148 protein-coding genes are annotated in these 203,009 nt (G+C 45.5%); 53 read left to right on the top strand and 95 right to left on the bottom strand.

The features are described from left to right. Positions 1-136: 136 nt before the first annotated feature. The 17 genes from ACMA1I_RS13155 to ACMA1I_RS13075 form a co-directional block, all read right to left on the bottom strand. On the bottom strand, positions 137-805 hold the full coding sequence (locus tag ACMA1I_RS13155; RefSeq protein ID WP_337068835.1) for a hypothetical protein: 669 nt from the start codon (positions 803-805) through the stop codon (positions 137-139). A 574-nt stretch (positions 806-1,379) separates the two neighbouring features. Continuing rightward, positions 1,380-1,730: a hypothetical protein gene (locus tag ACMA1I_RS13150; protein WP_337068834.1), complete on the bottom strand. Its 351-nt coding sequence runs from the start codon at positions 1,728-1,730 to the stop codon at positions 1,380-1,382. A 379-nt stretch (positions 1,731-2,109) separates the two neighbouring features. Further along, a complete protein-coding gene (locus ACMA1I_RS13145) occupies positions 2,110-2,796 on the bottom strand; it encodes a LamG-like jellyroll fold domain-containing protein (protein ID WP_337068833.1) in 687 nt (228 codons plus the stop codon). Positions 2,797-3,017: 221 nt separating this feature from the next. After that, on the bottom strand, positions 3,018-4,451 hold the full coding sequence (locus ACMA1I_RS13140) for a glycoside hydrolase family 28 protein (protein WP_337068832.1): 1,434 nt from the start codon (positions 4,449-4,451) through the stop codon (positions 3,018-3,020). 287 nt (positions 4,452-4,738) lie between these two features. Further along, positions 4,739-5,137, bottom strand: a complete 399-nt coding sequence (locus ACMA1I_RS13135; RefSeq protein WP_337068831.1) for a VOC family protein — start codon at positions 5,135-5,137, stop codon at positions 4,739-4,741. A gap of 271 nt (positions 5,138-5,408) precedes the next feature. Continuing rightward, positions 5,409-5,597, bottom strand: coding sequence for a hypothetical protein (locus ACMA1I_RS13130; protein WP_414703913.1), 189 nt, complete (start codon positions 5,595-5,597; stop codon positions 5,409-5,411). Next, on the bottom strand, positions 5,594-6,760 hold the full coding sequence (locus ACMA1I_RS13125; protein ID WP_414703912.1) for a dienelactone hydrolase family protein: 1,167 nt from the start codon (positions 6,758-6,760) through the stop codon (positions 5,594-5,596). Before ACMA1I_RS13125 ends, ACMA1I_RS13130 begins: the two co-directional genes overlap by 4 nt. Positions 6,761-7,111: 351 nt before the next feature. Then, positions 7,112-7,945: a rhamnogalacturonan acetylesterase gene (locus ACMA1I_RS13120; protein WP_337068825.1), complete on the bottom strand. Its 834-nt coding sequence runs from the start codon at positions 7,943-7,945 to the stop codon at positions 7,112-7,114. Positions 7,946-8,384: 439 nt separating this feature from the next. Continuing rightward, positions 8,385-11,117, bottom strand: coding sequence for a pectinesterase family protein (locus ACMA1I_RS13115; protein ID WP_337068824.1), 2,733 nt, complete (start codon positions 11,115-11,117; stop codon positions 8,385-8,387). Between the two features lie 245 nt (positions 11,118-11,362). Then, a complete protein-coding gene (locus ACMA1I_RS13110) occupies positions 11,363-13,093 on the bottom strand; it encodes a glycoside hydrolase family 28 protein (RefSeq protein WP_337068823.1) in 1,731 nt (576 codons plus the stop codon). 167 nt (positions 13,094-13,260) lie between these two features. Further along, the gene (locus tag ACMA1I_RS13105; protein ID WP_414703911.1) at positions 13,261-14,244 is read right to left on the bottom strand and encodes a pectinesterase family protein; all 984 of its coding nucleotides are present in this window, start codon (positions 14,242-14,244) and stop codon (positions 13,261-13,263) included. A 4-nt stretch (positions 14,245-14,248) separates the two neighbouring features. After that, positions 14,249-15,478 (bottom strand): glycoside hydrolase family 88 protein, encoded by a 1,230-nt coding sequence (locus ACMA1I_RS13100; protein WP_337068822.1) that lies wholly within the window; start codon positions 15,476-15,478, stop codon positions 14,249-14,251. A 169-nt stretch (positions 15,479-15,647) separates the two neighbouring features. Then, positions 15,648-17,021, bottom strand: a complete 1,374-nt coding sequence (locus ACMA1I_RS13095) for a pectate lyase (RefSeq protein ID WP_337068821.1) — start codon at positions 17,019-17,021, stop codon at positions 15,648-15,650. 188 nt (positions 17,022-17,209) lie between these two features. After that, a complete protein-coding gene (locus ACMA1I_RS13090) occupies positions 17,210-18,445 on the bottom strand; it encodes a DUF4861 domain-containing protein (RefSeq protein ID WP_337068820.1) in 1,236 nt (411 codons plus the stop codon). 381 nt (positions 18,446-18,826) lie between these two features. Beyond that, complete coding sequence (locus ACMA1I_RS13085; protein WP_337068819.1) at positions 18,827-20,473, bottom strand: DUF4957 domain-containing protein; 1,647 nt, start codon at positions 20,471-20,473, stop codon at positions 18,827-18,829. A 28-nt stretch (positions 20,474-20,501) separates the two neighbouring features. Further along, positions 20,502-22,358: a RagB/SusD family nutrient uptake outer membrane protein gene (locus ACMA1I_RS13080; protein ID WP_337068818.1), complete on the bottom strand. Its 1,857-nt coding sequence runs from the start codon at positions 22,356-22,358 to the stop codon at positions 20,502-20,504. Between the two features lie 14 nt (positions 22,359-22,372). Next, the gene (locus ACMA1I_RS13075; RefSeq protein ID WP_337068817.1) at positions 22,373-25,666 is read right to left on the bottom strand and encodes a TonB-dependent receptor; all 3,294 of its coding nucleotides are present in this window, start codon (positions 25,664-25,666) and stop codon (positions 22,373-22,375) included. Positions 25,667-26,724: 1,058 nt separating this feature from the next. Between ACMA1I_RS13075 and ACMA1I_RS13070 the strand changes: the two genes are divergently transcribed. The 9 genes from ACMA1I_RS13070 (at position 26,725) to ACMA1I_RS13030 (ending at position 41,243) form a co-directional block, all read left to right on the top strand. After that, positions 26,725-27,813 (top strand): LacI family DNA-binding transcriptional regulator, encoded by a 1,089-nt coding sequence (locus ACMA1I_RS13070; protein ID WP_337068816.1) that lies wholly within the window; start codon positions 26,725-26,727, stop codon positions 27,811-27,813. A gap of 106 nt (positions 27,814-27,919) precedes the next feature. After that, the gene (locus ACMA1I_RS13065) at positions 27,920-29,353 is read left to right on the top strand and encodes a tagaturonate reductase (protein WP_337068815.1); all 1,434 of its coding nucleotides are present in this window, start codon (positions 27,920-27,922) and stop codon (positions 29,351-29,353) included. A 456-nt stretch (positions 29,354-29,809) separates the two neighbouring features. Beyond that, the gene (locus ACMA1I_RS13060; RefSeq protein WP_337068814.1) at positions 29,810-31,057 is read left to right on the top strand and encodes a tagaturonate epimerase family protein; all 1,248 of its coding nucleotides are present in this window, start codon (positions 29,810-29,812) and stop codon (positions 31,055-31,057) included. 66 nt (positions 31,058-31,123) lie between these two features. Continuing rightward, positions 31,124-32,521 (top strand): glucuronate isomerase, encoded by a 1,398-nt coding sequence (gene uxaC, locus ACMA1I_RS13055; protein ID WP_337068812.1) that lies wholly within the window; start codon positions 31,124-31,126, stop codon positions 32,519-32,521. Positions 32,522-32,769: 248 nt separating this feature from the next. Continuing rightward, on the top strand, positions 32,770-34,122 hold the full coding sequence (locus tag ACMA1I_RS13050; protein ID WP_337068811.1) for an MFS transporter: 1,353 nt from the start codon (positions 32,770-32,772) through the stop codon (positions 34,120-34,122). 457 nt (positions 34,123-34,579) lie between these two features. Next, complete coding sequence (locus ACMA1I_RS13045; RefSeq protein WP_337068810.1) at positions 34,580-35,587, top strand: Gfo/Idh/MocA family oxidoreductase; 1,008 nt, start codon at positions 34,580-34,582, stop codon at positions 35,585-35,587. 370 nt (positions 35,588-35,957) lie between these two features. After that, positions 35,958-37,322: a Gfo/Idh/MocA family oxidoreductase gene (locus tag ACMA1I_RS13040; protein ID WP_337068809.1), complete on the top strand. Its 1,365-nt coding sequence runs from the start codon at positions 35,958-35,960 to the stop codon at positions 37,320-37,322. Positions 37,323-37,791: 469 nt separating this feature from the next. Continuing rightward, complete coding sequence (gene dnaK, locus ACMA1I_RS13035; RefSeq protein ID WP_337068808.1) at positions 37,792-39,729, top strand: molecular chaperone DnaK; 1,938 nt, start codon at positions 37,792-37,794, stop codon at positions 39,727-39,729. Between the two features lie 662 nt (positions 39,730-40,391). Continuing rightward, a complete protein-coding gene (locus ACMA1I_RS13030) occupies positions 40,392-41,243 on the top strand; it encodes a universal stress protein (protein WP_337068807.1) in 852 nt (283 codons plus the stop codon). Positions 41,244-41,312: 69 nt separating this feature from the next. Here ACMA1I_RS13030 and ACMA1I_RS13025 read toward each other — a convergent pair whose 3' ends face one another. From ACMA1I_RS13025 to ACMA1I_RS13015, 3 genes are all read right to left on the bottom strand, one after another. Continuing rightward, positions 41,313-41,744 (bottom strand): hypothetical protein, encoded by a 432-nt coding sequence (locus ACMA1I_RS13025; RefSeq protein ID WP_337068806.1) that lies wholly within the window; start codon positions 41,742-41,744, stop codon positions 41,313-41,315. 42 nt (positions 41,745-41,786) lie between these two features. Further along, positions 41,787-42,620, bottom strand: a complete 834-nt coding sequence (locus tag ACMA1I_RS13020; RefSeq protein WP_337068805.1) for a thermonuclease family protein — start codon at positions 42,618-42,620, stop codon at positions 41,787-41,789. A 117-nt stretch (positions 42,621-42,737) separates the two neighbouring features. Next, on the bottom strand, positions 42,738-43,805 hold the full coding sequence (locus tag ACMA1I_RS13015; protein WP_337068804.1) for a DUF6687 family protein: 1,068 nt from the start codon (positions 43,803-43,805) through the stop codon (positions 42,738-42,740). A 170-nt stretch (positions 43,806-43,975) separates the two neighbouring features. Between ACMA1I_RS13015 and ACMA1I_RS13010 the strand changes: the two genes are divergently transcribed. Next, positions 43,976-45,436, top strand: a complete 1,461-nt coding sequence (locus ACMA1I_RS13010) for a nicotinate phosphoribosyltransferase (protein ID WP_337068803.1) — start codon at positions 43,976-43,978, stop codon at positions 45,434-45,436. A 36-nt stretch (positions 45,437-45,472) separates the two neighbouring features. Here the strand turns inward: ACMA1I_RS13010 and ACMA1I_RS13005 are convergent, their stop codons facing one another. The 5 genes from ACMA1I_RS13005 to ACMA1I_RS12985 all read right to left on the bottom strand — a co-directional run bounded on the left by ACMA1I_RS13005 (position 45,473) and on the right by ACMA1I_RS12985 (position 48,269). Then, positions 45,473-45,772 carry an HNH endonuclease gene (locus tag ACMA1I_RS13005; RefSeq protein ID WP_337068802.1) on the bottom strand — a complete coding sequence of 100 codons (300 nt, stop codon included), beginning with the start codon at positions 45,770-45,772 and terminating at the stop codon, positions 45,473-45,475. Between the two features lie 297 nt (positions 45,773-46,069). Next, positions 46,070-46,489, bottom strand: a complete 420-nt coding sequence (locus ACMA1I_RS13000; protein WP_337068801.1) for a response regulator transcription factor — start codon at positions 46,487-46,489, stop codon at positions 46,070-46,072. Next, a complete protein-coding gene (locus tag ACMA1I_RS12995) occupies positions 46,452-47,297 on the bottom strand; it encodes a sensor histidine kinase (RefSeq protein WP_337068799.1) in 846 nt (281 codons plus the stop codon). The genes ACMA1I_RS13000 and ACMA1I_RS12995 overlap by 38 nt, the downstream gene beginning before the upstream one ends. Beyond that, positions 47,294-47,749: a hypothetical protein gene (locus ACMA1I_RS12990; protein ID WP_337068797.1), complete on the bottom strand. Its 456-nt coding sequence runs from the start codon at positions 47,747-47,749 to the stop codon at positions 47,294-47,296. The genes ACMA1I_RS12995 and ACMA1I_RS12990 overlap by 4 nt, the downstream gene beginning before the upstream one ends. Positions 47,750-47,948: 199 nt before the next feature. Continuing rightward, on the bottom strand, positions 47,949-48,269 hold the full coding sequence (locus ACMA1I_RS12985; RefSeq protein WP_337068796.1) for a hypothetical protein: 321 nt from the start codon (positions 48,267-48,269) through the stop codon (positions 47,949-47,951). Between the two features lie 260 nt (positions 48,270-48,529). Between ACMA1I_RS12985 and trxA the strand changes: the two genes are divergently transcribed. Both trxA and ACMA1I_RS12975 read left to right on the top strand, forming a co-directional pair. Next, positions 48,530-48,844, top strand: coding sequence for a thioredoxin (gene trxA, locus ACMA1I_RS12980; protein ID WP_337068793.1), 315 nt, complete (start codon positions 48,530-48,532; stop codon positions 48,842-48,844). A 244-nt stretch (positions 48,845-49,088) separates the two neighbouring features. Beyond that, a complete protein-coding gene (locus tag ACMA1I_RS12975; protein ID WP_337068791.1) occupies positions 49,089-50,054 on the top strand; it encodes a nucleoside hydrolase in 966 nt (321 codons plus the stop codon). Positions 50,055-50,108: 54 nt separating this feature from the next. On the opposite strand, the gene ACMA1I_RS12970 is transcribed toward ACMA1I_RS12975, so the two are convergent. The 7 genes from ACMA1I_RS12970 to msrB form a co-directional block, all read right to left on the bottom strand. Beyond that, complete coding sequence (locus tag ACMA1I_RS12970; protein ID WP_337068789.1) at positions 50,109-51,710, bottom strand: family 43 glycosylhydrolase; 1,602 nt, start codon at positions 51,708-51,710, stop codon at positions 50,109-50,111. Positions 51,711-51,936: 226 nt separating this feature from the next. Then, entirely contained in the window at positions 51,937-53,328 is a 1,392-nt protein-coding gene (locus ACMA1I_RS12965; protein WP_337068787.1) for a family 43 glycosylhydrolase, read from the bottom strand. Between the two features lie 129 nt (positions 53,329-53,457). Then, the gene (locus tag ACMA1I_RS12960; RefSeq protein WP_337068785.1) at positions 53,458-55,323 is read right to left on the bottom strand and encodes a glycoside hydrolase family 2 protein; all 1,866 of its coding nucleotides are present in this window, start codon (positions 55,321-55,323) and stop codon (positions 53,458-53,460) included. Between the two features lie 383 nt (positions 55,324-55,706). After that, a complete protein-coding gene (locus ACMA1I_RS12955; protein ID WP_337068783.1) occupies positions 55,707-56,780 on the bottom strand; it encodes a glycoside hydrolase family 43 protein in 1,074 nt (357 codons plus the stop codon). A 426-nt stretch (positions 56,781-57,206) separates the two neighbouring features. Then, a complete protein-coding gene (locus ACMA1I_RS12950) occupies positions 57,207-58,757 on the bottom strand; it encodes a RagB/SusD family nutrient uptake outer membrane protein (RefSeq protein ID WP_337068782.1) in 1,551 nt (516 codons plus the stop codon). Between the two features lie 22 nt (positions 58,758-58,779). Next, positions 58,780-61,956 (bottom strand): TonB-dependent receptor, encoded by a 3,177-nt coding sequence (locus ACMA1I_RS12945; protein WP_337068781.1) that lies wholly within the window; start codon positions 61,954-61,956, stop codon positions 58,780-58,782. 936 nt (positions 61,957-62,892) lie between these two features. Further along, the gene (gene msrB, locus ACMA1I_RS12940; RefSeq protein ID WP_337068780.1) at positions 62,893-63,456 is read right to left on the bottom strand and encodes a peptide-methionine (R)-S-oxide reductase MsrB; all 564 of its coding nucleotides are present in this window, start codon (positions 63,454-63,456) and stop codon (positions 62,893-62,895) included. Between the two features lie 278 nt (positions 63,457-63,734). Here msrB and arsS point away from each other — a divergent pair, with 278 nt between their 5' ends. After that, the gene (gene arsS, locus ACMA1I_RS12935; RefSeq protein ID WP_337068778.1) at positions 63,735-64,778 is read left to right on the top strand and encodes an arsenosugar biosynthesis radical SAM (seleno)protein ArsS; all 1,044 of its coding nucleotides are present in this window, start codon (positions 63,735-63,737) and stop codon (positions 64,776-64,778) included. Positions 64,779-64,837: 59 nt separating this feature from the next. Next, positions 64,838-65,440 (top strand): TIGR04282 family arsenosugar biosynthesis glycosyltransferase, encoded by a 603-nt coding sequence (locus tag ACMA1I_RS12930; RefSeq protein WP_337068776.1) that lies wholly within the window; start codon positions 64,838-64,840, stop codon positions 65,438-65,440. On the opposite strand, the gene ACMA1I_RS12925 is transcribed toward ACMA1I_RS12930, so the two are convergent. After that, positions 65,425-66,150 carry a TIGR04283 family arsenosugar biosynthesis glycosyltransferase gene (locus ACMA1I_RS12925; protein ID WP_337068774.1) on the bottom strand — a complete coding sequence of 242 codons (726 nt, stop codon included), beginning with the start codon at positions 66,148-66,150 and terminating at the stop codon, positions 65,425-65,427. The genes ACMA1I_RS12930 and ACMA1I_RS12925 overlap by 16 nt on opposite strands. A gap of 359 nt (positions 66,151-66,509) precedes the next feature. Between ACMA1I_RS12925 and ACMA1I_RS12920 the strand changes: the two genes are divergently transcribed. The 3 genes from ACMA1I_RS12920 to ACMA1I_RS12910 all read left to right on the top strand — a co-directional run bounded on the left by ACMA1I_RS12920 (position 66,510) and on the right by ACMA1I_RS12910 (position 71,690). Then, positions 66,510-68,366 carry a peptidase M61 gene (locus ACMA1I_RS12920; protein WP_337068772.1) on the top strand — a complete coding sequence of 619 codons (1,857 nt, stop codon included), beginning with the start codon at positions 66,510-66,512 and terminating at the stop codon, positions 68,364-68,366. A 202-nt stretch (positions 68,367-68,568) separates the two neighbouring features. Further along, complete coding sequence (locus ACMA1I_RS12915) at positions 68,569-70,881, top strand: TonB-dependent receptor (protein WP_337068770.1); 2,313 nt, start codon at positions 68,569-68,571, stop codon at positions 70,879-70,881. Positions 70,882-70,943: 62 nt separating this feature from the next. Further along, positions 70,944-71,690, top strand: a complete 747-nt coding sequence (locus ACMA1I_RS12910; RefSeq protein WP_337068769.1) for a DUF4249 domain-containing protein — start codon at positions 70,944-70,946, stop codon at positions 71,688-71,690. A gap of 118 nt (positions 71,691-71,808) precedes the next feature. On the opposite strand, the gene ACMA1I_RS12905 is transcribed toward ACMA1I_RS12910, so the two are convergent. The 4 genes from ACMA1I_RS12905 to ACMA1I_RS12890 all read right to left on the bottom strand — a co-directional run bounded on the left by ACMA1I_RS12905 (position 71,809) and on the right by ACMA1I_RS12890 (position 78,463). Next, complete coding sequence (locus ACMA1I_RS12905) at positions 71,809-72,621, bottom strand: purine-nucleoside phosphorylase (RefSeq protein ID WP_337068768.1); 813 nt, start codon at positions 72,619-72,621, stop codon at positions 71,809-71,811. A 267-nt stretch (positions 72,622-72,888) separates the two neighbouring features. Continuing rightward, positions 72,889-74,652 (bottom strand): signal peptide peptidase SppA, encoded by a 1,764-nt coding sequence (gene sppA / locus ACMA1I_RS12900; RefSeq protein WP_337068767.1) that lies wholly within the window; start codon positions 74,650-74,652, stop codon positions 72,889-72,891. A gap of 203 nt (positions 74,653-74,855) precedes the next feature. After that, positions 74,856-76,124 carry a replication-associated recombination protein A gene (locus tag ACMA1I_RS12895; RefSeq protein WP_337068766.1) on the bottom strand — a complete coding sequence of 423 codons (1,269 nt, stop codon included), beginning with the start codon at positions 76,122-76,124 and terminating at the stop codon, positions 74,856-74,858. Between the two features lie 206 nt (positions 76,125-76,330). Beyond that, positions 76,331-78,463: an MBG domain-containing protein gene (locus tag ACMA1I_RS12890; RefSeq protein WP_337068765.1), complete on the bottom strand. Its 2,133-nt coding sequence runs from the start codon at positions 78,461-78,463 to the stop codon at positions 76,331-76,333. 613 nt (positions 78,464-79,076) lie between these two features. Between ACMA1I_RS12890 and ACMA1I_RS12885 the strand changes: the two genes are divergently transcribed. Both ACMA1I_RS12885 and ACMA1I_RS12880 read left to right on the top strand, forming a co-directional pair. Then, positions 79,077-80,366 (top strand): serine hydrolase domain-containing protein, encoded by a 1,290-nt coding sequence (locus ACMA1I_RS12885; protein WP_337068764.1) that lies wholly within the window; start codon positions 79,077-79,079, stop codon positions 80,364-80,366. 225 nt (positions 80,367-80,591) lie between these two features. After that, complete coding sequence (locus tag ACMA1I_RS12880; protein WP_337068763.1) at positions 80,592-81,509, top strand: DMT family transporter; 918 nt, start codon at positions 80,592-80,594, stop codon at positions 81,507-81,509. Between the two features lie 398 nt (positions 81,510-81,907). On the opposite strand, the gene ACMA1I_RS12875 is transcribed toward ACMA1I_RS12880, so the two are convergent. From ACMA1I_RS12875 to lpdA, 5 genes are all read right to left on the bottom strand, one after another. Further along, positions 81,908-82,888 (bottom strand): YpdA family putative bacillithiol disulfide reductase, encoded by a 981-nt coding sequence (locus ACMA1I_RS12875; protein ID WP_337068762.1) that lies wholly within the window; start codon positions 82,886-82,888, stop codon positions 81,908-81,910. Then, on the bottom strand, positions 82,881-83,480 hold the full coding sequence (locus ACMA1I_RS12870) for a GNAT family N-acetyltransferase (RefSeq protein WP_337068760.1): 600 nt from the start codon (positions 83,478-83,480) through the stop codon (positions 82,881-82,883). Before ACMA1I_RS12870 ends, ACMA1I_RS12875 begins: the two co-directional genes overlap by 8 nt. Positions 83,481-83,965: 485 nt before the next feature. Then, positions 83,966-85,288, bottom strand: a complete 1,323-nt coding sequence (locus ACMA1I_RS12865; RefSeq protein ID WP_337068759.1) for a DEAD/DEAH box helicase — start codon at positions 85,286-85,288, stop codon at positions 83,966-83,968. 376 nt (positions 85,289-85,664) lie between these two features. Beyond that, entirely contained in the window at positions 85,665-86,777 is a 1,113-nt protein-coding gene (locus ACMA1I_RS12860) for an acyl-CoA desaturase (RefSeq protein WP_337068758.1), read from the bottom strand. A gap of 425 nt (positions 86,778-87,202) precedes the next feature. After that, the gene (lpdA, locus tag ACMA1I_RS12855) at positions 87,203-88,597 is read right to left on the bottom strand and encodes a dihydrolipoyl dehydrogenase (protein ID WP_337068757.1); all 1,395 of its coding nucleotides are present in this window, start codon (positions 88,595-88,597) and stop codon (positions 87,203-87,205) included. 213 nt (positions 88,598-88,810) lie between these two features. On the opposite strand from lpdA, the gene ACMA1I_RS12850 reads away from it, so the two are divergent. Then, a complete protein-coding gene (locus ACMA1I_RS12850) occupies positions 88,811-89,419 on the top strand; it encodes a tetratricopeptide repeat protein (protein ID WP_337068756.1) in 609 nt (202 codons plus the stop codon). A 310-nt stretch (positions 89,420-89,729) separates the two neighbouring features. Here ACMA1I_RS12850 and ACMA1I_RS12845 read toward each other — a convergent pair whose 3' ends face one another. Further along, positions 89,730-91,463, bottom strand: coding sequence for a M3 family oligoendopeptidase (locus tag ACMA1I_RS12845; protein ID WP_337068755.1), 1,734 nt, complete (start codon positions 91,461-91,463; stop codon positions 89,730-89,732). Positions 91,464-91,570: 107 nt separating this feature from the next. After that, positions 91,571-92,758 carry a ferredoxin--NADP reductase gene (locus ACMA1I_RS12840; protein ID WP_337068754.1) on the bottom strand — a complete coding sequence of 396 codons (1,188 nt, stop codon included), beginning with the start codon at positions 92,756-92,758 and terminating at the stop codon, positions 91,571-91,573. A 274-nt stretch (positions 92,759-93,032) separates the two neighbouring features. Between ACMA1I_RS12840 and ACMA1I_RS12835 the strand changes: the two genes are divergently transcribed. From ACMA1I_RS12835 to ACMA1I_RS12825, 3 genes are all read left to right on the top strand, one after another. Beyond that, entirely contained in the window at positions 93,033-93,605 is a 573-nt protein-coding gene (locus tag ACMA1I_RS12835; protein WP_337068753.1) for an HNH endonuclease, read from the top strand. A gap of 51 nt (positions 93,606-93,656) precedes the next feature. Next, positions 93,657-94,355 (top strand): peptidoglycan DD-metalloendopeptidase family protein, encoded by a 699-nt coding sequence (locus ACMA1I_RS12830; RefSeq protein ID WP_337068752.1) that lies wholly within the window; start codon positions 93,657-93,659, stop codon positions 94,353-94,355. A gap of 85 nt (positions 94,356-94,440) precedes the next feature. After that, a complete protein-coding gene (locus ACMA1I_RS12825; RefSeq protein ID WP_337068751.1) occupies positions 94,441-95,268 on the top strand; it encodes a mechanosensitive ion channel family protein in 828 nt (275 codons plus the stop codon). A 318-nt stretch (positions 95,269-95,586) separates the two neighbouring features. On the opposite strand, the gene ACMA1I_RS12820 is transcribed toward ACMA1I_RS12825, so the two are convergent. Further along, positions 95,587-96,801, bottom strand: a complete 1,215-nt coding sequence (locus tag ACMA1I_RS12820; protein WP_337068750.1) for an ABC transporter permease — start codon at positions 96,799-96,801, stop codon at positions 95,587-95,589. 59 nt (positions 96,802-96,860) lie between these two features. Here ACMA1I_RS12820 and ACMA1I_RS12815 point away from each other — a divergent pair, with 59 nt between their 5' ends. The 4 genes from ACMA1I_RS12815 (at position 96,861) to ACMA1I_RS12800 (ending at position 100,813) form a co-directional block, all read left to right on the top strand. Beyond that, a complete protein-coding gene (locus ACMA1I_RS12815; RefSeq protein WP_337068749.1) occupies positions 96,861-98,105 on the top strand; it encodes a DUF1343 domain-containing protein in 1,245 nt (414 codons plus the stop codon). A 4-nt stretch (positions 98,106-98,109) separates the two neighbouring features. Beyond that, positions 98,110-99,039 carry a methionyl-tRNA formyltransferase gene (fmt, locus tag ACMA1I_RS12810; RefSeq protein WP_337068748.1) on the top strand — a complete coding sequence of 310 codons (930 nt, stop codon included), beginning with the start codon at positions 98,110-98,112 and terminating at the stop codon, positions 99,037-99,039. Positions 99,040-99,043: 4 nt separating this feature from the next. Continuing rightward, on the top strand, positions 99,044-99,529 hold the full coding sequence (locus tag ACMA1I_RS12805; RefSeq protein ID WP_337068747.1) for a dihydrofolate reductase: 486 nt from the start codon (positions 99,044-99,046) through the stop codon (positions 99,527-99,529). Between the two features lie 201 nt (positions 99,530-99,730). Next, positions 99,731-100,813: an acyloxyacyl hydrolase gene (locus tag ACMA1I_RS12800; RefSeq protein ID WP_337068746.1), complete on the top strand. Its 1,083-nt coding sequence runs from the start codon at positions 99,731-99,733 to the stop codon at positions 100,811-100,813. Between the two features lie 348 nt (positions 100,814-101,161). Here the strand turns inward: ACMA1I_RS12800 and ACMA1I_RS12795 are convergent, their stop codons facing one another. Next, positions 101,162-106,207, bottom strand: coding sequence for a C25 family cysteine peptidase (locus tag ACMA1I_RS12795; protein WP_337068745.1), 5,046 nt, complete (start codon positions 106,205-106,207; stop codon positions 101,162-101,164). A 25-nt stretch (positions 106,208-106,232) separates the two neighbouring features. After that, a complete protein-coding gene (locus ACMA1I_RS12790) occupies positions 106,233-107,330 on the bottom strand; it encodes a PorV/PorQ family protein (protein WP_337068744.1) in 1,098 nt (365 codons plus the stop codon). A 252-nt stretch (positions 107,331-107,582) separates the two neighbouring features. Here ACMA1I_RS12790 and ACMA1I_RS12785 point away from each other — a divergent pair, with 252 nt between their 5' ends. Then, positions 107,583-107,927 carry a PadR family transcriptional regulator gene (locus tag ACMA1I_RS12785; RefSeq protein WP_337068743.1) on the top strand — a complete coding sequence of 115 codons (345 nt, stop codon included), beginning with the start codon at positions 107,583-107,585 and terminating at the stop codon, positions 107,925-107,927. Continuing rightward, complete coding sequence (locus tag ACMA1I_RS12780) at positions 107,924-110,461, top strand: GIN domain-containing protein (protein WP_337068742.1); 2,538 nt, start codon at positions 107,924-107,926, stop codon at positions 110,459-110,461. The genes ACMA1I_RS12785 and ACMA1I_RS12780 overlap by 4 nt, the downstream gene beginning before the upstream one ends. Before the next feature lie 417 nt (positions 110,462-110,878). Here the strand turns inward: ACMA1I_RS12780 and ACMA1I_RS12775 are convergent, their stop codons facing one another. The 13 genes from ACMA1I_RS12775 to murI form a co-directional block, all read right to left on the bottom strand. Further along, a complete protein-coding gene (locus ACMA1I_RS12775) occupies positions 110,879-112,306 on the bottom strand; it encodes a CCA tRNA nucleotidyltransferase (RefSeq protein WP_337068741.1) in 1,428 nt (475 codons plus the stop codon). A 92-nt stretch (positions 112,307-112,398) separates the two neighbouring features. After that, positions 112,399-112,971, bottom strand: coding sequence for an L-threonylcarbamoyladenylate synthase (locus ACMA1I_RS12770; RefSeq protein WP_337068740.1), 573 nt, complete (start codon positions 112,969-112,971; stop codon positions 112,399-112,401). 142 nt (positions 112,972-113,113) lie between these two features. Continuing rightward, a complete protein-coding gene (locus tag ACMA1I_RS12765) occupies positions 113,114-114,022 on the bottom strand; it encodes a glycosyltransferase family 2 protein (protein ID WP_337068829.1) in 909 nt (302 codons plus the stop codon). 441 nt (positions 114,023-114,463) lie between these two features. Further along, entirely contained in the window at positions 114,464-115,480 is a 1,017-nt protein-coding gene (locus ACMA1I_RS12760) for a glycosyltransferase family 2 protein (RefSeq protein ID WP_337068739.1), read from the bottom strand. Positions 115,481-115,489: 9 nt separating this feature from the next. Continuing rightward, positions 115,490-116,455, bottom strand: a complete 966-nt coding sequence (locus ACMA1I_RS12755) for a glycosyltransferase family A protein (protein WP_337068738.1) — start codon at positions 116,453-116,455, stop codon at positions 115,490-115,492. An 11-nt stretch (positions 116,456-116,466) separates the two neighbouring features. Next, on the bottom strand, positions 116,467-117,420 hold the full coding sequence (locus tag ACMA1I_RS12750; RefSeq protein WP_337068737.1) for a polysaccharide deacetylase family protein: 954 nt from the start codon (positions 117,418-117,420) through the stop codon (positions 116,467-116,469). A 64-nt stretch (positions 117,421-117,484) separates the two neighbouring features. After that, on the bottom strand, positions 117,485-119,143 hold the full coding sequence (locus tag ACMA1I_RS12745) for a glycosyltransferase (RefSeq protein WP_337068736.1): 1,659 nt from the start codon (positions 119,141-119,143) through the stop codon (positions 117,485-117,487). Between the two features lie 10 nt (positions 119,144-119,153). Then, the gene (locus ACMA1I_RS12740) at positions 119,154-120,452 is read right to left on the bottom strand and encodes a glycosyltransferase family 2 protein (RefSeq protein WP_337068735.1); all 1,299 of its coding nucleotides are present in this window, start codon (positions 120,450-120,452) and stop codon (positions 119,154-119,156) included. A 9-nt stretch (positions 120,453-120,461) separates the two neighbouring features. Next, positions 120,462-121,745, bottom strand: coding sequence for an ABC transporter ATP-binding protein (locus ACMA1I_RS12735; protein WP_337068734.1), 1,284 nt, complete (start codon positions 121,743-121,745; stop codon positions 120,462-120,464). Between the two features lie 11 nt (positions 121,746-121,756). Beyond that, positions 121,757-122,608, bottom strand: a complete 852-nt coding sequence (locus tag ACMA1I_RS12730) for an ABC transporter permease (RefSeq protein WP_337068733.1) — start codon at positions 122,606-122,608, stop codon at positions 121,757-121,759. A gap of 659 nt (positions 122,609-123,267) precedes the next feature. Beyond that, positions 123,268-124,455, bottom strand: a complete 1,188-nt coding sequence (locus ACMA1I_RS12725) for a glutathionylspermidine synthase family protein (RefSeq protein WP_337068732.1) — start codon at positions 124,453-124,455, stop codon at positions 123,268-123,270. Positions 124,456-124,632: 177 nt separating this feature from the next. Beyond that, complete coding sequence (locus ACMA1I_RS12720) at positions 124,633-125,187, bottom strand: hypothetical protein (RefSeq protein ID WP_337068731.1); 555 nt, start codon at positions 125,185-125,187, stop codon at positions 124,633-124,635. A gap of 270 nt (positions 125,188-125,457) precedes the next feature. Further along, complete coding sequence (murI, locus tag ACMA1I_RS12715; RefSeq protein ID WP_337068730.1) at positions 125,458-126,261, bottom strand: glutamate racemase; 804 nt, start codon at positions 126,259-126,261, stop codon at positions 125,458-125,460. A gap of 327 nt (positions 126,262-126,588) precedes the next feature. Here murI and ACMA1I_RS12710 point away from each other — a divergent pair, with 327 nt between their 5' ends. The 3 genes from ACMA1I_RS12710 (at position 126,589) to ACMA1I_RS12700 (ending at position 129,552) form a co-directional block, all read left to right on the top strand. After that, the gene (locus ACMA1I_RS12710) at positions 126,589-127,158 is read left to right on the top strand and encodes an RDD family protein (protein WP_337068729.1); all 570 of its coding nucleotides are present in this window, start codon (positions 126,589-126,591) and stop codon (positions 127,156-127,158) included. 24 nt (positions 127,159-127,182) lie between these two features. Continuing rightward, complete coding sequence (locus ACMA1I_RS12705) at positions 127,183-127,572, top strand: SPW repeat protein (protein WP_337068728.1); 390 nt, start codon at positions 127,183-127,185, stop codon at positions 127,570-127,572. A 96-nt stretch (positions 127,573-127,668) separates the two neighbouring features. Beyond that, complete coding sequence (locus ACMA1I_RS12700; RefSeq protein ID WP_337068727.1) at positions 127,669-129,552, top strand: ABC-F family ATP-binding cassette domain-containing protein; 1,884 nt, start codon at positions 127,669-127,671, stop codon at positions 129,550-129,552. A gap of 90 nt (positions 129,553-129,642) precedes the next feature. On the opposite strand, the gene ACMA1I_RS12695 is transcribed toward ACMA1I_RS12700, so the two are convergent. Both ACMA1I_RS12695 and ACMA1I_RS12690 read right to left on the bottom strand, forming a co-directional pair. Then, complete coding sequence (locus ACMA1I_RS12695) at positions 129,643-130,317, bottom strand: hypothetical protein (RefSeq protein WP_337068726.1); 675 nt, start codon at positions 130,315-130,317, stop codon at positions 129,643-129,645. A 653-nt stretch (positions 130,318-130,970) separates the two neighbouring features. Next, positions 130,971-131,957 (bottom strand): FUSC family protein, encoded by a 987-nt coding sequence (locus tag ACMA1I_RS12690; RefSeq protein WP_414703910.1) that lies wholly within the window; start codon positions 131,955-131,957, stop codon positions 130,971-130,973. A gap of 493 nt (positions 131,958-132,450) precedes the next feature. Here ACMA1I_RS12690 and ACMA1I_RS12685 point away from each other — a divergent pair, with 493 nt between their 5' ends. After that, on the top strand, positions 132,451-132,930 hold the full coding sequence (locus ACMA1I_RS12685) for a hypothetical protein (protein WP_337068724.1): 480 nt from the start codon (positions 132,451-132,453) through the stop codon (positions 132,928-132,930). 335 nt (positions 132,931-133,265) lie between these two features. Here the strand turns inward: ACMA1I_RS12685 and ACMA1I_RS12680 are convergent, their stop codons facing one another. After that, complete coding sequence (locus ACMA1I_RS12680; protein WP_337068723.1) at positions 133,266-134,018, bottom strand: YebC/PmpR family DNA-binding transcriptional regulator; 753 nt, start codon at positions 134,016-134,018, stop codon at positions 133,266-133,268. A gap of 794 nt (positions 134,019-134,812) precedes the next feature. Between ACMA1I_RS12680 and ACMA1I_RS12675 the strand changes: the two genes are divergently transcribed. The 5 genes from ACMA1I_RS12675 to ACMA1I_RS12655 all read left to right on the top strand — a co-directional run bounded on the left by ACMA1I_RS12675 (position 134,813) and on the right by ACMA1I_RS12655 (position 143,221). Further along, positions 134,813-136,213, top strand: coding sequence for a DEAD/DEAH box helicase (locus tag ACMA1I_RS12675; RefSeq protein WP_337068828.1), 1,401 nt, complete (start codon positions 134,813-134,815; stop codon positions 136,211-136,213). Positions 136,214-136,954: 741 nt separating this feature from the next. Further along, positions 136,955-139,408 carry a TonB-dependent receptor domain-containing protein gene (locus tag ACMA1I_RS12670; protein WP_337068722.1) on the top strand — a complete coding sequence of 818 codons (2,454 nt, stop codon included), beginning with the start codon at positions 136,955-136,957 and terminating at the stop codon, positions 139,406-139,408. A 101-nt stretch (positions 139,409-139,509) separates the two neighbouring features. After that, on the top strand, positions 139,510-140,121 hold the full coding sequence (gene pncA / locus ACMA1I_RS12665) for a bifunctional nicotinamidase/pyrazinamidase (RefSeq protein ID WP_337068721.1): 612 nt from the start codon (positions 139,510-139,512) through the stop codon (positions 140,119-140,121). A 104-nt stretch (positions 140,122-140,225) separates the two neighbouring features. Continuing rightward, positions 140,226-140,480 (top strand): hypothetical protein, encoded by a 255-nt coding sequence (locus ACMA1I_RS12660; RefSeq protein WP_337068720.1) that lies wholly within the window; start codon positions 140,226-140,228, stop codon positions 140,478-140,480. A 413-nt stretch (positions 140,481-140,893) separates the two neighbouring features. Next, positions 140,894-143,221: a TonB-dependent receptor gene (locus tag ACMA1I_RS12655; protein WP_337068719.1), complete on the top strand. Its 2,328-nt coding sequence runs from the start codon at positions 140,894-140,896 to the stop codon at positions 143,219-143,221. A gap of 553 nt (positions 143,222-143,774) precedes the next feature. Here ACMA1I_RS12655 and mce read toward each other — a convergent pair. Continuing rightward, a complete protein-coding gene (gene mce, locus ACMA1I_RS12650; protein WP_337068718.1) occupies positions 143,775-144,185 on the bottom strand; it encodes a methylmalonyl-CoA epimerase in 411 nt (136 codons plus the stop codon). 116 nt (positions 144,186-144,301) lie between these two features. Between mce and ACMA1I_RS12645 the strand changes: the two genes are divergently transcribed. From ACMA1I_RS12645 to ACMA1I_RS12630, 4 genes are all read left to right on the top strand, one after another. Next, positions 144,302-145,516, top strand: coding sequence for an IscS subfamily cysteine desulfurase (locus tag ACMA1I_RS12645; RefSeq protein ID WP_337068717.1), 1,215 nt, complete (start codon positions 144,302-144,304; stop codon positions 145,514-145,516). Between the two features lie 157 nt (positions 145,517-145,673). Further along, complete coding sequence (iscU, locus tag ACMA1I_RS12640) at positions 145,674-146,087, top strand: Fe-S cluster assembly scaffold IscU (protein ID WP_337068716.1); 414 nt, start codon at positions 145,674-145,676, stop codon at positions 146,085-146,087. 18 nt (positions 146,088-146,105) lie between these two features. Next, on the top strand, positions 146,106-146,513 hold the full coding sequence (locus tag ACMA1I_RS12635) for a hypothetical protein (RefSeq protein WP_337068715.1): 408 nt from the start codon (positions 146,106-146,108) through the stop codon (positions 146,511-146,513). A gap of 12 nt (positions 146,514-146,525) precedes the next feature. Beyond that, a complete protein-coding gene (locus ACMA1I_RS12630) occupies positions 146,526-146,852 on the top strand; it encodes an iron-sulfur cluster assembly accessory protein (protein WP_337068714.1) in 327 nt (108 codons plus the stop codon). A gap of 547 nt (positions 146,853-147,399) precedes the next feature. Here the strand turns inward: ACMA1I_RS12630 and ACMA1I_RS12625 are convergent. The 15 genes from ACMA1I_RS12625 to rocF all read right to left on the bottom strand — a co-directional run bounded on the left by ACMA1I_RS12625 (position 147,400) and on the right by rocF (position 166,075). Then, complete coding sequence (locus ACMA1I_RS12625; protein WP_337068713.1) at positions 147,400-149,292, bottom strand: amidophosphoribosyltransferase; 1,893 nt, start codon at positions 149,290-149,292, stop codon at positions 147,400-147,402. 7 nt (positions 149,293-149,299) lie between these two features. After that, entirely contained in the window at positions 149,300-150,814 is a 1,515-nt protein-coding gene (locus tag ACMA1I_RS12620) for an NADH-quinone oxidoreductase subunit N (protein WP_337068712.1), read from the bottom strand. A 6-nt stretch (positions 150,815-150,820) separates the two neighbouring features. Further along, the gene (locus tag ACMA1I_RS12615; RefSeq protein WP_337068711.1) at positions 150,821-152,563 is read right to left on the bottom strand and encodes an NADH-quinone oxidoreductase subunit M; all 1,743 of its coding nucleotides are present in this window, start codon (positions 152,561-152,563) and stop codon (positions 150,821-150,823) included. Between the two features lie 230 nt (positions 152,564-152,793). Next, positions 152,794-154,980: an NADH-quinone oxidoreductase subunit L gene (gene nuoL, locus ACMA1I_RS12610; RefSeq protein WP_337068710.1), complete on the bottom strand. Its 2,187-nt coding sequence runs from the start codon at positions 154,978-154,980 to the stop codon at positions 152,794-152,796. Positions 154,981-155,426: 446 nt separating this feature from the next. After that, positions 155,427-155,735 (bottom strand): NADH-quinone oxidoreductase subunit NuoK, encoded by a 309-nt coding sequence (gene nuoK / locus ACMA1I_RS12605; RefSeq protein WP_337068709.1) that lies wholly within the window; start codon positions 155,733-155,735, stop codon positions 155,427-155,429. 1 nt (position 155,736) lies between these two features. Next, the gene (locus ACMA1I_RS12600) at positions 155,737-156,252 is read right to left on the bottom strand and encodes an NADH-quinone oxidoreductase subunit J (RefSeq protein ID WP_337068708.1); all 516 of its coding nucleotides are present in this window, start codon (positions 156,250-156,252) and stop codon (positions 155,737-155,739) included. 24 nt (positions 156,253-156,276) lie between these two features. After that, positions 156,277-156,693, bottom strand: a complete 417-nt coding sequence (locus ACMA1I_RS12595) for a DUF1493 family protein (RefSeq protein WP_337068707.1) — start codon at positions 156,691-156,693, stop codon at positions 156,277-156,279. A 4-nt stretch (positions 156,694-156,697) separates the two neighbouring features. Next, entirely contained in the window at positions 156,698-157,306 is a 609-nt protein-coding gene (locus ACMA1I_RS12590) for a 4Fe-4S binding protein (RefSeq protein WP_337068706.1), read from the bottom strand. Positions 157,307-157,436: 130 nt separating this feature from the next. After that, complete coding sequence (locus ACMA1I_RS12585; RefSeq protein WP_337068705.1) at positions 157,437-158,546, bottom strand: complex I subunit 1 family protein; 1,110 nt, start codon at positions 158,544-158,546, stop codon at positions 157,437-157,439. A 1,276-nt stretch (positions 158,547-159,822) separates the two neighbouring features. Beyond that, on the bottom strand, positions 159,823-160,245 hold the full coding sequence (locus tag ACMA1I_RS12580) for a hypothetical protein (protein ID WP_337068704.1): 423 nt from the start codon (positions 160,243-160,245) through the stop codon (positions 159,823-159,825). A gap of 230 nt (positions 160,246-160,475) precedes the next feature. Beyond that, complete coding sequence (locus ACMA1I_RS12575) at positions 160,476-161,411, bottom strand: 1,4-dihydroxy-2-naphthoate polyprenyltransferase (protein WP_337068703.1); 936 nt, start codon at positions 161,409-161,411, stop codon at positions 160,476-160,478. Positions 161,412-161,545: 134 nt separating this feature from the next. After that, positions 161,546-162,343: a class I SAM-dependent methyltransferase gene (locus tag ACMA1I_RS12570; protein ID WP_337068702.1), complete on the bottom strand. Its 798-nt coding sequence runs from the start codon at positions 162,341-162,343 to the stop codon at positions 161,546-161,548. A 143-nt stretch (positions 162,344-162,486) separates the two neighbouring features. Next, positions 162,487-163,083, bottom strand: coding sequence for a glutathione peroxidase (locus ACMA1I_RS12565; RefSeq protein WP_414703908.1), 597 nt, complete (start codon positions 163,081-163,083; stop codon positions 162,487-162,489). Between the two features lie 100 nt (positions 163,084-163,183). Continuing rightward, a complete protein-coding gene (gene argS / locus ACMA1I_RS12560; protein ID WP_337068701.1) occupies positions 163,184-164,974 on the bottom strand; it encodes an arginine--tRNA ligase in 1,791 nt (596 codons plus the stop codon). Between the two features lie 126 nt (positions 164,975-165,100). Then, positions 165,101-166,075 (bottom strand): arginase, encoded by a 975-nt coding sequence (rocF, locus tag ACMA1I_RS12555; protein ID WP_337068700.1) that lies wholly within the window; start codon positions 166,073-166,075, stop codon positions 165,101-165,103. 81 nt (positions 166,076-166,156) lie between these two features. Between rocF and ACMA1I_RS12550 the strand changes: the two genes are divergently transcribed. Together ACMA1I_RS12550 and ACMA1I_RS12545 are read left to right on the top strand one after the other, a co-directional pair. Further along, the gene (locus ACMA1I_RS12550; RefSeq protein WP_337068699.1) at positions 166,157-167,551 is read left to right on the top strand and encodes an arginine decarboxylase; all 1,395 of its coding nucleotides are present in this window, start codon (positions 166,157-166,159) and stop codon (positions 167,549-167,551) included. 88 nt (positions 167,552-167,639) lie between these two features. After that, complete coding sequence (locus ACMA1I_RS12545; protein ID WP_337068698.1) at positions 167,640-167,810, top strand: hypothetical protein; 171 nt, start codon at positions 167,640-167,642, stop codon at positions 167,808-167,810. Positions 167,811-167,853: 43 nt separating this feature from the next. Here ACMA1I_RS12545 and ACMA1I_RS12540 read toward each other — a convergent pair whose 3' ends face one another. After that, positions 167,854-168,387: an HAD family hydrolase gene (locus tag ACMA1I_RS12540; protein WP_337068697.1), complete on the bottom strand. Its 534-nt coding sequence runs from the start codon at positions 168,385-168,387 to the stop codon at positions 167,854-167,856. Between the two features lie 471 nt (positions 168,388-168,858). Between ACMA1I_RS12540 and ACMA1I_RS12535 the strand changes: the two genes are divergently transcribed. From ACMA1I_RS12535 to ACMA1I_RS12510, 6 genes are all read left to right on the top strand, one after another. Next, positions 168,859-169,593: a polyprenol monophosphomannose synthase gene (locus ACMA1I_RS12535; protein ID WP_337068696.1), complete on the top strand. Its 735-nt coding sequence runs from the start codon at positions 168,859-168,861 to the stop codon at positions 169,591-169,593. Between the two features lie 133 nt (positions 169,594-169,726). Continuing rightward, the gene (locus ACMA1I_RS12530; RefSeq protein WP_337068695.1) at positions 169,727-170,674 is read left to right on the top strand and encodes a TerC family protein; all 948 of its coding nucleotides are present in this window, start codon (positions 169,727-169,729) and stop codon (positions 170,672-170,674) included. Positions 170,675-171,057: 383 nt separating this feature from the next. After that, positions 171,058-172,155, top strand: coding sequence for a bifunctional 3-deoxy-7-phosphoheptulonate synthase/chorismate mutase type II (locus tag ACMA1I_RS12525; RefSeq protein ID WP_337068694.1), 1,098 nt, complete (start codon positions 171,058-171,060; stop codon positions 172,153-172,155). A gap of 509 nt (positions 172,156-172,664) precedes the next feature. Continuing rightward, positions 172,665-173,558, top strand: coding sequence for a prephenate dehydratase (locus ACMA1I_RS12520; RefSeq protein ID WP_337068693.1), 894 nt, complete (start codon positions 172,665-172,667; stop codon positions 173,556-173,558). An 8-nt stretch (positions 173,559-173,566) separates the two neighbouring features. Beyond that, positions 173,567-174,742, top strand: coding sequence for a pyridoxal phosphate-dependent aminotransferase (locus tag ACMA1I_RS12515; protein ID WP_337068692.1), 1,176 nt, complete (start codon positions 173,567-173,569; stop codon positions 174,740-174,742). Positions 174,743-174,744: 2 nt separating this feature from the next. After that, positions 174,745-175,866: a chorismate mutase gene (locus ACMA1I_RS12510; protein ID WP_337068691.1), complete on the top strand. Its 1,122-nt coding sequence runs from the start codon at positions 174,745-174,747 to the stop codon at positions 175,864-175,866. Between the two features lie 325 nt (positions 175,867-176,191). Here ACMA1I_RS12510 and ACMA1I_RS12505 read toward each other — a convergent pair whose 3' ends face one another. The 4 genes from ACMA1I_RS12505 to ACMA1I_RS12490 all read right to left on the bottom strand — a co-directional run bounded on the left by ACMA1I_RS12505 (position 176,192) and on the right by ACMA1I_RS12490 (position 183,830). Beyond that, entirely contained in the window at positions 176,192-176,530 is a 339-nt protein-coding gene (locus ACMA1I_RS12505; RefSeq protein ID WP_337068690.1) for a DUF3817 domain-containing protein, read from the bottom strand. Between the two features lie 457 nt (positions 176,531-176,987). Then, positions 176,988-179,948, bottom strand: a complete 2,961-nt coding sequence (locus ACMA1I_RS12500) for an ELWxxDGT repeat protein (RefSeq protein WP_337068689.1) — start codon at positions 179,946-179,948, stop codon at positions 176,988-176,990. Between the two features lie 628 nt (positions 179,949-180,576). Further along, on the bottom strand, positions 180,577-181,650 hold the full coding sequence (locus ACMA1I_RS12495) for a bile acid:sodium symporter family protein (RefSeq protein ID WP_337068688.1): 1,074 nt from the start codon (positions 181,648-181,650) through the stop codon (positions 180,577-180,579). A 194-nt stretch (positions 181,651-181,844) separates the two neighbouring features. Further along, on the bottom strand, positions 181,845-183,830 hold the full coding sequence (locus ACMA1I_RS12490) for a biosynthetic peptidoglycan transglycosylase (protein ID WP_337068687.1): 1,986 nt from the start codon (positions 183,828-183,830) through the stop codon (positions 181,845-181,847). A gap of 411 nt (positions 183,831-184,241) precedes the next feature. On the opposite strand from ACMA1I_RS12490, the gene purB reads away from it, so the two are divergent. From purB to ACMA1I_RS12475, 3 genes are all read left to right on the top strand, one after another. Continuing rightward, positions 184,242-185,594, top strand: coding sequence for an adenylosuccinate lyase (purB, locus tag ACMA1I_RS12485; protein WP_337068686.1), 1,353 nt, complete (start codon positions 184,242-184,244; stop codon positions 185,592-185,594). Between the two features lie 384 nt (positions 185,595-185,978). Beyond that, on the top strand, positions 185,979-187,496 hold the full coding sequence (locus ACMA1I_RS12480; protein WP_337068685.1) for a hypothetical protein: 1,518 nt from the start codon (positions 185,979-185,981) through the stop codon (positions 187,494-187,496). A gap of 291 nt (positions 187,497-187,787) precedes the next feature. After that, positions 187,788-188,291 carry a phosphoheptose isomerase gene (locus tag ACMA1I_RS12475; protein ID WP_337068684.1) on the top strand — a complete coding sequence of 168 codons (504 nt, stop codon included), beginning with the start codon at positions 187,788-187,790 and terminating at the stop codon, positions 188,289-188,291. Positions 188,292-188,454: 163 nt separating this feature from the next. Here ACMA1I_RS12475 and ACMA1I_RS12470 read toward each other — a convergent pair whose 3' ends face one another. The 11 genes from ACMA1I_RS12470 to ACMA1I_RS12420 form a co-directional block, all read right to left on the bottom strand. Further along, positions 188,455-190,905 carry a hypothetical protein gene (locus ACMA1I_RS12470; RefSeq protein ID WP_337068683.1) on the bottom strand — a complete coding sequence of 817 codons (2,451 nt, stop codon included), beginning with the start codon at positions 190,903-190,905 and terminating at the stop codon, positions 188,455-188,457. 6 nt (positions 190,906-190,911) lie between these two features. After that, positions 190,912-192,048 carry a DUF4249 domain-containing protein gene (locus ACMA1I_RS12465; protein WP_337068682.1) on the bottom strand — a complete coding sequence of 379 codons (1,137 nt, stop codon included), beginning with the start codon at positions 192,046-192,048 and terminating at the stop codon, positions 190,912-190,914. Between the two features lie 5 nt (positions 192,049-192,053). Beyond that, a complete protein-coding gene (locus ACMA1I_RS12460; RefSeq protein ID WP_337068681.1) occupies positions 192,054-194,831 on the bottom strand; it encodes a carboxypeptidase-like regulatory domain-containing protein in 2,778 nt (925 codons plus the stop codon). Between the two features lie 71 nt (positions 194,832-194,902). Then, on the bottom strand, positions 194,903-195,643 hold the full coding sequence (locus tag ACMA1I_RS12455) for a hypothetical protein (RefSeq protein ID WP_337068680.1): 741 nt from the start codon (positions 195,641-195,643) through the stop codon (positions 194,903-194,905). Positions 195,644-196,111: 468 nt separating this feature from the next. Further along, positions 196,112-197,254, bottom strand: a complete 1,143-nt coding sequence (locus tag ACMA1I_RS12450) for a glycosyltransferase (protein ID WP_337068679.1) — start codon at positions 197,252-197,254, stop codon at positions 196,112-196,114. Continuing rightward, a complete protein-coding gene (locus ACMA1I_RS12445; RefSeq protein WP_337068678.1) occupies positions 197,254-198,228 on the bottom strand; it encodes a glycosyltransferase family 2 protein in 975 nt (324 codons plus the stop codon). The genes ACMA1I_RS12450 and ACMA1I_RS12445 overlap by 1 nt, the downstream gene beginning before the upstream one ends. A gap of 4 nt (positions 198,229-198,232) precedes the next feature. Beyond that, positions 198,233-198,751, bottom strand: a complete 519-nt coding sequence (locus tag ACMA1I_RS12440) for a DUF4199 domain-containing protein (RefSeq protein WP_337068677.1) — start codon at positions 198,749-198,751, stop codon at positions 198,233-198,235. 35 nt (positions 198,752-198,786) lie between these two features. Beyond that, a complete protein-coding gene (locus ACMA1I_RS12435) occupies positions 198,787-199,296 on the bottom strand; it encodes a DUF4199 domain-containing protein (RefSeq protein ID WP_337068676.1) in 510 nt (169 codons plus the stop codon). Between the two features lie 62 nt (positions 199,297-199,358). Next, positions 199,359-200,621: a dihydroorotase gene (locus tag ACMA1I_RS12430; protein ID WP_337068675.1), complete on the bottom strand. Its 1,263-nt coding sequence runs from the start codon at positions 200,619-200,621 to the stop codon at positions 199,359-199,361. 1 nt (position 200,622) lies between these two features. Then, the gene (locus tag ACMA1I_RS12425) at positions 200,623-202,632 is read right to left on the bottom strand and encodes a BatA domain-containing protein (RefSeq protein ID WP_337068674.1); all 2,010 of its coding nucleotides are present in this window, start codon (positions 202,630-202,632) and stop codon (positions 200,623-200,625) included. A 151-nt stretch (positions 202,633-202,783) separates the two neighbouring features. Continuing rightward, positions 202,784-203,009: hypothetical protein (locus tag ACMA1I_RS12420; RefSeq protein ID WP_337068673.1), on the bottom strand; the 226-nt coding region annotated here is incomplete at its 5' end.

Below are 203,009 nucleotides of genomic sequence, written 5' to 3'. Positions count from 1 at the left end.
GTGTGGCCTTTTTAAGCGCGCTGTGGCTCCTGTTTGAAATAATTTTTCGGAGCCATAGCCAAAGGATAAAAATCCTTGCCTCTCATGCGATATATCATCAAATTGCTATCTTTAGCTAAGAAACGAGCAGAGGTTTTTAGACAAACTGCCGTTGGTCGTAATATTTTTTTACCTTTTTAATATTTAAATATGTGATGAAAAGAAAGATAACATATACAATCCACAAGTCGCCCAATTTATAAATTAGCAAGTCCACATCCAGGGATTTTATTAAACCACCATTTACCTCATTATCAAATAATATTGAGTTTCCACAGATCATTTGTGGAATTTCTTCGCTTCTGGGTTCAGGGATGTTATAAACCCAAATTTCATTTTTCAAATGTAGGTAACACTTAATTTTCTCTCCTTTAACTATGTCCAATGCCTTTACAAAAGTCCAATATTTGGCATTTTCAGCAAAGTAGAAAAAGACTCCATTGATAGTGTCATTTGCGATTTGAAGGCGTTTTACGTCTAGATGAGCTTGTTTAAAAGCCTCCAAATCTTGCTGCTCTTGACCTGTTATTACATATTTTTTGTAATTTCTTATTGGGAACGGTCTGTTTGGGTCTAATCCAAAATAATAACTAGAGGTGTCGTTAACTATCTCATTTGCAAACTCAGGGCTTAAGCTATTAATTTCAATTACTGACTTCTCTTTAAGTATTTCTTGCCGATTAAAATAATATAAGCATAGAGGTAAAATTAAAATTAGACTTAAAAGCCCAGGGGTATACAATAATCTAACCTTCCGCTTTTTCATTAATTTTTGTTAGATTCAAATTGCAAATTTTATATTATATTACCACCAATTGACTATAGTTCTTTTAGATTTGGTTCGTAAAACCACTCTTCCCAATTTTCAAAACGCTGCAAGAAATCCGTAAAAGAATCTCCAATATGGACGTAATACTCTTCACTTATCTCAACAATGGGTGTTATTCGTCTTTTGTTCTAAAGCTATAAACTCGCCAGCTCCATTTGAACCAATTCCAATTGTATTTGGAAGGTTTTCAAGTAAGATACTATATATTCTGCTGCATTAACTCGTTCTAATCCCATAGGCCCACATACTCTTCGCCAACTGAATCTTCTAAACCGTGGAAGTTGATAAGAAAACTATAATAATCTTCAGGCAAAGTTAAACCTATTGCACTCTCTAATTCTTTAATAGACTCATTGGCAACTTCTATCCGCTTGGGACTTTATACTTGGAGATTACTGGTTCAAGAATTGGAACAAGGAAATCCTGTTAAAACCTCGTTATTTTATACTTTCTATTACCGATAATGGATTAGTACATAAGGCGAGCAAGGCGTACTGTGTTACCTGTTGTTTTACTTTATTTTTGCATACTGATGCATGTTCTTTTCAATGTAAGCAGCCATTTTTTGAAAGAGATACTTTTTAAACTCTACATCATAGAAGTAATTTTCAATTTTTTCAATTGAGGGAAGTTCCTTTTCCCCTTCTTCAAATGCCTCATACCTACTTTCCCAAGAAAGACTTTCATCATCAAATATTTCTCTTGACGACTTAAACCCCTGCTTATTTTCAAGTAATTCACTAAGTACTAGCTGATAATCTTTTACCAATCTCTCTACTCTTAACTCTTCCCAAACTTCAAGTGCAGAAATGGCATGTTGAGGTTTGTTGAAAAACTCCACCATTATCTGTATCTCCACCAAAAGCTAAGAATGACCAAAACAGCTTTTGGCATCTGTTGAGGTTGTTCCACAATTCTTCATTTGTTTTAGCATCCGCTTTTTCGACTACATCATCAAATAACTTATACATATACTCCCACAACTTATTATCAAATTGATTAAAATTGTCCCAGTTATACTTATGATCGAGAGTGTTCAGCCATTCTTGGTTTACTTCAGCATAATAAATTAGGTCAGTCTGGTTCCCCTCATTTAAACTATACATAGTCATTTTTTTGTCTCTGTGGATTACTCTTTGCGTATTTGAAATACCAAGTATATCATTCATTGAAATGCCAGGCAACTAGCAGATATCAGTAACAGCTCCCTAAATCTGCACTATATACTTATTAAATTCCCCCTACGGCTCCAGCGGCGGCAGGGCCCACGGAATGAATTTAACTGTTTTAATTGCCCCATTAAACCACGACACTCTGTTTATGCGGGTGCCTAACGAGAGATTAGCTTGCTCGCTCATGGGGAGAAAATTGATGTGACCTGAGCCTTCTTCTACCCCATTCACATAGCCTGTCATGGTATTGTCTTTGTACACGAGGGTCATGGTGGCCCATTGGTTTACCGGGTGCGTTTTGGTGGAGTCGATCAGCACGAGTCGCTGGCTTTCAGTTTTCATGAAAAAGTCGGCGAACCACTCTTTTTTGTCGTTTAGCCTTAGTTCCATCAGCATCCTACGGTCGAGGTTTACGGGGTCCTGAATGTGGAAAAACCGCTGCTCTACGTTGGCCGGGTAAGCATCGTAAGGCATAAATACTATTTCTAAGGTAAACTCTTCGGCACCAAAAAATGGATTGGCGTTCAGTTGCAGACCATCGTCTTTGCCATCAAACTCAATCGCTTTTTCTCCTTTCGCCACAGAAATAACCTTAGGCTCCCCCAGCACGGTAATTGGTCGTTTCCCTACTGCTTCTAACGACTCCATCCACCAGATCTCTATTGGTCCTCTGGCCTCCGCCGCTTTTTTACCAGACGAACAACTCAGGCTTAAAAGAGCCAGCACCCATACCAGCGTATTTATCTTTTTTATCATGTAAGCCAGCTTTTAGCTTTAGTTAATAATAAATTTTTCTGGAAGCACACCATAGCTGCAAGAGCGTAGATGCCTATTAAAACTCTCGCAAACCTGGGAAAGCCTGCTGAGAGGTCAGGAGTTGCCAATGAGTTTAAATTATTCAAATAAAAATAGCCTTCCGGAGGCTTTTTAGCTCTTAAATCCTCCGGAAGGCGCATGGCCTTGGCAGACCGTTTTACCTACTCTTGCAGCACCACTGGCTCTCCGTTGATGGTTACGTTCTCGAACTGCACATTTTTAATGTTGCTGAACTTGTAAGGCTCCTGCACTTTTTTGATGTTTACATCTATCAGGCGCAGGTTCTCCACCGGCGACTGTGGGTACCCCTCCAGCAGCACTCCTACTTTGCCTCCGTTCTCTACAGTCATGTTGCGCACTTCTATGTTGCGTACGGCAGGCACATGAGAGCCAGAGTCTTCGTAGAACATGTTTACGCGCACCACCTGCTGGGCCACCTGCCCTACTTCTATGTTGCGGAGGTACACATTTTCAACAGTACCGCCACGCATCGAACTGGTTTTTATGCGCAGTGCGCGGTCCAGTTCAGGGCTGCTCATTTTGCAGTTTTCTGCAAAAATATTACGGGCGCCACCCGATATCTCACTACCGATAACCACACCTCCGTGTCCGTTTTCCATGGCGCAGTTCTGGATCACAATGTTCTCGCTTGGCACGTTAATGCGACGGCCATCGGCGTTGCGGCCAGATTTAATGGCAATGCAGTCGTCGCCGGTGTTAAAGAAGCAGTCTTTGATCAGCACATTTTTGCAGGACTCAGGGTCGCAACCGTCGGAGTTTGGCCCCTGGCTTTCTACAGTTACCTTCTGAATGGTCACGTTATTGCAGAGCACCGGGTTTAGTATCCACATTGGGGAGTTGATAAAGGTAACACCTTCAATTAAAATGTTCTCGCTCTTGTAAGGCTGCACAAACTGGGGACGCAGGTAAAAGCCTTCGCCAAACACGCGGTCGCGCACCGGCACATCGTCTTCGCCCATCTGGAACAATACGGCACGTTTATCTGGGTCGTTCTGGTTAGGAGTTCCTTCTTTCCAGCCATCGCGTTTGTTGCCTTTCCAGGGCCACCAGTTGGTTTCGTTCGCCTGGCCATCCAAAACGCCTTCGCCTGTTATAGCGATGTTTTTTTCTTCGTAGGCGTAAATCAGCGGCGAGTAGTTCATCAGTTCCACGCCTTCCCAACGAGTGTACACCACCGGCAGGTAATCTTTGGGGTTGGTCGAGAATAAAATAGTGGCTTCTTTTACCACATGCAGGTTTACATTGCTTTTTAGATAAATCGGGCCGGTTAAATACTTACCTGCAGGCACCACTACCCGGCCGCCGCCAGCTTCGTTACAGGCAGCAATGGCTTTTTTAAAAGCTTCTGAAGAATTGGTAGTGCCATCGCCTACAGCACCGTAATCGGTCACGTTAAAATCTCTGTCGGCAAAGGTAGGGGCTTTGATCTGACTCAGAATATCTTCCAGCTCATCCCACACATCGACTTCCTGATTTGCCCGATCCTGTTGCTGTTTATCTTGGTTTCCGCAGGATGCTGCTCCAAATAACGTAAGCAGCATAAGGCCAGCGACCCAATATTTTTTTACATTCATCTTGTATTTAGTTTAATGTACCTGATGCTGGTCCAGCATCAAGTATTCTAATGAAAATGACCTTCCGGAGGCAGAAATGAGACACATGTGCCAGGACCTAAGACACAGGATAATTGCCTACTGCCGCACAAAGATCTCCGTTTGTATTACTTCTTTTGATGCCTTCTCTGATTCGACTTACTGTTCCCATGTGGCCAGAGGCCGCGGAATAGAAGTCATGAGCGAGGACGCTCGCGCCACAATCATTTCTAATTTTTAATTTCTAATTTTGAATTATCAGAAATGCTTTAGTTTTCCCGCTCTGTTAGCATGGGTGTGCCGCGTTTGCAGAGTTGAATGGCCAGGCCCCAAGGGTCACGCATCATCACCAGGTGCGAACCATCGTCTAGTTTTGCATCCGATACCTCGGTGGCACCGGCTTGCTGCAAACGAGCTTTATCAGCAGCAGGGTCTTCCGACACAAAGGCTAGGTGCACCAGCAGCGGGTCCATGGTGCGGTAAGGTGGCACTTGGTCAGATGGGTTTCTATAAACTTCGATCATAATGCGGCCACTGTCATCAGCCAGAAAAGCCATAAAAGGTGCTTCTTTCACCTGCTTTACTACCTTCATGCCCAAGTGCTCGGCATACCAATCGACCATAGCCAAAGGATCTTCCACATTAACCGCAAAGTGTTCTAGTTTCATACTTTATTTTTGAATGAGTGAATGAATAAGTGAATTCTTCTAATAATAATGGCCTTCTGTTAGATTTTAGATGATAGATTTTTTTCTGAAACTGGTTTTTGGTTTTTCATCTGCTTTGCTCACAAGACGCTCGCAGGAGCTGCACACTCTGCAAGTTCTTGCTGCTCTTTATTCTAACAACAGTTTAACAATTAAGCCATTTAACAATCAACAACTAGCAATCAGCAACCAAATTCTGCTAATGAAAATGGACTTCCGGAGCTGTTTTAGCTTATTTTAGCCATTGCTCTAACCAGGCAAAAGCATCGTTCTGCATCTGCAGGCCCATAGAGTGCGGCACATCGTAGTAGTTGCACCTGAACTTTTCTGGTGCTTTCATTTTAGTGTAAATGTCAGCCAGCTTCTTCTCAGCAGCCTGCATGCCTGCCAGGTTAAAAAGCTTGTCTTGTTTGCAGTTCATAACCAGCAGCGGTTTAGTCGCGTTAAGGGAGGCCACATCGGGCAGGTCGAGGAACTTGTGNTCTCAGCAGCCTGCATGCCTGCCAGGTTAAAAAGCTTGTCTTGTTTGCAGTTCATAACCAGCAGCGGTTTAGTCGCGTTAAGGGAGGCCACATCGGGCAGGTCGAGGAACTTGTGCTGGCGGGGCACATACATCATCCAGGTGTGGCGGGTGTCCTGTTTCAGCATGTGCTCAAAAGTGGTCGAAAAAGCAGCTACCACGCCTGCCTTTATTCTGTTATCGAGCCCAAACAAGTAGGTGCTTCGCAAGCCGCCCAGCGACAACCCGATACAACCAATTTTGTCTTTGCCTACTTCAGGCCTGGAGAGCAGAAAATCGACAGCTACTCTATCGCCTTGTGCTATCATGCCGAGCCAGGTGGTGCCGGAGGCCAGTATGGTTTTGTTAAGTGGAATTTCGTGTGAGTTGGCAAATTTGTTGTAGGCCCTTATGCGTTCACTCTCGTTTTCGTAGTTGCTGCTCAGCAAGGTTTTGGTAAACTGCGGACTCACCGTTTCCGGCTGCAGCTTTTGGGACCCAAAGTACATGGCATCCGGACTCAGTACCACAAAACCTCGTTTGGCCAGTTCATCGGCATAGAATTGGCCTTCGTAAAGGTTCTGCACATACTCCACCAGCACGGGCGGCATGTCGTCGGTTAACGTGTGCTTTTCCTTCCCGAAAAAGTAAAAACCACCATGGTCGTGCAGGGCAATAACAGCAGGTGCTGGCTTATCTAAGTTATCTGGTATGAGCAGGAATGCTTCTGTTTTTTGCAGTGCGTTCAAGTTGTAGCGCACCAGGTATTGGGTGTATCCGTCACGTTTTGTTGTCTGAAGAATTTCGGAATTTAACGGAGCCGGTTCCGGGTTGAATGCCAGTAGCTCCTGCATTTTTGCTTTGGCTTGGTGCCGCCACTTTTTCTCGTTTCTCCAGTTTTTAGCCAGGTAACTCAGGCTGTTGTTGTCCTGAGCAGCATAAGAGCTGATAATTGGGTAGAAGTTGCCTATGTCGGAGGTCGTTGCTTGCTGAGCAAAAAGACAGGTTTGAGGAAGCAGCAGCAGAAGGAGCCAGAGAGCCGTTTTTCGGTAATTTAGGGTAAGACAGAAACAGTTTAGGCGCATAAGGCTAGCTTTATTTCAGTAGTGGTTCTTCGTACTTTTCCCTCAGCCGAACAGGAAAGTATCTGTTCAAATTTACATTATAAAAAACTCAAATGCGAACCAGGCGGTGATTAAACCACGTTTTTTACTAGGGCAGAAAAACTTATAGTTGTACGCCCTTCCCCACACCCTATTCACAATTTCTCAACTTGATAGATATGCAAGTCCAGCTTTGAAAATGAAATACCAGCTACTGTACAACTGAATTATTCTAATGAAAAAGACCTTCCAGAGGTTTAGTCTGATGGCTATGAACTTGAAACAAAAAGAACAAAGAATTCAAGATGCTGCGTATGAGCTGAGTTTGTAAAATTACTTGGCCTGCGGAAGTTTTAGTTGTTGCATGCCATCAAAAACAAGTTGTGCCACCGCTTTGCCACCTTCCTGCTGAAAATGAGTGTTGTCTTTCTGACCTTCGGGATAAGCTTTGAATTTACCTGCCGGCAGGTTCATGAAATAATGCTTTGTTACAAACTCCTCCCCTTTGGCCGTAAAAGCGTCCATAGACAATTGGTTCAGGTCCAGCAGGTAAACATGCAGCTCCTTTGCTACCTCCTTCACCGCCTGCGGGTAGTCACCGTGCACGTTGGTCAGTTTGCCGTCCTTCCAGGGGTAGTTTCGTGCTACTGGCGTGAGCAGAATCGGGATGCCTCCTTTTTCGCGGGTCTGGTTTACGAACAGCCTCAGAAATTCTTTGTAGCCTTGTATGTTCACGTAGCGTTCCGGCTTGTTTTCGGCGGCATCGTTATGCCCGAACTGGATCATCACTACATCATTCTTCTTCAACTCTTTATACACAGCGGCCCAGCGGCCCTCCTGAAAAAAGGTGCGGGTGCTGCGGCCTCCTCGGGCTTTGTCTGCCACCACCACACTGTCTGTTTTTATCAGGTGCCTGATCTTGGAAAGACTATCAGGACGCATAAATGGCTGGAACATCTGGCCCCAACCTGTAACCGGGTAACGGGTGTTCATGTAATCTTCTCCATCGTAATCGGTATAATCGGCCACAGTAGAATCACCGATAAGGTAAACCGTGGTCACTTTCTTTTTCTGTGGCACAAAGGACATGCAGATGAGGCTGATGCTGCCCAACAGCAAAAGGCCAGCTACCATTTTGCGCATTGCATTGTGAATTGTTTTATTCATTGTAAACGATTTAAAATAAGTAGTTCCTACAGGAGGAAAAAGAGGTGGCGTTGTTTTGCAGCGCCACCTCTTTTATTACATTTAATAAAGGTGTTCAATACTGATGTTTCCCACCTTCCAGTATTAAGGCTTTTAGAAGGTGGTTGCAATACTTTTAGTGGCTGTTACATCCGGTGCCCTTACACTTACATGTTTTATAGTAAATGCCTGAGCGCTCAAGGCCGCGCGGCCCCATTGTTAGGCATCGCGCTGCTGCATCTTTCCTGCCCGCAAGCGGGCTGCCGCACACGCGGCACCGGAAACCTGCAAAGGCGCTCAACCTAACAACTGGAATAAATCCTCTTAGTTAAAGTTACAGCGCCAACAACAGCATTTAAGGCACTTTAGAAATCAGCATGCTTTCCAATTCTCTCCTTTTATACTTCAGGTGTAACAGCAGTTACTGAGTAATCAGCACTTTGGCAGATCCGATTTGGCCGTCTGCATAATAGCGGGCTACATAAAGCCCTGGCTTGTAATTTTTAAATGAAATAGCTTTATCGCTGGTTTCCTTTAATACAACAGTTCCGGTAATGGTGTAAATGTTAACGGAAGTGCGCGAACCATTTATATACAGGGTTTTGTCATAAAAATGAATGGGTTGTTTTTCCAGTTCAGCAGCTACAGACGTTACAACAGAAACCACCAGCGATCCTGTGCCCTCAAAAATAACAGGATGTGATGTGGCAGTGTACGTTCCGGCTGCCATTTCTACTCCATTGTGCACAAACTTATTTACCTGTACTGAAGTGTTGAGCACAGCTCTGCCCGTTCCGTTTGTTACCAGTTTCAGTTCGTCGCCGGCACTTTTCTCGTGGCTGAAAATGACTTTGTTGTTCTCGCCAACTTCTATGGTTCCAGTTCCGAAAGCGTTAGCACTTGTGCCTTCTATGCGCGTAACGGATGTAGCAAAGCTGCTTGGCCTGGTGGCATCCCAGGTGCCGGAAAACCCGCTGTTGTTGCCGCTCAGAACTAAGGTGGCTGTTGCCTGCTCATTTCGGTTGTTGAAGGCTGTCACCTTACCTGCTCCTCTTATATTACCCAGTAAGGTGAGCGCATTGCCAGCTGTGTTGTTGCTGCTCATTTGCATGATAACACCGCCGAGTACATGTATGGGTGCCTCCAGCGAAAAACCAGTACCGCTTGTGGCGTAGAGTATGCGGGAGCCTGCTTCCATTTCCACTTCTCCTGTTGCGGTATGGTTACCACGCATGCGCAGATTACCTGCCGACTGTAATACAATTTTAGCAGGGAAAGGCGTGCTGGTTGTTTCCATTTCCCGGTTCACGAAAACGGTTTCCCCTGCCTCCGGCATCAGTTGTGGAGAGTAGTGAGCGGGGTTATCCCAGTTGCCGTTGGCGCCTCCCACAAATGTAAAAGAGTTGGGGCGGCCTACAATTACTTTCCCGGTACCACTGATCAGGTTGGCATGGGTAGTGGCAGAGTATTCGCCTAAAGGTTGAATGTCGTTGCCAATGTAAAACTCGCTCAGGGTTACATCGGCGTTTAGTACCAACGCAGCACCTTCTGCCACACGCAACTGTGCTGTTGGCTGCACCGCCCCGCTGTTACTAATAGCGAGAGTGGCTCCAGCGCCCACGCTTACGCTGCCTCTGCCTAAGGAGCCGGCAGCATTCGCTTCTACAGTGCCGCCTTCAATGGTCCAAGCACCTGAGTAATCGTTGTTGTTTCCATTTAGCACCAGCTTACCGTTACCTTCTTTAGCCAGGTCGTGCACACCTGCCAGGGCGGCATTGAGGGTAAGTGCTCCGGCAATAGAAAAGGTGTTGGCTTCTTTGGTGGATATTTTACCATCTAAGGTTACTTCTGCAGCAGCGCGTACCTCTGAACCACCTATGGATAAATAGGTAACGGTGCTGTTTTCTGTTACATTTAAAACGGCTCCATTTGCCATGTTCAGGTCGGCTACAAAGCTGCCTCCATTGGCCAGCACTTCTTGCTCTCCGCTTACTGTAGCTGACTCTCCGGCAGCCGGAGCAGCCGCTGGGTTCCAGTTCTCAGCCACTAGCCAGCCTTTGGTAGCGCCAGCGCCTGTCCAGTTATAAGAAGGTACTACAGGGGCCTCAGCAGTCGGGTTCCAATTATCGGCACCTGCCATTACACGTTCTACTGTGTAATTAGCAGCCTCTTCTGCTGTAAGGGCACGTAAACCAGCCCACGCGGCACGTCCGCTCATGTCGGCACCTGGGCCTGTGTTGTTGTATTCGTATAGCTTCAGGTCGGGGCTGGTGGCAGCGTAGTCCATATTCCAGGTATCGCCCCAGCCTTGCGGATGAATCTTCTCTGTCATTTCAGAGTTCATCCACAACACTTGCGGGTACTCATGCCATGGCCGGCCCAGCCTTACCAGCGCACCATCATCGCCGGAGCGCGGGCTGTTGGTAGCATAAGTCAGGCGGCACTCGTTAAATACATAGCCGTATGTTTGAGTACGGGGTGTAGAGGGAGCCGTAATCCAGCCACCGCCCCAGCTGCGGATTTCGCAAGACTGAAACCAGGCTACACCAGCGCCATAAATATAGTCGGTGCGGCCAACAACAAGGCAATTCTTAAAATAAGTGCGCTTGCCTGCGTCCCAAAGGTAAATAGTGTCCTGATAGCCTTTCAGGTCGCAGTTCACAAACACGTTTTTATCTGATTTAATTGTAATGGCCTGCGCCTGACCTGCCGGAGGAGCCGTGTTCTCTATGGTCAGGTTCTCTGCCCTGAAGCCATCGCCCTGCAAGGTGAGGGTGGCAGAGGTACGAATGTTATCGCCGGTCCATTTGGCGGCATCGGCGGCAGGGCATCTGCCTGAGGCGCAGTCGTAAATATGGTAACTGATAATGGTTTCTTCGCGGCTCTCCCCAATAAAAGTCACATTCTTTTTTGTAGCCGGTACAATTAGTTTTTCGGTGTTATAGAGGCCTCTTTTGATATAGATCAAGGTGCGCCTATCGCTGTTGGATGGCACGGCATCTATGGCAGCCTGTATTTTGTCGAAATCGCCGCTGCCATCGAGGGCCACTACAATGTCGGCATTAAAGGGTTTGTTTTGGGCCTTGCCAGTTAAGCCTGCCAGCAGCAGACACAGAAGCAAGAGTACCTGAGGTAAGTGTAAAGATTGTTTCATATGGTAGGGTGGTATGTGTGTTATCCTGATACTATTACTATTATAATAAGGGGAGAATCTACTCTAGACTAACTAACAATTGTTATAGAAATAACAAATAAAAAAAGACCTCCTTTCAATTATTCAAATGAAAAAGGCCTTCCAGAGGCATTATGATTCTTGATGTACTTAGGGCCTGAGAAAACCCGGACAGATAAAAAACATACTGCGCATAAACCTCATGCTCATGCGCAGTATGCCATAACTTATTCCATGGTAAGAGCCGTTTTGCTCAGGTCATTTCCTTTAGCCACCTGCTTCTGTACATCCTTATAATCTTTGGAGTCGAGTTTCACGCCTTGTGTTAAGGGACCGAGTATCTTTACTGCCGGCTCCTTTGTCTCATTGTAAGTCAGGCCGCTCACCTGTATGTTTTTGCTGTTGTAGATCGTCAGGGCTGAGCCTTTTTCTGTAATTACCTGCACGTTCTTCAGCTTAATTCCATCAGCATCAACAGCCGAGATACCTTTTTTGGCTTTCAGTAGCGCATTTTCGAGGCTTACATTCTGCAGATTCATCTCTGGCAGACCTTGCAGGGCCAGCGCCTCATCGGCACCAGACACACGAATATCTTTCATGTAGATGTCTTTGAACGAAGGTGTTTCTTCTGTAACCGGCACCGGCTTCTCGTCTCTTGCTTCGTCGTCGGCACGTTGGTCTACTTCCAGCACGGGCGAATTGCCACCGTAGAACAGGTTAAAGCTGATGGCCTGAGTTGGAATGTTTATCATGTCGATGTTAGAGATGTAGATGTTCTCAACTACGCCGCCACGACCGCGTGTGCTCTTAAAGCGCAGGCCAATGTCGGTACCCATAAAAGTACAGTTAGACACATGCACATTCTTAACACCACCAGACATCTCGCTGCCCACTACAAAACCACCATGGCCGTGGTATACCACGTTATTTTTTACAATTACGTTCTCAGTCGCCATGCCTCTTCTGCGACCGTCTACGTCTTTACCAGATTTAAAGCAGATGGCATCGTCGCCCACATCGAAGGTGTTGTTGTAGATAAGCACATTCTTGCAAGACTCCAGGTCCACGCCATCGCCATTTTGTGAGTACCAGGGGTTACGCACATTTAGGTTGCGCAGTATCACGTTTTCGCTCATGAGCGGGTGCAGGTTCCAGGCAGGAGAATTTTGAAAAGTTGGGCCATCGAGCAAAACCTTGTTGCAACCCACAATGCTTACCATAACTGGTCGCAGGTAATCTCTTACTGCTTCGTATTCAGCTTTTGTTTTGTAAAACGGCACATTAAAATTGCTTCCAGGCGTGTCGCCTTTTTTGGCCATTTCAGATGGGTACCACATTTGGCCATCGTCGCTGAGTACGCCGCCACCTTGTACTTTGGCTTTCCACTGCGATTCGGTCAGTTTGCTTTTCTTTACGGTACGCCAGGCATCTCCATTACCATCGAAAGTACCTGAACCTGTAATGGCTATATTCTCCAGGTCTTTGCCATAAATAGGCGAAATGCAACGGTAGGTGTCGAGGCCCTCGAAGCTGGTTTCTATTACCGGATAATCGTTAAAATCTTTGCTGAAAATTACAAGTGCGCCCGCCTCTGCGTGGAGGTTGATATTGTTTTTCAGAATAATCGGGCCAGTTAGCCACATGCCGCGCGGTATGATCACTTTGCCGCCACCATTGGCTGCGACTGCTTCAATGGCTTGTTCAAAGGCTTTTGTGTTTTTTGTAAGGCCATCGCCTACCGCACCAAAATCTGTTATGCGAACGCTGTTGTTGGCAAAAGTTGGCTCCTGCACCTTCGGCATATCGAATTCAACGCCTTCATAAATATCGAACGAATCGGTAGTGGCTACTTCTGCCGAAGCGGCTGTTCCCCCTTGCTTCTGACAAGAACTGAACAGGAAGCCTGTTATGCCTAACACAAGGGCTAATCGGCTTAGAGATTTTTGTTTGGTCATCATAAAATTTGTACTGAAAATTGGTATTCAAAACTGTAACATCATAAAACGCTCATGCTTCTGCTTTGCCAACATTAGAAAATAAGAAGGAGGCAGAGCATGTTAAACTCATTTGTTGAACTCAAAGACAATTATTCTAATGAAAATAGCTTTCCGAAGGTGAATTTTTATTATTTAGTAGCGGTATAGGCTTTGCCGGGTTGCCAATCGCCAAATATGTTATGGAGGGTGTATTGCTGTGCTTCCTGCGCTGTAAGTTGCTTTGCCCAGCTTACACGTTTGGCAGGCGCGGCTCCGGGCCCTTTGGAGTTATACTCGGCATATACGGTGGTTTTTTCTGCCTCTGACTTATTCCAATTGTGCCAGCCTTCGGGTTTAATATGTTTGCCTAAGGTGCAGTTGATAAAGGCTGTTTTGGCATATGGTCGCCAGGGGCGGCCCAGGTAAAAAGAGTTAGCCGGAGCATCGCCAGTAATGCGGCAGTTCAGGAAAACGAAACCAAAAGGCGTTTCAGGTGCAGTAGAAGCAGCTGTAACATAGCCTCCCTCCATTTTGCAGAAGATTTCGCAATCTTCGAAAACGGCAGTTGACCAACCGAAAATAAAATCCACTGTTCCTTCTATGTAGCAGTTCTTATAATATTGCCTGCTTTTTTCGCCATGCGGATACAACGTGTCCTGAAAGCCAAGGAACCGGCAGTTTGTGAACATAACACGGTCGCCATCTATCCGAACTGCCACTGCCTGCCCTACCGGCCCAGCAGAGTTTTCAAAGGTGATGTTTTCTGCTGCAAAATCATCGGCAAACACAAAGAAACTGGTAGAGCCGGTGGTGCCCATTTCTTCGCCAAACCGGTTCTTTTTAGAGGCGAAATCATCGTACGTCAGAAAAGTTGATTTTACGTTTTCGCCCACCAGCCTTACATTGGTTTTGGTGGCGGCTAGTGTCAGTTTCTCTTTGTAAACACCGTTCTTGATAAATATGGTAGTGGTTTTTTTCCGGAAATCAGGCACAGCGTTTAGCGCTTCCTGCACCGTTTTAAAATCGCCGGAGCCATCTTTCGCCACCACATAGTCGTGTTTCTGTGCCTGCACCTGCATAAAGGCACAAAACAATAAAATTATTAGCAGCGATAGCTTTTTGATCTGCTTCATAAACTTAGTGCGACATAGTATTCTGTAATTTTTCAAACTCAAGAGCTGCCATAATAAAAGGTGCAACTCCTTTAGGGTCATTAGCACGGCGCGGCTCCGATATGTAATACTCGTAAGTTCCGTCGCGGTAAGGTGTTCCACCCAAACCAGCCACCGCACAGATATTAGTGAGGCTCACCGTGCCATCGGCTTCTTCCCGAATCAGGTCACGCTTAATGCCATCAAAGCCTTTTTGAGCCGTTTGCATATATTCCTGCCCGATATAGTCGTTCTTAACTGCTTTTACCAGAAAGTAAGTAAACATGGTAGAGGCAGAACCTTCGAGGTAATTACCTTCGCGGCCACCCTGGTCTACTACCTGCCACCAAAGCCCAGACTCCTGGTCCTGATACTTTTTAATGGCCCCTGCCATTTTCTGGGTTACGCGCAGCACATCAGCTCTTTTCGGATGGTCTTTTGGCAGAAAGTCCAGCACATCTACCAGCGACATGGCAAACCAGCCCATGGCACGACCCCATACTTCAGGAGCCCTCCCGGTTACAGGATCTGCCCATTTCTGTTCTTTCTTCTCGTCCCAGGCATGATGGAAAAGGCCTTTTTCTTCGTTCCAGGTATACTTATCGACAAGGTAAATCTGGTTGGCAACATCGTCGAAAAGAGCAGGCTCGTTAAATTCTTTCGCGTACTGTGCCAGAAACGGAGAACCCATGTACAAGCCATCGAGCCACATCTGGTGCGGGTAAACCTTTTTGTGCCAGAAACCACCTTCTGAAGTGCGTGGGTGATTACGCATCTGGTCGCGCAATTCTTCAATAGCCAGCTTATATTTGTTGTCGCCAGTTTCCTTATAAAGCTCTATCAGGAACTTGCCTGGGTTAACACGGTCTATATTATAGTCCGTTTTTTTGTAGGTCATGATCGCACCATTCTCGCTGATCATGGTGTCGGCAAAAGCTTTGATGTAGTTCAGGTACTTTTCGTCGCCGGTGCGCTTATAAACACGATCGATCGAGCTGGCAAAAAGGCCATGTGTATATTCCCATTTCGGCTTAGGCACGAAATCAATCATCCATCCTTTCGGGTTCCGCTTCATTTCAGAATCAGCCATCCTCACAGACCAAGGTTGTGCTTTTTCCTGCTGCTCCGGCTCTGTGCCAGTTGCAGACTTGTTGCTGGTATTACATGCTACAGCAAGCACTGCCAGAACTGATAAGGCTACATGTCTTAATTTCATTCTAGTTAACGTTTGTTTGATGGATAATAAAACTCAGCGCCTTTTACCTTTAACACCAAACGGGTAGGAGATTAAGGAGACTGGAGCACAATGTATTGTATGAACCCGCGAGTAAATTCTTCTATGACCGGTGAGAAAGATACTCTGACCGCTGCACAAGGAGCAGCTTTTACTCCTTCACCAGGCTGTTTAAATAAACCTCTATGTTAGTGTAATGCTTGTGTAGCGTATTCTGGGTGGCATCGGCAGCATTGTTAGGGTTTAGCTTGTGCTTTTTCTCCCACTCGTCCGGTATGCCATCTTTGTCTGCATCTGCAGGTGCCGGGGCAGACTTTAACTCCGGCCACCCGCCTACATCATTCTGAGAGTCGATAATACCATTTTTCTTTTGCCCTGCCGATGGGTTTCCAGCTTTTACATAAGCAATAACACGAGCATCAACAGCATCACGTTTGTTGCTTGCTCCTGCCTTGTTCAGCACGAGCTCATATGCTTTTGCTGCCTCCTGCTCCTGTATGGCTACTACTTTATGGGCAGTTGCGACTTTTGCAGAATCGGGGTTATCGCCTTGCACGCCACCTGCCCAATTATCTTTTGAAATGTTTGGCGCTCCTTCCATTACATTGCCTGCCACATAAAACTGGCCATAGGGGCGCCAAACCTCCACAATGCGGTCTTTTTTAGAGGAAGTAGTAGCAGGACCTGGTTTAAAGTAATTGTTTACCATGTTGTAGCGCCCTTTTTCGCCGCCGTACACACTGTTTGCTCCCCAGTTAAAGATCACATTATTTCGAAAATCAACAAGTTCATCCGGAGAATTCTTAGTAGTGCTGGAGCCACTGAAACGGGGGGTACGGCTGGTATGAGAGGCAATCAGGTTATGATGAAAGGTTGCTCCTTCGCCGCCCCAAATGCCACCGTAGCCATGGTCACCTTTCGCGTGCACTGATTGGTTCAGGCTTTCAGAAAGGATGCACCACTGCAGCGTAAAATTCTTGTTCCGGTAAAAAGAGCCACACTCATCGGTTGCCCAGCTCATGGAGCAATGGTCTATTATAATATTGTTCATGCCTTTGTTAGCACCTAATGCATCAGCCTCCTGCGCTGTTTTGTCGCCAAGCCTGAAACGCAGGTAACGCAGAATAACATTATCTGCCTTTATATTAACCGGGTAGTTTTGCAAACAAATACCGTCTCCGGGTGCCGATTGCCCGGCTATGGTTATATCGGAGTTGTTAATATCTAGCGGCGAGGCTAAGACAATATTACCAGATACGGCAAACACGATGGTGCGCGGACCTTTTTTGCGGATTGCCTCGCGTAAACTACCAGGGCCATCGTCGTTGAGGTTGGTTATAATTACAACCTGACCACCACGACCACCTGTCGCATGTTTACCAAACCCTTCTGCACCCGGAAACGCTACCGCTTCTTCAGCAGCCGCCTTTACTGTGGCTTTAGTAGGTTGCTGTGCACAGCTCATAAAGCTAATCGACTGAAACAGGAAACCGAAAAGAACGGCCTTTCTTAATTTTTTATTCATAAACTATTTTGCTGTGCTAATTGCCTTCATGTGGCATTGTGTATTCTACTGCTGTAAAAACAGGATAGGCTGGCCCAACCCAAGTCTAAAAAAGCTAAAAACTGCTTCGGAAGACCGTTTTTATTTGAATAATTTGGGCGGACCAGGCAAGCTGTAAATTAGATATTGTACCAGTTGAAAAAGATTTGTTAGCGCTTCGCTATTTTAACCTGAACAGGATTGGCTAGTTCTCTTGTTGTTTTATCCAGGTACTTCAGGAATTCTTCTTCTGTTGTAATGCCTTCTGGCTCCAGTTCCCAGGCTGCCAGAAAATAGTATTCCAGTTTGCCGCCTGTTGGGGTGAGTCTTACGATGTGACTGTGGTCATCTTCTGTAAACTCCTGAAAATCCTGCGGACGGAAAATGACGGCAATACCTAAATTATCGCCGGCACCATTCAGGCTTTGCTTGCCGTAGCTGGCAATGTATCCCCATTGCTCTTGATCTCCTTTATTTGTATGAAGTTTTGCTTTCTTGTCTTTGATTACTCCGGTGCTCAGGTTCTGCGGAATTCCGCCCTTAAGGCTTACCAGGTGTTGTGTTAATCTGCTGCCGGCATGTATGTTCAGCCTGGAATTTACATCAAGCACATGCCCTGCCACTTTCCAGCCATAATAATCAGTTACAATAGAAGAGTATACATTTCCATTTTCACGAATTACGCTGATCATACTATCTGTTTTCTCTACACGGTTTGCTTTGCCAGCATCAAACATCGCCAGTGTGCCCACTCCTAACGATTTGCCTACTTTCAGCACATCCATGCCCCAGTCCTGTAGTTTATGATAAGAGTCATAGCCATCCTGCCCCACGTTCTGCAGCACCATTTCCTTTGTTGTTTTGCCATACACATCGGTGCCGTTGCGCCAATCCAGGTAAAAGCGGTAACCTACTTTGTCTGATTCCCAGCCCGGCCCCTCGTAACGGATATAGAAGGAGTGGTCTGTTACCTCATCTGGCACACGCAGCGAGTCTACGTTCACAAACTTCTGCCCGTTTACGTATTTGCGATTCTGGAACTCCCCTCCCACCTTGTGCGACAGCTCAGCTTGTGTGCGTTTAGTATAAGTACGTGGCTTTTCACCGGTCTCGCTATAGCGAATGGTGAGCTTACGTGATTTGCCTGCGGCCATTTTGTCCAGGATTACCACCAGACCCTCGTGATCGTCTTTCCGGAGGTTGTACTGGCTGGCGATTTCACTTTTCCCATCCAGCACCACAAATGCTTTCGGATTAAAAGCTGATGCCGCTTTCTTTAGCTCATCCGCCTTCAGAAAAACCATTACATCCTGCCGCTCTTCTTGAAGCGGGTTCGTAACTGTTACTGTAAATGATTTAGGAAATTCTTTCTTCAGGTTTTGTGCGGTAGTCTGCAGGGTGCTCAATAACAGTACAAAAAAGATTAGCCACACGGACCTTGAATTGCAAAAATGGATCATAAAAATAGAATAAGGATTGATATAAATTGCTACATCTTAGCTTTGCAAAGTTGGCAATAGTTGCTTGCATAAGCAGCTTAACTGCATCAATTTTTAATCATTTTGCTACATAAATGGTAATAAGATTAAGCTAATTCGGTATAAGCAACTGTTAATTAGCTCCATAAATTTTGAGCAGATTAACTTACAGAAGCAAGGCCTGGTGTTCACAACTACCTTAGCAGATACTGCCGGTTTACTTGCAAAAGAAGTGCCTGAACTAGGTATTAAGTAATTAGCAAAATGAAAAAGTGTGACCGGTTAGGCCACACTTTTTCATTTTTGATATTAGCGTGTCCAACGAGGGTCGCCTATAGGACCACCTGTTGTGCTCGCAGTTCGGAGCTCTGAGGAAGTCGGAAGTGTGAACTCTGTTGTTGTTGCGTTCCAGCCGAGGTCAATAGTCTTGATGTTAGACTGTGTAAAGCTTTCTGGAATTACCAAGTCAACGGCAGGCGAAGCTCCGTTTGTAAGCTTGAAGTGGTTGTTATACTTAAATTCAAGAACTGAACCTGCACCAGTAGCTCTAACCAGGTTATTACCAATGCCCTGACCAGGTTTAGGTGTATTAGCAATAATTGAGTTCTGAACTGTGAAATCAACCGGATTAGTATTGGCATCAAACAGAATCTGGTTTCTGGAGTTGGAACCAAAGTTGTTGATGGTACAATGGTCGATAAGCACCGTTGGTTTTGGTTGGCCACTTATGTTTGTTGACCACCCGATAAATGCACGCCCAATATTGTAAAAGGTTGAATTAATAACATCTAACCGGTTGAACTCCATTTTGTCCATGGTCAGGTAAGTATAAGAATCGCCATTGTTGTACATTAGGCAGTTACTGATCTTTATAAAATCAATCTTATGTGCATTATTACCACCTCTGTTGCCTCTTAAAAAGCAATTCACGGTGTTTCTTACAACACAATTTTCTAACGTAATGGAAGAAAATGTTGCCGCTTCGCTATCTGCATTGAGACCTACAAGGTTCAGGAAGTAATCGGCAGCGCCTGCAGTGCCGTCGAACGTAATGCCTTGCAACTTAATCCCGGCACCAGTACCCTTCAAAGTAAGTTCTTTAAAATTAACTTGTGTATCAGCTGGGTTTCCGGAAACAGATTGTATAGTGATGGTTTTACCTGTTATAAAAGTCCTTACTTCTGTTAAGTCATAAGTTCCTGGCTCCAAACCTATCAGATCGCCATTTCCTGCAGCTTCGATGGCTGCTGCCAGATTATCGCCTGCATTTAACAGCGTCGTATAAATGCTAGGCGCAACTGTTTCGAAAGTAATAGTGCCTTTGCTCTGAGTACCTGCAAAAATCTCAGCCGTATACTTTGTGCTTGGCGTTAAATAAGTTAGCTGAATAAAGTTATTGGCAATATTCTCTTCTGTTAACATTATTTCTGTTCCAACTCCGTTAACAGGTGTCAGCATAATTCTGTTAAGACCTGCAGAAGCTCTCCATCTCAGGATAGCTGTTTTGTCTTTTACTTCAGAGCTAACAGGTACCATAAACACCTGCTCACCCCGAATACTGAACCTGTTACTTGTTAACCATTTCGACTCAGGACGATCTTCTTTTGCATTGGCTTTTACACGGGCAAAATACGTTTTTCTTACCTCCAATTGCTCATCAGTAAAAAGAACAGACGTAGTGTCTGATTCAACTGTAAGTACTATTCCGGTGTTAAACATTGTATCAGCAGCTACCTCTATGGTATAAGTGGTACCTTGTGGTGTGGTGTTAACAGGAGTTTTCCAGTTAAGTCTTACACTAGTTTCTCCGCTAACTGCAGTAACCTGACCAGCAGGCATAAACATGCGCATGGGTTCCGGGCTATCTTCATCATGCTTACAAGCTACTAAGCTGGTTAAGGCAAGTAACATTACCGGCAGAAGCCACTTCGAAATCTGTAAATTATATTTTCTCATTATAATGCTATTTGAAATTTACCTATACTTACTGTCCTACACCGAAATCTTGCCTCAGATTCGCATTTGTATTTAGGAACCTGGTTGGGAATGGCAGTAACTCTCTGTCATTTTCCCTGAACTGGCTACCAAATATTCTGGTAGGACTAGTTGCTAACTGCTCAGACACCGACAGCCCCCAGTTTACTGAAGTATAGCCTTCCGGAGCGGATGTCATTTGCGCTGGCTGGTACATAACAGATGCTATACGGTTTGCTGCGCTTGCACCATACAAATCAAGTGTTTGCATCTCCTGGATGGCAGTGGTACTCTCACCAATAAGTGGAGTGGCTTTAAAGAAAACCCTGGCAGGCACATTGGCAAATCGTCCGGTTCCATTACGCATATGCACCAATTTCTCTCTTGTTTGCCGAATTGTAGTAGAAAGCAAATTCCAGCGAATTAGGTCATACCTGCGTAAACCCTCACCACCAAACTCAAGGAAACGCTCATTAACTATAGCATTAAAAAATTCAGTCTTGCCAGTTGGAGTAACTCCCATTCTGTCACTTCCATCTGCCGTATAAGCTCTTCTTCTTACTTCTTCAAATGCCTGGATTGCTGGTGCAGTGGCTCCTCCATTTAACTCATTGTCTGCCTCTGCGAACATTAACAAAACATCAGCATACCGAATCATCGGCCAATCTATACCTGCATAGTTGGTACCAGCCCACTTACTCGGATCTGCCCAGTATTTTCTGAATTTACCATGTCGCCATGGAGTAACCAACTGTTTTACAGTTTCCCCTCCTATAGCATTAACCTGAAAATAGGCTATTGTAACATCTCTTCTAGTATCAGCAATGGAATCGAATGCATAAAAATAAGTAGGAACAGCCTCTGCAAGGGTGTTGGCACCTCCATATCTGCCAGCCAAATGCCGTGGCCCAGCCTGAATACCAAGTTTACTGTCTGTACTTGAACTGTTAGCATCTGCACCTATCCGCCAGATAATTTCGTTTGTTGCATCCTGAACACCTGCACCGTGTAATGCTCTGAATACAGTCTCAAAGGATGGATTTAATTTATTATCTCCATGCTGCATAACATCCCAGCATTCATCTCTTGCTATCTCATAGTACTTCTGATAGTCAGTGCGGCGGGCCATTGTCTTTGGCTCTCTACGAAGTGAATAACCACCAGCAGCCAGCGCAATTCTTGCTCTCAATGCTTTTACTGCCGCTTTTGTAACGCGTGTTGCAGGATCATTTGATTCGTTTCTCCAGGGCACCAGGTCCTGTGCCTCCAGCAAGTCAGCTAAAATCTGGTCGTATATAACATCCCGATCTGTTTTCTCTACATACAAATTCTGTGTATCTCCTGCCGGTTCAAACAGTGCCGGCGCATCGCCCCAGTTTCGGACAATTTCATAGTAAAACTGCGCACGCAATGTAAGCGCTTCCCCCAAAAACTTACGCATGGAAGCTTGCTGCTGGGGAGTCCCATTTGTATAAAGAGGCGATAGCCTAATGTTTTTAATAGCTACATTGGCTCGTTCTACTCCCTCATAAAGCTGTACAAGCGAGTTGTAGATGTCTGTATTTCCAGGACCCACACCAAAATGGCCAAAGGCTGTCCGGTTATCCTGGTCCCATTCTGCTAAAAAGGAGAAATCATCCGCAGAAGAAATATAGAATGCCAGACGGGCACCATAAGCAAAATCTCCCATTAATCTGTTGTAGGTAGCTGTAAGGGCCGCTTCAGTATATCTGATATTTGAAAACACTATAACCTGCGAAGAAGTAGATGGGTTTACTATATCCAGGTAGTCTTTGCAGGATGTTATTGTTACCATACCACCCAGGGTTATAGATAACAGTACAGACTTTAATTTATTAAATTTCATCTCTTTAATTCTTATTAAAATGTCACATTTACACCGCCCAAAACAAACCGGCTACGCGGATAGGCAGCATAATCTACAGATGGCGTGAGTGGACCATATTGACCAGTTCTTCTTGTATTCGCCTCCGGGTCATAACCAGAATACTTGGTGAAAGTATGGAGATTGTTTACCGTAGCATATATTCTGAACTTGGTGAATACTTTAGTTCTGCTAACAATGCTTTCGGGAAGAGAATAGCCTAATGTAAGGTTACTGATACGGAGAAAAGAACCGTCTTCTATTGCGAAAGAGTGCAGGAAATAGTTACCTCTTGCAGGAGTCCAATACTCCGTATTTTCATTCATGGCTGCCAGGGTTTGCGGATCCGTTACTCTTTGGCCATTATCATCAAACCACTTCCACCTGTCTCTCATAAAGCCAAGCACATTGGCGTTATTTTGCGTGTACATGCCTGAAAATTCTACTTTGTTTGCATTATACACCTGGTTACCATAAGAGAAGTTCATAAACACGCTTAAATCAAAGTTTTTGAAGGCAAACTGCTGATTTAAACCGCCAATAAATTTTGGCAAAGCGCTACCTATTATGGTGCGGTCAGCCTCTGTTATCAGCATGTTTTCACCTTCAGTAGTCTTCTGCAACTTCAAGTCACCAGGGCGCGGATAATTGCCACCAAGTACGGCTGTCTGGCTATTTGGAACGCCAGGCTTTAATACATAGTTACCACCCTCCATCAGGAAACCACCATCAGCATTCAGTTCAAAATCTTCGACTCTGTAGAATTTATCAGGATGGGTTACATACCCGTAAAACTGTCCTACTGATTCTCCAACGGCCACTCTAAAGTCTGGAAAGCTATTTACATTACCCAGCCAACCAGAACCAACATTATAATCAGGATTTGGTGCACCAAAAGAATTTGTACCTAAGCTCAAAATGGTGTTGCGGTTGAATGCAATATTAAAGTTTGCATTCCAGGTAAAAGCTTTAGAATCTACAACGACACCATCTATTTGGAATTCAAGTCCTTTGTTTCTTGTTTTTCCAACGTTTTGCAACTGCCTTGTATAACCTGATGATGGTGGAATGTCAGCTTCGAGCAGTAATTTATCGGTCGTGTTATTATAAGCATCAATTGAAATATTTACCCTGTTATTAAGAATAGACATGTCAAGGCCTAGGTTCCTGGAAACAGTTGTTTCCCAGGTTAAAAATCTATTTGCCAGCGATCTTGCATCAAAACCAGGAGTAATAGTTCCTTCTACATAAGAGTAGCCATTAGATGCTTCCAACAATGTTCTCCATTGGTCCGGGGCTATTCTGTTATTGCCAACCGCACCGAAACTAGCTCTTACTTTCATGTCAGAAAGCCAGCTTTTAGTACCTGCCATAAAGCTTTCATCGCCAATATGCCAGGCTAAAGCAGCAGATGGGAAAACACCTACACGATTTTCAGGTGCGAATAAAGAAGACCCATCTCTTCTAAGCGAGAATGATGCTCTATAGCGATCACGAAAACTGTAATTAGCATTACCAAATAAAGAGAAAAGTTTCTCTTCAAATTCACCAGCAACAGGCCGGAAATCCTGAGGCACCAAACCAGGAGGTGAAGCCTGTCGTAAGCCAACAAATGCCTGCTCTACCGGCAAATCAGCAGGAATCCAACCAACGGTTGAGGATGTAGTTTCGGTGCGTCGCTGCCAGAATTCCTGCCCAACAATTACATTCAAGCTATGCTGATCCGCAAAACTGGTTTTGTATTGCAGCGTGTTTGAATTAGTAATAGTGTGAGCTCTGCTATCAGACATCTGCACAAAAGCTGTTCTATTCTCTAGCGGAATAGAAGGATCTTGATTATTAAGGTCATTATTTCTGGCTATGGATGTAAGTGGCCCGTTATACCGTCTGTTCTCTCTATCGGTATAAGCTATACCAGCTACCGTTTTCCAGGTCAGGTTCTTCATGATGTCATAACCGAACCAACCATTCAGGATCATATCATTTCTATTGTCGTAACGAATCTCCTGGCTTACAAGATCTATAGGGTTTACCAGGTTATTTCGTCTCAATTCTTCCGGATCAAGATCTTCTATTTGATCATTCACTCCAGGAGCTAAGAAAGGAGTATACCTCACTGCATTTCTAAGCCTGTTGTTACCTGCTGACCCCTCTGATGACCCCACACCTTCAATTACCTGGCGGCTTAAGCGTGTGGTGAGGCCCGTTCTGAAACGATCCGATACTTTGTGGTCGAACTTAAAAGAAGCAAGCGTACGCGTAAAACCAGAGTTTAGCATAATGCCTTCTTCATCTGCATGGTTCAGGTTGATATTGAAGGAAGTTGATTTAGAGCCGCCAGCAATACCTAAAATATGTGTCTGGCTTTTAGCGTCACGTCCGAACAATTCATCCTGCCAATTAGAAAAAGGCATGCTTTTGTAAATATCCAAATCTTCCCAGCGGCCATAGCGGTCTCTGAAAGTAGTTCTTGCATCAGCCCCTCTCAGGTCATGCACCTCGTATTGGTAAAGAGCAAACTCATGAGGATTTAAAACATCTAGCTTGTTTACGATGCTTCGTACACCAGCAAAGCCGTTATACGTGATCTGCGTAGGCATCTCTTTACCACCTTTTGTAGTAATTACCACCACACCATTTGCACCCCTTGCACCATAAATTGAGGTCGAGGCAGCATCTTTTAAAACATCTATAGACTGTATCTCCTGCGGAGAAAGAAAGTTAAGAGCGTTTTCTACCTGAATTCCATCTACTATATATAAGGGAGAGTTATCACCTGTAATAGAAGTACCGCCCCTCACACGAATGGAGATCTCTGCACCAGGCTGTCCCTCTGAAGATGTTACCTGCACACCTGCTAATCTACCGGCAAGCGCATCACCGGCAGTACTTACCGGAATATCCTGCAGTTGCTTGGCACCCACAGAAGAAACTGAACTGGTGAGCTCTTTTCTGGTTACCGTCTGATACCCCACTACAACCACTTCTTCCAACGCTTTGGCATCGTCACCCATGGTCACATTAACAGTGGATCTGTTATTCACGGCAACTTCCTGCATCTCATAACCCACAAAGGTAAAAACCAACGTACCGGCACCACTAGGAATAGAAATAGAATAGTTACCATCAATATCTGTAGGAACCGCTGTTGATGAGCCTTTTAACAATACAGTCACACCAGGCAAACCCTCTCCTTTCTCATCAACAACTTTCCCACTCACGGAAAAGCTTTGAGCGTGTACCGCCCCTATAGCGACAAACACCAAGAGAAGCATGAACAAATACTTCATCTTTTTAGGTAAAATTAATTGCATAAAATATACTTGTGGTTAGCAAAAAAATAATTGAGTAATTATTATCATTGTGCAGCACCACTTTAAGTGGAACTGCATTTATCTATGTTGAACTTCAGAATTTCCTCTCTTCTTAAACAGATTATGGAGGCATGCATTTCACAGTCTACCATTTCTCAAACAGGCACATAAGATCGACTAGAGCCAACTCATCTTACCTCTTACTGCTAAATTAAAATTAGACAAAATTCTATTTCTTTTGGATTTTTAAACACACTGATTATATATGTTCTCTGCACTAGACGCGCAACCGATTGCATAGTTAATCAATTTTTAATCTTAGCACAAACATTCGTTAGCGATTATTGAACTTTTTTTTCACTTTCAAAATATTTATTTATAGATAAAAAAGGCCTTGATATATAAATAATTAACACCTCATTTTTAACTCAAATTTGGACTTATTTATAGCTGCTTATTTTAAAAAAAAGCTTTAGCATTACCTGTAGTTTCATCCAGACGATCTTCCAGAAGCATTTATACAACTAACAAGCTATTAGCGTGTTGTAAAAAAACTAAATCACGTTGACGTTCATTGCTTAATAACTTAAGTAAGGGGAAGGCATCAGAATAATAATTCTGTATTTCGCTCGCTTACCATTACCTAACTTTTTTGCAAATTCCAAAAGAACAGACTTTATAATTACTAAAATCTTTTGTACTTTGCGCAAACGATTACGCATTAGCAAAGCAATGGACCTCCTTCAGGGACTGATTGGCAAAGAAATATAAGATCAGCCGCAGCCTGGCAGAGCAAAATGAAATCAGCACAGTAGTAGTGTAGAAACAACGAAACTATTACTGCCCCGGAAATTAGAATTTGTTTTAGCTTATGGGGCGAGTCATTCAATAGAGTATTCATTAATTCAGGGAGCAGGACCCTACAGGATAATATTTACTGCAACAGTATTTATCTTTAGGTAGACTTTTTTCAAAATCTTAAAAACGATCGTTTGTTCTTGAATTAATAACACAGGCTCCTTATACTACATCAAATGACAATTAAACCTAAAGTTACCATTCACGATATTGCTGAAAAGCTGAATGTAACAGCCTCTACTGTATCGCGGGCCCTAAACGATAACCCGAGAATCTCTGACGCGACTAAAAAGGCGGTGCTTAAAATTGCCAAGCAACTAAATTACCAGCCTAACAACATCGCGGCCGCTCTGCGCAATGGAAGAAGCCATATAATAGGAATAATAGTACCCACTGCCGATAGAGCCTTTTTCTCATCGGTTGTGCGGGGTATTGAGGAAATCGCCAATAAAATAAACTATAAGGTTATTATATGCCAGTCTTATGACAACTATGAGAAAGAAGTACAGACGGTAGATGCCCTGCTCAATGCCAGGGTTGATGGCATTATTGCCTCCATCGGCAAGAACACTGAAAATTTCGATCATTTTAAAAAGGCGATGGAAAAGGGCGTGCCGCTCGTGCTGTTTGACCGCACCACCGACGCCCTCGAAGTAAGCCAGATTGTAATAGACGATTACCTGGGAGCTTACAAAGCTGTGGAACACCTGATTCAGCAGGGCTGCACCCGAATTGCTCACTTTACCAGTCCTAAAAAAGTAAGTGTTTTTAAGGAGCGCCTCAGAGGCTACCTCGATGCCCTGCGCGACAACGGCATAGAATACTCCGAAGAACTTGTTATAAAGAGCAACCTCCAGTTAGAAGACGGCCGGGAAAGCATGGAACAATTGCTGAAACTGGAGAGAATTCCGGATGCCGTGTTCTCGGCTAGCGACTATGGCGCTATGGGCGCCATGCAGGTGCTGAAAGAAAACAACTTCAGAATACCGCAGGATGTGGCCCTGGCAGGTTTCAGCAATGACCCTTTTACCTCCTTTACCGACCCGCCGCTTACCACTGTGGATCAGTTGAGCATCACCATGGGTAAAATCACAGCCGAAATATTTTTTGAGCAGATCAGTATACAGGAAAAACGGAACATGTCGCAGAAAATCATTTTAAAGCCGGAGCTCATTGTCCGAAAGTCGACCATGCGAAAATCTGACACGGCGCCTGCACCAGTTAATCCGCCTCCTAGAATGGCCAGCGAGGAGCAGGAAAACTGAACCTACCCTAGCAACACGAACACAATTCATTATCATATATAGCACCTTCTAATACCTATTTATAACAACAAACAGTACAGACAACTTTTCAGAAACCAGATTTTTTATGAAACCACTAAACAGAGAATCAGCCAACCAGCCGCAGCAACGGCCAGTTAAAGTATTACAATTTGGTGAAGGCAACTTCCTTCGCGGATTTGTAGACTGGATGATCGATATCCTGAACGAGAAGACAGATTTTAACGGCGCTGTGGAAATTGTGCAGCCTTTGGGCCAGGGCATTGTGCACCTGCTCAACAAACAAGACGGACTTTACCATCTGCTGTTGGAGGGCATCCAGGCTGGCGAGCCTACTCAGGAGACCAGGCTGATCACGTGTGTGGCTAATTCACTGAACCCTTACGACGATTACCAGGCTTACCTGCAAAGAGCAGAAAATCCTGATCTTCAGTTTGTGATTTCGAATACAACCGAGGCAGGTATCGCCTTCGAAGCCGCCGACAAAGACATGGACTCACTGCCAAGCAGCTTCCCTGGTAAACTAACAGCCCTGCTTTACCACCGCTTTAAGCATTTTAGTGGTGCTGCCGACAAGGGACTGTACCTGATCCCGTGCGAGCTAATTGAGAAAAACGGTGAGAACCTGAAAACTACCGTATTGCAATTTGCCAGCCATTGGAACCTGCCAGAAGCATTTGTTGCCTGGATTAACGAAAGCAACATTTTCTGCAACACACTGGTAGACCGCATCGTACCTGGCTTCCCAAGAGATACTATCAAAGAAATTCAGGAAGAACTTGGCTTTGAAGATAACCTGGTAGTGAAAGCAGAGCCATTCCACCTGTGGGTAATTGAGGCTCCGGCTGCCGTAGAAGCTGCCTTCCCAACCGAAAAAGCTGGCTTACAGGTTAAGTTTGTGTCTGACCTGACTCCTTACCGCACTCGCAAAGTTAGAATCCTGAACGGAGCTCATACAGTATTAGTACCTGTTGCCTACCTGCAAGGCTTGCGCACGGTGCGTGAGTCGGTAGAAGACGCTACAGCTGGCAAGTTCATCAGAGAAGCCATTTTCGAAGAAATTGTACCGACGCTGGATTTACCAGCCGAAGAGCTGGAACAATTTGCAAACGATGTAATTGAGCGTTTCCAGAATCCGTTCATCCGTCACGAACTGCTTTCTATTGCGCTTAACTCTGTTTCTAAGTACAAGGTGCGCGTACTGCCATCGGTACTGGAGTTCCACAAAAGAACCGGCAAGCTTCCGCAGCGACTGCTTCACTCTTTAGGCGCCCTCATCTTGTTCTACAAAGGCGAGTGGAATGGCGAACAAGTGCCGTTGAACGACACGCCGGAAGTGCTAAACTTCTTTAAGAGCGCCTGGGAAAAAGGTACTGCAGATGAAACAGTAAATGCCGTTCTGGCCAATACATCTTTCTGGGGCACAGACCTGACGCAGGTAGCTGGCCTGGCAGCAGCCGTTGCAGCAGAAGTAAAACAACTGCAGCAAACCGCACAGACTGAAAAATTAGGTTCTGTTTAATTTATGTTCCTGCCCTGTACTTTACCTCCTACGGTTATGGTACAGGGCAGGAATATTTTTACATAAAAGCAACACAGCCTCTTAGAAAGATAAACTGGCATCTACAACCCTGCAGTTAAAATGCAGCTGGGAAGCTTTGAGAGGGCATTTTTATTAGAATAATTCAGATCTGCACTTGATAGACACCCCTGTTTCTGAATGTTGGCGAAGCCAAGGAAAGGAGCATTTATAGTGCCGGGCCGAAATCCATTTTTGCTAAATCTGAATTAAATAGTTACTTAGTGTTTAATTCATAATCTGTGGTGAAACTATACTACTTCCTGCCCCGCTCTACAAAAGAGCCTCAACAGGAGCTGTCACTGAGATTAACACCAGAACTGGAGCAACTAATCTAAACAACCAGACAACAGGCCGGGACTACTTACAACACAAGCAAAACTTAACAGGGACAACTGCATGAAAACAATCGGAAAGTACTCATTCGGAATCGGCGACCGCTTTGCACACCAAGGCGAGGCACAGTTAAAGGCCTTTATTAAGGCAAAAGAAGCTGGTGTGGAAATTACCCCCACCTGGAACAAATCGAACCGCGAGCACCTTACCGTTAACTCTTCCCCAACCGATGTACGGGCAGAGGCCGATGCCGCCACAAAAGCCTTAAACTGGCAAGGCGATTACCTTGTTGATGCTGATCATATTAACCTGAAGAATGTAGATCCTTTTCTGGCCGTTTCGGACTTTTTTACAATAGATGTAGCGGAGTACATTGGCAAACCAGCCAGCGCCGACGAAACAGAAGCCTTTCTGGAAGCCAACAAAGACCATATAGGCGATTTTTCTATACCAGGCATTGCGCATCCTTTCGCCATAGACGAGGCGCTGCTGCGCACCATCGCTGGCCAGTTTCTCCATGCCACTAAAGAAGCCAAAAACATATACGACTACATTGCCAGCAAAAAAGGGGCTGATAGCTTTATTACCGAAGTCTCTATGGATGAGGTAAGTGAGCCTCAGAGCCCGGTGGAATTGTACTTTATACTCAAAATGCTGGCAAAGCAGGGAGTGCCGGTACAAACTATCGCACCAAAGTTTACAGGCCAGTTCTACAAAGGCGTAGATTACGAGGGCGACATTAACCAATTTGCCAAAGAGTTTGAAGAAGACATACTTGTTATTAAATATGCCGTCGAAAAATTTGGATTACCGGCATCGCTTAAGCTGAGCGTGCACAGTGGCAGCGACAAGTTTTCTATTTACAAACCCATTAGAGAGCTTATTCAGAAACACAATGTAGGTATACATATTAAAACAGCCGGCACCACCTGGCTCGAAGAACTGGCAGCACTGGCAACCGCTAGCGAAGAAGGATTGGAAATGGCCAAAAGCATTTATGCCGATGCCCTGGACCATTATCAGGAACTGACAGATCCTTACGCCACTGTACTTTCTATAAACAAAGAAGAGCTCCCAACAGCCAGCGACGTGGCGGCCTGGACTGGCGAAGAATTTGCTGCGGCCTTACGCCACGATCAGCAGAACTCAGCTTATAATCCTAACTTCAGGCAGTTAATTCATTGCTCCTACAAACTGGCAGGCAAAAAAGGAGCTGCCTTTACAGATGCCCTAAAGGCAAACAAAGAAGAAGTAGGCAGGCACGTAACGGAAAACATTTTCGACCGACATATAAAGCCACTTTTTTTATAGCAGTCCCAAGAGGTCCGCTCCCCTAAAACAAGATCATATTATTAGCTACTTTATTATAAAAACACCATGTCATTTTTAGACGAGAATTTTATCCTCAAGACCAAAACGGCACAGACATTATACCATGAGCATGCCAAGCACATGCCGATCATTGATTACCATTGCCACCTCCCCCCTGAAGACATTGCCTCTGACAGGAAATTTAAGAACCTGACTGAGATCTGGCTTTATGGCGACCACTACAAGTGGAGAGCCATGCGCACCAACGGCATCGATGAGAAGTATTGCACCGGCGATGCCGATGATTATGCCAAGTTTGAGAAGTGGGCCGAAACAGTGCCTTACACCATGCGTAACCCGCTTTACCACTGGACGCACATGGAGCTCAAAAGACCTTTTGGAATTGAGAAAATCTTAAAGCCGGAAACTGCCCGCGAGATTTACGACTCCTGCACTGCCATGCTTCAGACAGACGAGTTCAGCGTGCGTGGCATCCTGAAAAAAATGAACGTGAAGGTGATCTGCACCACCGACGATCCTGCCGACAGCCTGGAGCACCACCAGAAAATAAAGGCCGACGACTTTGGTATTAAAGTGCTGCCAACTTACCGCGCTGACAAAGCCATGGCTCCGGAAGCAGATGGTTACCTGAAGTACCTGCAGAAACTAGAGAAAGCCTCCGGTATATCTATCAACAACTTCCAAGGCCTGCAGGACGCGCTGAAACAGCGACATGACTTCTTCCATGAGCAAGGTGGCCGCCTTTCTGACCACGGTCTCGAAACAATTTATGCAGCTGATTATACAGACGAAGAAATCAACAGCATTTTCGACAAAATTCTGAGCAAACAAGAGATCTCGGCAGATGAGCTGCTCAAATTTAAGTCAGCGATGCTGGTGTTTCTGGCGCTGATGGACCACGAAAAAGGCTGGACTCAACAGTTCCACCTGGGTGCACTGCGCAACAACAACAAACGCATGATGCGTGAACTTGGTCCTGACACCGGTTTCGACTCTATTGGTGATTTTGACATCGCGCAGCCACTGTCTAAGTTTTTAGGCAAGCTGGATAACAACAACCAACTGGCTAAAACAATTCTGTACAACCTGAACCCAACCCAAAACGAAGTTTTTGCTACCATGATCGGTAACTTTAACGATGGTTCAACGCCAGGTAAAATTCAGTTTGGCTCAGGCTGGTGGTTCCTCGATCAGAAAGACGGTATGGAGAAGCAGATGAACGCTCTTTCTAACATGGGTCTTCTGAGCCGTTTTGTAGGCATGCTGACCGACTCCAGAAGCTTCCTCTCCTACCCTCGCCACGATTATTTCAGAAGAATACTCTGCAACCTGATCGGCAACGATGTTGAAAATGGCGAGTTGCCAGCAAGCGAAATGGAATGGCTTGGCAAAATGGTAGAAGATATTTCTTACAACAACGCCAACAACTTCTTTAAGTTCTAGCATTTTTTTAGCTCCTCCTGCTCCAGTAGTACTAAGGCAGGAGGAGCAATTACTGTTACAGAAGTAGTTTACAGATATTGAATTTTTCAGGCACACTTGGCGGAACTGTTGCAATGTGACTGGAAATTAACGAACGTAAGCTCATGTTTAGTAATAGAATAGGCATAGATTGCAGCGTCAGTACCTGCCGTGGCAGGTGGAAGTGCCTTAACTACCTGATTTCATAAATTTTTAACACAATTATCCTCATGACAAAACCTACACTTTCGAGCAGTGTAACGCAAAAAGTCGGCAATTACCGGTGGACGATCTGCGCATTGCTCTTCTTTGCCACCACCATCAACTACTTAGACCGGCAGGTTCTAAGCTTGCTGCAGCCATTGCTTGCAGAGGAGTTCGGATGGACAGATAGTGACTACGGAACCATTGTTGGGGTTTTCTCCATCGTGTATGCTGCTTCTATGTTGTTTGCCGGCCGCTTTATAGATTGGTTAGGAACGAAAAAAGGATATGCCTGGTCCATTATTGTTTGGTCTATTGGTGCTATTCTGCATGCCTTTGCTACCTTTATTCCGGGTCGCATATTAGGCTTTACGCTAGGCCGTACTGTGCTTGCGGTTGGTGAAGCTGGTAACTTCCCGGCTGCCATTAAGGCAACAGCCGAGTATTTCCCTAAAAAAGAGCGTGCCTTTGCTACTGGTATCTTTAACTCAGGTGCAAACGTTGGCGCTATTCTGGCACCTATTGTTGTGCCCTGGATCGCGTACCATATGGGCTGGCAATGGGCTTTTATTATCATTGGTGCAGTAGGTTTTGTGTGGTTAGTCGCTTGGTTAATAATGTATGAGATACCATCTAAAAACAAGAAACTGAGTGCTGCAGAATACATGTACATCCATAGCGATGACATTGCCAATGAAGAACCGATTGAGCAGGAAAAAGAAGACGATGGCCAAAAGTTCTCGTTTATCCAATGCCTGAAATACCGCCAAACCTGGTCTTTTGCCTTTGGCAAGTTTATGACTGACGGTGTCTGGTGGTTCTTCCTGTTCTGGACTCCTGCTTACCTGAAAGCACAATATGGAATGGAAGGCATTGACATCCAGTGGCCTATTGCCTTGCTTTATACCATTACCGTTATTGGTTCTGTTGGTGGTGGTGCCTTTCCTACTTACTTTATCAACAAGGGTATGGAGCCTTATGCCGGCCGTATGAAAGCCATGTTTATCATTGCTCTCTTCCCGCTCGTAATAATTGGCGCGCAGTATTTCGGCCAGTACAGCTACTGGTGGGCAATGTTGCTGATAGGTATCGGGGGATCTGCTCACCAGGCCTGGTCAGCTAACATCTTTACTACTGTGAGCGATATGTTCCCTAAAAAAGCTACTGCTACGATTGTAGGTATCGGCGGTATGGCTGGTGGTATCGGCTCGTTCATGATCAACAAAGGCAGTGGTATGCTTTTTGACTACAGCGAAACTACCTGGGGAAGCAAGGAGCCTGGCTACACCATCGTATTCTGTATTTGCGCGGTTGCCTATCTTATTGCCTGGTCTGTTATGAAATCGTTAGTACCTAAAATGACACCTTTAAAAATGTAGGTTTCGGATCGATAGATTTATTTAAAAGCGCTGCCAATTAAGTTTGGCAGCGCTTTTTTGTTACCCCCCACTTTCAACTTTGCTACACTTTAAGTATGTATTGTGGTAGGAACCTGAATACAGATTAATTTTGCCCGGCCTACCATTTAAGTATACTAACAAAGCTCAAATCAAATTATTCTAATCAAAAAGGTCTTCCGGAGGTCTTTTTGATAGAAAACCTTCATGCCACGCCTTTACTTGAATAAACCTTCAGAGAAAAACCAAACTCCTAGCCGAGCTTATAGAGCAGTACGGCCTGAGCTGTGCAAGCTGCAGATTAACAACTGCAGCAATTACATTAGCCTTTTAGTAGGTTTATGTCTGGAAAGAAGCAGCCTGCTGAGCCGGATAAATTCAGAGGATTTACTTATCTTAACTTTTCAATATATTTTTAGACACCAAACCCGACAATCTTATGAAAATGAACTGGGGCGTATTAGGGGCAGCCAAAATTGCATTGGAAAAAGTTATTCCTTCCATGGCTGATCATCCAGATTTCCAGGTGTATGGCATCGCCTCTCGCAATGTAGATAAAGCAAAGGCCGCAGCCGAGAAACTGGGTATCCCGAAGGTTTATGGCTCCTACGACGAACTAATTGCCGATCCTGATATTCATATTATATACAACCCGCTGCCCAACCACCTCCACGCCGAGTATACTTTAAAGTGCATAGAAGCAGGCAAACACGTACTGTGCGAAAAGCCAATTGCACTGAGCAGCCAGGATGTAAGAAAACTCATTGCAGCCAGAGATAAACACAAGGTAAAAGTCGGGGAAGCCTTTATGGTGCGGTCACATCCGCAATGGCAAAAAACGCGTGACCTGGTGCAGCAAGGCACCCTCGGAAAAATAAAGCTTATACAAGGCAGCTTCAGCTACTTTAACATCATTCCTGATAATATTCGTAACATTGCAGCCTTTGGAGGAGGCGCCATGTGGGATATAGGCTGCTACCCTGTAACAATTTGCAGGTACATTCTCGGAGAGGAACCTCTTCGAGTCATTTCCCTGATGGAAACAGACCCGGGCTTTGGCACTGATAAGCTCACCAGCGTTATCATGCAATTCCCGTCTGTACAGGTATCTTTTTCGGTGAGTACCCAACTGGTACCTTATCAGCGGATGCACTTCTTTGGCGAAACCCAGCAACTAGAGGTTCAGATACCGTTTAATGCGCCCAATGACACATCTTGCGAAATAAAAATTAATTCTGGTGACATTCTGCAAAAGCAGGTAAAAACGCTGTCTTTCGAAATATGTGACCAATACCGCCTTATGACTGAGGCATTTACAAAAGCTGCACAAAATAACTCAGAAGTACCTGTTACCCTGGAAGACTCACTGGAAAACACACTGGTGATAGAAGCAATCTTTAGATCTGCAAGGGAGCACCGTTGGGTTAACTTAAAGGAGCTTTTGTAAGCATATCCAGCTAATTAGTCTCATCTTAAAGCTGCTACATCCTAAGCAACTTTTCTACCCCTGCTGCGCCTATGCAGCAGGGGCACAGGCTTATTGTTCCTTATTCAGAATACCCTACTCTCACCGCAGCGCTGCTCTCTGCTTCTAAAAAATAGTTCTTCTAAATTTTTCTGAAGTAACATGACACAACAGGATGGTTTTGTAAACAGGAACTTCTATTTTAACTACCGTTAGTTAGATAAGAACTAAAAAATCCCCTCTTGGTTCTCTTTCTGTGAAAATGATGGTGCCTCGCACCCTGCTCACGACTGAACACCATTAGAACTTAACTGAAAATTATAAAAAGCATTTTCCAACTTTTACAATTGCTATGAACAACAGTGAAAACGCCTTCTCCAGAAGAAGCTTCCTGACAGCCACAGCAGCTCTAGCGGGCTCTGTAGTACTGAACCCTTTTGCAGCCGTAGCAGCAGCTGCCAATAAAAAGATGAGAATTGCTATTGTGGGCACCGGCGGCAGAGCGCTCGGTATGTGGTCTAAGTCGATCAATGAAAAATACGGCGAAAGAGTGGAATATGTAGGGCTTTGCGATGTAAACCCTGGCCGCCTGGAGTATTTTAAAAAGAAAACAGGCTTTAAGTGTCCTACCTTCACCAATTTTGAACAGATGATGAAAAAGGTGAAGCCCGATACGCTCATGGTAATGACGGTAGACAACACGCACCACGAGTACATTATTAAAGGTATGGAGATGGGAGCTAATGTTATCACGGAAAAGCCCATGACCACCGACGAGAAAAAGTGCCAGGATATTTTGGACACGGAAAAGAAAACAGGCAAAAAAGTAACCGTAACATTTAACTACCGTTACTCTCCCCACCGCGCAAAGCTATACGAACTGGTGCATAGCGGCGAAATCGGAGACCTCACTTCCGTAGATTTCCACTGGTACCTCGACACTCGCCATGGCTCCGATTATTTCCGTCGCTGGCACAGGCTAAAAGAGAAAGGCGGCACCTTATGGGTACACAAAGCCACACACCACTTTGACCTGCTAAACTGGTGGATCGAATCTGATCCGGAAGAAGTGTATGCCGCAGGTGCGCTGGAGTTTTATGGCAAAAACAACCCGTTCCGCCACACCAACTGCCGCCCCTGCCCGCACAAAGATAAGTGCGCTTTCTATTTCGACATAACGAAGCGACAGCAGTTGGTTGAGCTGTATGTAGACCACGAGAAACATGATGGCTACCTGCGCGATGGCTGTGTCTGGAAAGAAGATATTGACATTTATGATAAAATGGCGGCTACCATTAAGTATAAAAATGGTGTGCAGGTAAGCTACTCCCTTACGACCTATTCCCCATACGAAGGCTACCGCATTGCCTTTAACGGCACCAAAGGCCGCATAGACTGCTGGGTAGAAGAAAGCAACCCGATCGTAGAGAAAGATTACGAGGAAATTGTACTGACAAAGAATTTCGGCGGCCGCGAAATTATAAAAGTGCCGCATGCAGAAGGTGGCCACGGTGGCGGCGACAAGCTCTTGACGGATGCTATCTTCCTGGGCGTAAAATCAGATCCGCTTCATCAGGCAGCTGGCGTACGAGACGGAGCCTTGTCTATTCTGGTAGGCATAGCTGCCCGTAACAGCTGCGAGACCGGTAAGGCAATAAAAATAGCCGATCTCACCAGCATTAAACCCATGGAAAAACGACAATTCGTTACAACTTAACCCTCGCAGGCAGAGTTAAGAGAAGCGTCCTGGTTTTGGAAAAGTTAGCTGTAGAGGCACTTTCCCAAAACCAGGACGCTTTTTTTATCAGTCCTCATCATCAGAGGTCTCTCTGCTTTAGCTTTGGGGTAAGCCTGCTATAAGCTAAAAATGGCTCTGGAAGTCCATTTTCATTAGGATAATTAGGTGCCCCGGTGGCAACTACCTACCCCGTCCTGCTGCCCATGTTATGTCTTTTCTTAAAACCTGTCAGCACAAAACATCTCATTCTTCATGCAGTGTCTGTTCTATGAAAAACTGTCGTAACAAACTGACGGAATAAAAATAAAGACAGCCATGAGGCCGATCTCACCTCCCATTGTGACAGAATGACATAAAAAAAACCTATTTCCCCGCTTGGCACAAGCCTTGATATAAACCTGACAACAGTAGAATTTTGATTCAGAAAATACATTAATAAAACTATAGAATGGGAAAGATAATTGGTATTGACTTAGGTACAACTAACTCGTGCGTTTCTGTAATGGAGGGTAATGAGCCAGTAGTTATACCGAACAGCGAAGGCCGCAGAACTACTCCATCTATCGTTGCTTTTTTAGACAACGGTAACGGAGAGCGCAAAGTAGGTGACCCTGCCAAACGCCAGGCAATCACAAACCCACAGAACACGATTGCTTCTATCAAGCGCTTCATGGGTCATAGCTACAACGAAGTTAGTGAAGAAGCAAAGCAGGTATCTTACAAAGTGGTACAAGGCAGCAATAACACGATTCGTGTGGAGATTGGAGACCGCCAGTACACGCCTCAGGAGATTTCTGCTATGGTGCTTCAGAAAATGAAGGCCACTGCCGAAGATTACTTAGGTACAACTGTAACAGAAGCCGTTATTACGGTGCCTGCTTACTTTAACGATGCGCAACGTCAGGCTACAAAAGAAGCCGGACAGATTGCAGGCCTTGAAGTAAAACGTATCATTAACGAGCCTACAGCGGCTGCGCTGGCATACGGCTTAGACAAAAAACACAAAGACCAGAAAATCGCGGTATTCGACTTAGGAGGTGGTACATTTGATATTTCTATCCTGGAGTTAGGCGATGGCGTGTTCGAAGTACTTTCTACTAACGGTGATACGCACCTGGGTGGTGATGACTTTGACCAGGTAATCATTAACTGGCTTGCTCAGGAGTTCATCAACGACGAGAACATAGACCTGCGTAAAGACCCAATGGCATTACAGCGTCTGAAAGAAGCTGCTGAAAAGGCGAAAATTGAACTCTCCAGCTCTAACGAAACGGAGATTAACCTGCCTTACATTATGCCTGTAAACGGTATTCCGAAGCACTTAGTACGTAAATTAACTCGTGCTAAATTTGAGCAGCTGTCTGACGACCTGATCCGTCGCTCTATGGAACCTTGCCGCAAGGCTTTACAAGATGCCGGCCTTTCTACTTCCGATATCGATGAAGTAATCTTGGTTGGTGGTTCTACCCGTATCCCAAGAGTGCAGGAAGAAGTAGAGAAATTCTTCGGTAAGAAACCATCTAAAGGAGTAAACCCTGACGAAGTGGTAGCCATTGGTGCTGCAATTCAAGGTGGTGTATTAACCGGTGAAGTAAAAGACGTGCTCCTGCTGGACGTAACGCCGCTTTCGCTGGGTATCGAGACAATGGGTGGTGTAATGACCAAACTGATCGAGTCTAACACAACCATTCCTACAAAGAAGTCAGAGACTTTCTCTACTGCTTCTGATAACCAGCCGTCTGTGGAAATCCACGTACTGCAAGGTGAGCGCCCAATGGCTCGCGACAACCGCACCATCGGCCGCTTCCACTTAGATGGTATTCCGCCAGCACCTCGTGGTGTTCCTCAAATCGAAGTAATTTTCGATATTGATGCCAACGGTATTTTGCATGTAACAGCCAAAGACAAAGCAACAGGCAAAGAGCAGAAAATCCGTATCGAGGCTTCTTCTGGCCTGAGCGAGCAGGAAATTGAACGTATGCGCCAGGAAGCCGAAGCCAACGCTGAAGCTGATAAAAAAGCGAAAGAAGAAATCGAGAAGCTGAATGCAGCCGACTCTATGATCTTCCAGACTGAGAAGCAGCTGAAGGAGTATGGCGATAAACTTTCTGAAGGCAACAAAACTGCCATTGAAGGCGCTCTTGCCCAGTTACGTACTGCCCACGGCGCTAAAGATGTAGCGGGTATAGATGCAGCTCTGGAAGGCCTGAACAATGCCTGGAGCGCAGCTTCTCAAGAAATGTACGCAGCTACTCAAGGTCAGCCAGGTGGTGCACCAGGTGGCAACGGCCAGGCAGGTGGCCCTGATGCAGGTGCTCAGGGAGCAACAGCCGATGGCGGTGTAACAGACGTAGACTACGAAGAAGTAGACGGCAGCAAGCAATAATATCAACTCAATTATATAGTAAATCCCCCGCTGGTTCAGTGGGGGATTTTTTGTTTATACCCCTCCCCAACTTCAAAAGCCTAAGCCCAAAACCTCATATTTCACCTCCGGAAGGCGGATTTCATTAGAATAATTTCAGTAAAAAAACTAACTACATTCAATGTATTGCGGCAGCAAGCTACAGGGCGAATACCTGTAGTCAGGTGCACCCATTGACGATTTTTTGTTTGAGCGTTCAGCGAGTTCAAAATCGTCTTGATTTTTTTGGTTCTTTTTGTATCAAGACAAAAAGAACAAAGACTTCAGCCATACAACAGCTTTACTCCAAAGTCACAGAAGGAGCAGTAGCTATGCGAACTTAAACTTAAAAGCAGATAGTAATTAGCTGATGCCTCTCGCCCACAAGATCCCTTCAAAATGACAAAGCCATTTTCATCAAACTATATTCTCTAAAGAACATACTCCAGAAGCAGCTTGTAAGGTGCAGCCGCCTGCCAGGCTAGTGGATAAAATGCAACATTGGCAAGCGATGCTTACGCCGCCATACAATTGGTGCACTAGCTCCTATTTATCATAAAATATGCTGATCTCTTTTGTCCGGGTACGTATACATAGGCAAATCAGGATATACTTTTGATTGCACAACCCCCAAACTGTTTTCTATGAAAAAGATTCTTTGCCCTACCGACTTTTCCAAAACTGCCAGCAAGGCGGTAGAATATGCTGCTACCATAGCCAATCGCGCAGGCGCCCATCTTACCCTCCTGCACGTGGTGCACCTGCCTGTAGTAGACACCTCCGAAACAGCCTTGATAGCGAGTGAGCTGCTTCAGGAGCAAATTAGGGATGCTGGCGAAAAAATGACAGCCCTTCAGCAGGAGTTGGAACAAAAATTTGGAGCAAACAACGGTGCCTTTACCTGTGACTACCTGGTGAAAGAAGCGCTGCTGACAGATATTGCCGGGCAGTTAACCTCCACCGAAGGTTACGACCTGGTGGTGATGGGTACCACCGGAGGCGGCAGCACGCTGGAAGAACTACTAATAGGGAGCAACGCTGAAGCAGTAATTGAGCAGGTGAGATGTCCGGTACTCACTATTCCGGCGTCTGCCAATTGGCCTGAGATCACAAGAATTATTTATGCCTCAGATTATAATGAAGATGATAAATACGCGCTGCATCAGGTTTGGGAAATAGCCAATCTGTTCAATGCAGCTGTCGATGTTATACATGTATCGAAGGAAGCGACGAGAGAAGGCGGTGCCAGGTCGCAGCAGTTCTGGGAGGAGTTGCAGCGCACTTACCCCGACAGCCCTATGCGGTTCCAGGAGGTAGTAAGCCGGCATCGCCAAGATGGCATTATTGACTACTACAACCAGTCGGGTGCTAACCTGGTGGCTATACTCCGCAAAGACAAAGGCTTTTTTCAGGAGCTGTTCTCGCGCAGCCTCGCCGAAAAAATGACTTACAAAGCCGATGTTCCTTTGCTTGTGTTACACACCAGAAAGCATTAACAACAGACACCAAATTATTCTAATCAAATTGCCCTTCCGGAGGCATTCCACAGTTAAGCTGGTGAAGGGCTAGCGCCTCTGGATAACCTGTTTTTCATCGAAAATAATGGCCATGTCCTTACTACAGATGTCACAGTTATAGCGGCCATAGTCTTCTACAGCCCTAATCAACGTTACATTTTTCTTTACAGTTTGGCAGCCGTTCAGCAACTCGCAGTTATACTCTGTGTGGAACACATCTGCATGGGCATCGTCGCATACATACACCCTGTCCTGGGCATTTTCTGTCGGAATTCTATGAAAGTCCGGGGCTGGCCGGCGTTCGGTTTGGGCTGCAGAATCGACTGCGGGAACTGTGCTTTGGTCAGTAACCGATCCTTGTGTCTGCTCTTGCTCTGAACTCTGGCAAGCGTTGGCCGATAAAGCTAAAATGAAGATGGAGCTCTTTAGTAACTTTAAGAAAGACATTCTGATGTATATAGGGTTGAAGCGTATTGTCATAAATAGTTAGTACAATTAATAGCAAAAAGCAAGCACCAAAGCTCAGGAGCCGCAGGTTTTGTCAAGTCTTCGGCTATGCTCCCTGATAGCTTCTGCCTCAGTTAAAGTAAGTACTTCGGCTTTGCAACGCTTTAATACGGAACAAGACGCAGAAACGTGGTAAACAGCAGAGCCAGAGCTGTTGCAAATGTAAACATTTCGTTTGGTAGCACCTGCCGGAATCGGAGCTTTTGCCTGGTTAGTTCCAGGTGCAGCCGCTGTGGCAGTATTGCTTCTGATGCCTTTCCGAAAATCCCAGGGCGGAACAGGATTAGGATCTTTCCAGAGGCCGCGTTTAAAACGCCGTGCATCTGTTTCGAGGTTTGCCAGGTTCAGGTCTTTGGAGTAGGCTTTGTAATGCCAGGCAAGACCTTCTCGCACCATTTCTTCGTTCAGGTTACGACCGTCTGGCAAAATGATGGTTCCTACCGTGCGCCCATACCGGTCGGTGTTGTGTGCAATCAGCTTTACGTATTTTCCAAAGGCCAGATCAGAAGCGTATTGCTTGGCACGTTGTCCAAAATCCTGGTTTTTCTCCGGACTGTCTATGCCATAGAGCCGCACCTTTATAACCTGCCCATTTCGTAACAGATCCATAGTGTCGCCATCCTTAACAGCCACTACCCTATCGCCAGCTGTATTTTCAGGTAATTTGCTTTCCGGCACACTCCTTTCTAACTGAGGATCTGGATGAACTGGCTCTTTTGCAGGTGCTGTTTCTACTGATGTTCTTTCTTGCCTTTGTCGGGTTTCGTGGGTATTGCCGGGGTCTTGCTTGCAACCCCAAAGCAGTAGCAACAAGCACAAAAGGTAAATTTTCAGATGCAGCAGTTTCAAGGTTATTCAAGTTAAGTGAGAAAATATTAGGTGAGAGGTACACGTTCACCGGCATGTCTTATACAGCAAAAGCTACCAATAAGGTGCTCAGAAGATGCGCAGAAGCTGCTTAGGCAACTAGAGCCGCAGAGTTTGTTGCAGCTCCTTTACCTCTTTCCAGCTCCAGAAATAACGCGGCTCCAGGCCGGCATAGGCTTTATGGAAATAGGACACCACCTGCATTTGCAACTCCTCCTTCGAGATAGACGAACTAAAGATTTTCCGGGAGGTCGGGTTATCAAATGCTTCAACCTGGGTCAGTTTGTCGCCGTTTAGCCGCAGCAGCGGACCAGTTTCGGTAATGGCATCGCAGGTCCAGGTATGTCCAGATTGCTCCAGGGCGTTTAGCCGTGCCGCCAGTGGTGCCAGGTTAATGCGCGGCAAAGTGGGCCTGGAGCTTAGATCTACCCAAGTGGTGTATTTGTACTCAAGTTCGTACCGGTTGTCGCTGTAGCAACTCAATACAATATCGAAGCCTAAGGTGCGGCTAAAGAGGGCATAGTAATGCACCGGTTCCGGAAGCTGCAGCACCACCAGCCCAATCTCCGGGTGGCGCAAAAGTTTAGTTTCGGGCTTGTACATGTCGCGGTACCCGAGCAGCACCTCCCCCACCTCATCTTCCCAAACTGCTTTCTCCCAATCAGGGTCTTTCAGCACACGCCCAAACTCACGCAAGAAGTACGCAAACTTTTTAGGACAGAGCGTCACTTCAGACTCCGGCAGCTGCTCCGCTCCAAACGGCGGGTAAAACAGCTCCTTCTCCCGCGCATTAATCCAGCATACCAGCTTTAGCGCCTCCCCAGCCAGTGGGTGGTTCAGGTCCAGCTCCCTGAAATCTCCGATAAGGGCCATTTGCCGCAGCAGCTCCTCGTTCTCCAGCGCCAGCTCCGGATGCAGCAAACTCCAAACCCCTACAAAGCCATCTATATCAAAATGATTTGCCGTAACGTAAGGCAATTCCAAGCTTGGCAAGTTCTGACGCAGCGCATGCAGCACCATGGCGGCACTGGTATCGTCGCGAACTGTTGCTGGAGTAGGTGCACCGCGCCAATGCGACAAGGTAAGCCCATTGGGATGGGTACTGTCTACTACAATGGCTTTGTGATGCTTTAACTCGGAGAAAGGAATAAATTGCCGCTTTATCATGGTGTAAAGTTAAAAATTGTACCGTTGATTTGTTGCCTTACCCAACGATAAATACTTACTTGAACCCAATTAGCTTACCCGTATTATTAGTACGGCGGTTTAGCTACCACGAATATATTTACAACACAGAAACCCAGGTAAACCTACCTGCCTGTTCTATTTTACCTGCCATGAAATTAAAAGATATTTACGCCTCTTCTCTTACCTTACTCACCGATTTGTACCAATTAACGATGGCCTATGGCTATTGGAAACAAGGTATGGCGGAGCAGGAATCGGTGTTTCACCTGTACTTCCGTAAGAACCCTTTTAAAGGAGGATATACCATTGCCGCTGGCCTAGCCTATATAATAGATTATTTAGAGGAGCTTCGGTTTCGGGAGGAGGATCTAGCGTATCTGGCAAGCTTAAAAGGAAGTGAGCAGCAATCTCTCTTTGAACCTGCTTTCCTGGATTATTTACGTGAGATGCGCTTTACCTGCGATGTAGAAGCAATACCCGAGGGCACCGTAGTGTTCCCGAATGAGCCGCTTGTGCGGGTACGCGGGCCTCTATTACAGGCTCAGCTGATCGAAACTCCCTTACTCACCATCATTAACTTTCAGACCCTGATTGCAACCAAGGCTGCACGGGTAGCAGATGCAGCCAAAGGCAACCGGGTGGTGGAGTTTGGCATGCGAAGGGCACAAGGAATAGACGGAGCGCTTGCAGCAAGCCGCGCTGCCTATATAGGTGGCGCAGCGGCTACTTCTAACATACTGGCCGGCAAGCTGTTTGGCATCCCGCTCAGTGGCACCCATGCCCATAGCTGGGTGCAGGCGTTTGCCTCAGAACAGGAAGCATTCAGGGCGTATGGAGAAGCCTTTCCTTTCGACTCTGTTTTTCTGGTAGATACTTATAATACCCTGGAGGGTGTAAAAAAAGCCATTGCAGCTGCCACTGAACTAAAGCCCTTAGGTTTTAAATTTAACGCTATCCGCCTCGACTCCGGTGACCTAACTTATTTGAGCGTGGAAGCCCGTAAGCTGTTGGATGCCGCCGGTTTCGAATCCACTAACATTGTAGCCAGCAACGACTTGGATGAACATATTATAACCAGTCTTCGGCAGGAAGGTTCTAAGGTAAACATCTGGGGTGTGGGCACGCAAATGGTAACGGCCTACGACCAGCCAGCTTTAGGTGGAGTTTACAAGCTCGCTGCCCTGCAACAAAAAGACGGCAGCTGGTCTTATAAAATAAAATTATCGGAGCAACTTGCCAAAACCTCTACACCAGGCGTGTTGCAGGTGCGCCGGTTCTTGCAGGAGAACGGCTACTTGGCCGACATGATTTTTAACGAAGCAGAAAAGCAGCCTGAGCGGGTGGTTGTCGTAGATCCTGTAGACAGCACCCGGCGCAAAGTTATAGCGCCTGGCACAGCCTATAAAGACCTGCTAGTGCCGATTTTTATAAAAGGAGAACTTACTTATACCGCTCCTGCCTTACCAGCTATAAAAGCCAAGGTACAACAGGAACTCAACGCGCTGCACGAGAGTATTCGCCGCTACCTGAACCCGCATAGTTACCCGGCAGGTTTGGAGGAAAGCCTGCATCAGTTTAAGATAGACCTGGTACTAAAGCTGAAAGAATAAGGAGGCAGCTCTGATCCACAGTAGACTGCTCCTGTATTACCATTTGCGCCTGTTTTTGCCGCGCCTGTTTGAAATCCGTTCTATGGGCCGGTCTTTTACCCATTTCAGGTACTTCTGGAGCGCCTCAGCTGCCTTTAGGGCACTTATACTGTTGTAGAGTGTAGCCAGTTCCTGGTTACTAAAGGTTAGGTGCAAAGTACTATGGCAGGGCTGACATAACTCTGCAGTTGGTCCGTAGCGGCCTCCCTCCTCGCGGGGCACCAGGTGGTGCCGCGAAAGGTGCTGTACTTCACGCTCACATAGTTCACAAATCAGTTTTTCTTCTTTATTGGCCATTCCTTAGGCAAATTATGTAAACACCTGCCGTGGTCAGGAGACTCTGCTGCGGGGGCTGATGTACAGCTAAATTGCTGCTTTTTCACTCCTATAAAACAAATTTTTACGGAAGATGGTTTTCGTGTGGAGTGGTTAAAGGTTTGAATTTGTTTCGATTCCTGTCCGGCTACAAAATAATAATGCCTTTCCTCAGCAGCACCAGATCTGGTGCTGCTGAGGAAAGGCATTATCTTAAAAATCTCTGGAATAAGCTATCTGTAGCAACAGCTTTGGCCATGCTGTAGCAGGCAGTTTAATTTAAATAGCGAAGGGGTGATTGGGCTGCTTCTGAATGTATTTTTCGCCCTTATACACTACTTGTAAGGCATTGCGGAGTTCTTCTGGCTCAGATGCTTTTGTGAGGTAACCGTGCACGCCCTCTTCGAGCAGGTTCTCTACCAGTTGTTCCTCTCCATACATCGAGAGGAGCAAAATCTTAACATCAGGATACTTGCTGATAATATAGCGGGCGGTAGCAATTCCATCTATATCAGGCATTTCTAAATCTAATAGCACCACATCAGGCATGGCATGCTCTATCTTCTCCAGCAGTTCAAATCCAGTGCCTGCATCGTATAGAATAGTCACCTCTTCAAAGCCTTTCATAATCTCTAACAGTCCCTTGCGAAAGAGAGTATGATCATCTGCTACGGCCAGGGTTATGGGCTTTCGGTTCATAATACTCATCATTTAAATCATTTTGTACTGGCACTTTCGCAACAGCTGTAAAGCCAGCTCCGATGCCGGAATTAATAGTAATTGTTCCATTCAGAAGAGCCATTCTGCTCTGGAGGTTTGTAAGACCCAAGCCTGCATTGGTTGTTTCTTGAACGCTTTGGTAGTCAAACCCTTTGCCGTTGTCAGAATAAACAAGCTCCACTGTATCCGTTTCGAACTGTAATTTAATGATTACTTCTGATGCTCCGGCATGCTTGATGGTATTGGCAAGCAGCTCCTGCACAATGCGGTACAAAGCCAGCTCCAACTTCTGAGATACACGACGTGCCGGCATGTTGCACTCAAATTTTACAGCCAGCTGGCAACCTGGCGGCAAGCTGCGCCTCAGGCTTTCAATTGCCTGCACCAAACCAAACTTGGTGAGCACAATGGGCATCAGGTCGTGCGATATGCGGCGCACGCTCTTCATAACTTCATCCAGTTTCAGCTTCAGGTTATTAACCGGAAGGTCTCCATCAGAAGTGGCTTGCTGCTGTAGCCCATGGCTCCACTGCCCTGCCTGTAACTTCACGAGCGCCAGCATTGTTCCTACCTCATCGTGCAAATCGCGCGCTACCCGCCTACGTTCTGTTTCCTGCGCCTCCAGCGCCGCTTCGAGCAATTGCCGCTGCCTTGCTTCCTCCAGTTGCCGCAGGTACTCCTGGTGCTTCATGAGTCGCTTCTGATACAAAACCACAAACACCACTACCCCAAGCGCCAGCAGGAGCATAATAGAGGTGGCAATGATAAAGGGTACAAACGGATTCAATTTCTGGGAGCTCTCCTCAGCACCAGCACCAGCATTACATTAAAAAAAATATTCAACAAATTTAATACCATAATGCTCAACCTCGTGTACTCTCTCGAATAAGATAACATCACATTGAAGAGAGAGTTTATGACCGATGAGCCTGCAAAGTTTATAATCACTGCCACACTAAGCATAAAATAAGGATCGGCCAGCAAATCTGTTTTACCAGCATCTTTAAATACCTGGTAGAAATACAGTAAGCCCAGGCTCACCATCAGCAAACTTTCTATTACCCTCGGATAAGAATTATAGACATTTAGGCTTTCTAAATAAACTATATCAGCTGCACAAAATAATATAAAAAGAAGGACCGATGCAATAATTAATTTATTGACTATCTTAGAGTTAAATGCCTTCAGGTAGATAAAAGAGAGTATTGCATATTCCAGGGGTATATAAATATGCGCCATCCATAAATTATTTATAGAGTGGTAGGAGCTGACCCAACCGGCCACCTCCACCACTGCTATAAATATTGAAAACCAAAATATCTGCCAGATAAGCTTCCGTTTAGAAACCTGTAGCAGCAGATACAGGCTGTAAAACAGAGGGAGCAGAATACTAACTATAGAAATATATTTTATGATGCTATAAAGCTCCATTCAGTACTTAATTGCCTAATGTGGTACCGACACTGCAATAGGGTGGGCACGGACTTGATTTGTCTAATATGATTCCTTCTTCCAGATCTTTACCGTAGGCGTCGACCCCAACCAGGATGAGTTGTTTCTGGCCGTCGTGGTCTATGCCATAATACATTCTGGCACCCATACAGCCTTCTTGTGCCAGCAGTCTCTGCAGTACTTCCTTTCCAAAAAAATGAGCCTTTACAACATCTGACTCCATGAGCTTTTCGCTGTAGTTTCCAATCCATGCCTTAGCTGTGGCCAGATCGATCTCGCCGCCTTCGTTTCCGTTAAATACTTCCATTTTAAATTTAATTTTAGGGTTAAGTGTAAATTAAAAATAAGGATTATAGTATATAATATTAGAGCTATATATAAAAAATTTAACTGATATCAACTCTGGAAAAGGGAGCTGCATTATGAAGGTGAAGCAAAAAAACACAAGCCTACCCGGCTGTTGCTATTTTTACTGGAATAGGTGCAATAAGGGCTAAACGAAACAATCATTTTAGGGTATTTATTCGTATCAGGCAAAGGTAAAGCATTCATTTTATATTTAGCAAAATGGCAAAGAAATCGTTTAGTGAATTAATTAACAGTCCTGGTATGCCGGTGCTGGTAGACTTTTATGCCGATTGGTGTGGCCCATGCAAAACTATGAACCCTATTGTTGAACAGGTGGCAAAGGAGTTTTCGGGTAAGCTAAAAGTACTGAAAGTAAACGTAGATCATAACCAGGCAGCTGCCAGTCAATATCGAGTGCAAGGTGTGCCAACTTTTATCTTATTCCATAAAGGTCAGATTGTATGGAAGCAGGCTGGCGCTGTACCGGGCCACCAGCTTTCGAGCGTAATTAAGCAGGCCATTCAGAAAGAGTAACATCAGTCTTTAGCTTAAGTGTAATCCCATAATTCTAAATCAAAACAACCACTTGTTCAAAACAGCCTATAATTCTTTACTTTTATAATGCCTCCGGGAGGCCATTTTCATTAGCATAATTGGGTAGCAGACAAGCACTTTCTTGCACAGCTACCTGTTACGGATGCACTCAGAACTGGTTTATCTCTCTGTTGTATTTTAACTCCTGTATTTATTCTGGCAGGTTCTTGTGCTATATTGCCACATGAACCAATTGCAAAATCCACAACCTATACCTGTTCTGTTCGACCACGATGGCGGTGTAGATGATTTTCTTTCGTTGCTCCTGCTTTTGTTGTTACCTGAAATAGATCTGGCAGGTATATCTATTACGCCTGCCGATTGTTACGCTGAGAACGCTCTGGAAACTACCCAGAAACTATTAGCGCTCACCAACAAAGACCATATAGAAATTGGCGTAGGTCAATACCATGGCATAAATGCATTTCCGGCTGATTGGAGGGCCAGGCCTAAAATGCTCAACGCGCTCCCCGACATGCTCAATGTTGCCAATTATATAGAAACAGCCACTCCTGAAAACAGTGTGGATTTTATTATCCGGAAGTTATCGGTTGCTGCCGAACCAGTAACAGTTCTTCTCACGGGGCCTTGTTCTAACCTGGTGCAGGCAGTAGCGCAACAGCCTGCAATTGTAACAAAGATAAAAGAGGTAGTTTGGATGGGTGGAGCAGTAGATGTGCCCGGCAATGTGCGCACTTACAACCACAATGGCACTGCCGAATGGAATGTATTTTGGGATCCGGTGGCGGCAAAAACCCTTTTCGGACTGGGGCTAAAGCTTACCATTGTGCCATTAGACACGACCAACCATGTGCCGGTAACTATTGATTTTTTGAAAAAGCTGGCAGCACAGGCATCTGCCTTTTATGCTCACCTGGCCGGGCAGTTCTGGGCCACCACCATCGACACGATTCCCGCTTATGACTACACGTACTTTATGTGGGATGTGCTTACGACCAGTTATCTTGCTATACCGACGGCTTTTGTGGTGGAGCAGGTAGAGATGGATGTTATTGCAACGGGACCATCTGCAGGAAAAACTTATCGTGCGCCTGGTACAGGGCAATGGGTCCAGGTAGCCACAGATGTGAATAAGGAACAGTTTTATAGTTTTCTGTTCAAGAAGCTTACCTCACCATTAGGGCAATAAAAAATACAGACAGGTTTCAGAAACCTGCCTGTATTACAACCGCTGAGGCTTAAGCTATTTAGTGTTTGTTATCCTGAACCCGTTAAAGCTGGCAGTTGCCGTAGCTGGGCCTTTAGCTGTAAGGCCTACCCGCACGCCTCTGTCCCAGGGCGGAAGGTAAGCTGCGTCTACTGCCTTTCCTCCATTCAGCTCTGTCCAATCGGTACCGTTCGCGCTCCAGGCAAAAACCATTTTGTCGCCGTTGGTGGTCGTGAGTCTGAACTGTATTGCTTCGGCTTGTGGTGCGGCAGACTTAGCCACTATTTCTTCTTTGCCACCTTTTACAGCCCAAAGCAAAATTTCGTTGTTGCGAACAGCTGCTCCTATTGCGTTTTCCTGGTCGCCGATGGCTGTAAGACCTGCCATGGTGCCTCCGGCTACACTACTTTTGTTAACAGAGGTGGTAGCAGTGTAATCGGCAGCAGTGGTGCGCTGCGCTAAAGTAGCACCAATCTGCTTGGGGCTTGCGGTAAGGGAGAGTGCGCCTTCGGCAGCGGCATTAAGATTTAATGTTGGCTTCTGCCCTACCGGCCATTGCCAGTTTTGCGATAGTTTCTCCTCTGTAAACTCTTCATTCACCTCTCTGGCCGAGGCTGTAGCTGCGCTACCAGCTTGTTGACTGGCACCCGAAGGAGAATCATTCTCAAAAGAAGGCCAGCCGTTTTCTCCCCACACAATTTTATCGAGCATCCCCTGGCGACCCGGATACACAGAGGCATGGGTGCTATAGGCATGGTAGAGCATGTAATCCTGACCGTTTTTGTCTGTTACCACAGTGCCATGGCCAGGGCATTTCCAATCGTCGTTTTTACGCATGATAGGGTTTTCGGCGTATTTCACCCAGGGCCCTTGCAGGGTTTTGGCTCTCGCCACTCCTATGCCATAGGTGCATTCCCGGCCGCAGCAGGCATCTCCGGCGTAGAAATGGTAATAGTAGCCGTTTTTCCGGATCAGGGCTGATCCCTCTACCAAGCCACCTTCCCAGGTGTTAGGGTCGTTGCGGAACATTTCGAACATTTCGCCAGTCAGGGCGGTACGTTCCTCGTTCATACGCTGCGCCCAGATAGGCGTTGGAAGCCCGCGGCTATTGCCATCTTCTTTCCAGACAAGGTACAAGTCGCCTTTCTCGTCTCTTATTTCAAAGCCATCTATAGAACCAACTTCCTGGCAGATGAGCGGACCGTGGTCGGTGTAGGGGCCGGTGGCACTCGGTGCACTGGCCACTCCCACACAAAGGTTGCCTCCCTTCTTTTTGGCTGTGTAGTAGATGTAGTACTTTCCGTTTTCGTGGGCGATCTCGGGTGCCCAGAAGTGCGCCTCAGCCCATTCTGGCATGCTTTCTGGAAATACATGGCCAACGGTTTCCCAGTTTACCAGATCTTTGGAGTGCAGCAGCGGGAACAAGGGAGCCCATTCCGATGAAGTAGCCGTTGCCCAATAATCGTCTCCTACTCTCACCACCGACGGATCGGCATAATCGCCTGGCAGAACGGGATTAGCATAGGTGGCAGAAGAACTTGCAGCTGCGTTTGAATCTTCTGCTGCTTCTTCTGGTTTGTTACCGCCACACGCGAAAACCAGGCAGCTGCTCAGAAATAAGAAAAAATGTTTCTTCATGTTTTAATGTTTGATTTAAAAATAAAGTGTTGTACCGAAACAACTTTTTGCTCGGCAACCACACAAGGGCCTAGTGCTTAAAGCGCCAAGATAAGCTCCGGAAGGCCGTTTTCATTAGCAGAATTTAAATGGCTGAGTCAAATTCAAAATTATAAGAGGTTGAATGAGGAGCCCTACCACAGCTCCTCTACCTGCAAATAAGTTTAGCTTGTGAGGGGCTGCTAACTTAATAGAGTTTCAACTCCCACAGGCCTGTTCTTTCAGATGACGGCATGTTGTTTTTTATGTGTATTCTGATGTACCGGGTTTTAATTTCTTTTTGGTGCTCTACCGGCCACTCCTGTGCCTGGGCATTATTTCCACTTGCATAAGCCGACCAGGTTTTTCCATCGGAGGAGCTTTCGATGCGGTAGTCGTAGTTGCCCATAATGGCATCAAATACCGGCGAAACGGCAGTTAAAATTTTCTCTTCTCCTAAATCTGCCTGCAACAAGCTCTCTGCAGCTGCATCTTTAGCAACGGCCCAAAGGGTGCCGTTGTTACTGTCGAAGGCGCGGGTTGCCTCGTAGGCTGCTCCCACGGTACCAGAGGCCTCCATAGCTACAGGCCGAAGCGGCTGCCGCTGTGGTTTTGCCTTTGCAAAGCCAAGCGGTATTCCTTCCTGTGTGGCCACCATCCGCTTAATGGAACCGTCTTCCTCAAACTCCATTTTATCAATACAAACCTGCCGGATGCCCTTGTAAAACGGGTGTACGTGCCGGTGGTACACCATGTAATAATCATCTTCGAGCTTTATGGTGGAGTGGTGGCCCGGACCGCTAATTTTACCATCGGGAGTGGCTGTCAGGATTGGGCTGTTTTTTCCTTGTTTAAATGGGCCGGTCGGTTTATCGGACATGGCATAGCGCACTTTGTAAGTGGAGTCGTAGTAGAGGCCATCCGAGTACATCAGGTAGTAAATATCGTTTCGCTTCATCATGTGCGGACCTTCGAAATAGCCTTCCGGTGTAATCAGCTCAGGTTGTTGCTTAAAAGAAGCCATATCCTCATTCAGATGGCCTACCGCACATATACCGTCTTTAAAATCGAAGCCGGAGCCCCAGTAGAGGTACGCCTGCCCATCGTCGTCAACAAAAGGATCGGCATCGATGCTGTGCATTTTATCCCACCACTGCCTGTTTTTGATAAAAATAGTATTGTCGCCTAACAGGTTTTTGAAAGGTCCTCGCGGATGATCCGCCACACCGGCATAAATATTATGATTGGTAGAAGTGTAGAGATAGAACTTGCCGTCTTTGCCTTGGGTAATGCCTGGAGCCCAGATATCAGGTTCCTGCATGCTGGTAGGCCAGTTAAGCTTAGTGAGTTTCCAGTTCACAAAATCAGCTGAACGCCAAACAGTGGCTTCGGAACCGGTGGTGGCATAAATGTAAAACGTGTCCTGGTGCTGCAGAATATGCGGGTCTGCAAAATCGCCGGGTAAAACAGGGTTGCCCGTGTAGGCTTCTGCCTCTTCTGTTGCGGCAGCTGTATTTTGGTCTGAGGAACTGTTATTGCATCCGGCCCATAGCAGGAGCGCAGGCAGTAAAAGCCAGGTAGTTTTTAGATAGGGTATCATAGAAAATAGTTAATGGGGAATTTTTTCCGGAGGCAAACCATAGTCTGCTTTTGCCTGAAATTAAAACGATTTCGGGTGATTTAGCGACTTACAGCCTTGCAAGCGACAGCTGCTCAAAAAGACTTAAGGCTACTTTAATTTCACCAGCTTAGGATTGTAGAGCTTGCTATGCACCTGCTTCAGCTTCTCGGCAGGCACTTTTATCACTTTACGGTCGTAGGTAATGAGGCCGTTTGTTTCTATCTCAACATCGGTAGTTTGGGTATAAACCGCTGCCGACAAGCCTCTTGGAATCAGTTGCTCCAGCCTGTCTATAAACGATTTATAGCGATCAAATAACTCCTCCGCACTTTTAAAGCTCTGGTAACCCCAGTTATCTTTCTGTTGCCAGGTATGGCCTTCCACTGGCAACCCAAGGCCGCCATACTCCCCTAGCACCAGTATTTGCTTCTGTCCGAAAAGGTCAGCTCTCGGCATCGCAGGATCGGGGTAGTTGTGCAGGTCTATGATATGCCCTACCGGATGGAAGTTGCCGCCGCTCGCACTGTTCACCAACCTGGATGGATCGCGCTGCATAGTCCATTCTGTTATTTCAACGGTTTTGAATTGACCCCAGGCTTCGTTAAACGGCACCCACACTACAATACTCGGGAAGTTGTGCAAAGCATCCATAATAGCGGTCCACTCCGTTCGGAAAATCTGCTCCGATTCGGGGTTTCTTTCCATGTCTCCGCCTCTGCCTTCTATACCTGGGTTATTTTCCCAAAACTGTCCCCAATCGCCGTTGGGCATATCCTGCCACACCAGCATGCCCATGCGGTCACAGTGGTAGTACCAGCGGGCCGGCTCCACCTTCACATGCTTCCGAATCATGTTAAAACCCATTTCCTTTGTCTTCTCTATATCGAATTTGAGGGCTTCTTCTGTAGGAGCTGTGTACAGGCCATCTGGCCACCAACCCTGGTCGAGCGGGCCAAACTGAAATACAAACTCGTTGTTGAGCAGCATCCGCTGAATACCGTTTGCATCGGGCTCCATACTGATTTTGCGCATGGCGAAATAACTCTTCACCTGGTCCACCACCTTATTGTTTCGCACTACGGCTACCTGCAAATCATACAAATGCGGGTTTTTTGGTGACCAGAGGGTCGGGTTCGTCAGTTTTAAAACCGCTTCGGCGTTGGCAGCCACCTCCTGCTCAGCAATTTTCTTTTTCCCGTCCCAGGCCGAAACTCTGATTTTGTCGTTGGCCTGTGCCTGCTGCACTTCAGCCATTACGGTAACTGTGCCGGCATCTACTGAGGGCGTTTGGCGTGTGCTGGCAATGTAGGTGGAGGGCACAGCCTCCAGCCATACCGTCTGCCAGATACCTGTTACAGGCGTGTACCAGATCGATTCAGGTTTCTTTACCTGCTTTCCACGAGGTTGTGGTCCGTCATCGGTAGGATCCCAGACGCTGATGGTAATTTCCTGCTGGTTCATGTTGTTGAGGTGTGGGGTAATATCGAACGTAAAAGGATCGTAGCCGCCCTGGTGGCTGCCAGCTTTCTTACCATTCACGTATACATCGCATTGCCAATCTACAGCACCAAAGTGCAGCAACAGGTTTCGGCGGCGCAATTTAGAAGGCACCTGTATTTGCCGCCGGTACCACAGCACCTGCTCGGCTCCCACCGTTTTACCAACCCCCGACAGGGCAGACTCTACCGGGTAGGGCACCAGTATAGTTCCTTCGAAAGCGGTTGGCTGAGTGGTTTGCTGAGCTTTGGGTAGTATGGCATATTCCCAGAGCCCGTTTAAGTTTTGCCAGTTGTTGTCGCGCACCTGCTGTGGTCGTGGGTACTCTGGCAAAGGGTTGGCAGGGTTTACCTTTTCGGCCCAGGGACTCATGATTTTGCCTTCTACAGGACGCCAGCCTGAGGCCTTCTGGGCAGAGAGCGGGCCGTGCCAGAGCAGGAACATAACAGATAAGAACAGGTAGTAGTATTTTCTCATAGCTTATCTAGATGTTGTAATAGCGATTCATAAACGAATGTTCGTGCAAATTATCTCAAAAAATTATTTGTAAGAAGCAGCAATTTAGTTTTAGGCTTTGCACCAGTCATTGCACCTAATAAGCATATTAGCCAAACCTTTGTAACTTTTTGAAAACAATCAAAATGGGTTATAAGGCTCTGCATGAACCTAAGCTTTAAAAGCAACAAAATGCCTCCGAAAGGCTATTTTTATTTAAATAATTGCTACCTGTTTGCTTATTGAACAAGGTAGGCCCCGGGTCTTCACAAGATTATTTTTTGCAGTTCCTGTTCATCCGGCGCCCTCTCCTTTAATGCTTTGTTGTTAGCTTTAGGTGCTCCTCACTTTCTTGTAAAGAAACCTTATTTCACCTCACCAGATGGCCTTAAAAGTTGGGAACTAAGGGCAGCAGGCTCACCAAAATTAGGCGTTCCGTCTGCGTTCCAGGTAAACTTTTGAATGCGGGGACTGCGGGAGCCACTACAGCCTTGCCCTTGCGAAGGATTGGCATGGTAAATAATCCAGTCTTCGGTGCCGTCAGGCGATTTAAAAAAGCCGTTGTGACCTGGTCCGTAGGCGTTGTTTGCTGGTTTTTTGGAGAAAACAGGATTGGGGCTTTTGGTCCAGTCAGAAGGTTTGAGCGGATTGCCTCCTTCTTTTAAGGTAAGCATGCCAAGGGCATAGTCATCGGTCCAGCAGCCGCTGGCAGAATAGATCAGAAAAACCTGGCCGTTGTCGTTTTTCAGGATTTGAGGCCCCTCGTTTACCAATCCATTTCTCTCCCAGGGGTACACTGGCTCCGATATCATCACTCTTTCGCCCTCCAGTGTCCAAGGGTTGGTCATGCGGGCAATGTAAAGTTGCTGAATGCCGGGGTCGTTGTTGCCCCTCCAGCCAGACCAGAGAAAATACTGCTCGTCATTATACTCCAGCACGGTTCCATCTATCGCCCATTTGTCGGAGGTATCGGAAATTTTCCCTTTAAACTCCCAGGTCCCGGTGGTGGGGTCATCAGCGGAATTTTCGATGACATACATGCGGTGGTCTGCATCTTGCCCGCCATCTGCGGCAAAATAAACATACCATTTACCGTTGAGGTAATGTAGTTCCGGCGCCCACAGGTTACGGGAATAAAGCCCTTGTGCCGGAGGTGTCCAGACAGTTTGCAAGGTAGCCTCTTTCAGCTGCGACATGTGCTTTGTTTTAGCGAGCCCAATTCTGTTACCCAAGGTGTGGGTGTAGTAGTAGAAGCTGTCTTTCTGAGCCACCCACGGATCTGGCCCACTTGGCAGCAAGGGATTGGTGAAGGTAGTTTCGGGGCCGGTGGATGGCGGTGTAGTGGTTTGGCGCTCTGGCTCGTTTTCTTTTTTACAACCTGCGCTGCTGCACAGCAGAAAGCAGCACAAGGCAAAAAGCAAATGTTTAGGAGTTCTCATAAGCATCTAAATCAGGTAGCAATTTCCGCGGGTAGATTTGCAAGTTTTGCTGGTGATCTACCTGTTATCAGACAGCATGTACTATAGCTTTCTGTATACGGATGATTCAAATTAAACAGGACTTCTGAAGATAAAAAAGGCAAAAGCGACAGCAGGCCAAATCTGATCTTGCTGATAGTGCAGCGTCAGGTTTTCCTTTTTTCTGGTTTACTGATCTAGTAAACTGCTACTAGACTAGTATGGTGGTTTATTCTGAGGATTTACCAATTACCCTAAAGCAATAATAGTTTAACATGTAAATTATGCTAATGAAAACACCTTTCCGGAGGTATTTTTGTTTTTGATTGCTCTAGGGTTAATAAAAAAGTCAGGGCCCTGACCTGCCTTTCAAGACAAATACAGGGCCCTGACAGTAAGAACTCAAAATTAATAGTTCGGGTTTTGAATCAGGTTAGGGTTAACATCGACGTCTCTTTGTGGCAATGGCAGAAGTCTATGGCGGTTTAATACAAAGGTATTAAAAGCCGGATCTCGTTGAATGAGCATGTTCAGCTTTTCCTGGCTCTCGAAATAACCCCAACGGTCCAAGTCGTTCCAGCGGTGGCCTTCCCCGGCCAGTTCTGTAACACGCTCATGCTCTATCTGCTGACGGAATGCCTCCTGGCTTAGCCCTGGTTTTGCCTGAGTTAATGAAAGCAGGCCAACTCTTTGTCTTACACGGTCCACATGCGGATAAGCCTCTGGTGTTCTACCAAGCTCGTTCAGCACTTCAGCATACATCAGCAGCACATCTGCATACCGGATAAAGCGGTAGTTATTAGCCGAACGGAAACCTTCGGCTGTACGACCTGGCAGTGCATCGTTTGAAAATTTTCGCAGCCACACTCTGTTATCATTTGCGCCATAACGAGAAGTAAAGCTTTCGCCATATATCATAGTAGAATCCGGTCCATCCTCATCCATAAAATTAAAGAAGAAGGAAGCACCTACACGAGGATCTCGCTCACCATCTACAGTCTGTTCATTAAACTCATTCACCACCCAACGGTGCATTTCGGCATCGGAGAATCCTACATTGGCTGGTCCAATAAATTGAGGCAGTGGAGTACCATAGTTCTGATTGGGAGTCTGTACGTCATTATCGGTAATCTCAGACTGATTTGTAGCAAACTGCCACTCAAAAACCGATTCTATATTATTCTCTGTAGTGGCTAAAAAGTTATGTCGGTAGTCAGGCACTAGATTGTAAACGTCTTTTCCTTCGCCGATTACTAACCACTCCAACGGCACAAGGGCGGCACCCCAATTGCGCTGCTGCATATAAACCTTAGCTAAAAGAGCGTAAGCAGCTCCTTTGGTAACTCGGCCAATGTCGTTACCGGTGTACCTAATTGGCAATGCATCTGCCGCCTCACTAAGGTCTTTAGCGACTTGTGCCCAAATTTCATCTCTGGAAGAGTTAAATGGCAATTGTATATCACTAGTTGTTTGAGCCGGCTCCAATATTAATGGAACATTACCATATAAGCTAGCTAAATTAAAATAAAAGAAGCCTCTAAAGAATTTTGCTTCTCCCAGTAGACGAGCTTTTAGGTTTTCGTCCATTTCTATACCTGGGACATTTGCCAACACCTGATTTGCGCGAAAAATGCCTATGTAGTTACTCCCGTAAACATCATTTGTTCTTCCAAAATTATAGTCGCTAATAAGGAACCGATCCATATTATTAGGAATTGCAACATCTGGGCTACGGCTAAATGCTTCGTCGGAGCGTACGGTGTAGTAAAACCATTGCCACAAAGCAATAGGACCTCTATGTAAAGTACTGTAGATGGCATTCACACCAAATTGAGCATTATTGGCATTTTCCCAAAACGCATCAGTTGTGGGAGCATTTGGGTTTGGGATATCTAAATCCTCCTGGCAACTGGTTACAAGGAACACAGTTACTATTATAAAATATAATTTCTTTTTCATACAAAATCTTCAAAATTAAATTTTAGAACTCGAAATTTAAACCAACAGAATATACACGACTAGCTGGCCAGTTACCGGCATCTAATCCTCTTTCTAAAATAGGATTGTCTCCACCACCTGTTACATCAGGATCAAGGCCACTGTACTTAGTAATGGTCAGAAGATTTTGTCCACTGATAAAAATACGTGCATTGTTGGTGTGGATTCTGCTCAGGAAGGCAGCTGGCAGATTATAGCCAATTTCCAAGTTTCTGACACGTACGTAAGAAGCATTCTCTAACCAGCGATCAGATTCTCCTCTGTTGTTCAGGATAATACCTTCTTCTGTATTTCGTGCTAATCGAGGGTCAGAAGTGTTGGTGTTCTCCGGTGTCCACGGGCTGATGTCGCGACGGAAGTTGGTGTTCACATATGAATCGAGGATTCTTCTCACGTCGTTGTAAACAGTGTGTCCGAATACGCCAACCAATTGCAGGTTAAAGGTAAAACCACTGTAAGAAGCGTTGAATTGCGCACCAGTTTGCAAGGTAGGCCAAGGAGAACCTGAAAATGCACGGTCGCCGTCATTGATCTGGCCATCACCATTCAGGTCTTTGAAGCGGATGTCGCCAGGTTTAGAAAATGGCTGAATAATAGTACCGGCTTCGTTTACGTGGTTTCTAACTTCTTCTTCGCTCTGGAAAATACCATCTGTTTGCAGCACATACCACTCTCCAATGCCACGGCCAATCTGTGAGCGGGTGTGACCAGCTTGCAGATAGGTCACACCTTCACCAAGATCACCCAATTCTTCTACTTTATTCTTGATGGTTGTAAAGTTGGCTGAAATATCCCATATAAATGGCCCATCTGTACCACTACGGTATGTAGCAGAAAACTCAACGCCCCGGTTACTAATAGAAGCAGCATTTACAAAGGGATCTCCACCAAGGTTACCTGTATAGAAGGCTAGAGGAAGTTGTACCAAAACATCTTCTGAGAGTGAGTGATAATATTCAGCAGTTACCAGTACTCTATTATTCAAGAAAGAGCCATCAAACCCAATGTTTCTAGAAGTTCGGGTTTCCCAGCGAATATCTGGATTAGCTAATCTGGCTTGGTAAGCTCCTACGAAAACACTTTGATCGGGTCCGAAAATAATTCTTGGATTAGTGTTTATAACACCTAAATAATCCCAAGAGCCTACCGTAGCTATTCCTAACTGACCATAAGAAGCTCTTAACTTAAGATCAGACAACCATGCCGCGTTCAGGAAATTTTCTTCGCTTATCCGCCAGCCTAGTGCAATTGATGGGAAGAACTTGCTACGGTTGTCTACCCCAAAACGTGAGTCCTGATCATATCGACCAGTAAGGGTAATTAAATATTTGTCGTCATAGGTATAGTTGAGACGACCAAGAGTTCCATTAATTCTGTAGTTTTCCATAACCCCACCTTCTGAGGTCTGATCACCTATTCCCGAACTGATAGTTGAAAGATAGTCACCTCTTGAATTCCACAATTCATTACGTCTGGCTTCCACTCTTTCTCTTCGATTAAACTGCTGGGTATATCCTACCACACCGTTAATGTTATGGCGGTCGAAGGTTTTTCCAAAGTTTAAGGTGTGCTCTAACAGGATGGTACTGAAATTTTGTCTGTCCTGGTACACGTGAGTAGGCTCGAAAGCCTGCGCTAATACCCAGTTACCTTGCCTGCGCGTATTCTGGTGGAAATCAAATCCGGCATCTACACCCGCATTGAAGCGGTATTTTAACCAGTCAGTAATCTCTAGATCGGCATAGGCGTTACCTACTGCTCTTGTGTATTTATGGGTAGATTCAAACAGCTCACGCATAGCCAGGTAGTTCCAGGCGTAAATAGGCGCAAAATCCCGTTCACCTAGTCCCCAACCGCCAGGGTTATCGGGAGTTATCATGTTTGGATGCCGTACCGGAATTACCGGCAACAACTGTGGCATGTCGTAGAAAGGGTTGGCCAGCAAGGGACGCTCTTCCCAAGAGTGCGTCAGCACCAGATTCTCACCAAAAGTAAACCGGCCTTTCTTGCCCTGAGTGTTCACACGTAAGCTCGCGCGGTCGAAGGTATTTCCTTTCACCACACCGTTGTTGGTGAAGTAAGATCCAGAAATAAGGTAGTTACCTGCCTCACCTCCGCCTGATAAGGTTACGTTATAGTCTGAGAGTGTGCCAATTTGGGTCGTCTCGTCTTGCCAGTCGGTATCGGTTACTGTCCAGTGCCTTACGCTATTAGGACCTGTAGCTGGTGGAGGTGTAAGCGAAACGCTTCCCGGAGGGGTATCGCCTGAGTTGGCATACTGCTGACGTTGTGTGGCAGCAAATTCTTCGGAATTCATTACATTCCACAGTTTAGGGATCTGTTGCACCCCTTGCTTAATCGAAACGCCAATTTTTGCAGGGCCTTGTGCCCCCCTTTTAGTTGTAATGATAATTACACCGTTACCAGCTCTTGAACCATAAATGGCCGCAGCCGAAGCATCCTTCAGAATCTGAATAGACTCAATGTCGTTAGGGTTGATGGTTGGTGAGGCATCTGCAATCATGCCATCTATTACATAAAGCGGGCTGGTGTTCGTAAAACTGGCAACTCCCCGAATGTCAATAGCAGCACCAGCACCCGGACGACCTGAGTTACGCACGGTAACACCTGGTGCCAAGCCTTGGATAGATTCTGCTACGGTAGCCGCTGTCACCTTTCTGGCAGCCTCAGGGGCAATAACAGAGGCAGCTCCGGTTAAGTCTTCCTTACGAATAGTTTGGTAACCGATTACAACCACTTCGCCCAACGTCCTGGAGTCAGGTGCCATCTGAATGCTAATCGTAGAGCGGTTGTTGATTGGAACTTCCTGTTGGGTGTAACCTACGTAAGAAAACACCAGTGTTCCATTCTCTTGCCCATCGGGCACATTAAGCGAAAAGTTTCCGTCAATGTCTGTTACGGCACCAATAGATGTTCCTTTTATAGCTACAGTAACCCCAGGCAAACCGGCACCAGTCTCGTCAGTTACCTTACCAGTTACCGTAATGGCAACCCGAAGATCCTTGCTGATGACATGCCGGGAACGCAGGAAGTCATTATCGGCAGCAACAGCGGTGTTATGCAATGAGAACTGCACCAGCATAATGGTTGCAGTTGTACTTGCCACACCTGATAAGAGATTTGATAAAGTTTTGTTCATAAAATTTTCGGCATGTAGTAAAGTAAAATTTAGTATTCAAAAGATTTTGTTTGGAAACAAGCATCTGCTAAATCAACTTGGGCAGTTGGAGGCATATGCTGCATTATAAATAGAGGAGTAGTTATTAGTAGTTTTTTTAGCATATATTTTTGTATTAGTTACTGTTTCCATACGTAAGCTGTCAACATTAGGTCTGAACGTCTGTTTGTTCTGTTACATCAATGCCACGTTATCGAATTATTTAGCATTTTTCCTGACGCAGCCCATTATTCATTTGCCCTGTTATCGATATAAAATCATGACTTTAATAAATTACTAACATAATTTACTTTTGAGTAAGAGATTGACATAAATACTAAGTGTATTTTTGACATATATTCTTGACGGCAAATTTTTTTTGAAATTTTAACAGAGAATAAGGAATATCTTTCAGATTTGTTTTCTAGTAAGAAGGAAAAACATGTGCATGGGATACTAAAAATCAGGTATTACTGCCAGAATAACAAATAATGTTTTTACGTAATTTGTCTGAAAAGATGTTCACGTAAGGCGTTTTTTTTCAGTCGTCCCAGATCTACTGATTTAAGCAATTTCAGAATTGATTACTAAAAAAGTCAAAAATTGTTTATTTGACAATTATAACGAACATTCGTTGAAAATAAAAAGGAGCACCTGTAAATTTGTCTCTGAAACAATCAAGTTTATGAAACTTCATAATCATTTCCAATGCCCCCGCCTTAATTTTTTTGACTCCCAGATGTCTAATAAGTGATAGTCTTACTGCCGAGAACAAGCTTATTTATTTTTTAAAATTACCATTGCGCCTGCACCTGAATCAGAATGCTCATTATACATAAAAAACAGAGTTATTCCTCTCCAGAGGCGGTACAAGCAGGAGGCTTCCGGGTGTATTAACCATGCAAAGCACCGGAACTACTAGAGGCCTTGTTCAAAGTCCAGTACAATAGAGTTCATGCAGAATCGCTTACCGGTGGGCGGAGGTCCATCGTCGAAGAGGTGACCGAGGTGGCCATCGCAGCGGCCACAAAGCACCTCTATCCGTTCCATTCCGTGAGAATTGTCGTTTTGATAGGTAACACTGTTCTTGCGCAATACTTCAAAAAAACTGGGCCAGCCACAATCGCTGGCAAACTTGGCATCAGAGCGAAACAACGCGTTGCCACAGGCGCGGCAGTAATAGGTGCCAAGCCCTGTATGGTTCCAGTATTTACCGGTAAAAGCACGTTCAGTTCCTTTTTTGCGAGCAATCTGGTACACATCTGCCGGCAATACCCGTCGCCATGTAGAATCTGGAAGCACCAGCCGGGAAGTATCGGTGCGGGAATAATAGGGGTTTTGGTTTTTCTGGGAATCCGTTGCGCCCACAGCGCCTTGCCGGCTAGTCTCCTGCATTTCCTCCCCCAGCCTGCTTTCGGAAGGTGACTGACAGCAAAACAGTGAAACAACAGAAAGTAAAATAAAAGTTATCCAGGTATTCATAAATAGGAATAGTTTAAACGGCTACTGCACTTAACCTAACGCTGCGTGCTGTGCAGCCTATATACGGCAAATAACAAACGATCAGATTGCCTTTCCTTTTCGAAAAAATCTACAAAAGATTTCCCAGCTAAATTATTCAAATCAAAAACGCCTTCCGGAGCATTATTTGTCATTTTTATTCTTAGGCTTGCTGGCCAGTTTTACTGTTCTTAGCCTTACCAATTTCCGGGCTGCTTCGTACTCAATTACAGGCACAAGATTAGCCAGAACACATTATTATGATAAAAACACTCAAAGCAAGAGGAAGCTACCTATCCAGCCCGAAAGAACAGGTGCAGTTTCTGGAATCAAACAGCTGCGCCACGCAAAGGTTTAGAGAAAAGCTACAAACAGCCGACCTGTTTCCGCTTAAGGCACAACACCTGGAAATTTTGCAGGTAAACGTAGGTTATATGTGCAACCAAACCTGCACCCATTGCCATGTAGATGCCGGCCCCGACCGCAAAGAAGTTATGACACGTGATACCATGGCAGCCTGCCTGCAAGCAGTAAAAACTTCGGGTATAAAAACAGTAGATATAACAGGAGGAGCCCCGGAAATGAATCCGCACTTTTGCTGGTTTGTAAGCGAACTGGCAAAGCTTGGCACAGAAGTATTGGTAAGGAGCAACCTGACCATACTCGTATCGAACAAAAAATACCACCAGTACCCAGCCTTTTTTAAGGAGCACCAGGTGCAGGTAATTGCCTCCTTACCGTGTTATACTAAAGCCAATACAGATAAACAGCGAGGCGAAGGCGTTTTTTCTGCTTCGTTGGAAGCAATAAAACGCCTTAACGAAGTTGGCTATGGCAAAGAGAGTACAGGCTTGCTCCTGAACCTGGTTTACAATCCGGGTGGCGCTGCCATTGCTCCTGACCAGCAACGTCTGGAGCAGGATTATAAAAGAGAATTGCTAGAAAACTTTGGATTGGAGTTCAACAATCTCTTTACCATTACTAACCTGCCTATCAGCCGGTTTTTAGACTATTTGCTGATGACCGAAAAATACGAGCAATACATGGAAACGCTTATAAACGCCTTTAATCCGGCTGCTGCAAGAAAAGTGATGTGCCGCAATACTTTTTCTGTTGGTTGGGATGGCCAGTTGTACGATTGCGATTTTAACCAGATGCTACAGTTGCCCCTGAAGCGAGGCCTGCCACAACACATTCAAGACTTTAAAGCTGACCTGCTTCAGAACCGCGAAATAAGTATAGGCCAACACTGCTACGGGTGTACCGCAGGAGCTGGCTCCAGCTGCCAGGGGGCGCTAGTTTAATTCAGGTTTTATATAACTCTTCTGCATTTGCAGCGCCGTTTACCTTAAGGCCATGCCACATGACACAGAACCAGCTGATAATTTTCGCAAAAAACACCGAGAAAGGAAAAGTAAAAACTAGGCTTGCCAAAGATATAGGAGATGATCAGGCGCTTTTGGTGTACCAGAAACTGCTGGGGCACACGCTGCAGGTAATAGCACAGGTGCCTGACACCGACAAAGCCCTGTACTACGACTCATATATTCCCCAACAAGACAGCTGGAAAAATGCGCACTATCAGCAATACGTGCAGCAAGGCCTCGACCTGGGAGACCGCATGTTCCAAGCCTTTTCAGCTGCTTTTAAAAAAGGTTATAAACGCGTAGTTCTGATTGGAACAGATTGCCCGGAGCTCTTGCCGGAGCATATACAAACTACCTTCACTTATTTGCAGAAGGAGCCGGTGGTCATTGGTCCCGCAAAAGACGGAGGCTATTACCTGATTGGCACCACAGAACCTTTGAAAGCCCTCTTCTATAACAAAACATGGAGCTCTCCACTGGTACTGCAGCAGACTCTAGGCACCCTACAGGCTATTAAAAGAACCGCTTTGCTCCTGCCAACACTCTTCGATCTGGACGATGTGCACGACCTGGCACTGTTTCCTCACTTTGGCCCCTGAGCCTGCTTCAGCTTCGACTTTTTGATAAAACGGTTATAAAGATTCACCAGCTTTAGCTGCGGCACTCCCAAGTAGTACAAGCCCCAGATCAGGAAAAAGACAGCTTGAAGCCTGTACACCCCATTCTCTCTGTACTTTTTAGCTGAGGTGGTAACGGCAACAGGAATGAGCTTAAAGTGGGTGACTTTCCGGATTCGGCCAATAATTTCCTGGTCTTCCATTACCACCAGGTCTTCTCGAAAGCCTCCGATACTGTGAAACAGGTCTTTCCGGATAAACAAGCTCTGGTCGCCAAAGCGCACACTGTCAACATCGAAGCGGGTAAAAAAGGCATTGGCTTTTAAAAACCAATGATCATCATTGAACTGTAACCTGAAACAACCAGCCCCATAACCAGAAGAATGGCTTCCTGTTAGTAGCTGTGCAAATTTTGCAGGCGGATAGGTGTCGGCGTGCAGAAAATACAGAAGCTCACCTGTAGCTACCTGGGCTCCCGCATTCATTTGGGCTGCTCTTCCTTTTTTGGGCGATGGCACTACTATGGCGCCGGCCTCTGCCGCTAAGGCCTGCGTTTGGTCTGTGCTGCCTCCATCCGATACCACAATCTCCCGCACCTTGTCTTTCCCTGCCTTTAACAGGTACGAAATAAGCTGCTGAATTCCTTCTGCCTCATTATAAGTGGGAATAATAATGCTGATGCTTTCTGGCATAAAAAATAAACAGGTTCTTGCGTTTAGGTAGTACAACAGCCAGTGGTGAATTCGGTTTTCACTTCTTCCGGCTTTTAGGCCCTTACTACCGGCAACAGCTCCTTCCTCTACTCAACCATTAAATTATTCAAATGAAAATGGCCTTCCAGAGCTTAAAATCAACTTATCTCACCAAGGCTTGAGCAAGGACAGCACAATAAATTCAAGAAATTTTTATACCTTAGTTAAACACCTCCACCCACAATACTTTTCTTCCGAGCAGGGGGAGCTACCCTAAGCACTATTTTACTCCAAAATAACCGCATACCCAAATTTGCCCCTTTTCGTTAGTAAATTATTCTAAACCTAAAAACCTGAGCATGACGCTTCGCAAAACATTTCTATTCCTGGGGCTGAGCCTGGTCCTTCGCCTGGCCGCCTTTGCACAAGAACCTACATCATACCGCTTTACCCTGGACCTAACCAAGGTGCAAAACGACCGTGTAATGGTTACTATGCTGGCGCCTGCCATATCCCAGAAAGAAATTATTTACAACATGCCCAAAATTGTGCCCGGCACCTATTCTATCTCCGACTTCGGAAAGTTTATAAATGATTTCAAAGCATTCGATAAAAACGGTAAGCAGTTACAAACCGAAAAGCTCGACGAAAACCGATGGAAAGTGACCAATGCCACTGCCCTCCATAAAATAACCTATTGGGTAGACGACACCTTTGATACGCCAAAGCGGGAAGATATGATTTTTGAGCCAGCCGGCACGAACATAGAAGAAAATAAAAACTTCCTGCTCAACACCTACGGTTTTATTGGATACTTCGACAATATGAAACAGGTGCCATACGAACTGAATATTACTAAACCAGCAGGCTTCTATGGTTCCACTCCCTTGCAGGCTGTTTCTACCACTGCTACTTCAGACAAGTTCCAACTCGACAATTACATGGACCTGGCCGACAGCCCACTCATGTACAACGTACCCGACACCACAGTGCTGCGCCTGGGAGAAACAGAAGTACTGGTTTCAGTTTACAGCCCAACAGGCAAGGTAACCTCCGGCCCTATAGCAGCCAACGTGCAGGATATACTAGAAGCGCAACGTAGTTACCTGGGAGGAACTCTACCCGTAGATAAATACGCTTTCCTGATTTATGTGCCGGAGAAGGTAGGTAAAACAGGCTCCTACGGAGCGCTGGAACATTCCTATTCCTCCGTTTATTTTCTGCCAGAAATGCCCGAAGCACAATTCACTTCTACGGTGCGCGATGTGGCAGCACACGAATTTTTCCACATTGTTACGCCGCTCTCTATTCACTCAGAAGAGATCGGCAACTTCGATTATATAGAACCCAAAATGTCGAAGCATTTGTGGTTATATGAAGGAGTAACTGAATATTTTGCATCGCACGTGCAGGTGTACGAAAAACTTATTTCTATAGAAGATTACATGGAAAAGGTGCGGGAGTACATTTTTACGGCGCGTAACTATTATAACGATACCCTGCCCTTTACCGAAATGAGTGCCCGCGTGCTGGAGGAGCACGAGGAACAATACCCCAATGTGTACCAGAAAGGCGCCCTGATCGGTCTGGTGCTGGATATTCGTTTGCGGGAATTATCGGATGGGAAATACAGCTTGCGAGACCTGATGCTGGACCTGTCTAAAACCTACGGAAAAGACAAACCCTTTCAGGACGATGAGCTGTTCGACAAAATAACTGAACTTACTTACCCGGAGATACGTGACTTTTTCACAAGATATGTTGAAGGATCGGAGCCACTGCCCTTACAGGAAACCTTTGCCAAAGTTGGCATTCGCTACGACCCGGACGGTACCCAAACAGTAAACTCATACGGAGGTTTTGTACCAGGCCTCGACCAGGAAACCGGGCGGATTACTGTAGCAGAAACAGGCGAAATGGATGCCTTCGGCAAGGAAATCGGGTTTAAGGCCGGGGATCAGCTGATCTCGATGAATGGCAAAGAAATCACTCCCGAAACAGTGCGCGACCTAATAGGATTTGAGCTTCAGAATGCGGCTCCCGGAAGTAAAATCGAGTTTGTGGTTGCCCGCCGAAACAAGGCCGGTAAGCTGAAAAAGAAAAAACTAAAAGGGAAAGTGACTACTGTAAGTAGCTCTGTTATGCATAGATTAGAGCCAGCTCCTGCCCCCTCCGCACCGCAGCTGGAGTTGCTCCGCGCCTGGCTGAATTTGTAGTACCAACTACAGCTTTTACCTTGATTCATATTAAAAGCAGCCACACCTCCTGCAGGTGTGGCTGTACCTATTTAAGGTCCGGAACAATTTTGGAGGCGAAGCTATAAACAAGCGGCCCTTTTGCCCGTTCTATGGCAGAAATTATTTAAATTGATTGGAATATGAAAACGTTGATTTGTTAGTCTAAGATAACTCCTCCTGCATGCGTCTTCTTTTTTACCTGCTCACGCTCTTACTCTTGGCCTTATCTGCTGAAACGGAGGCACAAGTAAAAAAAGCTACCATTAGCGGGTATGTACAAACAGCTGCAGATGCCCAGGCTCTGCCAGGTGCTACCGTGGGCGTACCGTCGTTGGGAGTAGGCGCTATAACTGATGGCAATGGGTTTTTCAGGATCCAACTGCCGGTTGGTACCCACACATTGCAAGTCACTTTTATAGGCTACACACCAGTTTACCAAGAAATAACTGTCAGTGGTTCCAACCTAACTATTGATTTTGAGCTTCAGGCCCCTGGTAATATGTTGCAGGAGGTGGTGGTGGAGGCAAACAACTTACGCCAGAAACTCAATACTTCTCAAATGAGCGTCGATCTGCTCACCTCAACAGAAGCCAAGCTCCTACCTGCCTTATTTGGAGAAGTAGATCTTTTAAAGACACTGCAACTCAAACCGGGAGTACAATCAGGAGGCGAAGGCGCTTCAGGGCTGTATGTGCGAGGCGGTGGCCCCGATCAGAACCTGGTCCTGCTCAACGAGGCCGTTATATATAACCCTTCGCACCTTTTCGGCTTTTTTAGTGTATTTAACCCCGATGCGGTTCGCAGTGTGGAGCTCTACAAGGGTGGTTTTCCAGCTCAGTTTGGAGGCAGGCTGTCGTCGGTGGTAGACGTGGAGCTCAACAAAGGCAACCCCGATAACTTTTCGGCTAGTGGAGGGCTTGGTATTATCTCCTCGCGCCTTACGCTGGAGGGCCCCATTGCTAAAGACAAATCTTCTTTTATTATTTCAGGGCGCCGCACCTATTCTGATATTTTTACCCGCATGCTCAACAGAGCCAACCAGGGTAATTCCGATTACAGCCCTATCCCTGATTATTATTTTTACGACTTGAACGGCAGTTTTAACTTCAAATTGTCGAAGAAAGACGAGCTGACCTTTAGCAGTTATTATGGCAGAGATTTTTTCAACTTCAGCGACGACAAATTTAAAGTCGGGTTTGACTGGGGCAACTCCATGGCCTCACTTGCCTGGAAACACAAATTCAACTCAAGGGCCTTTGTCACTACTTCTCTCTCCACCAGCAACTACCAATACACCATAGCTAACGAAATAGATGTTTTCTCGCTCCGGCTCCGGTCCGATATTCAGGATTTTAGCCTGAAGTCTGACTTTAACCTTATATTAAATGAGAAGCACCAACTCAAAATCGGGGCTATGGCTACCAGCCACGGCTTTACCATTGGCCGCCTGAACTTCCAAGGCGACGACGACCGGTTTTCGGTGGCAGCAGGTAACAGTTTTAAAGCTATGGAGTTTGGCGCTTATATCTCCGATGACTTTACGCTGAACTCCCTGTTCACACTAAATTACGGCCTTCGGTTCTCTGCCTTTCATAACAGCGGTAAAAACTATGTCGGATTGGAGCCCCGCGCGTCGGCCAAGTACAACCTCTCCGAAACGCTGGTACTGAAAGGTAGCTTTGCCAGCATGATGCAGTACATCCATCTGGTTGCCAACTCAGGGGCCTCGATGCCAACTGATGTCTGGTACCCCTCCTCCCCCAATGTGCGGCCACAGCGATCTCAGCAGGTAGCGCTGGGCGTAAGCAAACTTTTTGGCAAAGGGCAATTTATGCTTACCAATGAAGTGTACTACAAATGGATGCACAACCAGCTCGACTTTCGCGACGGGGCCAATTTGTTTGTGAACGACAGCCTGGAAAATGAATTTTTGTTTGGCCGGGGCGAGAGCTACGGAAATGAGCTATACCTTGAAAAGATAAAAGGGAAAACAACCGGTTGGATCGGCTACACCCTCTCCTGGACTTACCGCCAGTTCCCTGAAATAAACGATGGCCGCAAATTTCCGAACCGTTACGATCGCCGGCACGACATCAGCTTGGTGCTGCTGCACAAACTCAACCGGCGCATTAGCTTTACAGGGGCTTTTGTATACGGCACCGGCAACGCCTACTCACTGCCGGTGGCCAGGTTTGCACTCCAGGATGTGGAGGGACGCACGGCCTCTATTGTACCTATTTATTCCTACCGCAATAGTTTCCGGCTTGCTGCTTACCACCGCCTGGACCTGGGCCTGGTCCTAAAGATGAAACCGAAACGCGGGGAGTCGGACCTTACATTCAGCGTTTACAATGCCTACAACCGCCGCAACCCGTACTTTGTGTACTTCGATCAGTTAAACGACGAAGTAGAAAACACGCCAATTGCTTTTAAAGCGAAGCAGGTGTCTTTGTTCCCGATTATCCCATCGGTTACCTATAACTTTAAATTCTGATGAAACTGAAGTTTGTTCTCATTTATATGCTCCCGCTGCTTTTATGGCTCCCAGCCTGTAACATGCAAAAAGATATTGAGGTGGTATTGCCTGAGTACAAGCGGGAACTGGTGGTAGAAGGCTACCTGGAATATGGCAAGCCATTTCGGGTAACCGTGCTCGAAAGTGCCAGTTACTTTGATAAGCCAGAGGTGCCGCTGGTACCTGATGCCAAGGTGTTCATTACTTACCGGGGGCGCAGAATACCGCTGCGCTACCAGCCTCATGCGGACCAAGTGCAAAACAAATACTACACCCATCGCTCCGATGAAGTCATGACTGGGAGCCCAGGTGATGTGTATAGTCTGGAGGTGAGCGATGAGCAAGGCCGAAAAGTAACGGCCACTACCACTGTTTTACCCAGAGTACCTATCGATACTATTGAGTGGCGTTTTAACTCGAAAGAGGAGGCTTTGGTGTTAACAACTTTCCAGGACGACCCGAACCTGCCTAACTTCTACCGTTACGTTGTGCACCGCGATAGTGTCGAAAAGGCCTCGTCAAGGGATTTCGTGGCAAGTGATGAGTTAACCAACGGTCAGCGTGTGTCGCTTGGTGGCGGCTACAACTACAAAAAAACAGATACGCTTATTATCTCGCTTTACCACATCGAAAAAAAATATTTCGATTTTCTAAACTCCACCTCCGATGCCAAAAACGCCAATGGCAATCCTTTTGCGCAACCATCGCGCATTAAATCTACTGTGGAGGGAGGTATTGGCATATTCACTAACCTTGTTTACGATCGCAAACTGGTCGTAATAAAATAAGCCTGTAAATACGGCTCCAGAGTTTATTGCTGCGCTATGAAGAGAGCGTATTTTCTCCATCAAACTTAATCCTTTGGCATAGTAGTAGGTAAAACAGGAGAGGCTAAACTCCTACTTTCTACTGCACCCGGATCAGCTCACGGATGAGCATGGTCATACGGGGTTCGGCTTTGGCGGCCGCCGCCAAAATGTCGGACAGTACTACTTTCTTCAGCTTATCGGGAGTACACATGTCGGTAATAACAGATATGGCAAATACAGGCATGTTCATGTGGCGTGCAGCAATTACTTCCGGCACCGTAGACATGCCAACCGCGTCGGCACCAATCATAGCCAGGTAACGGTATTCAGCTTTGGTTTCCAGCATAGGTCCGGGCACACTTACATACACTCCCTCCTGCAGATCAAAGTCAGCATCTTCTGCTATTACCATCGCCTGCCGAATCATACTCTCGTCATATACCTCGCTCATATCCGGGAAGCGTACTCCCAGCTCATCCAGGTTTTTACCTACCAGCGGGTTGCTTGGCTGCAGGTTAATATGGTCGGTTATCACCATCAGGTCGCTGGTGTAGAATTGTGGGTTTAACCCGCCTGCTGCATTCGAAACAAATAATTTCTGAACGCCCAGCAGTTTCATGACACGCACCGGAAACACCACCTGGTTCATAGAGTACCCTTCGTAGTAGTGGAAACGCCCCTGCATCACCACCACGTTTCGCCCGGCCAGTTTTCCAAAAATTAACCTGCCGGAGTGGCTCTCTACCGTAGAAACCGGGAAATTCGGAATATCGGCATAAGAGAGGCTGTATTCTACTTCAATTTCTTTTACCAGAGCCCCAAGGCCTGTACCCAATATGATTCCAAATTCAGGCGTAAAACCATTGATCTTTTGCTTTATAAAAGTAGCTGTTTCCTGTAGTTGCTGCATGGCGAAATTTTGAATGAGTAGATGAGTGATTAAATAACTATTCAAGAGGCCATTGATAGTACTTTGCTGAAGGTAACATGATTTAAATTATTCAAATAAAAATTGCCTTCCAGAGCGTTATATGCTATCAAATACCTATGGCACCTCGTAGTTTATGATGTCAAATTTAACATTTTCGGGCAATCATTGCCCACTCCTGCTAAATAAAAAAGCCACTCCCGAAACTGGTTCGGGAGTGGCTTTGATGTTAAGTGACGCAGTGGCAGCTTATTGTATAGAAAGCTCGTAAGGCATGCGGGCCTGAATCCCTTGCAGGTTCTCTACTCTTTTGTAAAGCTGATACATCGGGTAAAGTTCTCCTAGCTCTGCCTTTACGGCACGTTCTTTTACCTGAGAGCCCATGTCGCCCATTAAGCCTTCGAACAACGACTTGGCCCTGGGAAGTTCGCGTAGTCTGTAATCGTCTGCCACACCCGCTTTGGCGGCGGCAATTTCGATGGCTGTTTCCAAACCTCCGTGCACATCTACCAGCTTCCGCTCCTTGGCCTCAATGCCAGACCAAACCCTGCCCGATGCAAACTGCTTCAGCTGGTCTTGTGTCATGTTACGGCCCTCGGCTGCTTTACTGGTGAACACTTCGTAAATATTATTGATTTCCCGCTGTATTACTTCTTTCTCAAAATTCGTCATAGGACGGCTAACAGTGGGTACATCGGAGTATTGGCCGGTGCTTACCCTGTCGGTGGTAATGCCAAGCTTATTTTTAAAGAAGCCTTCCATGTTTGGTATAATGCCAAACACACCAATGCTGCCAGTAATGGTATTGGGGTGAGCCACAATAGTATCGCAGCCCATGGCCAGGTAATAACCACCCGAAGCTGCCACATCAGACATAGAAGCAATGACAGGCTTCACTTTTCTGGTCAATTGAATTTCGCGCCACAGAATGTCTGAGGCAAGGGCGCTTCCGCCCGGAGAGCTAATGCGCAGTACAACTGCTTTGGTACGGTCATCTAAACGCGCAGTGCGAATGGCTTCTGCAAACCGTTGGCTGCCAATGTTATCTTCCTTGCCCTCACCGTCTACAATGTCGCCTTCGGCATAAATAACGGTGATTCTGTTTTTAGACGAAGATGATTCTTCTTTTCCTTCAACATTTTTATATTTGCTCAGCTGTACCAGGTGCAGTTTTTCATCTTCTTTCAGGCCAGCCTGCTCCTTCATAAAAGAGATAGCCTCGTCGTAATAGCCAACGTCGGTAATCAGGCCCAGCCTTTTGGCATCCTGCGCATCGTGCACCAACATGTTATCCGATATGTTTTTCAGTTCCTCGTAGGTTTTGCCTCTTGCCTTGGCTATGTTCTGCAGTTGGTAATCGTTTATCGAATTAAGGAAGGAGTTCATTTGAGTACGGTTGGCCTCGCTCATTTTGTCGAGGAAGAAAGGCTCCACTGCACTTTTAAAGTCACCTACTTTGAAGATCTGTGCCTGAATATCGAGTTTCTCGAGGGTACCTTTAAAGAAAAAAACTTCGGAGCTGATGCCGTTAAATTCCAGCGTACCCAATGGGTTCAGGTAGATCTTATCGGCAACAGAAGCCAGGTAAAATGCCTTTTCGGAAGTAGCATCGCCGTAGGACACAATATATTTGCCTGACTTTTTGAATTCAATCAGCTCGTTCCGGATTTCCTCCAGCTTACCCATGCCAGCATCTACAAACCCCAGGTTCAGGAAAATACCATTTATATTTTCATCGTCTTTTGCTTTGCGGATAGCGGCTTTAATCTGGTCGAGGCCATCGCTGCTGGAGAAAGAACCAAACGAAAACCCAAGCTCCTGCAACGGGTTATTCGGGTCTCTTTCAGCAATTTGCTTATCTAGTTTTAGCTCCAGTACAGAGTTTTTGGTAATCTCAACTTCGCCTTTGGAGGCTGTGGCGGCTACAATGCCGAACATGATCAGCATTCCGACGAAAAAGAATATGAACAGGCCCAGAATAGTGGCTAGTACATATTTCAGAAAATTCAACATTTTTACGATAGGTTTTAGTAAGCGATATAATAAGCCTGGTGAGGCCTACAATACAATAAGCAAATTTACATTTAATAGTTCAACCAATGTACCTACCTTTTTGGACTATTATACCAACAAGCACATTTTATAGACGAACCAAAGGATATTGCATCTAATAAAGTTAAGGGGCAGCACCACCAGAAAATAGCACAAAAGAGATGCTAATACCTATACTTGCTTCCCCACTGCGACTTTAGTTGTTTGCGCATTTCTGTTTCGCGCGCGTTCTTACCAGGGTCGTATAAAATCCGATTTGCTACGCCATCCGGCATAAATTCCTGGGGCACAAAATTGCCTTCGTAGTCGTGGGCGTATTTGTAGTTGTTGCCATAGCCAATTTCCTGCATCAGCTTTGTGGGGGCATTCCGGATGTGCATGGGCACAGGAAGGTTTCCTGTTTGCTGCACCAGTTGCCGGGCCTGCTTTATGGCTTTATAGGAGGCATTGCTCTTAGGTGATGTAGCCAGATAAACTGTGGCCTGCGACAGAATAATTTCTGCCTCCGGGTAACCAATCATCTGCACCGCCTGAAAGCAGGAGGTCGCCATGAGCAGCGCATTCGGGTTTGCCAGCCCTATGTCTTCGGAGGAGGCGATAAGCAAGCGACGCGCGATAAATTTCGGATCTTCGCCGCCTTCTATCATGCGGGCAAGCCAATACACGGCCGCATTCGGGTCGCTACCTCTGATCGATTTAATAAAGGCCGACACCAGGTCATAATGCATTTCCCCGGATTTGTCGTACATCACGATGTTCTGCTGCGCCACTTGCTGCACCAGTTCGTTGGTTACCACCACCTGCTCCCCTTTCACACCCTCGGCTACAATCTCCAGCAGGTTCAGCAGCTTACGGGCATCCCCACCGGAAATGGTAAGCAGCGCCTCGTACTCCTGCACGGTTACATTCAGGTTGCGAAGCCACTCGTCTTCGGCCAGCGCTTTGTTTACCAGCGCTATCAGTTCGTCTTTGGTCAGGTGCTTTAAAATGTATACCTGGCAACGCGACAAAAGGGCCGAAATAACTTCAAACGATGGATTTTCGGTGGTAGCGCCTACTAGTGTCACGGTTCCTTTTTCTACGGCCCCCAGCAGCGCATCTTGCTGCGATTTGTTAAAACGGTGAATCTCATCTATAAAAAGTACCGTGCCATGCCTTTTACGGGCCTGCTCTATCACCTCCCGAATATCTTTTACGCCAGAGTTTATGGCACTTAAGGCCACAAAAGGCAATTTCATCTGGTTAGCTATAATATTGGCCAGTGTTGTTTTTCCGACACCCGGAGGTCCCCAGAGAATCATAGATGGAATAACGCCTCCTTCGATGTAACGCCTGAGAATGCCGTTTGGCCCTACCAGGTGCTGCTGCCCTGCATACTGATCGAGAGAGTGTGGGCGCATGCGCTCGGCCAGTGGTATGTTAGGTTGAATCATCTGCAAAAAATTAGCCCCTAAGTTAATCAAAATGGAGCGGACTCCCTTTCAGGATCGCATGGAATTGCAACGCCTACAAAAACACAGGGACTTGCCAGGCTACTTTGCCCTAGGCATAATGTAGGCTTAAACCCCTCTGGAAGGCTATTTTCATTAGAATAATTTAAACCGTCAGAAGGCTTTTCAAGGTGATCTGTGCTGCCACTTTACTCCTTAACCAATTTTAGCACCTGCCTTACATTTTTGTTTCCTGTTATTTGCACCACATACTGGCCGGGCTGTAGTTGCTGGCTAAAAGGTAGCAACAATTCACCTGCTGCGTTTACCTGTAGCCGCGCCTGCCATACCATACGGCCGCTTATGTCGTGCACCTGTACCTGCACTGGCTGCCCCTCTGCAAGGCCGCTGACAAAGACCTGGCCATTAGAAGTTGGATTGGGGTACAGTTTTACTTCAGGCTTTGAACTGATGTTGCCAGCCACAGAGGTAGGTTCCATTATTTTGAGTGTGCCGGTAGCCTCGCCACTGTAATTCGGATCTTCTATTACAGCTACCACCGCATATTCTCCTACAGCTACCGGAGCTGCCGCTGCACCATTATAAGTAACAGCCACAGGCAAGCCTGCCGGTGTGGTAGCATAGGTTACAGCTATCGGCTTCCCGTTAAAGGGCTGCTCCAGCTCTGTTAATGCAATGGTGGCAGTTGCCTTTGTTACAGTGAGCACCCCTGGCACAAAAGTAAATGTATAATTTGCGTCTTCTCCTCCTGCTACGGTGATAGGGTAAGTTCCCACTGCACTGTTTACAGTAGCAGTAGTAGCAGCCTGGGGCAGTTTGGCAAGATCTGACGCCTTGTCGTTGTTCACAAAGCCGGTGTAGGTAAGCGTAAACACAGGATTAACTTCTTTATAAACCCGTTGCTGATCTTCAGCCTTCACCTGCAATTCTTTTTTAGAAACGGAGAACGATTGCTCTACCGCCTGGGCTGCATTGTGGTTGGCATCTCCTGCCTTTGTGGCTCTAATTTTTATTGTACCGGCACCCGTTATGGTTAGGGTACTGCCTGCTACTGTAGCCGGACCGGATACTACACTATACCGAACAGGCTCATCGCCTCCGGTACTGGCACTTTCTAACTGAAAGGATTCATCGCCGTATTGCTTGCTCTCTATTGCCGGAAATGTTATTTGCTGCCCTGCCTTGCGCACCACCAACGACCCGCTTGCCTGTCCGGTATAGTTCTGGTCTGTAATGGTGGCTACAATAGCATATGTACCTGCATTAACCGGGGCAGTCGTGTTTCCGCCGTACGTGATGGAGTTGCTAAGCCCTGCCGGTGCGGTGGTAACCGTAACTGCGCGGGGCAGGCCTGTATAAGTTTGGGAGAGGCTGCCAAGTGTAACAGTGGCAGCGGCTTTCCGGATCACCAGTTCTGCCTCTTTGCTGACCGACTGATAATTCGGCTGCTCTGCCAGCGTAGCTTTAATTTTTACAGTTCCGGCCTTTTCTATGGTTACTGTTCTGTTTCCGGCACCCGATAAGCGGACTTCGCCGGTACCTCCTGCCACAATGCTGTAAGTAATGGTGCCTTCTACATTGGCTGTTGCGGCCAGGTTAAACGCGTTGTCGCCGTAGGTTTTGGTAAGGTCGTTAAAGGTCAAGACTGGTACCGCTTTCTTTACTTCGAAGCTTCGTTCCACAGCCTGTGCAGCCTCAAAATTAGTGTTACCAGCCTGAGTAGCTCTTATGGTTACTTTTCCCACTCCAGTTATAGTTACTTTTTTACCTGAAATGGTGGCTGGTCCGGATTTTACGGCGAACACCACGGGGTTACCCGACCCTCCTCCTGTTGCCGCAACATCGAAAGGGGCCACGCCAATGGTTTTATCCGGAATAGCAGGAAAAGAGATAGTTTGAGTGCCTTTTACAATGGTAACAATTATATCGCGGTAAGCCTGGCGGTATCTGAAGTCTTCGGCTATAGTCGCCCTTAATAGTACTGTACCTTGCTTTATTGTTTGCAGCATCTGGTTGTTAGTTCCCGAAAGCCTTGCTTCTCCGGTGCCACCAGGCAGCAGCGTATAGGTTATTAAGCCAGATGAATTGGAGGAAGCCGTCAGGCGGACTGGGCTGCTCTCGAATGGTTGGTCGTAATCAAAAAAATCGTGTAGTTCCGGGTATGGCTTTTTACCGTCCTGCAGATACTCAGCTGGTTGCTCCGGCAGTTTTAAACTGTGTGCCCACAAGGCTCCTGGTGAGGTAAAAATGGCAATGAGCAGCCAAAAAAATTGAATCCAACTTGTTGTAAGGTAATTAACAGAAGTAATTTTCTTTGTCATGTTGAGGTATGTCATTCCCTTTTATGGCAGGTACTAACAGCCAATGCAGGTGCTCCGATTTAATTGGCACCGCTTAAGCTTCCGCCGAAAGATAGGGCATAATTCAATTCACATACCGCTATGTGCTAAAAAGGTTGCAGCCAATGGCTACTTATATTAAAAAATGTGGATATTTATATACAGTATCCATGTTAAGCATGTCAAAACAAATCAGAAGATCAATTTTAGATGGACTCAATTTGAGTGATGAGATAAAAAATGGGCAACCACGCTGTGTAAGTAATAGAATGTAAAATGTAGGCCGCTTTTTATGAGCCTTCTTATTTGATCCAGGATCACTCACCTAATCAACATTGCTATAAATTAACCTTTTAATAGTTTAGCCAACAAGCTCTTTAACGCTTGGTGACCAAATTATTCTAATGAAAAAGGACTTCCGGAGGTATAAGCGAAACTTATGGTCCTAGGCTTACAATACATTAAAAGAGGTGCAGCAGGCTATAACAGCGCTACCTTAAATTAACAAAAGTGTTACACTACATTTACCTGCCTGATTAGAAACTATCCGCTGTATTCTTCTTAAATTATCAGCAAATAAATTAACCGACTCTTTATGCTGCAAAAAAACTTACTCACGCTTCTGCTTTGCTTAAGCCTTTCGCTTACGTTTGCCCAAAAATCTTCCACGCCAGTTTTAAAAGAAGGAAAAGCCGAAAAAGCCGGCATGAGCACTGAACGGCTTCAGCGCCTGGACCGGGTGCTGCAGGAGTATGTAGACAAAGGCTACCTGCCAGGAGCAGTAACCATGATTGTGCGCAATGGTACCATTGTACATTACAAAAGCACTGGCTTCAGCGATGTAGAACAAGCCACTGCCTTGCGCCGCGATGATATATTTAGGATCGCTTCTCAAACAAAGGCCATTACCAGTGTGGGTGTGATGCTCCTATTTGAGGAAGGCCGCCTGCTGCTCGACGATCCTATTTCGAAGTACATTCCTGCTTTTAAAAATCCGCAGGTGCTCGACCAGTTCAACCCTGAAGATACTACCTTTACCACCGTGCCGGCAAAGCAGGAAATCACTATCCGGCAGTTGCTGACACATACCTCCGGCATCAGCTACGCCGGCATAGGCATGAAAAACGCGGTGGCCATTTATGCCAAACACCAGGTACCAAGTGGCATTGGCACTCCACAGGGCAAACTTTCGGAAGCCATGCAGGCGCTGGGAAAACTGCCACTGGTGCACCAGCCAGGAGAGCGTTTTACCTATGGCCTTAATACCGATGTGCTGGGCTACCTGATTGAGGTGGTGTCGGGGCAACCGCTCGATCAGTTTTTCAGGACCCGCATTTTTGAACCGCTTGGCATGAACGATACTTATTTCTACCTGCCTTCCGACAAGCAAAACAGGCTGGTCAGGCTCTACAACGAAAATCAGGACAGGAAGCTACAGGTAACACAAACCCGCAACGGACTTACACCTGACTTCCCGAAAGAGAATGGCACGTACTTTTCTGGTGGTGCCGGTTTATCCTCTACCGTATATGACTATGCTATTTTTCTGCAGATGCTGCTCAACGGTGGGGAGTATAATGGCAAGCGCTTGTTAAGTCCTACCACCGTACACCTCATAACAACCAACCAGATCGGTGAATTGAACCAGGGCATTAGTAAGTTTGGCCTGGGCTTTTCGGTGGCTACCGATAAAACGGCAGCCCGCTTGCCTGTTTCGGAAGGAACCTATGAGTGGGGCGGAATTTTTGGCACCACTTATTGGGTAGATCCCAAAGAAGGCATTGTAGCGCTCATTTACACTCAAAAATACCCCAACAGCTACAACGACCTGAGCGACAAATTTAAGGTGATGGTGTACCAGGCGATCACAAAATCAAATAAGTAAGCGATATGATACAGCAGAACTGCCACTGGTGAAGAAACTACTCTGCGCCAGCAGCGGAACAAAAGCTGCTAACGAAGGCAAGCGGATGCCAGATAGTGGCATCCGCTTATTTTTTGCATCAACCAATTTTCACGACATAGTTTCTTGCTCCTATATAGGCCAATATAGCTAACCACTGCAGGAGCTAAAGATAAAACAGTTGCTAAAATCCTATACCTTTGCAGCATGAATAAGCAAGTGCAAGTGCATGCTGCGCTATTTCTGGTTGCGCTGATCTACGGCAGCAACTACAGCATTGCCAAAGAAGTGATGCCAGACTATGTGGGGCCTTTTGGTTTGATTATTATCAGGGTAGTTTCGGCGGCTATCTTTTTTGGCTTGCTCTCAAGGCTTGTTGTGAAGGAGCGCATTATCGGCTGGGCCGACAACATGCGGTCTATCGCCTGCGGCGTTACTGGTATAGCCATTAATCAGCTTTGCTTTTTTGGCGGCCTTAACCTGACAGCTCCTATTAATGCAGCCTTGTTGATGGTAATAAGCCCGGTTACAGTGCTGATTTTTTCGGCTTTGCTCCTAAAAGAGCGTGTCGGCTCCCGAAAGATAAGTGGCATTGTACTGGCTTGCCTGGGTGCGCTCCTACTTATCAGCAGTTCGCATAGCGCCGGAGTAACAGGCAATTGGCTCGGCGATGTGCTCATAATCCTGAATGCCACCAGCTTTGGAATGTACCTGGTGCTTGTAAAACCACTGATGGCCAAGTACAATGCGATTACAGTAGTGAGCCGCATCTTTTTGGTAGGCGCTTTTATTGTGGTGCCCTTTGGCTTTAACCAGGCACTCAGCCCCGATTACAGCAGTTTCCCGGCTTCTATATGGGCTGCTATTCTTTTCATGATAATCGGTGTGACCATCGTTACTTACCTGCTCAATACCTGGGCATTGAAATACGCCAATCCTTCCCTGGTAGGCATTTATATCTACCTGCAGCCCGTGCTGGCTATACTTATCGCAGTTTGGTTTGGAAAAGATGTGTTCACCATACCGAAAGCACTTTATGCGCTCATGATTTTTGGAGGAGTTTACTTAGTAAGCCGAAACAAACAGCTTACGAATAAGACAACCGAGGAAGCACCTGCCGCTTGAGTTTACGGGTAGAACAGGCAATACATACCGCCTTCTTTTGCCAGGGATGCGGGCCCGATTAATTACAAAGCCATTGGCCTGCCTGAAAACGTATTCGCGGTTCCCACAATAAGCCAGCCCCTGTACTTGATATTAAGTAATTGCCTCCGGAAGGCCATTTTCATTAGCAGAATTTAAGCTTGTACTGTAAAATGGAAAATACCGCTACCGCGAGTTCTCAACTCATGACAGAGATTTATCTTCAAAACATAAATACAAGCAAATAAGAGGTAGGCCAGCTTTTTGCCCGTAGAAGCTGCTTTAGATTGATACACCTTATTTAACACAAAAAATAGCTTTCAGATTGCCCTGTAGGTTTTCTGAAAGCTATTTTTGTAAAAGCAAATTTTAATATACCCCTAAGCGCCTGCAAGCCCTTTGGCAGCAATATAATCTACGATTCGAGTAGCATGCTCGCGTGAATTTTCGATAAACCACACATGTGTATCCATACCGCCACAGATAACGCCTGCTAAAAACACATTCTTCAGGTTGGTTTCCATGGTCTCGCGGTTGTAGAGCGGGTAGCGTTTGTAATCGTTGGTAAGCTGCACCCCAATTTTCTCCAGAAACGAGAAATCCGGCTGGTAGCCAGTCATGGCCATCACAAAATCGTTTTCGATGGTAATTACCCCATCCAGCGTTTCGATGTCTACCTCCTTCTCTCGAATGTCAGTGATGCTGGCCTGAAAGTAAGCCTTTATGGAGCCTTCTTCAATACGATTTTCTAAATCTGGCTTGGTCCAGTACTTTATACGACCCAAAGTAGGCTCGCGTACCACCATGGTTACATCTGCTCCTTTACGCCAGGTTTCCAGGGCCACATCGGCCGAGGAGTTGTTGGCTCCTACCACCAGCACCTTTTGCTTGTAATAGTAATGCGGGTCGAAGTAATAGTGTTTTACTTTCGGAAGGTCCTCCCCTGGCACATGCAGCAGGTTAGGAATGCCGTAAAACCCGATGGCAATAATGATATTTGTGGTGGTGTAGGTTCCTTTGGAGGTATGCACCTCGTATAAACCACTTTCCTGCGTAAGCACACCGGTTACTTCCTCAAAAAGGTTAATCTGGAGCTGCTCCACCTCGGCAACCCGACGATAATACTCCAGGGCTTCCGACCTGCTAGGTTTGGCATGCACCGAGGTAAATGGAATGCCTCCTATCTCCAGGCGATCGGCCGTAGAGAAAAAGGTCATGTTGAGAGGGTAGTTAAATATTGAATTTACTAAACAACCCTTATCTATGATAAGATAATTAAGCCCCTTCCGTTTGGCTTCTATACCTGCAGCCAATCCGATTGGACCTGCCCCGATGATGACTATATCCAGTGTATTATGCAAAGCTTATTTCTTCCTGATATGCTGACGCAGTAACTAAATCTTTTTGAGTTCGCGCACCACCTGCCACTGCGAGTTCCTGTTTCATGACGTACATGCCACGGAACTCTTCTTTCATTGTTGGCGCATCCAGCACAAAGGTAGCACATTTCCTGAAACCAGATCGCTCATAAAAGTGAATTACCTCTGCTGCGCTGTCCATTGCTTTCAGCCAGACCACCCGCTTACCCAGGTTCTGGGCATAATCGAGAGTAAACCTAACCGCTTCAGCGCCTATTCCGGAACCTGAAACCGCTTTGATAATATAAATACGCTCCAGCTCCAGGCACTCCTCCTTCTCGTAACCCTTCAGCTCCTTGCTGAGATTCAGCTTGAGGAAGCCTACCAGATTACCCTGAAAATACAGCATAAAAAAAGCAGCATTGGCATCTGTCCACTCCCGCAGAATAGTGTTATAACTGAATTGTTGTTTTACGTATTGAACCCCGCCATCGTGCCACAATTGGGTGTAGTGCTCAGTGTATGAGGCAATGGCAATATTGATCAGGTCCGGAATATCGCCTTTAGAGCAAGGTGAAATGATAATATCGTTCATAAAAAATTTAATAAAGTGCAGCGCTGGCAGCATAAAATAGTGTCAGGCTGCACTGAAACAGTAATATTAAAAAAACAGGTCACAAACTTAGTACAACTCTCTCATACTTACTACTGTACCTACAAATATTTAGTAAAAATAATTAAGAACTGTTATTTTGCAAGCATTAAAAATGCCCCAAATTTTGAATTTAAAGCTTTTCAGATGCTTTTTTTATTAGTTTCATATTTTAACAATCAACTGTATAAGCACTCCAAATCTGGGTAAAAAATGAATCTTATTAAACAATTACAATAAGTCAAAAATTCAATATTTTCACCAACCTAGCGTACTGTAATAAATTGCGCTTATATATACAGGACCTACTAACGGCTGAAACCGTTGCATGCGTGTAAAAATTACCTGAGCTGAAAAAAGACTTAAAAGCAAAAACTCCTACCGGTACTAAACCGGCAGGAGTTCATACTCTTTAAAAAAGCTGTTGCTTATCGTGGTGATCTTGGCTTGTTATCCCAGCGTCTATTGCCACCACCCTGGTTGCCAGCTGGTCGGGCTGTGCCTGTAGCAGCACTTGCGCCTTCTCTCCTACCACCACCACTATTTCTGCGGCCGCCGCCGCTTCCGCGGCTCTTCTGTTGCTTTACAGTACTAGCCGCTTCAGCAAAATCTTTGGCAGTCATAGGGTAAGGATGGTTGTCGATAACAGGAACAGCCTTTGAAATAAGCTTCTGGATACTTACCAGGTAAGATGTTTCTTCGGCATCGCAAAACGAAAGTGCTGTACCGCTGGCACCGGCACGTCCTGTACGCCCAATGCGGTGCACATACGTTTCGGGCTCGTTTGGCAACTCATAATTAATTACGTGCGACAAGTCGTCTACATCAATGCCACGGGCTGCTATATCTGTAGCTACCAATACACGGGTTTCGCTGCTCTTAAAATTATTTAAGGCACGCACCCGTGCATTCTGTGATTTATTGCCGTGAATGGCCTCTGCCTGTATACCAGCCTTGCTCATGTCTTTGGCAACGCGGTCTGCGCCATGCTTGGTGCGGGTAAATACCAGCGCCCGGTCTATTTCACCATCTTTAAGCAAATGGATCAACAGGTTTTTCTTGTCTCCTTTTTTAACATAGTACACCGATTGCTTAATGGTGTTAGCAGTAGATGAAACTGGGGTAACCTCTACTTTGGCTGGATTTACCAGAATCGTATCAGCCAGTTTCATGATTTCGGGAGCCATAGTGGCCGAGAAAAACAGCGATTGCTTTTTCTCTGGCAGTACCTTCAGCACTTTCTTCACGTCGTTTACAAAGCCCATGTCGAGCATGCGGTCGGCTTCGTCGAGCACGAAGAGCTGAATATGTTGCAGGTGCACGTACTTCTGCGCCATCAGGTCAAGCAAGCGACCAGGTGTAGCCACCAAAATATCGATGCCTGCTTTCAAAGCTGTAGTTTGCGGGTGCTGCGAAACACCTCCAAAAATAACCGTGTGCTTCAGGCCCGTATGCTTTCCGTAAGCGGTTAAGCTATCGCCAATCTGAATGGCCAGTTCGCGGGTTGGAGTCAGTATAAGCGATTTAATTTTTCTGGGGCCATTTTGCTGTGACTGGCTGTGAAGTAACTGCAAAATAGGAATAGAGAAGGCAGCTGTTTTTCCGGTACCTGTCTGGGCGCAACCCAGAATATCTCTTTGCTCCAGTATATAAGGAATGGCCTGAGCCTGAATAGGAGTCGGATTGGTATAACCTTCCGTTTTTAGAGCTTTAAGAATAGGCTCTATTAAATTTAAATTCTCAAATGTCATGTAATGATTTTTGTTGATGCATACTAATCCTGCTTAGTTTTTTTGAGGATTAGCTAAAGTGAAAGATGTGAACATGCTTGTCAGTCTTACCTGTTTTTGGCGTTGACAAGAAGTATACCGTCACTTATACTTTTATCAACCTTTAAACCAGTGCTAAAGTGCTGGTTTATGACTTAAGAGCGTTTGACTGGCCGGAAATCTGGGTTTTAATTCCAACCCGGACCAGTTCTGATAATGTTGCAACAAAGGTAGAGCTAAGAACATTCAATTCCTAGCAAAACAATTGTAGGCAGTGCTGGAGGCATTGGCCACAAGAATAGTTAAAAGAAACAGAATAAGTTTCTCTGGCTTTACTATAGTACAATAAAACAGTGATTTAACCTATAGCCTCGTTCCAGTCTGGCAGCTTGCCAAAGCGGTGCAGGGTAGCAATATGGGAGCGAACAGCTTGCCCAAACGTTTCATTTTCGAGGTAAGGAATACCAAATTCCTCGGCTGTCTGTTTTACAATTGGTGCAATAGCCGGATAATGTACATGGCAAATCCGGGGAAAAAGGTGGTGCTCAATCTGGAAGTTCAGCCCTCCTACATACCAAGATATCATCTTGCTTTTTCTGGAGAAGTTAACGGTGGTATTTAACTGGTGTATTGCCCAGTCATTTTCTATGATGCCGTTTTCTGTAGGACGCGGATGGCTGGTACCTTCTACTGTATGCGCCAACTGAAACACAACTGTAAGCACAATGCCTGCCACAAAGTGCATCACGAAAAACCCTAACAACACCTCTAACAATGGTATGTTGAAAAGGACAACTGGCACAGCCAGAATAAGGGCAAAATAAAGCACTTTAGTATATACCAATTTAAACAGCAGTATCCTGTTTTGGGCCTTGCTGTTGGCATTAACACCATTATTTTTAAAAAGAGCATACTGCACAAAATCTTTGGCTACTACCCAGTACAGCGTAAGCAAACCATAAAAAAAGAACGCATATACCCACTGCAGTTTGTGGTAGAACTTCACTTTTGTATGAGGTGAAAAACGAAGCACCAGCCTGTCTTGTATGTCTTCGTCCATCTCTACTACATTAGTATAGGTGTGGTGCAGAATGTTGTGCTGCAGTTTCCAGTTAAAGGCCGACCCTCCCACCAGGTTTAAGGTGTAACCCATTAGGTCATTAACCATTTTGCTGTTGGAGTAGGCTCCATGATTTGCGTCGTGCATAATACTCATGCCAATACCAGCCACTCCTAAACCCATTACAAACCAAAGCATCAGGCTTATTCCCAGATCTGGCTGCAAGGCCAGAAGCAACAGAAAAGGCATTATGTAGCAGGCCAACAAAACTACACTTTTAATGATCATGGTGGAGTTGGCATTTTTAGATACCTTATTCTCCTCAAAGTAAGCGTCTACCCGCTTTCTCAAGGTAGGAAAGAACAAGCTCTTGTCTTTGCTAACAAATTTTATTTTGCCTTTATGACTCATATTGAATTAAAAGTTTAGGAGGTAAGCTTGCAGGATGACCTTTGAAAAGAAGTAAAACTTCTGGCAGCATTACAGCAGATGAATTATATTAACGGGTAATATACATGTTTAAGTTCATAAACCTAAACATCAGAGAAAGTAATTATACGCAAATCAGAATTAATACGTAATCTACTCCCCTTCCTAACCGTAAGATTTTATTAGAATTGCGAATCCATTCAAATAAATTGTGCATACTAACCTAACACACTTGTTGTAAGCACCCATTTTATTCAGTCCCTGCCCTTTACAGCTGTAGAAATACCCTATAAGCAAGTACAACTATTTACCTGATTTATAAACACCACTTGCTTTGGCAAAGAAATAAAAAGGAGAAGCGGCGGAAAGTTACCTCTCCGCCGCTTCTCCTTTTTAATATGTATTTCTTACAAGTGAATTACTTCATCGTAGGCAGCAGCTGCCGCTTCCATTATGGCTTCGCTCATAGTTGGGTGCGGGTGAACAGATTTAATGATCTCATGACCTGTGGTCTCCAATTTACGGGAAACTACAACTTCCGCAATCATTTCAGTTACGTTGGCCCCAATCATGTGAGCACCCAGGAACTCTCCGTATTTGGCATCGAAAATAACTTTAACGAAACCGTCTTTAGCACCGGCGGCGCTTGCCTTGCCAGAGGCTGAGAACGGAAATTTACCCACTTTGATTTCAAGTCCTTGCTCGCGGGCAGCTTTTTCAGTAAGTCCCACAGAAGCTATCTCAGGAGAGCAGTAAGTACAGCCTGGTATGTTGCTGTAGTTTAATGGCTCCGGATGGTGACCTGCAATTTTCTCTACACAGATGATGCCTTCGGCAGAAGCTACGTGCGCCAGAGCCGGGCCTGGCACAATGTCGCCAATGGCATATACGCCATCTACATTTGTTTTGTAAAAATCATCTACCAGCACACGGCCTCTGTCGGTTTTAACACCAGTTTCTTCAAGACCTAGGTTATCGAGGTTCGTTTGAATACCTACCGCAGAAAGTACGATGTCGGCTTCCAGTGTTTCTTCGCCTTTTGCCGTTTTAACTTTGGCTTTGCAAACATCACCGCTGGTATCTACCGATTCTACACTGGCGTTCGTCATAATGGCGATGCCAGCTTTTTTGAAAGATTTCTCCAGCTGCTTTGATACCTCCTCATCTTCTACCGGAACAATGTTCGGCAGGTACTCTACAATAGTTACCTTTGTTCCGATGCTGTTGTAGAAATACGCAAACTCTACTCCTATGGCACCAGAACCGACCACGATCATAGACTTAGGCTGTTTCTCAAGCGCCATAGCCTGGCGGTAGCCAATAATTTTTTTACCATCGATAGGCAGGTTAGGAAGCTCGCGTGAACGGGCACCAGTTGCCAGTATTATACTCGTTGCCTCTACTATATCTTTCTTGTTGTCGGCGTTAGTAACTTCTACTTTACCTTTTCCGGCAAGTTTACCAGTTCCCATAATCACATCGATCTTATTTTTGCGGAACAGGAACTGAATACCTTTGCTCATGCCTTCGGCTACGCCGCGGCTTCGCTTAATCACAGCACCAAAATCAACAGAGGCTTCGCCAATGCTGATACCATAGTCGGCTGCATGATTGATGTACTCGAATACGTTTGCGCTTTTCAGCAATGCCTTAGTAGGAATACAGCCCCAGTTCAGGCAGATGCCGCCAAGCGACTCGCGCTCTACAACAGCTACTTTCATGCCTAGTTGCGACGCGCGAATAGCTGCCACATAACCGCCAGGACCACTACCAATCACTACTAAATCGTATTTTGATGCCATAATGTCTTTTATATAAGTGATGAGCAAAATTAAACGATAATCCCAATAACACAAAACCTACCGACAGAACCTTTGCTGCAGCAGGTTTTAGCATTATATCGCCTACTAAATTGTGCAATTACAGGAAAAACAGGTTAAAGTACGGAAAAACCTTTGTCCTTATAGTTAAGCTGATGAAATTTGCGGTCTTATTACCATAAGTTGCCGCCCTAAATGAAAAATCTTTTTCTGCTATCGCTTACTTTTCTAGTTTCTTTTTCTGTCTTCTCACAAAAAACGTCCAAAGATTACTTCATCAGCGCAAACCAAAAGTTCAAGGCGGGTGACTATGCGGGTGCTGTAAAAGATTACAACGAGGTGTTGAAGCAGGACCCCAAGCACGTAGTAACACTCACAAACCGTGGCATTGCCAAAGATCGCATGCAACAATACCGCAGTGCTATAGAAGATTTTAACAAGGCCTTAGAACTAAACCCTAAGCACTTGCCTGCCATCACCAGCCGTGGCCTTACTAAATACAACATGAAAGATTTCCGGGGTTCTATTATAGATTATAACAAGGCTATAGAACTGAACCCAAGCCAAGCCAAATCTTTCAACAACCGAGGCCTGGCCCGATACGGCCTCAAAGACTACAGCGGCGCCGTTGCAGATTACACCAAAGCCGTTTTGCTTAAACAAGATTATGCTGAGGCTTACTACAACAGAGGAGCGCCGAAATACAACCTGGGTGACAAAGCAGGAGCCTGTGCCGACTGGAACAAAGCCAAAACTTTCGGTCTGAAAGACGTTGACCAGTATCTGCAGAAATACTGTAAATAGCCCTTACATCAGAAAAGCGCTTTACCCCTCCGGAAGGGCTTTTTCATTAGAAAAATTTGATTGGGTTATTTGCCTGAAGGGCAAATAATCAGATGCCTCAACTGTTGACAGATTTGATATGGAGCATCCCTGGCATGAGCAAATATAATGAAAGACACCCGCTTTAAATAAAATCTGACGTCTTTACCCTGGTACTTTAATTCCACAAAACGCCTCCGGAAGGCAATTTTTATTGGAATAATTTCGGTTAGAAACAGCGAAGCCGGCTATTTAAATAGCCGGCTTCGCTGTTTTAAAAATTTATTAACTACTATAGCTTCGCCATTTCTTCCTGTACGAAATCGGCCAGGCTTTGAATATAGGCGGTGCTGAAGTCGAACTTAATGCCGGCTGCTTCATACACTTCTGAAATAGAAACCGTATAGCCAAGACTGAGGGCACGTTTATAAGCAGCCAATCCTTCCTGCGGGTTTTGCTTATAGTTTTTCCAGACGGCGATGGCACCCAGCTGAGCCATGGCATACTCTATGTAATAAAATGGAACCTCGTAAATATGCAGCTGCTTCTGCCAAATGTATGGCTTAAACTGCTCCAGCCCCTGCCAGCTTACCTCCAGGTGGTTATAGTTTTCGAAAATATGTACCCACTGCTGGTGGCGCTCCTCCTGGGTGTGCTGCGGATTTTCATAAAGCCAGTGCTGAAACTTATCGACAGTAGCTACCCACGGGAAAGTTTCAAGTACAGTTTCGAGATGCGTTTTCTTGGCGCGGCGAAGCTCTTCTTCCTTCTCAAAGAAAATATCCCAATAATCCATTGAAATGAGCTCCATAGACATAGAGGCCAGTTCAGCTACCTCCGATGGCGGGTGTTTAAAGGCGCTTAGGGTAAGGCCTCGCGTTAAGAACGAGTGTACTGCGTGCCCTCCTTCGTGCAGCATGGTAATTACATCGCGGAGGCTGGAGGTTGCATTCATGAATATGAATGGAACACCAATCTCGTCGAGTGGATAATTATAGCCACCTGGTGCCTTTCCTTTGCGCGACTCCAGGTCGAGGTGCCCCATTTCGCGCATGGTTGCCAGGCAATCGCCTAAGTAGGTATCGAGCTTGTAAAACACCTGAATCGTTTTTTCCAGCAATTCGTCGCCTGATTTAAACGGCTCGAGCGGAGCACTCCCAGACGGATCTACATCCACGTCCCAAGGGCGAAGTTCTTCTAATCCGAGCTTCTGTTTACGCTCCTGATCCTGCAAAGTCAGCAAAGGAACGATCGTCTCCCGTACCGATTCATGAAAATCAAAGCAGTCCTGCGGCGTATAGTCGAACCGGCCCATGGAGGCAAACATATAATCTCTGAAATTTGCAAAACCGGCATTGCGGGCTACCTGATCACGCAGTTTCAGGAGTTCGTCAAATAAATCATCCAGCTTCTCGCGATCTTGCGCACGGCGCTCTTGTATGGTGCGCCATGCCTCTTCCCGCACCTGTCTGTTGTTTTGCTTTAACCGATCTGCCGCGCGCTGCAGGGTTAGCTCTTCCCCATCGAGCGTAACCGTCATGTTCCCGATAATGGCGGCATACTGCTGCTGCTTGGTACTGATTTCTGTCTGAAGCGGGATGTTTTCTTCTCTGAAAATTTCAAGTGCCTTGTTTACACTACGCAGGTAGATGCGATACTTTTCCTGATCGAGCTGCTGTACAAAAGGCGAGCTCATCAGTTTCTGGTTTAGCTCATGATCGAAAGGCGCGATTTTTGGCTCAATTTCCGAAACAAAGTACTGAAATGCTTTGGTTACTTCCTCGTTGCGCGTGTCGCAGGTCATGCGAATATAGCGCCAGCCAAGATCTTCAGTCAGCACACTCTCCAGTTCGCTGCGGTCGCGCATCCATTGTTCAAGTGCCTCAACAGAATCAATTTCTCTGCTTACCAGCTCTGTAAAATAAGGGGAAATGGTTTCCCAGGTATCTACTATAAAATCTTCTGAAAGGTAGGTGCGGGGCTTCCGCTTTAAAACTCGTGTAGTGGTAGTGTCCGTTGTTTGCATAGGTTTATGGCTGTATGGCTTAAAATAGCAGTACTTCACAAAGTACAAAAAAAAACTAATGCTGCAAAGCCCTTGCCAGCTTCTTTATATTATAATCAATTATTAAATTACCCAATTTCTATAATCACGTCATGTGTTAAGGGGTGGCCAACACAGTTCAGCACATAGCCCTCGTCGAGTTCTGCATCCGAGAGCCCTTCGCGCTCATCCATGTGTATTTTGCCTTGTAAGCATCTTCCTCTACAGGCTGTGCAGAGGCCAGCCTGGCAGGAATAGGGCATATCAATGTTTTGGGCAAGTGCCGCCTCCAGAATTGTTTCTTCCGGCTGCACCTCTACCCTGTACTCGGCCCCTTCATAAATAATGGTTACCGTTTGCTTTATAATTTCGGCAGGTTCGTCGCCGGCTAGTTCAGTACCATGCGCGTCCGTGTCTTTTGCTGCCAGCTTCTCGCTTACAAAACTCTCACGGAATATACGCTCCGACGGTACTTTTAGCAATTTCAGCGCCTGCTGCACTTCTTCCATCATACCGGCCGGGCCACATACATAATATAGCGCGTTGTTGGTTTTAGAGAGTTGCAAACGTTCTAAAATTTTTATTACGCTGCTCCTGTTCATGCGGCCGTGGTGCTCACACACCTGCTGCGGGCTTTCTTTTATCGCTTTCTTAAGGAAACCAAAAAACCCGGAGGCCTTTTTAGGCGCTTCTGGTGGAGTGGCTGCTGATGCGCAGTGAGCACATTTACCTTTAGGTTGGCTGTAAATGTACTCGATGTGCAGCCGATCGGCATAGTTTTCTTGGAGTTGTTCTAGCTGATGTTTAAAAATTACATTATCTTCGTCCCGATTTCCATATAGCAAGGTTACCTGACTGCCTGGCTCCTCCCGAAGAGCCGCTTTCAGTATAGATATTAAGGGAGTAATGCCACTGCCTGCTCCAAATAGCAAAAGGTGCCGTTTACTTTCTGGTTCGGGGGTATAGCAGAAATTACCGAGCGGGTCCATTACTTTTACTTCCTGCCCTGGCTGTGCCTGGTCTATCAGGAAATTAGACACTACGCCACCAGGAACCCGTTTCACGGTTAAAGACAATCGGGCACCCTCGTGCGGGGTACTGCAAAGAGAATAGGACCGGCGTTCTTCTTTACCATTTACGCTTAAAATCAGGGTAAGAAACTGGCCAGGTTTGTAAGGAATAATCTGTTTATCAGGATGTTCTAAATGCAAGGTAACTGCATCTGAGGTTTCGCGGGTAATGTCGGCAATTCTCAGAGTGCGATAAATATTACTCATTCTATTTTAAATTAATGCTAAATTTTTATAGCTTATAAACACAATTTATGTGCGAAAGTTACGATTATATAGTATGATCTTATATAGCTCAAAATAAATTAACTTTTGCTAATGCTCTTCCGTACATTCAGAGTCTGCCTGATAAATACGGCCTGGGAATACGAAAAATATTCGCAATTTTACGGCACTATTTTTCGTATTTCAGTATAAGTAACCGAGATTGGTTTTTTTACTCCAAGAAATTCCGTTCATTACTATCAACCACTAAATACTGATGCTTTATAAACTAACACTAAAAAACTGTGAAAAAACCGTAATGGTTGATGACACCACTTACGAGTACATACAAAACAATGCCTATCTGCAGCAAATAGAATTTCTAAAGCACTTACGCATCCACTCCAACGGCTACGCTTTCTTTCAGAAGAACTGGCCCCTCAAAAACGGGAAATACCGCAACGAAACCATTTACCTGCACAAACTAATCGGGGAACAGCTTCTCGAAAAACCTGAAAGTAACATCAGGCTTTATGTGCACTTTAAAAATGGCAATAAGCTAGACTGCCGCCGCGACAACCTGGAGTGGGCACCCCTCTGCAAGATTGTTCGCAACACAGCCAAAACCGAAAACAAACTCGGCGTGCGCGGTGTGCACAAAGAAGCGCAGAAATACAGAGCCATTATTCATTACAACAAACAGCGTATTAACCTAGGCACTTTCGAGACGCTCCAAGAGGCTGCTCTGGCCTACAGCAGAAAATCGGAAGAGCTTTTTGGCAAAACCAAGAGTCTTAAAACGCTTACCAAAGCGGTAGAAGAGGTTAAAACCGTAGAAGAAGTAAGCTAATTCTTCTCTCTTGCTGTTCAGGTGGTCACCCTTCCGCCTGCTACTACCATTATGATGACTTCACCGGACCTAAGTGCTGTACTAAGGCGGCATCATGCTGCCTTTGCACGGATACTAAACGCAGATTTAAACGCCGCTTCCGTTTGTCGCCTCGATTTTACAAAAGGCAACACCTCGCTACAGCACGTGAACCTGCGCCACACAGAAACATTTCATTATGCCGTACAACAGATGCTGCTGCAAAAAGGAGCATCTGTTGGTATTGGCGGCTACCTCGAAGACCGGTTTATCTATAGCCGCAGCGCCCATTTCGATGTGGCTGCCGAAAGCCGGAACCTGCACCTAGGCATTGACATCTGGATTGAGGCTGGCACTCCAGTTTATACTCCACTGCCTGCCGTAGTGCACAGTTTTCAGGACAACGCTAATTTCGGTGACTATGGCCCCACCATCATCCTGCAGCACGAGCTGGAGGGCATTCCCTTCTATACCTTATACGGTCACCTTAGCCGAACCTCGTTACACAAACTTTTTGTTGGAAAGCGCTTTAGCAAGGGCGAGCAGATAGCAGAAGTAGGACCATTCCCAGAAAACGGCGACTGGCCCCCACACCTTCACTTCCAGGTCATCAGCGATATGCAGAACCACTCCGGAGATTTTTCGGGTGTTGCTACCACCGCCGAAAAAGAAAAATACCGCTTACTTTGTCCCGACCCTAACCTTATCCTGCAGAGCGCTCACCTTGCTTAAACTTGTAAATAATTTATTTTTTACAAATCTTTGAGGCTTGTTCCTGCTACGGCAGCCTTGTAATTGTAATTTATAACGAAGTATTATGCAAGATTATTTACAGTTTGAGCAGTACAGCACCTTCGTCAGCAATTTTTTTGTGGTGTACGGTATTAAATTGATTTCAGCAGTCCTGACTTTGCTGGTCGGTTTGTGGGCAGTTGACCGCATAAATAAGCTTATTTATGCACTTATGGTGAAGAAGGAGGTAGACATTTCGCTTCGGCCCTTTCTGAAAAATGTACTCGGCATTACACTCCGCATCCTGCTCCTGATACTCGTAATTGCACAACTGGGTGTTGAAATGACCTCCTTTATAGCCGTTTTAGGTTCTGCAGGTTTAGCCATTGGTCTTGCCTTGCAAGGTAGCCTCTCCAACTTTGCAGGTGGCGTTCTCATTTTAACCATCAAGCCTTTTAGAGTGGGAGACTTTATAGAGGCACAAGGGCAGTCAGGCACCGTATACCTGATCAATATCTTTAATACGGTTATTAAAACAGGAAACAACCAGGTCATTTATATCCCGAACGGTCCGCTTGCCAACAGTGTCGTTATTAATTATTCGGTGGAGCCAACCCGGCGGATGGAGCTGAAGCTGGCCATCAGTCCGCGCAACAATGTGGGGGAGGTAAAGCAAATGCTTTGGGATATTATAAACTCCGACCCTCGTATTTTGCAGGAACCGGCTCCTTTTATGGGAGTTACAGAGTTTACGGAATACTCTCTTACTATTACGCTCCGGCTTTGGGCCAAAAAAGAAGAGTTCTGGCCGCTAAACTGGGAAATGAACGAGCGCATTAAAATAGCATTTGAAGAAAATGGCGTAAAAATGCCGGCTCCGCTACAAAAGCACGAAGTAATAAGTGTGCAATAGCTTTTCCAGAGCTACCTCTTCTCTATAAATTAGGCTAATAAAAAATCCTTCCGGAGGTAAAAGCCAGATAAAACACGCTGGATGAAAGACAAACTTCACGTGCTTTTTTTGTAGGTCTTCATCCTTTTATAACTGTTTTATGCAGCCCATATATAAGCTCTAAAGCTGGTACAGGAACAATGCCTGCACCAGCTTTAGAGCTTTTTCTTTAAGTTAATTTTTATTTCTACCCGAGAGCAGTCTTGCAAATTATTCTAATAAAAAGGGCCTTCCGAGCCATTTTGGGTACTTCCGGATTATGAACACTTCCAAAATAGCTTAGTCGAACTTAATAGCCTTAACAGGTTTGATGCGGGCAACCATGGCAGCTGGTATTAAAATGGCTAGCATAGTAAGCACCAACGTAAGCACGTTTAGCACCACAATCACACTAAAGTTCCAGCTGATCGGCACTGTGTTCATGTAGTAGTTCTCAGGGTCGAGCGGAATTATTTTAAAGTAGTATTGCAGCACACAAAAACCCAGCCCGATCACGTTCCCCCAGAGCAGCCCCTTTAGCGTTAACTTTAAGCCTCTGAAAATAAACACCTGCCTGATCTGCGCATCCGTGGCACCTACAGCCTTCAGTACGCCGATCATGTTGATGCGCTCAATAATCATGATAAATACAGTAGAAACCATGTTGAACGTCGCCACAAAAATGATCAGGATCAGGAAGATGATCACGTTTTTGCGGAGCAGTTGCAGCCAATCAAATAGCTGAGCGTGCCGGTCGGTTATCTTCTCGAGCTGCAGGTCATAGTTCATCTGGTCGAACACCTGGTTTGCTATCGGGTCTATCTGTTCAAAATCTTTGAGCATAATTTCTACCCCGCCTACCAGCGTGTCGGGCCAATTGTTGAGCTCCCTCACCAGCTGCAGGTCACCGATCACAAAAACTTCGTCGAACTCCTCCAGGCCCGTGTTAAAAATACCTGTCACCTTCAGCTTCCGTGCCCGGGGCGGGTTCTGAATAAAATAAAATATAGCCTCGTCGCCTACTTTTAGGTCGAGTTTGCTGGCAATCCGGCGGCTTAGCATTACGTCTTTAGAAGAAGCTGTGTCAGAAAAGGTCACTAGTTGCCCCTCTTCCAGGTTTTGCTGCATCGATTGCAGGTTATAGTTTTTGTCTACACCTTTCAGCACCACCCCCAGTACTTCGTTTTCGGTTTTGATAATAGCCGTTTTGCGGGCAAAGGCCTGAATGCCGGCAATGCCCGCTATGTCGTCGGTTGAGTTTATGCCGGTATAAATGCTGATGGGTGCACCTTCGTAGGAATTGTTCGTATCATACTTGCTGATCTGCAGGTGAGCCCCGAAGCTGAAAATCTTGGCACGGATCTCATTCCGGAAGCCTTCCAGAATGGCAAATGACACAATCATGATGGCAATGCCTGCGGCTATGCTTATAATTGCTATTTTTGTGACCGACGACGTAAAGGAGCCGGCCTGCACTTCTGATATTTTATCGGATATGTACTTAGAAATGTTCACGCACCTTGTTTTAAACAGCCTTAAAGATAGGTATGAAATTTGACTTCTACCCTATTACGATGATACAGCAACTTGTTATACTTTATTCTTCACTCCTGCTCGGGCTCTTTAACTGCTCGCCCAAGCAAGGCTCCGACAGCACCAGCACATCCCAAACCACACCGGTAGAGGCAGCCGCGTCACAAACACCAGCAGCCCTCCCTTTACAAACAGGTGCCGCTCAAACCAGCCGTTACCTCAAACAACTGCAAGGGAAGCGTGTGGGCCTGGTGGTGAACCAGACTTCCGTTATTGGCCAAACGCACATAGTAGATTCGCTGCTGAGCCACGGTATTAACATTACCACCATATTTGCGCCTGAGCACGGGTTCCGCGGCGATGCCGATGCCGGTGCCCATGTAAAAGATGCTAAAGATACCAAAACAGGGCTTCCCATTATCTCCCTCTACGGAAACAATAAAAAGCCACTGCCGGCACAGCTACAGAACGTGGATGTTCTGGTTTTTGATATTCAGGATGTAGGCGTCCGCTTTTATACCTACATCAGCACGATGCATTATATTATGGAGGCCTCGGCCGAAAACAATAAACCGCTGCTCGTACTGGACCGTCCTAACCCAAATGGATACTACATAGACGGGCCGGTGCTGGAACTGAAAAAAGAGTTTACATCTTTTGTAGGCATGCACCCGATTCCGCTGGTGCATGGGCTTACAGTTGGCGAGCTGGCCAATATGATTAATGGCGAAAAGTGGCTGGCCGGGCAACGGCAATGTCAGCTTACTGTGATACCCGTTGCCGGATACACCCACAAAACAAAATACCAGTTGCCCGTGCGGCCTTCACCTAACTTGCCTAATGCGCAGGCAATTCTCCTGTACCCATCGCTGGGTTTATTTGAGGGAACCAATGTAAGTGTGGGCCGGGGCACTACAACGCCATTCCAGTTGATAGGCAGTCCGTTTTATAAGAAAAAAGACTTCTCTTTTACTCCCCAGAGCATGCCTGGAGCACAGGACCCACCGCATAAAGGGAAAACCTGCTATGGTCTGGACCTTACCAAAGCAGACGAGGGACAGCCGTTTACCCTGGCTTACCTGCTGGAGATGTACCATAACTCCACCAACCAGGACAAGTTCTTTCTGCCCAGCAACTTTATCAACAAACTGGCGGGCAATGCCTCGCTACAGGAGCAGGTAAAAGCAGGCAAGACAGAGGCCGAAATCAGGGCCAGCTGGCAGCCAGCTCTCGCTAACTACAAAAAAATGCGGAAACGCTATTTACTATACCCAGACTTTGAATAAAACTATGCCCCAGGAACTACGCATTGTATTTATGGGCACGCCCGATTTTGCCGTGCCCACACTGCAAATACTTGTTGAAAACGGTTATAATGTAGTAGCCGTTATTACCGCCCCTGATAAACCGGCAGGCCGTGGCCAAAAACTGCACCAGTCACCGGTAAAGGAGTATGCTGTATCGCAGCAGATTCCGGTGCTGCAGCCAACTAACCTGAAGGCCGAAAGTTTTCTGGAAGAGCTGCGCAGCTACAAAGCTAACCTGCAAATAATTGTGGCCTTCCGGATGTTGCCGGAGGTGGTGTGGAGCATGCCGGAACTAGGATCTTTTAACATACATGGCTCACTTTTGCCGCAGTACAGAGGCGCGGCGCCAATTAACTGGGCCATTATAAACGGCGAAAAAGAAACAGGCGTAACGTCATTTTTCTTAAAGCACGAAATAGATACCGGAGATATGCTGTTTCAGGAAAAGCTGCCCATTCTGGAAGAAGATGATTTTGGATCTGTTTACGAGAAGTTGAAGCATGAAGGAGCAAAGCTTGCCTTAAAAACCGTTCGTGCCATTGAGCAAGGACCTGTAGAGGCACAGCCCCAACAGCATGCCGATGGCCATAAGCATGCGCCGAAAATCTTCAAAGAAACCTGCGAGATTAATTGGAACCAGCCGGCCGTGCAGGTACGTAACTTTATCAGGGGCCTCTCCCCCTACCCTGCTGCCTGGACCCGCCTGCAAGGCAAAACCTTTAAAATTTTTAAAACGGAAGTGCTCTCAGGAACCGCCGAAGGCCTGGAACCAGGCCAGATCAAAACCGATAACAAAACTTATCTGCACGTGCAGACCGCTGATAATATGTTAGCCATACACGATTTGCAGATGGAAGGAAAGAAACGAATGCAGCTAAGCGACTTTTTACGAGGATTTAACTTTACCATTTAGCCACATGATAGCCATAGTAGTAGCAGCCGATGAGCAACAGGTAATAGGCAAAGACAATAAGCTGATCTGGCACCTCCCTGCCGATTTGCGTCATTTTAAGACTATCACTATGGGTCACCCCATACTGATGGGCCGCAAAACGTATGAGTCTATCGGTAAGCCATTGCCTGGGCGTACTTCTATTATTATTACCACACAGCCTGATTACAAAGCGGAAGGTTGCGTGGTGGTACACTCCGTGCAGGAGGCTATAGACAAGGCACGCGAAATTGACGAAACAATTTGCATTATAGGCGGTGCTGAAATTTACCGCCAAGCCCTCTCCTACACCGACACCATTTACCTTACCCGCGTCCACCACCATTTTGAGGGAGATACTTATTTCCCGGAGCTACGCGAAAGCGAATGGAAGCTGCAGGCAACAGAGCGGCATGAGCCCGACGAGAAAAATAAATACGCCTACAGTTTTACAGAATACCATCGCAGATAACAACAGAACAAGAAATGAGGCTATGTTTTATTTCGGTGCAGAGGAAATGGGTGGGAATAAAAAAGATATGAAGAGCAGACCATTAGGTGGTTAAAAAGTAATTATGTTAATTGTACAGGAATTGTAGCACCAGAAGCCTTACCCGTGATTTTTCCTGCACCCTTGTTCTTACCCAAAGCTGTTCGCTTTTGTTTACTAGCAATGTGGCTTATTGCTACTTCTGCCTCCGATCTTTCTGCACAAAACTCCGAAGCCGATGAAAAGGAACCATGGTCGTTTGGGGCAAACGCTCATTATGGAGCCCTGTTTCGGTACCGCAGTGGCTTGTCCGTTCTGAATTTTACTCATCCGTACAGCATAGAGCTTTATGCCAACCGGCATACTATCGGCAAGCGCCCCTGGGAAAGAAAATACAGGCATCCGCAATTAAACTTTGCCTTTGGCTACTATAATTATGGCCTTGCAGAAGAACTGGGTGAGGCCTTTTCGCTTACGGCTTCTCTAGATAACTCCTTGGTAAAAACTAGCAATGGCAACCTGCGATTTAGTCTTGGCTCTGGCCTGGTATACTCTACTAAACATTATATAACAGGTGTAAACGAACGCAACATGGCCATTGGCAGCCAGTTTTGCTTTGCCTTGATTGGCGGCATACGCTACGAACACCAACTCAACGATAAACTGTTTCTGAACACGCACCTGGCTTTCCGGCATTTTTCTAATGGCGGCCTAAACAAACCGAACAATGGCATGAACTTTCCGCTGGTTGGCCTGGGGCTACGCTACCAGCCCAGAGAAGTCAGGCTTCTTCCTGCCTCCGATAGCTTGTCTGTTTATCCGGATAGAAGACTTCGCCTGAACCTGAAGCTGGCCATGGGCAGAAGAGAGGTGCTATATGAAGACGTAAAAACCACTGTGCGTTCTGTATCATTGTATGCCAGCAAGCAGGTTTCCAGAACCAACAGTATCTTGTTAGGCGCCGATGCTTTCCATGATGTAGCTCTTACCAAAGAATTTCCGAATGCACTTTTGCCCTGGCCTGAAGAAGAAACGGATCCCAGAATGTTTGGTATTACCCTTGGGCATGAGTTGCACTTTGACCGTACCTCCTTCTTTTTTCAGTTTGGCCATTATTTGCATGAACCAACAGGGTTGTTTCCCAGCAATTATCAACGATACGGCCTCAAACACCTGCTCACAGATTATGTATCGGCTAATGTTATGCTAGTGGCGCATACTAAAAAGGCTTATGTCATAGAGTGGGGCATTGGGCTTCATCTTTAGCAAGGTAGGCCGGCAAATTATTCTAATGAAAACAGCCTCTCGGAGGCTTTTTGTGAAATTAGACTTAGGCCTAATTTAAGCGGCAAGATTTTTTTAACAAGCATCCTCTTTTCTTCTAATTGCCAAGATATTTATAGGAGCTGCGGACACTGTGAACCTAGGCTCTCCATTTCCAATTTAGCACATCAGCACATTAAGTAAATTATTCTAATGAAAATGACCTTCAAGAGGTATGTTGTCGGTTTCACCAACAAGGTTTCATCGTACCGACTAAGGGTTTCAGGCACTGCAAGAGCTAAAAAAAGAGGCTATCTCAAATAAGATAGCCTCTTTTTTTAGCTCTTGCAGTTATCTCAGAATATACAACTTACCGTAGCCATTCTTAAACGCCTTATCACCGGCAGTCGCGCGATGCTTCATCTCTTCTTCCGTCTGCCCCATCACTACACGATATAAATACACGCCATTGGCCAGCTTATCACCGAAAGTGTCTGTACCGTCCCAGGCATATTCCGATTTGTTATTACCAATCCGGATTGGTCCGAGCTCCTCCTTCATAATTTCTTTCACTACTTTACCGGTTACTGTCATAATCTGGATTTTCAGATCCTGCGGAATAGTCATTCCGGTAAGCGTAAAAATAAAATTCGTTTTAGTAGAGAAAGGGTTCGGGAAAGGGTAAAAGTTGGTTACAGTAGATTCTTTTACCACTTCAAAGCTAATCCGGTAAGGCGAAATGCCCGATGGAATGCCAGCCACATCACGCGCTCGTACTTCCATGGTATAAATGCCATTATTTAAGAGAGTAGGCTTATACTCCAGCCTAAAATCGTTCTTTTCATCGGCAGGATAGTATCGTACCTCCTGCGGGTTACCCATTAACTCCACATCCGTTTCCACGCCAGCTTCATTTACTAGCACCAACGACATACTAGCAGGATCTTGCAAAAAACTGTGCCTGTTTTCGTCTTTCACAGTAATACTGATCAAGGGGCTCGGCGATACAAGCTCCCCATCCAGAATATGAATACCATCGAAGGCTACGTTCACAATAGGCTGCAAGCGAGGTTTAACGTTAAAGGGTACCTCAAATATGTTGTTGTAATATTGCTGCTCCAGCAGTATTCTCGGATTTACATATATACTTACTTTATAAGCTCCACTAAGTGCTAGTGTAGACATGGTATAATTGAAGTGAGCTATTTGGTTCGCCGCTAAAGGTGCAATTTTGAGCTGCGACTTCGTTGGTTGCATTCCATCGCCTGTTACCGTAATCTCTACCGTAAGCGAATCTTTGAATGCGACATCTGAAACGTTCTGAAAGGCCATTGGCACAGTAATAGAGCCGTTAAGGGCCTGTTGCGTCAGGATCTCTTCGCTCACCTTTACAAGGTCAGGCCTTATAACTCCTTCTGGTGCACCTTCATACTGCACCATCCACTGCTTTAGCTGTGGAGCTGTACGTGCCGCAGTATCTGCCAGAAAGGCAGAAAGCTGCAGGTAAGGATACTCAGTTGCATTTATACTGGTCAGATCAATCGTTCTTTCGGAGGAACTTGCCTCTAGCTCTTGCTGCTCACCAGTTGATGTTATGCCATGTACCCGTAGTTTAAACTGGTCGCCACTGCTAAGGCGCTTAATATCGCTGAAAACGCTGCCCCACTTCTGAGCAGGCCCTATTATAGATGAAGTTATAGTTCCAGCTGGCCTTTTGGATTCCAAGGTAACCCGCAGCACTGCCGCCTGGGAGGTAGCCGGGGTTTCGTCTTCTGCCGATGCAGACACCTCTTGTGCAGTTCCTGGAGCCGCGCCTTTCCGCCCAACCATCGCAAACGGATACCCAGTCTGTAAATTATCGATCAGGGAAGATCCAATGCCTCTGAAAGCTGCCCGTAAGGTGGCTGAGAAATTGCTAAAAGGCACGTTATTCACACTCATTACAGCAACATGCTGATTGGCTGGTATTGCCTTCAAAAATGCTTCTACTTTCGCTATATTAGCCGCAGTTCTTAAATCACCAAATTCGAATACATGAGGGTCCGCCGAGCAGCCTGTTTGACCTGGAATATCTGTCATGGCCTCCAATGTTATATCGTTGAAGACCATAAAATATAGCCGTGGCACAGCGGATGCATGTGGACTACCGCACCTGGCTTCCATTTCGTGTAGATTAACATACATTCCATAGGTTGGAAGACTAAATCGTATATCGCCTCCAACAGTTCTAATCTCAACAACTGACTGAGTTGGATTAAATTCCCAGGCTAATGATTCAGCTCCTTTGTTCTCTATATCTACTGTTACGGCCTTAGTAAATTGCCCATAATGGCTTTGCGACCATCCCGGAGTTCCATTTGCTATGTAACGGAAGGAGCTGGCCGCCCATAACGTATCTTCACCGGCTTCATATTGCTGAAATCGAGCACGCCAATAGTATACAGTGCTGTCTTTTCCACTATTTATAGTGGGCAACGAAACCTCCCACGACGGCAAAATAGTATTTTGAGCCGTAAACGTTTGTTTCAGGCTGCTATTAAAAGCCTGTGTAGTATCTATCTCAAAGTAATACCCTTTTCCTTTACTATCCTGGCCGGTGGCTTGTATGGTGAGTTTAACTCTATTTGTATTCACCACACTATAATCCACTGGGCTAAGTACAAGTAAACCATTTATCGGAAAGAAATGCTGGAAGCGAATTATGTTATTTTCTTTATTAAGTTCTTCTATCTCATTTTCAGGATCAAGGGTAACTTCAAATGTATTCATACCCATAGAGGCAACCCCGGTATTTTCAATGTTCAACTGAACTCGATCTTTATTTAATATTGGCTTGACTTTAATAGAATCAATAGTTAGCACGGTGTTATCCGACAAAGTTCTTTTTACCGACACCTTAATTGAATTTGGCACGGCTTTGCCAAGGTTATTTACACCCAAGTCAATAATAAAATTTTCTGTCGCAGCTGTCAGTAAGCCGCCATCTGTTGCTGCCAGGCTTACCTCACCATCTACAAAAAGATAGTCTGGTTTTGCCGGAGAATATGGCTTGATAGCTGGGTCACCCTGCAACACAATTTGAGTTACCATGGCAACAGCTATATCGCTGCTGGTATTTCTGGTAACTCTCCTGATTGCTTCCTGCTGAATCTGACCTATAGAATTTCCATAAAAATTAGGGTCCTGAAAAGCAGTCGCATAAATATTTGAGGAATACAAGTTTAGAAAGTTTGCATAACCGGCCTCCGCATGGGCCATAAAGGCCACCGCTCCTTTATCCGGAGTATGTAGCCAATCTTCTCCAAAAGAAATATTTCCTGGAATAAAAGCATCGCCGGCATTACAGCCATTCATAATCATAATTGGATAGCGACCTTTGTTTCGGTACCCCATTACGGCACTCGACACAAAGCCTATATCAAGATCTGTAGTACCAGGTGCACTGTGTCCAAAAAAAGTAATCAGCGATAACCCTGCATTTACCTCTTCCGATACATTTACACTTTCTACCACCTCACTTACATTTTGCCGGTACTTCTCCAGAACATTGGCACCCAAAAAGGGCCCCTTCGCGATTTGGGCATAGTTGCGCAAATAAGAGGAAATTTGAGTAATCTCATTTGTTTGCTTTCCTCCACCCAGTTGCAAGATGTTCTTCCGCCACGGAAGCGCCTCCGGCAGGGCTTCATACTCTTTTACCTTATTTAAATAATGAATAATGCTCTCGGGTTTTGTGACTGCTAATCGCCCGGTAGGAACTTGAGGCACATAGGAGGAGTTATGAAAATCTGCTGTAAAAAATACATCCGACACTGGCGCCAACCCCGTAGGCACCAAATCCATCTCATATACCTTTGGATGCCGGGCACCAACCTGATAGTAGCTGAATTTGCCTGGATATATTGTCCAATTATATTCGTCCCCTGCATATTTCAAGCCTTTGCCAATAATAAATAAATGCTTTTGCCGGGAGGATGTCAACATAAACTTCATCATTCGGCGAACTGAATTAGCAGAATATTCACCATAATGGAATTGATCCACAATTTGGTCCATGTGCAACAATAATGTATCGTATCCTCCTCCTGCTTGTGAAGCTCTGAAAGCTGCATACTCTACTGGAGCAGGTATTGAACTCCCATTCACAGGCTTCATTAGCCTCTTGTTTGTGATGATAAGGTAATTGTGTGCATCGGGATCTATGGCCCTGAAGTTGATGCGTTGTATTTTCCCCGCTGGTTTAAAAGGATTAGCAGTATTAGCCAGCAGAATTTTCCGGCTCGTTTGGTTATCTGGAATAACAAAACCTTTTCTATTACTACCTTGCACATGTCCTTCTATTCTTACAGCATTTCCTGTATCTGTAACATCATATGCCACTACTGATGTGGGCATCGAAGCATACTCATAGTAGGGAAAAGCACTACGAGTTGAATCTGTGTAAATCATTAGTGAGTTACCAGAAAAGATGGTTTTCTGAGGAAACGTTAATCTACAGAAAGAAAGGCTAACCTGATTTGCATCTCTACCTCCTGGGTCAGTCTGAAAAATAAACCTACTTTGCGCCAGGTTAATATCATTAAATTCTAATTGAGATTTCCCTACCAAAGCGCTATAGCCATTCACCTGAAGTTCAGGAGATACCTGTCTAAGTGAATTTGTGGCAGTACCAGCCTTAATCACGAATAAATGGAGAATATTATTAACGGTTCCTACTCCATAGTCTAGTATAGGTTTGGGTCCGGAACTTTCAACATTTGTAATACCTGTTATGGTATAATTCTTAATATTTCGAGATGAGTGGGAAAAATAGCCTTCGCCTTCATCCATCCACGACATTTTGTTGTCAGCATAGAATTTACCATAATAGTACCTTTCAGGTGCGGTAAAAACCACCTTCTGCAAATGGTAAGGCTCTGGACTACGCCCATCTACAGCCGGATTAATAACACGCATGCGCTTGCCACCTTGAGGAGAATATGTCAGGAAGTAGGTAGAAGTGTCTGTATAAAGGCTATGATACTGGCTCACCTGGTGAGCGGGGTTTTTATACAACTCCCGGTCCATTGCGCCATCGTTGCGTTCGCCAAAGAACTCAATATAACTTTGAGGACCCAGCTGACCTGTTTCTTCTCCGGCTACATAAATAGAGACTTCTTTACCTCTCCTGAATAGTTGAAAATGCCTCGGGTCTACGGAAGACAAGCCCATACTGTCGAGCAGAGCAAAGTTGAGACGATGAAGGCCTGTGTTAACTACTTTAATTTTGTAATATGGCTGGGAATAATTGATCCACTCGTTCCCATAAACACCCTGACCCTTGGCATTAAAAGCTGTAAAACAACATACAAGCACCAGCGTAAGCAGGAAACCCTTTGTGAAAAGATTAAAACTCATTTTAATCGAAAAACTTAACGGTGAATTAATTAAAGGCGTAGCCAAGGGATACTATAACGGAGGAAATATTGGCTCCGGCAACAGCATTACTCTCACTATCGTTGATGCGCGATAAGGCAAGATCTATATTTAGGCCATTGGTTTTGAGCCCAACGCCGAAGTTTGGCTGCATTCGTTGAGAGGTGCCGCCGTTAAAATTCCTGTTTTCCTGATAGTTGTTTATGCCACCGCGGACAAACACTGTGTTGGCATAAGCCAGCTCAAGTCCTACATGCGGATCTATTGACACTACATCAGTTTTAACCAGCACATTACGCTTGCCATCGAAAGTAAAATCAACATCGGTAGCTATAAGAGCTCTCAGCTTGTCGGTGAAATGGAAAGTTTTGCCTAGGCCTAAAACCACGCGCGGCAAGGTAAGCTCAGCTGTGTTCTCGGGCAGGTCGTTGCCGGTTTGCAGGTAGGCCTCTTCCAAAGCCTCCACATTATGAGTCCAGGCGGTAAAGGTGGTGGTAATATCTTTGGCCATGATCCCAAACTGCCAGGTACCACGCTGCAACTGGGCGCCGGCATCAAGCCCAAAGCCCCAGGCATTGGCGAACTCCCCAACATTCCGATAGATTACTTTGGCATTAGCCCCCAACTGGAGTCCTTTAATAAGGTTGCTCTTTTTAGCATAAGAAAGCAGGAAAGCATAATCTGCCACCGAGAAGAACCGGATGCTGTCGTACTGAATGTAACCAAACTCATTCTGAAGCCTTCTGGTATCAGCAATATCGTCTACACCAAGCCTGATAACCGATAAGGCAAGGGCACTGGTGCTATCCAAGCCCATGGCAAAGCTGCCATAATCGTTTTTAGCGATTCCGGCAAAAAGCTCAGAGTGCATCAGAGCCACATTATACTTGTTTTGCATGCGCAGCAGGCCTGCCGGGTTCCAGTAACCAGCAGTAGCATCGTCGGCCAGAGCAGCCTGCACATTACCCATACCCAGGGCACGTGCACCAATACCTATGTTCAGAAATTCATTACTGTACTTGGGGGTAGAAACCTGTGCCTGTGAGGAGGTCCAACTCCAGACTAACAAGACTGCAAAAAAACATTTCAGGGTAAATTTTAACATAGAGGCAGGTACGGGTTAATCATTTTGCATTTCAGGAAACGCTTATCTAGTTCAAAATTGAAACTCTAACACCTCCCAAGGTTAATTAGTTGACGTGAAGCAAACTTTATTTTGCGCAAAAATACTCATTAATGTGAATTATCCTTTTTATCGAAACACACAAAGTAAAAATAATTCCATTATTTTACACACAGTACCTTGCGTTACATAGTACCTTTTATTATATTTGCTTATTGATTAACCAGTAGCATCATGAAAGTAGAGAACACACAAGTGCAGATGCGGAAGGGAATCCTGGAGTTCTGTATTCTGGAAATTATCTCCAGAGGTGAGGTATATGCATCGGATATGCTGGAGGAGTTAACAGCGGCCAAAATGATTGTGGTGGAAGGGACTCTCTACCCTTTGCTGACACGCCTCAAAAACGCCTCGCTCCTGGACTATAACTGGGTAGAGTCATCTTCTGGCCCTCCCCGAAAATACTACACCCTCACCGAAACTGGCCGAATCTTCTTGGAGCAGCTACGGGCAACATGGCAAGAACTTGTAGCATCAACTGAACACATCATCCAAAACAAAAAATCGAAGGAATCATGAAAAAGAACATAAGCATAAACCTGCAAGGCGTCCTCTTTCATATAGAGGAGGACGGTTACGAGCAGCTTAGCCGCTACCTCGATTCCATTAAAGCGTATTTTTCGAACTACGAGGGCCATGATGAGATTGTAGCCGACATTGAGGCTCGCATTGCCGAGATCTTCTCAGCTCGTCTTACTCCATCGAAGCAGGTAATTTCCCGTGCTGATGTGGAAGCCTTGATTACACAAATGGGTGATGTGACAGATTTTGATTCTGAACCATTGGAAGAAGAGCAGCACCACAGCACTGGCAGCTATGGCACCAACGCGGCAGGTGAAGCTGGCCCTGCGAGTTCCTCCATTTACGACCAGGCTCTGCATGGCCCTAAAAAACTGTCAAGAGACATGTCGAGGAAAATGATTTCTGGCGTAGCGGCAGGTATTGCCAATTACCTCAACGTGGACCCGATCTGGATCAGGTTGCTCTTCATTGTGTTGGTATTTGGCGTGTCGTTCACTACCTCCCTTTTCTGGCATCATAATAACTTCAGCTTCTCGGTAGGAGGTTTATTTATTTACATCGGCCTTTGGATTGCGCTACCCGTTAACTACAACCTACCCGAAACAAACGTAAAGCGGCTTTTCCGGGACCCGATCGATAAAAAACTAGGCGGCGTTGCAAGTGGCATAGCGAAGTTTTTCGGAGTAGACACCACTATTATTCGGGTGCTGTTTCTGTTGTCGATTTTAATAGGTGGCGCAGGTGTTATGCTTTATATTATACTATGGATTGTGGTGCCGGAGGCCAGTACACTTACTGAGAAAATACAGATGCAGGGAAACCCGGTAACACTTTCAAGCATTGAACAATCTCTCAAAGATAACCTCAACCTGAAAGACCACTTCGGCAACGACAGCGCCACAGCAAAAGCACTTAAAACCCCACTCCACCTCATCTCGCAGTTTATTCACTTTCTAAGTTCTGCGCTAGGGCCTATCTTCCTGTTCCTGCTCGCGCTCATCCGGATTGGTGCAGGAATCATGTTGCTGGTTATTTCTATCGGTATTGCCATTGCTCTATTTACTTCCCTGTTTGTATCGATGGGGCTTATACATGAACCTGAAAATTTTATGTTAGGCGCTTACCCGGCCTCCCTGCTAATGGAGGGCTTTCCCAGGCTCGGATTGGTGGCAGGTTTTATGGTTGGTCTGATTCCGGCTATTCTCCTGATGCTTTTAGCCATCGGGCTTCTCTCCAAGCATTTTCTACTGCGCTCCACAGTTGGGTGGTCGTTGTTCGGGGTGTGGCTGATAAGCTTGTTTTCGTTAATTGCTGTAATCGTGATTTACAGTCAGAACTTTATGCGATCTGGCGAGCTCGAAATAGTAAAGCAATACAATGTTGCTCCTTATGCTACAGTTACACTCGATGCTTATAATACCAACCTCGATTACCATAACCTGTACATTGCAGGCGTTAAAAGCCATGCAGGAAATAATATAGAAGTGATCCAGCGAGTAACTGCCAAAGGCCGGAACGAAGCAGAGGCCAGGCGAAATGCCCAAATGATATCCTACGCGGTGGTACAGCGCGATTCGGTACTACGATTTGATAACAGCTTTGACTTTAAAAAAGGGGCTGCCTTCCGCGACCAGGAGCTGAACCTAACGCTGCTTGTCCCACAGGACAAACCTTTAAGACTTACCAGGAGCTTCCTGAACATGTTGCCAAGCTCCCTGTTTGCAGTAGAGTACAGCCGCGAAAAAATACTGCGCAATACCTGGCAGGCAAAAGGCGATTACCTCACCTGCCTCACCTGCGAGGCCGACACCTTAGATACAGTAAATACTACTGCGTTTGCCAATGCGTCGGAAACGATGGGCACAGCTAGCAGTGTGCTCTCTGCCATGGACGAGTACAGCAGCAACGTTAGATCCTACAGCGAAAGCGACTTTGAGAAAATAAAAATATCAGGCAATTACCACCTCCAGATAAAGCAAGGCAGCGAGTATGACCTTCAGATACGGGCCGACGAGGACGAACTGGAAAAACTGAAAGTATCGAAAAGCAATGCTGAATTACGAATAGAGCCTCGCCAGAAGTATTTTAATGTATTTAACGATAGCAAAGCTGTACTCATTCAAATAACGGTACCGGACTTAAAAAAACTGGAGCTCAACGGGGCCTTAAGAGCAGATATTGGCAGAATAGAAACCAACTCGCTGGACCTGTATTTTTCTGGAGCTACCAAATCGGTAGTAGACCTGCAGGCTAACAGAATAAAACTGGACATTTCCGGTGCCTCCACTACCACTCTCACAGGCCAGGCTCAGCGTATGGACCTAGATATATCTGGTGCAAGTAAACTGATGGCTGCAAACTGCAAAGTAGAAGAAATCGAAATAGAAGCATCGGGAGCAAGCAAGGCAGAGATACACGCCAACCGCCATCTGAAAGCAGAAGCCTCCGGAGGAAGCTCAATTGCTTATAGCGGCACTCCAGGCTATTTAACCACCGATGTGTCAGGAGCTGGTAAAATTAAACGGCTGTAGGCAAAGGTTTACCCTGAGTTAATACAAGCCTAAAATAGGTCCGCAAGGCTAATTTCATTAGAATAATTTAACCAATACACTGCTTTTAAAATTAGAAACTTGAAGGTGTGAAAGTTAAAATATTCTGTTTCATTGGCTGTTTAGGAACTAGTTACCAACTCTCAACTTTTAAAGCTCTATGTCCTGAATCTCTGAAAAAGGCTCCGAAAGGCCTAAATCATTAGAAGAATTTAGGGTTAAATACTGCATAACAAGTAGACACCAAATACCCCTCTACCCCATTTAACCAATTTAAAATAAAACTTTACTGCCACACCAGCACCAATACCTACCATTAGTACAAAATAAAACAACCTTACAGTATATAGAAGGCTTCTATATTATCGTTATAACAGCAAGTAAGTTTAATGAGTTAGTTTAGTTGTTTGATGAGTGAACCTGGTGAAGCCCCATTTCCTTCCCTTTCTCAAGAAGGAATGCAAAGGCTTCACCAGCTTCATTTTTAACGGTACCTTCGAGAATTGCCTCAGTCAGAATTTCCTTTAGCTCACCTACGGTTTTAGATGGCTTTAAACCAAAAGTTTCCATAATTATTTCACCAGTAATAACAGGTTGGAAATTGCGGAGTTTATCACTTTCCTCCACCTCTACCAGCCGGCGCTCTACTTTGTCGAAGTTTTGCAAGTAGCGTTTCACCTTAGTATCATTTTTAGAGGTGATGTCGGCACGGCAGAGTTTCATCAGCGCGTCTATGTCGTCGCCTGCCTCAAACAGCAGCCGCCGGAGAGCAGAATCTGTAACGGTGTCTTTAACCAAGGCAATTGGCCGCAGGTGCAGCCTTACCAGTTTTTGCACAAAGCGCATGTGCTCATTCAGAGGAAGTTTCAGGTCTTTGAACAGTTTGGGCACCATGCGCGCGCCTTTCTCCTCGTGCCCATGAAAAGTCCAGCCCACCTTTGGCGAAAAGCGTTTTGTATCTGGTTTGGCTATATCGTGCAAAATGGCTGCCCACCGCAGCCACAGGTCATCCGAAACTTGCGCTACATTGTCTAAAACTTGTAAGGTATGGTAAAAATTATCTTTATGAGAGTTGCCTTTTATAGTTTCTACGCCTTGCAACTCCGTCATTTTTGGAAATATAAGGTGTAGAAGTCCTGAAGCAAAAAGTAATTTAAACCCATAAGATGGCACCGGCGAAAGTACTATTTTATTTAGCTCATCCGTAATACGCTCCTGCGACACTATGCGAATGCGCTCTTTATTGTCGATAATAGCATCAAAGGTCTCGGGAGAAATGTCGAAACTTAGCTGACTGGCAAAACGGATGGCCCGCATCATGCGAAGCGGATCGTCAGAAAAAGTAATATTGGGCTCAAGTGGTGTCCGGATCAACTTTTTCCTCATATCGACTTGCCCGTCGAACCGATCTATCAGTTGCCCGTAAGTTTGCTTATTTAAGCTAATGCCGAGGGCATTAATGGTAAAATCGCGCCGTTTCAAATCATCTTCCAATGTTCCGGCTTCTACTTCGGGCTTTCTAGAATGTTCCCGGTACGACTCTTTTCGGGCTCCAACAAATTCTATTTCCCACTCGCCATCGCGCAGCATAGCCGTACCAAAATTCTTGAAAACAGCTACCTTCGGTTTGTGAGGCAACAGAGCAGATACTTTTTCGGCAAGTGCTATGCCATTACCTACACATACCACATCAATGTCTTTTGAAGGCCGCTTCAGCACAAGGTCACGTACAAATCCGCCTATAACATAAGCTTCTACGCCAAGCTCGACCGCTGCTGCGGCCACTACTTCAAAAATGGGATGTGGTGGTAATTGTATCAAGTTCATTTCAAAAATTAAAGCCTCAAGTAACTGGCTTGCTACCTGAGGCACAAAATTAAACGAATAAACCGAAACCGCTACTTTCTCGGGACTGCTCCCTAGTCCCTTAGTATTTTTGTAGCCCCACTTGCTTCTATTTTTATAATACGGGAGGGTTGTGCCGGAGCTGCCTCATCCTGCCTGATGCGCACTATAAAATCCACTTTGCTTTTTATTTCATCCGAGATTTGAGAAAAGGTTTGCGGCGTAGGCTCACCGCTGGCATTGGCTGAGGTAGATACGATCGGGCGTCTGAACTGCATTAGCAACCGGTGGCAGAAATCATCTTTCGGAATTCTTACGGCTATGCTTCCATCTGCAGAAACCAGTTCAGGCGGAAAATTTTTAGCATCGGAGAAAACAAAGGTGGTAGGCCTTTCCTGGGTCCGGAGAATTTCTTCAAAATTTTCCGGTACTTCTTGTACATAGCGCTCCAGCATGCTTACATCGGCCATGAGTACTATCATCGCCTTTGATTCATCACGCCCCTTAATCTTATAAATTTTTTTTACAGCCTCTGCATTAAGCGCATCACAGCCAATTCCCCACACCGTGTCGGTTGGGTATAAGACCACATTGCCTAATAAAAGCTCATCTTCTGTTAGCTGTACTTCCTTCAGGAGTTGGTTCATTTTAAGTTCTAACTTTATACTATAAAATACTTCTACGTAAGTATAGACAAAATCAGACCATTTTAAAGCCTAAGCTATTTATGTTAACTAAAATATAATTAGAAAAGGGTGCTTCTTGCAAAGTTGGTACTGGTAATTTGCATTATATGCGGTTGGTCATCATTTTAAGATACACTTTGGCTATTTTATAATAGAGGCTCAACCCTCCTCGGTGCATATCTAAGGTATGCTTTATATGTTCCTGTACATTCTGTTTGTTATGGGTGGCGTGCCAGATATTGTTGGCCACACTTACACCATAATGTGCAAAACACATTTTCGACTTTTCCAGCACGGCCTCCCGCTGCTCTTCTGGTAAATGTTCTTGAATCAGTTCCATGACAAAAGCTATGTCTGACAGGTACTGCCCGTTCATAAATTTCTGACTCGAAATAGACTCTATGTGCTTCCGGTAATCGGCTAAAACTGTAGGTGTATAGGCAACCGGATAGTGTTTGGCAATTCTTACCCACATTTCCCAGTCCTCGCCATACGTGATGCCAAAGAAGCTACCTAACTTTTCATATACCTCCCGTCGCACTACAATAGAGGCATACTGTATTCGCTGCCTTTCTGCAATTCGAACCAGCCAGTTTTGCAGAATTCCCTCCTTTTTCATCTCAAAAGGCTGCACATAGTCAACTTCGCCGGCCTCATCCATATAACTGAACCGGCAGAAAGCTGCTCCTGCTTCAGGGTACCGCTGGAAAAGCTTCCCTATTTCCTGATAGTATCCTTTTCTTATTCTATCATCGCCATGAAGCAGGTGTACCAGTTTTCCCTTGGCACGGTTAATACAAGTTTCGAAATTGCGAAGACTCCCCATGTTCTCCGGCTGCCGATAATATTTAATTCTGCCTTTTCCTATCTGCTCAACCATCTCCTTTACATTCGCATCGGTACTGGCATCATCTATCACCTCTATCTGCATATCCTGCTCTGCTATACTCTGCATCAACACACTTTTCAAAGTTTCAGGTAGATAAGCAGCACAATTGTAAACAGGAATCATAACAGACCACAGAGGCCGTGTCTCATCATGAGCTAAGGGTGCAATAGCAGGCGGAGTTAAGGGTATTCTATTCACAGGATTAATTGTATAGCCAAATATCGAAAAAAATATTTTTTTTATACTATTACAAGCTGGCTTATTTGCATTAAAAAATAAATTATTTGTTATTTTCGTTTAACAATAAATACCTCAGAAACCTTTAATCAGCATTTACAACCGACTTTCTTTTAAAGAGCATCTCAGAAATCTAAGTCCTTCTCTCCTTCCTTTTAAAGCTCTTATAAAAAAAGTGTTGTACCAGATTGAGTAGCCTGATTGTAATCAGAGTAAAAATTTTAACAGCTAAAGGATAAGCTTTTTCTCTTACTAGTGTTGCAGGAGCATAATACTTCTATTATAGATGTATATTCTAAAAGGCTTTAACCTTTAAAAAAATAAACTTTAGTTAACTTTTCCGAAAGCCAGTTTAAGTTTATTCTTAACAAAGTATAAAAGAAACCTTGTGTTAAAATCAAGCAAGAGTAAATAAGCATTCTGAGGTTTAGAAAACTGCTCCATAAAAAATTTAATAATGTACTTTCTCTTGTAAAAAGCAGCCAGTTTTAGTGCTGCCTTATTTCTATTCACATTTTCTTTCTCTAAAATTCCCTCCGTTATCCTATCTAACTTACGTAAACATTGCACTACACTATATACACTAGCCTCCTCCAGTAGAGGCTCGAAATTATGTTGCAAGCACTCTATATGGCTGTAAGAAAGGGCAAAATCGTTTCCTACATAGTATCTAAAATTCCGAAGCAGTTGCGTGTGCTGCGCTAGCTCATACTCTTGCTTTTTCAGTACTTGATGTAAACTCTGACTGGACATGCGGTAATGCAACAACACTTCCGGTAAATTATAAATTTTGTACTTTCTGGATAGCTGCCAGAATAACTCAAAATCTTCTGCATAGGGCTCAGTATACATTCCTACAGCCTCAACAGCAGATTTTCTGTACATCACGGTAGGATGGTATATCCAACAGACAAAGGTGAGATTGTAATAAAAAAACTCGCTCCTGAATCGATCTATCCTTATAAACTCTTTGCTCTCCGACATCACCTGCACTAAAGAGGATACCATTGCACAATCAGTATGAGCATCTAAATAGGCTACCTGCTTCTCTAATCGGTTTGGCAGGCTGATATCGTCGGCATCCATGCGGGCAATAATCGGAGCATTTGCCAGTCGTATGCCTCTATTTAATGTTTCAGAAATTCCCAGGTTCTGCTCATTCTGGATAAACCTGATCCTTGGGTCTGCATAAGACTTTACAATATGTGCCGTGTTATCTGTAGACCCATCATCAACAATTAAAAATTCAAAATCTGAATATGTTTGCTGTAGAATACTATCTATGGCCTCAGCCAAAAACATTTCTGCGTTGTAAACCGGCATTAGTACTGTAAGCGCAGGCATATGTTCTTGCTACTTTGCTAGGTGGAATTGTTTTTTTATCAGGTCTTTAATAGGGCCTGGAACAGCTTTTTTAGAAAGTTGCACTACCTGTCTAGGCAATGTGTGGGATAAGAAGTAAAGTGTGGGATGATGATATGGAAACAAAGCTTTTTTTAAAAGCAGGTCTAGCTTATCATCTAAAAAATTATTTTTTACAGTATAATCGTGCAGCCATTCCAAAAAATAATGTCTCACAGCGTGATATTGACCATTTTCTTTTACTTTCTTTACTGTAGATCCAGGCCGCTGGCGATACAAATTATTACAAGCTGAAGATACATATACGTGGCAGTTGAAGTACAACTTACATAACAGCGCCTGGTCCTCATACAGTTGGTACTGCTGAACAAAAGAATTCTCAAAGCCCCCAACACCTTGAAGTGCAGACTTTTTCACCATTAATGCACATGGAGCAGGTGCGGCGGCATCTTGCAATGGGTATATCTTATATATAAGCTGTGTTGGCTTATAAACCGTTTCAGCCTTTGCTCCAACTGGTATTAAAAAATCCCTTTTGGATGACTCGTTCCAACTATACCAATAAACCGAGGCTTCTGCCACCATATCTATTTCGGTGAAAGTTTCGAAGAGAGATACCTGGTGCGACAATTTATTGGGTAGCCACTTATCATCTGCATCAAGAAGTGCTATTAAAGTACCTTTAGCCTGGTGTACGCCCAAGTTTCGACTAACTGTCGCGCCTTTATTTGCGTGGCCTTCGTGCTCAATATAAAATATTCTATCAGGATTCTTAATGGCAAATTCTTTTGCAATTTGTGTACTCCTGTTCGTTGAGCCATCGTCGATCAGTAATAACTCCCAATTGGCATAGTTCTGCTGCAGTACACTCTCTATTGCCTCTCCAAGAAATTGCTCTTCATTCATGAAAGGAACAATCACAGATACCAGTGGTTGATAATTGGTTGAGTTATTCATAACCGGATTAATTATTGAATCCATTGCCTTAGCTTGTTCGAAAAAACTTCTCGATCCCAATTTGCTACTTGAAATCTACCCATCTGGTAGGCAGGAGTCTTGGTAATTATAGCCTGCTCCTCCGTAGTAAAAGCAGCATTAAAATTCAAATTTTCTGCTATTTCCACTGTTTCTTCATTATAATTGCCATACGGGTATGCGAGCAATTCTATACTTTTGCCTATTATCTGCTGCAGAGACTTTATATTATTCTGTATCTCCAGTTGCTGAATTTCTTTAGTATGGTGAGCCAGCGCAACATGTGTTACAGTATGTGCTCCTATAGTAAACAAACTGTTACCGCTTAACTCTTTGAGTTGTGCTGTCGTCATACTAAAATAATCAGAACGAGCTCCCCCTAAATTGTCCGTCCACTTTCGTATCTCATCCAAACACTGCTGTTGTTCCTGAACAGGCAATGGCCGAAGATTTTTCCATAGTTCATAAAACAGCAGGCTTCGTTTGGTTGGAGGAGTGTCTTGGCAAGCATTCCAATTCTGATGTTTTATGGCAACTTCATGTTCTAATATTGCCTCATCGCTTAAACAACTGCTAATTAATTGCCCATTTATGTTTATTTCCACACGAGCGGGCAAAAGAGGAGCGTATAATATTATTTCCTCCAGCTCATCCCACCAAAATTCTTTTGTTTCCCCAATATTGCCCGTAGAAACAAAAAAAGTGGCTGGCAACCCGTACTTCTCCAACAGTGGCTTTGCTACCAAGTAATTATCCTGGTAGCCATCATCGAACGTTATAGCTATACTGTTTCTCTTTAGCTTGCGGTTTTTCACTCCTTCTGCCAATGCTTGAAGTGGCACAACGTTCCCAAGTCTACTCAATACCTGCAGATGCGCTTCGAAATGAGTAGGACTTACGGCTATATCCCACACATCTGACTTCGGTTCCGCAATACGATGATACATCAGCACCAGCGCTTTTGCCTGAAAGTACTTCTTATATAGGTAGTGTAACTGAGCTTTCAAAAAACTATGCTTTAATAGCTTTAACAGTATTAATCACCTGAAACTGCGGATCATAAGCATCAAGTTCTTTAGTAGATAGCTCAGAGTGCCCCATGCCATATAAAAATGCAGAGGCAGCAAGCACATTGCCATAAGAACCTACCTCAACTTCTCCTCCAGGAAAAGATTCTGCCATTAGCATACGAAGCACCTTGTCTGTAAACGACCAATACCAAGTTCCTCCCCACTCATCATTAGCCACAGAGGTGATGTAAGGAACAGTTAACAACAAAGCCCCTCCTGGCTTCAGGATGCGGTGGCAAGTTGCCAAGGCGCCTTTGAAATCGTATATAAGGTGTAAAGTCTGTGTCAGCACAATACAATCGAAAGTATTATCTGGAATTTGAGGTGCTGCACTTAAATCGCCAATAAGTGTAGCACGCTTATTACTATCATTCACGTGTAGAATATCGCTTTTTATAACCTGCTTGCCTCCATACTGCATGGTGTATTCATTGTCGCCAATTTCTAATACTCTGCCTTTGATAACTGCTGCTTCTTTCTGCAGGAAGTTTTCTATATAATAACGATCTACAGGCCCCCCTCTGTCGTAACCAAATTTGTTGCTAAAAGGTGTAGTCCCAGCAAAGTCGCCAAATCTAACTTTGCCAACAGGTGGCACATATTTTTTATGCAAAAAAATTTTATGTATCCACCTTAACCCAAAGGCGGGAGTACTTTTCTTCAACATTGATTTGATCATGGCGGGCTTCCTTAAAAAATATCTAAATAAAAGAGTTGGCTTGTGTTTTAAAAAAGTAAAAAGAGTTCGGTAAGGAAAGGCTGAATTATTGGCCACTTCTCTTTTGTACAGTTGCTGACAGTAATAATTCTTCCAGATGCTTTTCCCTTTTAAGTAAGCTTTCCGTTCACTATCCGTTGTTACCAGCTCCCTCTGACGATCCAGCACAAAAAGCACGCCCTTCAACATAGCAGGAATCTGGCCTGACATATTGGAATTGTGAAGCCTATAGGCCGCAATCCTTTTTGTATGGTGCTGCACAGGGTACTTTCGGGCTACCTTAAGATATATATCATAATCTTCGCAGTTCTTCAGAGAAGTGTCGTATAAAAACTCATCAAACACCCAACGCCGATACATAACTGTGGCATGCATGCCTATGTAGTTTCCTTGTAATAAATTCAGGTAGTGATCTGAACTTATCTCGTTTATTTCCTCCACCACAAGCCCCTCTTCCTCATACACTTTGTCGTGTGCCCCAGATACAAAGGCTAGCTGTTGATTTTCCTGCAAATAGGCAACATTGGTAGCAATCGCGCCTGGCAGGAGCCAATCATCGGCATCTAGAAAAACAAGCAACTCACCCTTTGCATTCTTAATACCTGTGTTCCTTGCGGCAGAAAGCCCTTGGTTCTTCTGGTAGATATATACCACACCCATGGCACTTTGGGCAACTTCTGCCGTATTATCTTCAGAACCATCATCGACGACAATAATTTCAAAAGTAGGATAATCTTGTTCCCAAACGCTTTTAAATGCCTCCAGAAGAAAGTTGCCGTGGTTATAAGAAGGAATTATAACCGAGACTAAAGGAGTTACAAGCACCTGCACCGTATCCCAATTGAGTTTTTCCTTTATTCTGGCTTGGTATGAAAGGACCATATCGACAGCGTTAAATCATTTTTTTTTCTTTAAGTGCAGTGTATGAATGCTGCTTAACTGCAACAGTCTTTTTGTTTCGGTAATAAAACAAATGTCCTGATAACGTACCTTTTATCTCTGCCCATAGGGTTCGGTTTCGTCCGCGATAGTTTGGGAAACCTGCGATAATTAACCGCCAATAATGTTTCGGCATAGAACGGAATAAGCGTTTTTTATAATTCGCCAGCCCAAGTTGCTTTTGCTGAATTAAGGCAGCTGCTGTAAAGCCTCGCATGTAAAAGAAAATCTGACTTTTCAGTTCTTTAAGCCCTTTCCTATGCTCATGGCATACAATAGCACGAGGATTATAGTGGATTTTAAAACCATGCCTAAGTATCCTAAACCACATCTCAGAGTCACCGTTGCAACCTGCTGCACCTGCATCCAGCAATTCATCAAAATAGCCTACCTCCTCGAAAACCGATTTCCTGAAAGCCATATTAGCCCCGGCCCCGATTTCCCATACCGGCGGCCCATGATAAAGATGTTTGTGGAAGTAGGTGGAATCGTAATACTTGTCTATGTACCCTCTGTTAAAACTCCAATACTTCTCAAAAATAAACTGCGACTCTGTTGATAACTCCGAGGCGATAACCAAGCCAGTCAAGGCCATAGTCTCAGTATCTTTAAATGTCTTCCAAACGTGCAGCACCCACAGAGGGTGTACCACCACGTCATCATCTACAAAAGCTACGATTGTGTTACGTGCCTGCTTTACACCCGTATTTCTGGCAAAATCCAATCCAGCCCGAGGCTCTTTAATATAGGTAGCCTCCCCAAACTGCCTCACTGCCTCTTCTGTTGTACTGTCAGTTGGCGCATTATCCACCACTATAATCTCTTCAGGCTGGTAAACCAAACCTCTCAATAACTGTAAACACTTAGTCAAATATTTAGACCTGTTTCTAGTGCATATTATAACAGATACAGGTAATTTAGACGGAATCTCCTCCTCTATATTTGCATTAAAAAGTGAGTCCAAGTAAACAGTAAAATTTTGACAATCTTTAGCTTGCACCATATTTTGCAAATCTATGGCAGGTTTGTCGCCCCCGTAAAATGCAAGGGTAGGGAAAATGGCTTTTACCATTTCACTAACCAACCGTTCTTCCCCAATTCCTTCTCCAGGGTTAAAAAAAACTTCGCCTAACGCAACACTTTTCCACCAGAACATGACATAGTTCCCCTGATCTGAATTATGGAGCAAGGGCAAGACAACTATCTCATTCAAGTATATATGGGAAATCTGATATGGGCAATATTTTTTCATGTGGAAGGCTTAGGTTAAGACAAACGCTGATTCATTTTGCTTTAGCGCAAATGGCAGCTTCGGTCTAACAGCGCCCCACCATTTGCCATACCACTTAATGTCTCCTCTAAAATCTTCTAATTCAAAAGACAGACACTCCTCGAACGCATATAGCTCTGTAGTAGTATCTTTTACCACATACAGGCTAATGTAATATGCCCCATCGTTCAGGAAATTACCAGGAATCTCACATTCTCCTTCTACTAATCCTTTCTGGCATAGAACTGCAGGAGAAGGAACATCAAAAATGCAATCTCCTCCATAAGAGAAAAGCAATATATTGGCGCTGATACTCAGATCATCCTGCATGTTCCAGAACTGGAATTTAACCTTCATAGGCACGCGGATGTCTAACGGCGCATTTGGGAACTCTAGCTGAGGTACCAGCTCCAATTTCTTAAACCGGATTATATCATTTCCTGGCGCAGTTTGCGGACTCTCCCACTCCTGCTTCAATTTGTTTTGTTGAACCTGAGTAATGTATTTATTAACCACATTGTGCACAGGACCTATTGCCTGCATCCTTCCCTTGTTGAGCCATAAAGCGGTATCACATAGGTTATTGACTGCTTGCATAGAGTGGCTCACAAACAGCACTGTTCTTCCTTCGCTTTGCGACACTTCCCGCATCTTGCCCAGGCACTTTTTCTGGAAATCAGCATCGCCCACAGCCAGCACTTCATCCACGATCAGAATATCCGGCTCTAGGTGGGCTGCCACTGCAAAGGCAAGGCGAACGTACATACCAGATGAGTATCTTTTAACAGGCGTATCTATAAACTGCTCTATGCCGGAGAATGCCACAATTTCATCAAACTTACTTCTTATTTCCTGGCGGGTCATACCTAGGATATAGCCGCTTATAAAAATGTTCTCGCGTCCGGTTAATTCCTGGTGGAAACCTGTCCCTACCTCCAGCAGACTGCTTACTTTGCCATTGCCTCGCACAGTACCATGTGTAGGGCGCACAATGCGCGAAATAATTTTTAGCAGAGTAGATTTGCCAGAGCCGTTGCTACCGATAATGCCAAGTGCTTCGCCACGTTTTACTTCAAAATTCACATCGCGCAATGCCCACAGGTATTGGCTGCTTTCTGTTTTATCGTTTCCGTCTAGAGAAAAGAATGGGTCTTGCTTTTTCAGGACTGAAGAATTCCACCAGCGTTGGATGTCCTGCCGGAGAGAGCCAGTTCCAATTGTGCCTAGCTTATATAGTTTGGATAGCTCCTCGACTGTGATTATAGTATCTGCCATTGCTGTAAACCTTAAACAATATCTATTAATTTATCGCCTTGTTTGTTGAACAGCAGCGAGGAAAGCAAAAGGGCTATAACTGTAAAGCAAACACTATAGAGCAGGCCATTTACAGTTACGGTGCCTTCGCCCAGGAGCGAGAACCGGAAAAGCTCAAACAATGGCGTAAGGGGATTTAATTCAACCATCCAGCGCACCTTTTCCGGCACCGACCCGATCGGGTAAATAACAGGAGTAACAAACATAAAAAGTCGCACCCCCAGGCTCACCAGATTTATCAGGTCGCGGTATTTTGCCGTTAGCACCGAAAAGAACAAACCCAGAGATAAACCAATTGTACCTATAAACAGAATAATAACAGGAATAACCAGCAACCAAACGGAAAACACAATGGAGGCATCCAAGAGCAAAGCATAATACCCCATGAGCAGCACCAACAGCACCAACTGCATTAAAAATCGGAAAAAGTGTGTACTTATAACCGAAATGGGCATAATAATGCGCGGAAAGTATACCTTACTAAAGATGTGCGCATTCTCTTTGAAGGTAAAAGCAGTGCCGGTAAAGCTGTCATTAAAGAAATTCCAGAGAACAATGCCTGAAAAATAAAATAACACAGGTGGTATGGATCCAGTGGCAATACCGACCATCTTACCGAATACTAACACATAAGTTACCAGTGTCATAATGGGCTGAATCAAGATCCAAATTGGGCCAAGCACCGTTTGCTGGTAATTTAAAAGGAAATCGCGACGAACCAGGCTCCTTATCAGGTGGCGGTACCCCCACAATTCCTTTAAATCCCAACTCCAATAGCTGGTCTTTCCACTGATTTCCCATTTGTTATCTGGCACTGCTGACATAAACTTTTGTTGTAATGATTTTAAGCTCAAAGGTTGTGACCTGGTCTTACTTTCAAAGTTTCCCAACTTGACTCAGTTCTGGAACTAACTTTCAAGTTGTTGTTTCCTGCGATAAAGTAAATACGACGTAAAATTAAGCTATATTTTATATAAAAATACTACTACGTTATAAAAAAACAAAAACATTTTCTACAAAAAGCAACATGTAATTATATTACCTTTCCTAAAATAGGAGAACAAAACCGTGCCTAATTACAATTTACCATTCTGAATCTTGAATTTTATACAGAAAAAGCCGCACCGCTACTACTAAAGAAGCCTTTAGTAAACCTTATCTCCTAATTCACAATCATTTAGGCCTTGTTACTAATGCTGGCATCATAAAAAAACCGATAAAAAAATTGGTAAAGAAAGAGAGATGAAGACATCTGAGAAGAACATAATTCCCATTATGGACCATCTATTCCCAAAATAACACCACCAATAAAGAAGCAGAAAGAAAGGAAAAATCAGAGAAAATTAGTTTCGGGTCTGGATAAGATGTTACCCAGACCCAATGCACAGCAAAAGATCAGCTTATTGCAAGGAAACAATATTACCTCATTCTAAAAACGGATATGACGTTTACAAGCGAAAAGGCAACACAGCAGCTTGTAAGATTAGTTGCCAACCAGGTGGGGCACAAATTGAGAGAGGTTAGTAATAATCCCTTTCTCGCGCCTATATCCAATAGCACAGCCTTCACCGGCCCAGAACACACCTGCCTGGTATTGGTAGCCGTTGGCATCTTGTGGCAAGTCGCACCAGCGCTGATACACCTGCTGTTGGTGATCATACTCACCCCCCATTCGCGTAATTCGAACCTTGTCTACTACCTCAATGCTTTGTCCTTCACGGCCAAAGTATGGCTTTCGGATGTATTTCCCCTGGAGTGGCTCCAGATCGGCCTCAAGTAGCAGCGGGTGGTACGGATAAGCTTTCCAGAGCCAGGCTAACATGCCTTTACTTTGAAACAACAAGGTGTAAGCCGGGTTTGCTATCACCACAGTTCTTGTGCGCGACAATTGCGTCAGGCTTTCCAATAACTCCGGCTCTTCCCAGGCTAGCTGCTCCCAGGGTAAAAGCTTAAACAAAAACGGGAACTGCTGCCACTGCTCTGCTCCGATCTGCGCCCAGACACCTTTGTCTACCCCTTCTGTGGAAATAGAGACATCGCCTATCGGACATAAATGCGCATCGAAACCGGCCTCCGAGGCCGCCTGGGCCAGCACAGCGCAATTGGTTTCGTCTTCGGCACTGCCGCCGAGGTAAGTCAGGAGCAGCGCAGGCGGCAAATCGTCGTTGAGCATGCGCCACGACTTAAACTGCTCTACCAGCGCCTCATATAAACCCGAATACTGCCTGGCTTCGTTTTTTCCTGCCGCCGCTAGGCTGGCCCATTGCACTACAGCAGTTTCAGGAATTGAGGTAGCTGTATCGGCATTAAACTCCAGCAGCTTTGGCCCCTCCGGCGTTTGTACCAGATCGAAGCGACCATACAAATGCCATTGCCGGTCGTCGTTCCACGATTGCCGCACCAGCCGCCATAGGTTCTCAGGAATACCCAGCACTTTCAGAAAGGCATCTGGCAAGTTTTCCGGCACTGCCTCCACCATCATGTTATACAAACTGTTAGCAGCCTCCAGCAGGTCATCCGCTTCTGATTCGGCTACCACAACTGCTTCACCGGGCACGTAATTGGCGCATCCGTCTTCTACACACCAATCCCAACCTAGGCCGCGTACAGCCTTGTCTACATCGCCTTGGTGAGACTCTAATTGAATGCTCCTCTTATTGCTACTGTGCATCTATTGTTTAAGCTTATTCCACAACATTAATCAAGTTACTCGCGCTGACTTCAGCCGGCAGGCTGCAAAAAAGAAAGCCTTAGGCTCCAGCACCTTAAAATGGCTCCGGAAGGCGACTTTCATTAGCATAATTTAAGCAGCCAGCCCATTTGCCTACTCTAGCAGTAGATACGGGCATCAGGAACCTGCGCCTGTACTTCTGTTCCGGAAGTAACCACTCCTGCCGGAAGTAGGTGCGGTAGCACGCTGGCGATAGCTTTGAACATTCTGACGCCAGGCCTCTGTGCGGTTCATAACACCAGGATTAGCATAGTAAGTAGACCTTGGAGCCATCATACGACCGGCCATCATTCCCATTCCGCTCCACCAAAGCACGCTGCCCAGACCGAAGCCTCCAGATTGATAAGTGCCTTGGTTATTAGCTACCTCTTTCATTCGGTTTTGCAGCGCAAGCCCCTGCAAAGTATCCACACGCCCATCCTGGTATTTGAGAATTGCCATGCTTTTGTCGGGGCTGGTGGTACGCTCATCGGTTATTTTCCATTTGTCCGGCGCCTCCTCTGTCAGCTCTGTTATAATTCCATCCGGCACGGCTACCTCTTCTCCACTATTCCACTCGTTGCTGCTACTGCTGGTGTTGGTATCGCAGGAGCTTAGCCCCAAGCAAGCGGCGGCAGCCACAATAAAGGCATTGCGTTTAAAGTCGCCAATAGTTAAATATCTTTTCTTCATCTTTTTCCTGTTATGTAGGTATGCGCCAATTGTTCTACGCAAAAGCAAACCAGATTGGTGTTTCCTTACCCAGCCTCCTAAATTAAAACGAAGACTCAAAGCAAATTATTCTAATCAAAATGCCCTTCCGGAGCTATTTTTCAGTTTTAGCAGCCTGTCCTAACTTTATAGCAGGCAGCGCATCGGGTTGCGGCAAACTCCTACTAGATATTTGCAAGCCGCAGCTTAAACGGCATCAACAACCGTGCTACTATTGCGTTTACCCGCCTACTACTCCCAGAGCGGAAAATGCTCCAGGTGCACCTGTCTCTTAAAGAAAATGCGGGTAGATTCTTCAAAGGAATACGTATAATCGGATACATAAAACTTATGGTCGCCAGCCAATTGCTCTGCCGCCAGGCCTTGCTGCGCCAAATAAGATCTTACATGTTCCGCCACGATCTGGCTGGCATCCAATACATCTACCTTGCCCTCAAAATAGCGTGCTATTTGGTTCTTGATGAGCGGATAGTGGGTACAAGCCAGAATCAGCGCTTCAACGCCGTGTAAACCCTCGTCCGAGAGATAAGCGTTGATCACACTCTCTGAAATGGAGTCATTGAAAAAACCTTCTTCTATCATGGCTGCTAACAAAGGAGTCGCTACCGACTTCAGCACAATATCGGAGCCGAGCTCTTCTACTTTACGCTCATACACACCGGAGTTTACGGTTTGCTTGGTACCTATCAATCCGATTGTTCTGCCAGGGTAGTTCTGGCCGATGTAGGCAATGGTCGGGTCTATCACATTTAATACCTTAGCCTTGCTGCCAACATACTCCTTCACCAGCTCGTAAGCCGCTGCAGAAGCAGAGTTACAGGCAATCAGAATCACTTTGCAGCGCTGCCTGATGAGAAGATCGCAGATCTTAACAGCATATGCTTGTATGGCTGCCGTAGATTTATCGCCGTATGGCAGGTGGGCAGTATCGCCAAAATAAATAATCTGCTCCTCAGGCAGCACTTTTGTAATAGCCTGTGCCACGGTCAGGCCGCCGATTCCACTATCAAATATCCCGACAGGTTGCTCTTTCATGTTCTTAAATCAGAAAGGCGAAGTTAGTTAAATTAGTATTAAAGCCCTGTTCACACCAACATTTTATACTTTGGCTAAAAAAAGATTTTTTTGGAATTTAATTTAAAATAAAAACGGTTTACATAGAAGTTTACAAATTTTCACTGTATGTTGCAACAAGTTAAAAACCGCTTTCACGCCCCTTCCTTTTCAGAATTTATTTAAGCCTACCATACTAGCCTGCTGCTCTTGGACCTGCACCTGAGTGGCGGCGGGAGACTCCTGATAATTGAAAAGCTCTTTTACTACGACCTCATATATAATCAACCCAATTCCTACTTTAAGATTATGTTGCAAGCCCGGCTCGCTTCTACTACCATTATTCAGAAGTCTTCCTTGTACGGAGACCAAAGTGCCCGCTTTGTCGCCTTTCTAATAGACTCTACCCTACTCGTATTTTTTTACTCCCTTATCTATTACTCTGCGGCCAAAGCCCCAGAGCTTATGCTTAGCTGGAACAAGAGTGTTTTTCAAAGTGGTTTTTCTTTAGAGACAATGCTCGTAGAACTTAAGATACTATTCTTTAATCCTTACTTTTTGGTGGCTCACTGGCTTTACTACACCCTCTTAGAAGCCTCTCCACGGCAGGCTTCTATAGGAAAGTTTGTGTTAGGTCTGCAGGTAACCGATCTGCGGGGAAAACGCATCAACCTCTTAAAATCCAATTATAGATATATAGCTAAAATCTTGTCTTCTATTCCTCTTCTAGCAGGTTTTTTTTATATTATTAATGATAGACGCAAGCAAACCTTTTATGATTATATAACCAGAACAGTAGTGGTGTCTGACCCAAAAAATAGAAAAAATACAAATGCACTTTCGAACCGATTAAATATTTTTGCGTATAACGAAGCTTGAGAATCAAATTGAAAGGAGGAAAATATGAGATTTATTCCAACCCGATTTCACGGGATTTTAGATTATTTAGTAGGTATTTTGCTAATTGCCTCACCTTGGTTATTTAATTTTGCGGCAGGTGGCGCAGAAACCTGGGTACCGGTAATTGTTGGTATAATAGTGCTGATGCAAACTGTCTTAACTGACTTTGAAGTAGGCATCATCCGAAAAATACCAATGCAGACACACCTTATGATGGACTTTGGCATTGGTGTAATTCTGGCCGTATCGCCTTGGTTATTCGGTTTTGCTGACCATGTGTATACTCCGCATTTAGTTTTTGGTATATTCTCTATTTTGGCATCACTTACCACGCACCGTGTACCAAGTGGCGCATACCGCTCTAACCATGTGCACGATGACCCATTGAGGTAATAGACAGTATCTACAAAAAATAAAAAGAGGCCGGTTTTAAACCGGCCTCTTTTTATTTTACCGCTTTCTAAAAATAGAAATGAGTAAATTTGTAACATGAATTACTTATCTGCAGAAAACCTCTCTAAAAGCTTCGGCGACCGCTGGTTGTTCAGAAACCAAAACTTTGGCATAAACCAGGGCCAGCGCATTGCCCTGGTAGGTGTAAATGGCTCAGGCAAAACCACTTTACTCAATATTCTGGCAGGCAAGCTCCCACCCGATGAGGGCAGTGTGAGCACCCGGAAAGGCATAACTGTGAGTTACTTAGGCCAAAACCCTGAGTTTAACGAGGAGCTTACGGTGCAACAGTCTATTTTCTCTGGCCAGAGCGATGTGCTCGATGTTATAAGAGCCTACGAGGCTGCTATAGCCAACCCTGACACCAGTGCCGAGGTCATGCAGAAAGTTATGGAACGCATGGATGAGCTGCAAGCTTGGGATTTTGAACTTCGGGTAAAACAGATTCTGTCGAAGCTTGGCATCAACAACCTCGACCAATATATTAAGTCTTTGTCTGGGGGCCAGCGCAAACGCGTGGCCATGGCCCGGGTACTTATAGAAGAACCTGATCTGCTCATACTCGACGAACCTACCAACCACTTGGACCTCGACACCATTGAATGGCTCGAGAACCTACTCTCTACCCAAAACTCTACGCTGCTCATGGTAACCCACGACCGCTACTTTTTAGATAAAGTAGCCAACGAAGTGGCTGAGCTGGACAATGGCAGCCTCTACAGCTACAAAGGCAACTATAGCTATTTTGTGGAGAAAAAGGCAGAGCGCGAAGAGGCCTCTGTTGCTGAAACCGAAAAAGCCCGGAACCTGATGCGCAAAGAACTGGACTGGATCAGGCGGCAACCAAAGGCACGTGGAACAAAAGCGAAGTATCGCGTAGATGCCTTTGAGGAACTAAAGGAGAAAGCTGCAAAAAAAGTAGCTGGTCCGCAACTGGAGCTTTCAGTAAAAACAACCCGCCAGGGAGGCAAAATCATAGAAGTAGATCATATTTCGAAGCACTATGGCGAAAAAGTAATTGTAAACGATTTCTCCTATGTATTTAAGAAGAAAGATCGCATAGGTATAGTAGGGCCTAACGGAGCCGGCAAATCTACGTTCCTGAACATGCTCACTGGCAAACTGGCTCCCGATAGCGGTACCATAGATGCGGGCCAAACCACTGTTTTTGGCTATTATACCCAAAATGAGCTCACATTTAAGGAAGATCAGCGGGTAATTGATATAGTAAAAGACATTGCAGAAGTAGTAGAAATGGCCAATGGCGAGGTAATAACTGCCAGCCAGTTTCTGCAACACTTCCAGTTTGCACCAGCACAGCAGTACACTTTTGTAAGCAAATTGAGCGGAGGCGAGAAACGAAGGTTACAACTGCTGCGCGTGCTCATCCAGAACCCGAACTTCCTGATACTCGATGAACCAACAAACGACCTCGATATCATTACACTCAACATCCTCGAAGATTTCCTGCTGAACTTCGGAGGTTGTATGCTCATTGTATCGCACGATCGTTACTTTATGGACCGATTGGTGGAGCACCTGTTCGTGTTTGAGGGCGAAGGCCAGATACGCAACTTCCCAGGCAACTACACCGACTACCGCGAATGGCTGAAAGAGCAGGAAAACCAGGAGCCGGCACCTAAAGTTGCTCCTGTCGTAGCCCCTGTGGAGGTAAACAAAACACAGCCTGCCGCTCCCGAAAAGCGCAAAGCCACTTATAATGAGAAAAAAGAATACGAAAAGCTTGAAAAGGAAATTGCACAGTTGGAAACCCGCAAAATAGAACTGATAGCTACCATGAATGCCGGCACTACTACCGACCATACGCAGCTAACAGCTTGGGCCACTGACCTGGAGAGCATTAACGAGCAGTTGGAAGAAAAGGAATTCAGATGGCTGGAACTGTCTGAGCTGATGTAGTAATAATAAGACTTCGTCTATATAAATAAACGGCAGGAATACCCAGTCGAGCTCATTGCTCTGGGTATTCCTGCCGTTTATTTATATAGATTAGTGTGTAAGCTCGTGGTTCATGATAAACCCTAATTTGCTCGTGCGAGACAGGTGCAGGTTCTCGAGTTTATGCTTGTAAGTAATTTTCTCGATATCGCTAACAGGCTGGCCCATCAGGTCGTTATTGATGGAGGCAATAATGGCGCTTTCCACAATTACACGAAGAACTTTATCAGTAATTTTGTTCTTGGAAATCTGATCATAAGAGAGGTCCATTTGCTTCACCCCCTCAATCATGAAATGGTTCTCGATGTTCACGAGCATTCTCCCTATCAGGTAACCTGGGTCGTCGAGCCTGTTGAATTTTATGGTATCGGCCATAAAATTATACGCCATAATGTGCCCGAAGAACCTGCGTCTGAAGTCTTTTTCTACGTACTTGTTCCGCATAATTTCATAATCATCCGGAAAGGTTATGATGTTGGAGTGCATGACAAACACCAGCAGATCGCCGGAAAACTTGATATGAAACTCGTGCGCACTTATTTCTCTGTACTCAATTACAACATCTGCATTTTGCCTGGTTATCCTGTCTGTCAGTTCCTCTACTACATCCACAGAAATTAACTTCATTCGCTCAAAAGCTTCTTTTGTATTGCGGTAAATAGCCTGTTTCGTAATAGACTTTTGTTCTAAGCCAGCAATAATATTATTCAATCTGTCTACTTCCATAGTTTTGCGTACTAACGGTATTTAAGATAGTGTTTTTACCGATATCGCATTAAAATAGTTATTTTAAACCTTGCGCTGCAGCAGCTCCTACTTCTGTACACAGCTACAAATAAACAGGAACTTTACGCACTCGCACCAACTTCCCTACATCTAATTATTTAAATAAAAATGGCCTTCCGGAGGCAAAAACATCCTGAATTGCACTAGGTCTGAACCATTGCTTTATTAGTCACTACCAGCATTTTAAAGAAAGACTAAATCTATTAACCACATCTTCAGTTACTGGAGGAGCCCAATTGCTCCAGTAGCTCTTCATTCAGTTCCAGAATAAGCCTCTAATTTAATTCTATCTAATTGTCCACTCATAAAAAAATCAGGCAAATCAGGTACAAATGAGGGGCAAAATCACCATAATTAATTGTTCCCAACTCATACAAAATGGTTGCAGAAATAATTTCTGCCTCATATATTTATATGTTGAGTTAGCCACAGGTCCGCTCTTTCACCTTGCGTCACTTCGTTAAAACTTATAGTAAACCTACAGATATTTGCAGCTAGATCTCATTGAACCAACTAAGCAACAGGGAACGCTGGCCATCTATCTTTGTCTTAAAAATTGCCAACCCTTCCCTCAGGAGCAGCCCCCTCAACTGTCAGACAGCATCCTGGTGTGGTTGCCTGCTGCGGAACCATTCGCTGCCCCAGTACACCATTAGGGCAACAGCCGAACCAAGAAGCGTGTCAAGAACCCTTTCGCGCACCGGAATAAAGCTGTCACCTGCCTGGGACACTGTGGCTATGGTGAGCGCCAACGGCGTGATGAAGACAAGGGCCAGCCCGTAATTTTTAGTAACAACCACTTCTACGGCAAACTGGAGCAGCATAATAACCGCCACCAGCCAAACTCCCCTCGGCTCAGAAAGGGCAAGGAGACCAAAGGCGAAGACACCAAGAAATGTACCCAGCACACGCTGAAAAGTGCGTGTAGTGGTTTGCTGCCTGTTCAGGCCAACCTGCAGCACCGCGATGGCAGGGATCACTACCCAATAGGAGTGCGCTACTCCTAGAGCCAATCCCGCCAGGCTGGCGATGGCGGTTCCCACCGTGACTCTAAGTATAATGAGGACCGCCCCCTTGTTGAACCGGAGAGGGGGCGGTGGTGCAGCGAGCTTCTCCCGATCCCGCACTGAGGGCAGTGCCAGAGGGGCTATGACTATAAGGTAAGCCGCAATAGCACCTACCAGGACTAAGGCTGGTATAAAGAAAGGGCCAAAATGCGTTTCATTGAGAAAACCGCTGCTGGCTATTCGGGTACTGACCGCTGACACGATCACGAACATTAAGGGCCCCGGTGGCCCCAGCCCCATCCCGATGGTGAAGGTACAGGCAAGTGCGGCCACTGCTATGAGACAGAAAATGCTTAGCCATACACTGGACGAACATAGCACACCCAGAGCTGAGGCGAGTGCCAGTCCCACCGCTATCAGCGGCAGGATACGGACTCTGTCCCTTCGCCGCATCGAGGCACAGTAGAGTGCGGTAAACCCTCCAAGAGAGGCTATTAGCCCCAGGGGCTGATGCCCGAGCAAAGTAAAGAGACTTAAGGGCAAGCCCATGGCCAGAGCCGTCTGAATGCCCACCTTCCACCTCCACGGCCCTTGGTTAATCGTAATCAGGTCCCTGAATGCCTGACTTAAGGTCTGTTTTCTCATTATAAAGGTAGAAAGGTCCCGATAGGATGTTTAGCTATTTACATACGAGACTGAGAGATAGCTGAATGTGCTGTTTTAGCTGGTAAAACAGGTATTATAATGGATCTTTTGCTAGAGTTACAACAGCTAAGGCTTATACCGGTATCCTCCACGTAGTTGTGGAACCGCTTGAACATCCTATTTCTTCCGCTTCAGAAATTAAACATTGCAATTCTAACCTGACTTGCCAGGCCTTGCTTTAACAACACTTCACTTCTTTACAGCTGTTTATGCTTTAATCCCGCCCCTACCCGTATACAGGTAAGAAAATGAACATGCCTTCTACTACGCACCATAAAGAGTAAAATCATTCTTGCCCTGTCCGGATTTCTGGCTGTGCCTGCCGCGTAATAGTTTAGCTTAGAAGCAAAAAATAGAACCTATGCGTAAAAAGATAATCCCACAACAGAACCAAACCGCCTCCCCCCTGCAGCAGGGCTGGATGAACCTGGAGCAACTGGCACAGGTAGAAGTCTCCTCCGAGGAGGAAGCACACCCTATAGAGGCAGCCCTCACAGAGACAGCCGAGGACGAAGAAGGGTGGGTAGCGGCGCAGCCGGGCACGCAGACCATACGGATCGTGTTTGACGCACCGCAACGGATCAACCGCATCCGGCTTCTCTTCCGCGTACGGGGGCAGGAGCGTACTCAGGAGTTCCTGCTGCGCTGGCAACCCACTGGCGATGAGTCTTACCGCCAGATTGTCCGGCAGCAGTATAACTTCAGCCCGGAGCACAGCACAGAGGAGTTAGAAGACTACGCGGTGGAACTAGATAGCGTAGAGTCGCTGGAAATTACTATCATACCAGACATTAACGGCAGAAGCGCCTATGCTTCCCTTACACAGCTTCGCTTAAGTTAAAGGCAACAACTGAATAGGAGGATTGACTAAACAGGCAAGATTACCTAAGAAGCAACATGTCTGATCTGCTCTTGAACGCTTGGCAGCCAGCTATAGCGTTGCTTCTAGTTGCTTAATATGTTAATCTTCCATTATCCGCAAATCGGGATATCACGGGTTTCTCATTTTGCAAGAAAAATCAACCGCAAACTGCGCAGCATCAAGCGGGAAGAGCAGCTATTCCGGCTTGCATTTAGTCAGCAAATAACCTACCTGTGGAAGCCATCAGAAACTCCAGTGAGGTAAGTGCCTTTAGCTGGTATCCTAAAATTAAGATCAATAAAGATGTCTCTATTTTAACTACTCATTAAATTTGCAAGCTCCTCATTCAGCTCCAGATTGTGGTAAACCTTTTGCACATCGTCATCGTCTTCAAGGGCATCAATAAATTTCATTATTTTACGGAGCACTTCCGGTTCGTGTACCTCCACTGTCGTGTTGGGAAGACGCTGTAGTTCGGCTGATTCAACGTTTAAGTTTAGTTCCTCCACTTTCTTCTGAAGCGCGCCAAAATCTTCCATGGCGCAGTAAATGGTAATATACTCTTCATCAAACTCCACTTCCTCGGCACCGGCATCAATCAACTCCAGCGTCAGCTCATCCTCCTCTACCAGCTCTTCTCCTTTCCTGATCACAAACACACCTTTTCTATCAAAAATAAACTCCAGGGAACCGTTTGTACCCAGGCTGCCATTGTTTTTATTGAAGATGGTGCGCACGTTCTGCACAGTTCGGTTAATATTGTCGGTCATGCACTCTACAAACACAGCCACGCCATTGGTCGCATAGCCTTCGTAGGTTACTTCGTGGTAATTACCTTCGCCTCCTTCGCCTTTTCTAATAGCCCGTTCGATGTTGTCTTTAGGCATGTTGGCAGCTTTGCTGGTTTGTATGGCTAAGCGGAGCCGGGGATTTCCATCGGGGTCTGGGCCACCCTCTTTTACGGCTACGGTTATTTCCTTAATCAGCCTGGTGAATACTTTAGAGCGCTTGGCATCTGTGGCTCCTTTTTGGCGTTTTATTTTTGACCATTTACTGTGTCCTGACATAAAAACAAATCTTTATTTCAGATGTAGATATGTAACGAAAGAGCCCAAAATAAATATTTTTTCGGCAACTACATAAAAAAGGGCAGCCGTGCGTACTGCACCACTGCCCTTTCCAGTTATATCTAAAAGTAGGTTTTATAGAACAAACATGAAGATCGCGTTGATAATATTCACGCCGATCAACAGAGATAAATTTGGTGATTCCTGTATAATTCGTTTCATGGCTGAGTTAAGGTAAAATTATTTCTGCAACATCGATAAATGCCACATGTTGTAAACATTACGCCCCTATACAAAAGTTGTTACAACAGAATTGAACAATTCAAATAAACATAAAACAAACTATATATATTAAATAACTAATACACACTAATAATCAACACATTACATCATGCCATCCATTAAAAAAACTTAAATCCTAATTGCATTTACTTAAAATACAGTTGCTGATCTGAAATTAAAGCTCTCAACTGCAACTATATAGAGCACATTTTCCTTATTACCTATAGCAGAAAGCCCAATACCTGATTCCGAACAGGTAACGGGCAAGTATTTACCGGGTCCCACACCAGACAAACGGAAGTTTTTGACCCCACACCTTCCTGCAGTACCTTATTCGGAGCGGTCTCTTTGGTCCTTTTTCACTGCCACGAAAACAGTAAAGTAATTTTCGTATATTTACATACCAGTAACTTGCTGCAGATGCAGCACGCAATTAGATCATTAAAATTATTTATATTTTGGACTTTCGTTCTTTTAACTTACACGACGACGTACTCACAGGCATAGAATCTATGGGGTATAACAACCCTACCCCTGTGCAGCAGCAGGCTATACCGCTCATAATAGAGGGTAAAGATATGATTGCCTGCGCCCAGACAGGTACCGGCAAAACGGCAGCTTACCTGCTGCCTCTTATTGATAGAATTTCGCACGCTAATTACCCTTATACCAGCACACTTATTCTAGTGCCTACCCGCGAGTTGGCCAAGCAGATAGATGAGCAGGTAGAAGGCCTTGGCTACTTTGCCCCTGTTAGCTCCATTGCGATTTATGGCGGCAACAAAGGCGACGAATGGGACCAGCAGAAAAGAGCCCTGACCAGCGGTGCCGATATTATTATTGCAACGCCTGGCCGCCTGATGTCGCATATGGCCATGGGTTATGTGCGCCTCGACCAGTTGGAATACCTGGTGCTCGACGAAGCCGACAAAATGATGGACATGGGTTTTATGGATGATATCCTGAAAATTGTGCGCCAGTTGCCAGTTAAGCGGCAGACGCTGCTCTTCTCGGCCACCATGCCACGCAAAATCCGGGATCTATCGAAGCAGATTCTGCAGAACCCTGCTGAAATAAATTTGGCTATTTCTAAGCCAGCTGAAGGCATAGACCAACGCCTCTACCTGACCTACGACACCCAGAAATTGCCTTTGCTGGAGCACCTGCTCAACGACCTCGAAGTGCACAGCATGATTGTGTTTACCTCACGCAAATCAAATGTAAACCAGATTGTGCGCTCTATTGAAAAAATGGGCTTTGAGGCGGCTGGGATACAGTCTGACTTGGAGCAGGACGAGCGCGAGAAAGTGCTGCAACGCTTTAAAAACAGGCAGCTCCGTATTATTGTAGCTACCGATATTTTGTCGAGAGGAATTGATATTGACAGCCTGAGCCATGTGATCAACTTTGACATGCCGCAGGATGCCGAAGATTATGTGCACCGCGTGGGCCGTACAGCACGTGCTGCCTCTACGGGCATGGCTATTACTTTCGTGAACGAAAACGACATGTACCGTGTGCGCAAAGTAGAGCAACTGATTGAGCGCGAGCTACCAAAGCTGCCCTTACCAGAGGTTCTCGGCGAAGGACCCGCTTTTGACCCCACCCGCCGCTTCGATAGCAAGCATGGCAGCAAAAATGGCAGAGGGGGTCATGGGGCTGGCAATCGCAATAGTAGCCGCTCCGGTAAACCAGCCAGATCAGGCGGACGGCCACCGCACAAGGCAGGCGATCCGAAACCGGCAGCCAAAACAGCTTCAAATTCCCCCAACGAGCGTCCACCACGTGCAGAAGGGCAGGCAGCAGGAGACAACTCTAATCGCAACCGAAACCGGAACAAAAACCGCAACAGAAAGCCATCATCTGAAGCAAAGCCACAAGGCAATCAGCAAATTCCACAGAATAACAGTTAACATAGCAAGAGCCGCTCTACCCGAGCGGCTCTTGTTGTTTATAGTAAACCTTACCCTACTAATGACTATTTTGCCTCCGGAAGGCTATTTTGATTAGAAGAATTGGTTATTTATCATTTGCACTTAATTATTGGAAGGTGAGACGATTAAGGATCAATGGCATCACCTGCTCACTGCGGCTTTGAAGCCAGGACCATAAATCAATTTAACACGATTTGTAGACGAGCGACAAGGGGAATGTGCTGTAAGCCATCATTTTCCGGTAAGCTTTGCTTCTGCTCCTATATAGCACCTAAACCACCTTCTACAGTTCTTTCTCCTATAAGGAGGCAGCCATATCTCCTACTGCCTCAGAGAAATGTGCAATGACAGACACTAACATATATTAGCCACAACTTATTGGTTTTTAATTCATTACTACCTCACACTCGCTTTTCTCTTGCTTCTATAAAATTAAAATTTGGTAAGCAGCAGAAGGCAAAAACTATTCATAATAACAATAATATTTTTACAAAATTTTATATAAGTTTAAACAAATAATCGCAATAATTATATATTTTCAGGAGTTGATAATAATAATTACGAATTCCTGCTCTTTACCCACTCGCCATGCCGCACCCTCTTCTAATGGCGACAGCTTAGGCCACAGCACCCATAGTTACCCCAGTGTTCGGGCAACTCATTGATACGCGTAGCTTACCAGAGTACTAGAATACCTAATTCTGTTTAATTATTTCAGCTATGAAACTCCTGTTACTCTTGGCAGCTCTCTGCGTCTGCTGTTTTACCAAAGTTAAGGCACAGGCACCTGCCGCCAACGGTACTGTAAAAGGTATTTTAATAGACTCGGCTACCTCCGTTACACAGCCTTATGTAACGGTGCTCTTACGAGAACAGGGAAAGGAACAGCCTTTAAAAAGTACCTTCTCAGGCGATAACGGCGCATTTGAGTTCAAGGGCCTGCCGTACGGGAAGTATGAAATTCTGCTGACTTCCGTAGGTTTCAAAAACAAACTGATTCCCCTGACTGAGCTAACGGAGGCGAACCAGACAATCAATCTGGGGAAACTTAGCATGGCTTCTTCTTCCAACCAGTTAAAAGAAGTGCAGGTAACAGCCGAAAAGCTGCTAATTGTGCAGGATATCGACAAGCTAACGTACAATGTGGATGCCGATCCGGAAAATCAGGTCATGACAGCCCTTGACATGCTTCGGAAAGTACCTTTACTCACAGTAGATGCCGAAGACAATATTCAGCTGAATGGCAGCAGCAGCTTTAGGGTGCTGGTAGATGGCAAGAACTCCTCGCTGTTTGTGCGAAACCCCAAAGACGTTTTTAAAAGCATGCCTGCTAACTCTATAAAGAGCATCGAAGTTATAACCAACCCGCCAGCCAAATACGAGGCAGAAGGTGTAGGAGGCATTATCAACATTATTACCCACAAGAAGGGAATTAATGGCTACAATGGCTCTCTGAACGGCAGCATAGGCAGTCCTGAGAGTGCTAATGCCGGTGGTTATTTAACGGCTAAGCACAACAAATTTGGAGTATCGGCCTACTACGGCAGCAGCCTGTATAAAAACCCGACCAACAGGAGCTATATGTTCCGCAGAGAAGCTTCACAGGCTGAATTAGAGCAGATTGGCACATCAGAAAACGAGGGTGGTTTTCAGTACCTAAGTACCGAATTAAGCTATGAGCCAGATACGCTAAACCTAATTTCGGCCAACTTCAGCGCGAACATGAGCAAAGGCCAAGGCTACACTTTTCTGAACGTGGACCGTCGTATCAGTCAGGGGCTACTGGAGCAGGCCTATACTCGCAACAACTCAAACGACTACAACTGGGGTGGCAGCGATTTTGGTTTGGATTACCAACACACGTTTAAACGCAGCAAAGAGCAGCTGCTGACCCTGTCGTATAAAATGAACACAAGCCGCGACGGAAATTTGGCTGATATAGACAATCAGGCCCTCTTGAACTACACCAGCCTGTTCAGCACCACCGAAAACGACGGAAAATCGAGAGAACAGACCATGCAGGCTGATTATGTGCACCCTATTAAAAAGCAAACACTGGAGTTTGGCCTTAAAACCATTTTACGCGACAACAGCAGCGACTATTATTACCGTTTCCGCCAGGAAAACGGATCGTTTCAGGAGGTGCCGGAGCTAAGCAACAGCTTTGATTATACGCAGAACATTTATGCAGCCTACACCTCTGTTAGCCTACGTAAAAACGAATGGGGCCTGAAAATAGGGGCGCGCCTGGAAGAGACAAGAGTGGCTGCCAATTTTGAGACCTCTGGTACTTTTGCTGAGCAGGATTATCTGAACCTGATTCCGAATATTACTCTTTCGCGTAAGTTGAAAGGTATGTCGAGCGTAAAAGTGTCGTACACACAACGCATTCAGCGGCCAAGTCTTTGGTTTATTAACCCTTATATAAACGTAATAGATTCTACCAACATTAGCTTTGGCAACCCTTACCTAGAGCCTGCTACCAATAATGTATTTACGCTGGCTTATAACACCTTCGTAAAAGGCTCCTCTATTAATGCCAGCCTTACCCATAATTTCACCAATAGCTCAATACAGCAATTTACAACGCTAGGCGACGACAGAATTGCCCGCACCACCTTCGGCAATATCGGCCAGAACAGCACCACAGGCCTTAACCTGAGCGGCAACTCCACCTTTTTCAAAAAATTGAATGTTAACCTCAACGGCTCTCTTAATTATGTGCAACTGGAAAGCAACCTGGCAGGTAACCTGGTTAAAAACCGCGGACTAACGGCTAACATGCACAGCAATGCGAGCTATAAGTTCGAGAAAGAGTGGCGGTTGAGTGGTAACATTGGCTTAAACTCGCCAAGGGTTATGCTACAAGGTATATCTGGTGGTTACGCCTATCATAGCCTTTCACTGAGCAAGCAATTCCTGAAAGATAACAAAGCGACCATCAGTGGCTCCATTTCCAGCCCATTCCAGAAAAACAGGCGCTGGTTTACTGAAATTGACGACCCATCTTTTTACCAGATGTCGGAAAGCTATTATCTAATGCGCCGTGTTAACCTTTCGTTTAATTACCGTTTCGGAAAGCTGAAAGGCGATATTGCCCGCAAAAAGAGGGGCATCACCAACGATGACCAATCCGGAGGTGGAGGCGGCGAACCAAAATCGGGTGGCAATTAATGTGGAACAGGAGCTGGCACAATATCTTTAGATGTTTATTTTTGCTTTTCTGAAGGTGCCAAGTAGGACAACTGATGCACCAGAACCACGAAACAGCAAACATGAAAGCATTACTTTTAATAGATATCCAAAACGACTTTTTACCGGATGGTGCGCTGGCAGTACCCGCAGGAGACCAGGTTATTTCTATTGCCAACCAGTTGCAGCAGCACTTCGACCTGGTAGTGGCGACACAAGACTGGCACCCCGCCAACCACAAAAGCTTTGCCTCGCAGCACGCTGGAAAAAATGTGTTTGATGTTATACAACTACAAGGGCTGGAGCAGGTGCTATGGCCCGACCATTGTGTGCAAGGCACAGCAGGAGCCGAGTTTTCTGAGGAATTGCAGCTGCACCAGGTGGAGGCTATTTTCCGAAAAGGCATGGTACCAGGTGTAGACAGCTACAGCGGCTTCTACGACAACGGCCACTTAAAAAGCACCGGCCTCACCGACTACCTCCGTGGCAAAGAGGTGCAGGAGGTGTATGTAGCTGGCCTCGCCGGCGATTACTGCGTGTATTTCACAGCCAAAGATGCCCTGCAAGAAGGTTTCCGGACTTTTGTGATTGAAGATGCCTGCCGACCTATTTCGCAGGAAGGTTTCGAAAGAGCAAAAGCGGACATAGTAGCCAAAGGCGGTAAAGTGGTGCAAAGTACTGCCATCGTATCGTAAGTCAAAAGACCTGTGATAGCACATTCATCATCAGGTTCAAGCACAAGCAGTCAATAATGTAGTCCTGCCCTTTAAGGAAATTTTAGCCAGAAAGCTCCGGAAGGGTGTTTTCATTAGAAGAATTTAGCCGAGCAAAAGCTGCTTCATCATTTAAAAAGGTATTGCGGCAGGAGGTTACAGAGCAAACAAGGCAGCCAGGTGCACTTATTGAGCCGGCACTGTTGGGGGTAGGGGCCCTCGATAAAGAGCGTTCAGCAAGTGGGGGTGCAGGGGCCTTCTATTTGGCGCGTCTTGTTTTATTTGATTCTTTTTATATCAAAACCATAGCCGTCAGACTAAACTTTAAGGATTTAATATAATACTGTAAAAGGCTTGTCAAAAGAATTTTTCCGAGTCATTCTGAGCCTGTCGAAGAAACTAATTATTAGTAGCAATGGCATGACGAGTGTAGCAGGAAATGCCTTATCAGTCTTTTTGTACACTATAGATCCTTCGGCAAACTCAGGATGACTATTTACAATATCTGTAGCCTTGCGGCTTTTGTATCAGAACAAAGACTTAGGCTATGAAACAAGCAGCTACAGCTATTATTATAATAAAACAGCTATGCAAACTTGAACTTCAAAGCCAGTAGCCGTTGCTGAAGGTTCTGGCCCACAAGATCCTTTCAGGTTGACAAAAAGTGGAGCAGTAGAAGTAAAAAATTAGTTGCTACCGCACAAGGTTATACTTAAATTACCAGAAAAAGGCATTTCGCTATCACCACATCTATATGCAGAAACCACTACTTCTCCTTGCCATACTTTTGTCATCGCTTCAACTCCTGGCGCAGCCAACACAAACTATAAGAGGTACGGTGCGGGAACAGCTATCGGCTTCTCCCCTACCTGCAGCCACAGTTACGGTTACTTCGCTGCCATCGCCGCAGGGCACTACCACCGATGCTGCTGGTCAATTTCTGCTGCCAGCGGTGCCGGTTGGCCGACACACCCTGCAAATCTCTTACCTCGGCTACCAGGATATGGTGGTGCAGGTGCTGCATATTGCCGGAAAAGAAACCGTGCTGGATATCAGGCTGGAAGAAACGGCCCGTCAACTGCCGGAGCTAACGGTAAGCACTGGTGAACAGATAGATCTGCAGGAAATTAACTCCCGCACCATTACCATGGAGCAGACGCAGCGCTATGCTGCCACTTTTTACGATCCGGCTCGTTTGGCCGCTTCTTTCCCGGGAGTTGTAACGGCAAACGATCAGGCGAATCACATCAGCGTGCGCGGCAACAGCCCTAACAGCCTGCTCTGGCGCCTCGAGGGCCTGGACATTGTAAACCCAAACCACCTCACCAATGCCGGCACCGCCTCCGACAGACCAACCCAAAACGGCGGTGGCGTTAACATCCTCAGCACGCAGCTACTGGCTAACTCGCGGTTCCTGAATGGCGCTTTTCCGGCTGGTTACGGCAATGCGCTGAGCGGCGTGTTCGATATGCGCCTCCGGAAAGGTAACAATCAGAAGCGCGAGAACACCTTTCAGCTCAGCCTGATCGGGATTGACCTGGCCACTGAAGGTCCCATTGCCAAAGGGTATGAAGGCTCGTACCTTGTGAACTACCGCTACTCTACCATTGGCTTGCTGGGTGCTATAGGCGTTCCGCTTGGCGACGAAGAAATAAATTTTCAGGATTTGTCTTTTAATGTATCGCTGCCCACTAAAAAGGCAGGCGACTTTACTATTTTCGGGATGGGCGGTAAAAGCATTACTCGCTTTGAGGCACAACGAGACATTACCCAATGGATTTACCAGAAAGACCGCAACGACATAGACTTTTACAACGACATGGGCGCGCTGGGCATTACACACCAAATCAAGCTCTCCCCTAGCTTCTCTATCAGGTCGGCCTACGCACTGTCGGGTTTAACAACTGGCAGAAAAGGTGAATATCTTTTCAATGATTTTGCAAAACAGGAAATTGAGTTTGATCAGATTAATACCCAACGCCACTCCTTCCACACCTACGGCAGCCTTCGAGCAGGCAGGCATTTGTTTCAGCCGGGTATTACTACTAATCATATCTTCTTCAGCAACCGCAGCTACGAACGGCCAACCGATATTAGCGGGATTATCCTTAACTATAATGAAGGCAGCCTGAGCGGACTGTTGCTGCAGCCTTACCTGAACGGCTATTATTTTCTGTCGCAGGCGCTGACGCTGAACTATGGGCTTCACTACAGCAGCTTCTCCTTCAACAACATCTCGTCGCTTGAACCGCGCGCCTCACTTAAATGGAGCTATCGACAGGATCAGAACCTCAGCTTTGCCTACGGCCGGCACAGCCAATTGCCAAGTTTCCAGTCGCTGACCTTAGCCAGCAATCGTCACCTCGATTTTCTGAAAGCAGACCATTACACACTGGAGCAGAACACGGCTTTTAGGGAACAGTACCTGTTGAAAACGGCTTTGTACTGGCAGGAGCTGCACAACGTGCCTATTAGTAGCAACAGTGCCTCCACCTACAGCTCTCTGAACCAGCTGGAGTTTTTTGTGCCCGAGCAACTAGTAAACCAGGGCAAAGGCCGAAACTATGGCGTGGAGGTATCGGCGGAGCGGTTACTGGACAAAGGCTTTTATGCGCTGGCAACCGGTAGCGTGTACAACTCGCTTTACCAGAACATGGACCATACCTGGCGCGACACCCAATTTAACGGCAACTACACCTTTACCCTCACCACCGGCAAAGAGTTTGGCCAGAAACAGAAAAGAGATGCTTCCAGAAGCTTTAACGTAAATGCCCGCGTGCTGTGGCTGGGAGGACTGCGGCAGACACCTATTGATGTGGCTCGTTCCGAGGCAGCTGGTAGAACTGTCTATCAGGAGAGCCTTGCCTTCACCGAAAAAATGCCTGACTATTTCCGCCTCGACACCCGCATCAGCTTCCGTAAAAATAAACAGGGCTACACCCGCACCATCTCCCTTGATCTGCAGAACACCACCAACCAGAAGAACCTGGCCTATACCTACTACGACACCAACAAAAAGGAACTGGTAAAGAAATACCAGCTCACCCTGATTCCGTTTGCAAGTTACCGACTTGAGTTTTAACCAAGCTGTGTTAAATTATTCTAATGAAATAGGTCTTCCGGAGGCAAATCAGCTATTTTTAGTCTAGGGTTGATGAATAAGGCAGCTAGGCTGTAAGTATAAGATGTCCTTGGTGGTTTTTCATAGAAACTGCTTTGGAAGGCTGTTTTCATTAGAATAATTTGTTGTGCGGTAGCTAACATCTAAAATTGTATTGCGGCAAGAAGCTAAGAAGTAGACACCTTTGCCAGGTGCACTACTTGACGATTTTTTGTTTGAGCGTTCAGCGAGTGGGGGTGCAGGGGCCCCCTTTAGACAAAATCGTCTTGATTTTTTTGGTTCTTTTTGTATCAAGACAAAAAGAACAAAGACTTAGGCAATGAAATAACTTCAAGTAGCTATTACAGCAAGAAAAGAAGCTATGCGAACTTAAACTTAAAGGCGCTTAGCGCAGCTTTCGCATATCGCCCACAAGATCCTTTCTGGATGACAATGGGTGGGGTAAAAATGAATAAGGTAAAAAGTTGCTTCTAAGAATCACCCTACACTTAAAAATAACCTGAAAGAGAAAAAGCTACTCCTCCCCTCTTATCTCCTGCGTTAACTCCACCAGCACACCATTAGCGCTTTTCGGGTGCACAAAACAAACCAGTTTATTGTCGGCTCCTTTTTTAGGAATTTCACTTAGCAGCACGAAACCTTCCTGCTTCAGGCGCGCCATTTCCGCTACAATATCTTCTACTTCAAAGGCAATATGATGAATACCTTCGCCTTTTTTCTGAATAAATTTTGCGATGGCACTATCGGGGGAGGTTGCCTCCAGTAGTTCGATCTTGGCCTCTCCAACCTTGAAAAAAGACGTGTTTACGCCCTCAGATTCCACAGACTCTGTTTTATAAGGCTCTGCGCCAAGTAGCTTGCAGTATAATTTATTGGCTTCACTAAAATTACTGACAGCTATACCGATATGCTCCAGATTCTTCATTTTAATTGGAATTAGTCTTATTATCCTTTTTTTACTAAATTTGCCCTAAATCTAAAACTAATATTTTCTTTCCGCTGTTATTTTAGCAGTCACATAATAAGAACAAAATCAGTGCTATGCTAACACTACCTATATACCTTGATAATAACGCCACTACACCGCTAGATCCGCGTGTACTGGATGCTATGCTGCCGTACATGACCAAAATGTTCGGAAACGCTGCCTCCCGTAACCACGCTTTTGGCTGGCAGGCAGAAGAAGCCGTTGATTATGCCCGTGAGCAAATCGCATCACTTATCAACTGCTCTCCTAAAGAAATTATTTTTACTTCTGGTGCTACAGAATCCGACAACCTGGCTATAAAAGGTGTGTTTGAAATGTATGCCTCTAAAGGAAATCATATTATTACAGCCACTACCGAGCACAAAGCGGTGCTTGATACCTGCAAGCATATCGAGAAGCTGGGCGGAAAGGTTACATACCTGAAAGTTAACGAAGAAGGACTCATCGACCTGCAGGAACTGGAAGCAGCTATCACGGACAAGACTATCCTTATTTCGCTCATGTATGCCAACAACGAGGTTGGTGTTATCCAGCCGGTTCGTGAAATCTCCAGAATTGCCAAAAAGCACGGTGTTCTGTTCTTTACAGATGGCACACAGGCTGTAGGCAAAATACCAGTAGATGTAGAGGCAGATGGCATCGACATCATGGCTTTCTCTGCACACAAAATGTATGGTCCTAAAGGCGTAGGTGCGATGTATGTACGTCGTAAAAACCCACGTGTAAAAGTAACTGCCCAGATGGACGGTGGTGGCCACGAGCGCGGCATGCGTTCCGGTACACTTAACGTGCCTGGCATTGTTGGTTTAGGAAAAGCCTGCGAACTGGCAAAACAAGAGATGGAGTCTGATACAGCCCGTATCTCTGCCATGCGTGATCGCCTGGAAAAAGAGCTGTTAACCATCGAGGAGTCTTATGTAAACGGATCGCGCGAGCACCGTCTGCCACACGTAAGCAACATTTCCTTTAAATATGTAGAAGGCGAAGGCCTGATGATGGGTGTGAAAGACCTGGCTGTTTCTTCCGGATCTGCCTGTACTTCAGCTTCATTGGAACCATCTTACGTATTAAAAGCATTAGGACTTAGTGACGACCTGGCACACTCTTCGCTGCGTTTCGGCCTGAGCCGCTTCACAACCGACGAAGAAGTAGATTACGCTATCAATCACGTAAAAGAGGCTGTGTCTAAACTTCGTGAAATGTCTCCGCTGTGGGAAATGTTCAAAGAAGGTATCGACCTGAACTCTATTGAGTGGGCAGAACACTAGGAAATTGATTAAAAATTAGAAAATATGGTTAGGGTTCTTTAGAACTGTCAACTATAATAAATTAATTCTGGTTTTTAATTCTGAACTTTAAAAAACGACCTATATTAGATTAATTTCTAATTTTGAATTTATAATTTTTAATAAAAAAATAGAAGCTATGGCTTATTCAGATAAAGTTATCGATCATTACAGCAACCCACGTAACGTAGGCACGCTGGACAAAGCAAAATCAAACGTTGGTACTGGTTTAGTAGGTGCTCCTGAGTGTGGCGACGTAATGCGTCTTCAGATTGAGGTAGACGAGAACCAAGTAATTACAGACGCCAAGTTCAAAACTTTCGGTTGTGGTTCTGCTATTGCGTCTTCTTCGCTGGCTACAGAATGGCTGAAAGGAAAAACAGTAGACGAGGCATTAGCCATTGACAACATGGACATTGTAGAAGAACTGGCTTTACCGCCTGTTAAAATTCACTGCTCTGTTCTGGCCGAAGATGCTATTAAATCTGCGATCAACGATTACCGCGTAAAGAATGGTCTTCCGGCTTTAGAGCTGGCTAGTTCACATCACTAAGAAGCACAGGACTCACAGATGGAGTCAACTACTGATGTACATCTAAAAAGTGTGCGCCTTCAAAAGCAGATTGAAAACCACTTAGGAATGAGTGGTGGCAATCTGCTTTTTGAATTCAGGCAGATCGATAATAAAACCCGGTTAGACCTGATTACCGTTAACCCGCGCCACAACCAGTCGTTCCTGCTCCACTCCGAAACAGGCTACGACCGATTGGACGCCCTGCGCAAGATGCTGACTTATGTGCAGCGCTACCGCGACCACGAAAGCTCGTATACCATACAATGGATGGCCCGGCACGATAAAGAGCTGAACACCTCTTACTTCAGAGCCAGGCATATGTACGAGGCACTTGATAAACTTTACTTTGGCCGAGACATGAACACGATTACAGTTTTTAGCGTTGTGCTCAACCCTGTCTCATAGACGATAAATAGTATGATAACAGTATCAGATAAAGCAAAAGAGAAAGTTGTAAAGCTGAAGCAGGATGCTCAGCTAGACGACACCTTCCGCTTGCGCGCTTCTGTAGCAGGCGGTGGCTGCTCCGGCCTGTCCTACAACCTCGATTTTGACGACGAGGTAAAACCAATGGATCAGGAGTTTGAAGATAAAGGCGTAAAAGTAGTGGTTGACATGAAAAGCTTTCTTTACCTGGCCGGCACAGAGCTCGATTTCTCTGACGGTTTGAACGGTAAAGGATTCTTCTTCAACAACCCGAACGCCACCCGCACCTGCGGTTGCGGCGATAGCTTCTCCGTTTAACAAGAAGAATTTAAATCACTTATAAAAAGCGAGGGGCACCTGAACTGGGTGCCCCTCGCTTTTTATTTTAAAGATAAACATATTACTAGCTTCCCCTACCGCATATTTTGGTGCAGTAGTAACAGGTGCTATATTACTTAGCATGTTTTCAACTTGCTAATTATTTATTATCCGGTATCATGCACTCCGGCAATTTGAGCTAAACCTGGAGCGGAAGACTACCGCGCTAAGTTTACACGATTTGGAAATTGATTACTCTCAAAAGACACCTTTAAATACTGTTTAGCCAAGCCCTGGAAGCTAAAACTACCCTTAGAGCAAATCGGACTGTTTTGCTTCTGAAGACCATTTTCATTAAAAAAATTTGAACCCAAAAGGTACAACAGATTTCGATGTTCTGTTAGAAGCTCTCTTTAGCTAACTTAATGGTTCTTTAAATAAAAAGAGGGCACTCACACGAGTACCCTCTTCCATAATATATTAAGTGATTTTGGTGATTTTCAAAGTGAGGTCACTCATCCACTCAATCATTCATTTAAAATTAAACCTAGTAAGCTCTTCCGCCTTTGTTTTCCACAAAGTTCATGAAAGCCCTGTTGACAACTTTAATACCACCTGGCGTTGGGTAATTACCTGTAAAATACCAGTCGCCGGTATGGTTCGGGCAAGCCTGGTGCAGATCCTCTATTCGCTGATAAATTACCTGCACATCTGCGTTCACATCTACTGCCCGTACAATTTCAGCAACTTTATCAGAAATTTGCTCTGGACTGAATGGGGCATAAAGCTCCTGAACGAAGTTAATTTTGCTAAATTCTGGTGTACCGGCAGCGGCCACACATTTATCATAAACTTCCTTCACTCTATCCACACCAGACTCCTTCACCAGTTCCAGCACAGCTCTGAAAGCCACAAATTCCTTCATTCTTGACATATCGATGCCATAGCAGTCAGGGTAGCGGATTTGCGGTGCACACGATACAATGATGATTTTTTTAGGCTCCAGCTTATCAAGCATTTTGATGATGCTCTTCTCTAGCGTGGTACCGCGGACAATGGAGTCATCGAGCACTACAATAGTGTCAATTCCTTTTTTAACTACTTCATAAGTAGTATCGTAAACGTGCGTTACCAAGTCATCGCGGCTGTCGTTGTCACTGATGAAGGTGCGAAGCTTAGCATCTTTGATAACCAGTTTTTCGGCACGTGGCTTAAACTGCAGAATTTCATCCAGCTGCTCTTCAGTAAGCTTCTGGTTCAGAATTGCCTTTTTACGATAATCGCGCAGGTGGCTCTCTATCCCTTTCATCATACCGATCCAGGAGGTTTCGGCAGTGTTTGGAATATAAGAGAAAACCGTATTCTTGAGATCGTAATTAATGGCTTCCAAAATCTGAGGACAAAGCAGCTTACCCATATTTTTGCGCTCTGTATAAATCTCCGGGTCATTGCCTCTGGAGAAATATATTCGCTCAAAGCTGCAGGAGGTTTTTTCTCTCTGTGGCAGAATTTCCTTCAAACCTACTTCCCCCCCTTTATCAATAATGAGGGCAGAGCCAGGCGTAATCTCCTTGATCTCGCTATACTCAATGTCAAAAGCAGTCTTGATAGCTGGTTTTTCAGAAGCTACCACTACAACTTCATCATCCATGTAGTAATAAGCAGGCCGGATACCATGTGGATCGCGTACTACAAAAGAAGCTCCGTAGCCAGTTAGACCAGCCATAGCGTATCCACCATCAAAATCGCGGCAAGAGCGCTTGAGCACTCGCTGCATGTCGAGGTGTTGCTCAATAAGCTGCGTTATTTCCTGGTTTGTATGATCTTTGGCTTTGTGAATATCAAACTGGCGCTGATTTTCCTCATCCAGAAAATGCCCGATTTTTTCAAGTACCGTGATAGTATCTGATTTGTGCTTTGGGTGCTGGCCAAGATCGATGAGCTTCTTAAACTGCTCATCCACGTTGGTCATGTTGAAGTTACCAGCCACTGCCAGGCTTCGGCTACGCCAGTTGTTTTCGCGCACCATCGGGTGACAGTTGTCTACACTGTTAATGCCATGTGTACCGTAGCGCAGGTGGCCCAGGTACACATCACCTAGGAACGGCATGTTTTCCCAAACCCAGCTCACATCTTTCACGCGGTCTGGCTGCTTCTCTTCCAAGGCAGAGTACTCCTGCCCTATCTTTTTGAAGATGTTATCAATTGCCCGGGTTTTTACAGAACGGAAACGGCTGATATATTCAATACCAGGCATCGCGTTTATTTTAATACTGGCAACTCCGGCTCCATCTTGTCCGCGGTTGTGCTGCTTTTGCATTAGCAGGTACAGCTTATTGATGCCATACATGGGAGTACCATACTTCTCCGCGTAATACTCAATTGGTTTTCTGAGCCTGATTAGGGCAATACCACACTCGTGCTTAATAGAATCGCTCATATAATCTTTAACGTACCGTTGTTAACAGTTTCTCAATCCAGGTTAGCAGCAGGTCAGGCTTAAAAAAGAAGACCAGCAGTGGCAAAGCAAAGAGAGCCAGCAGCAACTTATCCGACAGTGAAATAACTAAATTTTTGTCTGTATAATTCCCTTTGAAGAAAAGGTAAAAAGGTATCTTGATATAATAGAATAATGCCACCCCCGTGAGCAGAATTCCTACTACCAGCAAGGCCAGTAACATTTTGTTTTGGCTAAGGCCGTACGCCTCCCAGAGGTTAGAGAAAACAAGCAATTTGCCCATGAACCCAGCCAATGGCGGCAAACCTGTAAGCGATATAAAAAACAGCAACGCCATTACTCCAATGTAAGGATAAGCCCGCCCCAAGCCAGCGAAATCTGAGAGACGCTCTATCCTGAAATCGTCTTCGGCCATTTGCATAAACAGGAAAACGCCAAAGTTCATGAAGAGCAGCACGGTAAGGTAAAACAGAATGCTGTTAGTATAGTTTGTGCCAAAAGCCAGCAAACCAGCCAATAGGAAACCGGCATGCGAAACAGAGGAAAAAGCCATCAGCCTGCGTGCCGTTTGCTGCCAGATTGCCGTAAAATTACCAACAGCCAAGGTAGCCAAGGCAGCAACACCCAGAAACAGTTGCACATCAGCAAAGGCTGTTGCATTAGCAGGATCTGAAAAGGCAGCCACAAACCGAAGAATAACCACCATACCTGCCATTTTAGGACCAGTAGAAAACATGGCGACAACCGGCATAGGGGCGCCCTGGTAAATATCAGGCGTCCAGAAATGAAAAGGGGCAGCAGAGATTTTAAAAAAGAAGCCGGCAAAAACCAGAATGGCGGCTACGGTCACCATCAGCGGGCTGGCCTGCAGCAAGCTAAACCAAAAGTCACCGGAGGTATAGTTGAGGGAGCCGGTGAGGCCGTAAAAAAACGACATGCCATACAGCATAATGCCTGCCGACAGTGCTCCATATAGAATATACTTTAGGCCGGCCTCAATGGCACGTCCTTTTTCTTTCAGGGTAAGGGTAAGGATGTAGGAGGCAATTGAAACGGTTTCAATTGCCAGAAACACCATGAGCAGGTTTATAGACTTCGCCATCAGGTTTAGCCCCAGCACCAGCATGAGCAGGAACCCGTAATACTCCCCCTGCCCCTGTTGCCTACTCTCCAGTTGCTTGTTCTGCAGCGAGAGCAGAATTGTAAATATTCCAGCTGCGCTAAAAAGGATTCCGGCGTAACGCGCCAGGCCGTCGGATCGGAGCAGGTTTAAGAACTGTACACTCTCGGAAGTGTAGCCACCTAGTATTTGAATAAGCAAGGTGGCAAAGAAGGCCGTAAGAGCAAGCCAGGGCAGCAGCTTTTTAATTACCTGCGACCTAAAAAGGTCTAGGGTAACGAGCAGCAGGAAGAAGAACGCCAGCATGAGTTCGGGCAGCAATGAGCCAGCCCCCTCCAGGATAGCGTTGATAGATTGCGTTAAGAAAGCGCCCTGCTCGTTCACGTAAAGCTACAAAATGGATGATAAAATATGATTCAGCTGGTCCTGCCCATTTTGCAGCACCAATTCCGCAAATCCGGCAGCCGCCGTTCCTACCTTATCTAAAAGCAAGTGCGGAAAAATGCCGAACAGCAGCGCCAGCACTGCCAGCGGTACCAGCATAAGATACTCCCTGACGTTAAGGTCTGTGATAACAGCTTTTTCGCGGAGGTCTGGAAAAATCCAGAATTTACCAAAAAACATGCGTTGCAAGGCCCAAAGGTAATAAGCAGCAGCCAATAACAAACCAAAAACAGCTACCACTGTGAGCCAGCGAGGCAGCATGCCTGTTGCCTCTGGCGCACTAAAGCCACCTACCAGCACCAGCAGCTCGGCAATAAAACCTGAAAAACCAGGTAAGCCCAACGATGCAAAGAAAGAAATGACAACCAAAGTTGTATAAGCCGGCATCCGGTTAGCCAGCCCCCGGAAGTTCGGAATCATGCGGTTATGCACCCGATCGTAGATAACACCTACCACTAAAAAGAGCATAGCCGATATAAGACCGTGGCTGAACATCATGTAAATGGCACCGTTTACGCCCTCTGTCGTGAGCGAAGCCAGCCCCAGCAGTACAAAGCCCATATGCGATACCGAAGAATAGGCAATCAGCTTTTTCAGGTCGTTCATAGCCAGCGCGCAAAGTGCCCCATAAATAATCGAGAACACTCCCAAACCACCAATCAGCACCGAAAAATAAGCAGCACCATCAGGAAAGACAGGAAAAACAATTCGGATAAGCCCGTAACCACCCACTTTCAACAAGATGGCGGCCAGTAACACAGAAATAGGAGTTGGCGCTTCTACGTGGGCATCGGGTAGCCAGGTATGCACCGGCACTACCGGCACCTTAATAGCAAAACCGGCAAAGAGTAGCAGAAATGCAATAAAGCGCAGCGGCAGGTTCCAGAGCTCATGGCCGGAGAGTGTATGCAGCAGGCTATCGGGCACAAAGTTAGCGGCCTCCATCATAGCCGGAATGCTGAACGTGCGCACCAGGTCGCTGGCATGAATAGCATTGTCCTGCAGCATTTGCTGCACCTGCCCTATCACCTCGGCACCAACCGGCAGGCCATTCTGTACCAGCTTTAGTTGCCAGGCTGTAGCCTGTGGATCAATAACGGAAGTGTATAGCCCGATCATCACGATCAGGATGAAAAGAGAGCCTACAAGTGTGTAGATAAAGAACTTGATGGCCGCATATTCGCGTTTCGGTCCGCCCCATATCCCGATCAGGAAGTACATGGGCAACAGCATAAACTCGAAGAAAAGGTAAAACAGGAAAAAGTCGAGGGCCAGGAAACACCCCATCACACTGGTGAGCAGCAGTAGGTAGAGCAGAAAATAGCCTTTTATGTTTTTGTTGATGGTCCAGGATGAAATAACGCCAATTACCCCTACAATGCCTGTCAGGAGCACCATACTCACGCTAATACCATCTACCCCCAGAAAATACTCAATTTGGAAATGCCCCAGGTTGCCAAGCGAGAACGTTATCCAGCGTAGTTTTTCTACAAACTGATAACCTGTCTGGCCATTGGCAAAGGCGCTACCATCGAAACGAAGATACAGCCACACTGCCAGCCCCATTTGCAGGAGCGCCCCCAGCAGCGCCACGGCCTTAATTGGCTTTTGCAAGCGTCCTGGCATAACCAACACGACCAGCGCCGCCAGAAGAGGAGTAAATATTAAGCTACTTAAAATCAGACTCATCCAGTTGGTGAATTGTTGATTATGTATAAAGGCTAAGGTGCCAGAGCAGAAGCCAAAAACTGTTTATATGTTAGCTCGCTGATTTTTAGTCACCGGCTTAAATTATTTAAATAAAAATGGCCTTCCGGAGCTTAAAACTACTCTTTGGCCCTTAGGCTATGCCATGTAAGAAGGTGCCTTAGCGGAAATTCCCTTGATGCGACCTCTTTTTCAAGCCGCAAAATTAACTATCATTTCAGGACTATGTATAGTATTATCAAAATAAATCCGAAAAGAGAGTAAGCAAAGTATGACTGCACCTTCCCGTTCTGCAGCTTTCGGCCAAACAGCCCTGCTAACCGCGACAGAGCCCCCACCAGCCATACCACCCCATCTACCACCAGCCTGTCGAACCAGGCGGTCATTTTAGCCAGCACCACCAGTATAATACTGCCATTGTTCAGCAGGTAATCAATTACCCGCTTGTCGGTGCGGTACAGGGTGCGGGCCAGGTAAAGCGTAGGTTTTACAAAAGCTGTGCTGTAAAACTGGTCGAGGTAAAAGTGGTTATAAGAGAGTTTACCCAGAGCGCTCTGCGGTTCCTCCTGCAGTAACATCTCTTTTGTTTTATTTCGGTACTTAATCATGGCATAGCCACCTCCAGACACGCCCAATGCAACGGCCAACACCGCAAAAAGCACATGCGCCACATGGTTTGCTTTGTCCTGCTCCACCACGGCCTGCAGCAAACCATCTGCCAGCGGTTTGGCATTGGCAGCCAGCAAGTGTAGGTTAAGCCCCTGCATCAGCCAGCTTCCGACAAAATCGAGTGGGTTTAGAGAGAAAAATACGCCTAGCGACAATACCGCCAACAGTACAACCGGCAGCAGCATAACCAGCTCCACCTCCCTGCCAGCAGAAAAACGTAGAGAATTTACATCAAAGGGTAATCGGAACTCGCCAAAGAACATGAGCCACAGGTGGCGGCCCATGTAATAAGCTGTAAGCAACACCACGGCAAAACCGATGGCTGGTACCAGAAAATACAGAACATTGCCGTTGGCACTCATGGTTTGTGCCCAAGCCCAACTCCCCGCCAAAATTGCGTCTTTTGACAAAAAGCCTGAAAAGAGCGGTAAACCAACTAGCGCGGCAGCGGCCAAAGCATAGGTAAAAAATGTAAATGGCATTACTTTTCGTAAGCCGCCCATATTCTGGATATCCTGCGGATCGATGTCCTCCGGTTGATGCGTGTGGTGCAAGCCACGGTGCATGGCATGTATAATAATGCCAGCATTCAGAAACAGCGCTGCTTTAAAAAATGCATGCGTGGTTAGGTGGAAAAGTGAGGCATCGTGTGCGCCTGTCCCCATCCCCATCACCATATAGCCTAGTTGCGAGATGGTGGAGAAGGCCAGCACCGCTTTAATATCGTTTTGAGTAAGTGCTGCAATAGCCCCAAGCAGAGCCGTAATGGCTCCCACAACGGCGATCACTGTAAGCGCATCTACTGTAAAAAAGGCATAGCACCTGGCCAGCAGGTAAACGCCTGCCGCCACCATAGTTGCCGCGTGTATCAGCGACGATACAGGTGTAGGCCCCTGCATGGCATCCGGAAGCCACACCTGCAATGGAAACTGAGCCGATTTGCCCACACAACCCATAAACAAACCTAAACCGGCCAAGGTCAGCCACAGCGGGTCCAACTCCAGGTCCCAGGGCTGTCCGTGCAGCTGAAACGACGCTAGAAAGTTACCGCTGATCCAGCTGCCTTCGTTCACAAGGGTGCGCAGCGCCTCCAGATCGAAGGTGCGGAAGCAGGTGTAGAAAAAAAACAGCCCGAGCAGCAGACCAATATCGCCCACCCTGTTTACCAAAAATGCTTTTTTATTGGCAGCCACTGCTGCAGGCCTATCAAACCAGAAGCCTATCAGCAGGTAAGAGGAGAAGCCCACCAGTTCCCAGAACATAAACAGCAGCAGGAGGTTATCTACCAGCACAATACCCAGCATGCTGAAGGTGAACAGGCCAAGAAAGGCATAATAGCGACTGTAGCCTTCATCACCATGCATATAACCCACTGAGAAAAGCTGCACCAGGGTAGAGATAAAGGTCACAATCACCAGCATCAGCACCGTGAGATTATCGAGGAGAATACCGGCAGTGAAATTTGTAAAAGAAGCATTAAGCGCAGGAAGGCTAAACCACACCACCCGGCTATGAAAGGTGGTTGTGTTCCACGTGGCGGTGAACAGCCAAACCGATAAACCCAAGGCCAGGGCGGTAAAGGCAATGCCCAACCAATCGCCTTGGCGGGGCAGCCGCTTGCCAAAGAAGAAAAGGCTCAGAAAGGCAAGCAGGGGCAGCAAAAGCACTGCCAGCGCAAGCTTAGTTTCGGGTGTGCCAGCCAGAGGCTCTATAAGCGCGGAAAGCTCCAAGTTCTACTTCGACAGATTAATGTTTTACTTTATACAGCGCAAAAATGCTATAAATTGAAGCAGCCTGTATAGAGGGGGCAAAGTTAAGGATATTGCGCTTTTAATAACACAAATATTATATGTTCTATGGGAGGAGGCAAGAAATAAGAGGGTTCGCCAAACTAAAAACTAGAAATCATAAAGTAGAAATACTCAAAAATGCATTTTCCTGAACTTTATAAAAGCCTTTATAGCGCTTTAACTCACAAGTCTCTTATTTATGAGATACACTTCAAAGGTTTGGCTGGAAATATTTTGATAGAGTTTAGAATAAAGATCCTTAATCTGCAGCCTTAGCTTTAAATAGCTTTCACTTTATTTGGGAACTTGTCGTACCCTTGAGCCAAAATTAGGTTAATATGCTCCGGAAGGGAATTTTAATTAGAATAATTGAGCGTATGTAGCGGCTACTGCTCCCCTACCACTTCGTTTAGGTTAGCCGTATTAAAATGCTGATATACCCGCAGTACAATTGCCAATGCCACGGCAGATTCTGCGGCAGCAATTACCATTACGAAAAGAGCAAATAACTGCCCTTGCATCAGTTCCGGATCGTAGCGCGAGAAAGCGACCAGGTTTACATTGGCAGCATTAAAAATCAGTTCGATGCCCATTAGCACCACCACCGCGTGCCGCTTGGTAATAACAGCCCATATACCGAGGCTAAAAAGTACTGCCCCAAGCAGCAGCAGGTGCTCTAAAGGTATCTGCTCCATGTTACAATTTAGTTGGTTTATCGGTGGCAATGTAAGCCGATCCTATGAGGGCAATCAGCAGCAGCAGCGAAGCGACTTCAAAAGGAAGTACCACATCTGTCATCAGCTTTACGCCTATGGCCTGCACGGTGCTTTTCTGGCCTGCTAACATATCGGTACTGGCTGCTTCGAGCCAAGGAAGTTCTGCGAAATTTGTTTGCAGAATGGTGTAACAAAGGCCAAGCATTACCAAGCCAGCTCCTGCAGTTCCCCAACTGGTATTCACATTCTGCGACATCACCGATTTATCTTTCACGCGGGTACTGAGCATGATGCCAAACAAAATCAGCACCAGTACCCCACCCACATACACCATTAGTTGAACAACAGCCACAAAATCAGCAAACAGCATCACAAAAATACCTGCCACACTTAGCAGCGTGAGCAACAACGCAAAAGCTGCATAGAGCAGGTTGCGCGTCAGCACCATATAGGCACCGGAAACAACGGCCAGTAAAGCGAAGATGTAAAATAGCATGGTTAAAGATTTATCTTATCTCCATTAAGAAAATTTACTTGCAGCTATCGCTACAATAACGACGAGTAAAACAGCTGCAATTAACCTATTCAGCAATAGATCATACCGATATTTCGGAAGATGATGCTCAGGATAAGGTATTTCCCATTTCCGGGTATTGGCAAACTTAGCTAGTAATATTGGAGTTACCGGTATACGCTGTACTCTAGCATATGGTGGTTTAAATAAAAGTCCTCCAAAATTATTACCCTCTTCATCTCCATGAAAGTACCAAAGGTATGATGAAATATCAACTTCATACTTTTTGGCATAGGCATCTATAAAATCATGAAAATCATCGCCAACCAAATCTAAATCTGAATAAATATCAGAGTCCTCATTTACCTTTTTACAGGATGTATATGCAATTATAAATTCTTCTAATTCAACTGTTTGAACCATTGCACTACCCTTGCTGCTTTCGCGCGGCCAGTGCGGCGGCTTTGGCCGCGGCCATTTCCTCCTGCTGCTTCTCCAACAGTTGCTTCTTCTCCTGTGCCTGCTCCGGGCTAAGGTCGGTGAAGTGGTAAACCATATTTTTGATGTCCACTTCCGGGAAATCATAAACAGGCGTCATGGTAAGACAGTCGGTGGGGCACACGGTGGTGCAAAGGCCACAATAGCAGCATTTGGCCAGGTCTATATCAAAGGTTGGGGCGTAGAGGCGCTTTTTGGTGCCGTCTGAAGTTACACCTATATCTTCTGTGGCTTTTACAGATTCTATGGTAATGCAGTTTACCGGGCACACTTTGGCGCAAAGATCGCACACAATGCAATCGTCTATTTCGTTGTGCAGGCGGTAGCGGCCATTGTCCGGAACAGGCAAGGCCTCATAAGGATAAGTAAGCGTTACCAGTCCCTCGGTTTGCTCGAAATAGCTATCGTCGCTGACATACACCGGCTTTCGGCGTTTATCGGCATGCAGGAAATGGTGCAGCGTCAGGCGAGCACCGCTCACCAGCGACTTCACCACATCCCAAAAACCTACTTTATGTTTAACTATTGATTTTTCCATGATTTTACATGCACTAGATTAAGAGTTGTACAATGCTTTTGCACGTCCTCCCTCCAGACAAACCTGCTTCTGTTTTCTTCTATAGAAGATAAAGTCTTACTTCTTGTGTCTAATGTCTTGTTTCCTATAATTACACCATCAGCAGTCGCCATATGCCAGCAAGCAGCACCACGCCTAAGGCAACGGGTGTGAGGACTTTCCAGCAAAGGTGCATGAGTTGGTCTACGCGCAGACGCGGGTAAGTCCAGCGGGCCCAGAGCTGTACAAACAACAGCACCAGTGTTTTAGAGATCAGCCAGAAAGCTCCCCACAGCATGCTGCTGAAGCCGCCTACCGTGCCAGTGGTCCAGTTTGCTAACGCAAGCGGACCAATATTTGGCAAAGGCGAGTTCCAACTTCCAAGAAACAAAATGACTGCTACCAGGCAAACCAGCACCATCATGGCGTACTCGGCCAAAAAGAAAGTGGCGAACCGGAAGCCAGAATATTCTACGTGGAAACCAGCTACCAGCTCCGACTCCGCCTCCGGAATATCGAAAGGTGCGCGGTTACACTCGGCCAGAGCCGCAATAAAATAAATAATAAAGGCCACCAGTAAAAGTGGCGCCCTGAATACATTCCAGGTTGTAAGACCTCCCACATACGTGGTTTCCATACCAAGGGCTTTTATACCGAAGAGCCAGTTCTGCTCCTGCTCCAGCCCTGGAAAGCTGTTCATCAGCGCCCCCTGCTGATAACTTATTTCCTGAAAATCGAGGGATTGGCAGATCATCACTACCGATAACAGCGCCAAACCGGCTGGAATTTCGTACGACACAATCTGCGCCACCGAGCGCATAGCACCTAGCATGGCATATTTGTTATTGGAGCCCCAGCCAGCCATCAGCAGCCCGATTACATCCAAAGAGATGATAGCGAGCAAATAAAAAACGCCAATGCCAATACCGGCAGGCACGAGCGTAGGCGAAAGCGGAATAACGGCGAAACCGGCAAAAACAGCTGCAAAAATGAGTATAGGCGCTACAGCAAACATCTTTTTATCGGCAGCAGCTGGAATAATGTCTTCTTTCTGCAAAAGTTTGAGCACATCGAGCAATGGCTGCAGCGTACCATATGGCCCTGCCTCCGTTGGCCCTAACCTGTCTTGCATAAAGGCTGCCACCTTGCGCTCGGCATACACCACCACGATTACTACCACGAGCATCAGCGATATAGTGAGCACAAAAGCAAGTAGGGCCATGACAGAATTCAGGTTTGGTTACAGAGGCAAAGGTAGTTGTTAATGTGCTAATTATTAAATGTGCTGGTGCTATAACTGAGGAAAAGTGCTATATGCCGCACAAACCACCCCATACCCTGACCAGGAAAATGCCTAAATTACCTCTGGAAGCCTATTTTTATTAGAATAATTGGAGTCTGGGTCTGATATGAAAAGAAGATTCCTTAGTGTGTTGCTTTAAAACCCGCTACTTTAGGAAAGATAAAGCTAATGGGTTCTTTTCCGCTGAATCGCTTCCCAGAGCCTCGCTAATGTGTTGAGGCCAGGAAGGTAAAGCAAACCCACTAAATAAGAATACTTTTGCCATAGCCGTTCCCGGCGCTTCTTGAAATTTGTTATTCCGTTACCTGAAGCATTGACTGTAGGTTCAGGCTGGTAGTCGCTCTTTTTGAGAAACAGGACATCATAAGGAAAAAAGAGGCAAATAATAGTGAAAATGGCAACTGCAAAATAAATCTTGAAGGCTATAATATTTACAGTATGGAAAAGAACCAGCAGCAAACCAAACCAAGGCCGGAGCGGTAACCTGAAGGCAGCAAAAATGCTAATGCATTGTAAGGAGACCATAACAACAAAGCTAACCTGCCAAAACAGGGGAAAAGACAGGTACAGCTTTTCCATTCCGAATACAGCATCTATACTTCGGTGGCTGATTATTGCATTGTAAAGTGCGCCATGTGGATGCAGCCAGTGAACATCTGGTGAGGCGGTAAAAATCTTGTATAAAACAGAGGGTACTTTCCAAAAAGCCGCTAAGGTATAGGTCGCTAAAATTCCTGTGTAGAAAAGGCTCACACTCTTGTTTAAATATTTGTCTGGCCTACTGCTGCCAGAAGGTATAAAAACCAGAAATAAGTGAGCCAGCAGAAACGTATGATTAACATGACTTATGGCTCCATAGCTCCACTGAGGCACGTTTAGCCAAAGCAGACACAGACTTTGTGCAAGTTGTAAGAGTATATATGTCCTGCGTTTTACTAACTGTAGCAGATTCAGAAGAGCGGCCAGGCCTGCTATAACCCCAAACACAATTGGATCAGGTAAGACAGGCATAATAGCCTTTAAAAATGCATTTACTTGTATAAAGGTTTCGGGCGGACGCTGTAGCAGCAGTTCGTAATGCTGATAGCACCAGTAAAGCCATAAGCAAGTAAGCAGGCGAAGCGCTAGCACAGCACAATTAAAGTTAAACCAACTCCTACTATCCTTGCTTGTTACTCCCAGACCTGCTTTCACATTAGAATGTAATAACGGTGAGGGTGTCATAGCGAGTAGGGTTGTTAAGTAACTCAAGAGGAGCATATATTTCCTCTACTATTTTATAAGCGTGAGCTGCTGGTACTACATGGCGTACAAAACTGAATAGGTTTGCCTTTGCGTTACTGCCCCTGGCAGAGTCTGCTAACGCAGTTTTTACTAAGGCATTAAAGCAATAATAGTATTCATCAGTGGTAAAAGTAGGTGTGGCTTTAATTTCTTGCCTTTGCCACTTGGCTCCTTCTTTCGTGTTAGAGGTATAAATTCTGTATTCTGTATAGCTTCCTTTGTTGCCAAGAGGTTGTGTAAATAACTTCCACGAAAAGAAAGGATAGACCTCACCCCAGCCTGAACTTAAGGTAAAAACGCTAAGCAGCGAACCTGCTATACTAGTAATTAACATAAACCGTGTGCAAGTGTAGGAGGCACCTGATCCTATCTGCTTGAATATGTTGTTGACCATAACTTTCTATTGTACAATAAGATAAGCGCTACTGAAAGGAAAGCAAACATCAACATTCATACCGGTCAGCAGGTCTTAAGTACAGTCTCTTGAGTTAAAACAGCTATGAACTTCAACTTAACCCACAAGGCAAGCATGGCATCTCGCGCTGCTGCACAAGCGATGCTTTTCTACAGCACTTGCCCCAGCCCAAACAGCAGCACGAACGCCAGTGTAGTCATGGCCATTTGCTTGAGGTAAGGGTCTAGTTCTACGGATGTCTGTTTGCGCCACACATTTCTGCCGTTAATGACAACCAGTGGCAGCGCCAGCACGAACAGAAACTGCCAGGCAGCATAATAGTTCAGCGCCACGTAGAGCACAGCACTTGCTACGCCACCTGCCAGTAAAATAATATGGTAGATGCGGGCGCGCTTCGGACCCAGCCGCACCGGTATGGAATATTTGCCAGCCAGTTTATCGGAGTGGATGTCGCGGATGTTATTGACGTTGAGCACGGCAGTGGAGAAGAAGCCGCAGACAAAGGCGGGCAGCAGCACCAGCGGGTTAAACTCCAGCGCCTGTAGAAAGTAAGTCCCCAGTACGCCGACAAGCCCAAAAAAAACAAAAACGGAGATATCGCCTAACCCAGCGTAACCATAAGGTTTATCTCCAGCTGTGTAGTTAACGGCCGCCCAGATTGCAGCCAGGCCCAACACCAGAAACAGCAGCGCGAGCAGCAGCCCTTCTGTTCCAAAAGCCACCCACAACAGCAGCAAGCCCGACAGCAGCGAGAGCAGGCTAAATACCATCATGCCTTTTTTCATATGGGCAGCTGTAATATGACCCGCCTGCACCGCCCGCTTCGGTCCTTCGCGGTGCACGCTGTCGGCGCCGTGTTTGGAATCGCCGTAGTCGTTGGCAAGGTTAGAGAGTATTTGCAGAAACAGCGTAGTGAGCACGCAAAGCGCTATAATGCTGCCATCGAACACATGGTTTGCGGCTGCCATAAAACCGCCCATGCCTATGCACGAAAGGGCCAGCGGCAAAGTACGAGGCCTAAAAGCCGAAATCCAGGCTTTTAGCAGGCCTGGATTTGGAGTGGTTTGTTGCGTTGAAGTATCCAACTTGTAAACTTATAGATAATTGAAATTGCAGGCGGTTGATAAACCAAATTTAAGCATTCTGGAAATAGGGTGCTGCTTTTTCTGAATTATTCAAATAAAAATGGCCTTCCGGAGCCTGTTTTGTGCTTTTGGGCTTAAGGCTTGGTAGCTACGAGCGCATACAGCATGGGTATTTTGTTTTGCAGGTGCTTGATGCGGAATTTTTTCGGCTCAAATTCTTCTGTCTCGTTAAAACAGTTATAGGGCGAGTAATCAAACTCCTGGAAAGACTGTAGCTGTAACCCATTGTGCAGCAGCCCATGCAGCACTTCACCTAAGCTGTGATTCCAAGATACAGACTCTTGCGCAATAGGCGCCTCCCGATCGGCATAGGTGCCAGCTTCTGTTTCTACTATAGCGCCGGTGTTGAAATAGCTGTAGCCAATTTTATTGAAATCCTTATCAAACATCCACACCACTGGGTGAAACTCCACAAAAACGAATTTACCTCCAGGCTTCAAGAAAGCAGAGATTAGTTGCCCCCATTTCTCCAGGTCGGGGAGCCAGCCAATGGTGCCGTAACTGGTAAACACGATATCAAACTGCTGGTGGAGGTGATGCGGCAGGTCGTAAAGGTCGCAACAGATAAACTCGGCCCTGGCACCGGTTTGAGTTGCAATTTCTTTTGCTTTAGCGATGGCTCTATCCGATAAATCTACGCCTGTTACATTTGCTCCCATTCTGGCCAGCGAAATAGAATCCTGACCGAAATGGCACTGCAGGTGCAGAACAGATTTTCCGGCAATATCGCCGAGCAGGTTTAGTTCGATGCTGTTTAAAGAGCTGTTGCCTTTCAAAAAGCCATCCATGTCGTAGAAGTCCGACTTCACATGGTAGTCGGTGCTGCTGTTCCACGATTCTCTGTTCTTTTCTATGTAGTTCAGGTCTTCCATTGTTGAAAATACCGTAAAACGTCCTATTTCACAAAAAAAGTCCTTCAGAACTTGCCAGAAAAACTTTCGCCAACGTTGTGGCACCAGACTGTTTCCTTGGCAAGTCCTGAAGGACCTGAAAAATTAAACTCTTATTAGTAGCCTTACTTCTTGATAGCGGCCAGCACTACTTCGTCTGTTGGTTTTACTTTGGAAGGGTAAAAAGCTACAACCGTTCCGTTTTCATCTACTAGGTATTTGCAGAAGTTCCAGGTAGGTTTGTCGTTGTTTGGGGAGTTTTGCTCCAGCCAGGAGTACAGTGGGTGCTGATCATCGCCTACAACCGAGATTTTCTCGAACATCTGAAAGTTTACGCCATAATTTTTCTGGCAGAAAGAGGCAATCTCCTCGTTAGACCCTGGCTCCTGACCACCAAAATTATTCGCCGGAAAGCCCAGAATCACCACTTCCTGCCCGTGCTGCTCGTGCAGTTGCTGCAGGTCAGCGTACTGCTTGGTAAACCCGCACTCAGAGGCTGTGTTTACCAACATCACTTTTTTGCCTTTGTATTGCGAAAAGTCCACTTCTTTGCCATCTAGTGTGGTCATGCTGAAACCATAGAAGCCATCTTGCTTCTGCGTTTCTTGTTGCGCTGTTGTTTCCATGTTTTTTTCTTTATCGGCTCCTTTAGTAGAGGGTGTACAAGCAAAGCCAAAAACAACGGCTGCCAGTAATGCAATGGAGAATAATGCCTTTTTCATTTTTGACTTCATTTTAACTATGTACCTGTAACTGTAATAACCTGAAAATGTTTACAAAACCCTAGAGCAACTGCCATTGCCGATACAGCCTGATTTAAACCTACATACGCTCGGGCACCTCAATACCAAGCAGGCTCATACTTTCGCGCACAAAGCGAGCCACCATAGCCGAAAGGGCAATACGGAAACTGCGGGCCTGCTCGTCGGTTTCATTAAAGATTGAAATTTCCTGGTAAAACCGGTTATAAGCTTTTGCGAGGTCGTAAGCATACTGCGCTATTATAGAAGGAGCATACAAATTGCCTGCTTCTTTTACCACATCAGGGTAGTTCACGAGCAGCGTAACTACCTCCTGCTCTGTTTCGTGCAGTTGAGTAAGGTTGCTAAACGAAATGGCATCTACTCCTATGCCCATGTCGGCTGCTTTACGCAGAATGGCCGAAATACGGGCATGTGTATATTGAATAAACGGACCTGTGTGCCCTCTAAAGTCGATGGACTCTTGCGGATTAAAGAGCATGCGTTTTTTCGGGTCTACTTTCAGGAGGAAGTACTTGAGCGCGCCCATGGCCAGCGTGTGGTACAGTTGCTGTGCCTCCTCTGGAGTAAATCCTTCTATTTTACCCAGCTCCTCGGTCTGCTGACGCGCCGTGTCTACCATTTCGGCAACCAGTTCATCGGCATCTACCACTGTGCCTTCCCGCGATTTCATTTTACCGGAAGGCAAATCGACCATGCCATAAGAGAGGTGGAAAATACCTTCGGCATAGGGTTTACCCAGCTTCCTCAGCACTGATTTCAGCACCTGGAAGTGGTAATTCTGCTCATCGGCTACTACGTACAGCGACTGGTCGTACGGAAAGTCGTTGTATTTAAGTTCGGCTGTTCCCAGATCCTGGGTAATGTACACCGAGGTACCGTCGGAGCGAAGCAAGAGCTTCTGGTCCAATCCATCGTCGGTGAGGTCTACCCACACAGAGCCATCTTCTTTTTTAAAGAAAACTCCTTTTTGCAGCCCCTCCTCTACACGCTCTTTGCCGAGTGTGTAGGTACCAGACTCGTAATAGTATTTATCAAAATCAACGCCAATGTTGCGGTAGGTCTCATCGAAGCCAGCATACACCCAGTTGTTCATTTTTTTCCAGAGGGCCACGGTTTCTTCATCGCCCTGCTCCCATTTATGCAGCATGGCTTGTGCCTCCAGCATGAGCGGTGCTTTTTTCTTGGCTTCTTCTTTATCTACGCCTTCTGCCACCAGCGTATCTATCTGCTCTTTGTAAGCTTTGTCGAACTGCACGTAATATTTGCCCACTAGGTGGTCGCCTTTGAGGCCGCTGCTCTCAGGAGTTTCCCCGTTGCCAAAATACTGGTACGCCAGCATCGATTTACAGATGTGAATGCCACGGTCGTTCACCAGGTTTGCCTTTAGCACCTGATGCCCGTTTGCTTTCAGAATCTCAGACACAGAGTAACCCAGGAAGTTGTTGCGCAGGTGGCCCAGGTGCAACGGTTTATTGGTGTTCGGTGATGAGTACTCTACCATCACATTTTTACCAGAAGCGGCTGCTCTTCCGAACTCAGGTTGCTGCATAATGTCGCGCAACAGTTGTAGCCACACAGTGTCCTGCACCTCCAGGTTCAGGAAGCCTTTTACTACATTGAAGTTTTTAATTTCGGCAGCATTCTCTTTCAGGTAAGCGCCCAGGGCCTCTCCTATCTGCTCCGGCCCTTTACCTACAGTTCTGGTGTAGGGGAAGGTAACAAAGGTATAGGTGCCGGCAAATTCTTTGCGTGTTGGCTGCAAACTGATCTGGGAAGCATCAACGGATACCTGAAACAGCGCTTGAAGCGCCTCACTAATTCGTTGGCTGATGGTGTGTTGTAAATGCATGAACTTTTGTGTATCTCAAGAAACGACAGATACCACAAATTTAGCGCTTATTCTTAAATGGATGCTAAAATAAATGTCAACCCTTGACCTCTTTCAGCAAGAAAGAGCTTTGGAAGGGCAAAATCATTAGAATAATTTGTGTTGGCTTTTAGACTCGCGGTCCAGAATGGCTTTGGTGGTCGATTCCAGAATCTCGAAAGCGTTTTCGGCCATGGTGTTTTCGGTGTCGAGAGTAGGGTTAATTTCTACCATTTCGTAGCAGCACACGCGCGGGTCATGCACCAGTTCGCAGCAAAGTTCTTTCGCTTCCTCCACCGTTAGCCCCACCTCTACCGGCGTGCCGGTTCCTTTCGAGAATTTAGAGTCGAGGCTGTCTACGTCAAACGACACATAAATCAGGTCGCAGTCCTTCAGGTGCGCCAGTGTCTCTTCTGCAACCTTGCTTACACCTTTGGCTCCTACTTCATTGTAGCTTACGGCTTTGATGCCCAGCTTCCGGATCAGGTAGTTTTCTTCGCCTTCTGTGTCGCGCACCACTATGTATACCAGGTGCTCCGGTTTAAGCTTCGGCCCTTCTATGCCTACGCGTTTCAGCGATTCCCAGAAAAAGATCGTTTCGGGGGCTGGGTCATTTTTTTTGCAGTCGAGGTTGTCTTCGTTCAGGGCAATGGCCATGGCCATACCGTGTACATTGCCGGAGGGAGTGGTGTAGGGAGAGTGGATGTCGGCGTGGGCATCTATCCAGATGACTCCAAGCGTTTTTTCAGGGCATGTTTTTTTGATACCGGCTATGGTGCCGGCTGCATTGCTGTGATCGCCGGCCAGCACCAACGGAAACATACCGAACTCCAGCGTTTGCGACACCGTGTTGCTCACACTTTTCAGAATAGAAAGGATACTATCAATGTGGTGCGCTGTGGGAAAATAATCTTTGTCAAATAGCGTGTAGTTTAGGTCGGGTACTGCAATGGAGTTGAAGCGTTTAAAGTAGTCAGACTCTTTGTCGAGGCAAGCCACTTTCAGGGCGTCGATGCCCATCCCCGCTCCCCTTGTACCGGCCCCCAATTCCGATCTCACTTCAATTAGCTTTACTTTTTTCATTTAATTTGAACAAAGTTTTTGCAAAGATTGTAAAATACAGAGAATATTGCATGTTTTCACAAAGACCCTTAACAACCTTCAATGGATAAATATACCGACCTTATTCATCAAACGTTTGATTTTCCGACAGATGAATTTAAAGTAGAAAATAACGAGCTATATTTTAACGGTATCCCGCTTATGGATATCATCAACAAATATGGTACTCCTTTAAAATTAACATACTTACCCAAAATAAGTTCTCAGATTCAGAAGGCAAAACTTCTGTTTAAAGAATCGATGGAAAAATTCGATTACAGGGGGAGCTATACCTATTGCTACTGCACCAAATCGTCACACTTTTCTTTTGTGCTCGATGAGGCTCTTAAAAACGATATTCACATAGAAACATCGTCGGGCTACGACATGCAGATTGTACGGGCGCTTTATAATAAAGGCAAGATTTCAAAAGACACTTACATCGTGTGCAACGGCTTTAAGCGCGAGCGTTACAAACACTGGCTGTCGGAGCTGATAAACGAAGGTTTCCGCAACTGTATGCCTATACTCGACAACCTTGACGAGATAGAATACTACAAGGAGCACGTAACGGAGAAATGCAAAGTAGGCATGCGCCTGGCATCGGATGAGGAACCGAAGTTTGAGTTCTATACCTCGCGCCTCGGCGTTCGATACAACGATGTAATTGAGCTCTACGAAACCAGGATTAAAGACGATCCGAAGTTTGAGCTTAAAATGCTGCATTACTTCATTAACACCGGCATTAAAGACACCTCTTACTATTGGTCAGAACTAAGCCGCTTTGTGCATAAATATTGTGAGCTTAAAAAGGTTTGCCCTGAACTCGATACGATCGATATTGGCGGAGGCTTCCCGATCAAAACTTCTATTCAGGCGGATTACAACTACCGCTATATGATAGAAGAAATTTTGCGCACCATTAAGCGTATTTGCAAGGAAGAAGGCGTAGAAGAACCAAACATTTTTACTGAGTTTGGCATCTTTACAGTGGGTGAAAGCGGTGCCACTATTTACTCTATTCTGGATCACAAATTACAGAACGACAAAGAGTTATGGTACATGATTGATGGTTCTTTCATTACCAACCTACCTGATGCCTGGGCATTAAACCAGCGCTGGCCATTGCTCTCTGTGAATCATTGGGACAAAGAATACCGTAAGATCCAATTGGGCGGAATTACCTGCGATAGCCAGGATTACTACAACTCCGAAATGCACTCGTTTCAGGTGTTTTTACCAAAAATACCAAAAGACCAGCCGCTTTATATCGGCTTCTTCCACACGGGTGCTTATCAGGAGTCGCTTAGCGGTTACGGTGGCATTAAGCATTGCCTTATTCCAGCGCCTCAGCACGTAATTATTGATCGCGACGAAAATGGGGAACTGGTAGACTGGCAGTTCGCACCGGAGCAGACCAGCGAGGCTATGATGAAGATTTTAGGATATGAGGTGTAAGGCCTCTATCTTAAAATTGTATTAGTTTTGTTTTTGCAGGGAAAAAGCTTATTTTTGAAAACGCCTTTGTCTTTAAACTTTATTTGAAATGAGAAAATTAGTACTTTACGGCACCTTATGCCTGGCCCTGGGTATGGCATCCTGCAAAACTTACTGCCCTGCTTACAGCAGCGTACAGCCAGACCACAACACAGCCCCTGAAACAGTTACTGTGTCTGTGTCTGCCCCAGCGTCAGCTACAGATGGCACCAACAGTTAATCTATAAACATAGATTAACTGTCTAGATATAGAAGAAACCGGCTCATTGGGCCGGTTTTTTTGTGCTTTCTAAAATAAACCTGGTTGCCTCCAACAAATCTTTGGCCTGTAAAGCATGTGCTTTTTCGGCATGGTGCTCCCCTACCAGAATAGTTTGCACACCTGCTTTTTCGCCTGCCACCATATCGCGGGGCGTATCTCCAACCATCCACGATAGCGCAGGATCAATATTGTACTTTGCTATGGCACGTTCCAGCATCAGGCTGTCCGGTTTCCGAGAAAGCGAGGCTGAGACAGTTTGATGTCCTGGCGCAAAATAAATGGCATCTATTATTCCTTGGCATTGCCCCTGCAGTTTTTGGTGGCAAGCCAGCACTTCGCTTCGGGTGTAAAGACCTTTGGCAATACCGGCCTGGTTAGTAATAACGATAAGCAAATAGCCGTGCTCTTTCAAAATCTGTAAAGCTTGAGGAACTCCTGGCAGCACTTCAAAGGCATCCAGTTTATAGGTATAATCTCCCATTTCGCGGTTCAGCACGCCATCACGATCCAGGAACACACATTTTTGTTTTTGCATATACTTGCTAATTTTCAGCTTTAAAAGTAGGGTTTCTTTCGCAAAGCGCACTAACCGGAAAATGTTTGTAAGGCTTCCTCCACGGAAGCCTTTGGCACAAAAAGGCCCAAAAAGCTTTGGAAAGGCATCTTTATTAGAATAATTAATTGGTTGTAATCAAATTAGAATCAGGGATATTGTATAAATAAGTGTGTGCCAAATGTTCTGCCTCTCCCCCAAAAGCTTTTTACAAGCTGACAGAGAGGAAAAGAAATTGGTAAAAATTGGTAAAACGTAAAAGACGGTGCAAGAAGAAAGAAAAATATAGTACAAAATGAGCGCATTATCCTGCAGTGCCAGCTGGCAGTGCAGTCGCAGAAAAGAGGCTCCAGCATACAGCAAAGCACTTTCGCTGCCAGAAAATAGCCGAAAACAGAATAAAATTGGCTCCAGCGCTGGCACCTAATAGCTAAATAGCTATATATTTGAGCTATGAAAGATTCTCTGGTGATAATTCCAACCTACAACGAGAAAGAGAACATTGAGGCGATGGTCAGGAAGGTGATGTCACTGAGTCACCCGTTTGAGCTGCTCATTATAGACGATGATTCTCCGGACGGCACAGCCGACATTGTAAGGGCCTTGCAGCAGGAGTTCCCGGAGCGTCTGCACCTGGAAACCCGCCAGGGAAAACTAGGGTTAGGTACCGCCTATATTCATGGCTTTAAATACGCCCTCCGGCATGGCTATGAATATATATTTGAAATGGATGCCGACTTCTCTCATAACCCCAAAGACCTGGTACGCCTCTATGCCGCCTGCGCAAAAGGTGGCTACGACGTGGCCATTGGCAGCCGCTACAGCCAAGGGGTAAATGTTATTAACTGGCCCATGAGCCGGGTGCTGATGTCTTATTTTGCCAGTGCCTATGTGCGACTTATTACCGGCATGCCAATAGCCGATACCACAGCTGGTTTTAAGTGCTACCGTCGCAAAGTCCTGGAAACTATTCAGCTCAACAAGATCCGCTTTGTAGGTTATGCTTTCCAGATTGAAATGAAGTTCCTGGCCTACAAGTATGGCTTTAAAATAAAGGAGGTTTCCATCATTTTCACAGACCGCACCAAAGGCGAATCAAAAATGTCGAAAGGTATTTTTAAGGAAGCCGTGCTGGGAGTGCTCAAAATGAAAATCAGAAGCTTTTTTCGTCACTTCGACCGCTATTAGAGCCTCTTTTCTCCTGCTAAAATAATACTTTCAAAGCCGCTTTAAATTTAATCGGCAAATCCTGTGCTTGTGCCAAATATATTCCGGTATATTTACCTTTTGCTTACAAAAAAATAAGTCATCAGGCTTGGTTATGGATAATTCTATTGTCTTTTGGATTCTGTTTAACGCCTTTGTGCTGTTGCTTCTGGGGCTCGACCTTTTTGTGTTTCACAGAAAAGCGCATGAGGTAAAAATAAAAGAGGCGCTACTTTGGAGTTTATTCTGGGTAGTGCTCTCGCTAGGCTTCAATGCCATCATTTACTTCTGGAAAGGACCTGCTCCTGCCCTTGAGTTCTTAACAGCTTACCTGATTGAGAAATCGCTGAGTGTCGACAACCTCTTTGTCTTTATCCTAATCTTCAATTATTTTAAAGTACCGCTCATGTACCAGCACAAAGTGCTGTTTTGGGGCATTATTGGTGCTTTGGTATTGCGCGCCTTGTTTATTTTAATTGGTGTGGCTCTAATTGCCAAATTCCACTTCATTATTTATATTCTTGGTGCCTTTCTGGTATACACCGGCATTAAAATGGCCTTTAGCCACGACGATAACGAGCTGCATCCGGAGCAAAACTCACTAATTGTGTGGGTAACTCAAAAACTACGTTTCACTAAAAAATCAGAAGGCGGCAAGTTCTTTGTTAAAATGGATGGCAAGATGTATGCAACGCCTTTGTTTCTGGTACTGATCATGGTAGAGAGTACTGATGTGGTGTTTGCAGCCGACTCTATCCCGGCCATCCTGGCCATCTCAAAAGATCCTTTTATTGTGTATACTTCTAACGTGTTTGCACTACTGGGTCTTAGAGCTTTGTATTTTGCGCTGGCTGGTATTATGCAACTGTTCCACTACCTGCACTATGGGCTTTCGTTAATTCTGGTGTTCATTGGAGCTAAGTTGTTGCTAAGCGATATTGTAGAAATAGATATGCGCTATGCCCTGTTGGTAGTGGGCGCTATTCTGACTATTTCAATAGTTGCTTCGCTGCTGTTTCCTAAAAAAGACAACTCGTTGCCGCCCCCTCCTGATTTGGTGTAGAATACTGTTCTGCTTACACCACCACTCCCCTTGCGTGTAATAAATAGCCTCAAATAAACCGGAGGCTAATTATTACATATTTGCAACAGAAGCTCTAAAGTCTGTTAACGATCATAACAATTGGTTGTTTTTATTGATTTTTTTTCAATAAATTCTTGTCAGTTTAATTTCTATATATTACATTTACACATCATAAAAAGAAAAGCAATGTTATTAGTCCGCGTACAAGCTCAAAATCTAAAATCTATTTGCACCTGTATAGGGGGCTGATGGCAGATGCTTTGCGTTATTAGTAATGGAAAGATAAACCAGAAAAGCCCCGCCCCAAGCGGGGCTTTCTTATTTTTGGCCGGAATTCGTTTAAAGATTAAAAGAAGTAAATTATGAAAACTTCCACACCTAGCTTGCACCTGACCAAAGGCACCAGCACTTTGGCTAAGACGTCGGGTCCTGTTGTAATCGCCGGCCCGTGCAGTGCTGAGAGCGAGGAACAAATGCTGCTGACAGCCAAAGGGCTGAAAAAGCTGCAGGGTGTAACTATTTTCAGAGCTGGCATCTGGAAGCCACGTACGCGACCAGGTAGTTTCCAGGGAGTTGGCAGTGTGGGCCTGGAGTGGCTGCGCACTGTAAAGCAGGAAACGGGCCTTCGCACGGCCTGCGAAGTTGCCAACACCAGCCATGTGGCTGAAGCGCTGAAGCAAGAAGTAGATATTCTGATTATTGGAGCCCATACCACAGTTAACTCTTTTATGGTACAGGAGATAGCCGACTCACTGAAGGGTGCTAACGTGCCGGTGCTTGTAAAGAACCCTGTTAGCCCAGAGCTTATGCTTTGGCTTGGTGCTCTGGAACGTTTCAACCAAAATGGCATTACAGATCTTGGCGTTATCCACAGAGGCTTCTCTACTATAGATAACGCGCCCTACCGCAACCACCCGAAATGGGACCATGTGGTAGAGCTGAAGAATATGCTGCCGGATTTACCAGTTTATTGCGATGCCAGCCATATAGCAGGCCGCCGAAGTCTGTTACGTCCGGTAAGCCAGCGTGCACTCGACCTGGGCTACGATGGCCTGATGGTAGAATCGCATTACAACCCGGCCATGGCGCTGAGCGATGCGCAGCAGCAACTCATGCCCCAAGAACTGGACATGCTCCTGCAGTCGCTGAAGCTGAACCAAACTGACGAAGAAACGACCCGCAAGGGAGTGTTAATGGAAGAGTTGCGAAAAGAAATTGAACACCTTGACGACCAACTTCTTGACCTGATGGCACGCCGCTCGTTGGTTTCAGCTCAAATCGGTGATTTAAAAGCCGACGAATGCAGCTTAGACAGACAGCAGGCCTGGGACGATGTACTGGAGAACCTGCTGAAGCAGGCAAACTCCTTTGGCATAAACAAAGAGTTCGTAAAAACAGTATTTCAGGAGGTGCGCAAGCAGTATGCGCAAACCCACCTTTACGCCGATATGGGTTCCTGATACTTTGATAGCAAGAAAGTCGCAAAGCGAGTCGGTTTTCAGGGGTCGACTCGCTTTGTTCTTCCATGGCTATAAACTGATGTATCGTTTGGTGCCATAGCCTTTTTAGCAGTAGCTTAACTTTTTTCAGATAAAGCATCTGTTTTTGAACCAGCTCTTACTACTTTATGTTGTGATCATATATACCAAAATTATATGTTGTAGAAGCCATAGCGTAGGTATAAAAGAAGGGGCAGTTATAAAGGGCAAAGTTAGCTTGGTAAGGCAGCAAATTCTTTTGAGACATAATTTTGAAAAAAATTTTCGCAAAAAAGTTTGAAGGTTATTAAGAGTTTACTTAATATTACAGCATAATAATAACAATATGATTTTAAGCAACGCATTTTACTTTAGCTTTTACTTTTTTGGTACCCACTAGGGGCTCCAGAGGTAATGCTATTGCGTTTATAAAACATACAGCAAAATCTTAAAAGCCCCGCCGCAAGCGGGGCTTTTCGTTTAAATATTCTATGGCAACTAAAATTAAAATCGCAATTCAGGGTGGCGCTGCCTCTTTCCACGACACAGCAGCACGCCAATATTTCGCACCTGAAAAGGCAGAGATCTTGCCCTGCAGTTCGTTTGATCAGCTGTGCGAGCAACTGCACCTGGGCGAAGCAACTTACGGTGTAATGGCTATTCAGAATGCCCTTGCTGGTAGCATTCTCACAAACTATACGCTGCTACAGGAGTACCACCACTTCCATATTATAGGTGAATTGTGGTTGCCCATAGACCAGAACCTGATGGCCTTACCAGGCCAGCGGCTGGAAGATATTACCACCGTTATTTCGCATCCTGTGGCGCTGCTGCAGTGCGGACTGTTCCTGCGCCAGCACAAGCACCTGCACACCGAAGAAAGACAAGACACCGCCGACAGCGCCCGCGAGATAAGCGCAAATGGCTTAAAGGGAGTGGCAGCTATAGCCAGTAGCCAGGCCGCAGAACTATACGGTATGGAGATGCTGCAGGAGCACGTAGCCGACAGAAAAGATAATTACACACGCTTCCTGGTACTGGCTAACCATCCGCAGGAGCAAACTCAGAGGCCTACTGCTAACAAGGCATCGCTTGTTGTGCAGATTCCGCATGTGGGGAGCTTGCTTGGTGCGGTTATCAACAAGCTGTACACCGAAGATATTAACATTCCTCTAATTCAATCTATTCCTGCGCCATCGGGTAACACGAGCCACAACGTAGCCATAGACCTGGAGTGCGACGATTACTACAGATTGCTCCATGCCATTGAGGAGCTGAAGCCGATGGTAGAAAACCTGCAGTTGCTGGGACTGTACCATAAGGCGCTTACTCCACAGCAATTAGAAGAATGCCGCGAATGTGCCTTAACCACCTCTGTTAATTAATAAATACCATGATTATACCCAAGGCCGACAGACTGGCCCATATTCAGGAATATTATTTCGCCAAAAAACTGGCTGAAGTAGCTGCCCTGAATGCGCAGGGAAAGCAGGTGATAAACCTGGGCATTGGCAGCCCGGATCTTCCTCCTTCCGAAGAAACTACGGCAGCACTTACTGCCTCCGCCGCACAGGCCTCAGGCCACGGTTATCAGCCCTATCGGTCGCTTCCAGCGCTTCGCAAAGCTATGGCAGATTGGTACGACTCAACTTATCAGGTGCAGCTCAATTCTGACACAGAGGTACTCCCCCTGATGGGCTCCAAGGAGGGTGTGTTTCATTTAACTATGGCTTTCCTGAATCCAGGTGATAAGGTGTTGGTTCCTAACCCCGGTTACCCGGCTTATGCCACTACGGCACGTATGGTAGGGGCAGAACCTGTATTCTATAACCTCACCGCTGAGAACAACTGGCTCCCCAATATGGAGGAACTGGAAGAGCAGGCAAGCCAAGGTGTAAAGCTGATGTGGATCAATTACCCGCACATGCCTACAGGCGCGGAAGCAAATTCAGAAATATTTCAATCTTTATTTGCACTTTCCCGTAAATACAGATTCCTATTAGTGAACGATAATCCATATAGCTTGGTTTTACCTAATACAGCGCCGCTTAGCCTATTAAGCCAGCCAGGTGCCCTCGATAGCTGCATGGAGCTTAACTCCTTGAGCAAGTCGCATAACATGGCGGGCTGGCGTGTAGGCATGATCCTGGGCCGGAAAGATTACCTGGACACGGTGCTGACAGTAAAAAGCAATATTGATTCCGGTATGTTCCAGGCAGTACAACATGCGGCTATTGAAGCACTTCGTAATTCAGATGAGTGGCACATGCAACGCAACGAAGTGTACGCCGAACGAAAGCAAATGGCACATAAACTGCTCGACATGCTAGGGTGCAGTTACGACCCTAATACGGTAGGCATGTTTGTTTGGGCCAAAGTGCCAGATATCATACCTGATGTGGAAGTATTTCTGGATGAAATACTCTACCAGGCAGGCGTATTTCTGACACCGGGTAAAATTTTCGGAAGCCAGGGCGATCGCTATTTAAGAGTATCGCTTTGTGTACCAGTAGCCCAATTAGAAGAATCCATTAAAAGAATAAAACAACACACCATAAACCATAATTGACCATGAGTTCAAATAATCCAAACCTTCAGCTAGCAACTAAGACCAAGATTTTAAATGGAGGCCCATTGCCAACGGTAATCGCTGGTCCTTGTAGCGCAGAAAGCGAAGAGCAAATGCTCCAGACTGCGCGTGAGTTAAAGAAAGACCACAGAGTATCTGTTTTCAGAGCAGGTATCTGGAAACCACGTACGCGTCCGGGCATGTTCGAAGGAATCGGTACAGTTGGTCTGGAGTGGCTCAACACCGTGAAGCAGGAAACTGGCCTGTTAACTACTTGCGAGGTAGCTAACGCCAGCCATGTAGAAGAATCTCTTAAATATGGTGTGGATATTCTTTGGATAGGTGCCCGCACAACGGTAAACCCTTTCTCAGTTCAGGAAATTGCTGATGCCCTTCGCGGTGTTGACATCCCGGTGATGGTTAAAAACCCGGTTAACCCTGATATTCAGCTGTGGGTTGGTGCGCTGGAGCGTCTGAACCAGGCAGGTATTACAGATCTTGGCCTCATCCACAGAGGGTTCTCTACGCCAAACAACAAGCCTTACCGTAACCACCCGAAATGGGAAACTATCAAGCAAATAAAAGCGCTGTTGCCAGGTGTGCCATTGCTTTGCGACCCAAGCCACGTAGCTGGCCGTCGTGATTTGCTGCAGACAGTAAGCCAGCAGGCGCTGCACTTAGGTGTGGATGGTCTGATGATTGAAACGCACAACAACCCGGATGTAGCCTGGAGCGATGCCTCACAGCAAGTAACACCAGCTGGTCTTGACTCCCTGCTTACCTCGCTCGACCTGGATACGGAGCACGTTGCCAGCCCGGAGCAATTGCAGGAGCTGCGTAACCTCATCGACAAGCTGGACACGGACCTGATCAACGTGTTGTTCCTCCGTTCAGATGTTTCCAAGCGAATTGGTGAGTACAAAAAAGCCAATAAACTCGACATCTTTCAGGCAGACCGCTGGAATCAAATGGTAGAAAACAGAATGCGTGTTGCTAACGAAACTGGTCTGGAAGAGAGTTTTGTAAGAGCCATTTTCGATGCCATTCACCAGCACTCTATGGGCGTTCAGAATGAGATCTTGGCTACAAACGCGGCTAAATCAAAAGCAGAGTCTCTTTCTTAAGAATTCGCTTTACAGGCCTTGCCTGATGGAATAAAAAAGCGAAGCACTTTACAGAAGGTGCTTCGCTTTTTTTGTGCCTATAGAGTAAGATGCTAACTATCAGCGCCTGCACGGAACAAGATATGCTGACCTTTTGTACGGCTAAGCGAAATACTCTTAATGTAGCAACTCTTTAAGCAGTCTTTTTTAAATACCAATCCTGATCTTTAAACACGATTAGTTTATAATCTTTTTGCCTAAAGCGCTAATAACAAAAAACGGCTCCGGAAGGGAATTTTCATTAGAATAATTCCCTTCCGGAGCCGTTCCTGTACCGAGTTGATATTTATGCTACTTCTTTAACCGAAGCGTTTCTGGCAGCATCCTCTTCCTTCTTCAGTTTTCCGTCTATCAGGAAAGGGCCGAAAGGCAGTAACGATGCAAACAAGGATATAGCAATTTTTTTAAGAGACCAATTATGATCCATAGCGGCTTGCGCTACGGCACCGATGTAGAGCACGAACAGTACGCCATGCGCCCAGCCTACAAACTTCACAGCTTCTGGTATGCCGGCCATGTACTTTAGTGGCATGGCTATGCCAAGTAGCAGTAAAAACGATATACCTTCTAAAATACCGATGGCACGAAGCCGACCGATGACTGTGTTTGAAAAATTGTTTTTCATTGTAAAAATGGTTTTGATAGCTACAGTACTCTGACAACTGAAATCCTTATTCCGTTCCCCTGCTCCCGAAAATTACGCCTACAACATCAACGCCCTTCTTCATTTTTCATTGCCCCTGGTAAAGGTAAGCCATCAGGTGCAATTTCCCAACCTGTTTCTACTCCGCCCCTGTCCTACTACAACAACAACTCTACCTAGTTGCTTAGAGCTGAATTCTTCTAATGAAAATCGCCTTCCGGAGGTGTTCCTGTAATTTTTTGGTCTAGGGTTGAAAAACTAATCTTTCTTATAACAGAGAGCTTTTGATATGATAAACTAAAAGATGAAATAATTTTACCAACTAACCGTGTGTGCTCCTACCTGTTCTACTTGAGCGGCAGGTATTAAGGCCTTTAAGAACAGTTTTACAAAATCTTAATCCTTTATCATTTATTTCCGCTCTGTTGGTGTAGCATGCTTACATACTTTGTTTGATAAATTTTCGGGTGAATCGTTCCTGCCCTATTTCGAAAGTAATAAGGTAAATACCAGGAGTTAAGTTACCAATGTGTACTTTTTTCCCCTCCAAACTGGTAGCTACTTCTTGTTTCCTGCCCACCATATCGAAAATGGAAATATTCTTTATCCTACCTCCACTCAATCCATCATAATCAACTGTCAAATGATCTGTGGCAGGATTAGGAAATACTGTCAGACTTTTTGTAAAAATATCATCTTCCACGTTAGCCACTACACCGTTTGCGAGAGACCATAGTTGCCTACCCTCACTGGCAGTATTAGCCATAAAGAAAATTTCTTTGTCAATGGACATGATATTAGAGGGGGCAGAATGATTTTCACCTGGCAAAATGTCTGCGACCATAGTAAAACTACTTCCGTTTGTTACCCAAAGTTCAGTTCCGTAGGCTGGTGTGGTAGCACTGAAATACATCTTATCTTCGATGAGCGTTAGGTTGCCTGGAAAAGAACCGTGAGCTCCCTCTGCTATGTCATGCACCATAACGGTATTAGCAGCTGTACCATCAGTAGACCAAAGCTCCGTACCGTGCTCTCCATCGGTAGCAGCAAAGTAAAGTTTGTTGTTATAAATGGTAAAGTTCGGGTTAGATATAGCTGATAATTTACCTGGAGCAATTTCTTTCAGCATACTAGTACCAGCAAAAGTGCCGTCCGTTTTCCAAATCTCATTGCCAGATGATTCGTTGGAGGCGACAAAATACATAGCATTATTGTAGGCAAATAGATCTCGAATATTAGTTAACGGTAGTTGTTCAGGCTCAAAAACTGGTTTAGTACCGGTTGCGGTGCCATCGGATTTCCAGAGCATAAGTGGTGAAAAAGAACTGCCTGTCTGATTCGCGACAATATAGACATACCCATCTTGCCCATAGGTTAATTGATAGATATTTTTTAGATCTTTTATCTTAACTGTGCCAGCTTCTGTGCCATCGCTAGCCCATAAGTAATCCCCTCCTCCTGATACAGAGAAGTAAGCTTTCTCTCCAGCTGCTATAATATTGGTTATCCAATTAGAATTGCCTAAACTGTTGACTCCTACATCTATCAACTTTGTAATTGAAGAACCATCTGTTATCATTAAATGGTCTCTGGAATCATTTGATATTCTAAAATATAAAGTATGGTCACATACATTGGTCAGCAAAGTGGGTGATGATGATCCTTGTCCTGGCACCATATCGCTTACCAGGGAGGTACCGTCAGACGTTCCATCTGTAACCCAAAGTTGACGGCCTGTTTCAGGCTGAAGAGCAGAGAAAAACAATTTACTCTTAAATTTACAGGCATCTTGAGGGGTTGAGGACGCTGCACCTTTATTAATATCAGTAAGAACTGAGGTTACTTTCGTTTTACTATCGTAGCGCATAAGTTCATATCCAACCCCTGTTCCTGGGTCATTGGCACCAAATACTATTGAATTGCCTACTGATTTCATCATTGAAAAATTTAAACCCATCTTTCCAGTATGTATATTCTTAAGTAGCCCTGTATTGGCAGGGACGCCATCAGTAATCCAGAGTTCTACACCCTGCTTGGGTGTTAATGCGGAGAAAAAGAATTTGTTTTTGTATGGATGGAAATGATTAGTGTAATATATGTCAGGTCCTACTTCCTTAGTACCGGCTTCGATGTTTATGAAATATGAACTCTTGTAAGTAGTACTTGTGCGTTTTGTTACACCTGCCACAATACTTCCATTCAGGTTATACAGCATGTTAGCCATTCGACCAAAATAAAAAGAATCAGGCTTGTTCATTCCATCCTCCAGCTGAATGATTGAGGTAACGGCAAGATCTTTAGGGTTAAAGCTAACTATAGAAGTACTTCCTTCGGTCGCACCTTTGCTTGTGAACAGAAGCTTGCCATCTTTAGGTAATAAATTGGAAGGTGCAAAATATTGACTTGAATTTGTGTCGTAGACCAGCCTTGTATTTGCATTTGTGCCATCACTTTCCCATATGAAGTGTCTATTGTTGTGAAGCACGAAAAATGAAAAGTACATTTTATCATCTAACTCAACAACATCCGTATATCCAACAAAATTACTTCCGTTGTTAATACTTACTACTGTTTCAGTGTTCACAACTGAGCCGTCTGTTTTCATTATTCCGCTCTCAGTAACAAAATACAAGTAGTTCTTATAGAAAATGTGCTGTGTTAAATAAGATGTACCTCCTGAACCTAAACCATTAGTACCTGCTCCATTTCCAATAAGTCTGTCTGCTAACAAAATTGTACCTGCAGTAGTGCCGTCACTGCGCCATAAACTGGCACCTGTATTAGTGAAGCTACTTAACTCAAAATAAAATAAGCCGTTCAAGCTTCCTTCAAAGCTAGCTACGCTCTTACTGATTTGTATATTATCCATTATCAAAGCGGATACACTAGTAGATATGTTTGTTTTTATAAATGTTGTGCCAGCTTTTGAGCCATCAGTTTTCCATAGTTGCAAATATCCGTTGTCATCAACAAGAAAGAATATCTGGTCACCAACAATTGTTAGTGTTTTAATATACTTATCAGTGAAATCAGTCACTCTTTCTACTTCATCATTGTTTTTGTTTATTTTAAACACCTGATGACCACCTGTTCCGTCCGCTGCAATAAAAAAAAGCTCGTTATTAAGAATCAACAGGCTCTTAGGACTAGCGTATCCTGGACCAGGATTTAAGTCTACGAATAATTTAGTGTTTGCCTCTGTTCCATCGCTCACCCACAGCTCTTCTCCATAAAAATCAGAGGAGGCCGCAAAATATACTTTGCCTTTATACTCACAAAATTCTGATGGTGATGAAGGTAAGTCTGAGTCTTCATCCAGAATATGAGTTAGCTGCCTTTGTGCATTTACTTGCGCTGGTATAAAAGTGAGAAGTAGAAGGAGTAGAAGTTTATGATTCATATATAACTGTTTGATTATCTACAATAAAGGAATGTATTTCATGTCTGCATAGACAAAATCTCTCTCAAAGTTATACTGAATTTGCATTTTATTATAACAGGAGCTGTAAATTATATTCTTTCATAAAGAAATTGTCATAAAATAAATCTTTGAAAACAGTGTATTCTATGGAAGCAGCACCAAAAGCACAATGAGATACTGGGCTTAATTATATGGCTTAGAGCAATAATTAAATAAAAAGGTAGGATGAATAACTTCATACTCACATCTACCCGAGGTAAATATGAGCATGGAGTATAGAAAAGATAAAACTTCAGAGTTTGTTCTATCTAAGGTATGCTTATCTTCCATACACAGCATTGCCATGATCTACCATTCAGATACAATGACAAAGTTACCTTCATCACCAAATTTGTAATAGGAAGGTCTGCATCATAAAAATGCAACAACTAGCTACTATCATACAAGCCAACCTGAGAAAAAAAACCTATTCCAGGCTAATGACTAAAATGCTCTAAAGCAAGGAAGAGTAAGAGAACCTTTTGCTTGGTCAAGTCGAAAATTTATAAATGGCCGTTTCAAGACGAGCACTAATTTTTCTAATGAAAATTGCCTTCCGGAGGTCTTTTTATTCGGTGTCGGCACTGGCTTTTTTAGCTTGTTCTAAGGCTGTGGCGCCCATTCGTTGCGCCATCATACTCGACACCAGCAACTGCAAGGCGTGGTAGACCATAATTGGCAGCAAAATAATACCCACCATGTTGGCATCCGGGAACAGCACCTTTGACATAACGGTGCCGTGCACCAGCGATTTTTTAGAGCCACAGAAAATAGCTGTAACTCTGTCTTCGCGCTTAAAGCCAAACAGTCGGCTAAGGAGATTAATAAGCAGAAAGGCCAGGAAAAACAGCAGCAGCATGGCCACACTCAGCAACAGGATATCCTGCCAGCCGAAGGCACTGAACATATCACGTTCGAAAGATTCGCAGAAGGAAGTGTAGACAATGGTAAGGATAATAATCTGGTCGAAGTAGCGCAGCTTTTTCTTGTGCCGTTCTGCAAAGCTCCCCCAGCGCTTGTTTAGCAAAATACCCAATATAACTGGCAACAGTACCTGTAACACCAGCTTACCCAGCACATCGCCCATTTCAAAATCGGCGGTGCTGCTCCCCGACAGAAAAAGTCCCATCCAGAGCGGAGTAATAAAAATACCTAAGATGCTGGAAATACTCGCATTAAAAATGGCTGCCGGCATGTTGCCACCCGCTATAGCCACCATTACTACCGCCGACGAAACTGTAGAGGGGAGTGCCGCTACATAAAAGGAGCCTAGCCATAGCAGCTCATACTCCGTGCCTTCAAAAAAACTGTGAAGAGGTAACACCAGTAGCGGAAAGAGCAGAAAAGTGCTTAACTGCACCACCATGTGCAGTCGCCAGCTGCTTAGCCCCGACTTCAGTTTCTCAATACTCAAGCGTAAGCCGTAGAAAAAGAAGATAAGCGACACGCCATACCCGGCCACATCACCCAACGAAACAGGCTCCCGGTCTATTCCACCCTCTGGCCACAAATAAGCTAATCCAATCATGCCCAGGAGGGCCAGCAGAAACCAATCTAGCCCTATCTTGGCTGCCAAAGCCCCTACGCGGGGTACCAATCCAACTGCTTTTTGTGCTTCCTGTTCCGTTTTTTCCTTTTGCATGATTAGATTGAGATTTACTTCCTGGCGCTACAAAACCACCACATTAAATAATAAAAAGAAGGAGCAGCCGGACATCAACTTCAGAAATTATGGACACGCCCTCCTCTACAAAACTAAGAATTGATTGCTAAACGAAAAAAGCGACTCTTGCAAACAGTTACAAGAGTCGCTTCTAAAGCCTTTATGGCGTTAAATTAAAAATCGAGCATGTCAATGGTTTCGAGTTCAAATTCACGCGTATCTTCTTCTGTCGTGTCAGGTGCTGTCACGACTATGTCGCGAGCCCGACCACTGAGCCGCACGTTCGGGTACAAGTTGTCGTATTCTTCCTGACTGATAAGGCCCCGCCTTGCCATATGCCCGCCAATTAAACGGTAATACCCCGCCTTATGGCTACGCAGGTTGCCGGCACTATCGAAAGAAGATCGGTAACGCTTCGGGCTGGGAATAATACTTGTCAGGAAAATTGCTTCGGCTAGCGTCAGCTCCGATGGCTGCTTACCAAAATAAAACCTGGATGCATCTTTGGCCCCATAAATCTCTGGTCCCCACTCTATAATATTGAGGTACACCTCAAACATTCTGTGTTTAGAAACCAGGCGCTGATTTTCTATCAGCCACACAATAATGGCTTCTTCCACTTTGCGAGTCACAGTTTTTTGCCTGGTCAGGAACACGTTCTTCACCAACTGCATAGATATGGTGCTGCCGCCCCTCTTAAAGTCGCGCTCCTGTATATTTTTAGCAATTGCCTGCCGAAAAGCTTCTTCATGAAAGCCCTTGTGCCTATAAAAATAAGCATCTTCTGCCGTAAGAATGGCATTGCGCAGGTAAGGGCTAATCTGCTCTATTGGAGTGTAGAAGAAGTTAGAAGGTCCTACGGTAAAAGTACGGACCGGCTTGCCATACTCATACACGGTGTGTGAAAAAGAGCTATTTATCTTTTCGAGGTTGGTGCTGCCATACTCCACAATCTTAAAATCTTTGGAAGCATCCAGGTCAGAGTCGAACTTCACCGCTTCTACGCTATCCATGTTCAGATGGAAGTCCATTTTGTATTTCAGCTTTCCTTCTGCTTTGATACCTTCAAGGTTCTCGAACAAACCAGTGGGCAGCGATTCGAAAAAATCGTTGGCTGGCACATCGGCTGTCTTCACCTTCAGGTCCACAATATCAGCTTCGCCTTTGTTATAAGAAGCGAAAATATTGGCTTTCACTTTATTTATCCGCACTTGAGTTAAGCTATCAATCACATACAGATTCGGGCCGATGCTGATGGAGTAATCGATGGCCGCTTCTTTTACGTGTATATCTTCTGTGGCCAGCCGCTCGTGGTTTACGAAAAGGTCGTTTACCATAGCAGCTCCCTTTACTGTAAGAATATCGCGCCGGAAAGTTTTATCGGTAAGGCTAACGTAGAGGGTATCAAAAGACATTTCTCCGCCAAGCTTCGATTTAACGTAAGGCACTTTAATTCCACGCTCATCAAAAGCAAACAAGCTGGCCGAAATTACATAAGACCTTGGGTTAATGGCTCCATGCACCCGCATGTTGTTCCGTAGGGTATCTACTTGTATTGAGACCTGAGAATCTATTTCGCCATCGTCGATGGTAAGGTAAGGCATCCGTACGTCTATGGTCCGGTTGGTGGAGACATACGATACATTCAGGTTTCGGAAATACACCTGGTCCGGCACGTTATCAAAGGCCGTTTCTATGATATTGTTGAGCAGCCGGCCATAGTTGCGGGCTGTTTTCTCTGTGGTATCTACGGGAGCAGCATCTTCTCTTTTCAGCAGAAACGAGAAATTATTACCGCTGGAGTCGCGGCGGGCGGTCAGGTAGCCATTGGCTACTTCCAAACGCCTGAACACCACTCTTCCTTTAAAAATGGAGCGAAGGCTTACCGTGGCATTAACGGTGTCGGTGGTAAAAAGCGTGTCGCGGCCGTGGGGCACCAACGTTATGCCACTCAGTACAACCGATCTCAGATCAGTAAATTCAGCCTTCCCTATAGTAAATTTTACAGGATAGCGGCTTTCCACTTTTTCAGTAATGCGGGTAATGGAATACTCCAGAAGCTTGCCTCTAAATATAAGAAGCGAGATAAGCAGAATCAGAAAGAAGGCTAGTATGCCACCAGCCACCCAGATAAGTCTTTTTTTTAAACGAGGGTTCAAGTTTCGTGGGTTCAAATTATTCCGTTTCGAAATAGATGTAGTTAGCTAATTAAAATAATAATAAGAGGCCGCAATATACATGCAATGCCGGTATAGCAGGCACAAAAATATTGCCCTCCAATAATCTCCTCTACATACGGCAGATGCCTAGATTTGATTTGTACAAGTTTTAGAGCTTCTGCTTTAGATAGCAAACTGATTGCCAGAATGTTTTATCACACATACTTTTGTACCTGTAGCGGATGTCTCTGCCTATGGTGCGGTTCGAAAAAATCCAGGTTAACTTCAAACCAGGGTTTCCGATGCCGCTACTGTAGGAGTTGCCGCCGCATGACATACGCATACGGTTCAGGTATGTTTTTTTCGCATCCTTCGCGAATCATGCTTATATTTGAAACAAAGACATATTGCATGAACCTAACCACACTTTCCGCTATATCGCCGGTTGACGGCCGTTACCGCAGACTTACCACAGAACTGGCTGGCTATTTTTCTGAATTTGGCCTGATCCGCTATCGTGTTCTGGTAGAAGTGGAATACTTTATTGCGCTTTGTGAGCAGCCGCTGCCTTCGCTGGAAGGTGTTTCGGCCAGCACGTTTCCGAAGTTGCGGGCAATTTACGAGCAGTTTACGGAGCAGGATGCGCTCACTATAAAGGAGACTGAAAAAGTTACTAACCACGATGTAAAAGCCGTGGAGTATTTTATAAAAGATAAATTCGATGATTTAGGGCTTGGAGCCTACAAAGAGTTTATCCATTTCGGCCTCACCTCGCAGGATGTTAACAACACCGCCATACCCATGACCCTGCGCGAAGCAGATGAGCGGGTAATAATGCCTGCTTACCAGCAACTGCACCAAAAACTGGTGGAGCTCGCCCAGTTGTGGAAAGATATTCCCATGCTTGCCCACACCCATGGCCAGCCCGCCTCTCCTACTCGCCTGGGCAAGGAAATGATGGTGTTTGCGGAGCGCATGGAGCGGCAGCTAGACCTGCTGCGTCAGGTGCCGTTCTCAGCTAAGTTCGGGGGTGCTACCGGCAACTTTAATGCACATTATGTAGCTTACCCCAGCATTAATTGGCCTGAGTTTGGCAACCGCTTTGTACAGCAGGTGCTGGGCCTGCGCCGCAGCCAGTACACTACCCAAATTGAGCACTACGATAACCTGGCTGCTTATTTTGACGGATTAAAACGCCTCAATACCATTCTGATCGACTTTTCACGCGATGTGTGGCAGTACGTGTCGATGGGTTATTTTAAACAGAAAATCAAAGCTGGCGAAGTGGGTTCCTCGGCCATGCCGCATAAAGTGAACCCAATCGATTTCGAAAACGCGGAAGGTAACCTAGGCATTGCCAATGCGCTGCTGGAGCACCTATCAGCCAAGCTGCCTATTTCCAGGCTGCAACGCGACCTCACCGACTCTACTGTGCTGCGGAACGTAGGCGTGCCACTCGCGCACCTGCTGATTGCACTGAAATCGCTGGAAAAAGGTATTGGTAAATTAGAACTGAACGAAGCTGCCCTGAAGCATCACCTGGAAGAGAATTGGGCAGTAGTGGCAGAAGGCATCCAAACGGTGCTGCGCCGCGAGGGCTACCCGCAGCCTTACGAAGCACTTAAAGCACTTACCCGCAAAAACGAAAAGATTACAGAGCAAGCCATCAGCAGCTTTATCAATACGCTGGAGGTAAGCAATGCTGTAAAAGCAGAACTAAAGAAAATTACGCCCTATAACTACACGGGTGTAGACCTGATTTGATAACTGCTTCAAACCCTTGCTGACAACCAGCAAGGGTTTATAGTTAAATTGCCTCCGGAAGGACATTTTGATTAGCAGAATTACAAAACAGGTAATCGAGCGGGTAATTTCTTGCCCATTATGAGTATAACACCACCCTAACCTTTTCCAAATGGTCAGGCCGCTACTTAAATGGTAAAAGCTGTATAGTTTATGCTGTTTAGTCAACCCTGCACCTCCTTTTCATTTTTAGCTTTGCTTACTATCGACAACCACAACCATTGCTGGAGGTAAACTCCTACAAGCGCAACAGGCACAGAGTTAGTTTTTCTTTGTACCTGAAGTAAGTGCGGCTGCTCCTGGCAACATATTCTCCAAAAAAATCCATCTTTATTTTCTAAAAAGTTGAACTCTAGGCACACTGATTTTATAAGCATCTCAATACTGCTTCTTGCGTTTACCCTGCTTTATTACCCCGTTTGGATAGCAGAGTATGTCTACACCGACGAAGTGGTGCAGCTATGGTATTATGGCAAAGATCCCGATTTTCATATGTTTGTGAGCCTTGGCAGGTACATTACCGATGTACTAATGGGCTGGCTGTTTGGCAGCATCGATACGATAGCACAAATCAAGGTAGCGCGTATTTTCTCTTTTTTAGGTTGGGCCGCCTCTATACCGGTTTGGTACCTGCTCCTGAAAGATATTTTTAAGAGAGAGCAGCTGCCGCAGTCATTAGCCTTCTTGTCTGTGTTTTACCTAATTTGTATGCCACCGCTTAGCATTTCTGTGCTTTGGGCCTCTTGCCTGGAGCTTTTTCTGGCAAACACCTGTGGCTTTGTAGCAGGTTACCTGATGTATCGTGGTACCAGGCTAGAAAATGGACAACTGAAGTTTATCTGGGCTTTGGTATGTTTGTCAGCCGTTTTTGGCATTGTGGCGCTATTTACTTACCAGAATGGTTTTGGTTTCTTTTTCCTTCCGTTTATCATACACGCGCTTCGCCCGAACAAAAACTTTGTTTACTTGGCGTATGCTATTGTTGCTTTTGCCTGTATTACAGGGCTTTATTTCCTTATCTTCAAATTAAGTATGTCGCTAGCCGGAATGGGAGCCGATAACCGGGCGGGTCTGCATATTTATCCTTGGGATAAACTGAAATTCTTTTTCACACGGCCAATGAGTAGCGCCTTTCATTTAACTTACCTTTTCAACGAGAAGAGTATAGCAGGCTATATAGTATATGCGGCTTTATTTGGTGGCTGGTTGTTCTTGTACTGGTTGCGCAACAAAGGGCAAAGTGTACAGCAGAAGGTCATAAGCCTGGGTTTTATTTTTGCTTTACTCATGCTATCATACCTGCCCTCTATGGTTGTTAAAGAGAACTATGCCTCTAACCGTACTTTACTGGCTCTGCACCTGGCTGTTTTTATCTTAATAGCTGAATGCATCTTTTTTTACTTTAAGAAGCAGGAAACGCAACAGACTATAGTTACAATCTTCGCTATTTTGTTTTTGTTCAATGCACGATACAACGTGCAGCAGCTTTACCTTAAACCAGTGCAGCAGGAGTACACGTTGGTTCGAGATTATATAGTGCGTAACTATAAGACTGGTATGCAAACAGTTAACTTTGTGCAGCCCCAGGAGGACTTTTTTGTGCGGCAATATGGTATTACACGGTCTTGGGACGAATTTGGTGTTCCTTCCACTTTTTTTAGTTGGGTACCGGCTTACTTTATGCGGCAGGTAGTGTTCGAAATAACAGGAGACAGGTCTGCAGCAGAAGCTTTGCAAATTACCCAATGGCCCGACAGGCCAGCCTACGAAGCAGCTGGCACTACAAGTTCACCCAACACCCTATTCCTAGATATCGAAGAGATAATAAAAGCCAGCAGTAACAAAAGCCTTACGTCTGATTAACTCTTAAACAACTTAAAGCTGTAAGTCTTTGCTGGTAAAATACCCTGTAAGGACTTATAGCTAAATTGCCTCCTGGAGGGTATTTTGATTAGCAGAATTTAACTTTTGAGATCAAATCTATTCAGGCCTGATGAGAACGTTTCTTGAATGGATGCAGTAGTATTCTCTCTACTTATGTCTTTCACCTTTTCGAGTCTACTTACACTACATTTCTAAAATATAGTTATATTGCTGCTCCTAAATATGCTTATTTTGAGTAGGGAAAATCATACATTTTCAATCTAAGGAAACATGACACTAGAAACTGAGAAGCTATCGCTTTTTAAAGAAATAGAGCAAAAGCTAACCCAACAAGGGTTCACCATAGATAAGCAAGACCCAACCCGACCTTGGGGTGGTTTCTTTGTAATAAACGAGGATCAGGCACAACAATTCGCAGATACTTACTTTGATGGCTTATCTGTAGAAAGCCTGCGCATTTCAGGTAAGCTGAGCCCAAAAATTTTGGTTGTGGCACCAGAAAAAAGGTTATCCTGGCAATATCACCATCGTAGAGCCGAAATCTGGAAAGTAGTAAAAGGCACTGTTGGCGTTGTTACCAGCGACACTGACGAAGAAGGCGACACTAAAACTTTAAGCCCTGGCGAGTTAATTACACTAAAGCAAGGAGAGCGCCATAGATTAGTAGGTTTGCAGGATTGGGGAATTCTGGCAGAAATATGGCAACATACCGATGTGGAACTGCCATCTGATGAAGAAGATATTGTGCGGGTACAAGACGACTTTGGCCGATAACCAAAACTTATTGCCACTTACTCACAATTATTCTAATCAATATGGCCTTCCTGAGCCTTTTCAGGTCCGTTTAGGTCCAGGCCTTACCATCAGCATCCCGGAATTTCTGTTACAGAGCAGGAATTCCGGGATGCCTGTTTTAATACCAAATGCAAAAACTTGCTTACAGTGGTTGCTTTACTTCAAAAGTTAATGTCTGGCTGCCAAAAAGACCATTATTTGTGATGCCCTGCACTACCAGCAGGTAAATGCCAGCACTATCGGAGGTAAAGAAGCTGGCCCTGCCTTTTCCGTCTGCCTTAGTCAGGATTTGCGGCGACCAATAAAGTAGATTACGAAAATCAGGGAGCCGGCTTTGTTTCTCCTCGGCAGTAGCGTAAGCAGGGGCATAAAACTCCCTTTCCTGCTGCAAACCCTCATACTCCATCATTAATGCTCGCGGGTCCAGAGGGAAACCACCCAAGTCGCCTTTGTAAGTAGCGTAACTAACAATTCCATCGTACAAAACCGGTCCATGCAAAAAAGTGGCGGTAATCACATCTAATCGTTTCACTAATAGCGGATCAAAGGCCATTATCTTGTCTATATCGAACACTGGCACTCCATCTAGCAGCACCATCGGGTCTTCTTTAAAATACGTTTTGTAAGGCTTGTTTACGAGCAGAAAATGAAACCGCCCTCTCCTTTTCCGTACCATCACCCCCGACACATATTCCCGCATCACTTCCTCCATTACCTTAAAGCGGGTATAGTCATCTAAAAAATATTGCTGGTCCGGATGCCCATAAAAGGCAATACTATCTATACCGCTGGGCTTAAACAGCTGGCGGTAAGCTCTAAAATATAGCTGTTGTGCCTCGACCTCCTTATGACGCAGTGCAATACTATGCTCCAACGATTCCGAGACATCAAAAATGGGCCGGGTATATGCTGTGTACTTTTCTGAAAAAGGATTAAAAACCTCAAAATGATAGGTACTATCTTCCCTGAAATCTGTCTGGAGCACAATTTCTCTCGGACCTAGAAAGTCCTTTACTTCAAACTGAAAAACACCGGAAGAGTCGCTAACCGCATGGTAGAGCCTCACATGCCGCGAAGGCGACCCCAAATAAGCAGCTATACCAGAAGCAGGAGCACCCGAAACCGAGTGGCTCAACCGCCCCCTGATCAGGTGACCATCGTATTCTGGCGTATAGCTAATAGTACGGGCTGTCCTGTTTTGTATGTCTTCCCACTTAAACCGGCTCCAGCCATGCGTCAGCATCAGGTTATCCACCGCCTCCCGGGCCTTCGAATCCTTATTAGTAAGATAGTACATGGGGTTCTCTACCTGCCCCTGTAATTCTGAAGTTAACAACAGGTAGGAGCTGATATCAGTAGTGGGCACTGTCTGGCTTTCGTCAAGGCGGTAAACAGCCAACGAAAGATCTGCAGGCACTACAGAGCCTGGCTCAGACTGTGTCAGCAGGTTTACCTGAACCTCCTCGCGCTGGCTGAAAGCGTTTTTTGCAACGGTGGCTTCTATGTCGAGTTTTTGCGTAGGCTGCTTAAAGTAAAGGCGCTCGCAAACCGGCTGCCTCTTGCTATTAAAAAGTGTAAAGTGAGTGATCCCATCGGCCAGAGAATCTGTGGAAACAGTAAATACCGTTTCGCCCTCTGATATAAAACCAGCCGCCCCCACAGCTACCATTTGCCGGGCATGCCCAAGCAGATAAACCTGCTCTTTCTGCCCAAGTGTAGAACGCACTATAAGCTTTAATGCTGATGTGCCCGCTTCCTGTAGCTGTAGTGTGTATCCTTGTTCATAAACTGGGGGGAGTTGCTGTGCCAGCACCCGTTGGCTATCGGCCCGCACCACAGCTGTATAAACTTCGTCTGCGCCTGGAGTAAATGTAAAATGACCAATACCAAAGGCTGCCGGCTCAAAGGTAGCCACTACATTTCCTATACGGTTGCGTACTTCTCCTGTGGCAGCTATTCCTTTTCCTGTGCTGGCATCTATAACTTTAAAAGCGACTTTGCACGGCAGCCCTTGCACCAGGTTTCCTCCTTCGGGAAAAAACTGCACACTCAGTGCTGCTGCCTCTTCTGCCGGTTTCAGGTCCAGCTTTTTGTAGATGTTTAGAATAGTAACAGGCTGCTCAAAATAAAACTCCGGCTCAAAGTTTTTCATCCAGTTAGTATAAGCCCTTACTGTGTAGTGCCCGGAGTTAAGGGTAAACGGCACCTGAAACGACCCTTTACCCATCCCATCCTTTAAGGGAACTTTACCCTGTAGTACCGGCTGGTTCTGCGCATCCAGCACTTCTACATACGCAAGTTTGCTCATGTGCAGAGGGCGGTGCAGTGTTCCATCCACATTATAGAGTTTAAACCACATGGTTTCACCACTCAGGTACTGTGGCCTGTCGAGGTGCAGAAACACCTTTTCCTGTAGAGCTTGCTGCCGGTGTGTCTTCAGGTCTTTTACTATTCCTGCCAAACCAGTTTGTTGTGCAGCGGCAGACATGGTTATCAACCACAAGCAAAATACAATCGCCCATATGGCAGTCACACTTCTTCCTGATTGCTTTAGCCCATGCTGCTTTTTCGCATCTTGTTGTAGTAGCTCCATGCTCAATTACCAATAAGACGGTTTTACATTTGTTGCCGAAACCCTACAATCCACGCAGCTTTTGCTTGAGATGGTATACTGTAGCTGGCCTGCTTCTATATATTCCGCAACGGGTAAATACCCTCCAGATTCCAGGTAAAGGATAGCATCACCAACATCAAGGGTATCTAGTCTGCAATTTGCGCGTGGCCTTCTCCATCTACCGGGCAACTCCGAGCGACTTATAAAAATGCGCTTCTGTTCCACAGAGTAAGCTCCAACATAGCCAATGACAATTTCATCTGGGTTAGATAGACAAGATATATTGCCAATGAGCTGAGAAGGCAATGGATCGAACAAGGTGCCCAGGCTCTCGGTGTTTTTTCTAAGTATATCGTAATACTCGAACTCTTCTTTTGAAATGGCATACTGGCGCACCAGTATGCTATAGCGCGACCTTAGCTTAGTGGAAACAGAGGGAATACGCAGCAACCGGAATTCGCTTACCCGATCGTCGCTCAGTTTAAGCGTGTTGTTTAACAGAATGTTGGTAGACTTGCCGAACTGATAGCAACGGTAAATTTCATCACTGTCGGCATCACGTCGTTTTATTTCGTTATTAACGTACTCCAGCTCCGCATAATACTCTGCTAAATATTCCCAGGCATCGTCGTAATCCCAGCGGTAATAGCGGGTCTGGTTAAGTGGATCGTGGGTATTTACAAACACATCCAGCCCGGTATCGTCGGGTTTCCAGCTTATAGAATCTATAGGCGGAGTCTTTTTGGCCGTTACCAGTTCGGAAGCATACTCTTTATTCGCTGCCCTGATTCGGAGTCTGCACTTGCTCATTCCCTTTAATTCGCTTCCATTGTAGGTGTAAGTCCCCGGTATGGCTTCTTCGAGCGTAGCGGTGGCTCCATTATCTCCTTCTACCCAAACTATGGCTCCTGATTCTACTGTTGGCGCGCTATCATCGGAGAGGTTTTGAGCCCTGCTAAGTTTTATGGTAGTAGCACCTTCTCCAATGTTAATAAACCCGCTTACAACCAGAAATCTGTTTGGTGCAACGATGACATTTGGCATATAACGTTCTTCGCAGGCACTTATCAACAACAGGAGCAGTAGCCAGCATACATGTTTCGTAAAATCCTGAATGCGCATGGTGGTTAAAATCTAAAGTTGTAGGTAATGGTAGGAATAGGTCTGCCGAAGATAGACAGCTTGTACCCGTTTATTTTTCCCTGCTCCGACCGGAAATAAACTGAGTAAGGATTTTTGCGGCCGGTAAGGTTATACACAGCCAGGGTCCAGGAACTGTGGGCAAGTTTGCGGACTTTATGATTTCCCTCTATGTTCATAGCGAGGTCTACCCGGTAAAAATTGGGTACTCTGTACTCATTTCTGTCGGAGTAAAATACCCGCTGTATATCACCATCATAATATTTGGCAATAGGCAGTGTAATGGGGCGACCAGTGCTGTAGGTAAAGTTAAGGGAAGTGCTGAAACGCTGGCTGAAGCGGTAATTACTGATCATGGTAAAGTCATGGGGCTTGTCGAAGTTACTTGGATAGTACTCACCATTGTTAATTATTTCCGAAAAGGTGGCGTTATTTACCCTAACCAGGGTGCGGGAATAGGTGTAGCTAACCCAACCGTTTAGCTTACCGGTAAGCTTTTTCAACATAATTTCCACACCGTAAGCCTTGCCTTCGGCGTTTACCACATCGCGCTCAATCTCGTGGTTCATAAAGAGTGTGGCCGCACTTTTGTAATCCAGGAAGTCTTGCATAGTCTTGGTATAACCCTCTACAGAGAACTCTACCGTATTGGCTCTAAAATTTTGGTAATAGCCAAGCGCGAACTGGTCTCCTACCTGTGGCCTGATATTAGAATCGCTTAGTTTCCAGATATCTGTTGGCGACACAGCTGTAGTGTTAGAAAGCATGTGCAGGTACTGGCGCATCCTGTTAAAGCTAACTTTTACTGAAGAGTTATCAGTCAGGCCTAAGCGAGCCGATAGTCGGTACTCGGGACCGTGGTATGGAGCAAACCTATCGCCACGGCCATAAGTAAGGGTGTCGGTTACGGTGTACTCTGTTTTCGGAACGCCTGGCGCATAAGTGAATACCTGCCTCGGCCCCATGGCCTGGAACATAGAATAGCGCAGCCCAACAGAGACAGATAATCTTGGGCTAATGTCAAACCTATCTGATATATAAAAAGCACCCTCCAAAGCACGCTCATCCTGCAAGCGATCCGGTATTACCAGCGATTCTGATCCTAGTGGCTGCAGGCTACCTGCTCCCACATCGTACAGTATGGCACTAGCTCCAAAATCTATGGTATGCTTCGAGCTAGGGAAATAGTTAAAATCAGCCTGAACGTTAGCCTGATTAATACCAAATGTCATTTCAGAGGCATTTACAGGATTTTTATCGCTCGAAATGGCATAGCTGTATTGGCTGTAGGCACCTGTTACCACACTGTACAACTTATTATGAAATATATGTTTCCATTTTAAACTTGCACTGTAGTTTGAGAAGCTGTAAAGGGTATCGGAGCCAAGTTTGAATTTATCGTTACTGGTGTACCCTGATAGATACACAGTGTTCTTATTATTAAACTCATGAGTAATCTGAGCATTGAGGTCGTAGAAAGAGGCCCTGCTTTGGTTATAGTCGGTATCTGGCAGCTGCCGCAACAACCAATTAGAGTAGGTGGTGCGCCCTCCAATCAGAAAGGAGGATTTGTCTTTTTTGAGTGGCCCCTCCAGCGTGAGTCTGCTGGTGAGCAAACCAAGTCCACCGGAGCCCGCGATTTTTTTCTTGTTGCCATCGCGGGTGGTTATTTCCAGCACCGACGATAAGCGGCCTCCATACCTGGCTGGTACGGCACTCTTATATAACTCCACCGATTTGATAATATCCGGATTAAAGGCAGAGAAAAAGCCAAACAAGTGCGAGGGGTTATAAATTGTGGCATCGTTAAACAGAATCAGGTTTTGGTCTGTAGAACCGCCCCGCACGTTCATGCCGGTACTACCCTCCCCCACAGACTTTACTCCAGGCAGGGTCAGCATAACTCGTAAAATGTCGGTTTCGCCAAAAGCAGTTGGCACCTGTTTTATAGTCCTGATGTCTAACCGTTCCAGGCCCATTTGCAGGCCTGATACGTTTCGGTCTTTCTCAGCTTCTACCAACACCTCCTTCAGCGTCCGGACATCTTCCTGAATATCTATGTTTAATTTACCATCGGAGTGGAGCAGCAGCAGGCGCCTGGTATTTTGTATACCAATGCCTTTGATCTTGAGTTCGTGCCTGCCTAAAGGCAAAGTAAGCGCATAATATCCATACTGATCGGAGGTTGTGCCAATGAGCGGAGACTCTATGTAAACAGATGCTCCAATGATAGCTTCTCCGGACTTTGCATCGCGCAAGTGGCCCGCCAGGGTAGCCTTGCCTGTTGTTTTATCTGATTTAATGCCAATCTCATAAAGCTTAATGTCAGATGATGCCTTTTTGCGAACCTGTTCCTCTGCCAGGAGTGGTACAGCAACTTCTGGAGAAGCGGCATCTGTTGTATCTGCGGCTCTTTCGAAAAAGCCTGCCGGAAGATCGGATAAGAATGCGCGGCCGCGGGTAATAAACACTTCGTGTTGCCGGCTAATGGCAAACTTCAGGGCAGTGTCCTGCAGCACCTGCCGCAATACCAGTTCCAAGGGTTGCTGCTGCACCTGCAGGTTAATCAGCAATGTATCTACGTCAGCATTGTCGTAGTAGAAATGGTAAGGTGTAGTAGCCTCCACGGCTTCAACAAACTCACTAAAGCGGCTGTTCCGAAAGTCTCCGCTTATCAGTATTCCTTCAGTTTGAGCCTGGCCTGCCGAAATATTCATCAGCAACAAGGTTATTACCAGCAGGAATACTCTGTAAAGTGGAGCCATGGCACGTAATAGTATGGAAATGAATGGTTTGTTCTAGTGTAAGGCCTTTCGGAAGCCAATAAACCCCTGCTTTACTTTGTGAGGCTAACATACTCAGTGGCCACTGCAACAATCGTTTTTTCTTTATTTGCTCTGAACTTGAGATCCTGGACGCGGTAAAACCTTTTCAGCTCCTTTTTCTGGTCCTTAAAAACCGTGTAAAGCGATCTTTTGCTGGTGATAGGATAATACCGAAGGTCTTTTTGAATATAGTAACCATCCGCTCGCCTGAAGACTGTCTTTATCAACCTGTTTTCAGGCACCTCTTCTATTATTTTGGCGCGCTTTGCCAGCACCAATACTTCATTCTGAAGTAACAGTTCGTAAAATCCACTTTGAAAAGAAGTTAAGCTATCTGCGGGGAAACGCTGGAAAACTTGTCCCTTCCAGTTAAACTGCGCCACCTTTTGTGAAATAAGTTTCTGGTTAAAGGCCCGGCTCTCCAGCTTAACAATCAGCTCATCCTTTACAATATCGTACAGCAGTGGCACCTGCTCGTACAAAATGCCTTCGTATACCACATCTCCTTTTACAAGTTCGTCTGTAACCAAAAACTGATGCCCTTCCCGCAAATATTTTCTGTAATCGAAATACTCGATGCCTGTATATAAATGGGCAGAGTTGCCAATGGCATTACGGTAAGCACCAACAGCCTGGCTTATGGCGGCCTGCACAAAGGCAGTATCTTTTGGTTGTGTCTGCGCCAGCACTGCTTGTCCTGGTAAGGCAGTTAATACAAAAAAACAAAAGAGGAAGGGAAAGACTTTGCTCAAACCAGAAAGTTGCATACGGCAGCGGCTACTATTACTGTTTAAACAAAATAACAAAATATTCTTGAAATTTTAACTTTATCCAGCAAAATTTTATCATTCAATTTTACAAATTGAATAAACCTAGAAAAATACAAAGACAGCAGAATAGCTACTCTCTTTCACACAGGTGAGATGCTTTGAAATTTAAATTATTCAAATAAAAATAGCCTTCCAGAGCTAATAATTGAAATCAGGGCACTAGACACAGTATCTTTATTAGTCTGTTTATCCACGTTTTCGTGCTTTACCCAGTGACTTCCTGGAACTGCCGACGCAACAAGATATTATCGGCCTATTCTTAAATCTTAATATTCTTACATCAGCAGATTATTATATCAGCATATTGAGCTAAATTCTTCTAATGAAAATGGCCTTCCAGAGGTGTTTTGGTCTTAAAAGGGTCAGGCCATTGCTCAGGAGGTAGGTAGGTTAGAGTTTTATAGCGAGTTCATGCACCTGCTGCACAAAGCTACTCCAACTAAAGCGCTTTTTATAGCCCTGCATATTCTGAGAAAAGGCAGAGCCTTGTGCTGTTTTATAGAAGTGTTCAATAGCCTGGGCGATAGCAGCTGGCTGAGGCTCCACCACATACCCCACTTCGCCATGAGGCACCAGCTCCGCTAGTCCACCTACATTGGTTACAACCATAGGCTTGTTAAAGTGGAAAGCTACCTGTGTTACTCCACTTTGAGTGGCATGCTTATAGGGCTGCACCACCAGGTCGGCAGCACAGAAGTAATGACGTACCGCCGCGTTAGAAATAAATTCAGTATGCAGCACCAGTTGCTCCTCAATGCCTAGCTGCCTCATTAGTTGCATATAAGGAGCTGCATCTTCGTAAAACTCGCCGGCAATTATCAGTTTCAGGTTAGCTAGCTGCTTTACGGGCTCCTCTGCCATAGCCTGCAGCAACAGGTCCAGCCCTTTGTAGGATCGAATAAACCCAAAGAACAACAGGTAGCGGGTATCCGGATCTAACCCCATGGCAGCACAGGCTTCGGCTTTAGATTCCGGAGCTCCAAAATTATCGTAAAGGGGGTGGGGCAGGTAAATGGCAGGCTTACGGGGCTCAAACTGCTTCAGATCCTGTAGCACTGCCCCCGACATAGCCACAAAGCCATGGCAGGCGCTAAGAAAGTATTTTGTAAAAGGGACATCTCCTACCCGCTTCTCATGCGGCACCACGTTGTCGGTAATAGCTAAAATATGGCTGTGCCTGTTTAGGCTAATAACGCGGGCAATAGTGCCGAAGCAGGGGCCCATAAAAGGAAGCCAGTACCGAAAAATAACCAGGTCAGGGCGCTTTTTTCGGATGTAGTTTCCGGTTTTCAGCCAGCTCAGAGGGTTTACCGAGTTCATGAGTACCCGTATGCAAAGACCTTCCGGAGCTGGTTCATCAGTGAACTGAGTCTTGCCAGGGAAAAGAAAGGAAGGGTACTGTAAGCTAAACGTGACGATCTCTACCTCATCGCCGGCTTCCTGAAAAGCCTGTGCCAGGCGCTCGTTAAACGTAGCCATGCCTCCACCTCGTAGCGGATGCGCGGGGCCTACAATAACTACACGCCTTGCCATTATTTTTTAAGCATGCCCACCCGCTCCTTTATCAGGTATTCATTCTTATTTTTTGCTGTAAGTGTAATCATTTCGGCTAGAAACCCTGCCAGGAACAGCTGCACGCCTACAACAACTGCAACAAGTGCCAGAAAAAAGAGAGGCTGGTCCACAACGTCGCGAATGCGCCCATCGGAATACAGCCGGAATACCTTCTGCAGAATAAGCCAGAGCGTTACAATAAATCCGAAGAGAAAGCAAAAAGTACCTAACGTACCGAAAAAGTGCATAGGCCTTTTGCGGAACCGCGATACAAAAGAGATGGAGAGAAGATCCAGGAAACCAAAAATAAAGCGTTCTATCCCGAATTTTGTTTTACCATACTTACGCTCCTGGTGCTGCACCACCTTTTCACCTATCTTCTTAAAGCCATTCCATTTGGCTATTACAGGAATGTAGCGGTGCATTTCGCCATGTACTTCTACCGTTTTTACGACCAGTTGCCGATAGGCCTTAAGGCCACAGTTAAAGTCGTGCAGGTTAATACCAGACAATTTTCGGGTGGCGGCATTAAACAGCTTGGAAGGAACGGTTTTAGTAACCGGGTCGAAACGCTTCTTTTTCCAACCTGACACCAAATCATACTTCTGATGCTTGATCATGTCGTACAGCTCCGGAATTTCTTCCGGACTGTCCTGCAAGTCAGCATCCATGGTAATAACTACTTCGCCGGTACAGCGTTTAAATCCTTCGTTCAGGGCGGCAGATTTACCATAGTTCCGGTTAAAGCTGATGCCCTTCACGGTATGGTCTTCTACGCTGAGTTCGTTTACTACGTCCCACGACCGGTCGGTGCTGCCGTCATCCACTAAAATAATCTCATACGAGTACCCATGGGCGTGCATCACACGTTTAATCCACCGCACTAGTTCAGGCAGCGACTCCTCCTCATTAAAAAGAGGTACCACCACCGAAATATCATAAGCGTATTGCATGTATTTATTCAAATTCTGGCCGGTTCTTCTTCATGATGGCCGAAATTATTAATGAAAGAAAAAAGCCAATCAGCGCAAACCCAGCTAAACTCATAAAAATCATCATAAAGGGGCCGCTCATACTTTCTCCTATGGCAAGGGCAGCATCAATCTGTTCATCGCTCATGCCTCTATCCTCTAGCTCCATGCGTTGCTGGTCCATGATGTTGGCAAAATGTGCTGTATCGATAAAAGTGGTATAAACAACCATAAACAAGCCGCTCATTAAACCGATAATGGTTGCCACCAGTGTGCCAATACCTAAGCCCTGGCCATAAGACATAAAAGAGTCGTTACCCTTTTTGTACTGTTGCATCGCATATATCATGGCCCCCACCAGAATGAAATAAGACAGAAAGGCAAGCCACTTATTGGTGCTCTGGTTAAAGATCATCAGCATAGCCGAATAGAATATGGCTATTAAGCCTCCGGCAATACCATATTTAAGTGCAACAGAAGTTACGGTAGGTCGATTTTCAGTCATAGGTTTATTTATTTTAGAGATACAGGTACATATTATTATTTTCTAAAGAAAACTGCAGCCACAACCGAAATCAAACTGCCTACTACCAACCTCGCCATAAAGTCGAACGAAGCGAGACGGCTCAAGCTCATAGAACCTAGTTCCTTCAGGCTTTGCTCATAAATTTCCTGCCCATACAGTTGTATGCTTTCTTCTCTGGTTGCCTCTAATATTCTCTGCATTTCGGCCAGATACTCTTTTACCAGCTCATGCCCAAAAAAGTATAGAAAAATAAACAATAACATGGCTGCTACCAGAGCCGTGTAAAAGGAGATCGCCAATCCAACCCGCAGGCCTTTAAAAAAGCTAAGTTCGGTATCAAGGAACTGCTTGTAATATTTCATTCCCAGAAAAATAAATACAGGAAGCGCAAAAAAACTTAACCTACCTGATTCATTTAATGGATTGTAACCTATAAAATAAGTTAGAAGGACAAGCGCAAAACTGGCTATTCCGCATATAACGCCATACCTTACTCCTATCCGTACTATTGCCTGATTAAACATTTGTGTTTTCTGATACAAGAAGGATGGTTGTACCTCTTGTAGTAATTACAAAATAAAATTATTTAGCGGAGCACGACCTGCCCCTTGTGTATGATGCCAAGTACTGTTCCTTTCAAAGCGTGCCCGTAAAAAGGACTGTTCTTGGATTTTGACTTCGTTTGGCCCTCTTCTGGAGTCCAGGTCTGGTTTGGAATAAACAGCGTGAGGTTCGCCTGTTCGCCTACAGCCAGGTTTGCCTGTGGTAATCGAAGGATCCTCCGCGGATTAATAGCCAGTTTTTCTACCAAAGCCTCCGTAGAAAGCACATCGCCCAGCGAAGTGTTGGCTACAGCAAAAGCTGTCTCCAGGTTTATGATTCCAAATTCCGCCAAGTCAAACTCCAGGTTTTTCGCCTCCGGGTCGTGTGGCATGTGCAGGGAGGTCAGCACGTCAATTGTTCCATCGAGCAATCCTTCTTTAATTGCATCGGCATCCGCCTGGCTTCTAAAGGGGGGCACTACTTTAAAATTGGTGTCGAAAGGCAGGATAGTTTCGTCAGTGAAATAAGCTTGGTAACTGGCTACATCGCAGGTTACCTGCATTCCAGCTGCTTTTGCCTGCCGGATACTTTCTATTGCCGCTGCCGTAGAGATGGCTGAGAAATGCAACCTGCCCCCAGTGTAGGAAAGTAATTGCAGATCGCGGGTTACCATTACCTCTTCAGCTATGGCTGGCATACCTTTCATTCCCAAACGGGTACTTGCTTCCCCCTCGTGCATCTGCCCGTAATTGGTCAAGCGGGTGTGTTCTGGTTTGTTCAACAGAAGTCCATCAAACATCTGCACATACTGCAATGCCTTTAGCAATACATCTGCACCTTGCAAAGGGTTAAGCCCATCTGTAAAAGCTACTGCTCCCGCCCGGTGCAAGTCTATCATTTCAGTGAGTTCTTTTCCTTCGGCATCGGCCGTAATGGCAGCCGTCGGGTGCAAGGTTACAGGCAAAGGTGTCGACTTACTTTTGATAAAGCTCACCGCCCCTTTTGTTTGTACTACAGGCTGCGCATTAGGCAAGCACACCACTTCGGTAAAACCACCAGCCGCTGCAGCCGCTGCCAACGATTCCAGGTCTTCTTTGTGCTCCAAACCAGGTTCACCGGCAAAGGCAAACATATCTACCCACCCCAGCGAAACACATAAGCCATCGGCCTCAATGGTCTGATCTGCCTGTCTGGCTTCAGGACCTATGTAGCGAATAGTACCGTTCTCGATAAAAATATGCTGTTGTTGTAAATGGAATTCTGATTCTGGGTGATAAATGGTTGCAGCCTTGATGAGTATGTTCATGCTAAAAGAATCTTATGAGGGCTATTTCTGCCATTAAGAAAATCAGACACAATATTAGGCAATATTTCCAAAGCTTTACACCAAAATATCGTTTTTCGAATTCTCCTTGTACAGAAAAGGCATCTCCATAATTATATACATGCACATTTTGCTGGCTTGGTTTAAAAAAACTGCGCAGTTCATCGGGTGTGTACTGCTCCAGAAGTGATTCTTTTTTCGGGTAATTAAAGGCAAGGGTCGTGAAGGTAGAGTCGCCCAGGCGTAAATCGTAAAAGCCTGCCTGGTCTATGGCATCCGGAATAGTGAAGTATAAGTTCCCGCCACGCAGCTGCTGCTCTGGAATAAACTCAAGACTATCCTGTGTCAGTTTAAAAATGCCTTCCTGCCGGCGAGGCGCAGTTACAGGTAAACTAACAGTGGCACCATCTAAGGCATAGGATAGTTGTTGCTCCTGCTTATAGCTGGCAATGGCCAGTTTATACATAACCGGCACAAACAGTGCATGATTTTGTAGCTCATTAAAGCGGCCTTCCAATGGGGCTGCTAACAGAAATACTTGCCCATTCCCTCTACTAAACCTCGAAAGAAAAGGAGAACCTCCCCTGAACCTCAATATATCATCTGATGCCCTAGACCAAGCCATAGTTCTAGCTGCGGCAGGCATCTGCATTTTAGGATCGAACTCTGAAAATATGCTTTTAAAAAACGGATTAGCAGGATCAGGAGCCGCTACTGCTGTTTTAACAGGTTCGCCAGCTGTAGTGGCCGTAAGGCTAGCTGCAATATTAAGATCCTGCATCAGGCTATTATAACTTGCGTTATCGGGCTGCCCGGATGGAACAATTACCAATGTACCACCGCCTTTAACAAAGGTAGCCAAAGTAGATGCCAGTGCCGAAGAAATATTCTTGATGCCATGTAAAATCACTGTATGAGCAGCAGCTGCACGTGCATAATCGACATTGTTCTGTTGAAATTGGGTTAGTCTGAAGAAAGATTCGTTCCTGTACAAACGCGGTAACAAATCAGTCGAGCCTTCGGTAATTTCAACAATTTCGATGTTGCTGGAAGGAGCCATGACAAAATGATACACATTATCAAACTCTACCGGATAATCCTCAATGAGCACATAAGCCTTATTTACACCACTGCCCAGCACACTAAAGTTTACTGTTGTTTCTGTAAGCTGCTGCGCGGGCAAATCTACGCTTAGCGCCGCTACCTGCCGCTCGTTTACTATAAGTTTTACATTACAGTCTTCTACTGCCTCAGTTCCTGCATTGTACAATTGAATATGTAGTAAATTTTCTCCTGCTGGCCTGATAAACTCATCTTCCAGATAAATCGAATCAATGACAACATTAGCAATAGAAGCTGCCTTTATTGGAACTAAGTGAATTTGCTTTGTAGAATCTGCTTCAGAAAGGCTAGCTGGTTGAAAGGTACTTCTTTGGAAGTCAGAAAAGATAAAAACATGCTCTGCAGTCCGTTCTCTAGGGAGAAGTTGAAAACCAGAGCCTGAAGCATAATTTAAATCATTTATCAGGGAGGATGCCGCTGATTTGTCTAGTATACCTCTTTGGTTACTTTGTGCTGCTGTAAAGAGCCTAAAGGTTGCCGATGAAGGAAAGAGATCCAGCATGCTTTGAGCTTGCTCTGTAGCGGCAGTTAACAAAGGTACATCCTCCTCCGCATGCGTGTTTTGCATACTGAAAGAATTATCGACAACCACGGAAACCTGAGAGGCATCAGCAGGCACGAACGAATCTGAGGCAGGTAAAAAGGGTTGAGCAAACGCCAGCACGAGAAATACTATAAAAAGAATCCGACAAATAAGAATTAGGATTTCTTTCAAGTTTCTTTGGCTAGCCGTGATATCCTTAGAAGTCTTGATTAATCTAACATTACTAAACTCCACCCGCTTGGCTTTTCGCAATTGAGCCAAATGCAGAATAATAGGAATACTAGTAGCAGCTAAGGCGAATAAAAATGTAGGATAAAGAAGGGCCATGTTTCAAGTTAAACAGCTACAATCAAATAAACAATATTATACTTGGTAAGAAGTTAAAGAAGAAGCAGTGGAAGGAAGATTTTTGCTTTTACAACCCACTATCACTATTAGTTATGCAACTAACGCCTGAGGTGAGAACTTGTTTTAATAGTCAGATACAAATAAGAAGCTGCTCATCAGGAGATGGTATGGATTTCTGGCGGGGCCTGTGGGGGCGGCAGAGGAGGCAGGCAGGTCTTGGTGGGTGTGCCGCCCACTGTAAGGTACCGGCTTTGTAGCTGGGCGGCCTTAGGAGCGGGCAGTTGTGGCTGCGGGGGTCTATAAAACGCAGACGGCCCCCGTCCAATTGGAACGGGGGCCGCTGGTTGTTGGGGTTG

The organism is Pontibacter sp. 13R65 (genome assembly GCF_047525655.1).
Lineage (GTDB): Bacteria > Bacteroidota > Bacteroidia > Cytophagales > Hymenobacteraceae > Pontibacter.
Note: the sequence above shows the minus strand (reverse complement) of the source record. Positions and strands in the feature narration are given on the sequence as shown.

Excerpts from the sequence above, each read along its gene's own strand:
- ACMA1I_RS13155 (WP_337068835.1), bottom strand. The coding sequence starts at position 805 with ATGAAAAAGCGGAAGGTTAGATTATTGTATACCCCTGGGCTTTTAAGT.
- ACMA1I_RS13145 (WP_337068833.1), bottom strand. The coding sequence starts at position 2,796 with ATGATAAAAAAGATAAATACGCTGGTATGGGTGCTGGCTCTTTTAAGC.
- ACMA1I_RS13140 (WP_337068832.1), bottom strand. The coding sequence starts at position 4,451 with ATGAATGTAAAAAAATATTGGGTCGCTGGCCTTATGCTGCTTACGTTA.
- ACMA1I_RS13135 (WP_337068831.1), bottom strand. The coding sequence starts at position 5,137 with ATGAAACTAGAACACTTTGCGGTTAATGTGGAAGATCCTTTGGCTATG.
- ACMA1I_RS13130 (WP_414703913.1), bottom strand. The coding sequence starts at position 5,597 with ATGAACTGCAAACAAGACAAGCTTTTTAACCTGGCAGGCATGCAGGCT.
- ACMA1I_RS13120 (WP_337068825.1), bottom strand. The coding sequence starts at position 7,945 with ATGAATAAAACAATTCACAATGCAATGCGCAAAATGGTAGCTGGCCTT.
- ACMA1I_RS13115 (WP_337068824.1), bottom strand. The coding sequence starts at position 11,117 with ATGAAACAATCTTTACACTTACCTCAGGTACTCTTGCTTCTGTGTCTG.
- ACMA1I_RS13110 (WP_337068823.1), bottom strand. The coding sequence starts at position 13,093 with ATGATGACCAAACAAAAATCTCTAAGCCGATTAGCCCTTGTGTTAGGC.
- ACMA1I_RS13105 (WP_414703911.1), bottom strand. The coding sequence starts at position 14,244 with ATGAAGCAGATCAAAAAGCTATCGCTGCTAATAATTTTATTGTTTTGT.
- ACMA1I_RS13100 (WP_337068822.1), bottom strand. The coding sequence starts at position 15,478 with ATGAAATTAAGACATGTAGCCTTATCAGTTCTGGCAGTGCTTGCTGTA.
- ACMA1I_RS13095 (WP_337068821.1), bottom strand. The coding sequence starts at position 17,021 with ATGAATAAAAAATTAAGAAAGGCCGTTCTTTTCGGTTTCCTGTTTCAG.
- ACMA1I_RS13085 (WP_337068819.1), bottom strand. The coding sequence starts at position 20,473 with ATGAGAAAATATAATTTACAGATTTCGAAGTGGCTTCTGCCGGTAATG.
- ACMA1I_RS13080 (WP_337068818.1), bottom strand. The coding sequence starts at position 22,358 with ATGAAATTTAATAAATTAAAGTCTGTACTGTTATCTATAACCCTGGGT.
- ACMA1I_RS13075 (WP_337068817.1), bottom strand. The coding sequence starts at position 25,666 with ATGAAGTATTTGTTCATGCTTCTCTTGGTGTTTGTCGCTATAGGGGCG.
- ACMA1I_RS13070 (WP_337068816.1), top strand. The coding sequence starts at position 26,725 with ATGACAATTAAACCTAAAGTTACCATTCACGATATTGCTGAAAAGCTG.
- ACMA1I_RS13065 (WP_337068815.1), top strand. The coding sequence starts at position 27,920 with ATGAAACCACTAAACAGAGAATCAGCCAACCAGCCGCAGCAACGGCCA.
- ACMA1I_RS13060 (WP_337068814.1), top strand. The coding sequence starts at position 29,810 with ATGAAAACAATCGGAAAGTACTCATTCGGAATCGGCGACCGCTTTGCA.
- uxaC (WP_337068812.1), top strand. The coding sequence starts at position 31,124 with ATGTCATTTTTAGACGAGAATTTTATCCTCAAGACCAAAACGGCACAG.
- ACMA1I_RS13050 (WP_337068811.1), top strand. The coding sequence starts at position 32,770 with ATGACAAAACCTACACTTTCGAGCAGTGTAACGCAAAAAGTCGGCAAT.
- ACMA1I_RS13045 (WP_337068810.1), top strand. The coding sequence starts at position 34,580 with ATGAAAATGAACTGGGGCGTATTAGGGGCAGCCAAAATTGCATTGGAA.
- ACMA1I_RS13040 (WP_337068809.1), top strand. The coding sequence starts at position 35,958 with ATGAACAACAGTGAAAACGCCTTCTCCAGAAGAAGCTTCCTGACAGCC.
- dnaK (WP_337068808.1), top strand. The coding sequence starts at position 37,792 with ATGGGAAAGATAATTGGTATTGACTTAGGTACAACTAACTCGTGCGTT.
- ACMA1I_RS13030 (WP_337068807.1), top strand. The coding sequence starts at position 40,392 with ATGAAAAAGATTCTTTGCCCTACCGACTTTTCCAAAACTGCCAGCAAG.
- ACMA1I_RS13025 (WP_337068806.1), bottom strand. The coding sequence starts at position 41,744 with ATGACAATACGCTTCAACCCTATATACATCAGAATGTCTTTCTTAAAG.
- ACMA1I_RS13015 (WP_337068804.1), bottom strand. The coding sequence starts at position 43,805 with ATGATAAAGCGGCAATTTATTCCTTTCTCCGAGTTAAAGCATCACAAA.
- ACMA1I_RS13010 (WP_337068803.1), top strand. The coding sequence starts at position 43,976 with ATGAAATTAAAAGATATTTACGCCTCTTCTCTTACCTTACTCACCGAT.
- ACMA1I_RS13005 (WP_337068802.1), bottom strand. The coding sequence starts at position 45,772 with ATGGCCAATAAAGAAGAAAAACTGATTTGTGAACTATGTGAGCGTGAA.
- ACMA1I_RS13000 (WP_337068801.1), bottom strand. The coding sequence starts at position 46,489 with ATGAACCGAAAGCCCATAACCCTGGCCGTAGCAGATGATCATACTCTC.
- ACMA1I_RS12990 (WP_337068797.1), bottom strand. The coding sequence starts at position 47,749 with ATGGCGCATATTTATATACCCCTGGAATATGCAATACTCTCTTTTATC.
- ACMA1I_RS12985 (WP_337068796.1), bottom strand. The coding sequence starts at position 48,269 with ATGGAAGTATTTAACGGAAACGAAGGCGGCGAGATCGATCTGGCCACA.
- trxA (WP_337068793.1), top strand. The coding sequence starts at position 48,530 with ATGGCAAAGAAATCGTTTAGTGAATTAATTAACAGTCCTGGTATGCCG.
- ACMA1I_RS12975 (WP_337068791.1), top strand. The coding sequence starts at position 49,089 with ATGAACCAATTGCAAAATCCACAACCTATACCTGTTCTGTTCGACCAC.
- ACMA1I_RS12970 (WP_337068789.1), bottom strand. The coding sequence starts at position 51,710 with ATGAAGAAACATTTTTTCTTATTTCTGAGCAGCTGCCTGGTTTTCGCG.
- ACMA1I_RS12965 (WP_337068787.1), bottom strand. The coding sequence starts at position 53,328 with ATGATACCCTATCTAAAAACTACCTGGCTTTTACTGCCTGCGCTCCTG.
- ACMA1I_RS12960 (WP_337068785.1), bottom strand. The coding sequence starts at position 55,323 with ATGAGAAAATACTACTACCTGTTCTTATCTGTTATGTTCCTGCTCTGG.
- ACMA1I_RS12955 (WP_337068783.1), bottom strand. The coding sequence starts at position 56,780 with ATGAGAACTCCTAAACATTTGCTTTTTGCCTTGTGCTGCTTTCTGCTG.
- ACMA1I_RS12950 (WP_337068782.1), bottom strand. The coding sequence starts at position 58,757 with ATGAAAAAGAAATTATATTTTATAATAGTAACTGTGTTCCTTGTAACC.
- ACMA1I_RS12945 (WP_337068781.1), bottom strand. The coding sequence starts at position 61,956 with ATGAACAAAACTTTATCAAATCTCTTATCAGGTGTGGCAAGTACAACT.
- msrB (WP_337068780.1), bottom strand. The coding sequence starts at position 63,456 with ATGAATACCTGGATAACTTTTATTTTACTTTCTGTTGTTTCACTGTTT.
- arsS (WP_337068778.1), top strand. The coding sequence starts at position 63,735 with ATGATAAAAACACTCAAAGCAAGAGGAAGCTACCTATCCAGCCCGAAA.
- ACMA1I_RS12930 (WP_337068776.1), top strand. The coding sequence starts at position 64,838 with ATGACACAGAACCAGCTGATAATTTTCGCAAAAAACACCGAGAAAGGA.
- ACMA1I_RS12925 (WP_337068774.1), bottom strand. The coding sequence starts at position 66,150 with ATGCCAGAAAGCATCAGCATTATTATTCCCACTTATAATGAGGCAGAA.
- ACMA1I_RS12920 (WP_337068772.1), top strand. The coding sequence starts at position 66,510 with ATGACGCTTCGCAAAACATTTCTATTCCTGGGGCTGAGCCTGGTCCTT.
- ACMA1I_RS12915 (WP_337068770.1), top strand. The coding sequence starts at position 68,569 with ATGCGTCTTCTTTTTTACCTGCTCACGCTCTTACTCTTGGCCTTATCT.
- ACMA1I_RS12910 (WP_337068769.1), top strand. The coding sequence starts at position 70,944 with ATGCAAAAAGATATTGAGGTGGTATTGCCTGAGTACAAGCGGGAACTG.
- ACMA1I_RS12905 (WP_337068768.1), bottom strand. The coding sequence starts at position 72,621 with ATGCAGCAACTACAGGAAACAGCTACTTTTATAAAGCAAAAGATCAAT.
- sppA (WP_337068767.1), bottom strand. The coding sequence starts at position 74,652 with ATGTTGAATTTTCTGAAATATGTACTAGCCACTATTCTGGGCCTGTTC.
- ACMA1I_RS12895 (WP_337068766.1), bottom strand. The coding sequence starts at position 76,124 with ATGATTCAACCTAACATACCACTGGCCGAGCGCATGCGCCCACACTCT.
- ACMA1I_RS12890 (WP_337068765.1), bottom strand. The coding sequence starts at position 78,463 with ATGACAAAGAAAATTACTTCTGTTAATTACCTTACAACAAGTTGGATT.
- ACMA1I_RS12885 (WP_337068764.1), top strand. The coding sequence starts at position 79,077 with ATGCTGCAAAAAAACTTACTCACGCTTCTGCTTTGCTTAAGCCTTTCG.
- ACMA1I_RS12880 (WP_337068763.1), top strand. The coding sequence starts at position 80,592 with ATGAATAAGCAAGTGCAAGTGCATGCTGCGCTATTTCTGGTTGCGCTG.
- ACMA1I_RS12870 (WP_337068760.1), bottom strand. The coding sequence starts at position 83,480 with ATGAACGATATTATCATTTCACCTTGCTCTAAAGGCGATATTCCGGAC.
- ACMA1I_RS12865 (WP_337068759.1), bottom strand. The coding sequence starts at position 85,288 with ATGACATTTGAGAATTTAAATTTAATAGAGCCTATTCTTAAAGCTCTA.
- ACMA1I_RS12860 (WP_337068758.1), bottom strand. The coding sequence starts at position 86,777 with ATGAGTCATAAAGGCAAAATAAAATTTGTTAGCAAAGACAAGAGCTTG.
- lpdA (WP_337068757.1), bottom strand. The coding sequence starts at position 88,597 with ATGGCATCAAAATACGATTTAGTAGTGATTGGTAGTGGTCCTGGCGGT.
- ACMA1I_RS12850 (WP_337068756.1), top strand. The coding sequence starts at position 88,811 with ATGAAAAATCTTTTTCTGCTATCGCTTACTTTTCTAGTTTCTTTTTCT.
- ACMA1I_RS12845 (WP_337068755.1), bottom strand. The coding sequence starts at position 91,463 with ATGCAAACAACGGACACTACCACTACACGAGTTTTAAAGCGGAAGCCC.
- ACMA1I_RS12840 (WP_337068754.1), bottom strand. The coding sequence starts at position 92,758 with ATGAGTAATATTTATCGCACTCTGAGAATTGCCGACATTACCCGCGAA.
- ACMA1I_RS12835 (WP_337068753.1), top strand. The coding sequence starts at position 93,033 with ATGCTTTATAAACTAACACTAAAAAACTGTGAAAAAACCGTAATGGTT.
- ACMA1I_RS12830 (WP_337068752.1), top strand. The coding sequence starts at position 93,657 with ATGATGACTTCACCGGACCTAAGTGCTGTACTAAGGCGGCATCATGCT.
- ACMA1I_RS12825 (WP_337068751.1), top strand. The coding sequence starts at position 94,441 with ATGCAAGATTATTTACAGTTTGAGCAGTACAGCACCTTCGTCAGCAAT.
- ACMA1I_RS12815 (WP_337068749.1), top strand. The coding sequence starts at position 96,861 with ATGATACAGCAACTTGTTATACTTTATTCTTCACTCCTGCTCGGGCTC.
- fmt (WP_337068748.1), top strand. The coding sequence starts at position 98,110 with ATGCCCCAGGAACTACGCATTGTATTTATGGGCACGCCCGATTTTGCC.
- ACMA1I_RS12805 (WP_337068747.1), top strand. The coding sequence starts at position 99,044 with ATGATAGCCATAGTAGTAGCAGCCGATGAGCAACAGGTAATAGGCAAA.
- ACMA1I_RS12800 (WP_337068746.1), top strand. The coding sequence starts at position 99,731 with ATGTGGCTTATTGCTACTTCTGCCTCCGATCTTTCTGCACAAAACTCC.
- ACMA1I_RS12795 (WP_337068745.1), bottom strand. The coding sequence starts at position 106,207 with ATGAGTTTTAATCTTTTCACAAAGGGTTTCCTGCTTACGCTGGTGCTT.
- ACMA1I_RS12790 (WP_337068744.1), bottom strand. The coding sequence starts at position 107,330 with ATGTTAAAATTTACCCTGAAATGTTTTTTTGCAGTCTTGTTAGTCTGG.
- ACMA1I_RS12785 (WP_337068743.1), top strand. The coding sequence starts at position 107,583 with ATGAAAGTAGAGAACACACAAGTGCAGATGCGGAAGGGAATCCTGGAG.
- ACMA1I_RS12780 (WP_337068742.1), top strand. The coding sequence starts at position 107,924 with ATGAAAAAGAACATAAGCATAAACCTGCAAGGCGTCCTCTTTCATATA.
- ACMA1I_RS12775 (WP_337068741.1), bottom strand. The coding sequence starts at position 112,306 with ATGAACTTGATACAATTACCACCACATCCCATTTTTGAAGTAGTGGCC.
- ACMA1I_RS12770 (WP_337068740.1), bottom strand. The coding sequence starts at position 112,971 with ATGAACCAACTCCTGAAGGAAGTACAGCTAACAGAAGATGAGCTTTTA.
- ACMA1I_RS12765 (WP_337068829.1), bottom strand. The coding sequence starts at position 114,022 with ATGATTCCTGTTTACAATTGTGCTGCTTATCTACCTGAAACTTTGAAA.
- ACMA1I_RS12760 (WP_337068739.1), bottom strand. The coding sequence starts at position 115,480 with ATGCCTGCGCTTACAGTACTAATGCCGGTTTACAACGCAGAAATGTTT.
- ACMA1I_RS12755 (WP_337068738.1), bottom strand. The coding sequence starts at position 116,455 with ATGAATAACTCAACCAATTATCAACCACTGGTATCTGTGATTGTTCCT.
- ACMA1I_RS12750 (WP_337068737.1), bottom strand. The coding sequence starts at position 117,420 with ATGTATCATCGTATTGCGGAACCGAAGTCAGATGTGTGGGATATAGCC.
- ACMA1I_RS12745 (WP_337068736.1), bottom strand. The coding sequence starts at position 119,143 with ATGGTCCTTTCATACCAAGCCAGAATAAAGGAAAAACTCAATTGGGAT.
- ACMA1I_RS12740 (WP_337068735.1), bottom strand. The coding sequence starts at position 120,452 with ATGAAAAAATATTGCCCATATCAGATTTCCCATATATACTTGAATGAG.
- ACMA1I_RS12735 (WP_337068734.1), bottom strand. The coding sequence starts at position 121,745 with ATGGCAGATACTATAATCACAGTCGAGGAGCTATCCAAACTATATAAG.
- ACMA1I_RS12730 (WP_337068733.1), bottom strand. The coding sequence starts at position 122,608 with ATGTCAGCAGTGCCAGATAACAAATGGGAAATCAGTGGAAAGACCAGC.
- ACMA1I_RS12725 (WP_337068732.1), bottom strand. The coding sequence starts at position 124,455 with ATGCACAGTAGCAATAAGAGGAGCATTCAATTAGAGTCTCACCAAGGC.
- ACMA1I_RS12720 (WP_337068731.1), bottom strand. The coding sequence starts at position 125,187 with ATGAAGAAAAGATATTTAACTATTGGCGACTTTAAACGCAATGCCTTT.
- murI (WP_337068730.1), bottom strand. The coding sequence starts at position 126,261 with ATGAAAGAGCAACCTGTCGGGATATTTGATAGTGGAATCGGCGGCCTG.
- ACMA1I_RS12710 (WP_337068729.1), top strand. The coding sequence starts at position 126,589 with ATGTTGCAAGCCCGGCTCGCTTCTACTACCATTATTCAGAAGTCTTCC.
- ACMA1I_RS12705 (WP_337068728.1), top strand. The coding sequence starts at position 127,183 with ATGAGATTTATTCCAACCCGATTTCACGGGATTTTAGATTATTTAGTA.
- ACMA1I_RS12700 (WP_337068727.1), top strand. The coding sequence starts at position 127,669 with ATGAATTACTTATCTGCAGAAAACCTCTCTAAAAGCTTCGGCGACCGC.
- ACMA1I_RS12695 (WP_337068726.1), bottom strand. The coding sequence starts at position 130,317 with ATGGAAGTAGACAGATTGAATAATATTATTGCTGGCTTAGAACAAAAG.
- ACMA1I_RS12685 (WP_337068724.1), top strand. The coding sequence starts at position 132,451 with ATGCGTAAAAAGATAATCCCACAACAGAACCAAACCGCCTCCCCCCTG.
- ACMA1I_RS12680 (WP_337068723.1), bottom strand. The coding sequence starts at position 134,018 with ATGTCAGGACACAGTAAATGGTCAAAAATAAAACGCCAAAAAGGAGCC.
- ACMA1I_RS12675 (WP_337068828.1), top strand. The coding sequence starts at position 134,813 with ATGGGGTATAACAACCCTACCCCTGTGCAGCAGCAGGCTATACCGCTC.
- ACMA1I_RS12670 (WP_337068722.1), top strand. The coding sequence starts at position 136,955 with ATGAAACTCCTGTTACTCTTGGCAGCTCTCTGCGTCTGCTGTTTTACC.
- pncA (WP_337068721.1), top strand. The coding sequence starts at position 139,510 with ATGAAAGCATTACTTTTAATAGATATCCAAAACGACTTTTTACCGGAT.
- ACMA1I_RS12655 (WP_337068719.1), top strand. The coding sequence starts at position 140,894 with ATGCAGAAACCACTACTTCTCCTTGCCATACTTTTGTCATCGCTTCAA.
- mce (WP_337068718.1), bottom strand. The coding sequence starts at position 144,185 with ATGAAGAATCTGGAGCATATCGGTATAGCTGTCAGTAATTTTAGTGAA.
- ACMA1I_RS12645 (WP_337068717.1), top strand. The coding sequence starts at position 144,302 with ATGCTAACACTACCTATATACCTTGATAATAACGCCACTACACCGCTA.
- iscU (WP_337068716.1), top strand. The coding sequence starts at position 145,674 with ATGGCTTATTCAGATAAAGTTATCGATCATTACAGCAACCCACGTAAC.
- ACMA1I_RS12635 (WP_337068715.1), top strand. The coding sequence starts at position 146,106 with ATGGAGTCAACTACTGATGTACATCTAAAAAGTGTGCGCCTTCAAAAG.
- ACMA1I_RS12630 (WP_337068714.1), top strand. The coding sequence starts at position 146,526 with ATGATAACAGTATCAGATAAAGCAAAAGAGAAAGTTGTAAAGCTGAAG.
- ACMA1I_RS12625 (WP_337068713.1), bottom strand. The coding sequence starts at position 149,292 with ATGAGCGATTCTATTAAGCACGAGTGTGGTATTGCCCTAATCAGGCTC.
- ACMA1I_RS12615 (WP_337068711.1), bottom strand. The coding sequence starts at position 152,563 with ATGAGTCTGATTTTAAGTAGCTTAATATTTACTCCTCTTCTGGCGGCG.
- nuoK (WP_337068709.1), bottom strand. The coding sequence starts at position 155,735 with ATGGAGCAGATACCTTTAGAGCACCTGCTGCTGCTTGGGGCAGTACTT.
- ACMA1I_RS12600 (WP_337068708.1), bottom strand. The coding sequence starts at position 156,252 with ATGCTATTTTACATCTTCGCTTTACTGGCCGTTGTTTCCGGTGCCTAT.
- ACMA1I_RS12595 (WP_337068707.1), bottom strand. The coding sequence starts at position 156,693 with ATGGTTCAAACAGTTGAATTAGAAGAATTTATAATTGCATATACATCC.
- ACMA1I_RS12590 (WP_337068706.1), bottom strand. The coding sequence starts at position 157,306 with ATGGAAAAATCAATAGTTAAACATAAAGTAGGTTTTTGGGATGTGGTG.
- ACMA1I_RS12585 (WP_337068705.1), bottom strand. The coding sequence starts at position 158,546 with ATGGCCCTACTTGCTTTTGTGCTCACTATATCGCTGATGCTCGTGGTA.
- ACMA1I_RS12580 (WP_337068704.1), bottom strand. The coding sequence starts at position 160,245 with ATGTTAATTACTAGTATAGCAGGTTCGCTGCTTAGCGTTTTTACCTTA.
- ACMA1I_RS12570 (WP_337068702.1), bottom strand. The coding sequence starts at position 162,343 with ATGGAAGACCTGAACTACATAGAAAAGAACAGAGAATCGTGGAACAGC.
- ACMA1I_RS12565 (WP_414703908.1), bottom strand. The coding sequence starts at position 163,083 with ATGAAAAAGGCATTATTCTCCATTGCATTACTGGCAGCCGTTGTTTTT.
- argS (WP_337068701.1), bottom strand. The coding sequence starts at position 164,974 with ATGCATTTACAACACACCATCAGCCAACGAATTAGTGAGGCGCTTCAA.
- rocF (WP_337068700.1), bottom strand. The coding sequence starts at position 166,075 with ATGAAAAAAGTAAAGCTAATTGAAGTGAGATCGGAATTGGGGGCCGGT.
- ACMA1I_RS12550 (WP_337068699.1), top strand. The coding sequence starts at position 166,157 with ATGGATAAATATACCGACCTTATTCATCAAACGTTTGATTTTCCGACA.
- ACMA1I_RS12545 (WP_337068698.1), top strand. The coding sequence starts at position 167,640 with ATGAGAAAATTAGTACTTTACGGCACCTTATGCCTGGCCCTGGGTATG.
- ACMA1I_RS12540 (WP_337068697.1), bottom strand. The coding sequence starts at position 168,387 with ATGCAAAAACAAAAATGTGTGTTCCTGGATCGTGATGGCGTGCTGAAC.
- ACMA1I_RS12535 (WP_337068696.1), top strand. The coding sequence starts at position 168,859 with ATGAAAGATTCTCTGGTGATAATTCCAACCTACAACGAGAAAGAGAAC.
- ACMA1I_RS12530 (WP_337068695.1), top strand. The coding sequence starts at position 169,727 with ATGGATAATTCTATTGTCTTTTGGATTCTGTTTAACGCCTTTGTGCTG.
- ACMA1I_RS12525 (WP_337068694.1), top strand. The coding sequence starts at position 171,058 with ATGAAAACTTCCACACCTAGCTTGCACCTGACCAAAGGCACCAGCACT.
- ACMA1I_RS12520 (WP_337068693.1), top strand. The coding sequence starts at position 172,665 with ATGGCAACTAAAATTAAAATCGCAATTCAGGGTGGCGCTGCCTCTTTC.
- ACMA1I_RS12515 (WP_337068692.1), top strand. The coding sequence starts at position 173,567 with ATGATTATACCCAAGGCCGACAGACTGGCCCATATTCAGGAATATTAT.
- ACMA1I_RS12510 (WP_337068691.1), top strand. The coding sequence starts at position 174,745 with ATGAGTTCAAATAATCCAAACCTTCAGCTAGCAACTAAGACCAAGATT.
- ACMA1I_RS12505 (WP_337068690.1), bottom strand. The coding sequence starts at position 176,530 with ATGAAAAACAATTTTTCAAACACAGTCATCGGTCGGCTTCGTGCCATC.
- ACMA1I_RS12500 (WP_337068689.1), bottom strand. The coding sequence starts at position 179,948 with ATGAATCATAAACTTCTACTCCTTCTACTTCTCACTTTTATACCAGCG.
- ACMA1I_RS12495 (WP_337068688.1), bottom strand. The coding sequence starts at position 181,650 with ATGCAAAAGGAAAAAACGGAACAGGAAGCACAAAAAGCAGTTGGATTG.
- purB (WP_337068686.1), top strand. The coding sequence starts at position 184,242 with ATGAACCTAACCACACTTTCCGCTATATCGCCGGTTGACGGCCGTTAC.
- ACMA1I_RS12475 (WP_337068684.1), top strand. The coding sequence starts at position 187,788 with ATGACACTAGAAACTGAGAAGCTATCGCTTTTTAAAGAAATAGAGCAA.
- ACMA1I_RS12470 (WP_337068683.1), bottom strand. The coding sequence starts at position 190,905 with ATGGAGCTACTACAACAAGATGCGAAAAAGCAGCATGGGCTAAAGCAA.
- ACMA1I_RS12465 (WP_337068682.1), bottom strand. The coding sequence starts at position 192,048 with ATGCGCATTCAGGATTTTACGAAACATGTATGCTGGCTACTGCTCCTG.
- ACMA1I_RS12460 (WP_337068681.1), bottom strand. The coding sequence starts at position 194,831 with ATGGCTCCACTTTACAGAGTATTCCTGCTGGTAATAACCTTGTTGCTG.
- ACMA1I_RS12450 (WP_337068679.1), bottom strand. The coding sequence starts at position 197,254 with ATGGCAAGGCGTGTAGTTATTGTAGGCCCCGCGCATCCGCTACGAGGT.
- ACMA1I_RS12445 (WP_337068678.1), bottom strand. The coding sequence starts at position 198,228 with ATGCAATACGCTTATGATATTTCGGTGGTGGTACCTCTTTTTAATGAG.
- ACMA1I_RS12440 (WP_337068677.1), bottom strand. The coding sequence starts at position 198,751 with ATGACTGAAAATCGACCTACCGTAACTTCTGTTGCACTTAAATATGGT.
- ACMA1I_RS12435 (WP_337068676.1), bottom strand. The coding sequence starts at position 199,296 with ATGTTTAATCAGGCAATAGTACGGATAGGAGTAAGGTATGGCGTTATA.
- ACMA1I_RS12430 (WP_337068675.1), bottom strand. The coding sequence starts at position 200,621 with ATGAACATACTCATCAAGGCTGCAACCATTTATCACCCAGAATCAGAA.
- ACMA1I_RS12425 (WP_337068674.1), bottom strand. The coding sequence starts at position 202,632 with ATGGCCCTTCTTTATCCTACATTTTTATTCGCCTTAGCTGCTACTAGT.